Raw genomic sequence first — 180760 nt, 5'->3', positions numbered from 1 at the left:
GGGAAGGGGGAGGGGGGACATCCATGGTTTGCACACAAACGGACTCAAGCGCCGGCGCGGACAATTCCACACGAGGCGTCGAGCAGCCTGTCGCGCTCCCCTTCTGTAGGTGCCTCCGAGTAAACCCTCACCACGGGATCGGACCTCGAGGGGCGTATGAGAACCCATGAACCATCGTCGAACTGAAGGCGTAACCCATCGGCATGGCTGACCTCAACGGGGAGGCGACCTGCGACGGACTCCGGGTTGAGTCCTGGCAGCACATTACGGAACGCCTGGGTTGCGGCTGGGTCGAGACGCACATCCCGACGGGTGTAGCGCATGTGGCCGATCTTGTCGCCCATATCGCGCACCAGCTGGCGAACTGTCCTGCCGCTCTTTGCCACAAGCTCGGCTACCAAAAGGCAGGACAGAAGGCCATCTCGCTCGAGGAGGTGAGACGGGAACGCAAGGCCGCCGTACTCCTCTGCGCCCAGCACTACATCACCTTCACGCATTTCTCTATATATGCGTGAAAAACCAACGGGAACGGATGTGAGCTGGCAGCCAAGGCGCTCTGCCTGACGCGCGATTCGCGCAGAGCACGTGAGCGTGACCACAACGCGGCCAGTCTCGTTGCGATTCTCAACAAGGTGGCCCAGCACCAGCGGAGACAATTCGTGTGGCAGCAGTATGTTGCCGTCCTCGTCGACAACGCCCGCACGGTCGCCATCGCAATCGAGAAGGAAACCAAGGCTGGCCCCCGTGGAGGAGACCCTCTCTTCGCACTCGTCTGCCCAGGGGTCAGCTGGCTCGGGGTGAAGCCCGCAGAAGTCCTCGCGGACATCTGCGTGAATCTCGGTCACCTCGCAGCCAAGACGTTCAAGCGCCTGGGCGAGCACGCCCGCACCGGCACCGTACATGGGATCAACCACAACGCTGAGCCCGGCACCCGCAATCGCGACACCGTCCACCAATGTGACGAGGTCATCGAGATAGGGCTCGATGAAGTTCTCCACCTGGTACTCACCGGTGTCAGATGTTGGCTCAAGCGAGATGTGCTGCTCGACGGCATCAAGAAACTCACGTGAAACCGGTCCGCCGTCCGCACCGCGCACGATAAGGCCACCGTACTCGCAGGAGCGCTCGCTTGCCGTAAGCATGACGACACCGATGGCGTCGCTCCTTCTCGAGCAGAACCACGAAGCGACAGGCGTGGGACAGGGCCTGTCCGAGACAACAGCCCGCAGGCCAAAGGATGCGAGCACGCCCGCTGCGACACATGCGTAGTCGGCAGAGTTGTGACGAGTGTCATAACCGACAACGACCTCAGCACCAGGATGGGCATCCGCCCAAAGAAGACCTAACGCATCAGCCGCGCGCCTGACGCCGGCTTCGTCAAAACCATCGTCCAGACGTGCCTGCCAGCCATCGGCGCCAAAGCGGATTATGTTGGGACGCCTATCCAAGGACCTTGTCACCAAACGCCTCGCGGAAGGCCTCGGCAGTATGGGGGTTCTTGAGCGCCATACGTGCGTTAGTCGCAGCCCAGGCAGCGGGAGTACCAGTATCACACCCCTCAGCGGGGTCCACTACCAGCGCGTACATCTCTTCCTCGTCAAGCAGGCGCTGCATTGCGTCGGTAAGCTGAATTTCGCTGCCAGCACCCGGCGCCTGGGTGGCCAGAAGCTCCATGATGCGGGGCGAGAGGAGATAGCGGCCAACAATAAAGAGGTGCGAGGGCGCGTCCTCGGGCTTGGGCTTCTCGACAAGGCCCGCCACCTTCCACACGGCACCCTCGTCCTCCTCGCCTCCCGCGGCACCATCGAGATGTCCCATGCACTGGCCGGCGATGATGCCGTAGCGGCTCACCTGGTCGGCAGGAACCGGAGCAACGGCGATAACGGAAGCGCCGTTGTGCTCGCGCGATACCTGCGCCATGCGCACGCACATCTGCTTGTCGGGAACGAAGTAGTCACCGAGAAGCACGAAGAACGGCTCCCCGCCAATCTTGTCTGCAGCGCAATGGACGGCATGGCCGAGGCCGCGCGGACTGTCCTGATAGACGAAAGAGACCGGAAGCGTTGAGGCCTCGTGGACAAGGCTTGCCGCCTCACCCTTGCCACGTGTGCGAAGCATGCCCTCGAATTCCTCGTCCACCGAGAAGTACTGCTCTATCTGCGGCTTCTCGTGCGAGTTCACAATCACTACGCCATCGACGCCCTCGGGCTCAAGTGCCTCCTCGACAACGTATTGGAGAATGGGCTTGTCCAGAACGGGCAGGAGCTCCTTGGGCATGCATCTCGTTGCGGGCAGAAAACGCGTACCAAGACCTGCTGCCGGGATAATTGCCTTCATTGTGCTTGTGTTCCCTTCAATAGTGGGCAGTTGCGGCATGAGGATGCCAGACACACCATACCCCCGTGCATGCACCATCTACCCCGCCTTCTCCTAGCGGCAGACCTCCACCGGTCGCACGGCCACAAACCCTGCCGTCATCACATGGCGCACACACGGGACGCATCAAACGGCCATGAGCCTAATCCGGAATGGTTACGCCCTGCGTCGCAAGGTAATCGATAAGACGCGACATCGTGTCGGCAGAGAGGACATGTTCCATGAGACATGCCTCCTCGTCGGCACGCTCGGCATTTACGCCCAGGTCGGTCTCGAGGAATGCCCGTAGGGCACGATGCGCGCGCCACACAATCGCGGCATACTCCTTGCCCTCGGGAGTCAGGGTCACACGGCCATAGCGGCTCTGGTTGACCATGCCCTCTTCCTTGAGCATCGAGAGCGCCTTGTTGACGCTTGCCTTCGATACATCGAGCTGCTCGGCAACGTCAACGGAGCGCACGCTCCCGCCAGGTTCATCTGATGCCACAGACAGCCTATAGATAGATTCGAGGTAGTCCTCGCCTGCCCTTGTTAGGGCGTGATCGTGATTTCCGTCACTCGTAAGAGTCATAAGCAGTCTCCAAATCCTGCAATGCACCTTTGGCGCGTGTCCTGGAATCATTATCCCCAAGTCGGGGGCCCTGTGACCCCCAGCACCAACGCAGAAGACGTGGATTTGGCAGATTACGTGGCAGATTTCGGCGACGAAGCGCTCACCGTGCCGGCAGAGCTCGTGGCATCTGCGGAGGTGGGGCCTGCATTCTCGGACGAAGAGCCTCCGTCCGTGTAGCCATGCTGGTCGGCATTGAACGACGAAGGGTCCTTGCCTGCGTCGATGACCTTCATCACCTCGGCGAGGGCATCCCAGTCTGCCACGACATACGAGACGCCGTTGACGTCCTTTGGCTCGGAGGGGGCATAGGCAGCGTAGATGTCATTCTCCGTATCCATGCCTACCATCTCTGAGGCCAAGGAGACAATCTCAGAGACCGAAAGATCGGTGGTGATAACGTCTGCGGTAGCGTCGACCAGGTTGACGATCTTGGTTGGATCGTTGGTCGAAAGCAATTGGTTGAGCATGGCCTTAATGAAGGAGCGCTGGTGGTGCATGCGCGTGTAGTCGCCATCCGGGAAATGGCGGCATCTGCAGTAGAAGAGCGCCTCTTCGCCATCGAGCGTCTGAACCCCCGGCTGAAGCTCCGTGACTACATCGAAGTTCTCGGTATCCTTCATGGACTGGTCAACGTCGACCGTCACGCCACCCATAGCGTTGGTGAGAGTCGCAAGGCCATCGAAGGAAATCTCGGCATAGTGCGAAATGGGAACGCCGCACTTCTCGCTCACGATTTGCACCATACCGGCAGCCCCATCATACGTGTGGACGCCGTTGATCTTCATGGTCGTACCCTTCCATTCGACCATGGTGTCGCGCGGTATCGAGAGAAGCGTCACACGCTTGTTGGGCGGGTCGATGCGAGCAAGGATGATGGTGTCAGCACGGTAGTCCGTCTCGCCAGGGCGGCCGTCGGTACCAAGGAGCAGCACGTAGTAAGGGTCATTCGGCGTGGAGGGCTCGTTGCCATCCGTCGCGGCAGACAGGCTCTGCTCAAGCTCGGGGGTGATGACCTGGCCGTTGTTCATGCGACTCTGCACGCTGCTGATCCAGCGCGCAAATGCCACGCCACCGCCGACAAGCATCACCACCAGGGCAGCAACGACACCACGCGCCACACTTCGGCGCAGCCTGTGCCTGCGGCACCTCTTGCTGTAGCGCTCGACGTTGTTGCGGCTGTACTTGTCAGACGCATCGATATCGGAGCCACTACCCTCGGCTTTCATATGCTTGCTCATCGGCTACCCTACATCCCATCCGCGCGAGGGGCTAGTCCCTAATCGCATCCTCATCATCAGGAACCGTGTCGCGCTCTGCCTTGGCACCAAGCGAGACGAGCTTGCTCACGAAGCCCTCGTAGCCACGTTCGATGTGGTGGATGGCAGACACCGTGGTAACGCCATCAGCCACAAGGCCAGCTATGACAAGAGCCGCGCCACCACGTAGGTCCGGGGACTTTACCTGCGTGCCCGAGAAGCCCGGCACGCCATGCACGATGGCGTGGTGCCCCTCGATGGTAATGTCTGCACCCATGCGCTGCAGCTCGCTTGCAAACATGAAGCGGTTCTCAAAGACGTTCTCGGTGATCACACACGAGCCCTTAGCCAAGGCGAGGAGGCACATGACCTGTGCCTGCATGTCAGTGGGAAAGCCGGGGAACGGGAGCGTCTGGATGTCGGTGGGAAGGATTGGACCTTCGCGCCAGACGGTGCAGCCACGCGAACCACGCTGGACGGAGATGCCCATCTTCTCGAGCTTCTTGAGAACAAGTCCCAGATGAATGGGGTCGAAACCGTTAACCGTTACCGGCTCGCCGCAGAGCCCGCCAATGGCGAGGAAGGTTCCGGCCTCGATGCGGTCGCCTACGACGCTGTGCGTGACGGGATGGAGCTCTTCCACGCCCTCGATCTCAATAACGGGAGAGCCCGCACCGCAGACCTTGGCACCCATCTCGTTGAGCATCATTGCCAAGTCGACAATTTCGGGCTCGCGCGCCGCATTGTCGATGATGGTCGTGCCCTTGGCGTGCACGGAGGCCATCATGAGGTTCTCGGTGGCTCCGACGCTTGCGAAGGCCAATGTGACCGTGTTGCCCGTAATGCCATTGGGAGTAGTAGCGTGAATGTTGCCATGCTTGACGTCAAACTGGACACCCAGCTCTTCAAGACCAAGGATGTGCATGTCAATCTTACGGGCACCAATGTTGCACCCGCCAGGCATGGCAACAACGGCCTTGCCAAAGCGCGAGATAAGCGGGCCAAGCACGGCCGTGGAGGCGCGCATCTGAGCAACCAGCTCGTAGGGCGTCTCCCACTTATCGACGTTCGAGGTGTCGATGACCAGCGTGTGCTTGTCCAACACGTCGATGGTTGCACCAAGGCGCTTGAGCACCTTGCCCATGACGTGGACGTCAGCGATGTTGGGGACGTTCCTCAAGGTAGTGACACCTGGCGCCATGATGGTTGCCGCCATGAGCTTGAGCGCCGAGTTCTTGGCTCCCTCGACGGTGACCTCACCCGTAATGGGATGCCCGCCCTCAATTTTGATGACGTCCATGTTCCTCCTGCATACAGCAGGCGACCCCGCTTTCGCGGGGCCACCTGGGTCTTAGCTCTGCTTGTGCTCCGCCGCTTGTCTGAGCAGTAGATTACACCACTTTACCTTGTTCTCCCAGTATGCACGGCGCCCGTCGGACTCGCCGAGCGAATCCAAGGTGTCGAGGGCGGTGTCGCGGGTCTCGCGCACCACGTCCGGCTCGATATCGTTAACGGAACGGGCGTGGTCGGCAAGGATGATGACGCCCTTGTCATCAATCTGGGCATAGCCGCCTGAGATGACGACCCTGCCAACGCCACCGCCATCCTCCTCGCGGAGGTTGAGACGAACCACGCCATCGCCAAGCGAGCAGATCTCGGGTGCGTGGCCAGGCCACACACCCAGCTCACCCGAGTGGGCAACCAGGACGAGGCTCGCAACGGGCCCCTCGTAGAGAAGCCTGTCCGGACGGACGAACTGACAATTGAGCTCGGCCATATGACTTCCTAGCCCTCGGACTTCTCGCCAGCGTCCTGCTGCATCTTCTTAGCGCGAGCACGAACGTCGTCGATGTTGCCTGCAAAGCGGAATGCCTGCTCGGGAATCTCATCGCACTTGCCATCAATGATCTGCGCAAAGGAGCGCACGGTCTCGTCGACGGTGCAGTACACGCCGGGGACGCCGGTGAACTTCTGCGCCACGTGGAAGTTCTGCGAGAGGAACTGCTGGACCTTGCGGGCACGAGCAACCGTAAGCTGCTGCTCCTCGGAAAGCTCGTCCATGCCCAGAATGGCAATGATGTCCTGGAGGTCGGAGTACTCCTGCAAAATCTCCTGCACCTTCATGGCCACACGGTAGTGCTCCTCGCCCACGATTGACGGGTCAAGGGCGGAGCTAGAGCTTGCCAGCGGGTCAACGGCCGGGTAGATACCCAGCTCGGTGATGGCGCGGGAAAGAACCGTGGTGGCGTCGAGGTGCGTAAACGTGGTTGCAGGGGCTGGGTCGGTGAGGTCGTCGGCAGGGACGTAGACGGCCTGGACCGAGGTGATGGAACCCTCCTTGGTGGAGGTGATGCGCTCCTGCAGCTCGCCCATCTCGGTTGCCAGCGTGGGCTGGTAACCAACGGCAGACGGCATGCGGCCGAGAAGGGCCGAAACCTCGGAACCTGCCTGTGAGAAGCGGAAGATGTTGTCGATGAAGAGCAGGACGTCCTGGCCCTGGTCGCGGAAATACTCGGCGGTGGTGAGGCCGGCGAGGGCGACACGCATGCGTGCTCCAGGCGGCTCGTTCATCTGACCGTAGACGAGGCAGGTCTTGCTGATGACGCCAGACTCGCTCATCTCGAGATAGAGGTCGGTGCCCTCGCGGGTGCGCTCGCCAACGCCCGTGAACACGGAAGTGCCGCCATGCTGCTGGGCGAGGTTGTTGATGAGCTCCTGGATGAGGACCGTCTTGCCGACGCCAGCACCGCCAAAGAGGCCAGTCTTGCCACCGCGGACGTATGGCTCGAGAAGATCGATGGCCTTGATGCCGGTCTCGAAGATCTCGGTTTGAGTGGTGAGCTCGTCAAATGCCGGCGCAGGATGGTGGATGGGGTAATACAGCACGTCGTTGGGAATGGGTTTGCCGTCGACCGGCTCGCCCATGACGTTCCAGACGCGGCCCAGAGTCGAAGGACCCGCCGGCATCATCATGGGGTGGCCGGTATCCTTGACGCGCAGCCCGCGCTGTAGCCCATCGGTCGAGGACATGGCGACGGTACGGACGACGCCACCAGTGAGCTGGGACTCGACCTCGAGAACCGTCTTCACGCGACCAATCGGCGTCTCGTCGTCGACGGTAAGCGCCGTGTAGATCGCAGGGACCTGATCGTCGAACTTGACGTCGACAACAGGACCAACAATACGGACGATGCGCCCTTCGCCGACGCTCTTGTTGATTTTGTTGTAGGCGGCCTCCTCGAGAGGGGTGCGCACCTGTTCGGTGGTTTCTGCCATTAGTAGCTGTCCTCCAATGCAGCCGCACCGCCAATGATCTCGGTCAGCTCGGTGGTGATGGCGCCCTGGCGCTCGCGGTTATAGGTGCGGCCGAGCGAGCTCAGGACCTCTTTCGCGTTATCGGTGGCCGACTGCATAGCACGACGACGGGCGGCGTGCTCGGCGGCAGCCGAATCGAGAAGCGCGTGGAAGATGACTGTCTTGATATAGGCGGGCATCAGATACCCCAAGACCTCCTGCGCAGAGGGCTCGAAGGTGTAGTCGGAATAGTGCTTGTGACCGACCTCAGAGAGGGCCTCCTTGGTGCGCGGGGCATTGGGCATTATGAGCCTTTCCTGCGAGACGGGCAGGAGCTGCTCTGTGACTTGGGTCTGATCGACGCGGTTCTTAGCGTGCCAGTAGCACAGTACGGCGCGGTCGATGCGACCCGAGGAGTAGGCGTCCATCACGTACGTGGCGATGCGGTCGGCCTCGTCATGGTTGGGCTCGGACGAGATGCCCACGAAAGACATTACCGGCTTCACCTTGCGGAAGGTGAAGTACTCAGTGGGCTTCCTGCCACAGGTGATGATCTCGGACGAGATGCCCCTCTCTTTAAGGGCGGCCATCTCGTGCTCGACAGCACGCTGCTGCAGCAGGTTGAAGCCGCCCGCAAGGCCGCGGTCAGACGCCACGAGAATGAACAGGACGTTCTTCTCGGTAGTGCGCCCACGGAGCAGGGGCTGAGAGTCATCAAACCCTGCCGATGCAACGTTGGCGAGCATGTTGGTGATGGCGTCCTTGTATGGGGTGGCCTCCTCGGCCCTCTGGAGCGCCGAGCGGATGCGCGCAGTGGAGATCATCTCCATGGTACGCGTGATCTGCATGGTGCTCTTGATGGAGGACATGCGCCGCTGTATTTCCCGAAGGTTGGCCATAGGTTGCTACTCCTGGCCCTTCTCCGCACCGTCACCGCTCTTGCCATCGCCCTCCGGGACCTCGGTCTTCTCCGCGGCGTGCTCGACGTCGTGCGCCTTGGCCCTGTTGGGGTGCTCCAGCATGAACTGTGCCTTGTAGTGTTCGATGTGCTCCTTGAGGCGGCGCTCCTGGTCATCGGAGATCTTGCCCTCGAGCAGCAAGGCACGCAGCGCGGGGTGCTTCTCGGCCATGTACTTTGCAAGCCCGTCGCGGAACAGGCCCACGTGGTCGAGGTCGATGTCCTCAAGGAAATCCTCCTTGCCGGCAAAGACCGAGATGATCTCGTCGGGTGCAGCAAGTGCCGAGAAGCGGCCCTGCTTGAGGAGCTCCATCATGTGCGCACCGTGACTGAGCTGGTACTGCGTGGTGGCGTCAAGATCTGAGCCAAACTGCGCGAACGCCTGCTTGTCACGGTAGGCGGCGAGGTCTAGGCGCAGCGTACCGGCAACCTGCTTCATTGCCTTGTACTGCGCGTCTCCGCCAACCCGCGAAACCGAGATGCCAACGTCGACAGCGGGGCGCTGACCCTGGAAGAAGAGGTTTGTCTGCAGGTAGATCTGGCCGTCAGTGATCGAAATCACGTTGGTCGGGATGTATGCAGAGACGTCGCCTTCCTGCGTCTCGATGATGGGGAGCGCCGTGAGCGAACCACCGCCGTTCTCGTCGGACAGCTTGCATGCGCGTTCGAGGAGGCGAGAGTGCAGGTAGAAGATGTCGCCAGGGTATGCCTCGCGTCCAGGCGGGCGGTGCAGCGTCAGCGACATCTGACGGTAGGCCACGGCCTGCTTGGAGAGGTCATCGTAGACCACAAGCACGTGCGCGCCGGGGTGCGTAGCGTCTGCGGGATTGCCGTTGGCATCGTTGTACATGAAGTACTCGCCGATGGCCGCGCCGGCCATGGGGGCGATGTACTGCAGCGGCGCGGCGTCTGCAGCGGTGGCGGCAACAATGACCGTCTTGTCGAGGACACCGCGCTTGGCCAGGGACTCCCTAATCGCGGCGACCGTCGAGGCCTTCTGGCCGATGGCCACGTAGATGCAGAGCATGTCCGTGTCGCGCTGGTTCACGATGGTATCGATCGCAATGGCGGTCTTGCCCGTCTTGCGGTCACCAATGATGAGCTCGCGCTGGCCGCGGCCAATGGGGACCATGGCGTCGATGGCGAGGAGACCCGTGAGCACGGGCTCGCAGACCGGCTGGCGCGCCATGATGCCAGGGGCCTTGAACTCGATGGGGCGACGGTGTGAGGAATCGATGGGGCCAAGGCCGTCGATGGGCTGGCCCAGAGGGTTCACCACGCGACCGAGCATTGCGTGACCCACGGGGATGTCCATGACGCGGCCGGTTGTACGGCACTCGTCACCCTCCTTGATGGAGCCAACGTCGCCGAAGAGGACGGCACCAACCCTGTCCTCCTCGAGGTTCTGCGCAAGGCCATAGACGCTGCGGCCCGTTGCGGAGCTCGTGAACTGCAGGAGCTCGCCGGCCATGGCGGTCCTGAGGCCGGAGATATATGCGATGCCATCGCCCACCTGCGTAACGACCGACGCCTCCTGGCGGTCGACCGTAGCGTTGATGGCGGAAAGCTGCTCACGCAGCGTGCTCATGATGCGCTCGGAGTTGATTGGCGCGTCGATGGTAGCATGCTCGTTCTCTGTCACTGCTCTTCACCTCCGATGAATGCTGAGGAGAGCGTCTTCCTGATGTGCGCAAGCTGGGCACGCACCGAGGCGTCCATGCGCTTCCCACGCGCCTCGAGAAGAATGCCGCCCAGGATGCTGGGGTCAACGCGCTCAACGAGATAGACGGGTGCGTTCAGCAGCTGCTCAGTCCGGCTGCGAATCTTGCCACGCAGCTCGTCGTCTAGAGGGACGGCCGTCGTGACAGTAACCGAGACGGTTCTGTCTTCGCTGTCAAGGAGCTTCTTGTACTGCTTGGCGACTTGGTCGATAAGGCCAGCATCGTCCTCGGCCTGCATGGCGGAAAGAGTCTCCAGCACCTCAGGTGAGAACTTCTTGGCATGCTGCCACTGCACCAGGTCTGCGTTCTCGCGGCCCTCTTGACGGGCAGCCTCGAGCAGGGCCCTGGTGTAGGCCTCCACCTTCTCTTCGCCGGCTCGCTTATTGCTCATTGGGGGCGCTCACTTCCGCGAGGTATTTCTCAGCAAGCTTGCGCTGCTGCCCCTCGGTAAGGTCGTTGCCAATGATCTTGCTCGCAATCTCGACGGAGAGGTCGACCACAGAGCTCGAGAGCTCGATCGTGGCCTTGCGGCGCTCGGACTCCACGGCACCATGAGCCTTGGCGATGATGTCGGACGCCTCGGTCTGTGCCTTTGCGAGAATCTGGGAGCGCTCCTCCTCGGCCTCCTTCTTGGCCGCAGAGATAATCTCCTCTGCCTGCCGATTTGCATCGACAAGCCTGTCCTCGTAGCTCTGTGCCTCGGCGGCAGCCCTTGCCTTGGACTTCTCGGCGGAGTCGAGGTCGTCTTGGATCTTCTGCTGGCGCTTCTCCATCATCCCGAGAACCGAAGGCCAAGCGAGCTTGGCCATGACAAACCAGATGACGAGGAAGGCGATGAGCGCGGGGATGAACTCCGCGGGCTTGGGCAGCAGGATGTCCGGGCCGCTGATGGACGACGCCGCCAGAGCCTGGGTGGGCACGGCGAGGGCCGCCCCGCCGACCGCGAGCGCCGCAGCCAGCTTATTGCCAAGCTCCTCAGTGTTCCTGTTCATATTGCCTCCAACTCGGTGTTCGCTGTGAGTGCCGCGCCCACTAGGATGCGATCAGCGTCACGACGAAGCCGATGAGGGCGAGTGCCTCGACGAATGCGGAGCCCAGGATGAAGACAGTGAACAGACGACCCTGGACCTCGGGCTGACGGGCCATCGAAGTGGTTGCGCCGTAAGCGGCGAGGCCGATGCCGATGCCGGCGCCGATAACACCGAGACCATAACCAATGACTCCCACGATTCCTCCTTTGTCACTCGCCTGACCTTCAGGCGATTTTGACGTCACACTATGCAGAAGCGGCGCTCGCCGCTAGTTGCCCTGTTTGCTACTCTTTCTCTTCGACGAGCTGGATGTAGACGGCAGAGAGCAGCGTGAAGACGTACGCCTGGATGACCGCGACCAGAATCTCGACCAGGTAGATGACTATGAGGATGAGAACCCAGAAGATAGACGCGCCGGCGCTGCCGATCGCCGCGAGCGAGATGCCCTGCAGCAGCGGCTCGAAGAAGAGCGACGCGAGGATGGCGAAGGTGCCCATGACCACGTGGCCGGCGAACATGTTGCAGAAAAGACGGACGGCCAACGTGATGAGGCGCAGGAACGTGGAGAACAGCTCAATGACCCACACCATGGCGGCCATGACCGGGTTCAGGCCCTTGGGCGCCAGACTCTTGAGGTAGCCCAGGACGCCCATACGCTTGATGCCCACGGCGATGAAGTAGACGAAGGAGCACAGGGCGAGGGCGCCCGTCACGCCCATGGTGCCGGTGCCGGGGTGGCAGCCGGGGATGATGCCCACGATGTTGTTGAAGAGGATGAAGAAGAAGAGCGCTGCGATGAACGGGAAGTGCTTCTTCCAGGTGTCGCCCAAGATTGACTTGCACATGTCGTCGCGGGCGAACTCGACGAGGGACTCCATGCCGTTCACGAAGAAGCCCTGCGGGACGAGGCTCTTCGCCTGCTTCTTCTTGAAGACGAACATCACGATGCAGAGCAGCGCGATGGCGACGAGCATCCAGAAGATGTACTGGGTGAGGCCGACTGTGGTATCCCCGACGACCGCATGAGACATGAAGCCATCGAGCAGCTCGTCCATCGCGTCGGGCAACTTGGAAAGCGCGTCCACTATTCGTCCTTCCTTCCACACTTCGCCTCCACGTGACCGAGAGGCAGTCCCTCTGCGGGTGCCCGCAGATGCGCGCACGGGTCCTATTCTACCCGCTCCATGCCAAAGGCCATTCGTGGCTCTTTTGCACGGCAACAGTCGGGAGCCCGCACTTGCTGCAGCCACGATCACGTCTTCCCAAGGCGAGAGGCCGGATGACCGAAATGCAAAAAGGGATGTTAGCACTTTGGTGGGACGCAAAGGCCAAATTCGTACCAATTTTTGAACATGGTTCAATAGGCAACAATGATACCCTAGTTTAACTGGTAAAACGATGACAATCGCAGCAACACCCGCGATGCTCGCGCCACCGCGCCACCTCACCAAATTCGCATGGTTGACACATTTCAGACATGCTTGAAGACGGGCAGCGTTGGGAGCAGCGCCCTAGCCTCGAGACTGCCATCTCCATGCGTTGACCCCCGCGACGGTCGCTACGGCGAGAAAAGAAGATGCAGACGCCACGCCAAACGACAGGGTAACGGTTGAATCCATCAGGTGAACGGCAAGGATGAGGAGCTGGATGCCCAAGAATGACGCAAGGATGCTGCCCAGCCCTGCGGCCAGGGACGGCCTGTTCCCTCTCGCCGCGTGCCAGAGAACATATAGAACGGGTGTGGCAGCGAGGAGTCCCGCTGCCACGCCCAAGGCAATCCAGAGTGCCATGTTACTTGGTGCCGTAGATGCGGTCACCCGCGTCGCCCAGGCCCGGCAGGATGTAGGCATTCTCGTTAAGGCACCTATCGACCGAGCAGGTGTAGAGACGCACCTCGGGATCGTAGTCCAGAACCGTCTTGACGCCCTCCGGGCAGGACACGATCGTGAGGCAACGGATGTCCTTCACGTCGGCATCACGCAGGAACTGGATTGCCGCAGTGAGCGAACCGCCCGTGGCGAGCATGGGGTCAACCACGAGGCAGGTGCGGTTCTCGACGTCAGACGGGAACTTGCAGTAGTACTGATGGGGAACGTGGGTTTCGGGGTCGCGGTACATGCCCACGTGTCCCACGCGCGCAGACGGGACGAGCGTCAGGATGCCATCGACCATGCCCAGGCCAGCACGGAGGATGGGGATTATGGCAACCTTCTTGCCGGCAATCCGCTTGCAGGTGGTCTTCTCAAGCGGGGTCTCGACCTCGACGTCCTCGAGGGGAAAGTCGCGCATGGCCTCGTAGCCCTCAAAGATTGCCAGTTCCGTCACGAGCTCGCGGAACTGCTTGGTGCCCGTGTCCTTGTCCCTCAGGATGCTGAGCTTGTGCTGGACCAGGGGATGGTCGACGACCGTGAGCCTGCTCTCGTCATAATCCGCCATGTGCTTCCCTTCTCGCTAGTCACTCTGATCAAGGCCTTCCCGCAGGGCCTACTCCCATAGCTTAAAGCTCGGGGTAGAGGGGGTGTATCTGAAGGAGCTCCTTCACCTCGCCGGCAACGCGCTCCTGGATGGCATCATCGCCGAGGTTGGTCACAACATCGCCAATGAGCTCGCCGACGCGCTCGCACTCCGACTCGCCAAAGCCACGCGTCGTGGCTGCCGCGGAACCCACGCGAATGCCGCTTGTCACAAAGGGCGAGCGCCGCTCGCCGGGGATGGTGTTCTTGTTGACGGTGATGCCAACGGCGTCGAGAGCAGCCTCGGCATCGCGGCCGGTCACGTCACCGACGGGTGTGAGATCGACGAGCAGCAGGTGGTTATCGGTGCCACCGGTCACGAGCCTCAGGCCGCGCGACTCCATGCCGCGGCCGAGCGCCTTGGCGTTGGCGAGGATTGCGTCGGTGTAGGTGGCAAACTCGGGGCGCAGCGCCTCGCCGAAGGCGACGGCCTTGCCGGCAATAACGTGCTCGAGCGGACCACCCTGTGAGCCCGGGAAGACCGCGGAGTTGACCTTCTTGGAGACGGCGGGGTCATTGGTGAGGATGATGCCCCCGCGGGGACCGCGCAGGGTCTTGTGCGTGGTGGAGGTGACCGCGTCGGCGTAGGGGACAGGCGAGGGGTGACGGCCCGTGGCCACGAGGCCAGCGATGTGGGCCATATCGACCATGAGCGCGGCGCCGTTATCGTGCGCGATCTGAGCAAAGCGCTCGAAGTCGATGACGCGCGGATAGGCCGAGGCACCCGCAATGATGAGCTTGGGCTGGTGCTTCTCGGCCTTTGCCGCAACGTCGTCGAAGTCGATGCGCTCGGTCTCGGGGTCAAGGCCGTAGGAGACCGCGTTGTAGAGCTTGCCCGAGAAGTTCGCAGGCGAGCCGTGGGTGAGGTGGCCGCCGTTGTCAAGGGCCATGCCCATGACGGTGTCGCCGGGTCTTACGAAGGCTGCCTCGGCAGCGTAGTTGGCCTGGGCTCCCGAATGGGGCTGGACGTTGGCGAAGGCCGCGCCAAAGAGCTTCTTCACGCGGTCGAGCGCGAGGTTCTCCACCTCGTCGACGGCCCAGCACCCACCGTAGTAGCGGTGTCCCGGAAGACCCTCGGCGTACTTGTTGGTGAGTGGGGACCCCACGGCCTCCATCACAGAAAGCGAGACGAAGTTCTCTGAGGCGATGAGCTCGATGGAGTTGCGCTCTCGCGTGAGTTCGTCGCCAATGGCGGAGGCGACCGCGGGATCGGTGTCGCTCAAGTGCTCAAGGTACATTGCATTCTCCTTTTTGGGCCCGCTCGGCAGCCCGTGGTGACGCTGACAGGATGGTGTGCTGGCGCATTACAAGCCGAACTCCTCGGGGACGCCGACAAACGACGGATCGTCCTCGCGCATGATCTTCTCGACACGGCCTTCATGGCGGCCGCCGGCAAACTCCGTGGTGAGGAAGGTGTCGACGATCTGCTCGTTTGTCTCGAGAGGCACAAACCGGCCCGAGAGGCCAATGACATTGGCGTTGTTGTGCTCACGCGCGAGCTGGGCAAACTGGACCGTCTGGACGGGAGTCGCGCGGATGCCGGGAACCTTGTCGGCGGTCATCGAAATGCCAAGGCCGGTTCCGCAAATGACAACGCCGCGGTCGGCCTTGCCGGACGCGACGTAGCGACCAACCTTGTCGCCAAAATCGGGATAATCGCAGCGTTCGCCCGAAACGGGACCCAGGTCGACAACGTCATAGCCCTCTTCGCGAAGATGCTTGACGATAGGACCCTTCTGGTCGAAACCGGCGTGGTCCGAGGCGATGGCAACGCGCATGTGGGCTCCTCTCTGCTTGGTGCGGGCGCCTGCGTCGGCACCCTATCAAGAGGATAGCGCGTGAGGGCGTGCGTTGCGGTTACCATTCGCTCATGCGGGCGCGTCTTTGCGAAACGGCAACCAAAAAGGCAACCTCTCAGTGCTCTGGCGAGAAGAGCTAGGCAGCGGCTATGCGCTTGATGTCCCGCTCGGTTATGGCACCCTCGCGCAGGATGCGCGGGGTGGGGCCGGTACAGTCCACGATGGTGGAAGCAATGGCTATGGGCGCAGGGCCGCCATCCAGCGTGAGGTCAACGGCATCGACAATGTGGGAATCGACCGACACGCCCGTGGTTGCCGAGGGCTTGCCGTGCGTGTTTGCGCTGGTCTGGGCCAGAGGCCCCACACGACGCGCCAGCTCTCGGACGAGCTCCGAGTTGGGGCAGCGCAGCGCCACGGTTCCCGTGGGCGCGAGGTACTCGGCGGGAAGCGCAGCCGTGGCGGTAACAACCAGTGTGAGCGCACCGGGCCAGTACGCGCGGACAAGGGCGTGTGCCCAGGCGGGGACACCCGCTGCGTAGCGGGGGAGGTCCTCCGGGTCTGCTACGAAGAGGGGCAGCGTCTGGGTGCGGGGGCGCTGCTTGATGGCGAAGATGCTCCGGTGGGCGGGGTTTCCCGGCGTTGCCGCGCACACGAGGCCATAGACGGAGTCCGTGGGCGAGACGATGACGCCGCCGGACTTGAGGGCCTCGACTGCTGCGTCGAGCGCCTCCGGCGATGGGTTGTCCTGATTCACGTGCATCACACGAGCCATGGTTCCTCCCATGAACGCTGGTGCGGGATCCCTGGGTTCTATCGTGGGCTGCTGAGGCGTCTTCGGAGACCACAGCACCGCCCAGAGAGCGAAGGGTGTCCGAAAGCGTCTCGTCAGCCCATGGCGCGTATGGCAACAAGGACGCGCGGACGGTGCGTGAGGTCTTCTCGTACCTCGGCGCTGGCCCAACCGCCCTGCGCATGTACGAGCTCCGCGGCGGCCCCCACATTGTCCTCGAAAAGCTCGCAGCAGAGCATGCCCCCCGGCGCAAGCGCCTGGGGCGCCAGCTCGAGGATGCGGCGAAAGACGTCCAGCCCGTCCTCCCCACCATCGAGCGCCAAGCCCGGCTCGTAGCCAATGACCTCCTGCGGCAGGGTGGGCACTACCGCCGAAGGGATGTAGGGCGGATTGGAGACAAGCACCGAGAACGTACCCATGAGCTCCGGGTCCACGGCAGAGGCAAGATCCCCCTCGACCACGGCGACCGCATGCCCAAGTCCCAACGCGTCACGGTTGCGCGTGGCGAGTGCCACGGCCTGTGGCGAGAGGTCCGTTGCCACCACGCGAGTCCCGGGACGCTCGCTTGCGATAGAAAGCGCAATGCAGCCGGTACCGGTGCCAACCTCCAGCACGCGGCAGCCAGGCCCCACCAATACGGGCGGCTCCTCCGGCTCGGCGGCCTTCTCGCCAGGTCCTTCGCCCTCGGGCGAGTCGTCCTGATCGGAAGGCCTGGCTCTCTCCGCGGGCCCGGGCGCTTCGCCCAGAATAGCCGGGAAGCTGAGAGGGGCTGCGCCCACGCCCTCGAGAGCAGCGTCGACCAGCACTTCTGTCTCGGGCCGGGGGATGAGTACGCCCCGCTCGCAGTGCAGGACGATGTGGCGAAAGGGCATCTCGCCGGTCACGTACTGCAGGGGCTCGCCGCGGCCACGGCGCACCACCACATCGTGCATGGCATCAAGCTCTGACGGCGCAAGCGGCTTGTCGAAGTTCGTGTAGACCTGGACCCTGGAGAGCCCGGTGACATTGCTCAACAGCCACTCCGCAGAGAGCCGCGGATGCTCGTCACCCTTGCGCTCGAGGTAGCCACGGGTCCAGTCGAGAATGCGCTTGATGGTCCATGTTTGGTTGGACATGCCGCCCGCCTACACCGCCTGCGCGAGCTTCTCGGCACGGTCCGCCGCGGCGAGGGCGTCGATCACAGAGTCGAGCTGGTCGCCGAGGAGCACGCCGTTGTATGTGGAATTGAACCCGATGCGGTGGTCGGTGACGCGGTCCTGCGGCTGGTTGTACGTGCGAATCTTCTCGGAGCGGTTGCCGTGACCGATCTGCGAGAGGCGCTCGGCGCCCTGCTCGGCCTGCTGCTTCTCGAGCTCGGCCTCGTAGAGGCGGGCGCGCAGCATCTGCATGCAGACCTCGCGGTTCTGGATCTGGGAGCGCTGCTCCTGCGACTGCACCACCGTGTTGGTGGGGATGTGCGTGATGCGCACGGCAGAGTAGGTCGTGTTGACGCCCTGGCCGCCGGGACCGGAGGAGCAGTACGTATCGATGCGCAGGTCCTCGGGCTTAATTTCGATATCGATCTCATCGGCCTCGGGCAGCACCGCGACGGTGGCCGTGGAGGTCTGGATGCGACCCTGGCTCTCGGTCTTGGGCACGCGCTGGACGCGATGAACGCCGCTCTCGTACTTCATGACGGAGTAGACCTTCTCGCCCGTGACCTTGAACTCGATGGTCTTGAAGCCGCCGGCCTCGCCGGGGCTGGCATCAAGCACCTCGGTCTTCCAGCCGCGCGACTGAGAGAAGCGCTGGTACATGTTGAAGAGGTCGCCGGCAAAGATGGCGGCCTCATCGCCGCCCACGCCGGCACGGATCTCGACGATGGTGTCCTTCTCGTCGTTGGGGTCACCGGGGATGAGCATGTACTTGACGTCTTCCTCGAGGGCGGGGACCTTGGCCTCGTTCTCGGAGATGTCGGCCTGGAGCATCTCCTTCTCCTCGGCGTCGGACGCCTCGTGGAGCATCTCCTTGGCAGCCTCGATGTCATCGAGGGCCTGGAGGTACTCGCGGGCCTTGGCCACGAGGGCGGCCTGGTCGGCGTGTTCCTTGGCGATGCGCGCGTACTCCTTGGGGTCGGAGACGACGGCCGGGTCGACCATCTTCTGCTCCAGCTCCTCGTACGCGGCAATGATCTTCTCGAGCTTGTCGCGCATAGCAGTTCTCCTTGCGAGTGGGCCGCGGCGTACGGAATGCCGTGCGGTGACGCGGCATGACTAGTCAGCATTGCAAAGTCTACCACCGCAGGGGTGTTTCGACTCAGGCGGCAGCGCCCCACACGCGCGGTCCACGTAACCGCACGTGCGGGGCGCTATGCGAGACGAGAGTTTGAGTTGCTCAACGCTCGACGAACTCGAGGTCGTAGCGAGAGCGCAACCAGGCGACGGTATGGGGCGTCGCGCCCTCGCTGAGGTAGATGGTCGTGCCAACGGAGTCCTCGTCGGGCGTCGCCGTTGGGTAGAGGCTAACGTTGGCGAGGTAGGGGGTCTCAACCGAAGTCCCCAAGAGGTCTCCCGTGGCTGTCTGGTACCGAAAAGCGCCAGCGGAGCCATAGAAGCCGGTCGTCAACTGATACAGCGGCACCACGCACGCTGCACCACGCTCGTCGATGTCTTGGTTGAGCGCCTCGCGGAGGGCCCCGTAATCCCCGGAGGAGATTGCTTCGCTATGCCAGGGTGCATCATCCTGGGGGTCTTTCGAATACTCCTGGTAGTCCAGCATCACGTACGATGAGCTTGCGTCGAGAAGAGCGGCGTCGACCTGGGCGCGAAGCGTCCTCTCGGTTGCGGGGTCGTCAACGAAGTCCTCGAGGGCCTGCGTCACTTCGCTGCTGACAACCAGCTCGCCATCATCGTTGAGGGGGATGACGTATTGGCGGGATAGGCTGGTACCGTCCTTTATCCAGTACGTAATCGTTTCTGTGCTGGTGCTCGTTGGGGCAGGCTTGTCGCCAGCGGGAGCAGAACTCATCAACACGCGGTGCAGCTGGCACACGCGCCCTACATTCTCCTCGCCCTCAAAGGGCATGGCAACGTAGGAGATAGTTGCGCGCTGAACGTCTGTGGGGTTGGGCACGTAGGTCGCAGCATCTACGGCAGACCCCACGCAGGCAACGCTCGCCACAAGGGCGACGCCCGCTGTTGCCGCAATTGCCGGGAGGCGCCTGTGCAGCGCTTTGATGCCGCGGCCTATAATTACTTCAGCAATCGCAAAGACCAGCACCGAGAAGGCAACCGGCAATAGGCACGCCAGCTGAGGGGAGACGCCATAGAGCATCGAGGCCACATGAGCGGGAATGCCATAGCCATTCGAGAGTGACATCGCGAGCACAAGGTCAGTGGCAGCAAACCCAATGAGGACGCTGACAAGCGCATTCACCACGGTACGCACGACGGGGCTCACGTATGCGTCGCCAGCCCGCTCCAAGTTGCGGCGGGAAAAGGCAAGCACCCCCAGCGCCGTGCAGGCAAGACCGACGACTGCGTAGATGACAAGGACCTGCGTCAGAGCGACTTCAAGTTTGGGGACGGGAAAGGGATAGGTGCTTGCCCACATGGCGACAGCCTGCATGAGCCGCACGAACGGACTTGCCCAGTCAATCTCCTCGATGGACGCCCACGACACCGATGGCGCAACGATGCTGTAGAGGGTCTCAGCAAACTGCCGCGCCGCATACGCGCAGAAGTTTGCAAGGAGATAACACAGCAGGGCAAAGGCAGGCCGGCCCGCCAACTGCAGGCACAGGGCAGAAATGCCACCAAAGGCCACGATGAGCAGGGCATGTCTTGCCATCCAAGGCAGTATCGCGGCCGCATCCTGCCCAAAGCCGAGTATCGCGGCAAACACAAAGCCCGAAATGCCCACCGCGACGAGGAGAGGAATCACACCCGCCAGGGCAGCTGCCAGGAAGGCCGCCTCTCTCCGCACCGGAAGCATGCCATAGAGCTGCACCGCCCTGCGGTCAAAGATCCACGAGAAGGCTCCATTTTCAGCCGCGAACGAGACGGCTGCGGAGAGAACCAGTACACCCACGCCGGACTGCGCAAGCTCCTGCGTGGGGTCTGCGAGCGGTGTATGCCCAGCAATTCTCAGCGCCAGACCGACCAGCCAGAAGAGCCAGACGATAAGGTAGCCCACCCCCAAGTATGCATACCGCTGGCAGGTGTCGAGAAAGAGCCCGACCACCGGTGAGGGAGCGCGATGCCCCTCGTACATCTCACATGATGCCATCATCATCGCCTCCAAGCTCGTAGATGAACCGTTCCTCAAGCGAGAGCGGAAGAACCTCGAGATAGGACGGGTGCAGGGCGGCAAGCACCTCTCGCACCTCGCCCGCGCTTCCGTGGACGAGCAGCGTGAGCACGCGCCCCTCGTTGGACTTCTTGATAACGTTGAAGCCGGCAGGCAGGGATGCGCCTTCGGGCAGAACCACCTGCACCTTTGCGACGCTCTCCGAAGGCTGGGACAGGTCGATCTCCTTGCGCATTGTGCCTTTGGCCATAATCCCCAGGTGGTCGCAGACGCCCTCGAGCTCGCGCAGGTTGTGGCTGGTAACGAGCACCGTAAGGCCGCGTTCCGCGACCTCTTCGAGCACCAGGCGCCACATGCGCCTTCTGGCGAGGGGGTCGATACCATCCATGGGCTCGTCAAGAAGCAGGACGTCCGCGCGAATGGAGAGCGCAAGCCAGATAGCCGCCTGTGCCCGCATGCCGCAGCTGAGCTTGCGGAGCGGCTTTTTGTGGTCGACCTCGAAGTTCTTCTCCAGCTTAAAGTAGCGCGCGAGGTCAAAGCTAGGAAAGACCGCACGACAGAAGTCCGCCATGCCGTCCGCGCTCTCGGAGCCTATGAAGTAGGGCTCACTGGGGACGCAGGCGACGCGCGCCTTGACCACGGGGTTCTCAAAGACCTTCTCGCCCAGGACAAGAACGTCGCCAGAGGTAGGACGCATGACGCCGCACAGGTGCGAGATGAGCGTGGACTTGCCACAGCCGTTTGGCCCCACAAGCCCATAGACCGCGCCCTCGGGAACGGTGAGGCTCACCCCGTCGAGCGCAGGCGTGCCGTCGAAGACCTTCCGCAGGTTTCTGACCTCAATGGCCGATGCCATCACCTCTCGCCTCCCCCGACTCTTTGCCCAAGCTCCTCGGGCGTCACGCCCAGAGACTCGAGCTCTTGGACAAGCTGGTCGAACTGTCCCAGAAGCTCTCGGCGACGTGCCTCCGCGACGCCCGAGACGTCTGCGACGAAGCTTCCCTTGCCCCGCACCGACGAGATGCAGCCCTCCTGCTCCAGTTCGCGGTAAGCACGTTGGATGGTGTTTGGGTTCACGGCGAGACGCGACGAGAGTTCGCGGACCGAGGGAAGCTGATCTCCCGGCGCGAGCACGCCGGCGAGGATCTGCTGGCGGTACGCGTCGCGCACCTGCTCGTAGATGGGACGCGGGTCCTGGTAGCTAATCTGAATCACGGCACCTCCCGTCCCCGCGGCGGACAATCGGACGGCAGCACGGCCGAGCCGCTCGGCCGTTTGGCATCCGTCCTAACTGTACTAGTGAGTTTAATACAGTTAAGGTGGAGAAAAACACCGCCACGTGGTTGGCCGGCAAGCGGTAGCAACGTGGCGGCGAATGCAGCGAGGGCCCTACGCCCTACCCTACTTGCCCCTGTCGGCAAGCTTCTCGCCCATGAGCAGGCCCATCACCGAAGCCATCATGAGGCCGCGGGTCCAGCCGGAAGAGTCGCCCAAGCAGTGGAGGTGCTGCACGTTGGTGTCGAAGTTCTCGTCCATCTGGACGCGGTTGCTGTAGAACTTGACCTCGGGCGCGTAGAGCAGCGTCTCGTAGGAGGCAAATCCCGGAACCACGCGGTCGACGGCCTTGATGAACTCGATGATCTCGACCATGGGGCGCATGGGCATGGCGGCGGTGATGTCTCCGGCCTCGGCATCGGGCAGGGTGGGCACCACATTGGATTGCGAGAGCTCCTTGGGCCAGGTACGCTTGCCGTCGAGAATGTCGCCGAAGCGCTGCACCAGGATGTGGCCGGCCCCCAGCATGTTGACGAGTTCGCTCACGCGCTGCGCGTAGAGGATGGGCTTGTCGAAGGGGCTTTTGAAGTTGAGCGTGCAGAGCACGGCCACGTTGGTGTTGGGGCTCTTGCGGTCCTTGAACGAATGGCCGTTCACCACCGCAAGGCCTTCGTCGTAGTTCTCCTGGCTCACAAAGCCACCGGGGTTCTGGCAGAACGTGCGAACCTTGTTCTTGTAGGGATTGGGGTAGCCGATGAGCTTGGACTCGTAGAGCACGTCGTTCACACGCTCCATGACCTCGTTGCGCACCTCCACGCGCACGCCCACGTCCACAGGGCCGGCCACGTGACCAATGCCGTGCTCGTCACACATGGTGCCAAACCAGCTCGCGCCACGGCGCCCCGTGGCGACGATCGTCTCGCCAGCCACAATGCGCCGTTCTCCGTCACGACTGCGCACCGCAAGGCCATGGCATACGCCGCCCTCGATCACAACCTCCTCGCACTCGGTCTCGAAGAGGACGTTCACGCCGGCATCGAGCAGGTGCTTCTCGATGCGCGCGTAGAGCTGCTGGACCTTCTCGGTGCCAAGGTGGCGGATGGGGCAGTCCACGAGCTTGAGGCCCGCGCTGATCGCGCGGCGACGAATCTCGACAACGTCATCTGCATGTCCAAGGCCCTCGACGTGCGGATCGGCGCCAAAGTCGAGGTACATCTGGTCAACGCGATCGATGGTGTCCTGCGCGAACTGGTGACCGATAAGGTCGGGCAGGTCGCCTCCCACCTCGCGCGAGAGCGAGAGCTTGCCGTCCGAGAAGGCGCCGGCACCCGAGAAGCCCGTGGTGATGCGGCACGGCTGACAGTGGACGCAGTGGCCCACCTTGGCCTTGGGACAGCTGCGCTTCTCGACAGGCAGTCCCTTCTCGACGATGGTAATGGAGCGCGTGTCCCCTTTGCCGATAAGTCCCAGCGCCGTGAATATGCCCGCCGGTCCCGCGCCGACAATCGCAACGTCCGTGTGGATGGTGGTGGTTGTGTCTGCCATGCTCCCCTTGTTCCTCTCCGCGAGGTGCCTCTTCTTGTGGGCATGTTATCCTCGCGCTCCCATTCTGCTCCAATTTGCGCAGCTGGTGAGCGCGGGGTGGAAAGGGGTTGCGGCAAGCGGTGCCGCGGATTTTCTCGGCGTTGGTTGGGCATACTGCCCAGAAGTCAGTTGCGCGCATGAGTCAGCCGCGCAGTCAGGAGGATTCATGACCATCCAGAAGCCCGAGCCGCTTGTCATTGGGAACAGGGCGTTCTACACTCTCACCTCGTACGGACCGGTTGACGTGCAGGCGCACGTTGTCCACACCACGGACGAGGAGGTCGAGCTTGCCGTACGAAGCCTGGTGCGAGAGGCCGGCGGAACCGAGAAGGACCTCGCCGATCCCGCATGGGTAGCCGACAAGTTCGATGGCATCGAGAACGAGCAGCGCCTGTGCGAGCAGACCCGCGCGTATCTCAGCTCCCTGAGCGAGGACTCTGCCGAGGAGCAGAAGGCCGACGCGTGTCTCGACGCGCTCGCCGAGCGCCTGTGCCAGTCGGTCCCGGCATCCCAGGTGGCGCAGGTGAAAGACACGCTGTTCCAGGACATCGCGCAGAAAATCGCCACGACCGGCCAGCCCATGGAAGCCGTTCTCGCGCAGATGGGCGTGCGGTCCGACCAGCTCGATGCGATGCTCCAGGCCGAGGCCACGAAGGAGGTCGAGCACGAGGCGGCGCTTGACGCCTATGCAAGCAAGAAGAACATCAAGGTCGACGAGACCGAGCTGCCACACCTGCTGCAGCTCTCCCCCACCGACGCGCAGGCCCTCATCGCCCGCGCGAAGGCGGTGAGCCAGATGGATCAGCTGTTTGAGGCGGTCCGTCGTACGAAGGCTCTCGAGGCAGTGGTTGCCGAGTGCAACTGCACCTACGTACAGGAAACCGAAGACGAGGCCAAGAAGCGCATGGAGGGGGTCGTGGAGGTCATGCGCAAGGCTGCGAACGCAGCGGCTTCTGGCGGAACTGACGCTGGCGTCGATGCCGGCACGGATTCGGGCCTCAAACTGGTCTGACAGCCTTGTGTAGGATGCAGCGGGCGCCATCGCACAAGACGACAACGCAACGGGGAGGCCGACCGGTGTCGACCTCCCCGTTCTTGCAGTGCACTCTGAGCGAGCGTTACTCGGCTGCGGGAGTCTCGGCTACGGCCTCGGTGGCCTCGGGCTCAGCGGGAGCCTCGGCGGCCTTCTCGGCAACCTTAGCAGCCTTTGCCTCGGCCTTCTTGGCGTACTCGGCGGCACGCTTGGCCTTCTCGGCAGCCTTGGCCTCCTTGGTGGCCTTGCGGGCGGCCTCCTGCTCTGCGGCCTTAGCGGCCTTGGCAGCCTTCTCGGCCTTGGCTGCATCGAGCCTGGCCTGAGCGGCGCCACCGAACTTGTTGGCGAAGCGCTGGACGCGGCCGCCGGTGTCGACGAGCTTCTGCTGTCCAGTGTAGAACGGATGGCACTTGTCGCAGAGATCGATGATGAGCTCGGGCTTGGTGGAACGCGTCTTGAACGTGTTCCCGCAGGTGCAGCGGACGGTGCACTCCACGTAGTTAGGGTGAATTCCTTGCTTCATTGCAGGGCTCCTTTTGTCGGTCCTGGTTTCCGACCAGGACAGGGGTGGTGATGTCTTGGCGTGGGTTGCCCCACCCCAAGACGGTCAAGCTCTCGGAGTATAGCAAATTGGCTGCAGACGGTGTGTGGAGAATCGCTAGGTGTGTCGAGACGTGCACGGGAACGATGCGGAGCGACCCCGCCACGGGTCCGGCCGGCCCCGAGCGACCCCGGGCCAGCTCCGAGACCAATCCAAAAAGTGAACACGTTTTCAATCGGGGCAGCCATCTTGGCCACGTTTTCCAAGCAGCTGGTTGCTACCAGTCGAATTCGTGTTCACTTTTGTGCGTGGGGACGGGTGGTTCGCAGCCCAGACGACACGGGCGAGAAGCCCGACGGCCCGTGACGAGCGTCCACCCGACGTACCACGAACGTCCACGGATGTCGCCTGCGCACCAGCGGCGCATATGTTCTAATGAACACGCGGGTCGCGGGCGAGCCAAGCGCGCTTCCGTCCTATCCCCCGTTTTCTCGACATGGAAGGATCGCCCATGTTTCTCGCTGTAGACGTTGGCAACACCCAAACCACGCTCGGCCTCTTCGATGAGGACGGTAGCGTAGCGCATGGATGGCGCATGGCGACAAACCGCACGGACACCCCCGACATGATCGATGCCCGCCTGCACGGCTACTTCAACAAGGACGGTTTTGACCAGGCGCGCGTCACGACTGCGGGAATCGCCTGCGTGGTACCCGTGCTTACGCAGGCATGGCACAGGTGCCTGCTCGACCGCACCGGCACAGAGCCCCTGGTAATAACCCCGCAGGCAGACTCCGGGATACGCATCGACATGCCCAATCCCACCCAGGTGGGCGCAGACCGCATTGCCAACGCCGTGGCCGCACGGCACTCCTACGGCGCGCCGGTCATCGTCGTTGACTTTGGGACCGCAACCAACATCGACGTCATCGACGCCACGGGCGCCTACCGCGGCGGCGCAATCTCCCCCGGCCTCATGCTCTCGGCGTCGGCGCTCTTCTCGAGGGCGGCAAAGCTCGCAAGCGTGCCCATCGAAGCCCCAGCCCACGCGCTAGGCGAGACAACCGAGGAGGCCGTACAGTCTGGCATTGTCATAGGAGCGGCAGCTCAGGCGGAAGGCCTTGTCGCCCGTATCAAGCGCGAACTGGGCATAGAGAATGCGCCTGTGGTGGGAACTGGTGGCCTCGCCCGTACCGTGAGCGCGGCAACCGACCTCTTCTGTACTGTGGACCCCGGCCTCACGCTGCGTGGCATCCGTGAAATCTGGCTGCACCAGCAGTGCTAATGATGAATAGAGCGCTCGTGGGAGCTCATATCCCGCGAGCGCTCATGCTCCCAAGATGGCTAAAACGGAGGTGGGATCAGCCTATGCGTGAATGCGAGTGCCAGACAAGCCTGCCATTGCCTCTGCGGCGTGCTCGAGCGAACCGATAATGCAAGTTCGACCCTGCCTGCTCTCTGCAAACTTTACTGCAGCGCGTACCTTAGGCTCCATTGAACCCTTGCCAAACTGCCCTTCCTCGAGGTATCGATTTGCCTCTTCGACAGAGATGTCAACAAGGTCTTCCTGGTTAGGCTTACCAAAGTTGATTGCCACGTGGTCCACGGCAGTCAGCAAGACCAACCTGTCTGCATGGCAATCCTCAGCAAGCAGCTCGCCGCCCATATCCTTGTCGATAACCGCCGCAACACCCTTGTAGGCGCCCTTGTCGGAATAGTCCCTGACAACGGGGATGCCGCCACCCCCGCAGGCAATCACGATGAACTCATTATCCAGCAGGTTCAGAATGCTCTCACTCTCGACGATCTTCTTCGGAACGGGAGAGGCGACCACCCTTCGCCAACCACGCCCTGAGTCCTCGATAAACGTCCAGTCCGGATGTTTCGCATTTTCGGCCACGGCCTCCTCACGGGTGAGGAATGCGCCGATGGGCTTAGTTGGATTCTCGAAAGCCGGGTCCTCGGGATTGACCTCTATTTGGGTGACGACCGTCGCAACATGCCATCGCTTGTACGCTTTGTGCATCGCGGCGCCAATTGCCTGCTGAAGCTGATACCCAATGTAACCCTGACTCATTGCGCCGCACTCTGGCAGATCCATGTCTGGAATCTTCTGCGGATTGACCTTGTGTGCCAGCTCGAACGCGCTCTCTATCATCCCGACTTGAGGACCGTTCCCGTGGGTGATAATGATTTCGTTTCCCTGTTCAATTACACGAAGCAGCGTTGGTGCGGCATCGCGAAGGCGAGTCATCTGTTCTTCTGGCGTATTGCCAAGCGCGTTGCCACCCAATGCAATGACTACACGGTTGACCGGCAGGTTCCAATTCATCTCAATCCTTCCCTTCCGGGACGCCCGTCTGAAGATCCCACCCCCCGATGGACTCCTCCGGGACAAATGCTGTATTTGCAAACTAATGAACTAAAGCTAGATGCCAGCCTGAGACTCAGTTGTCAGCATCGAAAATGGCGCGGTCTATGCCGTCGCTATAGTCAGCCGCAACCATCAGAGCGCAGTACACGTCCGAGTTCACGTTGAGAATCGTACGTATGGCACCCACCGGGTAGGTAAGGCCCGCAAAGATTCCAATGCTGTTGAGCGGCAGCCCGAGCTGCGGAACAATCATAGTCAGCGAGACAAGGTCGGCACCAGGCGCAACGGCATTGGCAAGCGAGAGGAGCGTGCAGATCACCGTCAGCGAAACCAATTCTGCTCCAGCATAGGTGACCCCATAAATCTGCGCGATTGTTAGCGACGTCACAGCAAGATGGATGGAAGCGCCATTGGAGTTGAGCGGCATACCAAGCGGAAGCACGAGGTCAGCGATGTCTTCGCGCAGACCGAGTCTCTCCTTGGCATCCTGCATCTCAACGGGAAGGGCCACAGCGCTCGACGTGGTAGAGAGCGCCATCACGCTCATGCGCCACATCTTGCGAATCAGGCGCGCGGGGTACAGCCCGCAGCGCACGCACACGACAACAATCCATAGAACCATGAACAAGAGAACTGTGCTGCCGAGAACGAGCAGGTACTTCAAGAGTGGCACGATGACCTCGGCGCCCATGGAACCAACCGTCGCGGAGACATAGCAGAAGATGCCGACGGGAGCGACCTTCATGACCGCACGGATGATATTGAGGATAAGCGCCGCAAGCTCAACGCAGAAATCGTAGACCACGCACTTGTTGTCATACGCCTGCCTCCAACCAGAGCAGACCAGACCCAGGACGATTGCAAAGACGATACAGGGGACTATGGCACCGGCGCTCATCGATGCCACGATGTTTGAACCAAAGAAGCCCAAGACGGTATCCTGCCAAATCCCATTCGATACCTCCACCGTTGTTGTTGCGTTCTGCACGAGAACAGAGTTGGCGAGGCCGACACCGGGCTGAAAGACGAGAGTGCAAACGATGCCGAAGGCGGACGCGAGAATTGAGGACGCGGCAAACCAGATGATACCCTTGATTCCGATGTTAGAGAGGTCCTTAGCAGTAAGGCCACCAATGGCCTCGATGATGGTGCACATGACAAATGGCACGATGCCCATCTGAACCAGGTGGAAGAAGATGTCACCGATGAACTTAACGTTGTTCGTCGACTCACCAACAGTGGCACCCACAATGAAACCCGCAACCATTGAGATAACGATGAGCATTGTCGGGGATGTATTCCTGGTCTTTCCTGCAGTCATGTTTCACTCCTTCTTGGAATTGAAGGAAAGGGGTGCGATGCCCCATCGCACCCCTCCGCAACACGTTTCCTTCCGTCCTCGCAGAACCCCTTGGGCCCGTCTATGCTTCGACCTCGGGCTTGGGGGTCTCTTTGTCGTAGAAAACCTCCGAATGGAGCTTGCCCTCGCTTGCAGAGACCATCAGACAGGTGTACACGTCGCCATCGACGTTGAGGATGGTACGGAGCGCACCGGTGGGATACTCGAGGCCGGCAAAGATGGCGATGGACTCCATGGGCAGACCGAGCTGGGGAACGATCATGGTCATAGAGACCAGCGACGCGCCAGGCGAAACGGCGTTGGCCAGGGAGAGCAGGAAGGAGATGATCCACACGTAGACGAGCTGGCCACCACTGAAGGCGACACCGTAAATCTGAGCAATCGTCAGAGCCGTCACGGCAAGGTGGATGGCAGCACCGTTGGAATTGAGTGGCATGCCGAGGACCATGAGAAGGTCAGCGATTTCGGGGTCAGCGCCGAGCTTGGACTTGGTGTCCTCAAGGGCGGTCGGCAGCGTAACGGCGGAGGAGATGGTGCCCAGCGCAAGAGCACTCATCGGCCACATCTTCCGAATCAGGCGGATGGGGTTGTACTTACAGCGCACCGACACAAGGGCAATCCAGATGACAAACATTATCGCAACGGCAATGGCCATAACGACAAGGTACATTGCGACAGGGATAAGGACCGCAAGGCCAAGGCTGCCAATCATTGCGCTCACATAGCAAAAAATGCCAATGGGGGCAATCTTCATCACCGCACGGATGATGTTGAGGATGAGCTTGGAGAGCTGGCTGCAGAAGTCATAGACGAGGCACTCGTTGTCATGGGTCCTGCGCCAAACGGAGCAGGCGAGGCCAAGTGCGATAGCGAACACGATGCACTGAACCATTGATCCATTGCTCATGGAAGAAACGATGTTCGAGCCGAAGAATCCGCTGATTGTATCCTGGAAGGTAACGCTGGTGGATTGGTAATCGACAGAGGCCGTTGAGGCTTCGATGCCTGCGCCGGGCTGAATGTTGACCGCAAGAACAAGGCCGATGCCGGCAGCAAGCAGAGACGATGCCGCAAACCAGCCAATACCTTTCAGGCCGTACCCGGAGAACGCCTTTGCATCAAGGGCGCCGACCGCTTCAATGATGGTGCACATAACAAAGGGAATGATGCCCATCTGTACGAGATGGAAGAAAATGTCGCCAATGAACTTAACGTTATTCATGGGCTCACCGACAATGAAACCGACAACGACCCCGAGCACCATGGAGATGACAATCAGCGTCGTTGAACTTACTCCCTTTTTCTTATCTGTCATTTGTCTCACTTTCCCTTTCATCCGGCCTGTCGTACTTGCCTTATGTGCCAAATGCGCCTTTGTGCCGGACACTCTCCCCCCAGCTCGAATCTCAACGCAAGGCTCAGACCCCAAAGCCCATCTGCACCAGAAGTGTGTCCAACTGCAAGGAGCCTCCTGAGCGCTCCATCGACCAGCTCTCCGTTCCTCAGCCCATCGGTCAAGTCGACAAAGCCTCGGTTCGCGTATCCCTTACTCATCGCGCCAAGATAAGCCGCACTGACATCCGTCGTTATCTCGAGATTCTCCTTGGCTATCGCATCGCAAAACTCTGTGCCAACCCCTCCCATTTGAAGGCCGATGCCATAACCCACAAGCACGTCATCCCCCGAAGGAGTGAGCCCGATTCCACGTCCAAGCAGATACGAGATGCAGGCCTTGCGGCACTCGCTTGTATCCAACCCCCTCGACATGAGTTCTGTCACACGTTCCAGCGCCCCATCCGCGGGCAAGCCGAGCCGTCCCTCGAGCGAAAGCCCGTCCAGCATGCAGAGAAGATCGCCCCTCTGACAGGCATTCAGACGTGGAATGCCACAGGCGGAAATCCGAAACGCACCAAGATGCACCTGGATGACAAGCCCCACCCCATACACCCGAAGAACACCGTCACGGACCTGTGCCCTGCCGCCAACCCGCACGCTTTCCAGCAGGGGCCGCAGACAATCCTCTGGCAAAGCGATGCCAAGAACCGACAGCCCGTCCCCCTCAAGCCCGATGTGCAGAAGCACACTCGGCAACCGCACGTTGAGGCTCGAAGAGAACACACTGTGGACAACTCCCGTGGCGTTGCCTCTCGTGCGGGCGAGGGCGAAATCGCTAATGACGCCCCCGCCCGTCCAGTCTATAAGCCCACCACCCACGCGCTACTCGATGCCAAGCTTGACGCAATATGTCTCGAGTGCCTTCTCGAAGCACGCGAGAGGGGCCCTCACGGTACCCGCGCCAACCTGTCCGACGCCGGCCTTCTTGTGGGCAATGCCCGTGTTGATAAGAGGAGTAATCCCGGTCGCAACGACCTTTCGGATGTCAATGCCGAGGCACGTGCCCTTGAAGTCCCAAGTGGGAATCGTCCAGTTGGGGTTGTGGGTCACGCAGATGCGCTCCATCTCGTTAGAGATGTTCAGCGCGTCCTCAAACCCGCCTGCACCAACGAACCGGGTCACGCCTGGCGCAGCAACCATTGCCATACCGCCCACACCCACGGTCTCGGTAATCGACGAGTCACCGTTGTCAGGGCAGCCGTCTTCCTCGCTAAACCCGGCAAAGTAGAGACCGCGCGGCGTATTGACCGGCGCCGTGAACCACTCGTCGCCACATGCGCCAATGCGCACACCGAACTCGTAGCCATTGCGAGTCATCGTAGTGACAATGCAACTCTCCTCATCCTTGCGTGCGTAATCCACGATGGCCTTGCCGGTGGCCATCATCACGTTGAGGAAGAACTGGTCCGTATCCGCAAGGAACTGAATCACTCGCTCTTTGGCGCCCTCGGAAGCGTCGGTCCTGACGATGAGCGGCGCCACTTCCTTTAGGAAGTTAAGGGATGCCGCCATATTGCGCTGATGGAACTCGTCTCCCTGCGTAATGGCGCGCGCGATAAGAGCGCTTAGGTTGATGCCGCCGTCCTTGAGCTTGAGCGCCTTGGAGAGAACCGGGCCAAGCTCATCCGCCATCCAGTGGAGCCTGTCGACAACCTCCTGACTATACGCGCCAAAGCGGAGAACCTTGCCTATGCCCTCGTTCATGGTGCAGTATGCAACCGTGTCATCAACCACGTTGCGGACGACGAGGACAGCCATATTCGCTGAGGTGATACCGCCCATCGGGCCAACGGCGTGAACGTGATGGCAGGGCATGAACTCAACCTCACCGGACTCGAGGAGTCTGAGCACCTCGTCCTCGGTCTGCGCCCAGCCCTCGAACAGCGCCGCACCGATGCAGGAGCCCCTCATCGGCCCCATCATGTGCTCCCAGGTGATGGGAGGACCGGAGTGCAGCAGTGTCTTCTTCTCTCGGTTTAGCTCCGGTATCACAGTCTTAGCGGGGACTACGTCTACGAGGAACGGTTGAGAGTTCTTGAACCTCTCGACCATACGAGCGTTCGCTGCGTCAATCTCATCGCGACGCTTGTCGAGTTCATCGAGCAGATGGATCATTCGCTTGTTTCCGCCGGCGAGAGGCTTCCAGTCAAACTGCACCGTCTTCGCGCCATACGCACGCAGCGATTCGTTGAAGCTCTTGACGCCAACGTTGATAATGCGAGGGGTGGTGTTGAGAAGCTCGGTCACTTGAGCGCTGGGCTGTGGCAAGGGTGACTGGTCCTTGATTTCATAGGGAATGACGTCACGGTCCTTCTCGGCGAAATGAATGCCCTTGAGCTCAAGGGCCAGACGAATGGCGCGCGCATTCGAGGTCTCCATGATGGCGCCGGCATCGCGGAGTTCCTCGAATGACTTGTGGTAATCCTGCGGGTCGTTCTCGGTCCCAGTGACAGAGCCCACGAAGTAGAACTCTCTACCCTCAGCCTTTGCCTTCTCCAACTGCTCGCTAATCACAGGAGCGAGAGCGCCTGCCATGTCCGGATGGCATCCATAGCCAAGCATGCAATCGAAGAGGATGACGCCGGTGGACTCCATGGGGGCGTACTTGCGAATGTAATTGATGCGAACCTCGGGGTCAATCATGGGATGTGGCTTGCCCTGCGTATAGATGTCATCACCGAGGTCAATAACATCATAACCCTTGGCGTGCAGTATGTAGCCATCCTCTTTGACGACGCCGCCCAGGTCAAGCGCCTCGGAAACGAGCATGCCTGCCTCGTTCGCAAGGGTTCCGCCAGAGTAGAGGCCGATGACCGTCTTGTCTTCGGGAAGGGGCTTGTCGCACGTAAAGTCCAGAGGCTCGAGGTAGTTCTTCTTTACGGGGTTGCCGTTTGCAAGGTCAACCGCAATGCGGGCGGTCTCCTCGAGTGTGTGGGCGAGATAGACTTTGCCGAGATGATGCTCAGGCTTCTCGCCAAGGAAGATGGCCACAACGGGCTTCGTGCACTTCTCCAAAAGGTCAATGACTTCGTCGCGGACCTCTGGCGCAGGCGGCTTCGAGATGACGCAGATGACATCGGTAGGCTCGTGGTTCTCGAGGCCCACGACGGCGTCCTTCACCGTAGTTGCCCCAACCTCAGCGCTAAGGTCACGGCCACCGGTGCCAATGGCGTGGATGAGGCCTCCGCCAAGGCGATCGATGATGGCAGCGACCTCCTGGATGCCAGTCCCCGACGCCCCCACGATACCGATGTTGCCCGGCTTGGAGACGTTAGTGAATGCGACAGGAATAGATGAGATGACACCCGTGCCGCAATCCGGCCCCATGAGCATGAGGCCCTTCTCATGTGCCTTGTGCTTGAGACGCACCTCATCGTCAAGTGAGATGTTGTCCGAGAACGAGAACACGTTGAGTCCGCGGTCAAGTGCCTTCTCAATCTCAGGCGTGGTGTACTCACCAGGCGTAGAGAAGAGGGCGAGGTTGGCGTCGGGAAGCGCCTTCAGGGCATCATCCCAGTTGGTAACCTCCTTCAAATCGGGCTCGCTCTTCTTGACGGACAAATCCGATAGGAACTCCTCCGTCTTTGCGAGAACCGCATCGAGAACGTTTGGGTCCTCGGAGTCGACCACGACAACCATATCGCTCGGGCTGGCAGCTTCGGCCTCCGGCGTGAGCAAACCGGCGTTTCTAAAAATGTCTTTGTTGGCTTCCGTCCCCATCATGATCTGACTCTTCGTCACACCTTCAAGGGCATTAATCCTGTTGGTAAGGAGCATCAGGTTGATGGAATCCTGATAGCTGTTCTTCTTGACCACCGTTTGGAGCATGAGGACCTCCCTGAAATAGCGGTTCTTCATCATGCTGAGGTCATGGCCCGGCCGGAACCCATAACCTCCCTTGACGTGATGGCTCAAGTTTCTCGTTGGCAGTCACAATGGTCTTGTGCTATGGGGGATAAGTTTTTGCGGTTTCTTTTTTCATATTTGGAAAAGCTCTGATAAACACCCCCGACTATTCTGCACATAAGAAGAACTAGCCCAACTGTTTACCGGGAGGCTATATGGCGGAATCCGCCCTGCCACAGAGTGAACGACAGATGATTATGAAGGATATCCTGTGTCTACCTTCTCTGGAGGGAGCCGTGGTCCTCGCCGGTGCTTCTGGACTAGACCGCGAGGTCACAAACGCGATGGTCATGGAAGGCCCTGATGTTGAGAAGTGGGGAAGGCCGGGCCTCGTCCTCGTTACGAGCCTCTTCGCTCTCATTCCTTTGGGCCCCAGCGATCGCCTCGAGTTCTATGACAAAGTCGCCGGCATCGGCATAGCCGGAATAATCTACAAGCCGGGCAGAACGCCAGCAGAGTTACTCCAGCCTTCTCTCGATGCCTGCGAGGCGCGGTCGATACCATTTGTTCAGATGAAATCTACGATCAACTTCGAGGCAGTCCTCATGGATGTCATGGGCACCGTAATCGATTCCAATGCACAACTCCTCGACAGTTTCTATGAGACCCACCGGAAGACCATGCGCTTGGCACTGCAGCAGCCGAGCATCTACGAAGTGGTTTCCCAGTTGAAGGAGCGCATGGGATGCGAGGTCAGCTTCTTCGACAGGGCAGACGATGCCCACGTGGGAACTGACGAAGATGCAAGCGCGTTCGAGTCGGCAACGCTCTCGGAATTTCGCTACCAGAAATACCAGACAAACCACTACTACAATGCAACGCTTCGTTACTGGGACACGCATTCCGAGCCAGCACTGGCGGTCAACATTCCAAGCCAGTCGCATGGCTCTTGTTATCTCATTGTGCATACCATTCCAGAGGATGTATCGGCCTTCCAGCGCATGACAATAGACAACTACGTGAACCTCCTCTCGATCGAGCTCCTCAAGCAGGAGGCAATAGACCAACAGCTATACAACCGGAACAACATGCTCGTCCACGACCTCCTCCAAGGTCGCTATGTTTCGAATGAGGAGGTCGATGAGGCCATAGATGAGCTTAGCATTGGAGCCCACGCCCTCTACCAGGTAATGCTGCTGAGATTTTCGGTGCTTGACCCCTCTCAGACGGACAGGGTGCGGGACCTGCTTAATACTTTCCAGCGCAGGGTCCGCCGATTGTATCCCAATTCCGTTTTCTTCGAGAGCAACAACCGCCTCTCGTTCCTTCGCAACCACACATCCGGTTCTATTGGATTTGACAAAGACGAGATGGCGACCATTCTTGACAACATGCATGGTGATGACTCTCTGCCGCGCTTTTCTCATCTGTTAGTGCTCTCAAGCCATGTCAGCCGCTACGACATCCCCCGGGCAAACACGGAGGTTCTCTCCATCTACAAGTTGTTCGATGCGAGCCAGCTCGCCGACCGCTACATCAGATACGAGGACCTTGGACTCTTGAAGTTCTTCATTGACATCGGGGACTCCTCGAAGCTCGCGTCGTATCTCGATCCGCGATTGGATCGGCTCAGGCAAGAGAACCCGGAGGGCTTCCGGACTCTTGCAACGCTCTGCGCTAATGAATGCAGCTACAGTGCGGCGGCAAGCCAACTCTACGTGCATCCCAAGACGGTCCGCTATCGCGTCGAGCGCATACGCGATGAGTACGGGGTTGACGTTCACAACACCGATGATCTGATGCAGGTACTACTTGCAGAGAAAATCTTCGCGCTGCTTGGCCCCAACTGGAAGTCGTAAGTGGAAAGTCTCGGACTAAATTGATTGGAAGTTCTCATGACTCGTGAGGAAGTATTCACATGGGACGGGATTCGTGCTGGGATTACGATTCACGAGCCCGGCGAAGGTTTAGACGGTTCACGGTCTCTCCCCCTCTCCCGCTCGCTCACCCTTTACCTTCACGGCGGAGGGCTACTTTATGGCGAGCGAGATGACTTGCCCAAGCCATACGTAGACGCCTTCGTCGCACGTGGATGCAAGCTTATGCTTGCGGACTATCCTCTTGCGCCCGAGACCCCCATCAGGGGCATCAATGCCTTTGTCGATGGACTCTGGCAGTGGGTGGCGGGCACCATGGCATCACTTCTTGGGGCAGAACGGATTTTCGTATTTGGGAGGTCCGCAGGAGCATACCTTGCGCTCACTCTCTCTTCTCGGATAGCGCAGTCTGGGTCGCCCGTTCGACCAACGGGAGTCATCGATTTCTATGGCTACGGTGACATGTGCGATGAGCGGCTTACCGTTGCCTCAAAGCACTACCAGCAGTATTCGCCAGTTTCGTCAGATTCAATTCGTGACATTGTGAGCGACGCGCCCGTAACGTCCGGCCCCATGAGCGAACGGTACTCACTCTACGTATACGCGAGACAGAACGGATGCTGGCAATCCATGCTTGGCCTTCAGCCGGATGAAAGGGATCCGAATGCACTCACCCCATCCAGACAGTCCGGCATGCCCCCGGTCTTCTACGCCGCATCCACCGCTGACGAGGATGTGCCATACGCTGTATCTAAGTCACTCGCACGGGCGCTTCACGCAAAAATGTTCACTGCATATGGCCTTGAGCACGATTTTGATCGGGATATCGATAACCCCGCAGGACTCGAAGCCTATGAGAAGTGTCTGGACTGGATGGAAGGGCTAGTACAAGACAAGGCGTAGGCGTGCGGACTCACGTCCGGCCGAGAAGCCCGCACCTACTTCGCCGCGCGGATCGACGCCTGCTCGGGCGAGACCTCAACCTCGCCGCCCAGCTCGTTTCTCACCGTGGCGCGACCCCACACGTCAACGCCCGCAAGGGTGCCTCGCATGGCCACACGACCGTTGGGATACACCAGCTCGACCGGCTTGCCCATAAGCACCATGCGGTCAAAGTAGTCCGAGAGGATTGGCGCAAGCGGACCCGCCATGGTGCCACCCGCCCCCACGGCTCTCGCCCAGGCATCGACGCGGGCGAGAATGGCGCCGCACACGACATCTGCGACCCGATCGCCTCCGGGCAACTCCGCAGCGTGCGCACCGCCCTCCACGTCAAACGCCAGCGAGCAGACCACGAACATCCCCTCAGCATAACCGGCGCTCGCGCGCACGCGCGCCACCAGCCCCGTGCCGTCTTCGCTCACGACATCCGCTGGCCAACCCACACCCACACCAGAGACGCCCAGCTGCTCGAGGCCCTCGCAGGCACCAAGGGCAGCAACGTAGGGCACGCCCGAGAGGCTCCCCATACCCACCTGCGGCCGCAGTATGCAGGCAAGCTCAAGCTCTCCCCATCCTCGCGATGCGAGAAGAGCCCGCCGTGCGCGCCTCCCTCTCGCGCACGCTCGATGGCCCACTCAGCAGCTACTCCCATACGATCTCTCCGAGGTCGGCCATGACGTGGCCAACACGATCATCCGGGTCGACCACGTTCACGCCGGAGTGCCGCAGGAAGCGCACGGGGTCGTGCATGAGGTCCTCCATGGGCACCAGCACAAAGTCGCGCTCGCCAAGACCCGGGTGGGGCAGCGTAAGGCGTCTGCCCGCGTGGGCCTCGTCCTCAACCCATGCCAGGTCGCAGTCGATGGTGCGCGGACCGTGGCCAGCCTGTCCGGGGTCACGCTCTCGACCCAGCGCATCCTCCACGGCAAGCAGCTGTCCCAGGAGCACCAGGGGGTGAAGCTCGGTGCGAATCTCGGCTACGGCGTCGGCAACCGGCGTCACAATGCCGTAGGCAGGCTCCGTCTCGTACGCGTGGCTCACCGAGACCACACAGGTAAGCGGGATGTCGTCAATCATCTGGACGGCGCGCGTGATGTTGGCGAGGCGGTCGCCCACGTTGGAGCCAAGCGCCACGAAACCTTGGCGAGAGTCCTTGTGCGAGACGGCCCAGAAGGCGTTCACGGCCTGCGCTGTGCCAGCGACGTTGTGAACGCGCAGGATGCGGGCGCCGTTTTGGATCGAGGAGATGCATGCGCCATACGCAGCGGGGTCCGCCTCGCCCGCCGTACCCACGCCCGCGACAGCACCCACGAAGCCCCTACGCGAGACGGCCGCCAGCAGCGGATATCCCATCGAAGCCATGGAGCGCGTGGCGCGCTGGATGACCACGTCCTCATCGGCATACTTGTCGAAGCCCGCCCCGGGATCGAGACAGATGCGATTGTGCGCAACGCCGGCCTGCATGAGGGTGCGTGCCTGGTCACCGAGAAAGCCCATCACCTGGCGCATGATGGGTGCCTCGTCAGGCAGCGTGAAGCGGTGCTGAGAAGTCATGGGGCGCGCTGCCGGCGAGCGCGTAGGGCGGGAGTCGTCAAGAAGAACCTCTCGCCTGGGCGTGTGGGAGCCAAGCCCCTCATGCTCCCAGTGCATGACCACGCAACCACAGCCCGTATCGGCAGCGACCTCGACCATTTTGGGGTTGGTAAAGCCGGCGGCGTCGTTCACGATGGAGGCCCCAAGGCGCACGCACATCTTGGCAACGTCCGGGTGGGACGTGTTCACCGAGACAATCGCGCCCTCGGCAACCAGGGCACGGATCACAGGCACCACGCGCTCGGCCTCCTCGTTGGAGGCAAGGGGCTCCCGGCCGGGCGCCACGGGCACGGCACACACGTCGATGATGTCTGCGCCCTCGTCGAGCATCTCAAGGCCACGCTTGGCAGCGGCTTTGGTGTCAACGCCACCCTTGCCATCCGGGAAGGCCTCCGGCATCACTTCGAGGATGCCCATGATGCGGGGGCGCGCGAGCGAGAGCTCGTGCGAGCCGACGAGCCAGGTTGCGTAGTTCTCTCGGAGCACAGACATCGACCTCCCGTTGACGGTGCCACGCGCAGGCGCGGCGGGGGACGGCATGTGCCCGCCCCGGATTCTGAACATTGTAGCGTGTGCCCTTGGAACCTAGCGGTCGAGCCGCCCAGACGCAACCGAGCGTCCCGCCGTACGACCCGAACGTGCCGGCGGCTAGAAGGCGAACGCCTTCGCGATGTCACAGGCGCACACGAGGTCGGCGGCGCTGTCCTGCGGCGTGGGCAGCCTGTTGACAATCACGAGGTCATCGCCCTGGAAGTACCGCACGAGACCTGCCGCCGGGTAGACCACGAGCGAAGTCCCGCCGATGATGAGCATGTCGCAGGACTGGATGGCTTCCGCCGCGCCAGCCAAGGTCTTCTCGTCCAGCGATTCCCCATAGAGCACGACGTCTGGCTTGATGCGCCCGCCGCACTTCTCGCAGTGCGGAATGCCGGTCGTGCCCATAATCCACTCCGCCGGGTACACGTGTCCGCAGCGCTGGCATATGTTGCGATGCACCGAGCCATGCAGCTCAAAGACGCGCTTCGAGCCCGCCGCCTGGTGCAGCCCATCGATGTTCTGCGTCACAACGGCAGCGAGCTTGCCTTCGCGTTCGAGCTCTGCCAGCTTGTGGTGGGCCTGATTGGGCTTGGCCCCAAGGGCAATCATCCGCGTGCGGTAGAAGTCGAAGAACTCCTCCGCGTGGGTGAGATAGAACTCGTGACTCAGCATCTCCTCGGGCGGATATTTGAACTTTTGGTGATACAGGCCATCCTCGCTCCGAAAGTCCGGAATGCCGCTGGCCGTCGAGACGCCCGCCCCGCCAAAGAAAACCACACTCTTGGCGCACCCGACTCTCTCGGCAAGCTCTCGTGCCGCTTCAGGCGCGTCCGAGACCACCTTCGCACCAGACATGGCGCACCCCCTCGACGAATGGGTAAAAGAACTATTCCGATGCTAGCACCGAGAGGAGTGGTTTCCATGACCGACCAGTCCCAGCGCAAGGACGACATGACCGAGCACATGGACGAGAAGCCCAACGCCACCCAACCCGAGAGCGCGTCCGAAGAGACCAGGGGGACGGCGAGCGAGGAGAGCCCAGAGGACTCGCAGGCCCCGGCGACACCGCAGACCCAGCCGGCCCCCGTTGCACCACTCGAGAACAACGTGCACAGCTGCGCCCTGGTCATTGAGGGCGGCGCCATGCGCGCAAGCTACGTCTCGGGCCTGGTAAACGTCCTGCTCGAGCAAGGCATCTACTTTGACTACGTCTGCGGCATCTCCGCGGGGTCGGTCATCGCTACGAACTACGTCTCACGCGACATGGCGCGCACCAAGCGCTCCTTCGTCGACTCTGCCGCAAACCTCCAGGCAGGCGGTGTGAAGACGCTTCTCAACAGGCGTGGCCTTTTCAACGCCAGCTACGATTACCTGGGCTGCATCGAAGACGACTCGACGCCCTTTGACTGGGAGGCCTTCCAGGCCAACCCGGCGCGCGTGCGCATCCAGGCGTTCCAGCGCGACACCGGGCGCACCGTTGTATGGGGACGCGACCACATGCAGACGCCCGAGGATCTCATGACTTGCGTGCGGGCAAGCTCGGCTATGCCAGGCATCGTGGAGCCCATCGAGGTGGATGGTCAGCTCATGATTGACGGGTCTTTGGGCGCGGGCGCGGGCCTTCCCAACCACATTGCCGAGGATGACGGCGTCGAGCGGCTCTTCGTGATCACCTCTCGACCTGCGGGCTACCGCAAACAGGAACTCTCGACCATGAGGCGTCGCGCCGTCATCCGCATGATGAAGGACTTCCCTTACGCGAGAAATGCCATGCTCACGCGGCCCGAGCGCTACAACGAGGAGCTTCTGCGCCTGGAGGAGCTCGAGGAGTCTGGCAGGGCACTCGTGGTGAGGCCACGCGAGATGCCCGTCACAAATACCACCCGCGACGTCAAAGAGCTTGAGCATGCCTTCCTGCTTGGGCACGAGCAGGGCATCGCCGAGCTGCCAAGGTGGCGCGAGTTCCTGTTTGGTGCATAGGCCACGCGACGAGCGCAAGAGATGGGGCAGCCGACTGACGCCGGTTGCCCCCAACGTTTCACGCGTGCCCTACTCCTGCGCCTTGAGGGCAAGCGAAAGCGGGACCCGCCTGATGCGGCGCATATGGAGCAGCGCGACGACAACGTAGGTGGCGAAGCCTATGGCAAGGCCCTCCACGATAACCTGCGGTGTGTAGGTGACGACGAAGTTGCCCGGGTAGGAGAGCATCATCGCCTCGAAGGTCGCGCTGACGCCCCACATTGCCAGGGGCAACCCCACGACAAGCGAAATGGCGACGGCCAGCGTGACCGAGGAGAGATAGAGCCTTCGGACCTCGCGGTTGCGGTACCCGAACACCTTCATGAGCGAGATGGACCGAGCGCTGTGGTCGAGGACGGTCTTTGTGAGCAGGTACATCACGACAAAGAAGACGAGCGCAGCAGCCACGAGGATGAGCTGCACCGTATCCGAGAACGTGTCGATCATCTGGTTTGCAAGGTCCCGCATGTCCTGTGGCGTAATGTCCGACGAGAGGTAGTCGGGGTCGATGGCGAGCTCCTCATTGCTCGCATAGGCGTTAAACCAGTCATCGGCATAGCCAAACGCCTCCTGGAAGGTGTCGCGAGCCATGTATACGTTCAGGTCTGCGCTGTCCCCCGTCGCCGCGTCAATCGTGAAGGCGTAGCTCTTGTCGGAAAACTTGTCGTAGAGCACGATGGTGTCACCAACCTGGAGTCCGCACTTGTCGAGAAGACCGCAGCCAACCAGGACGCGACCGTCCGAGACATCAAGACCATCCCAGTAGCGTGAGCCTTCCTGGATGCCATAGACCGAGACGTCCTCCTCCCCCTTGCCCGTCTTGCGCGCGGCCTCCAGCGAGGCGACGCAGACCTTCTCCGCCTGACCGATGGTCTCCTGGGAGAAGGTCCCCTCCTCGGCTACGGGATGGATGTCCGAGACGAGGTCCTCGGCCATGTCCGAGAGCCCCAGCTCGCTGGCGGCGTCGAGAAGCTCGTCGACGCCCGTCGAGTAGTCCTCGATTCCGCCCGAGAGCCTCGCGTAGCCGTCCTCGAACTCGCCCATGCCAGAGCTGAGCGTGCCCGCCCCCGATGAGAGCGCATCCACGCCTTCTGCCAGGCTACTTGTGCCATCCAGGAGCTGCTGGTAGCTCGTCCGTGCCTGCTCGAGTGCGGTTGCCGCGCCAAGGCAGCCGCCCTTCTCGCCCGCTGCCTGGAGCAGCGAGGTGAGACTCGCGGCAAGTGCCTGCTGGGCCTCAAGAACATCGGGATCCTGCGAAATATGGGCGGTGACCAGCGACGGATCCCCGCCCGAGGACAGGTGGCCCTGGTAGGCCGCAAGGCAGGCCGCAACATAGGCCTCGAGCGAGCTTTGGTAGGCAGCCTGAAGCGCGTCAAGGTCAACGGCATCTGCCGCGGACCTCTGCCCCGAAGCGGCGGAGGCGAGACCGTCCGAGTATGTCTGCGACCCCGAGGCCAGGGCATCCGCTCCGCCCGCAAGCTCACTCGCCCCGTCAGCAAGCTGGCTTGCCCCACTGGCCGCCGAGTCCACGCCGTCCCCGAGCGTGCCAGCCCCCTCGCGCAACCCCTCGCTTGCTTCCCCCAGCGCCTCGGCACCGCAGTCGATGCCCACGAGTCGCGCGAGCTGGTCGCGCAGCTCCTGCTGGTGGTCGGTCATCTCCAACTCGTAGGGCGCCTTCAAGACGTAGACGTGTTCGGCGGGCATCAGGTTGGCCATGCGGTCGGCGTAGTCCTTGAACGTGGGCAGTGTGTCCAGCGAGAACAGCACAAGGAAGCTGCCTGCAAGAACTCCGACGAACAGCGTGACGAAGGTCGAGGCGTTCCGCACAAGAAAGCGCAGACGGAAGCGCGCCACATAGCCAAGCCGTTCCGGCAGGCGCAGGTTGTGGCGCCTCTTCCCGCGAGTGACCTCGTGGCGCAGGAACGCAAGCGGAGTCGCACCGAGCTTGCGCGCCAGCCCGACGAGTGTGATGCCCACAAGCAGGGCGTACGGAAGGACCGAGGTGAGCAGGAACGTCTCGACATCGAACGTCGCATGGAAGGGCGGGAGGCTGTAGGAGTCATAGTAGAGACCCTGCGCAACCTCCGAAACCACGGTGTATCCCAAGACGTTGCCAACCACGACACCGACAAGCCCGGCGAAGGCCGGCAGGAACAGGTAGTGGCGGACAATCTCGCCCCTGCGCCATCCAGACGCCCGCAGCGTGCCGATGACCGAGGACTCCTGCTCGACCGTCGCGTTGGTGAGAACGACGAAGATGAACGCCATGATGGCTACGAGCACGTAGAGGAGGACCATGTACATGGAGCTGTCGCGATCCACGTCGGCCGCAAGGTAGCTCATGCACTGGTTCTGCTCGCGGTCCAGCAGGTTGGTGACCGTGGCTCCATGCTCGTCAAGCGCCTTGGCGACGTCCGTCTCCCTCTCGACGCGCCCCGAGAGGGAGAGCGCGCTGTCATCGAAGGCGAGGGAGTAGGTGTACGCCGTCGAGAGGCCCGAGAGCCTCTCGAATCCCTCGTCGCTCGCCAGGGCCACGGAGAAGGCTTGGACGTCCATCACGAAGTCGGAGTTCGAGCGCAAGAGCGTGTTGTAGTCCGGCAGGACCATGATGCCGCAGATGACGAAGGACTTCCCGTCCAGGTCGATGGAGTCCCCCACCGAGAGGCCGTGGTACGAGCAGAACGTATCGTCGAGGGCTATCTCATCATCGGCCTCGGGCGCACGCCCGGAGAAGTAGCTCGGGATGTCCACGCTCGTGCGATTGCGATAGGTGCGGATGGTCGCTTCCGTCCCGTCTACCGTGGAGCTGGCGTCACGGCTCCAGTTGTCGTAGAGCGTCGCGCCAAGGTCCTCGGCCGCTCGCCTTGCGTCGTCGTCAATCGGCTCAGAGGTCTCGACACGCGCGTCCTCGATGGCACTCGATGCCTGCTGCTCGGCGAGAATCCTCTGGATGGACGAGATGGTGGCGAGAAACCCCGAGGTCACGGATATCGTGACCACCAGCAGGGCGAAGATGCCAATGTAGCGGCCCGCATCGTGGACGAGCTGGCGGGCGTAGCGCTTGTGCAGGGGGTTGTGCATCGCGGCCCCCTACCACTCGAGCTCTGAGGCGGGGACGGGATTGGCATTGACCTCGTTCTCGACGAGCGCCCCCTCGCGCAGCCTGAGCCGTCGCGTCGCCATTTGGCCGATGGCGTTGTTGTGGGTCACGATGATGGTCGTGCACCCGTGGTCGCGGCAGACCCGCTCGATGAGGGCGAGTATCTCCTTGGACGTCTCGTAGTCCAGGGCGCCCGTGGGCTCGTCGCAGAGCAGAAGGCGCGGCTTCTTCACGAGTGCGCGCCCGATGGAGCAGCGCTGCTGCTGGCCGCCGGAGACCTGCGCGGGGAACTTGTCGCGCTGCTCCCAGAGGCCGAGCGAGCACAGGAGGTCGTCCACGTCGAGCGGGTCTCCCGCCAGGTAGGCGCAGACCTCGATGTTCTCCCGGATCGTGAGGTCTTCCACGAGGTTGTAGAACTGGAAGACGAAGCCGAGTGAGTCGCGCCGGTACTCGTCGAGGCCGCGGCCCGAGAGCTCGGTGAGACTCGTACCGCCGACCTCTATCGTGCCGCCGTCCGGCTGCTCGAGCCCGCCCACCAGGTTGAGGAAGGTGGACTTGCCCGAGCCGGACGGGCCGAGCAGCGCGCACAGCTCGCCGGCACCAATGTCGATGTCAATCCCCTCGAGAACCTCGATGCGGGCACCCCCTTCCCCGTAGCCCTTCCGAAGATCGCGCACCCTGAGGAAGTCGTCCATGAAGTCCCCCACCGTCTGGTATCTATCAGTAAGGAAAGGCTAACACTTTTATGGGCCCGTGTTAGCCTTTCATAACTTTAGGTGGTCAAAATTTGCCTCGAAGTACTTGCTTCACCAGGGGACATATAATTTCAATGTCGGCCACGCGGGATACGAGGCACATGCGCCAGGCAGGGGGCTTCCATGGAGCTTGAGAGCAACGTCTTCGATTGTGCGCTGTGCTTCGAGGGAGGTGGCTACCGCGCAAGCTACACGGCGGGCTTCGCCAACGTCCTGCTCGAGAATGGCGTGTACTTCGACTTTGTCTGCGGCATCTCGGCGGGCGCGAGCCACACCGCCGACTACCTGAGTCGCGACCAGGCACGCGTTCGTAACGCCTTTACCGCCTTGGCAGACCAGCGCCCCCAGGCAGGCGGCATGCGCTCGCTCCTCACGGGGCATGGCTACTTCAATGCCGACTATGACTACGTGGGTGCGGCGCTCGACGGCTACATGCCCTTCGACTTTGCCACCTTCGCAGCAAACCCCGCACGCCTGGCAATCCAGGGCTTCGAGGCGGACACCGGCAAAACCGTTGTCTGGGACAAGGCTGTCATGGGTGCCACCATCCCCATGATGGAGCATATTCGCGCCAGCTCGACGCTTCCTGGCATCATGAAGCCCATCAAGGTTGACGGCCACGTGATGTACGACGGTGGCCTGGGCGAGGGCGCGGGGCTCCCCACGCACATGGCCGAGGACGCAGGCTTTGGTCGGCTGGTTGTGGTGTGCACGAGGCCGGCGGGCTACCGCAAGACGGCACCAACGGGCCGAGACCTGAGAATCTATCATGCCGTCTCCCGCGGCAACGAGGCAGTGGAGGCCGCGCTCGCCACGCGCTGGGAGCGCTACAACGACGCGATGGGCCACCTGGATAGCTTGGAGCGGGAGGGTCGTGCGTGGGTCTTCCGGCCCGACGTGATGCCCGTGCGCTCCACCACCATCGACAGGCCCAAGCTCGAGGAGTCCTACGCCATGGGTTACGAGCAGGCCGAGAGGGACTTCCCGCGCATGATGGAATGGCTCCACGGGTAGCGTGGCTCGTTGGCGCAGAGCGTGATCCGCCGGCACTGCGGGTCCGTCCGCACAAGCGGCCTTAGGCGCCCTCCGCGCCGACCAGGGCGAGCAGGTCTGACGGACACAGTGCGGGTATGGGGGCATGACGGAGCAGCGCCTCGTCCGAGGTCACCAGCCAGTCCGCCTTCGAACGGGCTGCCGCTGCCATGACCAGGCAGTCCTCGACGTCGTGATGTACGCGCAGGTAGCGCTCGGCGAGCCAGAGATCGGACTCGTCCGCTCCCACCGCAGTGGCAATAACCCGCAGGTTGGCTAGGCAGTCCAGCGAGAAGTCCCTGGCCACCACTGCCACCTGCTGGTCCACCTGCCTGCCTAGGCGTCTGAACTCCTCCTTTGCGCTTGCCCGCAGGGCGTAGGCAAGGCCCTGGCAAGAACCCATGGCGTAAAGCAGACGGACATCAGACTTCTGCGCATATTCGAGCAGATGCGTGGCCGCGTCATGGCCCACCCTAAATGGCAGGTAGTTGTCGAGCCAGACGTTGGTGTCCAGCAGCAGCGCATGTGGCGTTACGCTCATCGATGCCCGCCCCCAAAGCGCGCGAGAAGCTCGCGCTCGAGCAGCTCCGCGTCCGAGCCGCCCGGGACGGAGGCAGCGTCCCTCTCGGCAGCGCTCGCATCGAGACCCAGGCGATCGCATGCGGCCGAGAAGAGATCCCATCCCTGACGGAGGGGGTTCTCGTCAGAGCTTGCATCTGCCCCAGAAGCCGGTACGTCCGCAGCGAAGAGCCGCTCAAGGGCATCGATGCCCGCCGGACCTGCCGCCGCAAGCCGCCATACGGCACGCACGGCCTGGGTTGGACTCACACCCATAGCGGCAAGACCGGCATCGCCAGCGTCTCTCAGCGCCTTGTCCATACGAACATTTACCTGCACGGATGCCGGAGCGTTTGGCATGTGCCACCTCCTCGCTCTATGTTGCTATACAGTATAGCACAATCTAGGCGAACGTTGCCTGGCCTCCATATGTGCTACGCTCTGAGAAGCAATTACGACTACCAGGCAACCCGCGCGACCGGAGCGCCGTGCATTTCAAGGAGAGGGGCGCATCATGGCAGACACCACCCGCAGCCTGCGCTTTATTTCGTGGAACGTAAACGGACTGCGTGCCGTCCTCAAAAAGGAGCCGAGTTTCACCCAGATTTTTGACATGCTGAACGCCGACGTCTTTGCCCTGCAGGAGACCAAACTACAGGAGGGGCAGGTGGAGCTCGACCTTCCTGGCTACCACCAGTACTGGAGCTGCGCCGAGCGCAAGGGCTACTCTGGCACGGCCGTGTTTACGCGAGAGGAGCCGCTGCAGGTCGTACGCACGATCGGCTCGTCCGTCGCTGACAACGAGGGCCGCATATGCGCGCTCGAGTTTCCCGGCTTCTGGTTCGTCGACGTGTACACGCCCAACTCGAGGGCAGGTCTTACGCGCTTGGACGAGCGCATGGTGTGGGACGAGCGCTACCGCGACTTCCTAGCTGGGCTTGCCTGCGAAAAGCCGATTGTGACCTGCGGCGATTTCAATGTGGCGCACGAGGAGATCGATCTTGCCCGCCCGGATGACAACCACGAGAGCGCAGGCTTCTCGGACGAGGAGCGCGAGAGCTTCACCAGGTTGCTGGAGAGCGGCCTGGTGGACACGTTCCGCGAGCGCCATCCCGACCTTGGCGGGGCGTACAGCTGGTGGAGCTACCGTATGCGCGCCCGCGAGCGGGGCATCGGCTGGCGCATCGACTACTTCCTGGTTTCTCCGCAACTCATGCCCAAGGTGACCGGCACGGCGATTCTCGATGACGTGTACGGCTCCGACCACTGCCCGGTCGAGCTGGAACTGGAGCTGTAGTCGCGCGAGGGGACCGCACCTATGCCAACCCGAACAGCATCCCTACGGCGTGTACAATAAACGCGACCACCCAGGCCACACCGCACTGGAGCAGCACGATGCCAAGCGCGTATCGGCTGTTGAGTTCGTTGCGCACAGCGGTGATCGCCGCCACGCACGGCGTGTAGAGCAGCACAAACACCAGAAACACGAAGGCTGTGAACGGGGTGAAGACTGCACCCAGCGCGGCGGGCGTGTCGCCCACGAGCACGGTGAGCGTAGCCACGACGGATTCCTTGGCGGCAAACCCGGTCACGAGGGCCGTCGAGGCGCGCCAATCGACAAAGCCCAGGGGCGCAAAGACAGGCGAGATGGCCGAGCCCATGATGGCAAGCAGGCTCTGCGACTGGTCAGACACCATGTCGAGGCGCACGTCGAAGGTCTGCAGGAACCAGATGGCCACGCTCGCCAGAAAGATGATCGTAAACGCCCTGGTGAGAAAGTCTTTGGCCTTGTCCCACGCCAGCCGCATCGTGGTGCCCGCGCTGGGCATGCGGCAGTTCGGCAGCTCCATCACAAAGGGCACCGGCTCGCCCCTGAACGCCGTGTGCTTCAGGACCAGCGCCACCAGCACGCCCACGACCATGCCAATCACGTAGAGCGACACCATCACGAGCGGCGCCTCCTTAGCGAAGAACGCGGCGCACAGCAGCGTGTAGACGGGAAGCTTGGCCGAGCAGCTCATGAACGGCGTGAGCATGATGGTCATCTTGCGGTCGTGCTCCGACGGCAGCGTGCGCGTTGCCATGATGGCCGGCACCGAGCAGCCAAAGCCCACCAGCATGGGGACAAAGCTCCGACCCGAAAGGCCAATCTTTCTCAGCAGCTTGTCCATCACAAATGCCACACGGGCCATGTAGCCGGAGTCCTCAAGTATGGAGAGCAGGATGAACAGCGTCACGATGATGGGCAAAAACGAGATAACCGTTCCTACACCGGCTAGGATACCGTCGATGACCAGCGAGTGAACCACCGGATTAACGTCTGAAGCGGTGAGCGCGGCGTCAATTGCTCCGGAGGCTGCCTCCACCCCCATGGCCATGAGGTTCGAGAGGTTGCCACCCACAAGGTCGAAGGTGAGCCAAAAGACCACGGCCATGATGCCGAGAAAGCACGGGATGGCCGTAAAGTGCCCGGTGAGCACGCGATCGATGCGCATCGAGCGCTCGTGCTCGCGGCTCTCTTGTGGCTTCTTGACGCAACGGGCGCATATGGCCTCGATGAACGAGAAGCGCATGTCGGCAAGGGCGGCAAGGCGGTCGGAGCCAGACTCCTCCTCCATCTGGGAGATGATGTGCTCGACGGCGTCGAGCTCGTTCTTCTCGAGGCCGAGGGCATTGATGACCAGCTCGTCGCCCTCGATGAGCTTGGTTGCGGCATAGCGGCCGGGCAGGCCCGCGCGCTTGGCGTGGTCGGCAATAAGCTCGCCGATACCGTGGATGCAGCGGTGCACGGCGCCACCGTCGGGTCCGTCCGCGCGGCAAAAGTCGATGCGGCCGGGACGCTCGCGATAGCGAGCCACGTGGATGGCGTGCTCCACAAGCTCGTCCACGCCCTCGTCCTTTGCGGCCGAGATGGGCACCACTGGCACGCCCAGAAAGGACTCCAGGCCGTTGACATCGACCGACCCGCCATTCTTCGTGACCTCGTCCATCATGTTAAGGGCGACGACCATGGGGACGTCCAGCTCCATGAGCTGCGTGGTGAGGTACAGGTTACGCTCGATGTTGGTGGCGTCGACGATGTCGATGATCGCATCGGGCTTGGCGTCGATGATGAACTGGCGGCTCACGACCTCCTCGCCCGTATAGGGCGAGAGCGAATAGATGCCCGGCAGGTCGGTGACCGTGGCCTCGGGGTGGCTGCGCATCTGGCCGTCCTTGCGGTCCACCGTGACGCCGGGGAAGTTACCCACGTGCTGGTTGGAGCCCGTAAGCTGGTTGAAGAGTGTGGTCTTGCCGCTGTTCTGGTTGCCGGCAAGGGCAAACGAGAGGGGCTGGCCCGCAGGCACGACACCACCCGCCGCGCGGGGGCGCAGCTTGCTCTCGCCAATGGCCGGATGCCTTGTGACACCCGAGGGCACCTGCAGGCGGACCTTCTCGTGCTCGTTGTGGACGTTCTCGAGCGATATCTGGGCGGCGTCCGCGGCGCGAATTGTAAGCTCGTAGCCACGCAGGCGAATCTCGAGTGGGTCGCCCATGGGTGCGTACTTGACCATGGTGACCTCAGTACCGGGAGTGAGACCCATATCAAAGATGTGCTGGCGCAGTGACTTCTCCTCGCAGTCCACCGAGCTTACGACCGCGTCCTTGCCAATCTCGAGCCTGTTGAGCGTCATGTCTCTCCTCATGGGTCCGTGGGTGCGGCGGGCTGGTACCCCGCGACCGATTGGGTTAATTAGTCTATTTGGGCTAACTTTACCCCGTTTGGAGGACGCGTGCACCGTGCGGTTACGGCAAGCCCTGTGGCTCGGTACCACCCAGGATGACAAGCACAAGTACTAAAGTGCCGCACGGCTCGACCCTACTCGGCCATGGGACCGATGACAGACTCGACAACACCCACAAACGTGTCGGCATCACGGCAGGCCACAAGCTCCTGGGGGAAGTGCACCTCGTCGAGCAGGGCATCCACCGCCTCATGATGGCCCACCAGAGAAGCCACGTGGGCATCGGACCCAAACGAGATGCTCACGCCCAGCTCGGCGCAGCGCGAGACAATCTCGCGGCAGCGGTCGTAGGAACCCGCGCGCTTCTGGGCAATGAGGCTCGACTCGTTGACCTCGATGAGCTTTCCGCGCTCCTTGGCGGCACCAAGCACCGTGTCCATATCAAAGTCGAGCCCGGTGCGACCAACGTGGCCAAGGATCAGGACCTTGGGGTCCTCCAGAACGCGCAGGTACATCCGTGTGATCTGCTCGCGAGAGGCATCCTTGGTGAACCCCTTGCCATGGACGCTTGCTATCACGTAGTCGCACTGCTTGAACGCCATCTTCTTGAGGTTGTAGGGACGGCGGTGCTTGCCGCCGGAAATCTCGTTCTCGAAGAAGATGTCGTGCCCAAAGATGTTCCCATCGAGGTCCACGATGTCTGCCTCGCATCCGCGCAGGAGACGCACCCCATGCCACCTGCGCGGCCATGCCCACAGGTTGAGGAAGTACTGCCAGTTCTGGACGGTCTGTTCGGCGTACAGCATGCTGGAGTAGTGGTCTGTGACGCCGAGGAGCTCCATGCCCTGCGCGGCCGCAGCGCGCACGTCCTCCTCGAGCGTAGAGTACGCATGGCGCGAGAAGAGCGTGTGGCAGTGCGTGTCGCAGAGGACTTGGCGCCCGGGGGTGCACTGCAGGCCAAGCGCCGCCGCGGCCGGAGCGACGGCGCCTCTCTCGCCCACGCCCGCGGCACATCCCAACCCAAACGACGCCCTCGGAGAGACTTGGAAAGAGCCACAGGCAGCCTCGGTCTTCTCGACCGCGCGAAGCCTCCCGCCGGGTAGCTCGCACACGTTACGCGTGCGCACAATGCCTATGCGCTCCCCAAAGAAGATGCAGTCTCCGCAGGTACGCTCCACGAACCCAGCCCCCTAGCGATAGCTCTCGGCGAGCTTTTCCCACGCAGGCATCGAGTTCACGATGGTCTCGTGGCTCACGCAGTAGCCAATGCGCACCCAGCCCGTGCAGCCAAAGCTGTCGGACGGGACGGGCAGAAGCTCGAGGGACTTTGCGCGCTCGAAGAAGGCGTTGGCGTCGGGTTCCAGCGCCTTTACCCACAGGTAGAAGGCACCCTGCGGCTCGATGTAGCGGTAGCCCAGCCCGGAGAGGCCGCGCGTGAGCGCCTCGCGGTTGCGCGCGTAGGCCTCGACATCCGAGGGCACGTCGCAGCAATCGGCAACCACACGCTGGAAGAGCGCGGGAGCACAGACAAAGCCCAGCGAGCGACCCGCACCCGCGACAGCGGGAATCAGGCGGTCGTGGTCGGGGTTGGTGGGCGGCACCAGCACCCAACCTATACGCTCGCCGGGAAGCGAGAGGCTCTTGGAGTACGAGTAGCACACCAGCGTGCGGTCGTAGACGGCCGGAACCCACGGCACCTCCACGCCGTAGGAGATCTCGCGGTAGGGCTCGTCGGCAACGAGGTAGATGGCAGTGCCCAAGGCGTCCTCGCGCTCGCACAGGACGTCTGCCAGCGCGGCGAGGTTCTGCGCCGAGTAGACCGAACCCACGGGGTTGTTGGGCGAGTTGATCACGACAGCCTTCGTGCGCGACGTGACGGCTGCGCGCACGGCCTCGGTATCGATCTGGAACGTCTCCGCGTCTGCCATGACCTCGACGCAGGCGGCACCTGCGGTCTCGATCCAGACGCGGTACTCGGGGAAGTACGGGGCTATCACGATGACCTCGTCACCGGGGTTTACCACCGCATGGAAGCTGATGGAGAGCGACGCCGCCGCACCGCAGGTAAGGTAGAGGTCGCCGGCGGTTGCGGCGTTCTCGCCGAAGCGGCGGCAGAGCGACGCGGCCAGCTTCTCTCGGACAAAGGGCAAGCCAGAGGCCGGGGTGTAGCTGTGCAGCTGCGTGGGCGGGAGCCGGAGCGAGCGCTCGATGGACTCGCGGACCGCATCCGGTGCAGGAATCGAAGGGTTGCCCAGGCTGAAGTCAAAGACGTTCTCGGCACCAACCTGCGCCTTCCGCGCGGCGCCGTAGGCGGCAATCTCGCGAATGGACGACTTCGACGCCCCATAGGCGTAGCTCAGCTCGTTAATCGACATGGGAGCTCCTCTCGGTGGACTCTTGTGTGGGGGCGTCGCCTGCGGGCGCGGCTTCGGGCGCAGCGTCGTCCACGGACTCGGCGGCGCTCGGCGTCTCGGCGGCGTTGGCTGCGGACTTCTCGGCTTCCTCGGGGTGCTCGGCCAGGTACTGGTCCCACGTGCCGTCGAGCAGTGCGTTTACCGCGTCGCCCTCGACCGTCTCGCGCTGGAGCAGGACCTCGGCCATGGTCCCCATCTGGACGCGCCTCGCCTCGAGGACCTCGCAGGCGCGGGCGTGCGCCTCGCGCATGATGCGTTCGACCTCGTCGTCGATGCGCTTGGCCGTCTCAGCCGCGTAATCATTGTGCTGAGCGTAGTCACGACCCAAGAAGACCTCGTGCTGCGCCTCGCCGAAGACCTGCGCGCCGAGCTCCTCACTCATACCGTAGCGCGTGACCATCTCGCGGGCCAGCTTGGTGGCACGCTCGAGGTCGTTGCTCGCACCGGTGGTGATGTCCCCGCAGAAGAGCTCCTCGGCGGTACGGCCGGCGAGCAGCACCGCGATCTGGTCCAGCATGCCGTCGCGCGTCTCGAGGAAGTGGTCCTCCTCGGGCATCTGCAGCGTGTAGCCCAGCGCCTGCCCGCGGCTCACAATCGAGATCTTGTGCACCGGGTCCGAGTTCTCGAGCACGTGGCCGACAAGCGCGTGTCCGCTCTCGTGGAACGCGATCACGCGGCGCTCCCTCTCGGTAATCACGCGACTCTTGCGCTCGGGACCAGCGATAACACGCTCCATGGCCTCCTCGACCTCTTCCTGGCCGATACGCTCCTTGTGCCTGCGCGCGGCAAGAAGGGCAGACTCGTTCATGAGGTTGGAGAGGTCCGCGCCCGTGAAGCCGGGCGTGATCTTGGCGATGGCCGCAAAGTCGACGTTCTCGTCGAACGGCTTGTTGCGGGCATGAACGCGCAGGATCTTCTCGCGGCCCTTGACGTCGGGGCGGTCGACGGTCACGCGGCGGTCAAAGCGGCCAGGGCGCAGCAGCGCCGGGTCAAGGACGTCCGGGCGGTTGGTCGCAGCAACGAGAATGACAGCCGAGTTGTCCTCGAAGCCGTCCATCTCCACCAGCAGCTGGTTAAGGGTCTGCTCGCGCTCGTCGTGACCGCCGCCCAAGCCTGTGCCGCGCTGACGCCCGACGGCGTCGATCTCGTCGATGAAGACGATGCAGGGCGCGGCGGCCTTGGCCTGCTTGAAGAGGTCGCGCACACGGCTTGCGCCCACGCCCACGAACATCTCGACAAAGTCGGAGCCAGATATCGAGAAGAACGGAACACCCGCCTCGCCAGCCACGGCCTTGGCCAGCAGCGTCTTGCCCGTGCCCGGGGGTCCCACCAGGAGCACGCCATGCGGAATCTTGGCGCCCATCTTCTGGTAGCGCTCCGACTCGCGCAGGAAGTCGCGGACCTCCTTGAGCTCCTCCACGGCCTCGTCGATACCGGCAACGTCGGAGAACTTGACCTTGGGCCGCTCCTCCTCGGTGGTCTGCGCCTTGGTCTTGGCGAAGTCCATCGTGCGGCCGTTTTGCTCGTTCATGCGGCGCATGTAGTAGATGAAGACCCCCACAAGGAGCAGCATGGGCACCACCGAGAACAGGATGGTATTCCACACGCTGCTGTCCGAGGTGTCGATGGTGAACGCGGTCTCCGAGTGCTTGGCCATAAGCTCGTCCAAGGAATCCGCACCCACGTAGTAGCTCTTGAACTTGCGGAGCTTGGACCCGTCGCCCCTGTCGTCCTTGTTCTGCCAGTAGTCACCCGAAACGCTTCCGTCCGAGATCTTAAAGGTCACCGAGTTCACGCGGTCTTCCTTGACCGCGGTCACAAACTCGTTGGTTGCCAGCGTGATCGTGGCATCCGAGGAGGCAGGCGGGTTTGTGCCCGCAGAGAAGGCGAGATAAGCCACGATTGCCGCAATGATGAGCAGCGCAACAGTGAAGTTGCGCTGGTTCTGCGGGCCGCGGCTATCACCCCCCGGAGTTGGGAGCTTGTCGAACGGATTTTTCTCTGACACGAAAACGTCTCCTTGCGGTAGCTTCCTGGAGTGTTACTTCGAGTAGACCTCGGGCTTGAGGATGCCCACGTAGGGCAGGTTGCGGTAGCGCTCGGCGTAGTCGAGGCCGTAGCCCACCACAAAGGCGTCGGGCACGTGCGCACCCACGTAGCGTGGGGTGACGGCCGGCGTGTGGTTGGGGATGTCCTTTACCGAGAAGGCCGCAATCTCGATGGAGGCGGGCCTTCTCGACTGCAGGAGCTTCACCAGGTAGGACAGGGTGAGACCGGAGTCGAGGATGTCCTCGGCCACAATCACGTGACGTCCCTCGACCTTGGTATCGAGGTCTTTCACGATGCGCACCACGCCGGAGCTCTTGACGCCGTCCCCGTAGCTGCTCACGGCCATGAAATCGACCGAGCAAGGCACGGTGATTGCGCGCATGAGGTCTGCGGTAAAGATGAAGGCACCACGCAGGACGGCCACGATGAGGGGGTTCTTGCCCACGTAGTCCTCAGAGATCTGGCTTCCCATGCGGGACATGATTCGGTGAATGTCCTCCTCGCTCAGGACGACGCTCTCCACGTCCGGATGCATCTCTGCCATTGCGATCCTCCACTTCCTGGCGGGAGCCGGTCGCGCTTCTCGGCCCATGCGCCACCTATGCTGTTCGGAGACTTAATTCTAGCAAGTGTGAGGTGCGTGGCGTGCAACGCATGCGCTCGTCGGCCCTGATTCCCGCAACCCACACCACCGGCCCGGTTGGCGAGGTGCGCACAATGGGCACGAGCGGGCGCTCGACCGTGGGGACGTGGACCTCGTTGAGCAGGTCGGAGACCTTCTTCGACTGGCCATGCATGCCCAAAGGGCAGAGGACGTCTCCCGCGTGCGGCGAGTCGACCCAGAGCCGGCCGCCCAGGCTGGCATCAACGCCGCAGGCAGAAGCGTCGAGAAGGACCGACGTCCCTGCCCACTCGCGGCCGTGCGAGAGGGCAAGCTCGGGTATGCCCGCGCCGGCCGGGGCCAGAAGGAGGCGCGCCGTGAGCCGTGCGGGCACACGGCCGGGACGCGAGCCTCCCAGCACCAGCTCGCCGGGGACCTCGAGCCAGCCGGCAAAGTCGTGAGCTTCCGGTGCGTGAGCGCGCAGGAAGAGCAGGCCGTACTCCACACGGGCGTCGGCGCCCATGGGGATGGACGCAGAGCCAGTACCCGCGGCGACAAGGGCCAACACCTGTGCGATATGGCGCGCTTCAAGACGGGCCTCGGGGCACACCGTGAGGATTGCCGAGCGTGCCACACGGCGGGCAATGGCCACCTCGCAGGCAGCAAGACGTGCCGCGTCCAGGGCAAGGGTCCCCTCTCCGGTGCGTCGCGTCAGATCGCGCAGGGTGCGTGCGGCGACAGCCGTGAGATAGGCGTCCTCGTCCGAGAGGATGTCGCAGGTGGTCGAAATGCTTGCCACGACGCGCGGGTTTCTCTGCTCGAGAACCGGCATGACTTCGTGGCGCACATATGCGCGCAGGTAGCGGGTATCGGCGTTGGTGTCATCCTCACGCCACACGATGCCGCGCATGCGCAAGAACTCGCAGAGCTCGTCGTGGGTGCGGTCGAGCAGCGGGCGCACCACGCGGTTGCGACGGCGCGGAATGGACGAGAGGCCCGAGGCGCCGGTACCGCGGATGGCGTTCATCACAAAGGTCTCGGCTCGGTCGTTGGCCGTGTGAGCCGTAAGGATGCGGGCGGCCGAGCGGGGCGTGCCCACCTTGGCCGACAGCTCGTTGGCCAGACGGGTGGCCTCGCTGTAGCGCACCTCTCGGCCGGCGTTTTCGATGTTGCCATCCGGGGAGGCAGCGGCCAGCGCGGCAACGTCTACGCGACGGATGGTGCAGGGGATGCCGTAGCGCGCGGCGAGGTCGCGGACGAACTCCTCGTCCTCATCGGCGTCGATGCCGCGCAGGCGGTGGTTGACGTGGAGCACGTGGAGGCGCTCGCGGGCGATGTGTGCGTGGCCGCGGCCGTCTTCGATGTCAAGTGCGGAGGTCGCCGCCAGCACCAGAAGGGCGGTGGAGTCCGCACCGCCGGAGACCATGAGGACGACAGGGGCACGCAGGGCGTCATCGGTGCTGTAGCTGAGGTTGCGGCCGGGACCTTTCGAGCCGTATCTGCGAGCAACGCTTGGCATGTGCGGCTTCCTCCCTTCGTGTGCGCGGCACGGTTGCACGGGCACGATTTTACCCGCAGCGCCCGGTGCCCATCCCGGCCGGACCACCGGGGCCGCCCAAACGCTCCAGCGGCGTAGCCCACCCAGAAAAGTGAACACGTTTTCAATCGCGGCCACTAGGGGCTTCTCGGCAACTGCGGTTTTCTCGCCAGCAACTTCCTCGGATTGGATTCGTGTTCACTTTTCCCGGACCGGGACCCGCGCTCGGGCGCCCCGAGCAAGACCTCGTGCGCTTGAGAAGCCACCCCATTGTGCAGGGCACCAAAATCCCTTAGATGTGAAGAAACGATGCTATTTCTCGACGCCCTCGCAAGCGTCACCGGCGGCGAGAAATCGCTCGACAGGGCACCCCAGCAGCGTCTGGACGCCATGTTTTTCTGACGGCTTTCGGCATCTTGGCTCCCCGCGGCGCATTCATGACGTCATTCCGCGCCAAAACCAGCAATTGGAGCAGCCACGTACCCCCTTTAATCTGACGCCGAGAAGTGCGCACGTTTTCAATCGCGCATCTCTGCTCACGCCACACAACAGGGCTTTCTTGTTGCATCGGGAAAGCCAATTGAAATCGTGTTCACTTCCCCAAGGCCCGGATGGCGTACCCTCTCGGCATGCGCTCGTACCGCTGCGCGACAATTTATAGGCGCCAATCGCTCGCTATTCGTGGGGAACCAGCATGAGGATCACGTTCAACAAGCTCACCGCCCTGCATGTCCTGCGCGCATGGCGAAGTTCGGGCCGTGTGCTCACGACGGACCGAAAGGGCCTTGAGACCTCCGTGGTCGGCCCGCACAAGTACTGGACGCGGCGGCGCATCGACGCGTGCCTGGCATCCGTGGGGGTGAGGCTCTCCGACGTGCGCGGCAAGGCCCAGGTGATGGTGCCGCGGCCAGGCGCGCGCATTCGCTCGCGAACGGCGCGGAACACCGTGTACGTGCGCGGACTGCCAAAAGACTCGACAGTCGAGTTGGTCGATGGTGTCCGAATCCCCTGTCCCGAACTGCTCTTTATTGAGATGGGCACCATCATGTCTCCCGCCGTCCAGCTGCTGGTAGGCCTGGAGTTGTGCGGGCGGTTCTCGCGCGACGCCTGCGACCCGCGGGATGGCAGAACGGTTTATGGCATCAAACCAGTAACAACCGCTGATAAAATCAGGTCGTACATCTCCCAGGCACGCGACCTCGCCGGACTTGAACAGAGCAGCATGGTAGCCGAGTGGCTCATGGATGAGGCGTGGTCTCCTCAGGAGGCCCTCTTCAATGGCCTTGCTCGCATGCCTCTCCACCAACTTGGCTATGAACTCGGTGAACTGCAGCTTAACCCTAGGTTTGTCGCAAGAGGGGAACTCCTCTCGCTTGTAGACAAGGCAAGCCGAGTCCCGGACTCCCTTGTGAGGGGTTCCAGCGTTGGTTTCAACTATGATGGCAGTCCCCACTTCAGGGAAGACGCCACGACAACGTCTGGCGCAGATTTTCTCGACAATACGTCGTTCGCTTCCATGCGTGCGTCGGTCGTGGCCGACAAGCGACGCGACCGCGACCTGCTAGTGCAGGGGCTTTCGATTTTGCCCGTCACCAAAGAGGACTTCTACAAACGCGGCGGCATCGACCACGTAATGCTGCAGGCCATGTCACTTCTCGAGCACACGAATCAGCGAGACTTCTCGAAGCAAAGACGCGCGCTGAGAAGGCCACGGCTTGCCAAGGAGCGGCAACGACTCATTTGGTCTCTTTTGCCCGGCAGGCGCGGAAGAGAGCTGAGCCGGGAGCTCGCTCGGTTTGCCGAACCTGACGTGACGATTGAGGACTACGACATTACGTTTGACGAGCAGGTTGTTACGACACTGCGTGTGTAACCTGGTCTAGCAGGCAGGCCGAGGCAGGCTGCGCATGCTATGGCAGACCCACCGACAGCAGGTCCTTCGGCAGCAGAAACCCAATGGCCACGAGTCCCTGTGTGCCGAAGCCCATCGCCGAATCCCACCGCCGTGGGCCCTTCTATGTCCCTCAAAAGTGAACACGAATTCAATACCGAAAGGCGAGAGCCGAGAAATGCCCAGTTGGCGAGAATCCCATAAGCATCTCGATTGAATTCGTGTTCACTTTCTAGAGGGTAGAGGGGAGGCGGGCCGGACTCGGAGCCCCCCGGCACCGGAGCCACCCGGCAACACGGGATGGCACCGGTTTGGTGCGCACGTGAAGCCACGGCCCGCTCGGAAATACTGTCGTGCGGGGCTGCTACGCTGTCCGTTGCGCATCGACCACAGCCGAGAGGAACCGCCGCATGACCCCACAGATCCACCTGCACGTCCTAGCCTCGGGCTCGAAGGGCAACGCCGCTGTTATCGAAGGCCCCGCGGGCTCCGTGCTCGTCGACGACGGCATCACTCGACGCGCGCTGCTCGCACGCGCCCGTGAGCTGGGCGTCAACGTGGACAACATCCGCGCGATCCTGCTCACGCACGAACACACGGACCACATCGCTGGCCTACCGGTCTTCGCCAACCACTTCGGCGGCCCGCTCTACGCAACGGCTGGCACCGTCGCCGCGCGAGAACGCCTGTCGCAACTCCCGTTCGAGGTCATCAGCCGCATGGATTCGCTCGAGCTGGGCGGCATGCTCGTAAATGTCTTCCCCACCAGCCATGACGTCGCAGACCCGGTTGGCTTCCGTTTCGCGTCGATAGACGAGAACGGCGAGGTGGCGGACGCACTGGGCTACTGCACCGACACCGGCGTGCTCACCGACGAGGCCGGCCAGGCGCTCACGGGCTGCCGTGTGCTTGCGCTCGAGGCCAACCACGACGAACGCATGCTCGCCACGGGTCCCTACCCCGGCTACCTCAAGCAACGCATCCACGGTCGGCGCGGGCATCTTTCGAATGCCCAGGCGGCCAACGCCCTCCCCGACCTCGTAACCAAAGAGACCGAGGTCATCGTGGGCATGCATCTCTCGCACGAGAACAACCGGCCCAGCGTGGCCGTGCGCGCGCTTGCCGCCGCCGTGGGCGCCGAAGCAGCAAACGAGACCTTCACTGAGGCCCGCACGCCCGACGGTCACCTGACCGTCTGCGTTTCCGCACAGGACGCGCCGTTCTCGGTGTGGTAAGTGTGGTGTGGTGACGTCCGTGCGCACGCCGCAACGCGCGCCACGAACGCCGCACGCGCATCACAACAGCACCGCACAACCGGGGAGGCACCAATGCGCATACTGCTCGTCGAAGACAACGCGGACATCGTCCGCACGCTCACGGAACTCTTGCGCTCCGAGGGCTACGACGTTGAGGCGACCCCCAGCCAGCATAGCGCCATCGAGCTGGGCATACGCGCCAACAAGTCCTTTGACCTCGTGCTCCTCGACGTCACGCTCGAGCAGGGCAACGGGTTTGCCGTGTGCGGGGCGCTCAAGGAGGCTCGCCCGCAGCTGCCCGTGATCTTCCTCACTGCCTCGGACGACGAGTTCAACACCGTCGCGGGCCTCTCGATGGGTGCTGATGACTACATCGCCAAGCCGTTCCGACCGCGCGAGCTGCTTGCGCGCATCCGCACCGTGCTCAGGCGCATGCGACCCGCCGAGCGTGTCCTCCACCTGGGTAACGTCACGGTCGACCCCTCCCGCGCCCGCGCGACCAAAGACGGCCGCGAACTGGACCTCTCGGCCGTCGAGTATCGCCTGCTGCTGCTCTTTGCAAGCAAGGCCGGCAGCATCGTGACACGCGATATGATGCGCGAGGCGCTGTGGGAGGACTCCGGTGCCTACGTCGAGGAGAACACCCTCTCGGTCTACATTCGCCGCCTGCGCGACAAGATCGAGGACGACCCCGCAAGCCCACAGCTCATCCGGACCGTTCGCGGCATGGGCTATCGCGCGGCGGAGTAGCGCCATGCCACGTGACCGCGATTTCTGGGGACTGGCGGGCATTGGCGCCGCAACAACAGCCATTTGCACTATCGCGGCGGCGCTCGCGGCAGGTCCAGTGGCAGCGGCGTGGGTGGCGCTCTGCGGCGTCGTGCTCCTAGCGCTCTTCTCGGCCACAACCGCACGAAGGCTCCGCCGCATAGCGCAGCTCTCGACACTTCTCGACCGCGCACTCTCCGGCGAGCGCAACATCGACTTCAAGGGCATGAGCGAAGGTGAGCTTGCCATTCTCGCCAGCCAGCTCGACAAGACCGTCACGCGCCTCGTCATGGCAAACGAAGAGCTTGAGGCCGAGAAGCGCGCCCTGGCCGATGCCCTTGCGGACATATCGCACCAGCTCCGCACACCGCTCACGTCACTGGGCATCGAACTCGAGCTCATGCGCAAGGAGGCGCCCACGCCGGAGGGCGCGAGCCGGGTGCGCGACTGTGGGCGCATGTTGGAGCAGCTGCAGTGGCTTGTCTCGTCCCTGCTCAAGCTCGCGCGTCTCGACGCGGGCGCGGTGCGGCTCGAACGCCATCGCGTGGACGTGGCGCAGCTGGTCGAGGCAGCTGAGGCGCCACTCGCCGTAACCGCAGACCTCGCAGGCGTGACGTTTGAGTCGAACGTAGAGCCGGGCTGCTCGTTCATGGGTGATGCCACGTGGACACGCGAGGCCCTTGCCAATGTGCTCAAGAACTGCGTGGAGCACACGCCTGCAGGCGGCATGGTGCGCGTGACAGCCAGCGAGGATGCCATTGCCTGCCGCATTCGCGTAGAAGACACGGGCCCAGGCATTGCCGAGAAGGACCTGTCCCACGTGTTCGATCGCTTCTACCACGGCTCGGGCGGCGTGGCTCGACCCGGCGAGGACGCCGCCAACCCCGCGGGCGTGGGGATAGGCCTCTCGCTCACACGGGCCCTCGTGGTGGCACAGGGCGGCCAGGTCGCGGCATCAAACGCGAGCCTCCGTGGAGGCGCACGCTTCGACCTCGTCTTCTTTAAAGTGACGGTTTAGTCACGTGTGCGTCACAGCCGCGTGGGCGCGCTCTCGCACCATAGAGGGAGGATCGGCCGACAGAGAGGAGCACCATGGACATCCTCAGCGTAGAGCACCTCACCAAGGTCTATGGCAGCGGGCCCACGGCCACGAAGGCCCTCGATGACGTAAGCCTCACCATTCGAGCCGGCGAGTTCGTGGCCATTGTGGGCTCCTCCGGCTCGGGAAAGTCGACGCTCATGCACCTGATGGGCGGCGTCGACAGACCCACCTCGGGCACGGTGCGCATGAACGGCGAGGACATCTACCAGCGCTCGGACGAGCAGCTGGCGGTCTTTCGCCGTCGCGAGGTGGGGCTGGTCTACCAGTTCTACAACCTGATCCCCGTGCTGGACGTGCAGGAGAACATCACGCTGCCCGTGCGCATGGACGGACGTGCCCTGAACGAGAAGCGCCTGCGCTCCCTCATCAAGTCCCTGGGGCTCCACGGGGTCGAACACCACCTGCCCAACCAGCTGTCCGGCGGCCAGCAGCAGCGCGTCGCCATAGGGCGCGCGCTCATGAACTCGCCTGCTATCGTGCTGGCCGACGAGCCCACCGGCAACCTCGACACCAAGAACTCCGCGGAAATCATGGGGCTTCTCTGCGCATCCAACCGGGACCTGCACCAGACCCTCGTGGTCATAACGCACGACGAGGACGTGGCCCTGATGGCGCATCGCGTCATAGCCATAGAGGACGGCCGCATCGTCTCCGACGAGCGCAGGGCGTGATGACCATGGGAGTATTCACCAGCTTTACGTTGCGCTCCCTGGAGCGCAACCGTACGCGCACCATCGTGACCATTGTGGGCGTGATGCTCTCGACGGCGCTTCTGACCGGCGTCATTGCCACCGCCACCAGCGTGGCCGCGGCGCTGACGCAGCGCACGGCCCAGACCGAGGGCTCCTGGCAGGTCTACGACACGCTGACAGATGCGCAGCAGGACACGCAGGGCACCCTCGACGCCCTGGCCGAGGACCCCCACGTGTCGGCTGCGATGTCCGCCCAGGTGGCGGGCTATGCCAGCTACAACGTGGGCGACGCGGACGACTCGATACTTGTGGTGCTGGGCATGCCCACGGCGCTGCGCGGCACGGAAGGCCAGGCGCGCGCCCTGACGGTGATGCCCACCGTTCGAGCCGGCCGAGAGCCGCAGGGCGCGGGCGAGGTCATGCTGCCCGTGTCGTTTGCCGGCGTGACCCTGGGCGCCACGAGCAACGCCGCGACGCAGGCCAAAAGCGACGTGCCCATCGACCTGGGCACCACCATCTCGCTGCCCGTGGGGGCTGACCTCAGCGGATCGGTGGAGGAGGGCACCGACCCCATGGTGGGCACCGCCAGCGGCACGCGCACGTTCACCGTGGTGGGCTTCTATGTGCCCCAGAACTACCTGAGAAACGACTTCAGCGCCACCTTGGACACCTCGGCTGCGGCCATTGTCTCGACCTCGGACGTTATCGCGCCGCTCGAGACGCGAATCTGGCTCTCCACCAGCGGCTTTACGACGAGAGAATCACTTAAGGACTGGGCCGCGAGCATCTTTGGCGAAGAGTCCTACTGGCTCCATGGCAGCCTTCTCACGTTCCAGGGCCTTGGCAACGAGGACAACTCCGCGCTCCAGAGCCTCTATGGCATGGTAGCTGTCGTCGGCTTCGTGGTGGTCGTGGCGGCCGTATCTATGATTGGCAACTCGTTCTCCATCTCGGTGGCGGAGCGCACCAGGCAGTTCGGTCTGCTGTCGTCGCTGGGCGCCTCGAGGCGGCAGCTCAGGCACACCGTGCTCCTGGAGGCGGCCATCATTGGCCTTGCGGGCATACCCCTGGGCGTGGCGTGCGGGCTCGCTGGCGTCGCGGCCATGCTGAGGGTGTCCGCGCAGGCGTTCGACGCCATGCTTAGGGGCACCCTCTCGAGCACCGCGCAGGGCATCCCGCTGGTGGTGAGTCCCCTGGTAGTGTCCATCATCGTCGCTCTCTCCTTTGCTGTGGTGCTGATAAGCGCCTGGACGCCGTCATGGCGAGCAAGCAGGGTCTCTGCCATCGACGCCATTCGGCAGCAACGGGACGTGCGCCTCTCGCCCAGGGCCCAGCGCAAGATGTGGCACCAGATTGACTCTGGCACGCGCGCCAAGAGCCCATTCCTGGAACGCATCGCGGGAGTGCCAGGGCTTCTCGCCAGCCGCAACCTCACGAGGACCAGTTCGCGTGGACGCACCGTAGTCATGTCGCTGGCCCTCTCGATTATCCTCGTGGTCCTGGCGGGCACCATCTCGCTCTACATGGAGCGCGCGGTCTTGCTGGGCGGGAGCACGGGCGCCATAAACGGGGCCGACATGACAGTGCGCCTCACCCACAACCAGACCAAAGGCCTAGGGACTGGGGCCACGCTTTCCCTGGCGGATCGGACGCAGACGCTCACGGGCGCCGTTGACGGCCTCACGGGGGGCACGCCCATCATCACGGGCACCGTCGAGGCATCGCTGGCACCAGGCTCGATCTCAGCGCAAGGGCGAGAGATGCTTGCCTGGTACGACCCCAACCAGACTTCCACAAACGCCGACGGGGCCTATGCGGGCATGCTGCAGGCTGCGTTTGTCGATGACGCAACGTGGGAGGCGCTCTGCGAACGGGCCGGCGCGTCTAGTGCAGGGACTGGCGGAGGAGACGGGATCTCCGCCCTTGCGCTCAACGTGTCCCTCATGCAGGGTGCGGCCGGGGGCGTGAAGACGCTGGCTCCCTTTGACCACCCCTCAACCGGTACCGCATACGCGCTGCAGGAAGTCAACGGCGATGCGACCTCGCTTGCCCTATCCTCAGACGGCACGACCGTCGCCACATACTGGGACAGCGGCTCTGCAACTGGTACGAGCTCTGCCCTCAAGACCGTGCCCCTCGACAAGGCCGTGACGAGAAGCGCCTCGCTCAACGTGATTGGCTCGCTTGACTCCACCCCAGACGCGCTTGCGGATGTCGCCACCATGATGGGCACGAGCCTCTCCCTCGTAATGCCCCGCTCCGCGCTGGAAGCCAACCCCGACATCCTCCTGGCAGACATGGTGACCGTGCCCTTCACGCTCAACGAGGGCGCAGATCCCTACGACACCAGCACCGCTCTCACGGACGCGGCCGATGCCGTTGCCGGCACCACGGCCACCGCGAACGTTGCCAACAACGTTCTCGAACGGGAATACTCGAAATCGGTTCTCGGCCTCTTCCAGCTGCTTGTGACGATCTTCTCAGTCATCTGCCTGCTCATTGCCATTGCCAACGTCTTCAACACGCTCTCGACAAGCATCATCCTGCGCACCAAGGAGTTCGCAGTGCTCGAGAGCGTGGGGATGGGGCCCAGGGACTTCCGTCGCATGCTGGTCGCCGAGTGCGCGAGCTATGCCGCCCGCGGCCTTGCAATGGGGCTCATCGTCTCAACTGGCGTTGTCTGGGCCTTTTGGATGTTCTTCACGCGCATGGCCGAGGGCCTCCCGTTTGTGCTGCCATGGGGCCACGTCGCTGCAGCGTGCGCGGGGGTGGTCGGAGTGCTTGCGGTGTCGGTGGCCTACGCGCTGCGACGCAGCCATGCGCTGAACATCGTTGAGGCGCTGCGTGCCGAGGCAATTTAGCGGCGAGGTGAGGTGTCGCCGAGGAGGCCCCATACACAGCGTGGCACCCGCCGCAGATGCGACGGGTGCCACCGTTTCTTGCTTCCTCGGCTTGAGACGTCAAGCGGCTAGTCAATGCTAATCTTGGTGACGTTTGCCTTCTCGGCCTGCTTGGGAACGCTCACCGTAAGAACACCGTCCTCGAGCTTTGCGGTAAGGCCGGCGGTGGCAGCGTCCTTCAGGTACACGCCACGCGTTGCGCTCCACTCCAAGCTCTCCTTGTGGAGGTAGTTCTTGCCCTTCTCCTCATCGGAGTCCTTCTTATCGACGCTGATGGAAAGCCTGCCCTCATTAAGCTCGACGTCCACCTGGTCCTTCTTGACGCCTGGAAGCTCTGCCGAGACCACATAGCAATCGCCCGCGTCCTCGACGTCCATCTTGAAGGCTGCGTTGCCATCAATGGCTGCCAGCGGCGCAAAGAAGTCGTCAAAGCTGCCGAACGGCCAGCTGCTCAGCGCCCTTGCGTACCTGTCATACGGAACCATGCCTGCCATGACCATCAACTCCCCTTGTCGTGTGAGCACCTTCTCCGGATGCCCTTGATATTCGGTGATATATATTCCCGACATTCGATTTATTAAACGTCTAAGTAAAGATTTTCTTAGTCTGTTTGACTTAGATTTTGAGTTTACGCACGTCATCGCCACAATGGCATGTTCGCAGGCAGCACACGGCCCTATGTGCTCTATGATGGTGGAACTGCCGTGCAAACCGCAACCGGAGGCACGAACACATGAGCAATTACAACGACCCGGGCAATTCAGGCAGCGTTTCTCCTAACCCGCAGGTAGCGCCTGGGGGATCGCACTTTCCCATGCCGGAGGACGCACAGGAGCCGCAGGCGGCATCACCTGACGAGACGTCCATGGCAAACTACTCTGGCGAGAACTCCCCTGCCACTGGTCTCGACGGCGCACCCGAGCCGCAGCAGCCAACACCTAGGCCGCAGCGCTACATACGCACACGTACGCCACACAAGACCGTTGCGCCCATCAACGACTATGACAACCAAGAGAGCAGCGACGGCTTCGACGGTTTCACACACGACTCCGACTACGCCAACAGGGGGTCCATGTTCTCGGGACGCTCCTATCGCAAGTCGCGCTCCGAGATGCCGCAGCTGCGCCGCGACCTCCACTATGGCCAGTATCTCGAGATTCCCAAGGGCCGTCGTGACATCTTCGCCTCACGCGAACGCAAGATGCACATCCGCTCGGTGGTTGCCCTTGTCGCCGTGATTGTGGTGCTGTGCGTAATCGTGTTCTTCGTGTGGCAGTACATGCAGGTCAACTGGGGTGCGACGGGCTAGGCCTCCACTGGCTCTGGTTTTCGCGTCGTGCATGCGGTCCAGGAGCCGCGGGCCTAGTCCCACGGGTCGCGCTCGAAGAGTGGCTTGGGGCAGGGACGGCGGTCCGAGTACGGGTCGTATCCGTCATCGTCCTCATTTTCCGCACGCATGAAGGGCCCATCAGCGGAGTGGATCTTCCCGGGCGCGCACTTTGTCGTAGGCGCCGAGATGGGCTTTGGAGCCGGCGGCGCAATGGGCCTTGCCGCAGCGTTCTTGTCGGCCATGTGTGTCACTTCCCGTAGTAGCTGGTAAGGGCAACGTAGCTCGCGAGGTCGTTACCGTATTTGCTTAGGTCTATACCGTCGTAGTGGCTCTTGGGCGCGATGGTCACGACCACGTGGGCTGTCGAGCCGTTGGGACTCCCTATGAGCACAGTCCATACGTAGCCGTCCTGCTCGCCGTAGCCGCATATGAACGAGAGCCCGGCCTTGTCGATGCTGCGCGAGGTCTGCGCCGTATCCGAGGTGCAGGAGGAGACGAGATTGGTGATGCCACAGGCGTCCATCACAGCCGAGAGACCGCTTACGCTGATGCTGGCGCCCGAGGAGACCGCAGAGGCCGCCGCTTGGAGGCGCACTCCGCCCACGGGTTTGCCGGCGGCAAGCGCGTTCGTACCCGCGCCCGCTCCGGCGGCATCGGAAGACTCAGGCGAGTCGGTGATGGTGACGGTTGCCGAGCCGTTGGTGTAGACCGCGTATGCATCGCCGTTCGAGAACGACCCGGTAGACGAGACGGAATAGCCCTGCTTGGCGAGATATGCATCGAGGTCTGCCGGCTTGATGTTGAAGTACTCGGCGACATGGTAGGCGTCGGTCAGCTTGGGCGTCGGCACATAGAGCGTGACCGTGGAACCCTCGGACACCTCGGTGCCCGCATCGGGCGAGGTGGAGAGCACAACGTTCTCCTCGCCCGTCTTGGCTGTATACGAGACGGAATACGTAAGGCCCGCAGCCTTGATGGCACTCTCGGCGTCGGAGAGACTCACGCCCGTCACGTCAGGCACCTTGAAGGGCTGGGCTAGCGTGAGCGTAATCTGGTCCGTCGAGACAAACTTCTGGCCCTCGTCGGGGCTCACCGAGAGTACCGTCCCCTCGGGCTGGTTTGAGTTCTGATAGGCAAGGGTGATGTTCTCGGCACCTTCGTTGAGCAGGGCCCCCCTTGCGTCCTCCAGGCTTTGTCCCACGACAGAGGGAACCGTGCGAGCCACTGCCACGGTGATGGTCACCGAGAGGTCTTCGCCCGTGCGCGTACCCGCGGCGGGGTCCATCGAGATGACCTTGCCCACGTTGTCGTCGGAGAGGGCCTCGTTGACGGTTATGTTAAAGCCAAGCGGCGAGAGGGTCGAGCGCGCCTCGGTCTCGGACTTACCCACGACGTCAGGCACGGTCTTGCCGCCCCAGTACTCGTTCTCGTAGGTGTACTTCACCACGAAAGCAGCGGCGGCGAGAAGTGCAACCGCCACGATGATCACGGCCAAGGGCCGCACGCGGCTGCGATGCTTGCCGTCTGCGGTGACCGGGGAATCTATAGCCACGGGTGCGTAGGGGGTCACCCGCGTAAAGTCGGCATCGTTGATGGGTGCGTAGGGGTCATCCATCGCGTCGATGCCGTCGGGGCCCTCCTGCCCGGCCGAGACGGCATGGGGAACGACAATGGTGGGCGTCTCGTCTTGGGCGACGTCTAGGGTGACGCTCGCGGCGTCATCTTGGGCGGCGGTGCCAGCGAGCTGCGTTGCGTCCGAGTCAGCCAGCACCGTGGCATCCGGGTCGTCCTGCTCCGCATGCGTGACGTTGCCGTGAAGCTCTGGATCGTCCATGTCGCAACCTCCCCGGACCACCGAAGGCACTCTGCCAGTACCTCCCATTGTGCCCCAACAGAGAAATCTGCGTCACGGAAACCCATGCGGCAGCGATGAGCTGTTGTGCGTACGCACAGGGGCGGTTTTCTGACAGTTCGATCCCCCTGGACCCATGCTTGTCGACAAATCCGCATCGTGCGTACGCACAACCCCCACTCGTTGACATGACCCTCTCAGCCAACTGGGAAAATGTTGGAGCTCTGTCATAAATCCTCCGGTGTGCGTACGCACAAGGGTGACTTCTCGCCCACAACCATTCCGAAACCGCCCCGCATGCCAGAAAATTCCCTCGTGCGTACGCACAACCACAGCTATCTGCCAGCCCGCACCGCCGAGAAGCCCGAGCGGCAAAGCGGCCCCGGAGCACAGGCTCCGAGGCCGCAATGAAAGCGTCGCTCGTCCTATTCTACCGAGTCGGGTTCGACGGGCTCGTCTGCCGAGGAGGACCCGCCGTCACCGGCGTCGGCCGCGGCGGCACGGTGACGGCCCTTCTCGCTCGCCGCGTCGTCGCGGGCTGCGAAGAGCCTGCCGTCGTCGCCCACGTCCACCTTGACGGTGTCGCCCTCGCCCACCTTGCCATCGATGATGAGGTTGGCGACGTTGTCGATTACCTGACGCTGGATGAGGCGCTTGAGCGGACGCGCGCCGTAGACCGGGTCCAGGCCGTCAAGGGCGAGCGACTGCTTGGCCGCCGGCCTAAGCTCGAGCGAGATGCGCTCGCGTGCGAGGCGCTCACGAACGTCCTTGAGCTGGATGTCCACAATCTTCTCGATGTCGGAGAGACCCAGCGCGTGGAAGACCACCACGTCGTCGATCCTGTTGAGAAACTCCGGCTTGAAGGTCTGACGCAGGGCGTCATTGACCTTGCGCTGGACCTCCTCGGGGTCGCTCTGAGCGTTGGCCCCGGCGATGAACTGGGACCCGACATTGGACGTCATGATGATGATCGTGTTCTTGAAGCTCACGACTCGGCCCTGTCCATCGGTGAGGCGCCCGTCATCAAGCACCTGCAGCAGGATGTTGAAGACGTCGGGGTGCGCCTTCTCCATCTCGTCGAGCAGGATCACGCTGTAGGGGTGCCTGCGTACGGCCTCGGTAAGCTGGCCGCCCTCGTCGTAGCCAACGTATCCCGGGGGCGCGCCGATGAGACGCTGGACGCTGAACTTCTCCATGTACTCAGACATGTCGATACGCACCAGCGCCTTATCGTCATCGAACAGGCACTCGGCCAGCGCCTTGGCCAGCTCTGTCTTGCCCACGCCCGTGGGACCAAGGAAGAAGAAGCTGCCAATGGGCCTGTTTGGGTCGGAGAGACCCGCTCGGCTGCGACGCACGGCGGCAGCCACAGCAGAGACGGCCTCATCCTGCCCCACGACACGCTTGTGGAGTTCGACCTCGAGGTTCTTGAGCTTGTCCATCTCGCCCTGCATCATCTTGGACACAGGCACGCCCGTCCACTCGGAAACCACGTCGGCAATCTCTTCGGACGTGACCTCCTCCTTCAAGATGCCGCCAGACTCCTGTCTCTCCGAAAGCGCCTTCGACGCGTCATCATACTGGCGTTGGAGCGAGGGGATGGTCGAGTAGCGCAGCTCGGAGGCCCTGGCAAGGTCTCCGTCGCGCGTGGCACGCTCAACCTCGCCCTTGGCGTCCTCGATCTGGGACTTGAGGTCCTGGACGTGGTCGATGGCCTGCTTTTCGTTTTGCCAGTCGGCCTTCATGCCATCGAGCTTCTCGCGGGTGGTGGCTATCTCGCCGCGCAACTTCTTGAGGCGCTCGCGAGAGACCTCGTCCTCCTCCTTCATGAGGGCCTGCTCCTCGATCTGCATCTGCGTGAGCTGGCGGTCAACGGCATCGATGTCGGCCGGCATGGAATCGAGTTCCATGCGCAGGCGGCTCGCCGCCTCGTCCACAAGGTCGATGGCCTTGTCAGGCAGGAAGCGGTCGGAGATGTAGCGGTTCGAGAGGTCGGCTGCCGAGACAAGCGCGGCATCCGTGATGCGCACGCGGTGGTGCTGCTCGTACTTGTCCTTGATGCCACGCAGAATCGAGATGGTCTCCTCGACGCTGGGCTCAGACACCATGACCGGCTGGAACCTGCGCGCAAGGGCCTGGTCCTTCTCGATGTACTTGCGGTACTCGTCAAGCGTGGTGGCGCCAATGGCGTGTAGTGCGCCACGGGCAAGGGCCGGCTTCAGGATGTTGCCGGCGTCCATGGAGCCCTCAGTGGCACCTGCGCCCACGATGGTATGCAACTCATCGATGAAGAGGATGATGCGGCCGTCGGACTTCTCGACCTCCTTGAGCACGGACTTCAGACGATCCTCAAACTCGCCGCGGTACTTGGCGCCGGCGACGAGCGCGCTCATGTCGAGCTCGATGACGTCCTTGTCGCGGATGGTGGAGGGCACGTCACCCGAGACGATGCGCTCTGCCAGGCCCTCGACGATAGCGGTCTTGCCTACGCCAGGCTCGCCGATAAGCACGGGGTTGTTCTTGGTGCGACGGCTCAGCACCTGAATGGTGCGGCGAATCTCTTCCACGCGCCCGACGACCGGGTCGAGCTTTCCCTGGCGGGCAAGGTCGGTGATGTTGCGGCCGTACTTGGAGAGGGCCTCGAACTCCGGCTTGGAATCCTGGCTGGTCACGCGCTCGTCTCCGCGCAGAGCCTCGTAGGCCTCCTGCACACGCCTACCCGTGACGCCAGCGGACTTGAGGATGCCGCCCGCTTCAGAGCGGTCATCTGCAAGCGCGCAAAGCAGGTGCTCGCTTGTCACGTAGGAGTCGCCCATCTTGGTGGCGAGCTTCTCAGCGGCGTCTGCCACGCGCACAAAGTTGGTGCCGGCACCCATTTGCGAGTTGTCACCCGTCACCTTGGGCGCGTTGGCAATGGCGCGATCGACCTGTGCCTCGATGGATGCGGGGTCTGCGCCCACGCGCTCAACGATGGCGCGAATGTTCTGCTCGCCCGAGCTGAGCAGGGCCTTAAGCAGGTGGATTGGCTCTACCTGGCCCGCCTCGGCATCCGTCGCAATGCCCACGGCAGATTGCAGCGCCTCCTGGGCCGTTACGGCCCACTTGTCTATTCTCATCTTGGTCACTCCCCCTACCCCATCGCGGGGCCTCATTGTCCATCGAGCTTATTGTTCCCAGTGCCAGCACTGACTATGCAGAATCTAAGCGTGTTTATGTTAGATTTTCGTATGTGCCAACACGCAAGGTTTGACCAGGCATCTGCATGTGGCTGCCGACAAAACAGGGCGCCGGATGCCCAGCGCACCCGGCGCCCCACCCCTCCCCAAGGAGCCTGCGTCTTGCCCGGTTACTCGAGAAGGCCACGCATGACCTGCTCGGGGCTTTGCCCGTCATAGCGCGCAAGAGCCGTGATCTTCTCCTGCATGCGGAACTCGTGGACCTCGTCCTCGAGCTCGCGCACGCGTGCGTGCAGGCGGCCAATCTCCTCATCCTTCTCGCGGGCACGCTCGCGCATGTCCATGATTCTCACCACGCCTGCAAGGTTGATTCCCTCGTCGGTGAGCTTCGAGATGAAGTTGAGCCGATCGATGTCGGCCTGCGAGTAGAGTCGCGTGTTGCCTCGAGACCGGCCCGGGGTCACAAGGCCCTTCTGCTCGTAGACGCGCAGCGTCTGCGGGTGCATGCCGGTGAGCTCGGCTGCCACGCTAATCATGTACAGAGGCTTGTTCCTGTCGCGCGGGCCGTGTGTCTCGCAGTTTTCGTCGTTACGAGCCATAGCGCTCTACATCCCTTCTGTAGTCGCGCTTGTCGGCCTCCATGAGGGCACCCAAGCTGTCTCGCTCCTTCTTGCCGAGCGACGTGGGGACCTTCACGCGGATTGTCACGTAGAGCGCGCCACGCGTGCCCTTGCGCTTGACATTTGGGGCCCCCAAGTCACGGAAGCGGAAGCACTTGCCGTCCTGCGTGCCAGCAGGCACCTTGAGACGAACCTCGGCTCCGTCGGGCGTTGGGACGTCGACCGTTGAGCCAAGGGCGGCCTCGTACATGCTTACCGGCAGCTCCATGCGGATATCTGCGCCATCGCGCTTGAAGAGCGGGTGCTCCTCGACGTGCGTGGTGACCACAAGGTCACCGCGCTGGCCGCCGTTTACGCCGTACTCTCCGCGGCCACGGTAACGAAGCTTGCCACCGTCCACGGCACCCGCAGGAATCTTGACGGTAAGGGTCTGCTCCTCGCCCGTCGAAGGCACGCGGTAGGACACCTTGCGCGTAGCGCCATGGAGCGCCTCGTCAAAGGTGACGTCGATCCGCATGGTGAGGTCGCCGCCCTTGGCAGGCCGTTGGGCCTGCTGGCGGGCTGCGCCGCCAAAGATCGACGAGAAGTCAAACCCGCCAAAGCCATCGCCGCCCATGCCGCCGAAGATATCGGACCAGTCGGCGTTGCCGCCAACGTTGGTGTGCGTGTACGTGCTCCTCGGGCCACCCGATCCACCGAAGTCAGCGCCAGGGATGCCGCCAAACATGAGCAGCTGGTCGTACTCCTTGCGCTTCTTCTCGTCGGAGAGCGTGGTGTAGGCCTCCGAGACCTCCTTGAACTTCTTCTCATCACCACCTGCGTCGGGGTGATACTTGGCCGCAAGCTTGCGAAAAGCCTTCCGGATCTCATCTTGGGTGGCATCGCGCTTCACGCCCAAGATGTCGTAGTATGTCTTCTTGCCATTGGCCATGGTTTCGCACGAGCCCCCTCTCATATCAATGCGCCCGGACCGAGCAGCCCGGGCGCCCTTATACTACTTTTCCTTCGCGGTGCCGTCGCCCGAGCCGGGATTCTTGTCGCCGCTGTCCTTGGCCTTGGCGTCCTTGTCGGACATGCCGTCGACTGTTGGACGCTTGGGCCCACCGTAGGTGACGGTCACCATCGCTGTGCGGATGACCTTTTTGCCCATGCGATAACCCTTCTGATAGACCTGGTCGACCGTCTCGTCATAGGCATCCTTGTCCTCTCGACGGCCAACAGCCTGGTGCTCGAGCGGGTTGAACGGCTCGCCAGCGGGATCGATTGCCTCGACGCCCTCCTTCGAGAGGACGCCCACCATCTTGTCGTGAACGGCCGATACGCCATTGACGAACTGCTCGAGCTGCTCGGACGCAGCGTCATGCTCAACGCCGGAGGCGTGCTCGATGGCGCGCTCCATATCATCGATGACCGGAAGCAGGCTTACCACGAGCTTCTCGGCAGCACGCTCGCGCTCGTCCAAGCGCTCCTGGGCGGTGCGGCGGCGATAGTTGTCCCAGTCCGCCTGGAGGCGAACGAGACGCTCGCTGGACTCGGTGGCCTCCCTCTTGGCCTTTTCGATGTCTTCCGTCATGTCGCCGAGTTTCTTCTGCAGCTCGTCTCGCTCGGAGCGGAGCTTCTTCGCGTCCTCAACGGCCTCCTGCTCAAGCACCTCGTCTGCGGCCTTCCTGGCGGCGGCGCGCATGGCCGCGTCGTCTTCCGGGTCGATGTCACCGGGGGCAGAGCTGGGGGCGGCCGACGCCGCACCCTCCGCGGCAGCCGATGCACCCTTGGGCGAGGCGGCCACCCCGCCCGGCTGCTTGGCGCCGGGCTTCTTCTCGTCTGCATCCTCGATTGGCACTTTCACGTCACCCTCCTCATGCGTACCAGAAGGAGCGGCCGTGCCGGCCGCCCCTTTGACGTGCGGTCCTTGCGGAAGATAGCGCCATGGATTGCGCGCCACGGCAACCGCCTCCCGCTAGTCCTTCTTCTTGTCGTCATCGACGACCTCATAGTCTGCATCTACCACGTCATCAGAGGAGCCGCCATCGGACGAGCCGGAAGCGCCATCCGCGGTCTGCTCCTGCGTGTTGGAGTACACGACCTCCGCCAGCTTGTGGCTGGCCTCCTGGAGCTTCTCGCCAGCAGCCTTGATGGCGTCGATGTCGTTGCCCTCGAGCGCCTTCTTGGCGGCGTCGACCGCCTCCTGGACATTCTTGCGCTGGTCCTCGGGCACCTTGTCGCCAAGGTCCTTCAAGGTCTGCTCGGTGGAGTAGCACAGGGAGTCGGTCTGGTTGCGAACCTCGATCTCATCCTTGTGCTTCTTGTCCTCCTCGGCGTGGGACTCGGCATCCTTGACCATGCGGTCGACCTCGTCGTCGGAAAGGGCGGTGGAGCCGGAGATGGTGATCTGCTGGGACTTGCCAGTCGCCTTGTCCTTGGCGGTCACCTTCACGATGCCGTTGGCATCGATGTCGAACGTGACCTCAACCTGGGGCACGCCGCGTGGCGCGGCGGGGATGCCGGTAAGCGTGAACTTGCCGAGCGACTTGTTGTCGGCGGCCATCTCACGCTCGCCCTGCAGGACGTTAATCTCGACGGACGTCTGGTTGTCGGCAGCCGTGGAGTAGACCTCGGTCTTGCTTGTGGGGATCGTGGTGTTGCGGTCGATCATCTTGGTCATGACGCCACCCATGGTCTCGACGCCGAGCGACAGCGGCGTGACGTCGAGCAGCAGGATGCCGGAGACATCGCCGGTGAGAACGCCGGCCTGGACGGCAGCGCCATCGGCAACGACCTCGTCGGGGTTCACAGACATGTTGGGCTGCTTGCCGGTCATCTGCTTGACGAGCTCCTGCACGGCAGGCATACGGCTGGAGCCACCGACGAGAATGACCTCGTCAACGTCGGAGATCTGCATGCTGGCGTCATGGAGGGCCTTGGTCACAGGGGCCTTGCAGCGGTCGAGGAGGTCACGCGTAATGCGCTCGAACTCGGCACGGGTCAGGGTGTAGTTGAGGTGCTTGGGGCCGGTGGCATCGGCGGTGATGAAGGGCAGGTTGATGCCGGCCTGCTGCGCTGCGGAGAGCTCCTTCTTGGCGTTCTCGGCGGCCTCCTTCAGACGCTGAAGCGCCATGGGGTCCTTGCGCAGGTCGATGCCGCTCTCCTTCTGGAACTTGTCAGCGGCCCAGTCGATGACGCGCTGGTCCCAGTCATCGCCACCCAGGTGGTTGTCACCATTGGTGGCGAGAACCTCAACGACTCCGTCGGCGAGGTCCAGAAGCGACACATCAAAGGTGCCGCCGCCCAGGTCGAAGACGAGGACCTTCTGGTCCTTGTTCTTCTTGTCCAGGCCATATGCCAGAGCCGCAGCCGTAGGCTCGTTGACAATGCGCTTGACGTCGAGACCGGCAATCTTGCCGGCATCCTTGGTAGCCTGGCGCTGGGCATCGTTGAAGTATGCGGGGACGGTGATGACGGCCTCGGTGACGGGCTCGCCGAGATACTTCTCCGCGTCGGCCTTCATCTTGCCGAGAATCATGGCACTGATCTGCTCGGGCGTGAAGTCCTCGCCGTCAATCTCGACAACGGCGCGCTCGCCAGTGCCGGACTTGACGGTGTATGGAACGGTCTTCAGCTCGGAGCTAACCTCGCTGTACTTGCGGCCCATAAAACGCTTGATGGAGAACACGGTGTTCTTGGGGTTGGTAACAGCCTGGTTCTTTGCAGCCTTGCCCACGATGCGGTCGCCGTCGGCACGGAAGCCGACGACGGACGGGGTGGTGCGGTCGCCCTCCGCGTTCACGATGATGGTGGGCTCGCCGCCCTCGAGGACTGCCATTGCAGAGTTGGTTGTACCAAGGTCAATGCCGAGAATCTTGCCCATGGCGTGCGTTCCTTTCCTTCTGCGCCGCTGCGACGTTTGCCGCGCTCAGCGCTTTGTTCGCTCTTGTACGTTGTGTCTTATGCCCCCTGTGATCCGACTTTATACATTATCTAAGTCTCAATACATGAGATTTTTTGACGCTATGGTGCATAGGGGGATTGCGGGGGCTTTGGGCAGCGGTTTGCGGTGGCGAGAAGGCCCGGGCATCGCGGGGTAGCGCACCAGGTCGGTTTCTAACTTTACGGTTGGTGGCAGTTTTGGCGCAATTCTTTATATGTCTCTAGTTCAATAGCAGATCTCTGACCTGCGCTTCATCAGCAATCGAACCGTTTTCTACTTGGGGATACCTCGAAAAACTGCCACCAACCGTCAATTCGTGCCATTTGGAGCCACTGGATGCCCCCACCGGCGGTCTGGGCTCCCGCACAGCCGCCGTACCGTTACCGCTTCGGTGCTGCTGGGGCGCTTTCGAGACGGATCGGCCCTCTGAAACGCCGCCGTGCGTCCAGAATCGCTTCAACGCCCCCCGGCACGCGCACCGGGTTAAACTTCCATACTCCACGTCTACAATCACGAGGTAAGACACGACTACAGGAGGTACCCCATGAAGCTTCTCATCGCATCCGACATCCACGGCGCTGCGGATTGGTGCGCACGTCTCATGGACGCCATTGACGCCGAGAGCCCCAATCGCGTGATTCTTCTCGGCGATTTGCTCTATCACGGTCCTCGAAACGATCTGCCCTCAGACTACGCGCCAAAGAAGGTCGTTGGCATGCTCAACGGCATTGCTGAGAAGGTCGTTGCCGTGAGAGGCAACTGTGAGGCCGAGGTCGACCAGATGGTGCTCGACTTCCCCTGCATGGCGCAGTACAACGTCCTACTTGATCCCGATGCCAACGGCGGTGCCGGGATGACGATATTTCTCACGCACGGGCATGTGTGGGGGCCGGGCATCCACAACTCGGTAGATGCGTGGCCCGAGCTGCCGCAGGGCTCGGCACTTGTGTACGGACACACGCACAAGAAGGTCAACCAGATGAGCAACACTCATCCCGGGATCACGGTTTTCAATCCAGGCTCGGTTGGCATTCCCAAGGACGGAACCCACAGCTACGGTGTCTACGAGGACGGCCGCTTCGAGTTTCGCGTGTGGGACGAGTAGGGCGAGAACCTAGGCGCACATGCAAGAGGGCCCGGGGCAGATTTGTCCCGGGCCCATCATCTATCGAGTCGGTTACACCCTCTGTGTTGAGAGACGCGTCGCTACGATTCCTCGTACGCAATCAGCGGGCTGGATGCCACCCAGGCAAGAACGGCCATCGAGACGACGCCAATCGCGATGTAGAAGAACGCCATTGCCGCCTGTGCGTTTGCGGTGGCTCTCTGGTAGGCATCCGTGGTCGAGTAATTAGTTATCGCGCTGGTAGTAACGCTGGTAAGTCAGGCGAACCCCTACAGGTTGTCTATGGCGTACTGCGCCTCATCGGCGGTGAACTGCTCACCGTACTCGGACGTGAGCTGATCGTAGATTGCGCTTGGCGACATGTGCATGTCATCCTGGTAGGACTTCGCCTTAGCCAAGGCGTTGGCGTTCCAATCAGCCTGGATGTTGTCGACAGCGTACTGCGCCTCATCGGCAGTGAACTGCTCGCCATTCTCGGAGGTCAGCTGATCGTAAATCCCCTGCTTGGACATGTGCATTTTGTCGGAATAGCTCTCTGCCTTTGCGAGCGCATTGGCGTTCCAATCCGTCTGCACATTATCGATTGCGTACTGAGCGGCCTCGGCCGAGAACTGACCGCCGTATTCAGAGGTCAGCTGATCGTAGACCCCCTGCTTGGACATGTGCATCCGATTTGCGTAAGACGTTGCCTGCGCCAGCGCGGAAGTATATTCCGCCGGAACATCGTTTTTCGGCGCCGCTGCTGTCGTGGACGTCTGAGAATCGGCCTTCGAGGAGTCACCCCCATCCGTGCCAGACGTCTGCGTCGCCTTTTCCTGAGTCGTCTCCGAGGCAGGCGCTGACGAACTGCTGGACGATGACCCCTTTGAGCCTCTGCCGGCAATAGCGGAAATGACAATCAGCGCAACGACGACGATGAGAACGACCTTGAGCTTGCTCTTCTTCTTTCCTTCTGCCATGGCTACTCCTACCCACGTGTGACAACCTTCAAGAACGCTGAGCCGATGCTATGACTGGCCGTCAGGGCTCTCATTAGCTCTCAGCTAAATCACCGCTCGCGGTCGTGCGAGTGGCGCTCGCCCCGGGGATTTTCGGGCATGATGGTCCGCTCGCCGTGCGCCCAGAGGAGGTCGTCACACTGCTCGACGCCCATGCCGCGATGGAGTGCGAACGCAACGATGAGGTCACGCCGGCAATCAGGCCGCAAGCGGCATGCGCCACCGCGTTCAAGCAGCTCAGAGGCATCGCGAATCCCCAGCTGCATCCCAAAGGCAAGCTGCAGCAGCTTGTCGCGCGAGGCACGCCTGGTTCCCGCGAGAATCTGGTACGCAAAGGTCTGGTTGAGACGGCTTCGATGGATGGCGTCGTTTCTCGGCACGCCGGTTGAGGACAGGCGATCGCACGCCCAGGCCGAGAGGTCTTTCTCGTCAAAGGCCGCACGCGACAGCACCTCGTCAAGGTCCGCGCCGTGCGCTATGGCATACCACGAGTCTTCCACGTCTGCCTCCATCCGCAATGGATGGTGACAAAACGCAGGACGTCTTTCATTAGCTTGCTGCTAAAAGACGCGGCAGGCACCGGCAAGAAGCTCGGGCTAGCCCGCGGGAGTCATCGCCACGACCAGCGAAAGGAGCACGCAGAGCACAGCAAGCGCACCCAGGCCCATGAGTGTGCGCTTCACCAGGAGGCCAACACGGGAAAAGCCACGCTTGAACCTCATGGCAGCATACGGGCCCGCACCCAGCAGCGCCGCCGGCAGCTCCTCCATCGCGAGAAGCACCAGATAGGCGCCAACCCCCAGGATGAGCAGCGCAGACTCAACGGGATGGTTGCCCATCATGGCATTGCCGGTATAGAACGCCGAGTATGCAAAGAGGAGACCGACGAGCAATCCGAGAACCACAAGGGCCCCCGCGAGCAGCCGCGGCCCCGCGCCCGCCGAAAGGAACGCCTCCCGCATCTGCGCTGGCTTGACCAGCTGACGGGGAACCTTCTCGTGCCTCTCGGCCTTGCCACCGGAGACGTCGGCGGCGCTCGCCAGAGCCGCGCCCGGAACCACCGAGAGCACGGCTTCCCTGAGCGCTCGTGCGCTCTGATAGCGGTCACTCGGCTCGAAGCGGCAGGCTTTCTCAACAATGCGACGCAGCTCGGGACGCACGACCATGGGGTCCGCGAGCGCCGCCGCGTACCCCTCGTCGTCCGGCGTGACGCCCGTGAGCATGTAGCCGAGAAGGCAACCCACCGAGTAGACGTCGGAGCGGCCGTCGGTCTGCGCGAAGCCGTACTGCTCGGGAGACGCAAAGCCCCAGGTGCCCAGCCGCGTGGTGTCGCGCTGGGCACCCTCGACGTAGGTCCTGGCTATGCCCAGGTCGATGAGGACGGCCCCTCGAGGGGAGAGAATCACGTTCTTTGGCGACACGTCGCGGTGAACGATGCCCCGCTCGTGGAGGGCGGCAACCGCGTCGCACACGTCGGCGACCGTGCGGGCGGCCGTGGTCTCGCCCATGCGCCCCGCCTCGGCCACGCATGCCGCGAGCGAGGCCCCATAGACGTACTCGCGAACAACAACCAGCTGGTCGGGTAGGTCGTATGTCTCGACCACGCGCGGGAGGTGCACATCGCCGACGGATTGGAGATGCGAGAAGACCTCCGCGTTCGCGACCCCGCGCTTGATGCGCTTACGCACCAGGGGGCCCTCACCCGCGTGGCCGGCGCCCGTCCGGCTCACAATCTCGGTCGACCCAGCCTCCGAGCTCGCGAGCACGCGCTCCACGCGGTATGCCTCGTCCTTCTCGAGTGCGGCCATGAGCCGCTCGTCTGCAGGCACGCCCACCTAGGCCTCCCCGTCGAGCAGGGTCTTCTCGCCTAGACGCCACAGCTCGTCATCAGTCTGGGCGCGACCCATGCCATGCTCGAGGCAGAAGATGATGATGGCATCGCGACGGTTACGCGACCACAGCTCGGAGGCACCGGAAAGTCGCAGCAGGCGCTGCGTCTCCACGAGCGAGCAGCCCAGCCCAAACGCCAGCATGATCGCGCTGTCGCGTCCGGGGCGACGCGAGCCCTCGAAGATCTGGTAGCAGAACGTGGGATTGAGTCCGGACGCACGTATGACCTGCGACTTCTTGAGGCCGTGCAACTCCCGCATGGTCTCAGCGTACTCCGAGAGCGAGCGCTCCTCCAGGTTTGCGCGCGCAAGGTACTGCTCGGGCGTCGCCGACGCCAGCAGCTGCTCGAGGAGCTCTGCCGTGAGGCGCACCTGTCCCACCTCCTTCTCCTCCGACATCAGAACTTGTCGACCATGCCGTCAGAGTCCGCATGGAGCTGGCGGATGGTCTGGGGGATGAGGTCGAGGTCGTAGGGGGTCATCTGGTAGACCCAGTTGAGCCAGTTGCGGTAGAGCAGGTTTGCGTGCGCGCGCCACGTGAAGATGGGCTGGCCCTCGGGGTTGTCATCCGGGAAGTAGTTCTCGGGCAGGCGGATGGGCAGCCCCTTGTGGAAGTCGCGCCAGAACTCGTCGGAGAGCGTGTCACGGCCATACTCGAAGTGACCCGTCACGTAGATCTCGTGGAAGTCGGCGGCGGCGATGAGGGCCGGACCGCTGGTGAACCCCTCCGAGAGCACGCGCAGCTCGGGGTGGCGGGCAAGCTCATTGGTATCGATGGCCGCGTGGCGCGAGTGCGGCATGTAGTGCACCTCGTCAAAGCCGTTTGTGAGAAAGTTGTACTCGTCGCACAGGCGCTGTGGAAAGACGCCAAAGATCTTGGCGCCGAGTTGCTTCTTGGGGATGCGATACAGGTGCCAGAGGCCGGCCATCGCGCCCCAGCACAGATACATGGTTGAGAGCACGTGCTCCTGTGACCAGTCGATGATCTTGCAGAGCTCGTCCCAGTAGTCGACGTCTTCGAAGTCCATCTGCTCGACCGGGGCGCCCGTGATGATAAAACCGTCGTAGTTCTTATCGGCAAACGAATCAAAGGTGTCGTAGAACTTCACGAGATGGTTCTGCGAGACATGCGTGGCCTTATGGGTGGAGACGCGCATAAAGTCACAGCTCACCTGTAGCGGGGACTTGGAGATGAGGCGCAGAATCTGGGTCTCGGTCTCGATCTTGGTGGGCATGAGATTGAGGATTGCCACCCTCAGTGGACGAATCTCCTGTCGCTCGGCGACCTCTTCCTCGAGGGCAAAGATGCGCTCCTCGTGCAGGATTTTCTTGGCTGGAAGGCCGTCTGGAATGTTAATGGGCATGTGCGTCTCCTTGGCTGGTGATGATGGGCGTGAAGCAAGCGGCGCGCGCCGCTAACGCATTCGCCGCATCAGCGATACCGTTGGCACACCCTGTTTCCAGCCATTGCCCACGCAGAATCCCTCCGACACCCACTCGCAAGCCAACAGTATACCCGCATGAGACGAGGGGACAGTCCCCTCGTCTCATGCGGCAATATTGTTGTGATGGTGGAAAAGCGCACGTACATGCCCCATACTGAGCACCATGAATACGCCATTTGCCGAGCTCGGGCTAAACGAGCAGATTCTTGCCGGGGTAGACGCCCTTGGCTTTAAGACCCCCACCCCTGTCCAGGCGCAGGCTATCCCCATTGTCCTCGAGGGGCGCGATGTGGTTGCGTCCGCGCAGACGGGAACCGGTAAGACCGCGGCCTTCGCCCTGCCCACGCTCCAGCTCATCCAGGGTCAGAAGGCCCCCAGCAAGGAGCCGCTCGCCCTGGTAGTGACCCCCACGCGCGAGCTTGCCGCACAGGTTGACAGCGTGGCGGGCGAGGTGTGCAAGAAGACGGGCCAGCGCGCAGTCATCGTGATGGGTGGTGCCAAGTTCAACCGGCAGATCGTCCAGCTCGAGAAGGGCTGTGACCTTCTGGTTGCCACGCCCGGGCGCCTGCTTGACCTTATGGAGCACAATCACGTGAGCCTCTCGAAGGTGCAGGTGCTCGTACTCGACGAGGCCGACCGGATGCTCGACATGGGCTTCTGGCCCAGCGTGCGCCGCATCATGCACGCCCTGCCCGAGAGGCACCAGACGCTGCTCTTCTCGGCAACCATCCCGCCAAGCATCAAAAGCACCATCGACGCCTTGCTGAGAGACCCTGCCCACGTGGAGATCGCACACGTGGGCCAGACCGCTGACACCGTGGAGGAGCATCTCTGCCCGGTGACGCAGGGGCAGAAGACCCAGCTCCTCGAGGCACTCATCAAGACCGGCGGCGATGCCGGCGTGCAGCCGGAGCGCGTGTTGGTCTTCTGCCGCACCAAGCACCGCGTGGACGACGTCTCGAAGATTCTCAAGCACGCCGGGCTCAAGGTGGACGTGATGCATGCGGACCGCCCGCAGAAGGCGCGCGAGAAGGCCCTCGAGCGGTTCCGCGAGGGCAAGGTCCAGGTGCTTGTCGCCACAGACGTGATGAGTCGCGGCATCGATGTCGAGGGTATCGACGCGGTGGTCAACTTCGACGTTCCCATGGACCCCGAGGACTACGTACACCGCATTGGCCGCACCGGTCGTGCCGGGGCAACGGGGCATGCCTACACATTTATGGCACCCGACGAGGTAAGCCCCCTGCGCGAGATCGAATACTTCACCAAGAAGCTCGTGCCCACGTGGGACCTGCCCGACTTTGCCTATGACGAAGGCCGCATTATTCCCCAGCCCGGGCGCTCCACCACCAAGCCCACGCGAACGATGTTCTCTGGATCGAAGGCCCGTGGACGCGGCTTTGGCGGCGGACGATACGGGCGGCACTTCTAGGTGCGGGGTTGCTTACGGAATAGTGCGCTTTTTTTGAGGCAAGCCGTTAACGAGCGCGCGGGGGTACCGCCACCGACCGCCGCCTCTTGCACAGTTCCATATCTGAGATACTTTTTTATGCACCAGCGATGTCCGGATGTGGGCGGCGTCCCCAGAGATGGAGGCAACGCCTATGGACATGAGCTTCGTCCTTGAAGTCCTGCAAGCCCCCGCGCTTGTCGCGAGCATCGCCCAATCCGCCCTCAGCGTGGCCGGGGAGGTGAGGGAGATGGTAAAGGAGCATAAGCATCACAACGGATAGCGCAAGGAGATGAGGAAAGCCCGGCGGCAACCGGGCTTTCTAATCGAAACACCGGGCGCTGCCCGCCTCACCGTTCACCCGGAGCGGGCATCGCTGGTGCACTCATATTGTACCCACATAACCGACCAGCGATATGTGGAGAATCGAGGGTACCGCGACTCGGCCACGGTGGCCATCAGGCATCCGCCCGCCCTTCTCGCCCGGCGTAGCCTGCGGGATAATGGGCGGGTCTGACCACAAGCCACAAGAGGGATCCCCATGAAGCAGCAGCGCCCATACCCGCAGGTCATCATCACAAGAAAGGCAGCACGCGCCCTTGCCGGCGGACACCCCTGGGTCTTCGAGGGCGAGGTCCTCCGTGTTGAGCCGTCGCGCGCAGGCGGGAGGTCGACGCACAACGGTGACGTGGTGGACGTGGTCGAGGAGAACGGCACCTGGCAGGGAGTGGGCCTTCTCTCCGAGCGGAGCAAAATCCGCGTGCGCGTGGTGAGCCGAAACGCCAACGACCGCATCGACGAAGCGTTCTGGGCCCGCAAGATCCAGTGGGCCTGGGACTATCGCAAGACCACCATGGGCCCGTGTTCGCTGCCCGGCTGCGAGCCAGACACCAACTGCTGCCGCATGCTCTTCTCGGAGGCGGACGGCTTCCCGGGTCTTGTTGTCGACCGCTACGAAGACGTGCTGGTCTCGCAGGTGGGAACCGTTGGCATGCAGCAGCTTCGCCCCACGCTCTACCCGCTGCTCCTTGATGTGCTGCGCACCGACGGCCAGGACATCCGTGGCATCTACGAGAGAAACGACGCCCCATCGCGCCTCAAGGAGAGGCTCGCGCAGGAGAAGGGCTGGTGGGTCGAGAACGGCTGTACCGCGCCAGAGGCCACCCGCGTGATTGCGCGCGAGAACGGCATTGCCTACGACCTCGACCTCGAGAACAGCCAGAAGACCGGCTTCTTTCTCGACCAGAAGTACAACAGGCGCGCCGTGCGCAGGCTGGCCTACGGCCGACGTGTGCTTGACTGCTTCTGCCACGTGGGCCCATTTGGCCTCAACGCAGCGGCAGGGGGTGCCGCGTTCGTGCGAGAGGTCGACGTAAGCCAGACGGCAATCGCCCTCGCACGCGAGAACGCCCGCCTCAACGGCTTTGATCCAAAGATGGACTTCACCTGCGCAAATGTACTGGAGTACCTGCCAGCGCTTGCCTCTGACAAGAAGCGCCTGCGCGAGGAGGGCGGACCCTTCGACCTTATCGTCCTAGACCCGCCGGCCTTCACCAAGAGCCGTGGCACCGTTGTCCATGCGGCCCGCGGCTACCGCGAGATCAACGAACTGGCCATGCGGCTCCTGCCGCGTGGTGGCTACCTCGCAACGTGCAGCTGCAGCCACTTCATGACGCGCGACCTTCTCGCCCGCGCCATCGCCGAGGCAGCGCACGACGCCAACGTCCAGCTGCGCCAGGTTGAGGAGCGCCAGCAGGCTCCAGACCACCCCATCCTTTGGGGTGTCCCCGAGACCCACTACCTGGACTTCTTTGTGTTCCAGGTAGTCTAGGGCACGGGGCTGGGCCCCGCTACCACGAGGACCCTCGAAGGTAGTCCGCCATATGTGGCGTCGACAGGCGCACATAGCCCTTGCCGGCAGCCTCGACAACGTGCTCCTTGATGAGGCTTGCCCGATATTTGCTCACCCAGCTTGAGCTCCTGTTACACCGGCGAGCAATGTCTGCCACGGCTGCAGGATCTGGCGAGTCGGCAGCAACCGCCTTCACAAACTCCCGCTGCGCTGGAGTGAGCCCATCCATGATTGGCGCACAAACCGCTTCGCCAAACGCTAGCACGGCGTCATCAGCCCCGCGCTCGACATCGGATCGTTCGATGAGCGAGGAGCCCCTGCGCTCTGCAGACTGCCACATGTAGTAGCCAACGAGCTGGACCATATAGGGGTATCCAGCAGCCGCCCGCGCCGCGGCCAGTGCATCCTCCTGACTAATGTGCTTGCCGGATTCCCTGACCACATCCACATATGCGGCACGAACGTCGGCGAGAGGAACTTCTGCCAGCATCCGCTGCTGGCTGCGGCGCAAGAAGGTGAGGACCTTGTTGTTGAGCACCTCGTCTATCATCGAGGGCAGCGCGGCAAACACGAACGCCACACCGTGCTTCCTTGCATCTGGCACATCGCGCATGTCCTCGTCTCTCAGGACGTGCTGGATGGCCGTGGCCACAGCGACAAGGTCCTCCTCCGAAGCCGCCTGCGCCTCGTCGATGGTGAAAAGGACCCCCTTGCCGTCTGGCATGCGCTTGAGCTTGGCTTCTATTGCCTCTCTCAGCGTAAGGGCCGTGCTGTTGGGCGAGATGCTGATACTGCCCAGGCTTGCAGAGACCATTCCCCCAACCCCCACAGAGGGGTTGAGCGTGGCACCGCCAAACCGCGGGCCACCCGAGGAAAGGGCAGCCACCAGCCGCTCACACAGGCCATCAGATGCAGTATCAGACACCACGGCCCAATCGTGCTTTTTCGCAATGCGGCCTAGCTCGGTGAGCATGACGGTCTTGCCAAACCCGCGTTGTCCAGAGATGAGCATCAGTCGCCCAGGCGCCCCGGCTCCGTTATTCAGGGCCTCCTCAAAGTCGCGGATGACTGACTCCCTACCAATAAGGATGGGCGGCATTTTGCCGGCAGTGGGTTTGAAGGGGTTCATTGGGACACGGCCTCTCTACGATTTCGTACCGTCTTGCACGAACTTATACTGTCTCACACGATTTTATACCGTCTTACACGGACTTGCACCGTCTTACACTTACCGACGGCGCAGCCGAGAATGACCGCCACACCTACCCCCTGCCCTTCCGCTGCGCCCGGAAGAACGAGCGCAGCCGTTCTGCCGCCTCGTCCGCAAGCACGCCCGACGTCACCTCAAACGCATGGTTGAGCCGTGCGTCGCGGCTCACGTCGAAGAGCGTGCCCAGCGCGCCTCCCTTGGGGTCAGGCGCGCCGTACACGCAGCGGTCAACACGGGCATTCACCATGAGGCCTGCGCACATGAGGCAGGGCTCAAGCGTCACGTAAACGGTGCACCCAGAGAGCCGCCAACGGCCCAGTGCGCGGGCAGCCTCCTCCATGGCGAGAAACTCGGCGTGCGCAGCAGGGTCTGCATCCTGCTCGCGACGGTTATGCGCACGAGAGACCACCTGACCGTCGCAGACCACCACGGCACCTATCGGTACCTCGCCGTCATTTGCAGCGGCATCGGCCTCTTCAAGGGCAAGCCGCATGAAGCGGAGATCGTCCGTCGTGATATCAACCGTCCTGTCCTGATTGGCCTGGCCCATCGCTCACCCTTCTCACCTACTCGTTGGCCCAACTTGCCCAGCGTATGCGTTAGGATATATCCACGCACCCACGGAGGGGTGGCAGAGTGGTTGAATGCAGCGGTCTTGAAAACCGCCGGGCGCATCGCGTCTCGAGGGTTCGAATCCCTCCCCCTCCGCCTCGTGCGTCCCGCATGGCGCATCGCATGCCGCTCGCGTCTTTGGGAAGTCCGCTACGGCCCGCCCGCTTGGAGGGAGTTCCACATGATCGTCGCTATTATCGTCATCGTTATCGTCGTCGTTCTCGTTGCCTGGTTTGTGAGCATCTACAACGGCATCGTCCGAAAGGACAACCGCTGCGACAACGCCTGGCAGACCATCGACGCGCAGCTGCAGCGCAGGAATGACCTCATTCCCAACCTGGTCGAGACCGTCAAGGGCTATGCGGCGCACGAGTCCGGCACGCTTGCGGCCGTCACCCAGGCGCGCTCGGCCGTCATGTCTGCAAGGACGCCCGAGGAGAAGATGGCCGCCTCCAACGTGCTCTCCGACACGCTGAAGTCGCTCTTCGCTGTCTCTGAGGCCTACCCCGACCTCAAGGCAAACACCAACTTCCAGCAGCTGCAGTCCGAGCTGTCTGACACCGAGAACAAGATCAGCTATGCACGCATGAGCTTCAACGACTGCGTGCTCGAGTACAACAATGCCATCGAGACGTTCCCTGGCAACGTTGTGGCTGGCTCCAAGTTTAAGGAGCGCCAGGGCTTCGAGGTGCAGTCCGAGGCCACGCGTCAGGCGCCGCAGGTCAAGTTCTAGTCTCGCTGAGAAATGCGGGCTCTGGCGCCGGTGGGGTCACGCTGCCCCACCGGCGCCTTTCTCTCGCGGTGCGTTTGGCACGGCGTCCCAAGGCCCCTCTCCACCGTGGCATTTTCCCTAACATGGAGATAAGCGAATTGTTATGCAAACCCAGCGAACCCTGCGAACCCTTGCAGCAGGCCCTCGTGTACAATGGCCTGTGCGCGGGGGTGCGTATCACTCGCGTGGTCATCAAAGGTCAAAGAGAAAGGCTTCCATGAAACCCCGACCTCACAGTCGATGACCCCTCCGGCGTGCTACTGGCAGCCCGCCGCATGGGGTGCCGTTCCACCACATATGTCACGCGTGCAGTCTTTTCCTGGCACGCGCCGGCAGAAAAGGAGCACGCATGATTTATCTCTCCCAGCTTCTGGGAAACCCGGTTCTCGACCTCAACGGCGAGAAGATTGGTACCGTTTCTGACTTGGGCATCGCCACCGGCGAAGTCTTTCCTCGCGTCACCAGCCTTGCATTCATGGGTCCCGGCCACACGCCGTTCATGATCAGCTGGCGCAAGTACGTCGACACCTACGACGAGCACGAGGTTCACCTCAAGGTCGTCGCCACCGACATCCGCTTCTCCTACCTGCAGCCCAACGAGGTCCTTCTCGCGCGCGATATTCTCAACAAGCAGATTGTCGATACCCGCGGCATGCGTGTGGTGCGCGTAAACGACCTCAAGCTCTCGGATACCAACTCCACCCAGCTGCGACTCCTTGGCGCCGAGGTTGGCATTCGCGGCATCCTCCGTTCGCTCTCCCCCGGCATCGAGAGGCTCGCGTTGCGCATCACCCACACCTTCGGCAAGCAGCTGCCCGAAAAGATCATCGCCTGGAGCTACATGGACCTCGTGGAGCGCGACCTCTCCGACGTCAAGCTCTCGGTCTCGCACAAGACCCTCGATAACATGCACCCTGCTGACATCGCAGACATCATCGAGCGCCTTGACCCGCGCCTGCGCGGACAGGTCTTTGCCCAGCTGGATGACGAGCAGCGCGCCGGTGCCATGGCCGAGCTGGGCGACGACAAGATGGCGGCGCAGCTCATGGGCAGTATGGACGAGGCAGATGCGTCGCGCATCCTTTCCGAGATGGACCCGGACGATGCAGCCGAGCTTGTCTCGGAGCTTGACTACGACAAGGCTGAGAAGCTCCTCAAGCTTATGGGCGTCAATGAGGAGAAGGCCATTCGCCAGCTGCTTGGCTACCGCGAGAGCACCGCTGGCCGCATCATGACCTCCAAGGTCGTCTCGCTTCCCGAGGGCAAGACCGTATCCGACGCCGCCAAGCGCCTGCGCAATCTGGACGAGGACTTCGAGAGTGTGCGCTACGTCTATCTCACCGATGAAGATGACAAGCTCTCCGGTGTGGTCACGCTGGGCAGGCTCATTGTCTCTGACCCCGACACCCGCCTCGATGACATTGCCACCAAGGAACTCAAGACGGCGAAGCCCGAGGACGACCAGGAGGACGTCGCGCAGGACATCGCCAAGTATAACCTGCTTGCCATGCCCGTCGTCTCGGACGAGGGAAAGCTCCTGGGCATCGTAACCGTCGACGACGCACTGGACGTTTTGGAGGAGGAGCACGCCGAGGACCTGCAGATCGCAGGCGGTGCCAGCTCCAACGCGAATGGCACCGAGCATGCACACGACCTGGTGTGGCTCCTACGCCGCAACGCCTGGTTCTTCTTCTGGGTCCTCGCAACGGCGCTCATCTCCCTTGCGTTTAGGGCCGACAACGACACGTTCACCACAGCGCTTCTCGCCTGCGCGGCAATGCCGCTCGCGCTCGTTGTGGCCGACGACTCCGTGAGCTACGTCACTAACTTCTTCCTGGAGAACGACCCGGACGATGAGGACGCGCCATCCGCGCTGGGGTTTGCCCTGCGCAGCATTGGTACCGGCTTTGTCTTTGCCCTTATCTGCACGCTTCTGGTGATGGCCTTTACGACCCTCGCGCTACCGGATGCGTCAGGGGCCGCGCTGGCGCACGCGCTCGGGCTTGGCTTTGGCGCGGCTGCAGTCTCGATGCTTGTCTCGTTTGCTCTTACGCCCATCTACCTTTCGGTCCTTCGCGCGCGAGACAAGCGCAACCAGGAGACCTCGGGCTTCGCGCTTGCCGTTGTCTCGATGATTGTCGCTGCCGTGATATTTTCCATCGCCATTGCCGTGACCGGGTCGACCGGAATCGTTTTGGGGTAGGCCGCCCATGGCAGAGGTAAAGAACGCTACGGCAAAGACCGCCAGGGGGGCTGGACGCCTTGCGATTCTCGCCGCCATGGGACCGGGGCTTCTCACCGCAATGGCCGGCAATGACGCCGGCGGCATCGCTACGTACTCCTCGACCGGTGCCACCTACGGCTACGGCATGCTTTGGACCGTGCCACTCATGTGCGTCCTGCTCATCGTGGCGCAGGAGACGGCCGCACGCATGGGGTGCGCCACGGGCAAGGGATTCGCGGCGCTCATCCGCGAGCAGTTTGGCGTGCGCGTCTCGGCCGTTGCCATGCTCGCGCTCATCGTCTCCAACTTTACCGTGACCCTCTCGGAGTTTGCCGGCATCGCGTCGAGCATGGAGCTCTTTGGCATTCCGCTGCAGGTGAGCGTACCTATCGCGGGCATTGCCACCTGGCTTCTCACGCAGAGCGGGTCATACCACCGCGTCGAGAAGATTCTGCTGGCGCTCTCGTGCGTGTTTCTCACCTACATCGTGAGCGGCATCATCTCCAACCCCGATTGGGGCCTGGCGCTTAGGGACACGGTGGTCCCGCAGTTCTCGAACGATCCCGGCTATGTGTCGCTGCTGGTGGCCAACGTCGGCACCACCATCTCACCGTACATGCTATTCATGGTGAGTTCCAACGTAGTCGAGAAGAACCTCAAGGGCTCAGACATTCCCGGGCAGCGCGCCGACAACATCTCCGGCGTGATTGCCGCCGAGATCACCACCTGGTTCATCGTCCTTACGACCGGCACCGTGCTCTACCCGGCAGGCGTCACCGTGAGCAGCGCGGCCGATGCGGCGCAGGCGCTCGTACCGCTTGCCGGCCAGTATGCGTCTGCGCTCTTCGCGGCCGGCCTTGCGGGCGCGTCGTTCCTGGCGGCGTGCGTGCTGCCCGGCATCACCGCGAGCGCCGTGTGCGAGGCCTTTGGCTGGGAGCGCGGCGTGGACCGCAGCTGGAACGAGGCGCCGGCGTATCATGGCATCATCACTGGCATCACGATCCTCTCCGCGGCAATCGTGCTCATCCCCAACGTTGACCTCTTTGGCGTCATGATGCTGGCGCAGGTCATCAATGGCGTGCTGCTGCCGGTGCTCATGGTGTGCATGGTGCTCATCGCAAGCGACAAGCGCGTGATGGGGCAGTACGTGAACGGTCGCGTGTGGACGGGCCTCACGTGGTTCACCATTGTCGTGGTTATTGTGCTCACGGTCATCATGTTCGTGCTGCAGGCGATGGGTGTGTAGGGGCACCCGGATAAAGGATACGGCCGCGCGCGAAAAATGGGCCCTTCGGTGTCGGTTGACACCGAGGCTACAGCTCGTACGGTGCCGTAAGCAGTCCGTTCTCGGTAATGATGCCCGTGATGAGACTGTGGTCGGTCACGTCGAACGCGGGGTTGAAGACGTCCACGCCCTTGGGTGCCATGCGCTCCTCGTACCACATCTCGGTGACCTCGTCTGGGTCGCGCATCTCGATGGGAATCTGTGCGCCGGTTGGAGTGTTGTGGTCGATGGTCGAGCTGGGGGCGCACACGTAAAAGGGCACGCCATAGTGCCTGGCGAGAATCGCGACGCCCGAGGTGCCAATCTTGTTCGCGGCGTCTCCGTTGGCGGCCACGCGGTCGCAGCCAACAAAGACCACGTCGATGCGCCCCTGTTGCATAAGCATCGAAACCATGTTGTCGCACTGGAGGGTGGTTGTGATGCCTGCGTTGTAGAGCTCGAAGGACGTGAGGCGCGCGCCCTGGAGAAGCGGCCTGGTCTCGTCGCAGTAGACGTGCATGTCGGTGCCGGCCCAGCCCTGCTCGAGCGCCGTGTACATGGGGGCCGTGGCCGTGCCGTACTTTGCGGTGGCCAGCGCGCCGGCATTGCAGTGGGTGAGGATGCCCACAGGCCGGCCCGGCTTCCTCGCTTCCCGCATGACCTCGAAGCCGATGGAGCCGATGCTGCGGCTAATCTGCACGTCCTCCTCGCGAATGCGGAGGGACTCCTCGAAGAGCTCCTGCTTGAGCTGGCCAACGGGCAGGTCAAGGTGGGCGCGGCAGAACTCGTCCATGCGGTTGAGGGCCCAGAAGAGGTTAACAGCCGTGGGACGCGAGGATGCCAGGTAGTCCGAAATCTCCTTGAGCTGGCGATAGAACTCCTGCGGGTCTGAGGCATCGATCTTGTTGGCGAGAACAGCGAGGCCCTCGGCCGCGGCAACACCGATGGCAGGTGCCCCACGGACGCGGAGCTTCTTGATGGCTTCCCAGAGTTCCTCCTTGGTACGAAGGCTGATGCGCTTCACGGTGCCGGGAAGCAGCGTCTGGTCGATGATGTCCAGGGACTCACGGTCCTCTGGCAGCCTCACCGATATGACGCGGTCGAAGAATTCCTCGACGCTCATGTAAGTCTGGTCTCCTCTCCCTTTGCAGACCCGACTACCGGTGGTAGTGGGGTTTTCGCAGCGGGCCGGCCCACGACAGCCCCTACTTGCTCGCCTTGTCGAACTCGTCCTTAAACGAGCCGAACATCTTTCCCATGCTGTTGAGGCCGCGGCCTAGGGCGCGCGCGGCCTCGTCCCCGGCCTTGCGTTCCGCGGCAGGCTTTTTGGCTTTGGCAGCAGCCGGCCTTGCAGCGGTCTTGGCAGCTGGCTTGGCCGAGCCGCCTGCAACGGATCTCTTTACGGCATAGGTCCTAGGCGTCGACGACGTGGCCGCTCGCTCCTCGGCGCTGGCATTGAGCGCGACCACAGGCTCCGAAACGCGAACGTCAGCGGCTTCGGTGGTGGGGAGCTGGTTCTTCTCGGCAGCCTTGCGTAGCTCCTCGGCTTCCTCGCGGGCGCGCTCTTCCTCGCCCTCGGCACGGGCATCGTCTATGGCACGCCTTGCCTTGCCAAGCGCTTTGCCCAGTGCAAACGAACCCTTGTCGACAGCCTCGCTGGTGGCTTTGCCGGCCTTCTCGCCAAGCTCTGCGCCGCGAATCTTGGCCTTTGCCGTGGCTTCGCCGGCCTTAGCAGCAAGCCCGCCGTTGAACCCCAGCCTGGCAGCCTCATCCCTCACGATCATATGGCCTTTGGAGTAGCCCACCAGCATGCTAGGCGGGATCTCGATGGAGCCCACGAGCGCAGTGGCCATGCCGCCGTCGCTCACCAGGAACTTGATTACCTTGCCTGTCTTCTCGTCGAACTCCACATCCCCCACGTATCCCAGCTCGCGACCCGACTCGGTGCGAGCATCCATGCCCGCCCACATGATGCAGGAGTCCCAGTCGACACCCAGGCGCTCACGCGCCTTGTCATCGAAGGCGCCCTCCTCGTCGACCGTGCGAAAGCCCCTCTCACAGGGGACGAGCGAGTCAAAGGCGACAAAGGCATCCTCGCGCTTGACCATGCCCGCGATGTCGGGACGGGCTACCAGGTAGCCCACCATGGAGTGGCCGTCGGGCGCGAATACCGCCATGCGGATCTTGCCGAGCTTGGAGAGGCGCACTCCGCTTCTTTCCCCTACGGAGGCCTTCTCGCTCTTTCTTGACTTCTTGGGACGGGCCTTCTTGGTGACGAAGACCTTCTTTCCCTGCATGTCGTTGATTTTAGTCACGGCATCTCCCCCCTACCGCTTTGGTGCGGAGCTCTCAGCGATCGCGCCACCCTGCCCGAAGGCGCATCAAGCAATGCAGCGGGGCACCGTGTGGCACCCCGCCGCAACATGCACCCTTAGCGACACCCTTGTGAAAACCACAGTGAGAAGGACGTTTACTCTGCGGGCTTCTCGGCGTTGTCGACGACCTCGACGTGCACGGATTGTGCTGCAGACTCGTTTGCTGCCGCGGCATTGCCAGCCATGCTCGAGACGCGGTCGGTCACGGTGCTCACGGCATCGGAGACCTGCGCGGACGTGGTGGAGACAGCATTGGAAAGCGAGTCACGGAGCTGGTCCATGCGCTCGCGGGCCAGATCGACCTTGGCACGGAGCTCGTCGGTCTTTGCATCGACGCCGGGACGCACGTCGCCGAGACGATCAGAGACACCGCGGGCGCCACGCTCGTAGGCGTCAACGGCAGAGTCCCACGTGTCATTTAGCGCGTCGGCGGCCATGGCACGGCTCTCCGCGCCGGGGCGAGGGGCCAGCATCATGCCAGCGACGACGCCTGCAGCAGCACCGATGATGCTGCCAAGGACGAAACTAGCGGTCTTGCTCATGACATCCTCCTGTCGTTGCGGGACGCAGATGCGACCCTCTTGCTTCCACCTGCAAGTTTGGCCATTACGTGGTGCGAGCGAAACACCTACCTGAGAGAACTACCTCACCGGACGCGGACGCGGCATGTTCGTCATGTCCCAATCGCTGTCGTCGGGTACCGGGGCCTGGGAAACCCCTGGCCCTGGCTGGGAATCCTCGGCAACGTCATCTGGCTCGCCAAGACTCTCGTTTGCCACGGCAGACGCATCTTGCGCGGGTTTTTCGGCGGGCGATGCGGACGTGGGCTCGAGGCTTGCGGGGGGCGCAGGTGCCGTGGCGGCAGCCGACTCTTCTGCAATCGGAGCCTCCTCGGCGAGTAGTGTGTCATTCTCGGCGACCGGCTCCCGCGGCTCCTCCTGAGTGACGCCCTGCTCGGTGGGCTCTTCTTCATCCTGGACAGGCTCAGAGACGCTTTGGACCAGATCAACGATGCCGCCTACGATAGCGTCGACGTCGGGCTGAGGCTCGCCACCGCCCGTGAAGGCCCACTGCATGATCCATACGGCACTCGAAAGCGCCGAGGTCACCAAGACGTCGTCAGGGCACGGGAACACTACGTCAAAGGCGCGCTCGTTGTCGGCAACGGGATAGGTACGGCCGCAGGTGATGTCTCCGGCGATGTTTGTGCGGGCGAGAAGCTCGACCGTTATGTGCTCGAGCAGGTGCGCGAGCTCGGTGTGACCCATGGAATCGCGGAAGAGTCGGCCGGCATCACCCGTGCACACGTGATCTGCCAGCTCGGGCATGAGCCGAGCAATGCGCGCGGTTGCCTCGATGTCCTCGCTGGTCATAAGCGGGGCATTGGGGGCAATCTCCACGAGGGCGTCGAGGTCCTTCGGCCCTACCGTGACCTCTTTGATTTGCACGAGCTGGGCCATCGTACGGCTCCCCTTCTCTTCGCCCGCATACGCGGATGGCGGTCTGTTCTAGGTACCATTGTAGTTAAAACCCAGTTTGAACCTTTTGCGCGTAGCCAGACGGCACATACCGACAGCAGCGCGGAAAGAAGCGCGGGCGTAGCGCAGCCAAACATCGCTCCCTAGGCGCCTTGTTCCCCTTCTTTGCCGCGCGATTCGCCCGGGTCGTCTTTATGTTGCGACTCTTCACGCAATTTAACGATGTCGCCTTTTGTCGCGACGGGCTGACGGGACGCGGACGTACCCTGGCTCTCAGGGGGTATCTCGGGAGCTGCCGTGGCTTTGCCCTGCTCGTCTGCCTTGGGCTGGCTGTCACTGGCAGCAGGCTCCTCCTCGCTTGCGGGCTCCGGCGCCGTCACGCGCAGCATGGCCACACGGCGGCCGCGCATGGACTGCACACGGAAGGTGTAGCCGTCCTTGGTGATTACGTCACCGGGACGCGGGAGCTTGTCGGCCATGTCGGTGATGAAGCCGGCAATGGTCTCGTATTCCTCGTTGTCCTCAACCGGCCAGCCAAGGTCGATGGCATCATCCAGCGAAAAGCGACCGTCGACCAGCCACTCGCGATCGGAGAGCTTGGTGAGGTACTTGTTGTCGGGGTCGAACTCGTCCTCGATTTCGCCGACGATCTCTTCAACGATGTCCTCAATCGTAATGACACCGGCCGTACCGCCATACTCGTCAACCACGATGACCATCTGGTCGTGGCTCGACTGCATCTCGGAGAGAAGCGGGATGATGTCTTTTGTGTCGGGCACGAAGTCCGGCGTGCGCATGTGGCGTGAGATTTTCTCGTTACCAAGGCCGTCGTCGATGATGGGCGAGATGAGGTCCTTGATGTGTGCGACACCCGCGATGCGGTCAACGTTGCCCCGATAGATGGGAATGCGGCTAAAGCCGGTGCGACGCATGACGGAGAGGACCTCGTTCAGGGTGGCGTCCTCGCGCATGGCGCACATGTCCACGCGAGGCACCATGACCTCGCGAGCAATGGTGTCACCCAGGTCGATGACCTCGTGAATCATCGACTTCTCCTCGTCGGAGAGCTCGTCGGAGTCCTTAACCATGTACTTGATCTCGTCCTCCGAGACCTCTTGGCGGTCCTCCGTGGACTTCACGTGCAGGAGACGCGCGAGTCCGTTGGCGCTAGCAGAGGTAAGCCAAACCAGCGGCTTAACGGCATGCGAGAAACCACGCAGAAAGCCCGCGACGCGCTTGGAGACGCCCTCGGCATCGGCCATGGCGATGCGCTTGGGCACGAGCTCGCCCACCACGATGGAGAAGTACGAGACTATGAGAGTAATGAGTACCGTTGCTAGGCCGTTTGCGAGACCAAGATCCATGCCAAAGCCGGATAGCCAGGTACCGAACGGCTCGGAGAGGCTGATAGCGGCGAACGCGGACGAGAAGAACCCAACGAGTGTAATGGCAACTTGGATAGCGGCAAGAAACTGTGTAGGGTCCTCAATCATGCCTGCCGCAGTCACTGCCCGAGCGTCACCCTCTTCGGCATCGTGATCAAGCAGCACCTTCCGGGCGGTGGAAAGCGCCATCTCCGACATCGAGAAGTACCCGTTCACAACCGTGAGCAGAAACGTGACGAGAATCGATAAGGCTATGTCCATGCGCTGATGCGCAGCCTCCTTGGTAGAGTTCGGCATGTCGACGCGCGGCACCGGCATTCATCTGGTGGAGTAATTCTAATATGAAACGCGCCCGCACACGAGCGGGCCCGAGCTGTCGAAATCTCTCGGTCTCAAAACCCTGTTGTGGACCATCGACGCGCCCGTTGGCTGGGGCCACCGACAGCCGCAAATCCCGCCTGGCGGCGTCAGCTTCAGTACGCTGCACAAAAACGCTCTATCGCTGGGAATTTGAGGTGGCCGTGCACAAAAACGGCCTATCGCGGGGTCTTATTGTGACCACAGAATCAACTATTGAACTAATATTTCATGTGTTTGTATATTAAATCATATATATTCGTTATTGTGAATATTATAGTTGCATCCTTGATGTTGGTACCACGAAGTGCCCCGCGATAGGCCGTTTTTGTGCACGCGAGTCGAAATACTCCGTCGATAGAGCGTTTTTGTGCATCAGCTGGAACCCACGCACCCCATGGAAGCGCAGCGAGGGAATCCCGACGGGTAACGGGACGGTGCGTCAGAACGAGGTCGTCGTTAGCGCGCGAACGCGCCGAACAGGCGCTCACGTAAATCGCCTCGCCGACGTAACATTCGCGCGTTCATGGACTGGCGGCGAATTCCAAGCTGCCGTTCAAGCTCGGCAGTAAAGGCATTGAGCGCCTCGTCGCTTTGCAAGATTCCATTGGTCAGCGTCATTACCTTGTAGCCCATGGCTTCCAACGTTACCCGGCGACGCTCGTCCTTGGTTTTCTGCCGGGAATTGAGGTGGTCCAAATCGCTGTCGTACTCACAGACCACCTTGACCTCCTGCCAGCAGAAATCCGGCTTTATTACCTGCTGGCCCGCCAGGGACCAGCACTCTCTGGGTACGGCAATCCTCTGGTTCATGGCAAACCCGCCAAGCCCAGCCCCACCCCTTGTCCTGCCAAGCAGGAAGTAGATGGCAATGTCGGTTTCTCGAGGAGAGTTGGAGCTGGGAGCCGCAATCGACAGCGCCTCGAAGGCGTTCGTAGCGCCGCGAACGCGAAGCGCCCGAGCCGCTGCTGCGTATTCGCTGCATTCCGCAATGCTTGTGATGGGGTCAACGTCCCACACTACGCCCTCGTCTGTCCAAGGTGCGAGACCATATGTCCCCATGAGCTCACATGCCGCCTGGGCCAAGGCAATAGCATCGAGGCTGCTACCCAGCTGAGCAATCGCCACGGCTGGCCGGCACATGTAGATGCCGTCCCCGACGTTAGCGAGCTGATTTGTGCCAAGCGGGGCACGCCACTTTTGGATACGCGTACGATCGGCGTAGCAGAATTCAAAAGCTCCACCACCCACCAAATCCAACGGTTCGTCGCCCTCGCAGCGACACAGGTTACGGGCCCTCGTCACCCTCTCGGCCTTTCCAATCGAACGCGCGCCAAAGGCCCATTCCGCATCATCCTTCGCATCCTCACCCACAGAGCGCGTCAGACGCCAAAAACGAAGCGCAGAAGCGGCCCCTACGCAAATGGCTTCACTATCCATGATGTCTCCCCCCGATACACATCAACGCCTTATGAGAGAGACTATAGCGGTAATTGAATCAAATAATTTTTTTACTACGTATTTTAGTCTGGGGATTTATTTCTTTTATGCTGGTAAAACCTATCATTATCAAGCTATATGACAAAAGTCGGTATGCATTCGGTCAGTAATGTGCAAGACTATGTCACCATTGGCTCCGTACTGCCCCGAAGACGATTGTGAGATGCCTGCCTTCGGAAGCTTGTCAAAACAGAGAAGGGGCCAACCAGACAAGCTGGTCGGCCCCTTGCTCATCATTGCTAACGTCGCGAACTACTTCTCACCAGCGGCGCGCTTCTCGGCGTACTCAGCAGCAAGCTTGGCCTGGATATCATGCGGAACCTGCTCGTAGCCCGATGGCTCCATCTCGAACTCGCCCGTACCGCGCGAGAGCGAACGCAGGCGCGTCGCGTAGTCTGTGACCTCGGCGTACGGGACGGTCGCCTCAATGGTAGTCTCACCAGCAGCAACACCAGTACCCGCAGACATGCCCTCGACGCGGCCACGCGAAGCGGAGACGTCACCCATCACGGAGCCGGCATAGCTGTCGGGCACGGTGATGCGCAGGTGTGCCATGGGCTCAAGCAGCACGGGCTCGGCCTGCGCGACGGCCTTCTGGAAACCAATGCGCGCTGCGGTCTTGAAGGCCATCTCGTTGGAGTCGACGGGATGGTACGAGCCGTCGTACACCGCAGCCCTAACGTCAATCATGGGATAGCCCGCCAGCACGCCCTCGTGCATGGTCTCCTGCACGCCCTTATCGATGGCGGGAATAAACCCGCGCGGGATGTGGCCGCCCACGACCTCGTCGACAAACTCGTAACCCTCACCAGGGTTAGGCTCGATGCGCAGCCAGCAGTCACCATACTGGCCTGCGCCGCCGGTCTGCTTCTTGTGGCGACCCTGTGCCGAGGCAACGCGACGAATGGTCTCGCGATACGGGATGCGCAGCGCCACGGTATGCGCCGTCACACCCGCACGGTCCTCCAGCCGGTCGAGAAGGACGCTCACCTGAGCCTCGCCAATCGCCGAGATAACCGTCTGGCCGGTGTCCTCATCACGCTCGACCTTGAGTGTGGGGTCGGCGTCCGCGGCCTTCTCGAGGAACGCATACAGCTTGCCCTCGGTACCGCGCTTGTCAGGCTCGATGGCAATGCGGTAGAGGGAGTTGGGAAAGCGGAAGGCGGCGGCCTCGACCTTGCCGGTCACCGAGAGGGTATCGCCCGTCATGGCCTCGAGCTTGGGCACCACAACAATGTCGCCAGCCGCAGCGAATGGAATCTCCTCGGTGTCGCGGCCGCACATGAGATAGAGATGGCCCAGGCGCTCGGTCTTGCGCGTACGCGCGTTGGCGAGCTCGATGCCCGGCGTAAGGGTTCCCGCCAGCACCTTGAGGAAGGAGAGACGACCATTCTGCGGGTCGTTGAGGCTCTTGAAGGCAAAGACAACGGGGCGGTCGTCGTCCGGCGAGATGTCGAGTTGCTCACCGTTGACCAGCGGAATACGACCAAAGTCCGCCATCGTGGGGAACCATCCAACGACAGCATCCATAAGCGAGAAGAGGCCCTCCTCGCGCACGCACGAGCCGGCGAACACGGGCACAAAGGCCCTCTCGGCCATCGCCTTGCCGAGAAGCCCCTCGAGTTCATCCTGCGTGATCTCTCCACCCTCGAGGTAGCGCATCATGAGCTCGTCGTCCACCTCAACCACAAGCTCGGTCAGGTTGGCGCGGGCATCTTCGGCGGCAGCCTGGAACTCGGCGGGAACGTTGCCCACTACAGGTTTTCCGTCCTCGAGGTGGCGCGCCTTCATGTGCACCACATCGATGACGCCCGAGAACGCACCTCCCACGCCCATGGGGATGGTAACCACACCAAGGTTGTTGCCATAATGCTCGCGCAGGGCCTCAAGCGTAACGTCAAAGTCCGCGTCCAGGCGGTCGCACCGGTTCACAAAAATGGCGCGCGCAAGCGAGAGGTTCTCCGCCGCGTACCACAGCCGCGTGGTCACGGTTCCAACGCCACCCGCAGCGTCAACCACAAAGAGTGCGGTCTCGCATGCACTCATGGCGGCGTAGGCGTCGCCAACAAAGTCCGGGTAGCAGGGCGCGTCGAGCACATTGATACGGGCGTCTCCCCAGACGACGGGGGCAATGGTGGTGGAGATGGAGAAGCCGCGCTCCCCCTCCTCGGCATCGTAATCAAGCGTGGGCTTGGTACCGGCATGACCGCCCAGACGGGTCGTCTTTCCCGTCAGGTGAAGCATGGCCTCGGCCAGCATGGTCTTGCCCACGCCGCCTTGGCCCACAAGGACCACGTTTTTGACCTTCTCAGTGCTCTTTGTAGCCATGGTTCCTCCTCGAGCCGCGTGCCAGGGCGGCATCGCCGAGAGAAAACGCAACGGCGAAGCCACCGTGCTTTTGCAAGTGCGCGGCAAACCGCGCGCCAGCTCAAACCTTACCCCCGCGAACAGCGGCTCATTCGTACACATCGGGCAGCGTTGGTGCAAGCGCCGCAGGCGTTGGTGGGGGCGGGGAAACGTGCGGCCACGGCTGGCCAGAAAAGCCTCCTGGACAAGAGGGCAACCACCGGAGGATGCCAGCGTTATGTGCGGCCTCTGCCAGACAGCGCATACAAAAGCCCGGGCCGTGAAACCTCGTGGCCCGGGCTCAGCAAACACTTCTAGACGAAAGCTACTTCTCCTCGGCCCCCACGACTGCCTCGCCCTTAGCGTCCTCCTCTGCAATTAACTTTGCCTTGACGGAGATCTTCTCGTTAGACATCTGGTCCGCATAGATCTTCTTGCCGGTGGGATGCTCCTCAAGCCACAGGCGCTCGGCCTCGGGCGCCCACTTCTCGGCGTAGGGCGTGGTACGGGCGCACAGATGGTCGACGTCCTCGGGAGAGATGTACTCCGTGGACTGCGCATCCGCTGCATGCACGATCCTGGGCAGCATCTCGGGGTTCTCGAGCATGGGACACGGACGCAGCATGTTGTCGTTCCAGGGGTAGTTCTCGCGGTAAGCCTGGAAGACGGGCTGGCGCAAGCAGTCGAGAAGGTCCTCGTTCTTGATGTTGGCGTTGGAGTAGTGGATGAAGACGCACGGCTCCACGTCACCCTTGGCGTTGATGTGGCAGAACACGCGTCCGCCAGCGATGCAGCCCCCCACGTACTCGCCATCGTTCTGGAAGTCCATCGCAAAGATGGGCTTGCCGCCGGTGATGCCGCGCACCTCGCGGATGCGGTGCAGCATGTACTCGCGCTGCTCGGCGGTGGGCATGAGGTCGGCGTTGGCGCCCTCGCCCACGGGCATGTAGTGGAAGTACCAGGCCCAACGGGCACCCTTGCCGATAATGAGATCAAAGTACCTGTCGGAGGTGACCGCCTCGGTGTTCAGACGCGTGTAGGCAGTGGAGGTACCAAAGAGCAGGCCGTTCTCGTGCAGAAGGTCCATGGCGCGCATGACCTCGTCGTAGGAGCCCTCGCCACGACGGGCATCGTTGGTGTCCTCGTAGCCCTCGAGCGAGATGGAGAATACGATGTTGCCCAGGCGCTTGACCTCGTCACAGAACGGCTGGTCGATGAGGGACGCATTGGTGAAGATGTTGAAGAGGCAGTCGTTGTGCTCCTCAGCGAGGCGCAGGACGTCCTTCTTGCGTACCAGGGGCTCGCCACCAGTCATCATGTACAGGTGGCAGCCAAGCTCGGAGCCCTGCGTGACAATCTTGTCGCACTCTTCGTACGTAAGGTTCTGCCACTTCTCGTAGTCTGCCGACCAGCAGCCGATGCAGTGCTTGTTGCAGGCGCTCGTGGGATCAAAGATAATAATCCAAGGCACGTTGCACTGGTACTTATCAGCGTTGGCAGTTGTGTTGCGCAGGCCGCGGAAGGCAGACTCGTAGCCTCCGTTGAGAACGACGGTCTTGAGCACGTGCGGGTCGGTCTCGTCGATGACGCTCCAGAGGAACTGCTCCCACTTGGAGCCAGGATAGAGACCGGCCTTCAGGCCACGCGTGACACCGGGAGCGGTATCCTTAAGCAGGTTACCGGCCATGTTGATAAGCTTGTCGAGATTCTTCTCGCGGTCGTCACCCGACGCCGCCTTGATGATTTGGTCTAGCGCGATGCTGAATGCCTTGCGCTCGGCCGCATGTGCAATCTTGGACTGCATTGAGTGCTCCCCTTTACTACCCGCCCCTAAAATGCCTTCTTGCGCGCAGTTTTTGACCTGCGTTTAAAACACAAGTGAACTATACCCCTGCACACGGTGAACATACAAGGGTTTTTAAGTCCCTCGTTGGGACTGCGCAGTTCTGTCGCATTCATGGCGTTACGTTTCAAAACGCCGAGGAACCCCTGCTGCGGCCGGGGCGTGTATGCTGGCTTTGTACCGTTTGCGCTCACCATCGTTGGCTGGAGGCCCATGGGATACCGCACCTATACCTGCCCCATCGCAAAGTCTTGCGGGGGCTGCGAGTGGCTTGAGGTGCCCTACCCCATCCAGCTCGAACGCAAGCAGGCGCTGGTCGAAGAGGTGCTAGGTCAGGCGGCTCAAGAAGACCGTGCGCATGTCGACGAGATACGTGGCATGGATGACCCCCGCGGTTATCGCTACAAGGCTGCCACGCCATTTGCGCCAGGCTCCCACGGCAGGGTCCGCTGTGGGTTCTACTCCGCAGGAACGCACCGCATTGTCCCCTGCGCCTCCTGCTTGGTGGAGGCTCCCGGAATCCGCGAGACACTCAATGCCGTTGCGCGTACAGCCGAGAGGTGCGGCATCCCCGCTTACCAGGAAGACCGCGGAACCGGCGTGCTGCGCCATGCCGTGATTCGCATGGGCTGGGTGAGCAGAGAGCATCTCCTTACCATTGTCACCAACGGACCCCGCATCCCCCGCATGGAGCGCTTTGTGGACGACCTAGCACACGAGTGTCCCAAGCACACGAGCATCGTGCAGAACATCAACGAGCGGCAAACGAATGCAATCCTCGGCCGTCGCTGCAGCACGCTGTGCGGACGCGGCTTTATGCGTGACCGCCTGCTGGGCTGCGACTTTGGGATTGGGCCTACGAGCTTCTATCAAACTAACCCCCAGCAGACGGAGGTCCTCTACCGCCTGGCCATCGCCGGGGCCGGCGTGGCACCCGGCACACGTCTGCTCGACGCATACTGCGGCACGGGAACCATCGGCATATGTGCCGCAAAGAGTTGCAACGATGTCGAGGTTGTGGGCGTAGAGCAGGTCGCCGGCGCCGTCGCTGCCGCCCGGCGCAACTGCGTGGCAAACGGGCTCGACGGCAGATGTCGCTTTGTGCGCGCAGACGCTACGGAGTACCTCGTGGCAGCAGCGCGCAACGGACGGGCGGGGTGCTTTGACGCGCTGGTCATGGATCCGCCGCGCGCAGGGTCGACACCGGAGTTTCTCTCGGCTGTGTGCGCGTTGAAGCCCGAGCGTGTTTCGTACGTCTCGTGCAACGTGCTGACGCAGGCCCGCGACATCGCGCTGCTCCGTAAGGGCGGCTACCGACTTGAACGCGTGCAGCCTGTGGACATGTTCCCGCACACGAGGCACGTGGAGTGCATCGCGACGCTTGTGTGTCGGTAGTGGGAAAGCAGCGGCGAGCCAGACCATGTTCGGGCACAAAGGCGTGGCTCCGAAGCCTTCGGATGGCACGTTTTCACGGTTGGTGGCAGTTTTAGAAGGTCTTGCCAAGTAGATGCCTTGGCTAACTTTGCAAAGCAGCAGGCAGTAAATTGGCACTCAACATATAGCATATAACGTCTTGAACCAATACTGCCACAAACCGTCAAAACAGAAATCGCCATCTTTCCGATGGGGGCCCCGAATTTCTTCCCGGCGCAAAACAGCGGCGCTGGCGAGGCAATGGGCCCTCATCACGAGACGCCCAGCCCCACCGATGCCGTCAAAGACTGGCCAGGGCGGCTCTAGTCGATTACAACGCGCCCGCCCTCGGCCACGTGCACGCGCCCCTCTGCCAGGAGTTGCGCCACGTGCGGGTAGAGCTCGTGCTCGACCTCGTGAATGCGGGCCTCAAGCTGCTCGACCGTCCAGCCCTCTTCCACCTCCACCGCTCTCTGCGCGATGATAGGCCCGCAGTCGTAGTGGTTGTCTGCAAAGTGAACCGTCACGCCCGTGACCTTGACGCCGTAGTCGAAAGCGTCCTGGATGGCATGCGCGCCCTTGAAGCTGGGAAGCAACGCCGGGTGGATGTTGAGCACTCGATTGGGGAATGCGGCCAGAATCGGGTCGTGCACCATGCGCATGTAGCCGGCCATGAGCACATAGTCGACGCCGACGCGCCGCAGCTCGGTGGCTATGACCTCGTCAGCAACCGTCGGGTCCGCGTAAATCTCCTTGGAAAGCGTAAGCGTCTGGATGCCAGCTTCTTCCGCGCGCCTAAGGCCGTACGCACTGGGCCGCGAACTCACCACAAGCTCGATGCTGGCATCGAGCTTGCCTGCGGCAATAGCGTCGATAAGGGCCTGGAGGTTGGTACCTGACCCGCTGATGAGCACTCCGAGTTTGATGCTCATCGATAGACCACCTTGCCCTTGCCCGGCACGCACTCCCCCATCACAAACGGCGCAAACCCCTGGGCAACAAGCCCCTCACAGACCTCATCCACGTCATCGCGACCGCAGATGACGCTCATGCCAACACCCATGTTGAAGGTCTTGTACGCCTCATCGGGCGTGAGGCCAGCGGCACGCACCATGTACGTAATGACCGGTGGCACGTCCCATGCGGGTCCATCCTCGCCACCACGGTCGACCACAGCGTCGACGCTGCCGGGCAGCGCGCGGTTGAGGTTCTCGGTAATCCCGCCGCCGGTGATGTGGGCCATTGCATGGATAGGCACGCCCGCACGAAGCGCACGCACCAGTCCGCCTGCGTAAATGGTGGTGGGTCGCATCACGGCGTCCGCAAGGCTCTCCCCGCCCAGCTCGGGAAGCGGACGCTCGAGCTCCTCGACGACCTTGCCCTCAATGGCAACCTTGCGCACGAGCGAATAGCCGTTGGAGTGGATGCCGGAGCTGGGAAGCCCCAGGATAACGTCGCCCTCGCGGACCAGGTGCGGCCCAATCATCTTTGGGCGGTCAACCACGCCCACCACAAAGCCGGCCAGGTCGTAGTCGTTGGGGTTCATGACGCCAGGATGCTCGGCCATCTCGCCGCCAACCAAGGCGCAGCCGGACTTGCGGCAACCCTCGGCGATGCCACCCACGATCTTTGCCACATGCTCGACACGCAGCTTGCCAATGGCCACATAGTCCAGGAAGAACAGGGGCTCGGCACCAATGGGCACCACATCGTCGACGCACATGGCAACGAGGTCCTCACCCACGGTCTCGTGACGATCGAGCAGCTGCGCAATGGCAAGCTTGGTGCCCACGCCATCCGTGCCCGAGACCAGGACCGGATCATCCATATCCTTACACGCCGCCGCCGAGAAGCACGAGCCAAAGCCACCCAGGCCGCCGATGACCTCGGGACGGTTGGTCGACGCCACGGCTGCCTTGATCGCGTCGACGGCGCGGGCGCCCTCGTCTACGTCGACACCGGCGTCTGCATACGAGACGTGCTGGGGACTATCTGCCATCTTGTCCATCCTTCCTGGATAGGGTTGCCTCGTTCTTCTCGTCCACGCCACTGCGCTTCTCGTCAACCCTGAGCCGCGCCGCTGAGTCCTGTTCGACCTCGCGCGCCACCTGGTCAATGCCCATATGCGACTCGAGCGAGGACTGCATGAGGTTGTGCGGCTTGTAGCCGGACAGGAATTTCTCCTCGTAGAACGAATGTGGAATTGCCACCGGGTAGTCGCCGGTGAAGCAGGCCGTGCAGTAGCCTCCGTGGGGGACGCAATCGATCAGCCCCCTTGGGGAGAGGAAGCCCAAAGAGTCCGCACCGATATAGTCTCGCATCTCCTCAAGCGACATGTTGGCACCGATGAGCTGGTCCTGGCTTGCCGTATCGATGCCGTAGAAGCATGGCCACGTGACCGTGGGCGAGGCCGAGCGCATGTGGACCTCCGCGGCGCCGGCGTCACGGAGCATCTGGACGATCTGCTTGGACGTGGTACCACGCACGATCGAGTCATCCACCATCACGATGCGCTTGCCGCGTACCACATCGGGCAGCGGATTGAGCTTGAGACGCACGCCCATCTGGCGCAGGGCCTGCGTTGGCTGGATGAACGTGCGCGCGACATAACGGTTCTTGATGAGTCCGGTGCCGTAGGGCAGACCCAGCTCGGCGGCGTATCCCTCAGCCGCAGGCGTACCGGAGTCGGGCACCGAAATAACAAGGTCGGCACCGACAACGGGCATCTCGCGCGCAAGGCGGCGGCCCATGTTGTGACGCATGAGGTAGAACGAGCTACCGTCCTTCACAGAGTCCGGGCGCGAGAAGTACACGTGCTCAAAGATGCAATCGGCGTGGGGCCGCGGAGGCACGCCCTGCTCGGAGCGAAAGCCGTCGTCGGAGATGCGGATGACCTCGCCCGGCGCGACCTCGCGCACGTAGGTGGCACCAACAATGTCTAGGGCGCAGGTCTCGGACGCAACGACCCACTCGCCCTCTCCCAGCCTGCCCAAAACCAGCGGGCGAATACCGTGCGGATCACGGAACGCATAGAGGGCGTTCTCGCGGGCAAGGACCATGGCGTAGCCGCCCTCGAGCATGCGCATGGTATGCGCAATGCCGGTGCGCAAACGATGGCCACGCTGCGTAAAGTATCCGATGAGCTTGGCCGCAACCTCGCTATCGGTATTGGAGCGGAAGGGGATGCCCATCTCGATGAGCTCGGCACGCAAGGCATCAAAGTTCACGAGCGTACCGTTGTGCGCAAGGGCGATGATTACGTCGTTGATCATCGAGAGGTGCGGCTGCGCCGACTCCCATCCCTTGGCGCCTGCCGTGCCATAGCGGCAGTGGCCAATGGCAACCTTGCCCGGCATGGCGGCAAGGTCGGCCTCGGAGAAGACCTGCGTCACAAGGCCCAGATCCTTGCGGACCAGAACCGTACGCCCGTCTCCCACGGCAATGCCCGCAGACTCCTGCCCTCGATGCTGCAGGGCCCGCAACCCGAAGTACGCCATGCGCGCGGGGTCATGGCTGGGTGCCCACACACCAAACACGCCGCACTCGTCGTGCAGCTTGTCGTCACTTGGCTCCCGCGTCCACGACGCCTCCGTCACGATGCCACCTCGCTCTTGGGTACGCACACCAGGATGGTGCGGCCGTAGCCATCAATGTAGTTGCAGGTGCAAAGGGTAAGCACGTGGTCCGCCTTGCCGATGAGCTCCGCTGCGTCAGGCCGGCTGGTCACAGACTTTGCAAGAAGGTCCGAAAGGTACGTGTGGAACTCATCCTCGCTCGCCCAGCCAAACGTGCGCACGTTGGTGTCATCCTCGTCTGTGTAATAGAGGAGGAGGGGCTCAAGCTCGTAGCTGGCACCCTCGGTGACGTACCACACGGTGCCCACGGAATCGAAGGCCTCCTGGTTGTCCATGTCGGCGATGGGTTTGAACATGGCACCGTTGCGCAGGTGGTGACCGTAGATGATGGTCTGCTGGTCAAGCATGCCAGGCGCCTGGTTCTGGTAGTCCATGAAGACCTGGCCGCCCAGCGAGTAGGCACCCTCTGCGTTGGTATGCAGGTACTTGTCGTTATCGGACGCTTGGTAGACCGGGAAGCTCACAACGGTATTGGGAATCTCTATCCAACCAACGACTTCGGGGTTTATGGCCTTGAGCGATGCCCAATCGACAACCGGCGCCGAGTTGCCCTCATCATCGATGGTTGCGTATTGCGCAAGCTTCTCGTTAATCACGTCCTGCTCGTGGTATTGCCACTGCGAGTATCCCCACATACCCGCGGCAATCGCAAGGAGCGCGATGCCCACGATGAACAGCATCGTCGAGACGATGCGGTTACGGCGCTTGCGCGGGTCACGGGAACGACGGCCCGAGAGGTCATATGGGTCGGTATCGAGGTAGTTGCCGCTCTCCATGCGACGGTCGCTGCGGGCAAAACGCGCACCGCTGCCCTTTGCGTGCGGGTCGCCCGTGACGACGGGTATGAAGCCGGCGGCACGCTGGTTGTTGGCAGGGCTGGCAGTGTGCTGGCTGCCGTCCGCGTGCTGCGCCGGTACGGGACTGTCCTCCGACTGCTGGCCGAAGTGCTTGCCTTGACTGTTTGACACGTGGTTGCCTTTCTCGGTCACGGCGAACTAGGAGAGCCTGCTTCCCACATACGCAGCGGCGGTAGGCTTGTCGAAGTTGCCGCTGGTGGCCTTGGTGAGCGCTCCCATGACCTTGCCCATGTCGCGTTTGGACGTGACGCCAAGCTGGGCGATGAGGGAGTCGGCCAGCCGCTCGAGGTCTGCGCCCTCGAGCTGGCGGGGCAGGAGCTGAGAAAGGATGTCCGCCTGGGCCGAGAGCTCCTGGATGCGCTCGGCGTGGGATTCGGTGCCGGCTTTGCGCAGGCCGTCGAGCTCCTCGGCGGTAACCTTCTGGAGCTTCTTGACAGCCTTGGTAACGTCGGCCTCGGTGGCATCGCGGCGCTCGTCGACCTCGACCTGCTTCACGGCCTGGTTGACCTGGCGCAGGATAGACACGCGGTCCTTCTCGCGCGCCTTCATGGCAAGCTTGATCTGCTCGAGTAGCTCTTCCTTCTTCATGTGGTGCTTTCCTCCTTGGCTGCGGCTAGCGCTTGGCAGAGAGCTGCTAGGCCACTGCCATCTGTTGCTTCATGTGAACGATTTTCTCACGGTATTCCGGCATGGTGGCACCCAGGATCTGGGTGGCATAGATGGCCGCATTCTTAGCGCCGCCAATGGCCACGCAGGCCACGGGCACCCCCGATGGCATCTGCACCATGGAGAGCAGGGAATCCATGCCGCCCAGGTCGCTCGTCTTCATGGGAACGCCAACGATGGGAAGTGGGGTATAGGCAGCAACGACACCACCCAGATGGGCCGCTTTGCCTGCAGCGGCGATGATCACCTTGAGGCCGCGGTCTGCTGCCGTGGAGGCCCAGTCGTGAACCTTCTGCGGCGAGCGGTGCGCCGACGCGATGACCAGCTCGTACGGAACGCCCAGCCCATCCAGCTGAGCGGTGCACGCCTCCATCGCAGGCGTGTCCGACTTGGACCCCATGATGATTCCCACCAGCGGCTTGTCCGCCATAGGTCCCCCTTAACGTTTGGTTTCAGAGACCCTCACAGTATAGATGGAGCAGGGCGAACGTGGGCCATGGGGCCTATCATTGACCAACAGCAACAAATGTCGACAACAGCTGACAGCCCAGCCACTGGACTGGCACGAGCCGAAAGGTATCGCATGAATCCCAAGGACCTGATTCTCTACAAGCGAGAGGGCGCCTACATCCCGCGCGTCGCCGCAGTGCATGACCTGTGTGGATACGGCAAGTGCTCGCTGGGGATTGCCATCCCCATGCTTTCCGCGGCTGGCTGCGACGTGTGCCCCGTACCCACCTCGCTTTTCTCGGCTCACACCAAGTTCCCCACGTTCTACATGCACGATACGACGCCAATCCTCAACGACTACCTGGACGCTTGGAAGAAGGAAGGCATCGAGCTTGATGCAATCTATTCCGGGTTCTTGGGCTCGGCGAAGCAGGTGGGGGCAATCCAGCGGCTTTATCGCGAGCATCCGAAGGCGCTTAGGGTGGTTGACCCAGTGATGGGCGATGGCGGCAAGATGTACCCCACGTATACGGTCGAGCTGTGCGAGAAGATGCGAGCGCTGGTCGCGGGAGCCGATATTCTCACCCCCAACCTTACCGAGGCGCACCTGCTTACCGGCATGCCGTACCGCGGGCAGGACCTCTCCCAGGCCGAGGTCGAGCGCTATGCGGAGCAGCTTGTGGGGATGGGTGCGCATCTCGTCGTGATGAAGGGCGTAGTGCGAGGCGACGGGCTTATCAGGAACTATATTGCTGGCGAGAAGACCAACCTGGTGGAGGTCGTGGGCGAGCAGCTGCCGTTCATGACACACGGAACCGGGGACCTGTTTGCCTCGGCGCTCACCGGAGCGGTGATGTGCGGGCGCAGCGTCTACGATGCCGTGGCGTTTGCAGCGGACTTCGTGCGAGATGCCATGCGGATTACGCGGTTGCAGCCGGATAACGAGGTGCGTGGGGTATCGTTCGAAAGCCTGTTGGGGCAGGTTGCGGCGCTTGTGAGGTAGCTGGGGCGGCCAGCCGCGGGCTGCTCGGCCCTCTCATCCCGTGGATTTTCGCCGTTTAGAGATTTTCCGAACGGTTAGCAAGCCCTAACCGGCGAATTTTTACAGGCTAGCAGCCGCACCGGAAATCCCGAACGGTTACGGCGGCCTAACCGGCGAAACCCTACGACATCACAAGTCCCGCTTTGGCACTCCGTACCATTCAAGCAGGGCCTTGAAAAAGGGTCGGTCCTTGGCCTCTGGGAAGCTAAATCTCACAATCGAGGCATCGTACAGGGTGAGGCGAGATTCCCTGCGTCTCTCAGCGAGAATTGCCTTTCCCGAGACCTTCTCGCCTCGTCCGCCACAAGCTCCCTGCTCGGCGTACTTGCCTGCACCATCAAGCTCGCCGAATATCGGCCGTTCGACACCGGTGTCCCAAACGTAGTCGATTCTGTACTCACCTCCGGAACGGGTTGGATCCTCTACAAGAACCTGCAGTTCAGGCACGCAAAATCCCAGCTCGATGATAATTCCGCGCACCATCGACTCTCCGCCATTCTCAGAACGGCCATCAGCCCAGCCTATCGTCTGAAACGCCTGGCGGGAACCCCTCGAATGCGGCTGGGCTTGCACGAAGCCTGCGAGGCCCTCTCGCGTAAGGCCGTAGTCGCGCAGTGCGGAGTCCGCAACGGCAAGGCCGGCAGGCATGGGGAGGGTCCTCAGGCACGTCGAGATGGTGTCGGCAAGAGGAGTCGCCCTGACACCGGCGACAACCTTATCTTTCTCGCCAACCGCAGGAGGAACAGGGTGCCTTACCACGTGCTTCCCTCGGTGTCCCCCATTCTTTGCATCTAAAATGTGGACCACCGACGGGTCTGGCTCAGATACCTGCAGGCCATGGGCTATCGCGGCTGACGTTGCGCAGAACACCCATGTAGGATGCAAGGCAGCTGCTGCGCGGATCACGTGCAGCGACTGGGCGCCTGGCGAGAGGGACTTCCAGTATGACGTTCTCGCGTATGTGCGCGGAAAGGGTGACGTCACAATTCCAGCCGTCGCCCGGCGCTCAAGGAGGCGGCGTGTGCGGTCGCTCTTCACACAGAGGCACATTCCCCGTTCCTCCGCAGCAGAGAGCGCCTCGTTGACCTCATCCTGTACCGTTCGCCAATATCCCCTGCTCACGCTCTCCCCCTTCCAGCCGCCATCGTGAGCTTCTTGTACCTGACAGGACGACCCTTATAACTGACAGGTGTCTGACGGCACGCTTACCCGCAGGTCAAATGGGATATTTTGTCTATTGAGAAGAAGAGAAATCCGCGAGTGGTGGGATTGGCGTTGTGAGCGAAGGATTGGGCGAGAGGATTGAGGGCTGCGGTGTCATTTGGTGTTCCCTGCTATCGCGCGGTGTCAGGTCGCAGTGGTCACATCTTGTCATTTCTCGCCGTTTAGAGATTTTCCGAACGGTTAGCACGCCCTAATCGGCGAATTTTTACAGGTCGGCAGCGGCACCGGAAATCCCGAACGGTTACGGCGGCCTAATCGGCGTTTCTTTACGAGTTAGTGGCACTGCCGCAAATCCCGAACGGTTAGCCTGCTTTAACCGGCGAAAAGTCGCGGTCTTCCACATAGCCGGAAATCCGGGACGGTTACGGCGACCTAATCGGCGAGGTTCCACGGGTTAGTGGCACTGCCGGAAATCCCGAACGTTTAACCTGCTTTAACCGGCGATTTCCCGCAGAGAGGGGCGCTGGGGCCGCAACGCATACCGCGCCACCAGCTGCGACGCTTGCGGCTACTTTGACCCACTGCTCGAACCAGAACTCGATCCGCTGCTCGTCGTCGTACTGTTCTCCGTCGAGCCACCCGTAAGGTTGTTCAGAATCGCAACCGGCGTGAACGACGTCGTGACCTGGCTGCGCAGCTCTTCCTGCAGCGTCGAGTCCACGCCGGTAATGCTGCAGTTAAAATTCACGCCCGTCGAGCTCTGGGTCTTGGACCACACGAACGTGATGAACGAGGTCACATCGCCCGTGGGCTTGAGGAACCCAAACAACTGCGAGGTCTTGAACTTGCCGTTCTCGTCCATACGAACGTTCACGTGGTAGATGACGGTATTGATGTTGGGATTGAGCAGGCAGTTTACCGAGAAAGCCGACGCCTGCACCTGCGATCCAGCAAAGCACTCGAGTGCATCGCTTGAGGTGGAGTCGATTACGGTCACCTCAACCGTCCCGGTATTCTCGTCTGCCTCTTGCACCGAGAAGTCCTCGGGGAACTGCGTAAAGCCGTTGCCCCACTCGACTCCACCACGCAGCGCCGAGGCCACCGTCGTCACTGTCACGTTGTGGGCAAGGTCTGCCGTGTTCGAACGGCGCACCACGCCAAAAATCACCTGCGCGGCAACCACAATGATGAGAAATACCAGCACAAAGCCAACGGCAGTCTTCGCGATGACCTTGCCGACGTTAGAGCCGGAAGGGTCTTCCGAGGAAAGCGGGTCCACATCGACGCCGGTACCCTTCTCCTTGCGGCGGCGACGCTCGCGGCGTGCAACCTCCTCGTTGGAGTGGCCCGTCTCGTCAACGGTCTCGAAGAGCTTCTCAGCCTCGTCGCCGGTTAGGGCATTGGTCTGGCGGCGAGCCATCTCGCCTTTCTGCTTAGCCATCGACCTTCCCATCGCTCATGGGGTCGTTCACGGGACCGGCAGCCTCGCCTGGCGCAAGACGGTGCGCAATCGCATCGCAGACAAGTGCGCCGACCACGGTCTTCGCGTCCTCGACCCTGCCGTCGAGAACCGCATCGACCAGCTCGGACAGCTCGACTAGATCAACGTTGATGAACTCGTCGGCATCGGGGCTCGACTGGTGATAGCTGAGGCCCGTTGCCATGTAGAGGTGGATAAGCTCGTCGCAAAAGCCGTCAGACGTCGCAATGGTGGTGAGATAGGCCATCTTCTTGGCCTGCATGCCCGTCTCTTCGGCCAGCTCACGATGGGCGGCGTCAAGCGGGTCCTCGCCTGGGTCGAGCTTGCCTGCGGGAATCTCAACCGTCACGCGGTCAAGCGCCGTGCGGAACTGACGCACCAGGCAAATGCGCCCCCCGTCGGTAAGCGCGACGACCGCCACGGCACCCGGGTGGCGTACAACGTCACGCACGGCCGTGCGACCATCGGGAAGCTTCACGCGCAGGCGGTTGACGTTGAAGATGCGGCCTGTCCAGGCAACGTCCTCAGAAACCGGGTGCTCCTCGAGGCCAGCATCACGCGGGTCGTCCTCCCCAAGCACCAGGCTACGGGCCTGCGGAAGGCCTGAGACGTGGTCTTGGCTCGAACGGTCACCATCATAGGTAAGGTCATCGGCAGCCGAGCGCATGTCTGCGGTGGCCGAGCGAAGGTCGTCCATCGTGGGAACCGCCTCGACGTACTGCGGACGAATCTGCGAATCGTCCGCAGGTGACGCCTCGTACGAGTATCCCTCGTCCTTATCGGCACCCATATCCTGCACCCGTGCCACTGCCCTGTGCCTCCAAAGTATCTCGTTTCGTACTACGCGAGTGATTCGGCGCTATCCGTTGCTGCGGGGAAGAACCGCCTTGGCCCCAATATCATGGCGCAGGGTCTTTCCCTCAAAGTCGATAAGGTCGCAGGCCGCGTACGCCTGACGGCGGGCCTCCTCAAACGTGGGCGCCACGGCCGTCACATCGAGCACGCGCCCACCAGCCGTGACCAGCCGTCCCTTGTCATCGAGCACCGTTCCGGCGTGGTAGACGGTAACGCCATCCAGCGCTTCCGCACGCTCGATACCAAAGATAGCCTTGCCCTTCTCGTAGCCGCCGGGATATCCGGCGCTGGCGAGAACCACCGAGACGGCCCAGTTGTCGCCCCATGAGACCATGTCGGGCGAGAGGGACCCCTCGTCGCAGGCGAGAAAAACGTCGATGAGGTCGGCCTGCATGCGCGGAAGGACCACCTGGGTCTCGGGGTCGCCAAAGCGAGCGTTGAACTCCAGCACTTTGGGGCCTTCCTTGGTAAGCATGAAGCCGCCATACAGGCAGCCGGAGTACGTGATGCCCTCAGCACGGAGCTCATCGACCACGCGCTGCTCAATGGCAACCATAGCGGCATGCTCTTCGGGCGTGACCGTGGGGACAGGCGAGTAGACGCCCATACCGCCGGTGTTGGGGCCCTTGTCGCCGTCGAGGGCTCGCTTGTGGTCCTGCGCGATCGCAAGCGGCACCAGCGTGGTACCGTCGGTGAGGGCAAGAAGCGAGCATTCGGGTCCGTCGAGGGTCTCCTCGACGATTACCGTGGTACCGGCGTCACCGAATCGGCCCGAGAAGCACTCGCGCACTCCCTCGAGAGCCTCGCTGGCATCCTTCGCCACGATGACGCCCTTGCCAGCGGCCAAGCCATCGGCCTTCACCACACAGGGGCCGTCGAGGTGACGGACATAGTCCTCGCACGGCTCCTGCTCGGTAAAGGAGCGCCATGCCGCAGTGGGCACGCCCGCGCGTGCCATGACCTGCTTGGCGAACTTCTTGGAACCCTCCATGCGCGCAGCGGAGGCATTGGGCCCAAAGCAGGCGATGCCCGCAGATCGCACGGCATCTGCCACGCCGGCCACGAGCGGAGCCTCCGGGCCAATGACCACGAGGTCTATGCCCTTCTCGCGCGCGAAGTTGGCCACGTCGACAGGCGAGTCTTGGACGACAGGGGCAACTTCGGCCAGAGCGTCCATGCCACCGTTGCCCGGAGCAACCCAGAGCCTTCCGGCTCGAGGCGACCCGGCAAGCTTTGCGAGAAGTGCGTGCTCACGGCCACCGGCACCCAGGAGAAGAATGTCAACCTTCGAATCGCTCACGTGTCCTCCCTCGTTCGCGGAACACATGACGCGCCCGGTGCTCCCGGGCGCGTCTGTGCGGTACCTAATCCCAGTAACGGTTGATAGTCTGCTCGCGCTCGGGTCCCACCGTGATAATGGAGACGCGCACACCAGCAAGCTGCTCAAGGAAGTCGATGTAGTCCTTGGCCTCACGCGGAAGCTGGTAGAAGTTGCGCACGCCGGAGATGTCGCACTTCCAGCCGGGAACCGTCTCGTAGACGGGCTTCGCGTGATAGAAGACGGACTGGTGCTCGGGAACGGTGGTGTAGCGCTTGCCATCGCACTCGTAGGCAACGCAGACCTTGATCTCGTCGAGGCAGCCGAGTACGTCGAGCTTGGTGATTGCAAGGTCGGTGAGACCGTTCACGCGAGCGGCGTAGTTCACAACCACGGCATCATACCAGCCGCAGCGACGCTTGCGGCCGGTGGTCACGCCGTACTCGTGGCCAACCTCGCCCAGCTTGTCACCAACCTCGTCAAACAGCTCCGTGGGGAAGGGTCCGGAGCCCACGCGGGTGAGGTAGGCCTTGGCAACGCCCAACACGCGGTCGATGCGGGTAGGGCCGACGCCCGAGCCGGTCACCGCACCACCAGCAGTGCAGTTGGAGGAGGTCACAAACGGGTACGTGCCGTGGTCGATGTCAAGCATGGTGGCCTGAGCGCCCTCGAAGAGGATGTTCTTGCCGGCCTCAAGCTGCTCGTTCAGGAAGAGCGAGCTCTCCACAATGTACGGGCGGATGCGCTCGGCATAGGGCAGGTAGGTCTCGCAGATCTGCTCCACCGTGTAGGAGGGCAGCTCGTAGACCTTCTCAAGGATGGGGTTGGTGTAGGCCAGAGCCGCCTCGAGCTTCACGCGGAAGATCTTCTCGTCGAGCATGTCCTGGATGCGCAGGCCCGTGCGGTTCATCTTATCCATGTAGCAAGGGCCGACACCGCGCTTGGTGGTGCCGATGAGGTTCTTGCCGAGCTTCTTCTCGTGCGCGCCGTCGAGGTCCTTGTGGTAGGGCATCACGATGTGGGCGTTGCCGGAAATCTTGAGGTCCTTGCAGGAAATACCCTGCTCCTCGAGGGTGTCAATCTCGTCGAGAAGAACCTCGGGGTCGACGATGCAGCCGTTGCCAATCACGGGGTAGACGCCCCTGTACATGACGCCAGAGGGAACCTGGTGAAGGGCCAGCCTGTGGTCGCCGGCAATAACGGTGTGGCCTGCATTGGCCCCGCCAGCGTAGCGACAGACGACGTCAAACTCGCCGGAAATAAGGTCCGTCACCTTACCTTTGCCCTCGTCGCCCCACTCTGTACCCACGAGAACTGATGCAGGCATTGCTCCCCCTCAAAAGAGTGTGATAGGCGGGTAGCCGGCGCCACGCGCACGGAACCCCTAGCCAAGCAAGTATACGGCATGGCCAGCACTTCCCGTAAGCGATGCCACCGAGCACGGAAACAACCCACAGCGACAACCGCATGCCGGTTGGGTGCTCAGACGAGAGGGCGCTGGCGCACCGTCAGGCATCCAGCCTGCCGCTCGCCCAGACAACCCGGTGACACCGAACGGCTAGTCCATAAGGCCGCATCCGTCGAAGTCGGCGAGCTCCCTTCCAGAGGCAAGGGCACGCGCACAGGCCCTTCCGGCAGAGTCGCCCATGTCGATCACGGTCTGCTGGATTCTCACGCTTGCCTGCACCAAAAAGCTCGTCGAGATGCAGCGGCCCACCGTGAGCATGTTCTTAACGACCCTGTTGGTAAGGCAGCGGTACGGAATCTCGTAATACTCCCCCGCCCGGTACTTCTCCATATGGACAAGACCCTTGGTGGCAGAGTGCACATCGATGTACCAGGTCCCCCTGGCGACCGCGTCCCCAAAACGGGCACGCTTGATGTAGTCACCCACATCGAGCACGTAGGTGCCCTGGATGCGCCAACTCTCGCGGATTCCCAGCATGCCTGCCTCGCGGATAAGGAACGCATGCTCGAAGCCGGGCATGTACCCGGTGAGAAACGTTACGAGCCTCCTCACGCGAAAGCGACCCTGCGCAAGGGCGGCAGAGCGCGCCATGGCCGAGGCGTTGCTCTTAAGGCCTGGAAGGTGCGGGCAGTTGAACGCCATGCACCCAGGCTCTGTGGGAAGCGAGAAGCACTGGTAGTAGACAAGGTCGTCCGGCTGGAGGACGCCATCGGCGACTGCCTCCTGGAAAAGCGGCTCGAGCTTGAATCCCCTTTCCGCGACCATGGCGGACTCCCAAAAGTATCCCTGCCTCAGGGGGCTGAAATCGTCGTCAAGAGAAAGGCAGTAGTCGCGGTAGGCGTCGACGTCGATGCCGCCCATCTCAAAGCGCAGAGAGCTCATCTGGTTGTTTCCGTCATCGTCGCCAGAAAGGCACGGCACGCCAGCCAAGCGAGAGAGCACGGCGTCTCCCGTGGCGTCAACGAACTGCTTGGCAAGAATCGCCCGAGGCCCCTCCACGGTCATGACCTCAATGGCACGGATCGCGCCGGCCTCCACATCCACCGAGGCGAGCGTCGCGTCATAGAGCGCGGTACCGCCCGCCTCCAGCAGCATCTGCTCGAGGACCTCGGCGAAGGTCTCCGGCGTGAACCAGATGTAGCCCATAAGGCCGTCGTCCTCGCGGGTTTTGACGCCCAAGGCGATGAGGCGCCTCTCTATCTCTCCTAAGTTGTGGCCATGCTCGACTCGCGAGCCCATCATGGGCGTGACCAGGGCATGCGTAGGTGTGCCGCCGAGAGACGCGGCCTTCTCGACCACGAGTACGCTGTTTCCCTCTCGAGCCGCGCTGATAGCGACAGACGCCCCGGCGGTGCCCCCGCCCACAACGACGGTGTCCCATTCCCCCAGAACGGGAAGGTCCCTCGCGCCAAATCCGTACGTGTCCACGTCTCTCCAATCAACGGCAAACGACTTGTGAGCCCAGAACCTCTCGCGCGCGCTCTACCTGGGACAGGAATGCCCTCTGGGAGAGCGCCCCCTCGCCCATCAGGGCAATGGCATCCACCAGCTGCGGCGAGATTGACAAGCCCGTCATACACCGTGCAAAGGCGTGGGCCGCAATCTCGCTGGCGCACGCCGGGCGGCGGTACCGCATGCCAAGAATCCCGCAGACGCGCACCTGGGGCGTTACGTCCGGGGTCATAGGCCCTCGCGAGAACTCGAGCGCATGGTAGAACTCGTGCGCAAGGTGCAGGCGGCACAGCTCCTCCTCTTCGAGGATCACGCCAAAGGCGAGAAGGGATCGCCGCTTGGTGGCGACCTCGTCGACATAGAGCTCGACGGTCCCGCCGCACGCGGTACCCGCGCGCGTCATCGCGCATAGATGAAACCCCGCGCGCGACCCCGGCGAGGCCCCCGCGATGCGGCTTACGACATACCCGAGCCCCATCAAGACATCCTGCGGATCACGGCCTCGCCAGCACGACGCGCGCTCGCGCCCCGCCGCAAGGCAGGCGTCTATGAAGCCGGGCAGGTCTCCCATTTCGGCACGGGAAAGCGACGGCTCCGCCATGACCTGGACAAGCGCGAGCTCTCGCTCGGGAGCATACGGCGCTGCGGGGTGGGGGTCCATGCCTAGCCCCTGGCGGCGACCACAATGACGGGCTGGTCGTCGCCGGCAAACTCGAGTTCTATCTTGGCTAAGCTCATGAGCTGGTCTTTATTGAGAACGCCGGAGAGGTCAGACATCCTCTGGCCAAAGAAGAGGTAGGTCTTGGGCAGCGTGGCGCCGGCATCCGTGTAGAGCGTCATCGAGTCGACGAAGTCCGAGAGGGCCCCGTCAATCTCACCCTTTGTGAAGACGGCAGCACGCGCGTCATCCTTCTGGAGACGAATCACGCCCTCCTCGTCTATCACGCGCACTACGCTCTTCTTGCTCTTCATGAGGCCGAAGAGGACCTTCTTGACAATGTTTGCCTGGTAGACATGCCAACGACCCTCGCTCGCGACCTTCTCGACCGCGGTTTTCTCGACTCCACATGCCTCGGCGACAATTGCGGCGAGCTCGTCCTCGCTCTTTGCCTGGGAGTTCCGGTCTTTTGTGCGCAGCTCGGTCGCGCCCGTTGCCGTCGCCCTCAGGATGTTCTTCTGGGCGTCGACCTCTACGGTGATGTCGACGGTAGCGGTGTCCGCGCCCGCGCGCGTGATGGCTTCCGTCACATCGTGGCGAATCTTTCGGATGTCCTCGTCGGTGGGGCTGGCCACGTTGCGCTCGATCTGCTCGCGCACAAGCGCAAGGGAGACGCCAATGGTGGAGATGTACGGGGCGTTCTTTGCGATGCGGTGTCGGATGCCCATCCTTTTCCCCAGCGCGGGAGTGACCACGGATGCGGCGCCGCCACCGCCCACAAGGTAGATAAGGTTGGGGTTGAGGTCATAGTCGGAGACAAGGCCCTGCACTATCTGGGCGACCTTGCCCATGGCGATGTCCATGGTCTGTTCGCAAAGGGACTCGACGGTACCGCCAATCTTGTCGGCAAGCGCCTGCCACGCCTTTCTCGCAGACTCAACGTTGCCTGCAGCGTAATCTCCCTCAGGGACATAGCCTAGGATGTTTGCCGCGCCACAGAGCGTGAGGGCGTAGGACTTGCCGTTCGAGCACGCGACAACGGCGTAGTTAGGCTGGTCGTCCTCTCGTGGGGCGATGAGCTCAACCTTGGGATCGCAAATGCTCTCGGCTGGGGTGAAGACCTCGTAGTCCTTATCGGCGATATGGGCAGAACGCGGGCCCACGTCTGCAATCCTGCCGTCCTCGACCACAATCATGGAGCCGCCGGCGATGCCTAGGGTACGCACGTCGAGCGAGGTCAGATAGAGCTTGTGGCCGCCGACGGTGGCGTTCTTAATCATGACCTTACCATCTTTGATGGCGGAGATGTCAGTCGAGGTACCGCCGGCCTCAAGGAAGATGCCGTCGGTGATCTTCTCGTACATAAGGGCGCCCGCCACGCCCGCCGCCAGGCCGGAGAGCATGGTGAGGATGGGGCGCTTGCGGACCTCGTCGATTGACATGACGCCGCCGTCACAACGCATAATCATGAGGGGCTTTCTTATGCCAGAGTCCTTGACGGCACCCTCCGTCATGTTGGCGGTCTCCATCATCTTGGGAATCAGGGCGGCGTTGACTGCGGCCGTACGCGTGCGGGCGGAAAGGCCGTAGAGCTGCGAGATCTCGTAGCCACCCGTGGCGACCATACCCATCTCGTTTGCCTTGGCGACAACGCGCTGCTCGTTGGCGGGATCATCCACCGAATAGCTCTCAGAGGCCACGATGACCTCGCAGCCGCGGTCGCGAAGTACGTCGACGGCGGCAGCTATGGGCTTGTCGGAAAGCGAGCCGCTCTCGATGAACTCGTGTTCGGTCTCCAGGCATTTGCCTGGAGCGAGTTCGATGTTTCCCACGGTGGTCTCGGAGCCAGCCATGCCCGCCCCCACACCCTTCCCCATGCCGATGACGCCAACCTTGGCAACGTCTCCCTCAAGGAGAGCATTGGTCGCCTGCGTGGTGCCGTGGGCAATGAAGACCACATCGTCGGGCGAGATGTCATTCGTGGCCAGGACCTTGTCGATCGCCTGCACGATTCCGGCGGCGACGCCCTGCTTGGCATGGTGCGTGGTCGGAACCTTCTCCTTGGCAAGGACCTCGAAGGTCTCGTTGTCGATGACAACGGCGTCGGTGAAGGTGCCTCCGACGTCGATACCAATCCTCACGCTGTGCTTACCCATGTCAAGCCTTTCTTTTGGACCTGGTGGAAAAGAGTCGAAGCGCACGCCCATCCTTCTCGGCATCTTGGGCAAGGCGAGAAGAACGGACGCGCGAAACCGAAGGCCCAGACGGCCTTGAAGGTCGCCAGGCCAAAGGACGTTGCTCAGAACAGGGCGACAGCCGTGTAGGTCAGGATACACAGCGCCATAGCCATGGTGTAGGGCAGGGTGGACTTCAGGATATCGTTGACGTCGACGTTGGCGTAATCCGCGACGATGACGTTTTGGGTGTTGGTGGGGTCGGAGACACACTGGACAACGCTTGTGGAGCGTAGCGCCATGCCGACTGCGGCCGGGGACAGGGTGCCTGCAGCAACGAAGATGTTGGCAAGGCCGGAGCCTAGGCCATACATGTTCAGCGGGCCGCGGTAGAGGGCCAGCGGGGACAGGATGGTGAAGAGGATGACGTAGACAACAGGGTTACTCGGCAAAATCATGGAGATGATGGGCTGCATGAGGGCAGAGGTCTCGGGAGCGGCGACGCCGTTGAGCAGGATGCCGATGCCAATCATGAGGGCAATGACGCCGGCGACATCCTTGATGCCCTCGACGACGGAGCTGGAGAGCACCTGCATGGCCTGGCCAGGCTTGGTGATGAGGGCGGTCACGATAAGGGTAACGATAAGGGAGGTCTCGGCGTTCCACTTGAGGAAGAAGACCAGGACAATGGGGACGATGGGCATGACAAGCGCGACGGGGTTGACACCCTTGGCATCATCGGCGGCCTTGGCTGCCCAGGCAGCGCTCTTGGAGGCGTTGCGGGTATTGAGGACGATGTAGACGAGGGTGACGACGACGCACACAACGCCCATGACGACAGAGGTGGACTTGATGACCTCCATGTCCATCCCGATGGTGTCGACGTAGAGCTGGTACTGGGACACGTTGAAGAGCAGGCCAATATTCAGGCCAAGGAGGATGAGGCTTGCTGCCACCACGGGGGAAATCCCCGCCGAGAGGAGCAGCGGGATGGCAATCTGGGACACCATGATGACGGGGCCTGCGCCGCTCATGGCGGTGAAGATGATTGCGATGGCAGCGGTCAGCGCGATTGCGATGATTGTGGGCTTGTCGCCGGCGAGTTCGGCCGCCTTGCGGATGATTGCATCGGAGATGCCTTCCTTTTGGATGACCTTGGCAAAAATCGCGCCAAAGATTGTCACCGTGATGGTGGAGGCCAGCTTTGCCGCACCGGAGCCAATCACGAAGGCGGTGATGGTCTTCACCTCTTTGTCGTCCGAGATAAACGGCACACCAGCGACGGCGGCGATGAGAATGCCCATCGCCGGCAGCACCAGGATGGCGGGCATCTTCTTGGTCATCATCAGCGCAACACCGCCGATGAAGACGGCCAGGATCAAGATGACTTGAACGGTTGCCATTTCTGCTTCCTTCCTTCTAACGATTGCCTGTCCCCAGAAGAGACGACCTCCAGCACGATGCGCCGCAGTCTAGCATTCAGCCCAGATGACCCTTTGGGCCTTTCCGCTTGCGGCTCGTTGTCGAGATATATCAATTCCGTATCGCCGCGAGCCATCTCGATTCCTTCTGCTTTTTTGGTGCTAAAGGGGCGCACTACAGTGGCTTACTGACTCTATGGAGATACTTGTATTTTGACCTGTTCGTCACGGTCATTTACCTGCTCGTTTTCTTCTCTACCAATTGTGGAATCCGACGAACGGTAGAAAAGGACCCGCAATCATCACGGTTTCTACACTACTTTAGAAGGGACCAGCGATGCATCCTTATCCCGAGGACAGGCTCGGTGACGTCATGAACACCTTGGGGAAAGCCTTCGACTTTGCCGATAAGCTCCTCCCGGGAGGGCTTGAGTCCTTCTATGACCTGTTTACAAGCTCCGCCTTGGCCCGTTCGTTCGATGGACCGGGTGCGAATCCTCAGCTAAGCGGATCGGGCATAGAGCTGGTTCTCTCGGTCTGCGAGGGGCAATCGTCCGACGGCCTCGACCTGATGCTCATGAACGAGAGGCGCCCGGCCAAGGGGACGCAAGACCGAGCGAAGTGGTGCGGGCGCATGCTCGCCTACCATCAGTGGGACACTGGCGCGACGTTTCGCGGCATCGCCATGTATCTTGGGGTCAAAGAGCTCTTCTCGTTGTTTGAGACTCATCGCATAGCCTCGCCGCGCGTCGTCTCTCTCTACATAACCGAGGTCCTTGCAAAAAGGGACGCGCCCACGCGGCTCCGCCGCTATCGGGCAGACGCCGGCCTTACCCAAGCCGCGCTATCCGAGGCCTCGGGGGTGTCCCTGCGCTCCATCCAACAGTATGAGCAGAGAAAAAAGGACATCAACAGGGCGCAGGCCAAGTCCGTATGGAGCCTTGCCCAAGAGCTTGGCTGCAAGGTCGAAGACCTCTTGGAGCCGTAGACCTTGGTGTAGGGAGGCGCGGCCGGCCCGCCCCAGGTGCGTCTGGGTCCCCTTGGGCACACTTAAGCCGGTGGCACCAGACAGCTAGTCGTAACGGGTTGTGACTTCGAGGAACTTGGTCTTGTTGCCCACGAAGGTGAGGGGGACGTCACCAAGCGCGCCCGAGCGGTTCTTCGCGATGATGAAGTTGGTCACACCCATGTCCGGACGGTCGTCGCGGGCGGCCTCCTCCTCGTCCATGGAACGGTCGAGGAGGATGACGATGTCGGCGTCCTGCTCGATTGCGCCGGACTCACGAAGGTCCGAGAGCTCGGGACGCTTGCCGGTGCGCTCGGTCACGCGACGCGAGAGCTGCGACAGGGCGATGACGGGGCATTCGAGGTCTTTGGCCATGATTTTGATGCCACGGGACATCTCCGAGACCTCGGTGGCACGGCTGTCGGCGCGGCGCATGCCAGCAGGGGGCGAGAGGAGTTGCAGGTAGTCCACCACAACAAGGCCGAGTTTCTTGCCGTGGAGCATGCGGCGGGCCTTGGCGCGAATCTCGGTGACGGTTGTGCCGGGCGTATCATCGACCATGATATCCAGACCAGAGAGCTCATCGGTACCGCGAATGAGCTCGGGCCACTGGTCGTTCTGGATGTGCGCCGAGCGAATCTCCTGCAGGCCGACGCCCGACTGTGCCGAGAGCAAGCGCTGGGCGATCTCGATCTTGCTCATCTCGAGCGAGAAGAACGCAACCGACGCACCATTGAACGCTGCATTCACTGCCAGGTTGAGCGCAAACGAGGTCTTACCAACGCCAGGGCGGGCGCCGATGACAACCATCTGGCCGGGACGCAAGCCAAGGAGCTTCGAATCGATGGTAGGAAAGCCGGTCTTCACTCCCAGCTCGGAGATCTGGTTCTCGCACATGTCCGAGAGCTGGTCGAAGAGGTCGCTCATGATGGTATCGATGGATTGGTAGCTAGAACGCACGTCCCTGTTAGTGACGTCGAGCAGCATCTTCTCGGCCTTGTCCACGACCTCCTTGGTGTCCTCGGGGGCATCGTAGGCCAAGGCAGTGATCTGTGCGGCAGCAGAAATCATCCGACGCAGTGTGGAGTCGCGACGCAGCATCTCAACGTGACGTCGCCATCCAACGAGCGCAAGCGAGTTATTGCCAAGGTCAAGCAGGTAGGGCCTGCCACCCACGCGCTCAAGCTCCCCTTGGCTCTTGAGGAAGTCCGCAAGAGAGATGGTGTCCACTGCCATGTTGCGGTCGAACATCTCATGCATGGCTAGGTAGATTTTGCGGTTTGAGGGGATGTAGAAGTCATCCGGATCCAACTCGATGAGACATTCCTGCAGAACGTCCTGCGAGATGAGCATGGCCGAGAGAATCGAAGATTCGGCCTCGGGGTCTTGTGGCATCGCAACATCAGACGTCGCCGTCATCTGAGTGGGATTGATGTCGTACCCGTCCTGCGCCACCGTGCTGTACCCCTCTCCATCTCTGCCCACTATTTCTCGTCCTCTGGATGCTACCGCATTGAGCATCCGCGGTTCATCACCAACCAATCGCCGACCGTAAGCCTTCTACCTGCGGCAAGCGAAAAAGCACTCCAGTCTTCTACAAGTGATGTTAAAAACGCCTCTCTCTGAGCGGGCACTTTGAGAGTTTTCAACGTTTTCAACAATTTGGCAAGCGGTGCGTTAACATCCGAGAAGGCCTTCTGGAGCAAAGGCCTTAAATATTCATTACGTTTGGAGCTATCCAGCTGATTTGGTATAAATATCCGATTTCTTGATATTATCCCAGTTGAATAGCCATACGTATGCATTTTTCGGGCGTTTGCCCCGCATGCGGCATGTGCATGCGGGGCAAATTTGTGTTAGGCGATTACTCGCCGAGGACCACAACCGATGCTCCTGACTTGCTGGGGTTGTTGAAATCCCCAGTTGAGGGCCAGCCTGGTCGAAAACCCCTAAGGCTACTCGGCAGCCTCGGTGGCATCAGTGGCCTCTACAGCCTCGGTCGACTCAACGGGCTCAGGCTCCTCGGCAACAGGCTCGTCGCCTACGAAGACGATAACCTTCGCGTTGACCTCACGGTAGAGGTTGATTTCGACGGCGTGACGGCCGGCGGTCTTAATCGTGGCGCCGCGGACGACGCGCTTGCGATCGACCTCAACATCGAGCTGGGCCTTGATGGCCTCGACAATCTGCTGAGAGGTGACAGAGCCGAAGAGCTGGCCCTCCTCGCCAATCTTCGCGTCGACCTTCACGAGCTTCCCGTCGAGGATGGCCTTGGTGGCCTCGGCGTTAGCGATGCGCTCCACCTCGCGCTTCTCGATGCTGGCGCGACGCTGCTCGAGCTGCTTAAGGTTGCCGGGGGTAGCGGGCTGGGCAATCTTGTTGCGGAAGAGATAGTTCTCCGCGAAGCCCTGGGCTACGTCGACGACGTCGCCCTCTCCGCCCTTGCCCCGGAGCTCACCCAAAAGGATGACTTTCATGGGACACTCCTTCGTTCAGTCGGCTATGCCGACTTCTGATCTTGATCCGTGTTGCTCTGGATGGTGGTCTTCACGCCCCTAGGAAGGTGGCGGAAGTTCTTCCACACATCGACAAGCCCCACGACGGTCATGACGTAAAGCTGGTTCTCGAGAACGAGACCCGCGATTATGGTGCAGGCCCCCGCGAAGGCACCCACATGCCTGGTCCGAATGATCCAGGCGATGACGGCAAAGCCCTGGACTGCAAACGCAATCCTGAGTGCCACAAGCACGTTAGCGGAGACCATGTTCACAGCGGTGCTGTACGCTGCCGGAACAAGCCCCACTGCAGTAAGCCCTAGGATGTCGGCCACAAGCACGCCGACGAGCCACACGGGGACGTCGTAGCGGGCGAATGCGGGCAACGTTGCGCCCAACCCCTCTCGTCTTGCTGACGCTCGTGCGCCGAGAAGGCTGCAGAGGAACTCGATCAGTGCCACGAAGAGGTACGCGCTGGGCCAGTACACCTGGAGCATGGCACGCAGTTCGTCAATCTGCGTTGCCGCTGAGACGGACGTAACGCTAATGCCCGAGGCATACGCATTCACAAGGTCCGTGATCATGTCAGCCATGGAGGAGCCCATGGACTGCAGCTGGATTACATCTACGCCGATGAGCGCGAAGGTGCCGCACACAACAAGCGCGAACGCAACCGTAAGCGACAGCTTGCTACGCGATGTGGCCCATGCCGTCCCGATGCCTATGAGACAGGCAACGAGCACGCTTGGGGCCGTCGCGACTTCGGCCACGATGGCAACGACCGCCGCTGGCACGAGCGCGCAGGCAAGTGTTGCAAGGGTCTGCATGTGGTTGCGCGCTGCAAGCGTGATAACCGCACCGTAGCCAATGGCGAAGCACCCGAGCATGGGGATGTATCCAGCAATGGCTCCGCCAAGTGCGCAGATGACAAGCCCGACGATGAGCGACGATCCGCCACGCGGTGCCTGTGCACCGTCCCCCGCAGGAACAATCCCGCCCTGTTCGGGCGAGCTCTCCGTTGGGTTAGATGCGTCCCAGAGCGCAAGGGCCCTGGTCTGCTCGTCTGTATGCTTCTCCGTCGTCATGACCTAGTGGTTTTTCTTTACGCCCGCACCCTAGCTGCGGCTGCGGCCACCGCGGCTGGAGACCACGGGGACGGTGTAGGGCAGGAGCGCCATAACGCGGGCCCGCTTGATGGCAACCGCGATATCGTGCTGGTGCTGCGTGCAGGCGCCAGTGACGCGACGGGGCTTGATCTTGCCACGGTCGGTCATGAACTTGCGAAGGAGCTGTACATCCTTGTAGTCGATGTACTCGGCCTCCTCCTTGCAAAACTGGCAGTACTTGCGACGCGGCTGGCGCTGAAACTCTTGCTTTTTCTGCTGCTGAGCCATGTCTGGTTTGCCTTTCGACCGGCGGCTCAATGGCCGCCCTTGCTGTTACTAGAACGGGATGTCCTCATCATAGACGTCTGCTGCGGGGGGCGCAGAGACAGGCGGTGCTGCCGGAGCTGGGGCGGAGTAGTTCTGCTGGGCAGGATACTGAGCCGGAGCCGGCTGCGGCGCGGGCGCGTAGGGAGCCTGCTGGGACGGCTGCGGCGCGTTGTTATAGCGCTGGGCAGGAGCACCCTGCTGCTGTGGTGCGGCACCCTGGTTCCTGGACAGGAACTCGACCTCGTCCACGACGACCTCGAGCTTGCTACGACGCTGACCTTCCTTGGTCTCCCAGGAGCTATAGCGAAGCTTTCCTTCGATAGCGACCTTGGAGCCCTTGCTGAGGTAGCGCGAGAGCGGTTCGGCACGAGCGCCAAACACAACGCAGTCGACGTAGTTGGGAACGTCCTCCCACTCGCCGGTCTGCTGGTTGCGACGACGGTCGTTGACTGCGACACCAAAGGAGAGGACCTGGGTGCCACCACCGGTGGAACGAAGCTCCGGGTCCCTGGTGAGGTTGCCCGAGATGTTCACTCTATTAATACTCACGTTGCTCACTACCTCTCCGTGCGGGCGCAAGGCCCACCTTCCGCTGACTAGTCCTTGTCCGTGCGAGCCACGATCATGTGGCGCTTGACGGCATCGCTGATGCGCAGGACTCGGTCGAGCTCTGCGATCTGGGAAGGATCTGCGTGGAAGTTGATGAGGGTGTAGTCACCCTCAGTGAGGTGGTCGATCTCGTAGGCAAGCTTGCGCTTGCCCCACTCCTCAACGGAGTCGACGGTGCCGCCGTCAGTGGTTATAGCGACCTCGATGCGCTTCATGACGCCAGCGCGAGTCTCCTCGTTGCTCGTGGGATCGACAAAGAACAGCAGTTCATAGGCCTTCATGGTGTCACCTCCTCTGGGCTGATGGCCCTAGGTCGTGAAGGTTTGCGCCCAGGGCAGGAAGCATGCGATTTGGTATCGTATCACAGCTGCCGCAGATACTCCCCCTGCAATCTGCGGTCTGCGCGAATCCATAAACCCCATGCGACCTGCCATCATTACGCCTTAGCCCAGCCACGCATCCTTCTCGTATGCTCAAAGGGTACGGCTGGCACCTGACACTTATTTGACGCTGCGCATACCGCTTTCGGACAGGCAGCTTACGGGTAGGGCTCTGGGGGCGAGAAACGCAGGAAAACTTGAAACCAAAGCTCGTAGCGAGACGAAATTCGTACATAGTTTCTACACTCTTTTCCTACAGCAGACGGGTTGTGCTTCGCCGCGATGGAAAAAGGGCAGGCGCCAGTTGGCACCTGCCCTTGCCGTCAAATGGCGGAGGGGGAGGGATTCGAACCCTCGTACCCCCGAAGGGGTAAACGGTTTTCGAGACCGCCGCATTCAACCACTCTGCCACCCCTCCGTGGGGTGAAAAGTGGCGCCCCAATGGGACGCCGCTGGATTTACTGGCGGAGAGTCTGGGATTTGAACCCAGGATACGCTTTAGGCGTATACACGATTTCCAATCGTGCTCCTTCGGCCACTCGGACAACTCTCCAAGAACTGCGACGGCTAGTATATCGTAAGTTCGTCAGTGAGGGGAGGTCGATTTTCTCTCCACCGGTTATTCTCGCCTTCTTGCCTGTACGGTCGCTCACGCAGCAGCAAAAATGCGAGAAGATATTTGCCCGTCAAACCTCTGGGGAGTCAGGATGCCGGAGCTGTTCTCAAAATTTGGCCCCGAGATGGCCGCCGTCTCTTTGCCTGCCTGGCTCGACCTGGCAGCCCTGATGGTTGGCGCCGTATCTGGCATCCTTGTGGCACGAGAGAGAAAGCTCGACCTCGTAGGGTTTGTTGGTCTCGCAATGCTCTGCGGCTTGGGTGGCGGGCTCATCCGGGACATCACCATGCAGGTGGACTCGGTTTACATGCTCTCCTCCCCCTACGCAATACCAGCTGCTGCCGGCATGGGCAGTATCGCCTTCTGCTTTCCGGGACTCCTTGACCGGTTCTCCAGCCTCATCGAGTGGGTTGACATCATCTCGGTTGGACTCTTTGCCCTCATGGGTACCGATAAGGCCATCGTCTACGGGCTCCTGCCGTTCTCAGCAATCCTCATGGGAACCCTTACGGGCGTGGGCGGGGGTATGCTCCGCGACGTTTTCCTGGGTGATATCCCGCGCATCTTTAAGCCAAGCAACTACTATGCCCTCTGCGCACTTGCCGGCTCAACCGTCTACTATGGGGCAGTCCTAGTCTTCTGGCTGGGAAAGTCCTGGGCTGCCATCCTGTGTGTGGCGGTAACCATGAGCCTCAGGCGCTGGTCGCTCCACTACAACGTGATTTCACCAAATGACGTCAACCTGGCACCCCGCGTGGCTGGCGGCGTGCGCAGGCTCACCAGACGCGTCTCCCGGTCAAGGAGCGCCACGAGGAGAACGCACCACCGCGAGAAATGAGACAAGGGGACTTGCCCCCTTGTCTCCTGACCACCGCGAAGGCCGAGGGCGTCACGCGCTCCAAGCGCATCATTCGCCGCACCCAGCGCGGAGGGCGCGACCTGTAGCGTCCACCCTTTCGCGCAGACGCCCATCCTCCATGACGAGAACTCCGTCATAGAGCCGCTCTCGCTGTGGGCTCAGGTGGTGGGTCACCTCTATGACGGTAACGCCGTCGAGTGCGAGCAGAGCGTCCTTCACCTGCTCTGCCATGTGGCCGTCCAGGGCCGACGTGGCCTCATCTGCAAGGATCGTGGTCTTGCCGTACAGGAGCGCCCGGGCGATCGCCACGCGCTGGCGCTCGCCTCCCGAGAGCCTGGAGCCGTCCTCCCCGACAGGCGTGTCGAGCCCCTGGGGCAGGGAGCTGACGACGCCTTCCAAGCCTGCAAGGGAGATGGCACGCATGACCTGCTCGTCCGTGAAGGAGCCTCTTGGCGTTATGTTCGCGCCAAGCGTGTCCTCGAAGAGGAACACATTCTGATGGATGAAGGCCGCGTCTGGAATGGCATCCTTCTTGTCATCCGTCAGGATGGTTCCTGAGGTCGGAGTCAACGTCTTGGACAAGAGCCCCAAGACCGTGCTCTTCCCTGACCCGCTGTCGCCCACGATGGCATACTTCCTGCCAGCCTCGAAGCGTGCGGTGCAGTCCTGCATAACACCTTCCTCTGCGCCCGCATAGGAGAAATACACGGAGTCCAGGCTCAATGAGCGCACAACGGGCTTCCGCTCCACGATGTCATTTCCATCGCCATCACGATGGGCGGTCGCCAGGCCGTCAATCAGGTCAAGTATGGGATGACACGCCCGCACTTGGGCACGCTTGGAAGGGAGCTCCGTCGCGGGAGATATGACCTCTCCCGAGAGCTGCGTCACAGCCACGGCGCTGCCGATCGTTACCATACCGTTGATGGCAAACAGGCCCGTCACGCCCATGATCGTGAATTAGGACATGACCCCAAGCACACCTGCCGTCCCGGTGACACAAGCCATGAGCTTCGAGAGCAAGGCCTTGTCCCCTTCGAGCTTCCCTGCAGCCTCGTTGTGGAGGGCCTCTGCGGTCCGCTCCACGCGGAACGCATGCACGACCTCGGTCCCCTTTGATACGTCCCGCACGCACGTGTTGTATTCCTTTGTGCTCCTCACTATGCTTTCCTGGCATGTGGACAGGCGACCTCCCAGCAGGCGGGGCACCAGCGAGGGCAGCGCCATGCCAGCCACCGACACGACTGCCACGAGGGGGTTGATGTACACGAGCATCGCACCTGCAATCACCATCTTGACGACAGAATCGGCGATGTCGAAGAACCCACCGAGCCAGTCCTTCTCGAGCGTGTCCATGTTCTGGCCGAGCATGGTCAGGTGCCGTGCGCTGTCCCCCTGGGCCGTGACGTCGTCTTGCCCTCTGTATATATGAGTCCGTGGGCAACCTGCGACCGCAAGCTCGTCATCACCCGCCGGACCAGGCTTGCCTTGTATCTTCCGCAGGCCACGACGAGAACCCCAAGCACGCCAGAGTAGGCGAGGGCGAAAATCAGGAAGCGCAGGATCAGTGCGGGGTCTGCGGTCGCAACCGACGTGGCCACAAGATCGAGCAGCATGCTCAGCAGTAGGGCGATTCCAACGTACAGTATCTGGAAGCCCAGCAAAAGAGCCATGAACAAAGCCAGGCGACCCCACCCCACGGCTTTGACGATGTAGGAGCTGTATCGCATAATGCCATCCGTTCATTTGAAACGCTGTCTAAGGGGCCGACGGCATGATGTTGCTTACTGAAAGCAACTCCATCGCCGCCGGCCACAAGACAATTAGCCGATGGTAATCTCAATCTTAATGCTCACACCACCGTTGCTATGCCGCACTTGCCTCTCGATTTGCCTCTGCACGTCAATCACCTCCTCTTACTTGTCCATACACATCATCTCGTGGAGGAGGGGCAGGTACCATATCGGCCCGTGTAAAAATAACCTCAAACGATAAGTCCCGAGGGAGCAGGCCCTAGCGGCGTCGGTCTCCTAAAGGCTGACCCCAAGCTCACGGGCCGCCCACCCTCGCATGACTGCAGCCCCCACGGCGTCGCCAATGAGGTCCAGGTAGGGTATGACGACGGAGAGCTTCCTTTGGGACTCCTCCGCTCGGCCCTCGCGAAGGTCCATACGGGCCTCTGAGTAGAGGAGCTGCGGGAGGTAGGAGTGGAGCTGCTCCTCCAGGCACTCGCCCTTTGCTTGTCGGACAAGGCGCGCAGCGTCGGCATAGCGCCCTTCCAGCTCGAGGCGCTGGGAGACGTTGAACTCGACGTTCACCCGTATCTCATGGTATTCCAGGGTGTCCGTGGCCTGATGGTCAAGCGAAGAGAGCAACTCCTCCCCAAACCGTATTGCCTCGACCGCCCGGCCTGCATAGAGGAGGCCGGGAACCCTGAGGGCAAGGCACTGCGCCTCGTCCCTTGAGAGCAACTCGTGCCGCAAATCCGTGAGATCGATATCTGGCTTTGTGAGCCGTATCGCCTGCTCGATCTTCAAGAGCGCCTCCTGCGCGGCATCTGGCTCCTGACCTGCGCTTAGCAAGACCGCAGCAGACAGGGAGAGGTAGACCTGGCGATCGTCGGCCTTTCGTGCACCGCCTCGCCCAGGCGCTCGAGCTGGGCCTGACACTCGTCCAACCTGCCACGGTTGAGCAATATGCTGACGCGCTTCGCCCTATCCTCGAAGTCGCGGTCCTGCTCGCTCTGGTAGTACACGTTGCACAGCTGATACATGCTCGAATGGAGTCGTGAAAGCAGGGCGTCGAGGAGCGCCCTTGATGGCATTTGGTGCCCGTTCTCGATGCGCGAGACCATTATGGGCGAGCAAAGCCCCTCCGCAATCTGCTCTTGCGTCAGATTCTGTCTCTTGCGGAGATCACAAATGGTCTCTCCGAACGAGTTGGACTCTGCCATGCCTCACCCCAAACGCCAGACGTTTGAACCGCTTGTCGATCGGCTTACTTGTCCACCATCCCATGGCGCACGCGCCACTTGCGACGATCCGTCTCGTTCAGGATGCGCTTGCGCATGCGGATGTTCTTGGGCGTAATCTCGACCAGCTCATCGTCCATGATGTACTCAAGGGCCTCCTCCAACGTAAAGGTGCGTGGCGGCGTGAGCTGCACGGCGACGTCTGCAGTGGAGCTACGCTGGTTGCCCAGGCTCTTGGTACGCGCAATGTTCACCACGATGTCACCGGGCTTCGAACGCTCGCCCACAATCATGCCCTCGTAGCATTCGTCACTGGGGCTCACGAAGAGTGCGCCGCGATCTTGGAGGTTACCCAGGGCGTAGGCGACGGCCTTCTCGGTAGACATGGAGATCATAACACCGTTCTGGCGCTTACCCAGCTCGCCCTCCATGGGACCGTACTCGAGGAAGTTGTGGTAGAACACAGCCTCGCCGTGGGTGACGTTCAAGATGCGGTTCTTGAGACCCATGACGCCGCGTGTGGGAATCTTGAACTCAAGGTGGTCCTGCTTCGTGCCAGAGATCATGTTGGTCATGTTTCCACCGGAGTTGCCAAAGAGCTCGATGACCTTGCCGGAGTACTCGCCCGGGCACTCGACCACGGCCTCCTCGATGGGCTCGAGCTTGTGCCCATGACCATCATCCTTGAAGAGGACGCGAGGGCGACCAACCTGGAACTCGAAGCCCTCGCGACGCATCTGCTCCATAAGAACCGAGAGGTGCAGGATGCCACGGCCGGCCACCTCAACGCCGGTCTTGTCAGGCAGCTCCTCGATGCGCATGGTGACGTTGTTCTCGCGCTCCGTCATCAGGCGCTCCTTGAGCTGGCGGCCTCCCACAACATCGCCGTCACGGCCAACGAGCGGCGAGGTCGATGCCTCAAACACAACGGACATGGTAGGCGGGTCGATCTCGATGGGGTCAAGCTCCACGGGGTTCTCGGGATCGGTGTAGACGTCGCCGATGTCGGTATGGCCAACGCCCACGACGGCGGCAATGTCGCCTGCCTGGGCCTCGCCACACTCATTGCGACCAAGATAGTCGAAGGTGAAGAGTTGCTTTACTTGGCTCATCTCGCGGCTGCCGTCATTCTTCACAACGAGGATCTTGTCGCCGGCGTGAATGGTGCCTGAGTAAATGCGACCAATACCAATGCGTCCAACGTAGTCGGAGTGATCAACGGTCACGCACTGCATGGCCAGCGGGCCTGCGAGGTCAACATCGGGAGCGGGCATGGCACCGACGATCATGTCGAGCAGCGGGTACATGTCCATGTTGCCGTCGTTGGGGTCGAGGCGCGCAAAGCCGTTCACGGCCGAGGCGTACACGACGTGCTCCATGGCAAACTCGAGCTCATCGTCGGTGGCACCCAAGTCCATCATGAGGTCGAGGCAGTCGTTCAGGGCCTTCTCGGGATTGGCTCCATCACGGTCGACCTTGTTGATAACAACCATGATGGCCAGATGTGCGGCGATGGCGTGAGAGAGGACAAAGCGCGTCTGGGGCATGGGGCCCTCCGCTGCGTCGACCAGAAGCAGTGCGCCGTCGGCCATCTTGAGCACGCGCTCGACCTCGCCGCCAAAGTCCGCATGGCCTGGGGTGTCAATGACGTTAATCTTGACGCCCTGGTACTCGATAGAGATGTTCTTGGCCAGGATGGTGATACCGCGCTCGCGCTCCTGATCGTTGGAGTCGAGCACGCGCTCCTGAACCTGCTGGTTATCACGGAAGGCATGGGTAGCCTTGAGCATCTGGTCGACCAGCGTGGTCTTGCCGTGGTCAACGTGGGCGATGATTGCGATGTTTCTGATCTGCTCCTGGAGCATGGGCACCTCTCGTTTAGCTCGCCAACGCCGCAACGCCGCGTGCGTCAGCAGATACCAATTTCGCGGCAACTGTATACCAGCGCAGAGACCAGCGGGCCCGACGGCACGCTGTTCCACGCAAACTGCTACATGATACGCCAAAGCGGGCAAGGGCTGCCGCGCTGCACTACCCCAGAAGGTTTTCTACCTCACCTGCGGGGGCAGGGTCTGTCCATGCAAAACCGTCGCCTGCACCCTTGCCATCCACAAGCGAGAACGCTGAGAAGCTCGTACGGCCCTGCTCGCCAAACTCGAGCAACACCGCGTCCTGGTAAACACCTCGCTCATCGGCAACCGCACCCTCGTAGGCAAGGGCGTAACGCACCGGGTCACCAAGTTGTGCCGCGCCGTCACCATGGGAACGCACGAGGTCGCGGATGCGCTTGCGGGCCCCTTCGAGACATTCCTCCGGGCCGTCATCGGCAAAGGTGTAGCTGGCAATGTGGCCAGCGGCGTCTTCGACGGCGAGAATGACATCCAGATTGACGCCCTCGGCTAGTACGTCAAACGCTTGACCCATAAGGGTGCTCGAGAGGTCGTCCAGCTCCGGCGAGACTCCCTGTCCGTCCTTCTCGGCACCCATGAGGCCTCCCAGTTGGCCGCGTTGTTCCAACACAACCATGGTAGCCGTTCCCGGCCACGGGGTGGCGCGACCCTCCTCCCCTCCCTCCGTTCTTTATCGGTTTTTGAGAATCAGGCGCCACGTTTGCCCAGTTAGCGAGCAGGACGATTCTCAAATTCCGCTGAAGAACGAGGGGAGGAGATGGAGAGGAGGAGCGGAGAGGAAACACCCCTACAGAAGGCGACCGAAGCGGCGCACGTAGGCCTTTCTCACCACCAGTACGAGCGCTGCGTAGGCGGCCACAACCACTGGAAGCACGGCGAGAAACGCCGGAGGCAGCGATGCCATGTCGAGGTCGGCACCCGCTGCGGTGAACGGGATGACCAGCGAAAGCACGATTGCGCCTGCGTCGAGAACCAGCACGCGCCAGTCGGCCATGCTCTGCATGAAGGGCACGCGCTCTGTGCGCACCAGATGCACAAAGAGCACCTGCGTGCACATGGACTCGACAAACCAGCAAGCTTGGAAGGTTGCCGTGAAGAGAGCGGCGGCAGAAGGGTCTCCCGCTATGGCAGGCCAGGCGCCTCCGGCCACGGCCGGGCACACCCAGAAGAACAGCAGCACAAAGGTCACGATGTCAAAGACCGAGCTCGTCGGCCCAATCCAACGCATGAAGCTCGCAATCGAGCCGGACCTCCACGCCTGCGATGCCCGCAGCTCCCGCGCGTCGACATTGTCCCAGGGAATGGCGGCGCAGGCGCAGTCGTAGATGAAGTTGAGAAGAAGAAGCTGCACGGCGGTCATAGGCAGGAAGGGCAGAGACACGCTCGCCACCAGCACCGAGAAGATGTTGCCAAAGTTCGAGCTCGCGGTCATCTTCACGTACTTGTTCATGTTGAAGAAGGTGCGGCGACCCTCGACAATACCCCTCTCCAGGACCCCAAGGTCCTTCTCGAGAAGGATGATGTCCGCAGCCTCCTTGGCCACGTCGGCCCCGGAGTCAACCGAGACGCCGCAGTCACTAGCTCCCATGGCGGCAGCGTCGTTCACGCCGTCGCCCATGAAGCCCACCACGTGTCCACGCGTCCGGAGTGCTCGCACAACGCGCACCTTCTGGTCGGGCGAGAGCTTTGCGAAGACGGTAACGTGCTCGACCCTCTCCGCGAGCTCCTCATCGGAGAGCTGCGCGACCGACGCCCCCTCGAGGGTCCCCTCCACGTGTAGGCCAATCGTCTCGCACACGGTGCACGCAACGCGAAGCGAGTCGCCGGTGAGGACCTTGGTTGTCACGCCATGCTCTCGCAGAGCGGCCACCGCTTGGGCGGCGCTTCTCTTAGGCGGGTCGAGGAAGGCCAGGTAGCCAATGAGCGTCATGCCCTGCTCGTCCTTGCCCGAGAGCACGCCCACATCGGCCGGATCGGCCTTTCGTGCCACGCCAAGAACGCGCATGCCCTTATCAGCCAGATCGTAGGCCGTAGCCAGGACCTTCTCGCGCATGTCATCGCCAAGGGGCACCACGCGACCGCCGTACTCGACCTCGGTGCAAACCTGAAGGACCTCCTCGATGGCCCCCTTGGTGACCATGCGACGACGGCCGTCCTTGTGCTCAACCACCACACTCACGCGCCGGCGCTCGAAGTCAAAGGGAACCTCATCGACAAGGCGCCAGTTCGCAGAAAGCTCATCGGCATCGATGCCGCGCCCGCCCTGGGAAGTCTCCTCGCTTGCGCGGGTAATAATCGCGGAGTCTATGAGGTTGCGCACGCCCGTCTCGAAGAAGCTGTTGAGAAAGGCATAGCGGAGCACGCGTGAATCCTCGTTGCCCATGAGGTCAAGGTGGCGTTCCAGCACCACGTGGTCCTCGGTGAGGGTACCTGTCTTGTCGGTGCAAAGAACGTCCATCGCACCAAGGTTCTGGATGGCATCGAGGCGCTTCACGATCACGCGGTCGTGCGAGAGGTCCACGGCGCCCTTGGCAAGGCACGTGGTCACAATCATGGGCAGCATCTCGGGCGTGAGACCCACGGCAACCGAGAGCGAGAAGAGCAAGGCCGAGAGCCAATCGCCCTTCGTGAGTCCGTTGATAACGAGGACGAGAGGCGCCATGGCCACCATGAGGCGCAGCAGGAGCTTGCTCACCGAAGCGATTCCCTCGTCATAGGCAGTCTTGCCGCGCTTGGCACCAAGGCTTGTCGCCATGCCGCCAAACATGGTGTTTGCGCCGGTGGCGACAACCACCGCCTCGCCACTTCCCGAGACCGCAGTAGAACCCATAAGCGCTATGTTGTCGAGGTCCCCCGCGACGCGGGTGTCCTTCTCGGGCTTGGGGCACGGTGCCGCCACACGCTCGACGGGAAGGCTCTCGCCCGTAAGCGAGGACATGCCGAGGAAGAGGTCGCGCGCCTGGATGAGGCGGGCGTCGGCAGGTACGACGTCACCTGCAGAGAGGTGCACAATATCACCAACAACCACATCTGCCAGGGGAATCTCCACGCGCCCCGTCCCTTCTCGCTCCACGCTGCACGTGGTCTGGATGGTCTTGGCAAGCGCCGCCGCGGCGTCGTCGCTCTTGCCCTCCTGTACGAACCGCAAAGTTCCGGAGACGGCAATCATCGCAAAAATGATGATGAAGGTCGATGGGTCGCGGTCGGCGGGAGCGGCGAGAATAACGTCCGTGACAAGAGACACCACGGCGAGAAGTGCGAGGATTCCCGTGAAGGGATCCACGAAAGCCTTTGCGAAGCGCACCGGAGCAGAGTCGCGATGGGCGCGCTCTACCTCGTTTGGACCCCATACAGCGCGGGAAAGCTCGACCTTCTCGGCAGAGAGGCCGCCACGACTGGTGTTGAACTCGTTGAGAAGCTCTTCCGTCTCGAGTGAGGAGACACGACGCAACCATTCGAGCTGGGACGTCTTCCCCGTTGGCGTCTCCGCTCGACGAGCGATAAGCCCCGTCCTTGTCAGCCCGGACAGGAACCCGTTGGTGAGCAGCCTCATGGGCCACCTCCAATCCGGGGATGTACGCAGGGACACAGTACGACGTCAGCTGCGCAGGAACCGGCAACGAGGCGGGCACACTATTGGCTTGGATGGACAGGGTGGAACCGCACCAGCGCTACCGGCGGCGCCCGTCTCCCCTTCTGGCAGGCGCCAACCTCATTGAGTTTGCGTTTTCTCGAGCATGACTACCATCGCCCATGGATGGCACCTCCTTGGCGTCAGGGGCTCCCGCCCCATACATGCGACCCATAGTGTGACTCGTGTACCAAGTATAGCCATTCTTTAGCGGTTTCTGTGAAACTGGCATCGCGTTTGCGCAGGTCGCGAGAACCACGATTACCAGATACCGATAAAGAATGCTAGCGGCGGCCCGCAGCGGGGCGGGGCGGCGGCCGCAGGACGACCGGGGGCCGACGGAGGGGCGGCTCAGCACATTTCGTGGAGCACACCGTCCGACATGTGAAGGATGCAATCGCACTCCGCCGCCATGGACATGTCGTGCGTCACCATCACGAGCGTCTTGCCTGCGTCGTGGGTGGCCGAGACAAGCGACCTCATAACGACGCCCGCCATCCGGGCATCAAGCGAACCTGTCGGCTCGTCGGCGAGGATGAGGTTTCCCGGCTTCAACATGGCCCTGCTTATCGCCACGCGCTGCTTTTCTCCACCAGACAGCTCACTCACGGTAGAGGACAGCTTGTCGTCGATGGAAAAGCGCGCCAACGTCTTCCTGATGCGGGACAGCTTCTCGTTTGTATCCAGTTTGGTGTAGTGCAAGGCGAGCATGAGGTTGTCGCGGACCGTCCTCGACTCTATCAGCGCAAAGGACTGAAAAAGGTAGTTTATCTCGTCGCGGCGCATAAGCATCGCTGCGGTGCTGTTTATCTTGGGATACCTCGTCCCCGCAAGGTAGATTTCCCCCGAGTCAGGAGTATCGAGCAACCCCAGTATATTGAGCAGGGTTGTCTTGCCGCAGCCGGATGGACCGGTGACAGCAACCGTATCCCCCTTCTGTATCTCAAGGCAGAGGTTCAAGAGAATCCTGTGCTGACCAAAGGACTTACAGAGTGACTCTATCTGAATGTATGGACGCATCACTGCTCCCTTGAGACGGTTTCCAGTACAACGGACGCAGTCCTCGTCCGTGACATGATGACAATGGCGAGGTTGGAGATGCACAAGAGGGCGGCGCCCACCAGCAGGCCGGCGTTGCATCTGAGGATGGCGCTGATGACAATCCCCGCCATCGTCGAGGCATTCACAAACAAGACCTCACGGCGATACAGCTCCCATACGCCAAACCCCAAAACGTACTTCACGGAGATCTCGCGGGCGCTCACCTGGTTGACAATGCCGACGATGCACGCGACCACAACGGACGCGGTGGCCATCAGGAGAAAGAGAGCCATCCCAAAAAGGGCAAAGAGGTCCATGAGGCTCTTTTGGAGGCCGGAGATGTAGTTCTCCACGGTGACAAAGCGCACAGCGAGAGATTTGCCCAAAGAGGCGGCACCATCATCGCCAAGCAGGTGGGATGCGGCGCTGTTTCCCAGCTTCACGTACCCGTTATCCAATCCGGAGGCCACCAGGCTCTCCGATTCGAAGGGAACCATGTTCTCGGCCGTGATGACCCCTATCACAAAGCCGCTCGCCGTGGTTGGCTGGTCCGCATCCGCACTCCACGTGAACAGCTCACGATCTCCGTCGTAGGTGATGAACTCGTATTGGGGGTTCTCCATGAATGTGGTGACGATGTTGGAGTCGGACACCTTTCTGGCGGAAACAAGGAAGCTCTTCATTGCCTCCGCCTCAGAGGCGTCCAGGGTTTCTGGCAGGAGGTACACGCGCTCGCCATGTTCGGCCCTCTCGACGACATCGTTAGGGACGTCGATACCCACCTGCTTGAGGTAGGAGGGAGACGCCGCAAGATACCAGAACGGCTCTGGCATATCATCGGATGACCCCCTCATGTATGCCGTAATGGCTGTGGCATCGAAGTAGGTAGTATTCACCAGATAAACGTCCTCGTCGCTCTCGTGGGAGGCGTACCACGCATACATATCCTTGGAAAGGCTCATGGGGTTGCCCTTAAAATGTGAGCCATCCAGGCTAAAGTCTCGTACCACGTACCAGTCTTTGTATTCGCTCCACACGGTGCGGGTGTGGACAAGAGCGGCATACATGTCGAGAGGCTGGTCGATGTACAGACAGGCCCCGAATATCGCGACTGTACACAAGAGGTAGACCGACACGGCCAGCGCGTAGAAGCCTCGGCGAGAATAGCGGCCACAGATTGCGTCGACTGGGCGCACGGTGGCAAGGGGGACAATGGAGACGCCCCAGGAGACGAGAACCACCATCACCGCCGGCAGCACGGACGGGGCTGCAAAGGCTATGGGTGCGGGGCCAAGGGAGAACCCATCGAAGATAGCGAGCGAGCCAAACAACCCTATGGGTATGACGACGGGGAGAAACGCCGCTTGATTGGCTATCAGCTCGGCGGCAAAGGCCCTCCGGCTCCAGCCCAGCATGAGGTGTACTCCCAGCGTCCTGAGCTCAAGGAGTGAGTGAGTCACCGTAAGAAGGCAGAGGACTATCGCGAGTACGACAAATGCCCCCTCGCAAAACCAGTAGATCAGGCCCGTGTCCGTAGCCGAGCCAGACATCTCGGTGGTGAGACTGTCTGCACTCACCCCAATGGCTGATGACAGATCGTTGACAAGCGTCTGGAATTCTCCATCATCAAGTCCGATGACCGTGCAGGTACGTCCGAGACTTGACCCCGATTCCAGCCTATCCACTCTAAAGTAGAGTCCGGCTCTGATACTGGGGAGCGTCTCAACCCGTGAGAAGGCATCGTTCCCATATCCCGCATAGCTGCCGGGATTCGCAGCACTTATCTCTCTTGCCACGGAGCCGTCCACAACCCTGGTACCAAGAAGGTCAAGGGGTTCGAAATCTGCGCCTTCCGCAGAGTCTGGCATCAGTACGCTAAAAGTGTAGAGCGCCGACCCCGATTGCAGGGATTCCCTGTTCCGGCCCACCGCAGTGAAGCCCCTCTCCTCGGAGAACTCACGCAGCACCGCGACAAACTCATCCTTCTGACTGTCGGTCAGCTGCGCGGTATACATCTTGGGCTTGTCGGACAGCCAAGACTCGACCAGGCGCATGGAGCGCATCTCCAAAATGCCCTTGGCACTGACAAACGACGACGCGGCGAGAAGGATTATGACAATGAGGTTGGTGACAGACCAGGTCTTCTTCATCAGCACCGCCATTGAGAAGTCATTCACCTGAACTGGTAAGAAATATCGCGATAGACTCTCTTAAAGAAACTCTATTCTCTGCAGTTCCAGTACGCTTCAAGGGTGGCTGTCCCAATCCAGCCCCAAGCCTTTGACAGTGTCCCTGGCTGCTCCCAATCAGAAGAGTAGCCATTGCAGGAAGAGCAATGCTCATAATTTTGGCTATTACAGTCTGAGAAACCAAAGACCTTGGCGTTACGACCGTAATTCCAGTACACTGCCGTACCCTTGTAGTAAACGGTTTTTGCAAGAGCGGCCATTGGTGTGCCCACCAGGGCACAACAGATCATAATTGGTAGAATGATGCTTTTTTTTCTCTTTCATGGTTGCCTCCGTCTTCATACAATGGCGGTGCTTCATGAAAATGATGTTATCTTAATAAATAACAAAAAGATAAGTTATGGGAAACTTTCGGCGAACGGTTTTTCTCTTGTAAAAGGACCCCGCGGCAACAACCGCAGGGTCCTCGAACATGTGGTGGAGACAATGGGGTTCGAACCCACGACCTCAGGCTTGCAAAGCCCGCGCTCTCCCAGCTGAGCTATGTCCCCTTATAAATAATCACCCCAGCGGCGACTCGGCTAACGCTGGGGTGACTATTGTCAAAAGGTGGTGGGCCTGACAAGGTTCGAACTTGTGACCTCCCGGTTATCAGCCGGACGCTCTGACCAACTGAGCTACAGGCCCAACGCAAGAGTGAATGCTACACTCCACCTAACCCTAGGTCAACACGTGCGAACGAGAAATTTGAAAGATTCTTGGCAGGAACTCGTCACGGCGGTCCTCGACTGCAACGTGGCATTACCCGAGAACCTCGTGCAGGGGCTGCCTGAGAGTCGGAATTCCCTCTCGTTGAGAATGTACCAGGGTGCTCTCGCCAAGATGGCAAGCGTACGGCATCATGCGTACGCACGATGCCTAACATTTGTCAAGTCCTTCCCATCCAACTGGGCAAACGCGGAATTACTGCCAAAAAATCACAGTTGTGCGTACGCAGGATAAGAGATTCCTGCCCGAGAAACCTTAAATCCATGCCTATATGGTGAGAAGTCCCTGTCGTGCGTACGCACAACTGGAAAATCTGGCAACGCCTCGAAGGATGGATAAGCTTACCCACATGCGCTTGGGCTGCCCGAAAGTCGGGAATCCTTCTCATTGAGAAGGATCATGACAGAGTACTGTTCGGTTTCTCTCGACAGAAGTTTTCGTGACCACGCTTGTGCAACTAGAGCATTTGGGTAGGATAGGCGGGCAACAGCACGACAGGGGGTGGCTACATGCTTACGGAAATGGACATCAAGACGGTCGTGATCGGTGGGGGTCCGGTCTCGTCTCTCATCGTCCTCAAACCAGCAAAGCAAGACGAGAAGGAGCCACTCAGCCTTCCCATCCGCATTGGGTCGGTTGAGGCAACGGCCATCAGCATGGGTGTCAATCCCGAGAACAGCGCGCGTCCTATGACACATGACCTGCTCAAGTCCGTCATGGAGTCCCTCGGTGGGCACCTGCGCAGCGTCATCATCAACGACGTTTCGGGGACCACCTTCTATGCACAGCTCGATATTGTGAACAGGGAGGGACGTCAGGTCCTCATCGACTGCCGTCCCTCGGACGCTATTGCCCTGGCCGTCCGCTGCGGAACTCCGCTCTTTGCCGAGCAGGCCGTTCTCGACGTGGCCGGCATGCCAGACTTTAGCGCCATCGAAGACCAGGAGCACAACCAGGAGATCCAGGACTTCCACAAGTTCGTGGAGGACCTCTCACCTGATGACTTCAACGTGACCGATGGCGGCTCCGACACTCCCCGCACCGAGGAATGAGACAGGGGGAAGTCCTCTTGTCTCATGGAAAAGGGCCTGGCAGCCAGCGTATCGGCTGCCAGGCCCTTCCTGTTATCTAGTCCTCAGAGACAAGGGAACAGTCCCCCTGTCTCATTCCTCATCGTCGAGAAGGTCGGGGGAGACCTCCTCATCGCCGCCGATGTCGACTGACTCCTCCTCGTCGGCATCCTTCGCACCTGCTGACGCGAGGTCAAGCATACCCTGGTTAGCATCGTGCTTAGGTGCCTTCTTCTTGTGGGTAACCATGCGCGCCACGGCAGACACGTGATCGCTCGGGGAGAGGTTCATGACCTTCACGCCCTGCGTCGAGCGGCCGAGCTTGGGAATATCGCTGGTCTTGACACGAATAACCGCACCATCGCTCGAAACAATCATGAGCTCGTGTTGCGGCCCAACCACACGGCAGGCCACGAGGCTACCCTTCTTGGCCGTCATAGCGATGGTGAAGACGCCCTGGCCGCCGCGCTTGTGCTCGGGGTAGTCTGCCACCGGCGTACGCTTGCCGTAGCCGTTCTCGGTGATAACGAACAGGTCGCCATTGCCGTTGGTGATCTCCATGCCAAGCATGGTGGCGCCGCCCTTGAGGGTGATGCCGCGCACACCCGAGGTGTCCCTGCCCATGGCACGGACGCCGGACTCGTCAAAGAGAATGGCCTTACCATTGGTGGTCACGAGGATGACCTTGGCGCCGGCACGCACGCGCCTCACGTTGACCAGCTCGTCACCGGACTTGAGGTTGATGGCGATGAGACCGTCGCGACGGGTGCGGTCGTACTCGGACATGGCCGTCTTCTTCACCATGCCGCTCTTGGTGGCAAACATCAGATAGTCGTCTGCAGGGAAGTCTCGGCAGGTGATCACAGCCGTGGGATGCTCTCCCTCGGCGAGCGAGAGCACGTTCACGATCGCCGAGCCACGCGCCTGGCGGCTGCCGATGGGCAGCTCGTGGACCTTCAGACGATAGACGCGACCAAAGTTCGTGAAGAACATCACGTAGTCGTGGGTCGACGCCACAAAGAGATCCTCGACAAAGTCGTTATCCTTGAGCGAGAGCCCCTGAACGCCCTTGCCACCGCGGTGCTGCGAGCGGTAGGTGGCCACAGGCAGGCGCTTGATGTAGCCGGAATGGGTGACCGTGACCACCATGTCCTCTTCGGCGATAAGGTCCTCGACGTCGAGGTCCTGCGCCTCCTGAGAGGAGATGGCAGTACGGCGCTTGTCGGCAAAGCGATCCACTATCTGGCTAAGCTCGTCCTTGATGACGCCAAGGATCTTCTCGCGGTGGGCAAGCAGGTCCTGGTAGTAGGCGATGAGCTTGTGGAGCTCCTCGATCTCGGCAGCAAGCTGCTCGCGGGCCAGGCCGGTGAGCTTGCGCAGGCGCATGGCGAGAATGGCGTCGCACTGCGGGTCATCCAGGCCGAAGCGCTCGTTCATGCGGCGCTTTGCTTCGGCCTCGGTTTCGGAGGAGCGAATGATGTGCACGATCTCGTCGATGTTGTCGACGGCGATGAGCAGGCCTTCCTTGATGTGGACATCCTTCAGCGCCTTGTCGAGGTCGAACTGGGTGCGCCTGGTCACCACGTCAATCTGGTGGTTGATGTAGTGCTGCAGCATCTCGCGGAGCGTGAGCGTGCGAGGCACACCGTTTACCAGGGCGATGTCAATGGCGTTGAAGTTGGACTGCAGCGCCGTCCTCTTGTAGAGGTTGTTGAGCACCACCTGTGGGACGGCACCTTGTTTGAGATCGATGACAATGCGCATGCCCTTGCGGTTGGACTCGTCGCGCATGTCCGAAATGCCCTCGATCTTCTTCTCGTTGACCGCCTGTGCGATCTTCTCTTGGAGAAGGCCCTTGTTGACGGCGTAGGGGATCTCGGTGACCACCAGGCGCTGGCGACCATTTTTGACCTGCTCGACGTGGACCTTTGCGCGCACGGTAATGCAACCACGACCAGTTTCGTAGGTGTCGCGGATGCCCTCGGTGCCCATGATGACACCGCCTGTGGGGAAGTCTGGCCCAGGCAGCACAGTCATGAGCTCGTCTGTCGTGACCTCAGGGTCATCGATGAACATGTTGACAGCCGCCGCGACCTCGCGAAGGTTGTGCGGAGGCACGTTGGTTGCCATACCTACGGCAATGCCCGAGGAGCCGTTCACGAGGAGGTTGGGAAACCTCGACGGAAGCACGGCGGGCTCGGTGAGCGACTCGTCGTAGTTGGGTTGGAGATCGACCGTCTCCTTGTTGAGGTCGGCAAGCATCTCCATGGCCGAACGTGTGAGGCGGCTCTCGGTGTAACGCATGGCCGCCGGAGGGTCGCCGTCGATGGAACCAAAGTTGCCGTGGCCGTCAATCAGGGGCAGGCGCATGGAGAAGTCCTGCGCCATACGGACCATCGAGTCGTAGATGGCCGCGTCGCCGTGGGGATGGTACTTACCCATGACCTCGCCGACCGTCCAGGCCGACTTCTTGTGGGGCTTGTTGGGCGTAATGCCTGCTTCGTTCATGGCGTAGAGGATGCGCCTGTGCACGGGCTTCAGACCGTCGCGCACATCGGGCAGGGCACGCGCAACGATGACTGACATGGAGTACTCGAGGAAGGACTGCTTCATCTCGGTAGCCATGTCAGTGGGCTTGAGCGTGCCGCCGTGAATGTCGGTAAGGTCGAGGCGCGTACCCGCCTCGTCCGAAATCGTATGGTCCAAGGCCGCACCAGCGAGGTGCCCTACGTCCTCGGAGTCCGCATCGTCGTCGTAACTCTCGTCCTCTTCCTCGTCGAGATCGTCGTCCTTGTCGGGTCCAAGCTCCGGTTCGAGATCGTCCTCGTCATCGACGGGGCTGTGGTTCTTGCTGTTATCGTCTGCCACGAGTTGCCTTTCTCATCTCTTGCTAATAGCGCCAGGTCAAATGCCTAGATATCGAGGAAGCGCACGTCCTTGGCGTGCGTCTGGATGAAGTCCTTGCGCTTCTCGACCTGAGTTCCCATGAGGTCAGAGACGGCCCGCTCGGCCGCCATGGCATCATCGATGGTCACCTGCAAAAGGATGCGGTTCTTGGGCTCCATGGTGGTCGACCAGAGTTGCTCGGGGTCCATCTCGCCCAGGCCCTTATAGCGCTGGACGGTGTACTTAGTGGAATCCTCGAACTTCTTGGCCTCGACGCCCAGCTCCTCATCGGTGTAGATGTACTTGCCGTGCTTCTTGCCCTTGGGCTTGAGCTGGTAGAGGGGCGGCTGCGCAACAAAGACGTAGCCTGCCTCAACCATGGGTTTCATGTAGCGATAGAAGAACGTGAGGAGCAGGATGCGGATGTGGGCACCATCAACATCGGCATCGGTCATGATGACAATCTTGTGGTAGCGCGCCTTGTTGATGTCGAACTCCTGGTCCACGCCCGTACCAATGGCCGTGATGAGCGAGGTGATGGTGTCGCTTGAGAGGGCGCGATGCTCCTGCACGCGCTCCACGTTGAGGATCTTGCCGCGCAGGGGAAGCACTGCTTGGATGGAGCGGTCACGCGCCATCTTGGCCGATCCTCCTGCGGAATCGCCCTCGACGATGAAAAGCTCGGTCATCTCGGGATCGCGCACGGAGCAGTCGGCAAGCTTGCCAGGGAGACTTGCGCTCTCGAGGAGGCCCTTGCGCCTTGTTGCCTGGCGCGCCTTCTGCGCGGCAAGGCGTCCCTTGGCTGCCTGAGAGGCCTTCTTGAGGATCTCCTTTGCCTGGTTGGGGTGCTCCTCGAGGTAATCGGCCATACCCTGGCTCACGATGCGGTTGGTGAGCGTGCGCATATAGGAGCTGCCAAGCTTGGCCTTGGTCTGGCCCTCGAACTGCGGGTCGGGGAGCTTGACCGAGATCACTGCCGTAAGGCCCTCGCGGATGTCGTCGCCCGTGAGGTTGGGATCCTTCTCCTTGATGATGTTTTGGCGGTGACCGTAGTCGTTCACGGCCTTGGTGAGGGCGGTCCTGAAGCCCTCGAGGTGCATGCCGCCCTCCTCCGTATAGATGTCATTCGCAAAGGAGAGGGTATGCTCGGAGTATGTGGTGTTCCACTGCATGGCCACCTCGACCTCGCCCATCTGCGAGGATGGGGCATCGGGATCAGACTTGCCCTCGATGTAGATGGGCCTCGAGAGGCCGGGGAGGACTTCCTTCTCGTACTTCTGGCCGTTCCAGCCGTTGAGGTACTTCACGAAGTCGACGATACCGCCTGAGTAGCAGAACTCATCCACGCGCGGCGTGAGCTCGCGCTCATCGGTGAGGATGATCTTGAGGTTCTTATTGAGGAACGCCGTCTCCTGCAGGCGGTCGTGCAGGGTGTCATAGTCGTAGACCGTCGTCTCGAAGACGGTGTCATCGGGCCAGAAGGTGATTGTGGTGCCCGTGGTCTTTGTCTTGCCAAGCTCCTTGAGCCTCTCGGTGGTCTTGCCGCGGGCAAACTGCATCTCGTAGATGCTGCCGTCGCGCTTGACCTGTACGACCATCTTCTTGGAGAGCGCGTTGACTACCGAGACGCCCACGCCGTGCAGGCCGCCAGACACCTTGTAGGCCTGGTTATCGAACTTGCCGCCGGCGTGGAGGATGGTGAGGACAACCTCGAGCGTAGAAATCCTCTTCTGAGGGTGCTTGGCCACGGGGATGCCACGGCCGTTATCCTCAACGGTCACGGAATTGTCTGGATGGACCGTCACCTTGATCTTGGTGCAGAAGCCTGCCATGGCCTCGTCAACGGAGTTGTCGACAATCTCCCATACGAGATGGTGCAGACCAGCGGACGAAGTGGTACCAATGTACATGCCGGGCCGCTTGCGCACGGCTTCAAGACCCTCGAGGACCTTGATCTCGCTTGCGTCGTACGAACTGGCGTTCTTGTTTGCCACGTGACTCCCCTCAGAGCTGAGCAAAATACAGAGTCGATTCTACTCCAAGGATACTTTTCTTCCTGGCACGTGAGAAAAGGGAGTCTAAAAACAGAATCCTTGCGCATCAGCGGCGCGGAGAGGCGCATTAAGGCCGAGAAATGCCGTCATTCGTGTCTATGCTCTTTTCGCGTCTAAATGACAGGCTCATGGCCTTGTAGACGCTCCCCCTGAGAGACTCCGGTGCGGAATCTGCAAGTCTTCTGACGGTATCCCGCTCGCTTTCGGAAAGTTCCGGCAAGGGTGCCTTGGACATCTCGCCAGAGGCAGCACCTTCTCGTCCCTTGCGAGACACAGGCCCGTGGCCGTATTGGGACACGATGAATTCGATCTCCGAGACCTCAAGGCCTCCCATGGAGAGACGAGCACGGTAGACCTCGCGGTTTGCCCGAAAGTCCACCGCGCGCATACGCGAGTCCACATAGACGCCTAGGATAGGTGCAGCACCCTTGACGTGAGACTCCTTCAGAAAGACCCCTGTGGTGTGGTCGCGCTCGGCGTCTCCGTTCACGTTGTGCCACACGTAGGCCGCACGCTGGTTGTCGCTCATGGAGCGACGTGCCGAGGCGCTCGAGAACATGCCCTTGAGCAATGATGATATGCTCTCGTAGTCCTCACTCACCAAACTCCACCACCTTCGAGCGCCCCAGAAGCTCGTCGGAGAAATATCCAAGGTTGGTAGTCGTGACCACCGTCTGGATCCCACTCTGCGCAAACTCGATCACGGACCGCCGACGCCGTTCGTCTAACTCGGACATCACATCATCCAGAAGCAGGAGCGGACGGGCGCCGGTGACATCCTCCGAGACGAGAACCTCAGCCATCTTGAGGGAGAGAGCGATTGAGCGCTGCTGGCCCTGGGAGCCAAAGCTGCGGGCGTCACGACCATCGATGGAAAAGGCAACGTCGTCGCGGTGCGGACCCACCGTGGTCTGCTGGCGGCGAAGGTCGTCGGGGCGTGCTTCCTCCAGTCGGGCAAGGAAGCGTTCGGCCAGGGCGTCTCGTGAGAGCGAGAGTGGGTCGTCACAGACGGTGCTCTGATAGCTGCAAGCAAACTCCTCGCCGCCCGCAATGCCCCCATAGATACCCAGGATCTTCTCACGCAAGCGGTCAAAGAGACGCATGCGGGCTTGAAGGAGGGTCGCGCCACCAACGGCAACTGACGAGTCCCACGCGCACAGAAGGGACGGGTCCGGTTGCTCGTCCTTGAGCAGGCGGTTCCTCTGCTCGACCGCGCGAGTATAGGCAGTCAGAAGCTTGGAGTATCCCGACGCCGCCTGACAGCCAAACCCATCGAGCTCGTCTCGCCTGAAGGACGCCCCACGCTTCACGAGCGAGAGATCATCCGGGCAGAAGAGCACGCTCATGAGAGATAACGGCATGTCAGCCGCCTGGCAGTGCTTGCCGTTGCGGGAGAACTGCCGCCTCTGCGGCGTGATGTCGCAGGCAACATCCACCACACGCCCATCGCCGGTAAGGCGGGCATGGATGCGTGCGCGGGAACACCCAGCAAGGATGAGCTGCAACGGTGTGGGGTGCCTGAAGGACGCCCCTGTTGTGAGCATCTGCAATGCCTCGACAGTGTTGGTCTTGCCCACGGCGTTTCTCCCCACAAGCACCGTCGTGGCGGGCGAGAAGGACACCTCGCGCTCGCGGAAGTTCCTGAACTGCTCGAGCTCAAGGCTCTCTACGAGAAGTCCCACGCTACATCCGGACAGGCATCAGCATGTAGAGGTAGTTGACCTTGCCATTTGTCTTGAAGATACCAGGCTGCATGTTGCTCTGCAGCTCAAGCACCAGTTCCTTCTTGTCCGAGATGGCGTTCACGCAGTCAAAGACGTAGTGATAGTTGAGTGCGATGGAGAGGCTCTGTCCCTCGACCTCGACAGGGAGCAGCTCGGTCGACTCTCCCTGGTCGGGAGAGGAGGCTGAGAGGTGCATGACCTTGCCGTCCGCATCGATGTCAAAGCGGACGGAGGCATTCGAGACGGCCACCACCGAGACACGCTTGAGCGCGGCAGAGAAGGCCTCGGCGTCTATGTGCACCGAGGTGTTGCAGCTCGAAGGCAGAAGCTGACGATAGTCGGGGAAGTTCCCCTCGATCTTGTTCGAGATGAAGGTCGTGTTGCCAAAGGTAAAGACGATCTGGTTGTCAGCCGTACCAATGGAGATGCGCTCCTCGAGGTTGGGCATTGAGAGAACGTCATGGAAGACCGCGCCAGGGACGATAGTGCGAAACTCCCCTTCTCCCGTCTCGGCAGATGCGTCGCAGACAGCCAGGCGGTAGGAGTCCGTGGCAACGAGGCGAATGGTGTTGTCTACCGCGGTGAGTAGAATGCCCTGTAGGATGGGACGCGTGGTCTCCTTGGAGGTGACCTTGTAGACCTTATCGACCATGTCGGCGAGCAGTTCGCTTGGGAGCTCGGTAGCATCCTCGAGCGAGTACTCGGGGAAGCCGGGCCAATCTGCGGGGTTCAACGTGTTCAGGCGGAAGGATGACTTCTCGCATGAGATGGAAATGCTGCGCTCTCCACCGTCGAAGGTCACCGCAGCGTCTTCAAGGGTCTTCACGATGCTCGTAAGCATCTTGCCCGAGACCACCGTCTCGCCGGCCTCCTCGACGTTTGCGGGAATGCGATGGCGAATCATGATGACGAGGTTGTTGGTTTGGAACTCGAGGGTGCCCTCCTCGGCTTTGATGTAGATGCCTGAGAGCATGGGAAGGGTTGAGTTTGTCCCCATACCCTTGGCCACAACTGACAGTGCCTTGAGAAGTGAAGACTGGCTTACGGTGAACCTCATGGCTGTCCTCTCTTATCTATTGGTTCTTTCTCTATATATAAAAGCAATAGTAGTAATAAGGCCTGTCTAAAAGTCGAGAACTCGCAAACTCACTGGTAGATGCCATAACAATTCTTTTGTTATATCTTCTTGGAACACGTGCTTCTCGACGGTCGAAGATGTGTCGAGAACTCTCTCAACAGCGTACGGCCACTTTTCGAGGGTTTTCTTACGCCTTTCTCCCATCTTCTAGACTCACGTGTTCTCGGCGATGTTGTCACGGATCTGCACCAGACGGTCGTGGTAGATCTTGTCCTCCTTGCGCCTCTTGTCCACCACTCTGATGCTGTTGAGCATCGTGGCGTGACTCCTGCCGCCAAAGTGCTCCCCTATCTCGGCGTACGTGGCATCACAGAGCTCCTTCGAGAGCCATACGGCAATGTGGCGCGCGGCCATGATGTCCTTGTTGCGCTTCTCGCCCACGAGGTCTGTGTGCGAGATGTCAAAGTACTGTTCGACCGCGCGCTGAATCTCCTCGATCTTGTATTGCTTCTCGCCGTTGGGCCACGACTCCCTGGCAAGTCGGTTGATGTCCTCGCGCGCGAGTTCCTCCCCGCGCTGCTCGCGGTGCGTCTCGGCAATGAGACAACGTTGGCAGAAGCCCTCAATCACACGGATGTTCGTGCCTGCTCGCTCGGCCATGTAGCGAATGTTTCCCTCTGAGATGGTTCCCGTAATGCTGAGACCAACATGGCCATCGGTTGCGTCCTCGTGCATGCGTCCGCAGAAGGTGGTGATGAGACGCAGCTTGAGCTCGTAGTTGGGGACTTGGATTGATGTCGAGAAGCCCGAGTCAAGCCGGCTCGTGACGCGCTCGTCGAAGGCGGCTTCAGCGCCCAGCTGCGAGGGGGAACGGTCGGCGGCAAGCACGATCTGCTTGCCCGCGCTGGTGAGGTGGTTGAAGGCATCGAAGAAGAAATCGATGGTGCCTGCCTTGCCGGCGAGCTTCTGGATGTCGTCGATGATGAGCACATCGATGTCATAGTAGTGATCGCGCAGGATATCGGGTGCCGACCTCTCACGGTGTGACATGGCTGTCGTGTAGTCGGTGATGAAGGCCGATCCGTCCTTGTACACACAAATGCGGGTAGGGTCGTTCGCCGAGATGTAGTTCTGTATCGCGCGCAGGAGGTGCGTCTTGCCCAGGCCACTCTTGCCGTAGATGAAGAGCGGGTTGTACGTGCGGTTCTCGCCGTTGGCCACCTGGAGTGCCGCCTGGTAGGCAAAGGTGTTTTCGTCGCCTACGACAAAGCGGTCGAAGGTGAGCTTGGAGTCCATCTCCGAGATGTCATCTACCAGTGGGTTTGCTGCTCGGCGTTCATGGCCCGCCGCCTCCCTGGCAGCGTTCTCGTCAAGCCAGGCGTCTTCGGGGGTATGCCCTTGTGCCGACATGGCGTCGGCCTTGCGCGATGCCGCCTCTTGGGGCGTGGGGGACATCCAGCGGCGGGCCTCCTCGGGGGTCACTGCAGAGCTTGGGGCGAGAGGGGCAGCGTCCGGGTCCTGCACGAAGGAGATGTCGAGCGAAGCGTCCTCGAAGGCCGCCTCGGTCAGACATTCGTTGATAACGTCGAGGTTCTTTGAGAGGCGGTTCTTGACCGTGCGGCTGTGGGTCTCGACGTGGAGAGTGCCCGCGTCGAGTGAGGTGGGCGCGCAGCTCCTGAGCATAGCCATGACCGAGCCCGGTAGGTGCCTCTTGCTCACCAGGTCGAACATGTCCTGCCACAGCGCCTCAGTATCTGCGTCGATCTCTGGTCCCATGTCCGCGTTCCTCTCGGCGTTTGTAGGCACCCTGTGCCCACCTTAAAGTGCGAGAGACCATTATAGGGGCAATGTTGAAAACTCAGGTCCTCAAACCCCATAGGCATCGAGAACTTCGAGAAATGTTGAAAACTTTGCCTCTATACCGATAGATGTCGATTGCGGCTGCATCACACGAAGTTCTGCCCTAGCTGCGTGAGGTAGTACTTCTGGCCGATTTTCTTGAGAATTCCCATCTGGACCAGGCTCGCTAGCTCGCGGGACCACGTGGGTGCCGACTTGCCATAGGCTCGTACGAGTTCTGTGGGGCCGACCATCTCGTGTGCCGAGAGATACTCGAGAATGATCTGCGAGCGGCCGGAGAGGTTGATGCGGCCGAGCTCAGACGTCCACGCGTGAGGCTGCGCAGCGGTCACAGGAGTGGTGGGTGCAGGGGACATAGCCGGCGTTGGTGGAGGAGCGGTCTGGGGTTGGAAGGTTGTCTGTGGATAGACTGTCTGCTGGGCCTGCACCGGTTGGTAGTACGGTTGATAGCCCTGTGCGTACGGATGCTGGTAGATGACCTGCGGCTGTGACGCTGTGTGAGGTACCTGACCGTACGTCTGTGGTGCCTGTGCCGCTGGCTTCCCAGGGGCGGCGCACCTCTCGGCATCCTCCCTGGGCCTGGTCGAGATCGTGACGATCGTCCCTCCAGATATGTTGTCCTCTATGGTGAGGCTCCCGCCTTTGTCACTCATATATTGCTGTACGTAGGGCAGCCCAGAGCCCACTCCGCGGATGTATCGCTTCATCTCCTCTGTAGCTGAGGTCGTGCCATACTCCATGGCCAGGTCCTTCTCCCGAATCCCCGGCCCCTGGTCGGAGAAGCGCAGCGTGTTGCCTCCATCCAGAATCGTGATGGTTGGTGCTATGAAATAGGCATGGATGAAGTTCTCGACAATTTCTCGAATAACCGTGAAGGGAATCTGACCTCCCTGCTCATGGGCAAGACGATTGACTGTTGCGGTAATCTCCTCGAGGTAGCTTCGAACGTCTGTAGGCTCGATGATCACCACACGCGGTGCCGCTGCGGCATCATCGTAGATGGCCACGCGTGCGGGATAGTGCACTGAATCTAGACTCCCTGGCATCCTGGATGTCCCTGCCTGCGGGTTTTGTGAGATGCTCTCACCCTGCTCACCCGTATCCTCGGGTGTGTTGTCGACGAATGGATAGAACGCGTGGTCCATTCCAGATTACCTCTCGAATCCTCCACCAGCTCTGACTCTTCAACCATGTTTCATCCTTTGTTGAAAACTTTCACTTGAATTTCTATGCGAACGAAAGTTTTCAACAAAGGATGAAACATGGTTAATAACTAGGTTTTAGCATGAAATGCCGACTAGAAAATCATAGCATCAGAAAGAAAGTTGTCAGTGGATTGGATGCTTCTTTTTGGTTCCGTGGAACTTTTCATACGACCTTCTGACATAGGGGGTCGGGGTGGCGGTGTATCATTAGCACCTAACGTGCTTGAATCCGTGCAGTTATTCTGCATTAAATTGACATTATGTCGGGGAGACCCTTACAATCTTTTAGCTTAAGACTCAAGACAACTAAACCCGTATGGGAGGAATACATCATGAAGCGTACGTACCAGCCCAACAAGCGCAAGCGTGCCAAGACTCACGGCTTCCGCGCCCGTATGGCCACCAAGGGAGGCCGCAAGGTTCTCGCTCGCCGCCGCGCCAAGGGCCGCAAGCAGCTCACCGTCTAACAGGGCATCGCATGGAGACCATCAAATCGCGTGCCGAATTTGAGAGGGTCTTCTCGCGCGGAAAGCGCTACAACAACGCGTTACTGCGCATTCGAGTGGTGCCAACGGGCGAAGGTGACTGTGCAAAGGTCGCCTTTGTGGCGCCAAAAAGGCTTGGGAATGCCGTCTACAGAAACAGATGCAAGCGCGTCCTGCGTGAGGCAGCACGCGCTTGTTCGCTACCATGTGACGGCTACGACGTAATCCTCTTCTCGACCGACAGGACCCACGACAGCTCACCCGAGCGCGTGGCAACGTCCCTTGAGAGGTTGCTCGAGAGGGCCGGTGTGGTGCGTGGCTGAGTCCAAGGGAGAGTCTGTGCTTTCGCGTACGGCTACAAGGGCCGTATGCTTCTATCAGCAGCGCATCTCGCCCCTGTTCCTGCCTCACTGCATCTATACGCCCACGTGTTCGGAGTACGCGCGACAGGCCATTGCCAAATACGGTCTGGCGAAGGGTGGATGGCTTGCCATGAGACGCATCATGCGGTGTCATCCCTTCCACGCCGGCGGATACGACCCCGTCCCCTAATCTCTTGGGGACACTCACGGAGGAACCATGTGGGATTGGATTATTAACTTTCTCGCCGGCGTGCTTGCAGGCATCGAGGGATTCTGCGGGGACTGGGGCCTCGCTATCATCATCTTGACCGTTATCATTCGTGTTCTCATCATGCCACTGATGAACAAGCAGGTTGAGTCCTCTGCACGCATGCAGGCAGCCCAGCCCAAGATTCAGGAGTTGCAGGCCAAGTACGCAGACGATCCTGAGCGCCAGGCGCAGGAGATGCAGAAGCTTTACTCTGACATCCACTTCAACCCCGTCATGGGTTGTCTGCCTGTCCTGCTCCAGGCACCCGTCTTCTTCGCTCTGTTTACAGTGGCGCGTGACCGTATCCCTGCCGATGCGAGCTTCTACAACATCATTCCGTCGCTTGCGGGCTCGGCGGGTGGCATGCTGAGTTCCGATGGGTGGGCCGCTGCTGCTATCTACATCTTCTTTGTTGTTCTCTTTGGTGTTTTGACCTTCCTGCAGATGGCCCTTAACGCTGGACAGGTTTCCGAGGACCAGCGCAAGCAGCAGTTGGGTATGGGTGCCATCATGGCTGTTGTGATGGCCTGGTTTGGCTGGAACATCCCCGCTGGTGTTGTCCTCTACTACAACGCTTCTGCGTTGTGGGGCATCATTCAGCAGTACACTGTCACTCGTAAGGTCATGGAGAAGGCCAAGGCAGAGGCAGAGGCAAGCATGTCGGCACAACCTTCAGTCTCTGTCGATGTGGTGCGTAAGGAGAAGAAGCCGCGCCCACACAAGAAGAGCTAGGACTTTTTTGCGTTCACCAGGAATTGATATAGCTACGGGTTTTCCCGTAACTATTTGGTTTTAGCGTACTTGCATTCCTTTTTGGAGGTTTGTGATGGAGGAAGGAACCCACGACGAGCTCGTCGAGGCCAATGCGGCTGCTCTTCAGGGAGACACTGATAATCAGTCCGAGATCACTGATGAGTTTGCAGATGTTCGCGCTCACTATGAAGCCGGCCTGGACTTGACCGAAGAGGAGACCGACCGCATTGCAGATGTTGCGGTCGAGTATCTGCGCGGTATTCTCAACCTGTTTGGTGAGTCCCACTCCTCCATCGATGAGTATGATGGCGAGGAGGGCGAGCTTATTCTCGATGTGAGCGGCGGCGACCTTGCTGTTCTCATTGGCCGCCACGGTCGTACGCTCGAGGCTCTTCAAACGGTGATCACCACGCTCCTGAGCAGTCGCCTCAAGTTCTACTATCCCATTGTGGTAGACATCGAGAGCTATAGGAACCGGGCCAAGAAAAAGATTGAGCAACTTGCTCGCCATGCCGCCTCACGCGCCATGAGCCACGGTTCCAGCGTTAAGCTTGCACCAATGAACGCTTACGATCGTCGATTGGTACATCTTGCCCTGAGGAATGATTCTGAGGTTACCACGCATTCAGAGGGCGAAGACCCCAATCGTTACGTGGTTGTGACGCCGGTCAAGCCATAATCTGTCTGGATTAAAAGATGCTCTGCTTCTTGCTGGGAGGGTGACGTTGGTTACCCTCCCCTTGCTATGAGTATTCTTTTTTATAATATATTAAACTATTAAATTTAACGTCAACGATTATGCCTGTTGCTTGATATAGAGGGGTTTTCCGATGATTGCTTCTCCATCAACGCTGCTGGGTGCTTCATTTTTACTAAAGACCATACGGATGTAACCAACTTTGAGATTAGGGAGCAAGTTACAATTGGATACTCCAATCAAGCCTTAGTTCCATGTCTAATTTAGTCTCCCCTCGCATGTGCTTGCTCTATTCTCTTGTCCTCCGTTTTTTGGACGCTGCTATAGTCTTACACGATTCGTGACTAACTTCTCTGGGCCGTCTAGAATCTTGAAGTCATAGAGTTTCTCTAATATTGAATCTGATTCTTGCCAAAAATTCCTGTAACGGGAATTTTTAGCAGCATGTTCTACCTTGTTATTCTCTGAAGGGAAGGTTATGTCCCAGGTCCCCTTTGATGTACTTGCCAGTGAGCTTCGCACTCTACTTGAAGTTGATTCAGATCTATCGACGTTAGCTTTATCGCAGGTACAGATTGACCTTCTCGTACATCATCTTGAGCTTGTCATCAGTAAGAACAAGGTAATGAATCTCACAAGAATCACCGACAGGCGTGAAGCTCTGGTCCTTCATATACTCGATTCGCTTCTGTTCATTGCCCACAATCCAGGTTTTGTTGCGTCTGGTTCCACACTCTTGGATATTGGGACTGGGGCAGGATACCCAGGCATTCCACTTGCTATTGTAGGTTCTTGTCAAACTACCCTCATCGATTCAGTTGGCAAGAAAGTTAAGGCTGTTAATGAGTTTGTTCATGTGCTTGGGCTTGCCGATAGGGTTTCATGTGTCCACGCGCGGGCTGAAGAGATTCCTTCTCTTGGTGGTAACGAATTTGATTTCGTCGTTGCTCGTGCTGTTTCCCAAACAAATGTTCTTATTGAGTATGCTACTCCCTGTCTCTGTATGGGCGGAACTCTTCTCGTTGGTAAAGGCCAGCCATCTAATGAGGAATTGCGGGCTGCTATCTCTGCCGCGAAGATATGTGGCTTAGAAGCCTCAGGTCGATACGAGTACGACTTACCCGATAGCCTTGGACGCCGTACTATTCTCTGCTATAGGAAAGTTTCTAAACCTCGAATCAAACTACCACGTCAAAATGGAATGGCTAAGCGAAATCCGTTGGGTATTTAGTAATCCTGTATTGTGCGTTGACCTAAATGGTATTGGTGAAGGCCCTAAGCTGTATTCTTTCGGGGTCTTTCTTATTGATTAAACTTGCTTGCGCGTTAGTCTCGAGCAATCTTGCAAACGAGTTCGATGTCCCTAACATCTATTTTTACCTGTTTCACGTGAAACCCTTTCCTATGGCTCTGAAATCTAAAACAGTTCTCAGCAACTTATATCACTTCTTTATAATCCATGGAATTATCTCGACCTCTTGTACCAACTCCTGATGCATATTACTTACTCGAAACTGATGATGACTGTTTCACGTGAAACAGCATTAAGTTCTAAAGTCTGTTATGAAAAGCAGAAATTAAGCAACTGATAGCAGACTTTTCAATGTTTCACGTGAAACAATACTCTATGATGAACATCACCAGATTGGTGAGCAAACGAAGCAAAGATGTATATCACTTGGCAATTGGGGGCATACGTGGGTTATCAGGACGTAAAACGAGGCTATACCAACAGAGATCCCAAGGTCCTCGCGATAATTAACCAAAAAGGTGGGGTTGGAAAGTCAACGACGGCCATCAATCTTTCGGCTGCCTTGGGTGAGGCAAAGAAAAAGGTTCTCGTAATTGATCTCGACCCCCAAGGAAACACGACAAGTGGCTACGGAATCGAAAAGGAAGACCTCGAACATGATATGTATGATGTCCTGCTTCAGGATTTTCCAATTGAAGATGCCATAGTTGACACCTGTGAGGAGCGTGTCTTTGTCGTTCCTGCAACAATTCAACTTGCAGGTGCAGAAATCGAGCTTGTTTCCGCAATTGCTCGTGAAAGCATCCTCAAAAGCGTTATTGAAAAGATAAAAGAAGAGTTCGATTATGTTTTTATTGACTGTCCACCCTCACTTGGTTTGCTCACAATCAATGCGCTTGTTGCTTCTGACCAGCTATTGATACCAATTCAGTGTGAGTATTACGCCCTTGAAGGCGTAACTAAGCTCATTGAGTCAATGAGGATGGTTAAGAATCGTTTGAATCCAGCACTCTCGATTTTTGGTGTAGTAATGACGATGTATGATACGCGAACCACACTCTCTCGTCAGGTTGTTGAAGAGTGCAAGAACTATTTTGGCCAGCAGATTTTTAAGACATATATCCCTAGGAACGTCAAAATCGCTGAGGCTCCGAGCCATGGATTGCCTGTAACCATGTATGCGCGCATGAGCAAGGGATCGTCTTCATATACCAAACTCGCAAAGGAAGTGATTCGTCGTGGCTAAAAAAACTGGACTCGGCAAAGGTCTTGAATCACTCATGGGAGAAGCTAACGCAGAGGTTGGCTCCCCAGCTGCCGATTCAACACTTCCAGTATCGAAGATTAAACCCAACAGGGGACAACCCAGAAAAAACTTCGATCCTGACGAACTTGCTGAGCTTGCTGACTCAATCAAGCAGAACGGTATCCTCCAGCCAATTATTGTGCGGAAGAAGGGTACTTCCTATGAGATTGTTGCGGGAGAGCGCCGTTATCAGGCGGCAAAGCTTGCTGGTCTTGAGGAAGTTCCTGTAGTCATTAGAGACATCAGCGATGAGGATGTCTTCAAGCTCGCCCTCATCGAGAACCTCCAAAGATCTGATCTCAACCCTATCGAAGAGGCCCAAGGGTACAGGCAGCTCATCAATGCGAACGGATTGACCCAAGAGGAGGTGGCTCGCCTCGTCTCCAAGTCTCGCTCCGCAATCACGAACACTCTAAGGCTCTTGGATTTGCCGGAGCAAGTCCAGGACCTGATGAGTGAGGGAAAGCTGACAGCTGGCCATGCTCGTGCCATCTTGGCGGTGCCATCTGAAGAGGGACGAATACGACTTGCTGAGAAGGTTACTATCCAAGGTTTGTCAGTGCGTCAGACAGAAACCCTTGCCCCACTGTTTTCTGACAATAGTCAGATAGAACCGGTACGCCGCCAGCCAGTCCCTCAGTCATTCAAGCGAGCTGCCAGACAGATGAGGCTTGCCCTGGACACCAACGTGAAGGTAAAGACAGTACGCGGTAGGAACAAGGTCGAAATAGAGTTTGAGGACGAGGAGGCCCTTGCCCATCTCGTAGACCTTCTCACCAGGGAGTAGGAGCAACAATGAAGAAGCTTCTGAGGGGTGCAATAGCACTTGCTGCAATAGCGGGGGTTGGCTATGTCATCTACAGAGAGGTTCTCACCGATGAGGCGCGCAGTAGTCTCCATAAGATGGTAGAGGTCGTCAAAGACTCATACGATCGCGTCAACGAGGTCATTTCATCCGTGAGAGGGGACGTTATGACGGATGAGGGACCCCTTCCTAATGTCCAAGCTACTATGAAGCAATGGAAAGACATGGGATACTGAGAAAGACTTTGTAGCAGAACAAGAACAAATGTTCTAAATTTAAGGGGACAGCCACTCGTTACGATGGCCGTCCCCTTTGTTGCTAGGCAGAGATGACAACTGGCAGGAAAGAGCTCCTAGGACTCCTGCACGCGCTGGCGGAGCTGCCCGCATGCGGCGTCAATGTCGGTACCACGAGAATTTCTGATGGTGGCCTCAACACCTACAGAGGCCAGGCGAGTAACGAATTCCCCTGCGCGCTCGGGGCTTGCAGGCTTGAGATTGGAGCCGGGAACCTCGTTGAGCTGGATGATGTTCACGTGCGCAAGAGTCCCACGGCAGAAGTCGCAAAGGGCGCCGAGCTCATCCTCGTTGTCGTTGACGCCCCGAATGAGCGCATACTCATATGTGGGCCTGCGCCCCGTCTTGGTCACATACTCACCCATAACGTCGTAGAGGTGGATGAGTGAGTACTTCTTTACTCCTGGCATAAGGATGTTACGTGTGCTTTGGTTTGCAGAGTGAAGCGAGACGGCAAGCGTGAACTGCTCGGGCTCGTTGGCAAGGCGCTTGATCATAGGAATAACGCCGCAGGTAGAAACCGTAAGATGACGCGCGCCAATGCCAGCTCCTTCGGGAGAGTTGAGGCGGCGGAGGGCAGCGAGCGTGGCGTCGTAGTTCATCATGGGCTCGCCCTGCCCCATCATCACAACGCTGGTGACGCGCGTGTTGAAGTCATCGCGCACATGCATGACCTGCTCGTATATCTCACCTGCCGTGAGCGAGCGCGTGAGGCCTGAGGTGCCAGTTGCACAGAAGGCACACCCCATGGCACAGCCGGCCTGCGTGGAAACGCACGCGGCTAGGCGGTTCTTCGAGGGCATGCCCACACATTCGACAGAGACGTCATCAGGGAAACGCAGCAGGTACTTGCGGCTGCCATCTTTGGAGACCTGGCGTGCAACTTCCTCTATGCCACCAAGGGTTACGTAGTCTGCCAGCTGGGCGCGCAGCGCCTTAGAAAGGTTAGTCATCTGGTCAAATGACGTTGCATTCTTGACCCAGACCCAGTCCTCGATTTGCTTGGCGCGAAACTTTGGTTGGCCAAGCTCAGCGAGAAGGGTCTCTAGCTGCCCGCGCGTGCAATTTCTCAGATCGAGCTTCTGGTTATGTCGATTGACGTCGTCCGTCTGCATTTCTGGCCCCTTGCCCTTGTGGTTTGGCGTGGTGGAGTATTCTCATTGGGTTACCGTTATGTGTGCGTCTGAGTCTACCGCACGGCGGAGAGATGCAAGGGAGAGCGCATGACAAGTCAGGACGTGTTGGGGCGCAAGGTTGTCGTTATTGCCGGCGGCTGGTCTGACGAGAAGGAAATTTCGCTGGACTCGGGCCGCGCATGCCAGAAGGCGCTTGCCGATGCCGGTTTTGAGGGTGTTGACCTGCTCGATGCTGCAGGCGAAGGGTTTGTCTCGCAACTTGCCAGCGGTGGGTACGACGTAGCCTTCGTGGCAATGCATGGCCACTATGGCGAGGATGGCTGCATCCAGGGACTTCTCGAGATTCTGCACATGCCCTACACCTTCTCGGGCGTCCTGGGCAGCGCCGTGAGCACTGAGAAGGAGGTTGCCAAGGCGCTGTATTGTCAGGCTGGCATCCCCACACCAAACGGAACGGACGTCGCCCCTGGAACCAAGCTTACGCCTGAAGACATAGATCACATTGTCGAAGAGCTGGGCCTCCCTCTGTTCGTGAAGCCCGCTGCCAACGGCTCAAGCTTTGGTGTAACGCGCGTGACTAGCGCCTCTCAGCTGGTAGACGCCGTCGAGCTTGCCACGCAGGGTGGCGATCGCGCGCTCATTGAGGAGTGCGTGACCGGCACCGAGATCACCGTTCCCGTTATTGGAAACGATGAGCCCAAGGCGCTCCCCATCGTTGAGATCGTGACAGGTGCAGAGTTCTATGACCTCAAGGTGAAGTACGAACCCTCCTCGATGCACCACGTCATTCCCGCACGGCTTGAGGCTGGGGTCTATGCGCTCGCTCAGGAGCTGGCGGTTCGCGCTCACCGCACTCTGCACCTCTTGGGTGCCTCGAGAAGCGACTTCATCGTTCGCGAGGATGGGACGCCGGTGATTCTCGAGACCAACACCATCCCCGGCATGACCGAGACAAGCCTGCTGCCGGACTCTGCTCGTCACGGCGGGATCGAGTTCCCCGAACTCTGCAAGAAGTTTGTGGAGTACGCGCTTGAGGCGCATGGGAAGTCGGAGGACTAGCATGGCCCTTGCCACCAATGGCGGGTGCGAAGAGAGCACGGAAGAGACAGCAGCCGCCCTCGAGCGGCTGCTTCTCCCTGGAACGCCCGAGGATATACGCGCCAACTACCTGAGCCTTGCAGAGCGGGCATGCACCTACGAGTTTGGCCTGCTTGAAGAGGATGTCGTGGTGCTTGATACCGAGACGACGGGACTCTCGTTCAAGGATTGCGAACTTATCGAGATATCGGCCGCGCGGCTTTCCGGCCGCGAGGCCACCGAGCGCTTTGAGACCTTTGTTGACCCCAAAAGGCCCATCCCGCCAGAGATTCAGCGGCTCACGGGGATTCGTGACATTGACGTGGCGGGTGCCCCCACCCCTGAAGAGGCGGTGAGCGCGCTGGCAGACTTTGTCGGCGGTGCTCCCGTGCTGGCACATAATGCGACCTTTGACCGTACGTTTATCGAAAGGGTACGCGGTGGTGCCGAGGTGTCGGACACCTGGGTCGACACGCTTTCCCTCTCGCGCATAGCCCTTCCACGCCTTTCGTCGCACCGCCTCCTGGACATGGCGGAGGCCTTTGGCTGCGACTCCGTCACCCATAGGGCTGGAGACGATGTCGACGCGCTCTGTGGTATGTGGCGAATCATCCTTCTCGGCCTCTCCGATCTGCCGTCAGGGCTTCTGGGACACCTCTCGGAGATGCACCCCGAGGTGGACTGGCCGTTCAGGCCTGTCATCGCGCACCTTGCTGCCGAGCAGGGTCCGGCACCCTTCTCGCTCAAGGCACTTCGCCATGGACTTGTCTCTCGCACAGAAGCGCACCCCCGGGCTGACGCTGCCGAGAGCGACGAGGTACTTGTCGCCTCCGCACCAGAGGTCATCCAGGAGGAATTCTCTCCGGGAGGCATGGTTGGCCGCATGTACGAGAACTACGAGACCCGACCCGAGCAGCTTGCCATGGCGCTCGAGGTGCGAGACGCTCTTGCCACCTCGACCCACCGCACTATAGAGGCAGGCACGGGTGTCGGTAAGTCCATAGCCTATCTGCTTCCCGAGGTCCTCTTTGCTCAGCGCAACAATGTGACCGTGGGCATCGCCACCAAGACCAACGCGCTTACCGACCAGCTCGTCTCTCACGAGCTGCCCGCGCTTTCTCGTGCGCTGCCAAAGGGCCTTACGTTTCACAGTCTGAAGGGCTACGAGCACTATCCGTGCCTGCACAGACTTGACCGTGCTGCCGTCGAGGACCTCCCCATTGAGCTTGCTCGCAACGATGGTCGCTCCGACAACGCGATTGCCGCAGATATGCTCACCGCCATTGCCGTGGTGTACGCCTTCTCGTGCCAGTCGCCTGACGGAGACCTGGATGCGCTTGGAATTCGCTGGCGCTACGTGCCGCGTCAGATGCTTACCACTACGCCGGGCGAGTGTCTTCGCACACGCTGTCCCTACTTTCCCAACGAATGCCTAGTACATGGCGCACGCAGGCGCGCCGCGAGTGGCGACGTGGTGGTGACCAATCACTCGTTGCTGCTTCGAAGCGTTGCCACAGAGGGCAAGATTCTGCCACCCGTTCGTCACTGGGTGATTGACGAGGCCCACTCCTTTGAGGGAGAGGCGCGCCGCCAGTGGGCGCACGAGGTCTCGGGAGATGAGGCACGTACGGCGTTCGAGCTGTTGGGGGGCACCAAGAGCGGCACGCTCCACATGGTCATGACGTCCATCTCTGCGTCAAGGATTGATGGGGAGACGCTTATCCAGGGGCTTCTCACCAAGGCCTCAGCGTCCGTCTCGCGTGCGGCTGTATCGACGGCCGACCTCTTTATGGCTCTGCACGACCTGGGGGCGCTCGCTAGGGGCGAGGGCGGCTACGACATGGTGACCCTCTGGATTGACGAGAAGGTTCGTGAGACCTCGCAGTGGGGTGCTGTTGCCGAGGCCGGTTCTGCTGCTGTGGGCCATTTGGACGAGGCCGTAAAGCACCTGTGTGAGGCGGAAGAAAAGCTGGCTGAGGTTGCGCCGCAGCTTGCGGCCGATCTTACGGAGTCTGGCCGGTTCCTCTCCGAGCTGTTGGAGAGCCTGCGGCTCATTTTGGGTGGAGAAGACCAGACGTACGTGTATTCCGCGGAGCTCTATCGCTCGAAGCGACGCATTGGTGCCGAGAGGCTGCTCGCCGAGAAGCTCGATGTGGGTGCGGACCTCGCGCAGGACTGGCTGCCCGAGATGAAGAGCGTGGTGTTCACCTCGGCGACCATGGCAGTAAAGAAGGAATTCTCGCACTTTGACCATGCCGTAGGGCTTGACCGCCTGCCTGCGCCCACGCACAAAGACGTGCAACTTGATTCAAGCTTTGATTATGATAAGAGCATGTCGGTCATCGTGACCAAGGATATGCCGGCTCCAAATGAGGGCGGTTACCTCGACGCGCTTGCTGAGCTCCTGTACGACGTGCATCGTTCGATGGACGGCTCGGTGCTCACGCTATTCACGAACAGACGCGATATGGAGCGCATGTATGCAGAGCTCGGACCACGTCTTACCAAGGATGGCCTTGCGTTGGTGTGCCAGGAGCGCGGCTCTTCTCCGCGACGCCTGCGGCAGCAGTTCATGGCCGAGAAGCGCACATCACTGCTCGCCCTGCGCTCGTTCTGGGAGGGGTTTGACGCTTCCGGTGACACGCTGAGGTGCGTTGTGATTCCCAAACTGCCGTTCGCGAGCCCCAATGACCCAATCGTGCGCGAGCGCGACCTGCGTGAGGAGCGCGCGTGGTGGCGTCACTCGCTGCCCGAGGCGGTCATCTCGGTGAAGCAGGCGGCAGGGCGGCTCATTCGCACATCGAGCGACCGCGGCGTGCTAGTCCTGGCGGACTCGCGTGTAGCGCAGAAGCGTTATGGCCGTACCTTCACGGACTCGCTGCCCTCTAAGACCGTGGTCATGCTCGAAACCCAGAACGTGTGGCGCTATATCGAGACGTGGCGAGCCTCGCACGAGTAAGAGACGGTGGCTACGGTTCGTTTAGCTTGCGACGTGCATAGGCGATGACGAGGGTGTTTACCTCGCCATCGCTCGTTGTTACCGTTCCCGCGCACGCGGCGACGCGTCGGGGCAGCCATTCTCCGCCGTAGTAGGGAATCCGCGCGTGGATGACGGAACCTTCGTCTCGGTCGATGCGCAGACCAGGCCAGGCGAGAAGGTCGAGGTAGTGTCTATCGCGAAAGGCAAGACGCACCATACGGGCGCTACTGCTCTCTTGCGGCTCGGGAGAAACCTCCTCGGCAGGGACAATGTGTATGTCTGCCATGCGGTCCAGGCGGAAGAGGCGGTCGCCTTGGCGGGAGGGATCATAGGCATCAAGGTACCAGGTAAAATCGGTGTTGCGAAGACCACGGGGGTCAACGTGGCGGCGACGGGGTTCCTTGTCAGCTGTGCCCTGGTATGAGAAGTCGAGCATGCCGAGCTGGGCTATTGCCTTTGAGCACAGGAGAATGGCCTCTGCCACGCACATGGAACCTGAGGCTTTGGGGACGTTTGCGTTCGTGTCAGGGGTATGGACAACGAGAGCGTCATCGGGGTCTGAAGGCGCGAGGGAGGCGGCTACCTTCTGGCGTAGCGGCGCATCTGCAGGGATGCCCATCTGGTTGAGGGCTGCCTGAACCGCGACGGTCTCCGACCTGGTGAGACGGAGCCTCCTTGCATGGCTCCCGGACCCGCCTTCGAGGATGAGACGCTTGTTGGCATCGTCCATCGAGAGGGGAAGCACCGCTGCTCCCTCACTACTTGCAGAGAGAATGAGCTCCATGCGATGACGGGCGTCCTGCTCGCTTATGCCCAAACGGCCGGCAATGGCTGCGACGTCCAGGCTGTCTCCGGTGCCATCCAGAGAGGATATGATGGCCACCAGCTCTCGGGCCTCCTGCAAGCCTCCCTTGCGGCCGGCCCCCTGCCTGCGGTTAGCCATGTGCAACCTCCTCAAGCTTCGAGCGCCAGGCCGAGACAAGCTCTGGTGGCGAGAGCGGCGTGACGTCCTCCGCTATCGCCCATGACGCTGCATCCCCGACGCTGCTCACCTCAACGCGCCATGTTACGATGCCGCGCGTGTCCGCGACGCACTCGAACGTGCCTTTGCCCCGAGCAGCCTGCGAGAACTCTGCCACCGCCTGCTTCGGCACGGTGAATACGGCTTCGCACGACATCGCCCCAAGCTGGAAGGGGAGCTTTCGCCAGTCCCGAACGTCAAAGTCCTCCGGAACCACGAAGGGTACCGAAGGATCCTCCGTCGCGCGCCGAACCCTGTCGATACGGTAGGTGCGCGTTGAGCCATCGATAACCTGGGCCGCCTCATCAACGGATGCCGCAACCATGTACAGGTGCCCGCGCATCCCAAAGAGGCCATAAGGGGCTACCATTCGCTGAACAGTCTTCCCATCCGCACGCCTGTAGTCGATGCGGGCTGCGTGTCCTGAAAGGCTGCATTCTCGCAGGGTCGTGAGCTGGCGGCTTGGCAGTCTCTTCTCGACGGGCAGCGAGACCGAAGCCGGGTAGTCGAAGGACGTGTCGATTTTGGAGAGGGCGATGCGGAGATCGGCGCCGTAGGGGAAGTCTGGGTCATCGACAAGCGGGAGACAGGCGACGTCTAACGCCACGGCGTCCTCCTCCGAGAGCTCGGTGCTCTCGACAAACGATGTGCTGTCCACATGCCAAAGTGTTTCTGCACCATCCACGCGAGCGACCACGATGCCACACTCGGCGAGCGCGACCCGGTCGCGACGGAATGCCGTGCGGTACGAGCTCGTCTTCTCCAAGTCTGGATAGAATGAGCGCCGGATGGTCTCGTCGCTTATGGTGTCCGAGCTCATGAAGGCAAGGGCGAGCGAAGCGATCCTTCTGGCCTTCTCGTCATCCCTCGAGAGTTCCGCAAAGTCGTTTTTCTCTTCCAACCTGGCTCCCTCGCGTCTCATCGCGGTAGCTGCCTGCAGGTTCCGCGATCCATATTGCGGGCTGCGCGCCGCTTGGTCTAGACAATAGCCGAACGGGCGAGGCCGGGGGTGGCTGGTGCGTGAAGAGTCTAGACAATAGCCGAACGGGCGAGGCCGGGGGTGGCTGGTGCGTGAAGAGACTGGCGGGAATAGCGTATTGCAGAAAACGGCCTTGCATATGCGTTCGTTGTGGGGGGATTAGCGTGCAAAAGGCCGCCCAGCGAGGTCCGGGGTGATATTTGGGCCCTCCAAGACGTATACTCGTCAAGGTATATGCGCATTCTCGCGGCCCTGTAGGTCGCGTGACCAGCGGAGGGCGTACAGTATGGCCATGACACATGACTATATGGACTACCTGGAGGACCAGATTGGCATCTCTCCGGCTAACAGCCAGGAAGAGCTCCAGGCCGCCCAGACCATCGCCGACCTCATGCGACAGCATGATGTGGACGTGAGCGTTGAAGAGTTTGACGCACCCGGCCTCGGCCGCCCTGTGAGGTGCGTCCTTCTCGTGCTCATGTTTGTAGGCGTTGTGCTCTCGGGTACGGGAATCTCTGGTCTCGGCGTGGCCCTGGCGCTTGTTCCCGCCGTCCTGCTTGTCCTTGAGGTGCTCGGCATTGGTGGCGGCTTCCTCTCCAAGCTTGGCCCTGCCGCCCGCAGCCAGAACGTTGTGGCTGTGCACCACGCAACGGGTGAGCTTGTCGCCAAGGGCAACAGGCCTATCGTTGTGGTTGCCCACTATGACTCCCCCCACGACAGCTTCCTGTACGGCAGCCCAGTCTCTCGCTATGTTCCCATGTGCCGCAAGGCACTCAAGTGGCTGGTTCCTGCTGTGGCCCTTTGCGCGCTGCTCCAAATGGCCACCTTCTTGCCGTCGCCGTTCCGCTCGATCCTATGGGTAGCTGGCATTCTTCTCGCCATCCCCCTTGCTGCGCTTGGCGCCGACGGAATCTACCAGAAGTTCTCGCGCTGCTCGTTGGGCTCCAACGACAACAAGTCTTCGGTCGCGGCGCTTCTCGGCATCCTCGACAACGTGCGACCCTCCGGCAAGAAGCCCATCTCTCGGCGGGCCATTGAGAGAGGGCAGCAGCACGACGAGCGTGAAGGGGCCCAGGCTGAGGAGGAGCCTGCTCCGGCTCCCGCGCCGGCACCGCAGCCCGAGGAAGTCGTTGGCGTTCGCCATGGCAAGGACGCGATTGCCGCCCTTGGCATCCTTTCCGCCGACTGCAAGATCGAGTATGTCGACTCTTCCAAGAACATGAGGGCCTCTTCCATCGATGCCGACGAGACGAGCGAGCTTCCGGGCAATCCGTCTAACGTTGGCGTGCGAATTGATGCAGAGGCCGAGGCAAGTGCTGGTGACTCGACTGAGGGGCTGCCCAAACCCGTACCCGCGCGTGCGAAGGACGCCGCCCTAGCCACAGCGACGGATGCCGCGTCCGCTCCTTCGGCTGATGCCGACGTGACTACAGAGGAGCCTGTGGCGGTTGACCCTGATGCCACCGTCCCCGCAAAGCCGCGCTTCTTTGATCGCAAGAGGCTTGCGAGCATGTTCAGTCGCTTCGAGAGTCATGGTGTTGGCGAGAAGGACGACTCTGGCCTCACCGCCACGCCCGATGATGACCTCGACTCTACAAAGCCGACGACTCCAACACCGCGGAAGCGCCCAGAGAAGCCCGATGATCCCAACTGGGGCAAGTCGGACTTCAAGCCACAGGTGTCCGATGTGGCGCGTCGTGCGGCGCTTTTCGATCTTCCGGACCCGTCTCAGGCAACAGACCCCCTTGCGGCTGACCCCGACGCCACCCAGCTTGCTCCCTCTCACCCCGCGGCTACGCCATCCAGAAGGAGCATGGGTAATCTCCTGAGTGACGCAGACGCCAGGAATGCCCAGCGCATTCGTGGCGGCATGGACGATACAGATGTGCCTGTGATCACTCCCGCCCCCTCTGAGGCAGCGCCGATGCAAGACGTTGCCAACGAGCGACAGGACAGCTTGGGCGTAATCGGCACAGATGACTTTGCGACGCCTGAGGCCGAGCCAGAGCGTGAGCCCGAGAAGCACCACTTCAGCTTCTTTAACCGCATGAAAAAGGGTGATGCTAGGCGTTCCCGCGGTCAGGCGACGCGCGAGAGCAACTGGCTGAGGGATGATCCCGAGAACTGGGATGAGGACACGGACTCCGGTTCCTGGAAGGGTGGGGCTACCACCAGAAGCGGCCTGCGTCTGGTCCAGGACGCGCCTACCGAACCCGTGGACGCCTCGTACGAGGGCGCGCCTGTGGCCGGAGAGCCTCTCACCGATACCCCTGCAAACATTGCGCCCGGCGAGTCCGTGAATCCAGCCGACTATTCTGAGGGACAGCAGGTGGGACCCGATGTTGATTCCGCTGACGTTCCTACCGAGGACGACCTCCGCGCGGCCGTGCTCCACATGGGTGACGACGAGCTCGTTTGCCACGACATCTGGTTTGTTGCCCTCGGTGCCTCCGACCTTGACCATGCGGGGATGCGCTCCTTCCTGACCGAGCACCGTTCCGCCATTCGTGGTGCCTTCCTTGTGAACCTCGACTGCGTGGGTGCGGGCGACCTCTCGCTTCTGACTCACGAGGGGTTCGAGCCCACGCGCCGTGCGGACAGAAGGCTCCTCAGGCTTCTCTCTGGTACGGCATCCGACCTCAACATGGACCTGAAGACACAGGCGTTCGACTGGGTCGATACGGACGCCTCTGTCGCCATGCGTGCTTCCGTACGCGCAGTAACGGTTATGGGCCTAGGGGACAATGGGCTTCCCGCGCTCTCTCGTACCGAGCAGGATGTTCCGGAGAACGTTGATGGGGATCAGGCCGCTTCGGTTGCCGAGCTTGTCACCGAGATGATTCGCCGCTCGTAGTCCTCCGCAGAGCAAAACATTGCGCTTGTAGTCCCGAGGGGGCCGGCCATTGTCAGCCCCCTCTTTCTGCTGTTGGTGCGTTGGGACGAGCCTTACGCAATCTCCCTGTGCCAAAGCCCAAGGATTAGTCCAACACAACCAAGTGCCGCACAGACTCCCATAGCAGTCTGCGTCGTTGCGTCGCCGGTGCCCGGCGTGCCACTTCGATCAAAACGACCTTCTTCCGCGAGTGGCTCGTCATGTCTGTAACTGACCATCTGGCTTGCCGCGGAAAGGTCCTTGTGGGTTGCGACCTCCTGACCACCGCGACAGAGGGATTCGAAGACAATGACCTTCCTGCCCACGAAAACGGAGCCATCGGTCTCGAATGGCATGGCTATGAAGCCATCAGCCTGGGTTGGGATAAACTGCTGCGTCGCGGTAATGGCCTCGCCATTGGAGTCACAGATTGGCTCGCCGCCCTCCGCGTCTACGAGCGTGCCCTTGAGCTCGTAGTCGCTGCCGGGAACCAACCCCTCATAGGCAACAACGTCAACGATGCCGGTGGTGTCTTGCGTTGAACCCTCATGCGTTCCGGTTTTCTCGTCTGTTGCTGTTGTCTGGATGGACGGCCCACGCTCTTCCCGGTTGTCAATGGTGCCAAGGTCCAGAACCTCGTTGTGGCGAGGCTCAGGGAACTCGGTGGTAAGTTCAAACGAGATAAGGGCTCGGCCTTGGTTGGCGTCGCACCTCAGCTCCTGGACCTGATAGCGGTCGTACGGGAGTGCCGCAAGGCCCTTGATGGGTTCTTGGTTGGCTTCGGCAGAACCGCCAAACCAGACGCCGCTCTCGGAATCGAGCTTGGAGGAGTCCACTGCTGGCTGAGGCAGGTTGTCACTCAGCGCGGCATCGTTCGCATTCGTGCGTTGCTCGGAGGCATAGACGGATGAGTCAAAGATGCCGTTCTCATCCGTTGCGATAACATGTTGCTCGCCCGTGGTGGCGCTGGTGATGAGAAATGCAACGTTTGCCATGGGTTCCTGTGTTCTCTCATCACGTTTCACAAAGCGGATGTCGGTACGCCCTACCTGGTCGTGCACGGCCTTATCTGCTTGTGAGAGGTCGATGATGGAACCGCTGTCGACAACCTGGAATGTGACAGACCAAAGTACGGCCTCGCTGTCCAAGAGATACCCCTGGGGAGCAGATGACTCGCGGACTGTGTAGGTACCATATGGGAGGGAATCTGCGCCGGTGGATGCTATGCCGCTCTCGTCTGCCGTCAGCGTGAGGGCAACCTCTCCGGGATTGACTGTTGTCCCGTCAACCAGGACGGGCCGGGCAGACACATTCGTTACCGTAAACGTTGCCCCTGCAAGCGTTGCCGAGCCAAGTGGTGCATGCCCTAGCGTTTCTCTGTCAACCTTGCCAATGCAGACACCACCGCGGACAACATGGTCATCCACGGGTGCTTGGGCGGAGACCACCGTCCCATCCTCGCCGATGGTTACCTCGGCCTGCCAGTCTGTGTTGAGTAGGTAGCCTGATGGGGCAGAGACCTCACGTATGGAATAGCGTCCGTAAGGCAGCTGGTGAGACGTTGTGGTTGCGTGGCCGTGGACATCCGTCACAAGGTCAATGCCCGTAATGGCCTCTCCGGGCTCGTATCTCTCGCCGGCTATAACCACGGGATGTGCGGACTCGTTCGTGATTTGGAAGTGCGCTCCCTCGAGCGAGGCGTCCCCTTGGGGGCTGGCGCTTGAGAGCTCGTGGTCAATCTTGTCGACAGCAACGCCGCCGGATATGGGCGTATCAGGCAGCTCTATTCGGGTCTGGCCGTTGGCGTGAAGCACAATCGTCTTGGTCCAGCCATCGTTGAGAATGTAGCCCTTGGGCGTTTTGGTCTCCTTTAGGACATAGGTGCCGTACGGAAGCTCGACGCTGGGGAATGTGCCCTCAGCGTTGGCCGTGAGCGTGCAGACCGCCTCGCCCGGCCCGAAGGTCTTCTCGCCATACATGACGGGCCCCACGGACGCGTTGGTGATGCTCACCTCGGCCCCCTCGAAGGTGGCGTCCCCTTGGGGGCCTTCTGAACCAAGGCTGACATCCACCTTTGTGAGCGGTGGCGTTGGCGGTGTCTCGATGTTCTCGTCCACCGTGCCGGCACTTGCGGGCTCATCGGAGTCGCTCACAACGGCAACGCCCACCCACTCGGAGTTGAGCTCATAGCCTTCTGGTGCCGCGATCTCGCGCAGCTCGTAAGTACCATAGGGAAGGATCTTCTCGCTTGTTGCCGTGCCGGACTCGTCAGTCACCAACTCGAAGCCGTCGATGACCTCTCCCACGCCATGAGTGGCTCCATCGATGTAGACGGCGTGATCGGACACGTTGCGCACTTGGAATCGGGCGCCCGCCAGCGTGGCATCACCCTGTGCGATACCCTCTTTGAGCTGGTGGTCAATCTTGTTAACGCGTATCGAGCCGAGAATTACCTGGTCATCGACACCGCGCCCCATCACGTCTTTCACGGCGCTGGTGCTGTTCCACCCATCAAGCGTCTTCCAGGTGGCTAGGCCGCCTTCAAGCGTGACCGTGGCTACATGCAGGGAGGAGTCTGTGAGCTCGTATCCCTCGGGGGCCTTGGTCTCTTGGATTCCATAGGTGCCAAGCGGGAAGATTGCATCGCCCTGGGTGTTTGAGAAGAGCGCGTCTCCCGAGACCAGCTGCGAGTCGCTGTAAGTTGCTACGCCATTCGCGTCCGTTGCAAAGACCCAGGTGCGGAGTGGTGTGCCGGAGGTGTCTCCCGTGACATTCCCGTAGTAGCGTACGGTGAACTGCGCCCCAGAGAGCGAGGCGTTTCCTTGGGCAATGCCTCCTGTTGCCGCATCGAGCTTCTGGACGATTGCCCCCGCAGGAGCAGTTGCGGGAACCTCTTCGACGGGGCTTCCCTCCACCTGTGAGGTGGTGCCAGAGCTTACGCTGACCCTGTAGATTCCCTCGTCTAGCAGGTAGCCCTGCGAGGGGTATACCTCACGGACGTAGTAATCCCCTGTGGGGACGCCGGTGAAGACAGCGTGCCCGTTGGCATCGGTGTTGGCCGTCTGCACCAGCTGCGTGCACGCTTCGTCCGAATAGAGTCCGTAGCAGGCGCCTGCAAGCGAGTAGCTAGCACTGCCCTGCGCCATCTCCTTGTTCGCCGACTGTTTGTAGAGCTCTGCCTGGCCGTTGGGTGGACCCAGCGGGAAGAGGACCCAGCAGGATGGGAAGCACTTGGGGGTGATTCCAGATATCTGGTTGCCGCCGATAAGCGTGTCGCCGGAACTCAGGCCATTAGGTCTCTGTGCGGAGTGCCAGAAGAGATCATCGCCTGAGGAGCTACCCCAGAAAAAGCCCACATGATCGTCTGCTGTATTGCCGTAGGCATCCGTTCCTGCCTGAAACACAGAAGTATATGGGACGGCACAGACGATGTCACCCTTCTGGAGCAGGCCCGAGGCCAGCATCTCCTCCTTGGAGTCGAAGGTGTAGGAGATTACGTCATTGTGCTCGCAGACGGCAAACCAGTTAAGCAGCGAAGTCCAGTTGCCTTTGTGACCATCGGTGTTCACGAAGGTCTCGTATGGGGAGCCCCCTACCTTGTCGAGGACATATGCGACAAAACCGTTGCACTGCATGCCGGGGGAGTAGCCTCCCGAGTCTCCTCTTGGGCGCGGCTTGCTGCCCGTATCGTTGACGCCCTTGTAGGGAGTTCCCAGGTAGTAATCATCGCCCTCGTGAGCTGTGAGTTCGTCTACCACCTGCTGGCGGGTGACGCCAACAACGTCGCTGATGTATCTGCTCCCATCGGGGTTATGCAGATACGCAATGTTTGTATTGCCCGAGGCCGGAGATTGGGCTAGGGCGAGTCCGCCTGCACCCAGGCCGAGCCCTCCTCCGAACAGCTGTCCCATCACGAGTACGGCTGCCATCACGATGGCAACGATGCCCCGCCACAGCGAGCGCCTCCCAGCGTGGCCCGGTCCTACGTGCGGTCCACCTCGCAGCTTGTCTCCTCCAATGAGCCTTGCCTGTGGCGCGTCACGTCGCAGGTGGCCATACCTTGCTTCCCCTCTGGCTCTTCTTGGTCGTCCTGGCTTCATGCGTCCTCCTTCATGTGTCGACAGATCGATTGCGGGAGAACAAAACTAGAGTGGAGTGCCTGCACATTTCTGACGCTGCGCGGACAGCGAGCCGTCACCCGTCTGCCAACTTCCTGACAGGCAGTTCAATCTACCTGGGAAGATATGGTGCCTGCATTACACGTTGCCTCGACCAAAACTCGTAGCGAGAATTTTCTTTGGCCTGACAAGAAGAGGCGGAGGTCTCGGGCCTCTCTTCGTGTCTCCGCCTGTTCTCGGTTGGCCTCGACCGTCCATTTCGTGCGAGGTGAAGCCGTCTGTGGCTCGATGCCTTGTCGCATGGAAACGGGCACGGCATACTGTATCAATGCTTGAACTTCTGGCGTATGCATACGCGGGCATCGCCAAGTGGCAAGGCAAATGGCTCCTGAGCTGGTCATTTATACTCTTGGTGGGACTGGGCGGGACCCCCGCAGGGTCAGTGAGAGCTTACCAAAAACGCGGCCTCCTCGCATGGGGAGACCGCGTTTGCTCGCGTGGAGCGGGTGATGGGAGTCGAACCCACCTCAGAAGCTTGGGAAGCTCCGGTTCTACCGATGAACTACACCCGCGTAGCGTAATGACTCTATCACAGCGCCACTGCTCGGTGAGCGATTCATCTGCGCGATTTCGCCAACGCACATGATAAACCCAGAAAGGTTGTTGATCAGCCACCGAAGAGGCCGGGTTGGATGGGTCGGCGTAAATCATGGAGAAATCCACCAACAAGTCAGCCAAGGGTATAATGTCCACCGCAAGGCTCCAAAAAAATAGCCTGTCTAACTGGGGTTTTATTGGTGTCGGCGACGAGGCTGGAATGTGTGAACATTGGCTTCCCAAGCCATCGTCCGCGGGTTCGAATCCCGTTGCCTGCCCTAGGAATTCCCGGGCCCCCCTTGGGGCCCTTTCTATGGGTACGAACTGTTTGAGAAGAGAAGTGCCGCTGCCCAGGTGCTCACGCGCCAGACCCGGAAGGAACTACCATGAATGCCATTCCCATGACGGACGAAGAATGCCGCTTGGCAACCGAGGCCCTCTCGGAGCAGCTTGACCGCTATGCAAACCTGATAGTAAAGAAGGGCGTTGCCATTCACCCCGAGCAGGAGCTGGTGCTCTCGGTCCCCGTCGAGCGCGCCGACTTTGCGCGCAGGGTCGTTCGCGCGGCGTACCGCGTGGGTGCGGGGCACGTGACGGTTATCTGGCATGACGACCAGGTCACGCGGCTGACATACGAGAACGTCCCCACCTTTTGGTTCGAAACGGTTCCCTCGTGGCAGCGAGAGCAGCTCAATTCGCTGGCAGAGGGCGGTGCCGCATTTCTCTTTCTCGAGGGATCTGATCCCTCGTCACTCAAAGGCATTGACCCCGCCAAACCGGCTGCGGCGTCGCGCGCTCGCAACGAGCAGTGCAAGTCGTTCCGCGATGGTATGGACTTTGGTCGCAACGCGTGGTGCATTGCCGGCGTGCCCGTGAAGGCGTGGGCCTGCGAGGTCTTTCCCGAGCTTTCCGAGGCCGAAGCGGTCTACCGCCTGTGGGCTGCAATCCTTGAGACCTCGCGCGCCGAGGGCGACGACCCCGAGAGCGCATGGGAGACGCACAACGCCTCGTTCGAGAAGACGAAGCGCATGCTCAATCGCAAGCACTTCTCGGCACTGCGCTATGAGTCCTCAAATGGCACGAAGTTGACGGTTGGGCTTGCCGAGGGACACATCTGGGAGGGTGGCGCCGGAAAGCTGCAGGATGGTACGGTCTTCTTCCCCAACATCCCCACCGAGGAGGTCTTCACCTCACCTGACCGTATGCGCGCCGACGGCATTGTGTACTCTGCGTTGCCGCTGGTGCACAACGGTCAGACCATTCGCGACTTTTGGCTGCGCTTCGAAGGCGGCGCTGTGGTGGACTATGGTGCCAAGGCTGGCAAGGAGGTTCTCCAGCACATCCTGGAGACGGACGAGAACGCCGTGCGCCTTGGCGAGGTAGCGCTTGTCTCTAAGAACACGCCCATCCGTCAGAGTGGGATTCTCTTCTACGACACTCTGTACGACGAGAATGCCAGCTGTCATCTTGCGTTGGGCATGGGGTTCCCTGAGTGCGTGAAAGGTGGCCTCGCTATGGACAAGGAACGGCTGATGGAGGCAGGTGTCAACCAGAGCCACACGCACGTGGACTTTATGGTGGGGGCAGATGACCTCAACATTTGGGGCGTTGCTGTCGACGGGACCGAGACCCCGGTCTTCATCAACGGCCAATGGCCGTGGGAGTAGGGCGCATAACGATGCGTGCGATGCCGGCCTATACAATGAATGGCCATAGGGATAGGCGCTTGGGCTATATGCGCTGGTTGCGTCTGTCGGCACGAAAGGGATCACGCATGCGCCGCTGCGCACCATAGGCGTGGTAGAATTGCGCTGCTGCAGCCGCCTTGGCTGTGGAGCGTGCGCTCTTAGCTCAGTTGGTAGAGCAGGGGACTTTTAATCCCAAGGTCGAGGGTTCGACCCCCTCAGGGCGCACCATGTAATCGCAGCTCAGGGTACTTGTTACCCTGAGCTTTCTCCTTACGCGCACACAGTTCAGAACACATGTACTCGTTTCTGCACACAACCTCTAACTCATCCGGTCCGTCTTTTGCGGTTCTGTAGTTGTCTTTCTGATATTTCCGATTGGTAGGTTAAGATGTGACAGGTACCTAAAAGAGCAGTTCTCGGAAGATCGCGGGGGAGTTTTCAATATAGGCGTCACACCATCCCTCTCATGTCTTTACCGACCCCCTAGCAGAACTTGACCCATTAAAAGTACTTTTGAATAGTCAGCCAGAGTGCGGATGCTTGCGCTTCCTTGGACTGCGGCAATGCGCCTCGGTGAGCATCAGATGGCGGAGGGCCCTTGCAGCCTTCGGCCGTCTCTCGTCAGCCTGCCTGACCCGGAAGAGATAGGCATACCAGTTGAGATGCCCCTGGAGGCCCGAGACCTTCATGCCCACGCAGCCCTCCACGAAGCGCCTCATCCAGGCGCACAGGCTGTTGACCATCTTCATGCCTTCAAGATAGCCCGGATCCTCGGTGTCGGCCTTGTATGCGACGCTGGCCCCCCTCGCCGCCCTGACCCCCTTCCCGCTCGGCCTGCCGTGCCCGCACACGGCCGCAGCAGGGTTCCCGTGCACGCCGATCGCCACGGAGACGCATATGAGGTTGCGCGACAGCCCTACGCATCGCGTGGCATCCGGCGGCGTTCTTGAGGGTCGGGCCCTCGATGTGCATCTCGCCTGTCCAGCACTTGCCGCGCAGCGCCACGCGCTCCTGGTAGCCGCCGGGCTTGGACACCGCCCTGCGCCGCCACTCGAAGGCGGCCTGGTGGGAGATGCCGCATGCCTTTAGCAGCGGGGTCGAGCTGGGCGTCGTAGCACATGAGCCGGACGAGAAGCGCCCAGGCCGGGGAACCCCTCTTGGACCCCTCGGAGACCGTGCCGGCAAGCGCCGTATAGGTCCTGCCGCACCCGGCGCACACCCAGCGCCTCCTTCCTAAGGGGGCGGACGAACCGTGGCAGTTGTGCCCGTGGTGGCACCAGGGGCATCCGGGGGCAGGCCTCCAGGCGTCGGCCGCCTCGGCGAACTGGGCAGCCGACAGTGTGTTTGCTAACGTAGAAGTCGACGGAAGGGGGTGGTACCGCTTTTCCGTACCGTTCTCGCTAGGCTGCAAGGGTTAGGCTTTGCCTGTATGCCAAGGGGCCCATCGAGCCCAGCGAGCGCCTGATCCTCTTTGTGTCGTGCCACTCTATGTAGTCATCGATCCTCTTCCCGAGCCCCTCCAGGCTGACGCCCTCCCAGTCCCTCCCGCAGGACATCCCGTTCTTCATGGTGCCGAAGAGGCCCCCCATGCGGGAGTTGTCGGGAGGGCTGCCCTTCCTCGACATCGAGCGGATGACTCCCGCCTCCTCGCAGATCGATATCCACCCGGGCCACCGGTGGTGGCATCCGCAGTCGCTGCGGACGACGAGGTGGGCCCTCTCACCGGGCTTGGTAAGCCTGATGGCTGCTTCCGGCGTCGAGTTGGCCATCTCGGCGCTCGGCGAGGTCGACGTCGCCCAGCTCACGATGGAGCCGCCGGAGCAGTCCGGGACAGGGGAGAGGCAGGGCTTGCCGGCGGGGACCGAGAGCTGCGTCACGTCCGCGGGCCACAGGAAGCGGGGAAGCCCCGCCGCAAGGTCCTGCCTGACCTTGTCGCCCGGATGTTCCGTGGCCTCGCCCGCGCAGGGGCTGCAGCGCCGCCTTGGCTTCGTCCTGCCCCGGGCCTCGAGCCCCTCCCCGGCCATGGTGCGGGCGATCCTGCGCCCCCCGACGGTCTCGCCCCCCGCCTCGGGCCCGTCGTGGATGCGGCGCCTTCCGCAGGTGCCGTCATTGGCGTCGAGGACCCCCGAGATCCTCCTGCGGGCCCCCTTCGCCCCCGTCGGGGGCGCGGGGCGCCCCCTGCTGGCACTGGTAGCCTGGCCGGGCCATCCCGGGCGCCGAGGGAGGCTCGCACGGCCCCCGTTTGGGGCGCGGGGACCCGATCAGCAGGGTCTTCTCCCTGTTCGCGGGCTCGCTTGCCGGGTCGGCGCCCGCCCCCTTCCCCAGGGCCTCGAGGGCACCCTCCGTGATGTCGCGCCTGAGCCCGGGCCCCTCGGGCTCGGCCTCGGGCTCGGCCTTCCTGGCCTCGAGGGCGGCGGTGCCCGCCTGGGTCGCAGGCGACCTTCCCCGCGTCCGCGCAGGCTTGCTGGGGCGGCCTTCGGACATCGGGGGCTCCTCCTCAAGCAGCTCGCGCCTCCACTTGCAGAGCGCGGATCTCGTACATCCTACCAGGTCGGCGACCTCCTGGGCGGACGATGCCCGAGATGCCGGGGCCCTGGCGGCAGCGGCCTTCTCGGACGCGTCGAACACCCCGGGCCGCGTCGCCCTTCTCTCGCCGGGCGCGTACCCGTCGATCCGCCCGGCGAGCCTCGCCGTGCACTTGGGGTATCCAAGCCCGCGCCTGGCGGAGGCGTTGCACCTCCCATGGGTGAGGCAGTGCCTGGCCGCGGCCCCCTTCTGCTCCAGCGTGCATTGCCCGAGGCTGCGGTCCGCGAGCCTTCCTCCGTTCTCCTGCCACTCCCCGTGCCAGCTCACCAGCCGTGCGCGGCTGGGACATCCGAGCTCCCGTATGGTTGCCGTGGCCTTGAGGCCGTACTTGATGTAGGGCTCGACCGCCCTTTTCCCCTGTTCAGGGGAATACACGCCATCCTCCAGACGTCATCGTTTGGTACGGATTTCCGGTACCACCCCCAAGTGTCGACTTTTACTTGACTGAACACACCGACAGCCCCTCCGCCATGGCGCCGCAGGGGTTCCCGCGGCGCGGCATGGTCACTCATCCTGTCCGCCAGCGGGCCCGTCCGCCCAGGGTGTCGCCAAGCACGAAGGCGGATGGGCCCGCTGGCGGCTTCGTGTTTGGCGATGCGACCATACCATCAGGCGTGCCTGGCGGCCAGGCCGATCGGGCCGTCTCTATCCGCACTCGGGTTGACTATTCAAATTAGGAAAAGGCTCCTCGAAAGCGGTGCGATAACGGGCAAAAGGCTGAACTGCGAGAGCTTACATGAGTCGCAATTTGAGACGCTATTGAAATTAGGGGAAGCAAATGAAGGTTATGTTATCGATTAAACCGGAGTACGTGCAAAGGATCTTAAACGGTGAGAAGACCTTCGAGTTTCGTAAAAGGATATTTGCCCGCTCTGATGTGGACACGATTGTCATCTATGAGACGAGTCCTACTAGCAAGGTCGTTGCCGAGGCCCAGATTGGCAAGACGCTCGAGGCCTCTCCTCAGGAGGTATGGAACAGCACATATGGGTCAGACGGAATAGGGAAGAAGAGCTTTTTCAACTATTTCAGAGGATGTGAGAAGGCATACGCCATTGGCATCGGAAACGTGGCGAAATTTGACTCTCCCAAGCCGCTGAAGGAATATGGGGTACGCTGCGCGCCCCAGTCATACGTTTATATAAAGTCCTAGACAATCCAGCGCGCCTATGTTCGAAGGCCCCTCGATCCACTAGAGAGAAGAATCGCCAGAGGTCTCATCTTCTATGTTTGGCCGCG

At 61.3% G+C, this 180760-nt stretch carries 152 protein-coding genes and 7 tRNA genes (1 of these 159 cut by a window edge); 43 read left to right on the top strand and 116 right to left on the bottom strand.

The annotated features are described in order from the left end of the window. Positions 1–44: 44 nt before the first annotated feature. From E0E00_RS06190 to E0E00_RS06080, 23 genes are all read right to left on the bottom strand, one after another. Positions 45–1448 (bottom strand): phosphoglucomutase, encoded by a 1404-nt coding sequence (locus tag E0E00_RS06190; RefSeq protein ID WP_130811616.1) that lies wholly within the window; start codon positions 1446–1448, stop codon positions 45–47. Continuing rightward, positions 1441–2337, bottom strand: coding sequence for a UTP--glucose-1-phosphate uridylyltransferase (locus E0E00_RS06185; protein ID WP_130811615.1), 897 nt, complete (start codon positions 2335–2337; stop codon positions 1441–1443). The genes E0E00_RS06190 and E0E00_RS06185 overlap by 8 nt, the downstream gene beginning before the upstream one ends. Positions 2338–2518: 181 nt before the next feature. Beyond that, positions 2519–2947: a metal-dependent transcriptional regulator gene (locus E0E00_RS06180; protein WP_130811614.1), complete on the bottom strand. Its 429-nt coding sequence runs from the start codon at positions 2945–2947 to the stop codon at positions 2519–2521. Between the two features lie 113 nt (positions 2948–3060). Continuing rightward, positions 3061–4227: an LCP family protein gene (locus E0E00_RS06175; protein WP_130811613.1), complete on the bottom strand. Its 1167-nt coding sequence runs from the start codon at positions 4225–4227 to the stop codon at positions 3061–3063. Between the two features lie 31 nt (positions 4228–4258). Next, positions 4259–5545: a UDP-N-acetylglucosamine 1-carboxyvinyltransferase gene (gene murA / locus E0E00_RS06170; protein WP_130811612.1), complete on the bottom strand. Its 1287-nt coding sequence runs from the start codon at positions 5543–5545 to the stop codon at positions 4259–4261. 51 nt (positions 5546–5596) lie between these two features. After that, positions 5597–6022, bottom strand: a complete 426-nt coding sequence (gene atpC / locus E0E00_RS06165) for an ATP synthase F1 subunit epsilon (protein ID WP_130811611.1) — start codon at positions 6020–6022, stop codon at positions 5597–5599. 8 nt (positions 6023–6030) lie between these two features. Beyond that, the gene (gene atpD / locus E0E00_RS06160; RefSeq protein WP_130811610.1) at positions 6031–7521 is read right to left on the bottom strand and encodes a F0F1 ATP synthase subunit beta; all 1491 of its coding nucleotides are present in this window, start codon (positions 7519–7521) and stop codon (positions 6031–6033) included. Next, on the bottom strand, positions 7521–8438 hold the full coding sequence (gene atpG / locus E0E00_RS06155; RefSeq protein WP_130811609.1) for an ATP synthase F1 subunit gamma: 918 nt from the start codon (positions 8436–8438) through the stop codon (positions 7521–7523). Before atpG ends, atpD begins: the two co-directional genes overlap by 1 nt. 6 nt (positions 8439–8444) lie before the next feature. Continuing rightward, positions 8445–10085: a F0F1 ATP synthase subunit alpha gene (gene atpA, locus E0E00_RS06150; RefSeq protein WP_371683379.1), complete on the bottom strand. Its 1641-nt coding sequence runs from the start codon at positions 10083–10085 to the stop codon at positions 8445–8447. A gap of 50 nt (positions 10086–10135) precedes the next feature. Next, entirely contained in the window at positions 10136–10609 is a 474-nt protein-coding gene (locus E0E00_RS06145) for a F0F1 ATP synthase subunit delta (protein WP_130811608.1), read from the bottom strand. Beyond that, positions 10599–11210: a F0F1 ATP synthase subunit B gene (gene atpF / locus E0E00_RS06140; RefSeq protein WP_130811607.1), complete on the bottom strand. Its 612-nt coding sequence runs from the start codon at positions 11208–11210 to the stop codon at positions 10599–10601. Before atpF ends, E0E00_RS06145 begins: the two co-directional genes overlap by 11 nt. A gap of 40 nt (positions 11211–11250) precedes the next feature. Beyond that, positions 11251–11445, bottom strand: coding sequence for an ATP synthase F0 subunit C (atpE, locus tag E0E00_RS06135; protein WP_091005940.1), 195 nt, complete (start codon positions 11443–11445; stop codon positions 11251–11253). A gap of 88 nt (positions 11446–11533) precedes the next feature. Further along, a complete protein-coding gene (gene atpB / locus E0E00_RS06130) occupies positions 11534–12334 on the bottom strand; it encodes a F0F1 ATP synthase subunit A (protein WP_130811694.1) in 801 nt (266 codons plus the stop codon). 706 nt (positions 12335–13040) lie between these two features. Next, on the bottom strand, positions 13041–13685 hold the full coding sequence (gene upp, locus E0E00_RS06125; protein ID WP_130811606.1) for a uracil phosphoribosyltransferase: 645 nt from the start codon (positions 13683–13685) through the stop codon (positions 13041–13043). Between the two features lie 61 nt (positions 13686–13746). After that, positions 13747–15000, bottom strand: a complete 1254-nt coding sequence (glyA, locus tag E0E00_RS06120; protein ID WP_130811605.1) for a serine hydroxymethyltransferase — start codon at positions 14998–15000, stop codon at positions 13747–13749. A 66-nt stretch (positions 15001–15066) separates the two neighbouring features. Then, positions 15067–15540 carry a ribose 5-phosphate isomerase B gene (rpiB, locus tag E0E00_RS06115; protein WP_130811604.1) on the bottom strand — a complete coding sequence of 158 codons (474 nt, stop codon included), beginning with the start codon at positions 15538–15540 and terminating at the stop codon, positions 15067–15069. A gap of 157 nt (positions 15541–15697) precedes the next feature. Then, positions 15698–16333 carry an L-threonylcarbamoyladenylate synthase gene (locus E0E00_RS06110; protein ID WP_130811603.1) on the bottom strand — a complete coding sequence of 212 codons (636 nt, stop codon included), beginning with the start codon at positions 16331–16333 and terminating at the stop codon, positions 15698–15700. A 113-nt stretch (positions 16334–16446) separates the two neighbouring features. Next, entirely contained in the window at positions 16447–17466 is a 1020-nt protein-coding gene (locus E0E00_RS06105; RefSeq protein WP_130811602.1) for a HemK/PrmC family methyltransferase, read from the bottom strand. 9 nt (positions 17467–17475) lie between these two features. Then, a complete protein-coding gene (gene prfA / locus E0E00_RS06100; RefSeq protein ID WP_130811601.1) occupies positions 17476–18543 on the bottom strand; it encodes a peptide chain release factor 1 in 1068 nt (355 codons plus the stop codon). Between the two features lie 181 nt (positions 18544–18724). Next, on the bottom strand, positions 18725–20617 hold the full coding sequence (locus tag E0E00_RS06095) for a hypothetical protein (protein ID WP_130811600.1): 1893 nt from the start codon (positions 20615–20617) through the stop codon (positions 18725–18727). After that, entirely contained in the window at positions 20604–21494 is an 891-nt protein-coding gene (locus tag E0E00_RS06090) for an ABC transporter ATP-binding protein (protein ID WP_130811599.1), read from the bottom strand. The genes E0E00_RS06095 and E0E00_RS06090 overlap by 14 nt, the downstream gene beginning before the upstream one ends. After that, complete coding sequence (locus tag E0E00_RS06085; protein WP_130811598.1) at positions 21494–21853, bottom strand: GntR family transcriptional regulator; 360 nt, start codon at positions 21851–21853, stop codon at positions 21494–21496. The genes E0E00_RS06090 and E0E00_RS06085 overlap by 1 nt, the downstream gene beginning before the upstream one ends. 186 nt (positions 21854–22039) lie before the next feature. Next, positions 22040–23458, bottom strand: coding sequence for an NAD(P)/FAD-dependent oxidoreductase (locus tag E0E00_RS06080; RefSeq protein ID WP_130811597.1), 1419 nt, complete (start codon positions 23456–23458; stop codon positions 22040–22042). Positions 23459–23663: 205 nt separating this feature from the next. Here E0E00_RS06080 and E0E00_RS06075 point away from each other — a divergent pair, with 205 nt between their 5' ends. Further along, entirely contained in the window at positions 23664–24509 is an 846-nt protein-coding gene (locus tag E0E00_RS06075) for a hypothetical protein (protein WP_165443574.1), read from the top strand. Positions 24510–24615: 106 nt separating this feature from the next. Here the strand turns inward: E0E00_RS06075 and rpmE are convergent, their stop codons facing one another. After that, positions 24616–25053 carry a 50S ribosomal protein L31 gene (gene rpmE / locus E0E00_RS06070; protein WP_130811595.1) on the bottom strand — a complete coding sequence of 146 codons (438 nt, stop codon included), beginning with the start codon at positions 25051–25053 and terminating at the stop codon, positions 24616–24618. 529 nt (positions 25054–25582) lie between these two features. Between rpmE and E0E00_RS06065 the strand changes: the two genes are divergently transcribed. Continuing rightward, positions 25583–26356, top strand: a complete 774-nt coding sequence (locus E0E00_RS06065; RefSeq protein ID WP_130811594.1) for a type III pantothenate kinase — start codon at positions 25583–25585, stop codon at positions 26354–26356. An 81-nt stretch (positions 26357–26437) separates the two neighbouring features. On the opposite strand, the gene arcC is transcribed toward E0E00_RS06065, so the two are convergent. The 5 genes from arcC to fdrA form a co-directional block, all read right to left on the bottom strand. Further along, positions 26438–27403, bottom strand: coding sequence for a carbamate kinase (arcC, locus tag E0E00_RS06060; protein ID WP_130811593.1), 966 nt, complete (start codon positions 27401–27403; stop codon positions 26438–26440). Positions 27404–27518: 115 nt separating this feature from the next. Next, on the bottom strand, positions 27519–28766 hold the full coding sequence (locus E0E00_RS06055; protein WP_130811592.1) for a dicarboxylate/amino acid:cation symporter: 1248 nt from the start codon (positions 28764–28766) through the stop codon (positions 27519–27521). 100 nt (positions 28767–28866) lie between these two features. Further along, a complete protein-coding gene (locus E0E00_RS06050) occupies positions 28867–30120 on the bottom strand; it encodes a dicarboxylate/amino acid:cation symporter (RefSeq protein WP_130811591.1) in 1254 nt (417 codons plus the stop codon). Positions 30121–30137: 17 nt separating this feature from the next. Continuing rightward, positions 30138–30923, bottom strand: a complete 786-nt coding sequence (locus tag E0E00_RS06045) for a DUF2877 domain-containing protein (RefSeq protein ID WP_130811590.1) — start codon at positions 30921–30923, stop codon at positions 30138–30140. Positions 30924–31022: 99 nt separating this feature from the next. After that, positions 31023–34028 (bottom strand): DUF1116 domain-containing protein, encoded by a 3006-nt coding sequence (gene fdrA, locus E0E00_RS06040; protein ID WP_130811589.1) that lies wholly within the window; start codon positions 34026–34028, stop codon positions 31023–31025. Positions 34029–34297: 269 nt separating this feature from the next. On the opposite strand from fdrA, the gene E0E00_RS06035 reads away from it, so the two are divergent. Together E0E00_RS06035 and E0E00_RS06030 are read left to right on the top strand one after the other, a co-directional pair. Then, positions 34298–35905 carry a PucR family transcriptional regulator gene (locus tag E0E00_RS06035; RefSeq protein ID WP_165443573.1) on the top strand — a complete coding sequence of 536 codons (1608 nt, stop codon included), beginning with the start codon at positions 34298–34300 and terminating at the stop codon, positions 35903–35905. A gap of 36 nt (positions 35906–35941) precedes the next feature. Then, positions 35942–36826 (top strand): alpha/beta hydrolase, encoded by an 885-nt coding sequence (locus E0E00_RS06030; protein WP_130811587.1) that lies wholly within the window; start codon positions 35942–35944, stop codon positions 36824–36826. 35 nt (positions 36827–36861) lie between these two features. On the opposite strand, the gene E0E00_RS06025 is transcribed toward E0E00_RS06030, so the two are convergent. The 3 genes from E0E00_RS06025 to E0E00_RS06015 all read right to left on the bottom strand — a co-directional run bounded on the left by E0E00_RS06025 (position 36862) and on the right by E0E00_RS06015 (position 39850). Beyond that, positions 36862–37374, bottom strand: coding sequence for a hypothetical protein (locus tag E0E00_RS06025; RefSeq protein ID WP_130811586.1), 513 nt, complete (start codon positions 37372–37374; stop codon positions 36862–36864). A gap of 133 nt (positions 37375–37507) precedes the next feature. Continuing rightward, on the bottom strand, positions 37508–38944 hold the full coding sequence (gene folK, locus E0E00_RS06020; RefSeq protein ID WP_130811693.1) for a 2-amino-4-hydroxy-6-hydroxymethyldihydropteridine diphosphokinase: 1437 nt from the start codon (positions 38942–38944) through the stop codon (positions 37508–37510). Between the two features lie 162 nt (positions 38945–39106). Further along, a complete protein-coding gene (locus E0E00_RS06015) occupies positions 39107–39850 on the bottom strand; it encodes an NAD-dependent protein deacylase (protein WP_130811585.1) in 744 nt (247 codons plus the stop codon). A 66-nt stretch (positions 39851–39916) separates the two neighbouring features. Between E0E00_RS06015 and E0E00_RS06010 the strand changes: the two genes are divergently transcribed. Then, positions 39917–40975, top strand: a complete 1059-nt coding sequence (locus tag E0E00_RS06010) for a patatin family protein (protein ID WP_242622141.1) — start codon at positions 39917–39919, stop codon at positions 40973–40975. 69 nt (positions 40976–41044) lie between these two features. Here the strand turns inward: E0E00_RS06010 and E0E00_RS06005 are convergent, their stop codons facing one another. Both E0E00_RS06005 and E0E00_RS06000 read right to left on the bottom strand, forming a co-directional pair. Continuing rightward, positions 41045–44095, bottom strand: coding sequence for an ABC transporter permease (locus E0E00_RS06005; protein WP_130811584.1), 3051 nt, complete (start codon positions 44093–44095; stop codon positions 41045–41047). Between the two features lie 9 nt (positions 44096–44104). Next, a complete protein-coding gene (locus tag E0E00_RS06000; protein WP_130811583.1) occupies positions 44105–44809 on the bottom strand; it encodes an ABC transporter ATP-binding protein in 705 nt (234 codons plus the stop codon). Positions 44810–44992: 183 nt separating this feature from the next. Here E0E00_RS06000 and E0E00_RS05995 point away from each other — a divergent pair, with 183 nt between their 5' ends. Continuing rightward, positions 44993–45883, top strand: a complete 891-nt coding sequence (locus E0E00_RS05995) for a patatin family protein (RefSeq protein WP_130811582.1) — start codon at positions 44993–44995, stop codon at positions 45881–45883. Between the two features lie 61 nt (positions 45884–45944). Here E0E00_RS05995 and E0E00_RS05990 read toward each other — a convergent pair whose 3' ends face one another. Both E0E00_RS05990 and E0E00_RS14335 read right to left on the bottom strand, forming a co-directional pair. Next, a complete protein-coding gene (locus E0E00_RS05990; RefSeq protein WP_165443572.1) occupies positions 45945–46442 on the bottom strand; it encodes a PIN domain-containing protein in 498 nt (165 codons plus the stop codon). Continuing rightward, positions 46439–46819 carry a hypothetical protein gene (locus E0E00_RS14335; RefSeq protein ID WP_165443571.1) on the bottom strand — a complete coding sequence of 127 codons (381 nt, stop codon included), beginning with the start codon at positions 46817–46819 and terminating at the stop codon, positions 46439–46441. Before E0E00_RS14335 ends, E0E00_RS05990 begins: the two co-directional genes overlap by 4 nt. Positions 46820–46973: 154 nt before the next feature. Between E0E00_RS14335 and E0E00_RS05985 the strand changes: the two genes are divergently transcribed. Next, the gene (locus E0E00_RS05985; RefSeq protein WP_130811580.1) at positions 46974–47756 is read left to right on the top strand and encodes an exodeoxyribonuclease III; all 783 of its coding nucleotides are present in this window, start codon (positions 46974–46976) and stop codon (positions 47754–47756) included. A 19-nt stretch (positions 47757–47775) separates the two neighbouring features. Here E0E00_RS05985 and feoB read toward each other — a convergent pair whose 3' ends face one another. From feoB to tilS, 6 genes are all read right to left on the bottom strand, one after another. Then, positions 47776–50133 (bottom strand): ferrous iron transport protein B, encoded by a 2358-nt coding sequence (gene feoB, locus E0E00_RS05980; RefSeq protein ID WP_130811579.1) that lies wholly within the window; start codon positions 50131–50133, stop codon positions 47776–47778. A gap of 185 nt (positions 50134–50318) precedes the next feature. After that, positions 50319–51362, bottom strand: coding sequence for a phosphatase (locus tag E0E00_RS05975; RefSeq protein WP_242622140.1), 1044 nt, complete (start codon positions 51360–51362; stop codon positions 50319–50321). 12 nt (positions 51363–51374) lie between these two features. Further along, positions 51375–52559 carry a pyridoxal phosphate-dependent aminotransferase gene (locus E0E00_RS05970; RefSeq protein ID WP_130811578.1) on the bottom strand — a complete coding sequence of 395 codons (1185 nt, stop codon included), beginning with the start codon at positions 52557–52559 and terminating at the stop codon, positions 51375–51377. Then, complete coding sequence (ftsH, locus tag E0E00_RS05965) at positions 52549–54606, bottom strand: ATP-dependent zinc metalloprotease FtsH (RefSeq protein WP_130811577.1); 2058 nt, start codon at positions 54604–54606, stop codon at positions 52549–52551. Before ftsH ends, E0E00_RS05970 begins: the two co-directional genes overlap by 11 nt. 33 nt (positions 54607–54639) lie before the next feature. Further along, positions 54640–55191 (bottom strand): hypoxanthine phosphoribosyltransferase, encoded by a 552-nt coding sequence (gene hpt, locus E0E00_RS05960; protein WP_130811576.1) that lies wholly within the window; start codon positions 55189–55191, stop codon positions 54640–54642. A 55-nt stretch (positions 55192–55246) separates the two neighbouring features. After that, on the bottom strand, positions 55247–56767 hold the full coding sequence (gene tilS, locus E0E00_RS05955) for a tRNA lysidine(34) synthetase TilS (protein ID WP_130811575.1): 1521 nt from the start codon (positions 56765–56767) through the stop codon (positions 55247–55249). 712 nt (positions 56768–57479) lie between these two features. Between tilS and E0E00_RS05950 the strand changes: the two genes are divergently transcribed. From E0E00_RS05950 to E0E00_RS05925, 6 genes are all read left to right on the top strand, one after another. Next, positions 57480–58658 carry a hypothetical protein gene (locus tag E0E00_RS05950; RefSeq protein WP_130811574.1) on the top strand — a complete coding sequence of 393 codons (1179 nt, stop codon included), beginning with the start codon at positions 57480–57482 and terminating at the stop codon, positions 58656–58658. Between the two features lie 428 nt (positions 58659–59086). Beyond that, positions 59087–59911, top strand: a complete 825-nt coding sequence (locus E0E00_RS05945; RefSeq protein WP_130811573.1) for an MBL fold metallo-hydrolase — start codon at positions 59087–59089, stop codon at positions 59909–59911. A gap of 93 nt (positions 59912–60004) precedes the next feature. Next, positions 60005–60682, top strand: coding sequence for a response regulator transcription factor (locus tag E0E00_RS05940; RefSeq protein ID WP_130811572.1), 678 nt, complete (start codon positions 60005–60007; stop codon positions 60680–60682). Between the two features lie 4 nt (positions 60683–60686). Beyond that, positions 60687–61718, top strand: coding sequence for a sensor histidine kinase KdpD (locus tag E0E00_RS05935; protein ID WP_130811571.1), 1032 nt, complete (start codon positions 60687–60689; stop codon positions 61716–61718). A 74-nt stretch (positions 61719–61792) separates the two neighbouring features. Continuing rightward, complete coding sequence (locus E0E00_RS05930) at positions 61793–62473, top strand: ABC transporter ATP-binding protein (RefSeq protein ID WP_130811570.1); 681 nt, start codon at positions 61793–61795, stop codon at positions 62471–62473. A gap of 5 nt (positions 62474–62478) precedes the next feature. Next, positions 62479–65355, top strand: coding sequence for an ABC transporter permease (locus tag E0E00_RS05925; RefSeq protein WP_165443570.1), 2877 nt, complete (start codon positions 62479–62481; stop codon positions 65353–65355). Between the two features lie 107 nt (positions 65356–65462). On the opposite strand, the gene E0E00_RS05920 is transcribed toward E0E00_RS05925, so the two are convergent. Continuing rightward, complete coding sequence (locus tag E0E00_RS05920) at positions 65463–65888, bottom strand: Hsp20/alpha crystallin family protein (protein WP_130811568.1); 426 nt, start codon at positions 65886–65888, stop codon at positions 65463–65465. 239 nt (positions 65889–66127) lie between these two features. Here E0E00_RS05920 and E0E00_RS05915 point away from each other — a divergent pair, with 239 nt between their 5' ends. Then, entirely contained in the window at positions 66128–66703 is a 576-nt protein-coding gene (locus tag E0E00_RS05915) for a hypothetical protein (RefSeq protein ID WP_130811567.1), read from the top strand. A 53-nt stretch (positions 66704–66756) separates the two neighbouring features. Here the strand turns inward: E0E00_RS05915 and E0E00_RS05910 are convergent, their stop codons facing one another. From E0E00_RS05910 to dnaK, 7 genes are all read right to left on the bottom strand, one after another. Next, the gene (locus E0E00_RS05910; RefSeq protein WP_130811566.1) at positions 66757–66966 is read right to left on the bottom strand and encodes a hypothetical protein; all 210 of its coding nucleotides are present in this window, start codon (positions 66964–66966) and stop codon (positions 66757–66759) included. Positions 66967–66971: 5 nt separating this feature from the next. Then, a complete protein-coding gene (locus tag E0E00_RS05905) occupies positions 66972–68558 on the bottom strand; it encodes a PASTA domain-containing protein (protein ID WP_165443569.1) in 1587 nt (528 codons plus the stop codon). A 443-nt stretch (positions 68559–69001) separates the two neighbouring features. Continuing rightward, entirely contained in the window at positions 69002–71692 is a 2691-nt protein-coding gene (gene clpB, locus E0E00_RS05900) for an ATP-dependent chaperone ClpB (RefSeq protein WP_130811564.1), read from the bottom strand. Positions 71693–71922: 230 nt separating this feature from the next. Then, positions 71923–72351 carry a heat shock protein transcriptional repressor HspR gene (locus E0E00_RS05895; RefSeq protein ID WP_130811563.1) on the bottom strand — a complete coding sequence of 143 codons (429 nt, stop codon included), beginning with the start codon at positions 72349–72351 and terminating at the stop codon, positions 71923–71925. After that, positions 72341–73303, bottom strand: a complete 963-nt coding sequence (locus tag E0E00_RS05890) for a DnaJ C-terminal domain-containing protein (RefSeq protein WP_130811562.1) — start codon at positions 73301–73303, stop codon at positions 72341–72343. The genes E0E00_RS05895 and E0E00_RS05890 overlap by 11 nt, the downstream gene beginning before the upstream one ends. Before the next feature lie 63 nt (positions 73304–73366). Next, on the bottom strand, positions 73367–74218 hold the full coding sequence (locus tag E0E00_RS05885) for a nucleotide exchange factor GrpE (protein WP_242622139.1): 852 nt from the start codon (positions 74216–74218) through the stop codon (positions 73367–73369). A gap of 111 nt (positions 74219–74329) precedes the next feature. Continuing rightward, the gene (gene dnaK, locus E0E00_RS05880) at positions 74330–76237 is read right to left on the bottom strand and encodes a molecular chaperone DnaK (RefSeq protein ID WP_130811561.1); all 1908 of its coding nucleotides are present in this window, start codon (positions 76235–76237) and stop codon (positions 74330–74332) included. 604 nt (positions 76238–76841) lie between these two features. Here dnaK and yfcE point away from each other — a divergent pair. Next, positions 76842–77402 carry a phosphodiesterase gene (gene yfcE / locus E0E00_RS05875; protein WP_130811560.1) on the top strand — a complete coding sequence of 187 codons (561 nt, stop codon included), beginning with the start codon at positions 76842–76844 and terminating at the stop codon, positions 77400–77402. A 290-nt stretch (positions 77403–77692) separates the two neighbouring features. Here yfcE and E0E00_RS05870 read toward each other — a convergent pair whose 3' ends face one another. The 5 genes from E0E00_RS05870 to metA all read right to left on the bottom strand — a co-directional run bounded on the left by E0E00_RS05870 (position 77693) and on the right by metA (position 81674). Next, a complete protein-coding gene (locus E0E00_RS05870) occupies positions 77693–78382 on the bottom strand; it encodes an Ltp family lipoprotein (RefSeq protein ID WP_130811559.1) in 690 nt (229 codons plus the stop codon). An 89-nt stretch (positions 78383–78471) separates the two neighbouring features. Next, positions 78472–78921, bottom strand: a complete 450-nt coding sequence (locus E0E00_RS05865) for an XRE family transcriptional regulator (RefSeq protein ID WP_130811558.1) — start codon at positions 78919–78921, stop codon at positions 78472–78474. Between the two features lie 96 nt (positions 78922–79017). Then, on the bottom strand, positions 79018–80256 hold the full coding sequence (locus E0E00_RS05860; RefSeq protein WP_130811557.1) for a serine/threonine-protein kinase: 1239 nt from the start codon (positions 80254–80256) through the stop codon (positions 79018–79020). Then, a complete protein-coding gene (locus E0E00_RS05855; RefSeq protein WP_130811556.1) occupies positions 80257–80709 on the bottom strand; it encodes an XRE family transcriptional regulator in 453 nt (150 codons plus the stop codon). After that, positions 80709–81674: a homoserine O-succinyltransferase gene (gene metA / locus E0E00_RS05850; protein WP_130811555.1), complete on the bottom strand. Its 966-nt coding sequence runs from the start codon at positions 81672–81674 to the stop codon at positions 80709–80711. Before metA ends, E0E00_RS05855 begins: the two co-directional genes overlap by 1 nt. A 244-nt stretch (positions 81675–81918) precedes the next feature. Between metA and E0E00_RS05845 the strand changes: the two genes are divergently transcribed. The 3 genes from E0E00_RS05845 to E0E00_RS05840 all read left to right on the top strand — a co-directional run bounded on the left by E0E00_RS05845 (position 81919) and on the right by E0E00_RS05840 (position 85036). Next, a complete protein-coding gene (locus E0E00_RS05845; protein WP_130811554.1) occupies positions 81919–83187 on the top strand; it encodes a DEAD/DEAH box helicase in 1269 nt (422 codons plus the stop codon). 172 nt (positions 83188–83359) lie between these two features. Continuing rightward, complete coding sequence (locus tag E0E00_RS15175; RefSeq protein WP_256386406.1) at positions 83360–83488, top strand: hypothetical protein; 129 nt, start codon at positions 83360–83362, stop codon at positions 83486–83488. Positions 83489–83746: 258 nt separating this feature from the next. Beyond that, a complete protein-coding gene (locus E0E00_RS05840) occupies positions 83747–85036 on the top strand; it encodes a class I SAM-dependent rRNA methyltransferase (RefSeq protein ID WP_130811553.1) in 1290 nt (429 codons plus the stop codon). A gap of 19 nt (positions 85037–85055) precedes the next feature. Here E0E00_RS05840 and E0E00_RS05835 read toward each other — a convergent pair whose 3' ends face one another. Together E0E00_RS05835 and tadA are read right to left on the bottom strand one after the other, a co-directional pair. Next, positions 85056–86186, bottom strand: coding sequence for an ATP-binding protein (locus E0E00_RS05835; protein ID WP_130811552.1), 1131 nt, complete (start codon positions 86184–86186; stop codon positions 85056–85058). Between the two features lie 133 nt (positions 86187–86319). Beyond that, positions 86320–86817, bottom strand: coding sequence for a tRNA adenosine(34) deaminase TadA (gene tadA / locus E0E00_RS05830; protein WP_130811551.1), 498 nt, complete (start codon positions 86815–86817; stop codon positions 86320–86322). 72 nt (positions 86818–86889) lie between these two features. Here tadA and E0E00_RS05825 point away from each other — a divergent pair. The 4 genes from E0E00_RS05825 (at position 86890) to E0E00_RS05810 (ending at position 91121) form a co-directional block, all read left to right on the top strand. Continuing rightward, positions 86890–86975 (top strand) — tRNA-Ser (locus E0E00_RS05825). Positions 86976–87060: 85 nt separating this feature from the next. Next, positions 87061–87612 (top strand): LemA family protein, encoded by a 552-nt coding sequence (locus E0E00_RS05820; protein WP_130811550.1) that lies wholly within the window; start codon positions 87061–87063, stop codon positions 87610–87612. Between the two features lie 388 nt (positions 87613–88000). Beyond that, entirely contained in the window at positions 88001–89854 is a 1854-nt protein-coding gene (locus E0E00_RS05815) for a magnesium transporter (RefSeq protein WP_130811549.1), read from the top strand. Between the two features lie 7 nt (positions 89855–89861). Next, the gene (locus E0E00_RS05810) at positions 89862–91121 is read left to right on the top strand and encodes an Nramp family divalent metal transporter (RefSeq protein ID WP_130811548.1); all 1260 of its coding nucleotides are present in this window, start codon (positions 89862–89864) and stop codon (positions 91119–91121) included. A gap of 67 nt (positions 91122–91188) precedes the next feature. Here E0E00_RS05810 and mtnA read toward each other — a convergent pair whose 3' ends face one another. The 8 genes from mtnA to E0E00_RS05770 form a co-directional block, all read right to left on the bottom strand. Beyond that, positions 91189–92262 (bottom strand): S-methyl-5-thioribose-1-phosphate isomerase, encoded by a 1074-nt coding sequence (gene mtnA / locus E0E00_RS05805; protein WP_130811547.1) that lies wholly within the window; start codon positions 92260–92262, stop codon positions 91189–91191. 82 nt (positions 92263–92344) lie between these two features. Continuing rightward, a complete protein-coding gene (locus tag E0E00_RS05800; protein WP_130811546.1) occupies positions 92345–93454 on the bottom strand; it encodes a PRC-barrel domain-containing protein in 1110 nt (369 codons plus the stop codon). Positions 93455–93609: 155 nt separating this feature from the next. Continuing rightward, the gene (locus tag E0E00_RS05795) at positions 93610–94056 is read right to left on the bottom strand and encodes a YtxH domain-containing protein (protein WP_130811545.1); all 447 of its coding nucleotides are present in this window, start codon (positions 94054–94056) and stop codon (positions 93610–93612) included. 99 nt (positions 94057–94155) lie between these two features. Then, the gene (locus tag E0E00_RS05790) at positions 94156–94974 is read right to left on the bottom strand and encodes a hypothetical protein (RefSeq protein ID WP_130811544.1); all 819 of its coding nucleotides are present in this window, start codon (positions 94972–94974) and stop codon (positions 94156–94158) included. A 161-nt stretch (positions 94975–95135) separates the two neighbouring features. Then, on the bottom strand, positions 95136–96638 hold the full coding sequence (locus E0E00_RS05785) for a hemolysin family protein (protein ID WP_130811543.1): 1503 nt from the start codon (positions 96636–96638) through the stop codon (positions 95136–95138). Between the two features lie 555 nt (positions 96639–97193). Further along, on the bottom strand, positions 97194–98174 hold the full coding sequence (locus tag E0E00_RS05780) for a DUF559 domain-containing protein (protein ID WP_130811542.1): 981 nt from the start codon (positions 98172–98174) through the stop codon (positions 97194–97196). Between the two features lie 312 nt (positions 98175–98486). Beyond that, positions 98487–100562 (bottom strand): translation factor GTPase family protein, encoded by a 2076-nt coding sequence (locus tag E0E00_RS05775; protein WP_130811541.1) that lies wholly within the window; start codon positions 100560–100562, stop codon positions 98487–98489. 343 nt (positions 100563–100905) lie between these two features. Continuing rightward, entirely contained in the window at positions 100906–102384 is a 1479-nt protein-coding gene (locus E0E00_RS05770) for a radical SAM protein (protein ID WP_130811540.1), read from the bottom strand. A 252-nt stretch (positions 102385–102636) separates the two neighbouring features. Here E0E00_RS05770 and rlmD point away from each other — a divergent pair, with 252 nt between their 5' ends. Further along, the gene (rlmD, locus tag E0E00_RS05765; RefSeq protein ID WP_130811539.1) at positions 102637–103818 is read left to right on the top strand and encodes a 23S rRNA (uracil(1939)-C(5))-methyltransferase RlmD; all 1182 of its coding nucleotides are present in this window, start codon (positions 102637–102639) and stop codon (positions 103816–103818) included. Positions 103819–104159: 341 nt separating this feature from the next. Here the strand turns inward: rlmD and purN are convergent, their stop codons facing one another. From purN to purE, 6 genes are read right to left on the bottom strand one after another with little or no spacing between them, the layout of a single operon-like run. Further along, positions 104160–104768, bottom strand: coding sequence for a phosphoribosylglycinamide formyltransferase (gene purN, locus E0E00_RS05760; RefSeq protein ID WP_130811538.1), 609 nt, complete (start codon positions 104766–104768; stop codon positions 104160–104162). Continuing rightward, positions 104765–105835, bottom strand: a complete 1071-nt coding sequence (gene purM / locus E0E00_RS05755) for a phosphoribosylformylglycinamidine cyclo-ligase (protein ID WP_130811537.1) — start codon at positions 105833–105835, stop codon at positions 104765–104767. Before purM ends, purN begins: the two co-directional genes overlap by 4 nt. After that, positions 105825–107432 carry an amidophosphoribosyltransferase gene (purF, locus tag E0E00_RS05750; protein WP_130811536.1) on the bottom strand — a complete coding sequence of 536 codons (1608 nt, stop codon included), beginning with the start codon at positions 107430–107432 and terminating at the stop codon, positions 105825–105827. Before purF ends, purM begins: the two co-directional genes overlap by 11 nt. Further along, on the bottom strand, positions 107429–108439 hold the full coding sequence (locus E0E00_RS05745; RefSeq protein ID WP_242622138.1) for a class B sortase: 1011 nt from the start codon (positions 108437–108439) through the stop codon (positions 107429–107431). The genes purF and E0E00_RS05745 overlap by 4 nt, the downstream gene beginning before the upstream one ends. 27 nt (positions 108440–108466) lie before the next feature. After that, entirely contained in the window at positions 108467–108916 is a 450-nt protein-coding gene (locus tag E0E00_RS05740) for a GatB/YqeY domain-containing protein (protein WP_130811535.1), read from the bottom strand. Between the two features lie 46 nt (positions 108917–108962). Then, positions 108963–109424, bottom strand: coding sequence for a 5-(carboxyamino)imidazole ribonucleotide mutase (purE, locus tag E0E00_RS05735; protein ID WP_130811534.1), 462 nt, complete (start codon positions 109422–109424; stop codon positions 108963–108965). A 153-nt stretch (positions 109425–109577) separates the two neighbouring features. Here purE and E0E00_RS05730 point away from each other — a divergent pair, with 153 nt between their 5' ends. After that, the gene (locus E0E00_RS05730; protein ID WP_130811533.1) at positions 109578–110447 is read left to right on the top strand and encodes a pyridoxamine kinase; all 870 of its coding nucleotides are present in this window, start codon (positions 109578–109580) and stop codon (positions 110445–110447) included. Between the two features lie 168 nt (positions 110448–110615). Here E0E00_RS05730 and E0E00_RS05725 read toward each other — a convergent pair whose 3' ends face one another. The 9 genes from E0E00_RS05725 to E0E00_RS05685 all read right to left on the bottom strand — a co-directional run bounded on the left by E0E00_RS05725 (position 110616) and on the right by E0E00_RS05685 (position 122458). Next, positions 110616–111245, bottom strand: a complete 630-nt coding sequence (locus E0E00_RS05725; RefSeq protein WP_130811532.1) for a hypothetical protein — start codon at positions 111243–111245, stop codon at positions 110616–110618. Positions 111246–112218: 973 nt separating this feature from the next. Continuing rightward, on the bottom strand, positions 112219–113091 hold the full coding sequence (locus tag E0E00_RS05720) for a hypothetical protein (RefSeq protein WP_130811531.1): 873 nt from the start codon (positions 113089–113091) through the stop codon (positions 112219–112221). Next, positions 113084–113797 (bottom strand): NUDIX domain-containing protein, encoded by a 714-nt coding sequence (locus tag E0E00_RS05715; RefSeq protein WP_130811688.1) that lies wholly within the window; start codon positions 113795–113797, stop codon positions 113084–113086. The genes E0E00_RS05720 and E0E00_RS05715 overlap by 8 nt, the downstream gene beginning before the upstream one ends. A gap of 192 nt (positions 113798–113989) precedes the next feature. Continuing rightward, positions 113990–115312, bottom strand: a complete 1323-nt coding sequence (gene purD, locus E0E00_RS05710; protein ID WP_130811530.1) for a phosphoribosylamine--glycine ligase — start codon at positions 115310–115312, stop codon at positions 113990–113992. A 37-nt stretch (positions 115313–115349) separates the two neighbouring features. Beyond that, on the bottom strand, positions 115350–116630 hold the full coding sequence (locus E0E00_RS05705) for an adenylosuccinate synthase (protein WP_130811529.1): 1281 nt from the start codon (positions 116628–116630) through the stop codon (positions 115350–115352). Between the two features lie 231 nt (positions 116631–116861). Then, a complete protein-coding gene (locus tag E0E00_RS05700) occupies positions 116862–118199 on the bottom strand; it encodes an FAD-dependent oxidoreductase (protein WP_130811528.1) in 1338 nt (445 codons plus the stop codon). A 10-nt stretch (positions 118200–118209) separates the two neighbouring features. Further along, complete coding sequence (locus E0E00_RS05695; RefSeq protein ID WP_130811527.1) at positions 118210–118884, bottom strand: hypothetical protein; 675 nt, start codon at positions 118882–118884, stop codon at positions 118210–118212. A 2-nt stretch (positions 118885–118886) separates the two neighbouring features. Beyond that, positions 118887–121037: a hydantoinase/oxoprolinase family protein gene (locus E0E00_RS05690; protein WP_130811526.1), complete on the bottom strand. Its 2151-nt coding sequence runs from the start codon at positions 121035–121037 to the stop codon at positions 118887–118889. A 143-nt stretch (positions 121038–121180) separates the two neighbouring features. Further along, positions 121181–122458 (bottom strand): transporter, encoded by a 1278-nt coding sequence (locus E0E00_RS05685; protein ID WP_130811525.1) that lies wholly within the window; start codon positions 122456–122458, stop codon positions 121181–121183. A 355-nt stretch (positions 122459–122813) separates the two neighbouring features. On the opposite strand from E0E00_RS05685, the gene E0E00_RS05680 reads away from it, so the two are divergent. After that, on the top strand, positions 122814–123464 hold the full coding sequence (locus E0E00_RS05680) for a helix-turn-helix transcriptional regulator (protein WP_130811524.1): 651 nt from the start codon (positions 122814–122816) through the stop codon (positions 123462–123464). Positions 123465–123548: 84 nt separating this feature from the next. On the opposite strand, the gene dnaB is transcribed toward E0E00_RS05680, so the two are convergent. The 8 genes from dnaB to E0E00_RS05640 all read right to left on the bottom strand — a co-directional run bounded on the left by dnaB (position 123549) and on the right by E0E00_RS05640 (position 128952). Further along, positions 123549–124901, bottom strand: coding sequence for a replicative DNA helicase (gene dnaB, locus E0E00_RS05675; RefSeq protein ID WP_130811687.1), 1353 nt, complete (start codon positions 124899–124901; stop codon positions 123549–123551). 536 nt (positions 124902–125437) lie between these two features. Further along, positions 125438–125959, bottom strand: coding sequence for a 50S ribosomal protein L9 (gene rplI / locus E0E00_RS05670; protein ID WP_130811523.1), 522 nt, complete (start codon positions 125957–125959; stop codon positions 125438–125440). A gap of 23 nt (positions 125960–125982) precedes the next feature. Further along, entirely contained in the window at positions 125983–127062 is a 1080-nt protein-coding gene (locus E0E00_RS05665; protein WP_130811522.1) for a DUF2232 domain-containing protein, read from the bottom strand. A 30-nt stretch (positions 127063–127092) separates the two neighbouring features. Further along, positions 127093–127371, bottom strand: a complete 279-nt coding sequence (rpsR, locus tag E0E00_RS05660) for a 30S ribosomal protein S18 (protein WP_130811521.1) — start codon at positions 127369–127371, stop codon at positions 127093–127095. A 48-nt stretch (positions 127372–127419) separates the two neighbouring features. After that, a complete protein-coding gene (locus E0E00_RS05655; RefSeq protein ID WP_130811520.1) occupies positions 127420–127959 on the bottom strand; it encodes a single-stranded DNA-binding protein in 540 nt (179 codons plus the stop codon). A gap of 47 nt (positions 127960–128006) precedes the next feature. Then, on the bottom strand, positions 128007–128300 hold the full coding sequence (gene rpsF, locus E0E00_RS05650; RefSeq protein WP_130811519.1) for a 30S ribosomal protein S6: 294 nt from the start codon (positions 128298–128300) through the stop codon (positions 128007–128009). 427 nt (positions 128301–128727) lie between these two features. Beyond that, positions 128728–128817: transfer RNA gene (locus E0E00_RS05645), tRNA-Ser, on the bottom strand. Between the two features lie 44 nt (positions 128818–128861). Continuing rightward, a tRNA-Ser gene (locus tag E0E00_RS05640) sits at positions 128862–128952 on the bottom strand. A 154-nt stretch (positions 128953–129106) separates the two neighbouring features. Here E0E00_RS05640 and E0E00_RS05635 point away from each other — a divergent pair. Next, positions 129107–129853 carry a trimeric intracellular cation channel family protein gene (locus tag E0E00_RS05635; protein WP_130811518.1) on the top strand — a complete coding sequence of 249 codons (747 nt, stop codon included), beginning with the start codon at positions 129107–129109 and terminating at the stop codon, positions 129851–129853. Between the two features lie 69 nt (positions 129854–129922). Here E0E00_RS05635 and E0E00_RS05630 read toward each other — a convergent pair whose 3' ends face one another. The 12 genes from E0E00_RS05630 to E0E00_RS05580 all read right to left on the bottom strand — a co-directional run bounded on the left by E0E00_RS05630 (position 129923) and on the right by E0E00_RS05580 (position 142303). Next, positions 129923–130819: an ATP-binding cassette domain-containing protein gene (locus E0E00_RS05630; protein ID WP_165443568.1), complete on the bottom strand. Its 897-nt coding sequence runs from the start codon at positions 130817–130819 to the stop codon at positions 129923–129925. A gap of 15 nt (positions 130820–130834) precedes the next feature. Continuing rightward, positions 130835–131245: an ABC transporter ATP-binding protein gene (locus E0E00_RS14330; RefSeq protein ID WP_165443567.1), complete on the bottom strand. Its 411-nt coding sequence runs from the start codon at positions 131243–131245 to the stop codon at positions 130835–130837. Positions 131246–131247: 2 nt separating this feature from the next. Continuing rightward, the gene (locus tag E0E00_RS14325; protein ID WP_165443566.1) at positions 131248–131604 is read right to left on the bottom strand and encodes a hypothetical protein; all 357 of its coding nucleotides are present in this window, start codon (positions 131602–131604) and stop codon (positions 131248–131250) included. Positions 131605–131904: 300 nt separating this feature from the next. Beyond that, entirely contained in the window at positions 131905–132411 is a 507-nt protein-coding gene (locus E0E00_RS05620) for a hypothetical protein (protein WP_130811515.1), read from the bottom strand. A gap of 38 nt (positions 132412–132449) precedes the next feature. Then, positions 132450–132827: a helix-turn-helix domain-containing protein gene (locus E0E00_RS05615; RefSeq protein WP_130811514.1), complete on the bottom strand. Its 378-nt coding sequence runs from the start codon at positions 132825–132827 to the stop codon at positions 132450–132452. Positions 132828–132871: 44 nt separating this feature from the next. Further along, complete coding sequence (typA, locus tag E0E00_RS05610) at positions 132872–134710, bottom strand: translational GTPase TypA (RefSeq protein WP_130811513.1); 1839 nt, start codon at positions 134708–134710, stop codon at positions 132872–132874. Positions 134711–134876: 166 nt separating this feature from the next. Next, complete coding sequence (locus tag E0E00_RS05605) at positions 134877–135332, bottom strand: hypothetical protein (RefSeq protein WP_130811512.1); 456 nt, start codon at positions 135330–135332, stop codon at positions 134877–134879. A 210-nt stretch (positions 135333–135542) separates the two neighbouring features. Then, complete coding sequence (gene mgtA / locus E0E00_RS05600; protein WP_130811511.1) at positions 135543–138308, bottom strand: magnesium-translocating P-type ATPase; 2766 nt, start codon at positions 138306–138308, stop codon at positions 135543–135545. A gap of 429 nt (positions 138309–138737) precedes the next feature. Then, on the bottom strand, positions 138738–139406 hold the full coding sequence (locus E0E00_RS05595) for an ABC transporter ATP-binding protein (RefSeq protein WP_130811510.1): 669 nt from the start codon (positions 139404–139406) through the stop codon (positions 138738–138740). Further along, positions 139406–141577, bottom strand: coding sequence for a hypothetical protein (locus E0E00_RS05590; RefSeq protein ID WP_130811509.1), 2172 nt, complete (start codon positions 141575–141577; stop codon positions 139406–139408). The genes E0E00_RS05595 and E0E00_RS05590 overlap by 1 nt, the downstream gene beginning before the upstream one ends. 514 nt (positions 141578–142091) lie before the next feature. Further along, positions 142092–142167, bottom strand: a tRNA-Ala gene (locus tag E0E00_RS05585). 59 nt (positions 142168–142226) lie between these two features. Beyond that, a tRNA-Ile gene (locus E0E00_RS05580) sits at positions 142227–142303 on the bottom strand. Positions 142304–142893: 590 nt separating this feature from the next. Here E0E00_RS05580 and E0E00_RS05575 point away from each other — a divergent pair. Then, entirely contained in the window at positions 142894–143436 is a 543-nt protein-coding gene (locus E0E00_RS05575) for a bifunctional nuclease family protein (protein ID WP_130811508.1), read from the top strand. Positions 143437–143547: 111 nt separating this feature from the next. On the opposite strand, the gene gyrA is transcribed toward E0E00_RS05575, so the two are convergent. The 7 genes from gyrA to E0E00_RS05540 all read right to left on the bottom strand — a co-directional run bounded on the left by gyrA (position 143548) and on the right by E0E00_RS05540 (position 154201). Further along, the gene (gene gyrA, locus E0E00_RS05570) at positions 143548–146322 is read right to left on the bottom strand and encodes a DNA gyrase subunit A (RefSeq protein WP_130811507.1); all 2775 of its coding nucleotides are present in this window, start codon (positions 146320–146322) and stop codon (positions 143548–143550) included. 44 nt (positions 146323–146366) lie between these two features. Further along, on the bottom strand, positions 146367–148334 hold the full coding sequence (gyrB, locus tag E0E00_RS05565; protein WP_130811506.1) for a DNA topoisomerase (ATP-hydrolyzing) subunit B: 1968 nt from the start codon (positions 148332–148334) through the stop codon (positions 146367–146369). Positions 148335–148461: 127 nt separating this feature from the next. Continuing rightward, positions 148462–148995 carry a hypothetical protein gene (locus E0E00_RS05560; RefSeq protein WP_130811505.1) on the bottom strand — a complete coding sequence of 178 codons (534 nt, stop codon included), beginning with the start codon at positions 148993–148995 and terminating at the stop codon, positions 148462–148464. After that, a complete protein-coding gene (locus E0E00_RS05555; protein ID WP_130811504.1) occupies positions 148988–150076 on the bottom strand; it encodes a DNA replication/repair protein RecF in 1089 nt (362 codons plus the stop codon). Before E0E00_RS05555 ends, E0E00_RS05560 begins: the two co-directional genes overlap by 8 nt. 1 nt (position 150077) lies before the next feature. Beyond that, positions 150078–151175: a DNA polymerase III subunit beta gene (gene dnaN / locus E0E00_RS05550; protein ID WP_130811503.1), complete on the bottom strand. Its 1098-nt coding sequence runs from the start codon at positions 151173–151175 to the stop codon at positions 150078–150080. Between the two features lie 234 nt (positions 151176–151409). Further along, positions 151410–152972 carry a DnaA ATPase domain-containing protein gene (locus E0E00_RS05545; protein WP_130811502.1) on the bottom strand — a complete coding sequence of 521 codons (1563 nt, stop codon included), beginning with the start codon at positions 152970–152972 and terminating at the stop codon, positions 151410–151412. 170 nt (positions 152973–153142) lie between these two features. Beyond that, positions 153143–154201 (bottom strand): ATP-binding protein, encoded by a 1059-nt coding sequence (locus tag E0E00_RS05540; protein ID WP_130811501.1) that lies wholly within the window; start codon positions 154199–154201, stop codon positions 153143–153145. 392 nt (positions 154202–154593) lie between these two features. Between E0E00_RS05540 and rpmH the strand changes: the two genes are divergently transcribed. The 9 genes from rpmH (at position 154594) to E0E00_RS05495 (ending at position 160407) form a co-directional block, all read left to right on the top strand. Further along, complete coding sequence (gene rpmH / locus E0E00_RS05535) at positions 154594–154728, top strand: 50S ribosomal protein L34 (RefSeq protein ID WP_032110077.1); 135 nt, start codon at positions 154594–154596, stop codon at positions 154726–154728. An 11-nt stretch (positions 154729–154739) separates the two neighbouring features. Then, positions 154740–155069 (top strand): ribonuclease P protein component, encoded by a 330-nt coding sequence (gene rnpA / locus E0E00_RS05530; RefSeq protein ID WP_130811500.1) that lies wholly within the window; start codon positions 154740–154742, stop codon positions 155067–155069. After that, complete coding sequence (yidD, locus tag E0E00_RS05525; protein WP_242622137.1) at positions 155062–155298, top strand: membrane protein insertion efficiency factor YidD; 237 nt, start codon at positions 155062–155064, stop codon at positions 155296–155298. Before rnpA ends, yidD begins: the two co-directional genes overlap by 8 nt. A gap of 27 nt (positions 155299–155325) precedes the next feature. Beyond that, positions 155326–156090, top strand: a complete 765-nt coding sequence (locus E0E00_RS05520) for a YidC/Oxa1 family membrane protein insertase (RefSeq protein WP_130811499.1) — start codon at positions 155326–155328, stop codon at positions 156088–156090. A gap of 94 nt (positions 156091–156184) precedes the next feature. Beyond that, complete coding sequence (locus tag E0E00_RS05515; protein WP_130811498.1) at positions 156185–156790, top strand: R3H domain-containing nucleic acid-binding protein; 606 nt, start codon at positions 156185–156187, stop codon at positions 156788–156790. A gap of 496 nt (positions 156791–157286) precedes the next feature. After that, positions 157287–158039, top strand: coding sequence for a 16S rRNA (guanine(527)-N(7))-methyltransferase RsmG (rsmG, locus tag E0E00_RS05510; protein WP_130811497.1), 753 nt, complete (start codon positions 157287–157289; stop codon positions 158037–158039). Positions 158040–158505: 466 nt separating this feature from the next. Further along, positions 158506–159306, top strand: a complete 801-nt coding sequence (locus E0E00_RS05505) for a ParA family protein (protein WP_242622136.1) — start codon at positions 158506–158508, stop codon at positions 159304–159306. Continuing rightward, positions 159299–160153, top strand: a complete 855-nt coding sequence (locus E0E00_RS05500) for a ParB/RepB/Spo0J family partition protein (protein WP_130811495.1) — start codon at positions 159299–159301, stop codon at positions 160151–160153. Before E0E00_RS05505 ends, E0E00_RS05500 begins: the two co-directional genes overlap by 8 nt. A gap of 8 nt (positions 160154–160161) precedes the next feature. Further along, a complete protein-coding gene (locus E0E00_RS05495; protein WP_130811494.1) occupies positions 160162–160407 on the top strand; it encodes a hypothetical protein in 246 nt (81 codons plus the stop codon). Positions 160408–160523: 116 nt separating this feature from the next. Here E0E00_RS05495 and rlmN read toward each other — a convergent pair whose 3' ends face one another. Next, positions 160524–161582 (bottom strand): 23S rRNA (adenine(2503)-C(2))-methyltransferase RlmN, encoded by a 1059-nt coding sequence (gene rlmN / locus E0E00_RS05490; RefSeq protein WP_130811493.1) that lies wholly within the window; start codon positions 161580–161582, stop codon positions 160524–160526. 108 nt (positions 161583–161690) lie between these two features. Here rlmN and E0E00_RS05485 point away from each other — a divergent pair, with 108 nt between their 5' ends. Together E0E00_RS05485 and E0E00_RS05480 are read left to right on the top strand one after the other, a co-directional pair. Continuing rightward, positions 161691–162662 (top strand): D-alanine--D-alanine ligase, encoded by a 972-nt coding sequence (locus tag E0E00_RS05485; protein ID WP_130811492.1) that lies wholly within the window; start codon positions 161691–161693, stop codon positions 162660–162662. Between the two features lies 1 nt (position 162663). Next, a complete protein-coding gene (locus E0E00_RS05480; protein WP_130811491.1) occupies positions 162664–165639 on the top strand; it encodes a helicase C-terminal domain-containing protein in 2976 nt (991 codons plus the stop codon). A gap of 10 nt (positions 165640–165649) precedes the next feature. On the opposite strand, the gene E0E00_RS05475 is transcribed toward E0E00_RS05480, so the two are convergent. Together E0E00_RS05475 and E0E00_RS05470 are read right to left on the bottom strand one after the other, a co-directional pair. Then, positions 165650–166603 (bottom strand): WYL domain-containing protein, encoded by a 954-nt coding sequence (locus tag E0E00_RS05475; RefSeq protein WP_130811490.1) that lies wholly within the window; start codon positions 166601–166603, stop codon positions 165650–165652. Then, entirely contained in the window at positions 166596–167582 is a 987-nt protein-coding gene (locus E0E00_RS05470) for a YafY family protein (protein WP_165443564.1), read from the bottom strand. Before E0E00_RS05470 ends, E0E00_RS05475 begins: the two co-directional genes overlap by 8 nt. Before the next feature lie 364 nt (positions 167583–167946). Between E0E00_RS05470 and E0E00_RS05465 the strand changes: the two genes are divergently transcribed. Further along, on the top strand, positions 167947–170514 hold the full coding sequence (locus tag E0E00_RS05465) for a hypothetical protein (RefSeq protein ID WP_130811488.1): 2568 nt from the start codon (positions 167947–167949) through the stop codon (positions 170512–170514). A 92-nt stretch (positions 170515–170606) separates the two neighbouring features. Here E0E00_RS05465 and E0E00_RS05460 read toward each other — a convergent pair whose 3' ends face one another. Both E0E00_RS05460 and E0E00_RS05455 read right to left on the bottom strand, forming a co-directional pair. Further along, positions 170607–174632 carry a SpaA isopeptide-forming pilin-related protein gene (locus E0E00_RS05460; RefSeq protein WP_130811487.1) on the bottom strand — a complete coding sequence of 1342 codons (4026 nt, stop codon included), beginning with the start codon at positions 174630–174632 and terminating at the stop codon, positions 170607–170609. A gap of 516 nt (positions 174633–175148) precedes the next feature. After that, a tRNA-Gly gene (locus E0E00_RS05455) sits at positions 175149–175222 on the bottom strand. Positions 175223–175633: 411 nt separating this feature from the next. Between E0E00_RS05455 and E0E00_RS05450 the strand changes: the two genes are divergently transcribed. Both E0E00_RS05450 and E0E00_RS05445 read left to right on the top strand, forming a co-directional pair. Beyond that, positions 175634–176914, top strand: a complete 1281-nt coding sequence (locus tag E0E00_RS05450) for an aminopeptidase (RefSeq protein ID WP_130811486.1) — start codon at positions 175634–175636, stop codon at positions 176912–176914. A 173-nt stretch (positions 176915–177087) separates the two neighbouring features. After that, positions 177088–177163: transfer RNA gene (locus E0E00_RS05445), tRNA-Lys, on the top strand. Between the two features lie 293 nt (positions 177164–177456). On the opposite strand, the gene E0E00_RS05440 is transcribed toward E0E00_RS05445, so the two are convergent. Then, the gene (locus E0E00_RS05440; protein ID WP_130811485.1) at positions 177457–177810 is read right to left on the bottom strand and encodes a hypothetical protein; all 354 of its coding nucleotides are present in this window, start codon (positions 177808–177810) and stop codon (positions 177457–177459) included. A 22-nt stretch (positions 177811–177832) separates the two neighbouring features. Between E0E00_RS05440 and E0E00_RS05435 the strand changes: the two genes are divergently transcribed. Next, positions 177833–178024, top strand: coding sequence for a hypothetical protein (locus E0E00_RS05435; RefSeq protein WP_130811484.1), 192 nt, complete (start codon positions 177833–177835; stop codon positions 178022–178024). A 311-nt stretch (positions 178025–178335) separates the two neighbouring features. On the opposite strand, the gene E0E00_RS05430 is transcribed toward E0E00_RS05435, so the two are convergent. Further along, on the bottom strand, positions 178336–178959 hold the full coding sequence (locus E0E00_RS05430; protein ID WP_130811483.1) for an IS3 family transposase: 624 nt from the start codon (positions 178957–178959) through the stop codon (positions 178336–178338). Positions 178960–179041: 82 nt separating this feature from the next. After that, a complete protein-coding gene (locus E0E00_RS05425; RefSeq protein ID WP_130811482.1) occupies positions 179042–179896 on the bottom strand; it encodes a hypothetical protein in 855 nt (284 codons plus the stop codon). A gap of 403 nt (positions 179897–180299) precedes the next feature. On the opposite strand from E0E00_RS05425, the gene E0E00_RS05420 reads away from it, so the two are divergent. Further along, complete coding sequence (locus E0E00_RS05420) at positions 180300–180674, top strand: ASCH domain-containing protein (RefSeq protein ID WP_130811481.1); 375 nt, start codon at positions 180300–180302, stop codon at positions 180672–180674. 64 nt (positions 180675–180738) lie between these two features. Here the strand turns inward: E0E00_RS05420 and E0E00_RS05415 are convergent, their stop codons facing one another. Beyond that, on the bottom strand, positions 180739–180760 hold the 3' portion of the coding sequence (locus E0E00_RS05415) for a hypothetical protein (RefSeq protein ID WP_130811480.1). It continues 653 nt past the right edge of the window; 22 of the gene's 675 nt are visible here — the last part of the coding sequence; its start codon lies beyond the right edge, outside the window; its stop codon occupies positions 180739–180741.

Source organism: Olsenella sp. Marseille-P4559 (genome assembly GCF_900605015.1).
Lineage (GTDB): Bacteria > Actinomycetota > Coriobacteriia > Coriobacteriales > Atopobiaceae > Tractidigestivibacter.
This window is presented reverse-complemented; position numbering and strand designations above follow the sequence as displayed.

Coding starts and splice junctions, on each gene's coding strand:
- E0E00_RS06185 (WP_130811615.1), bottom strand. CDS start 2,337: ATGAAGGCAATTATCCCGGCAGCAGGTCTTGGTACGCGTTTTCTGCCC.
- E0E00_RS06180 (WP_130811614.1), bottom strand. CDS start 2,947: ATGACTCTTACGAGTGACGGAAATCACGATCACGCCCTAACAAGGGCA.
- E0E00_RS06175 (WP_130811613.1), bottom strand. CDS start 4,227: ATGAGCAAGCATATGAAAGCCGAGGGTAGTGGCTCCGATATCGATGCG.
- murA (WP_130811612.1), bottom strand. CDS start 5,545: ATGGACGTCATCAAAATTGAGGGCGGGCATCCCATTACGGGTGAGGTC.
- atpC (WP_130811611.1), bottom strand. CDS start 6,022: ATGGCCGAGCTCAATTGTCAGTTCGTCCGTCCGGACAGGCTTCTCTAC.
- atpD (WP_130811610.1), bottom strand. CDS start 7,521: ATGGCAGAAACCACCGAACAGGTGCGCACCCCTCTCGAGGAGGCCGCC.
- atpG (WP_130811609.1), bottom strand. CDS start 8,438: ATGGCCAACCTTCGGGAAATACAGCGGCGCATGTCCTCCATCAAGAGC.
- atpA (WP_371683379.1), bottom strand. CDS start 10,085: ATGAGCACGCTGCGTGAGCAGCTTTCCGCCATCAACGCTACGGTCGAC.
- E0E00_RS06145 (WP_130811608.1), bottom strand. CDS start 10,609: ATGAGCAATAAGCGAGCCGGCGAAGAGAAGGTGGAGGCCTACACCAGG.
- atpF (WP_130811607.1), bottom strand. CDS start 11,210: ATGAACAGGAACACTGAGGAGCTTGGCAATAAGCTGGCTGCGGCGCTC.
- upp (WP_130811606.1), bottom strand. CDS start 13,685: ATGGCGGATTATGACGAGAGCAGGCTCACGGTCGTCGACCATCCCCTG.
- glyA (WP_130811605.1), bottom strand. CDS start 15,000: ATGTACCTTGAGCACTTGAGCGACACCGATCCCGCGGTCGCCTCCGCC.
- rpiB (WP_130811604.1), bottom strand. CDS start 15,540: ATGCGCGTTGCCATCGCCTCGGACCACGCCGGTTTCGACCAGAAGGGT.
- E0E00_RS06110 (WP_130811603.1), bottom strand. CDS start 16,333: ATGGCTCGTGTGATGCACGTGAATCAGGACAACCCATCGCCGGAGGCG.
- E0E00_RS06105 (WP_130811602.1), bottom strand. CDS start 17,466: ATGTCCAACCAAACATGGACCATCAAGCGCATTCTCGACTGGACCCGT.
- prfA (WP_130811601.1), bottom strand. CDS start 18,543: ATGCGCGACAAGCTCGAGAAGATCATTGCCGCGTACGAGGAGCTGGAG.
- E0E00_RS06095 (WP_130811600.1), bottom strand. CDS start 20,617: ATGGCATCATGTGAGATGTACGAGGGGCATCGCGCTCCCTCACCGGTG.
- E0E00_RS06090 (WP_130811599.1), bottom strand. CDS start 21,494: ATGGCATCGGCCATTGAGGTCAGAAACCTGCGGAAGGTCTTCGACGGC.
- E0E00_RS06080 (WP_130811597.1), bottom strand. CDS start 23,458: ATGGCAGACACAACCACCACCATCCACACGGACGTTGCGATTGTCGGC.
- E0E00_RS06075 (WP_165443574.1), top strand. CDS start 23,664: ATGACCATCCAGAAGCCCGAGCCGCTTGTCATTGGGAACAGGGCGTTC.
- rpmE (WP_130811595.1), bottom strand. CDS start 25,053: ATGAAGCAAGGAATTCACCCTAACTACGTGGAGTGCACCGTCCGCTGC.
- E0E00_RS06065 (WP_130811594.1), top strand. CDS start 25,583: ATGTTTCTCGCTGTAGACGTTGGCAACACCCAAACCACGCTCGGCCTC.
- arcC (WP_130811593.1), bottom strand. CDS start 27,403: ATGAATTGGAACCTGCCGGTCAACCGTGTAGTCATTGCATTGGGTGGC.
- E0E00_RS06055 (WP_130811592.1), bottom strand. CDS start 28,766: ATGACTGCAGGAAAGACCAGGAATACATCCCCGACAATGCTCATCGTT.
- E0E00_RS06050 (WP_130811591.1), bottom strand. CDS start 30,120: ATGACAGATAAGAAAAAGGGAGTAAGTTCAACGACGCTGATTGTCATC.
- fdrA (WP_130811589.1), bottom strand. CDS start 34,028: ATGCTCCAAACGGTGGTCAAGAAGAACAGCTATCAGGATTCCATCAAC.
- E0E00_RS06035 (WP_165443573.1), top strand. CDS start 34,298: ATGATTATGAAGGATATCCTGTGTCTACCTTCTCTGGAGGGAGCCGTG.
- E0E00_RS06030 (WP_130811587.1), top strand. CDS start 35,942: ATGACTCGTGAGGAAGTATTCACATGGGACGGGATTCGTGCTGGGATT.
- E0E00_RS06015 (WP_130811585.1), bottom strand. CDS start 39,850: ATGTCTGGTGCGAAGGTGGTCTCGGACGCGCCTGAAGCGGCACGAGAG.
- E0E00_RS06010 (WP_242622141.1), top strand. CDS start 39,917: ATGACCGACCAGTCCCAGCGCAAGGACGACATGACCGAGCACATGGAC.
- E0E00_RS06005 (WP_130811584.1), bottom strand. CDS start 44,095: ATGCACAACCCCCTGCACAAGCGCTACGCCCGCCAGCTCGTCCACGAT.
- E0E00_RS06000 (WP_130811583.1), bottom strand. CDS start 44,809: ATGGACGACTTCCTCAGGGTGCGCGATCTTCGGAAGGGCTACGGGGAA.
- E0E00_RS05995 (WP_130811582.1), top strand. CDS start 44,993: ATGGAGCTTGAGAGCAACGTCTTCGATTGTGCGCTGTGCTTCGAGGGA.
- E0E00_RS05990 (WP_165443572.1), bottom strand. CDS start 46,442: ATGAGCGTAACGCCACATGCGCTGCTGCTGGACACCAACGTCTGGCTC.
- E0E00_RS14335 (WP_165443571.1), bottom strand. CDS start 46,819: ATGCCAAACGCTCCGGCATCCGTGCAGGTAAATGTTCGTATGGACAAG.
- E0E00_RS05985 (WP_130811580.1), top strand. CDS start 46,974: ATGGCAGACACCACCCGCAGCCTGCGCTTTATTTCGTGGAACGTAAAC.
- feoB (WP_130811579.1), bottom strand. CDS start 50,133: ATGACGCTCAACAGGCTCGAGATTGGCAAGGACGCGGTCGTAAGCTCG.
- E0E00_RS05970 (WP_130811578.1), bottom strand. CDS start 52,559: ATGTCGATTAACGAGCTGAGCTACGCCTATGGGGCGTCGAAGTCGTCC.
- hpt (WP_130811576.1), bottom strand. CDS start 55,191: ATGGCAGAGATGCATCCGGACGTGGAGAGCGTCGTCCTGAGCGAGGAG.
- tilS (WP_130811575.1), bottom strand. CDS start 56,767: ATGCCAAGCGTTGCTCGCAGATACGGCTCGAAAGGTCCCGGCCGCAAC.
- E0E00_RS05950 (WP_130811574.1), top strand. CDS start 57,480: ATGAGGATCACGTTCAACAAGCTCACCGCCCTGCATGTCCTGCGCGCA.
- E0E00_RS05945 (WP_130811573.1), top strand. CDS start 59,087: ATGACCCCACAGATCCACCTGCACGTCCTAGCCTCGGGCTCGAAGGGC.
- E0E00_RS05940 (WP_130811572.1), top strand. CDS start 60,005: ATGCGCATACTGCTCGTCGAAGACAACGCGGACATCGTCCGCACGCTC.
- E0E00_RS05935 (WP_130811571.1), top strand. CDS start 60,687: ATGCCACGTGACCGCGATTTCTGGGGACTGGCGGGCATTGGCGCCGCA.
- E0E00_RS05930 (WP_130811570.1), top strand. CDS start 61,793: ATGGACATCCTCAGCGTAGAGCACCTCACCAAGGTCTATGGCAGCGGG.
- E0E00_RS05925 (WP_165443570.1), top strand. CDS start 62,479: ATGGGAGTATTCACCAGCTTTACGTTGCGCTCCCTGGAGCGCAACCGT.
- E0E00_RS05920 (WP_130811568.1), bottom strand. CDS start 65,888: ATGGCAGGCATGGTTCCGTATGACAGGTACGCAAGGGCGCTGAGCAGC.
- E0E00_RS05915 (WP_130811567.1), top strand. CDS start 66,128: ATGAGCAATTACAACGACCCGGGCAATTCAGGCAGCGTTTCTCCTAAC.
- E0E00_RS05910 (WP_130811566.1), bottom strand. CDS start 66,966: ATGGCCGACAAGAACGCTGCGGCAAGGCCCATTGCGCCGCCGGCTCCA.
- E0E00_RS05905 (WP_165443569.1), bottom strand. CDS start 68,558: ATGGACGATCCAGAGCTTCACGGCAACGTCACGCATGCGGAGCAGGAC.
- clpB (WP_130811564.1), bottom strand. CDS start 71,692: ATGAGAATAGACAAGTGGGCCGTAACGGCCCAGGAGGCGCTGCAATCT.
- E0E00_RS05895 (WP_130811563.1), bottom strand. CDS start 72,351: ATGGCTCGTAACGACGAAAACTGCGAGACACACGGCCCGCGCGACAGG.
- E0E00_RS05890 (WP_130811562.1), bottom strand. CDS start 73,303: ATGGCCAATGGCAAGAAGACATACTACGACATCTTGGGCGTGAAGCGC.
- dnaK (WP_130811561.1), bottom strand. CDS start 76,237: ATGGGCAAGATTCTCGGCATTGACCTTGGTACAACCAACTCTGCAATG.
- yfcE (WP_130811560.1), top strand. CDS start 76,842: ATGAAGCTTCTCATCGCATCCGACATCCACGGCGCTGCGGATTGGTGC.
- E0E00_RS05870 (WP_130811559.1), bottom strand. CDS start 78,382: ATGGCAGAAGGAAAGAAGAAGAGCAAGCTCAAGGTCGTTCTCATCGTC.
- E0E00_RS05855 (WP_130811556.1), bottom strand. CDS start 80,709: ATGTCGGAGGAGAAGGAGGTGGGACAGGTGCGCCTCACGGCAGAGCTC.
- metA (WP_130811555.1), bottom strand. CDS start 81,674: ATGCCCATTAACATTCCAGACGGCCTTCCAGCCAAGAAAATCCTGCAC.
- E0E00_RS05845 (WP_130811554.1), top strand. CDS start 81,919: ATGAATACGCCATTTGCCGAGCTCGGGCTAAACGAGCAGATTCTTGCC.
- E0E00_RS15175 (WP_256386406.1), top strand. CDS start 83,360: ATGGACATGAGCTTCGTCCTTGAAGTCCTGCAAGCCCCCGCGCTTGTC.
- E0E00_RS05840 (WP_130811553.1), top strand. CDS start 83,747: ATGAAGCAGCAGCGCCCATACCCGCAGGTCATCATCACAAGAAAGGCA.
- E0E00_RS05835 (WP_130811552.1), bottom strand. CDS start 86,186: ATGAACCCCTTCAAACCCACTGCCGGCAAAATGCCGCCCATCCTTATT.
- tadA (WP_130811551.1), bottom strand. CDS start 86,817: ATGGGCCAGGCCAATCAGGACAGGACGGTTGATATCACGACGGACGAT.
- E0E00_RS05820 (WP_130811550.1), top strand. CDS start 87,061: ATGATCGTCGCTATTATCGTCATCGTTATCGTCGTCGTTCTCGTTGCC.
- E0E00_RS05815 (WP_130811549.1), top strand. CDS start 88,001: ATGATTTATCTCTCCCAGCTTCTGGGAAACCCGGTTCTCGACCTCAAC.
- E0E00_RS05810 (WP_130811548.1), top strand. CDS start 89,862: ATGGCAGAGGTAAAGAACGCTACGGCAAAGACCGCCAGGGGGGCTGGA.
- mtnA (WP_130811547.1), bottom strand. CDS start 92,262: ATGAGCGTCGAGGAATTCTTCGACCGCGTCATATCGGTGAGGCTGCCA.
- E0E00_RS05795 (WP_130811545.1), bottom strand. CDS start 94,056: ATGAGCAAGACCGCTAGTTTCGTCCTTGGCAGCATCATCGGTGCTGCT.
- E0E00_RS05790 (WP_130811544.1), bottom strand. CDS start 94,974: ATGGCCCAGCTCGTGCAAATCAAAGAGGTCACGGTAGGGCCGAAGGAC.
- E0E00_RS05785 (WP_130811543.1), bottom strand. CDS start 96,638: ATGGACATAGCCTTATCGATTCTCGTCACGTTTCTGCTCACGGTTGTG.
- E0E00_RS05780 (WP_130811542.1), bottom strand. CDS start 98,174: ATGGATAGTGAAGCCATTTGCGTAGGGGCCGCTTCTGCGCTTCGTTTT.
- E0E00_RS05775 (WP_130811541.1), bottom strand. CDS start 100,562: ATGGCTACAAAGAGCACTGAGAAGGTCAAAAACGTGGTCCTTGTGGGC.
- E0E00_RS05770 (WP_130811540.1), bottom strand. CDS start 102,384: ATGCAGTCCAAGATTGCACATGCGGCCGAGCGCAAGGCATTCAGCATC.
- rlmD (WP_130811539.1), top strand. CDS start 102,637: ATGGGATACCGCACCTATACCTGCCCCATCGCAAAGTCTTGCGGGGGC.
- purN (WP_130811538.1), bottom strand. CDS start 104,768: ATGAGCATCAAACTCGGAGTGCTCATCAGCGGGTCAGGTACCAACCTC.
- purM (WP_130811537.1), bottom strand. CDS start 105,835: ATGGCAGATAGTCCCCAGCACGTCTCGTATGCAGACGCCGGTGTCGAC.
- E0E00_RS05740 (WP_130811535.1), bottom strand. CDS start 108,916: ATGAAGAAGGAAGAGCTACTCGAGCAGATCAAGCTTGCCATGAAGGCG.
- purE (WP_130811534.1), bottom strand. CDS start 109,424: ATGGCGGACAAGCCGCTGGTGGGAATCATCATGGGGTCCAAGTCGGAC.
- E0E00_RS05730 (WP_130811533.1), top strand. CDS start 109,578: ATGAATCCCAAGGACCTGATTCTCTACAAGCGAGAGGGCGCCTACATC.
- E0E00_RS05720 (WP_130811531.1), bottom strand. CDS start 113,091: ATGGCTAAGCAGAAAGGCGAGATGGCTCGCCGCCAGACCAATGCCCTA.
- E0E00_RS05715 (WP_130811688.1), bottom strand. CDS start 113,797: ATGCGCTCGGCTGCCGATGACCTTACCTATGATGGTGACCGTTCGAGC.
- purD (WP_130811530.1), bottom strand. CDS start 115,312: ATGTGTTCCGCGAACGAGGGAGGACACGTGAGCGATTCGAAGGTTGAC.
- E0E00_RS05705 (WP_130811529.1), bottom strand. CDS start 116,630: ATGCCTGCATCAGTTCTCGTGGGTACAGAGTGGGGCGACGAGGGCAAA.
- E0E00_RS05695 (WP_130811527.1), bottom strand. CDS start 118,884: ATGGACCCCCACCCCGCAGCGCCGTATGCTCCCGAGCGAGAGCTCGCG.
- E0E00_RS05690 (WP_130811526.1), bottom strand. CDS start 121,037: ATGGGTAAGCACAGCGTGAGGATTGGTATCGACGTCGGAGGCACCTTC.
- E0E00_RS05685 (WP_130811525.1), bottom strand. CDS start 122,458: ATGGCAACCGTTCAAGTCATCTTGATCCTGGCCGTCTTCATCGGCGGT.
- E0E00_RS05680 (WP_130811524.1), top strand. CDS start 122,814: ATGCATCCTTATCCCGAGGACAGGCTCGGTGACGTCATGAACACCTTG.
- dnaB (WP_130811687.1), bottom strand. CDS start 124,901: ATGACGGCGACGTCTGATGTTGCGATGCCACAAGACCCCGAGGCCGAA.
- rplI (WP_130811523.1), bottom strand. CDS start 125,959: ATGAAAGTCATCCTTTTGGGTGAGCTCCGGGGCAAGGGCGGAGAGGGC.
- E0E00_RS05665 (WP_130811522.1), bottom strand. CDS start 127,062: ATGACGACGGAGAAGCATACAGACGAGCAGACCAGGGCCCTTGCGCTC.
- rpsR (WP_130811521.1), bottom strand. CDS start 127,371: ATGGCTCAGCAGCAGAAAAAGCAAGAGTTTCAGCGCCAGCCGCGTCGC.
- rpsF (WP_130811519.1), bottom strand. CDS start 128,300: ATGAAGGCCTATGAACTGCTGTTCTTTGTCGATCCCACGAGCAACGAG.
- E0E00_RS05635 (WP_130811518.1), top strand. CDS start 129,107: ATGCCGGAGCTGTTCTCAAAATTTGGCCCCGAGATGGCCGCCGTCTCT.
- E0E00_RS14330 (WP_165443567.1), bottom strand. CDS start 131,245: ATGCTCGGCCAGAACATGGACACGCTCGAGAAGGACTGGCTCGGTGGG.
- E0E00_RS14325 (WP_165443566.1), bottom strand. CDS start 131,604: ATGCGATACAGCTCCTACATCGTCAAAGCCGTGGGGTGGGGTCGCCTG.
- E0E00_RS05615 (WP_130811514.1), bottom strand. CDS start 132,827: ATGGCAGAGTCCAACTCGTTCGGAGAGACCATTTGTGATCTCCGCAAG.
- typA (WP_130811513.1), bottom strand. CDS start 134,710: ATGCTCCAGGAGCAGATCAGAAACATCGCAATCATCGCCCACGTTGAC.
- E0E00_RS05605 (WP_130811512.1), bottom strand. CDS start 135,332: ATGGGTGCCGAGAAGGACGGACAGGGAGTCTCGCCGGAGCTGGACGAC.
- mgtA (WP_130811511.1), bottom strand. CDS start 138,308: ATGAGGCTGCTCACCAACGGGTTCCTGTCCGGGCTGACAAGGACGGGG.
- E0E00_RS05595 (WP_130811510.1), bottom strand. CDS start 139,406: ATGCGTCCATACATTCAGATAGAGTCACTCTGTAAGTCCTTTGGTCAG.
- E0E00_RS05590 (WP_130811509.1), bottom strand. CDS start 141,577: ATGAAGAAGACCTGGTCTGTCACCAACCTCATTGTCATAATCCTTCTC.
- E0E00_RS05575 (WP_130811508.1), top strand. CDS start 142,894: ATGCTTACGGAAATGGACATCAAGACGGTCGTGATCGGTGGGGGTCCG.
- dnaN (WP_130811503.1), bottom strand. CDS start 151,175: ATGAGGTTCACCGTAAGCCAGTCTTCACTTCTCAAGGCACTGTCAGTT.
- E0E00_RS05545 (WP_130811502.1), bottom strand. CDS start 152,972: ATGGGACCAGAGATCGACGCAGATACTGAGGCGCTGTGGCAGGACATG.
- E0E00_RS05540 (WP_130811501.1), bottom strand. CDS start 154,201: ATGGACCACGCGTTCTATCCATTCGTCGACAACACACCCGAGGATACG.
- rpmH (WP_032110077.1), top strand. CDS start 154,594: ATGAAGCGTACGTACCAGCCCAACAAGCGCAAGCGTGCCAAGACTCAC.
- rnpA (WP_130811500.1), top strand. CDS start 154,740: ATGGAGACCATCAAATCGCGTGCCGAATTTGAGAGGGTCTTCTCGCGC.
- E0E00_RS05520 (WP_130811499.1), top strand. CDS start 155,326: ATGTGGGATTGGATTATTAACTTTCTCGCCGGCGTGCTTGCAGGCATC.
- E0E00_RS05515 (WP_130811498.1), top strand. CDS start 156,185: ATGGAGGAAGGAACCCACGACGAGCTCGTCGAGGCCAATGCGGCTGCT.
- rsmG (WP_130811497.1), top strand. CDS start 157,287: ATGTCCCAGGTCCCCTTTGATGTACTTGCCAGTGAGCTTCGCACTCTA.
- E0E00_RS05495 (WP_130811494.1), top strand. CDS start 160,162: ATGAAGAAGCTTCTGAGGGGTGCAATAGCACTTGCTGCAATAGCGGGG.
- rlmN (WP_130811493.1), bottom strand. CDS start 161,582: ATGCAGACGGACGACGTCAATCGACATAACCAGAAGCTCGATCTGAGA.
- E0E00_RS05485 (WP_130811492.1), top strand. CDS start 161,691: ATGACAAGTCAGGACGTGTTGGGGCGCAAGGTTGTCGTTATTGCCGGC.
- E0E00_RS05480 (WP_130811491.1), top strand. CDS start 162,664: ATGGCCCTTGCCACCAATGGCGGGTGCGAAGAGAGCACGGAAGAGACA.
- E0E00_RS05475 (WP_130811490.1), bottom strand. CDS start 166,603: ATGGCTAACCGCAGGCAGGGGGCCGGCCGCAAGGGAGGCTTGCAGGAG.
- E0E00_RS05465 (WP_130811488.1), top strand. CDS start 167,947: ATGGCCATGACACATGACTATATGGACTACCTGGAGGACCAGATTGGC.
- E0E00_RS05460 (WP_130811487.1), bottom strand. CDS start 174,632: ATGAAGCCAGGACGACCAAGAAGAGCCAGAGGGGAAGCAAGGTATGGC.
- E0E00_RS05450 (WP_130811486.1), top strand. CDS start 175,634: ATGAATGCCATTCCCATGACGGACGAAGAATGCCGCTTGGCAACCGAG.
- E0E00_RS05435 (WP_130811484.1), top strand. CDS start 177,833: ATGAGGTTGCGCGACAGCCCTACGCATCGCGTGGCATCCGGCGGCGTT.
- E0E00_RS05430 (WP_130811483.1), bottom strand. CDS start 178,959: ATGGCCGGGGAGGGGCTCGAGGCCCGGGGCAGGACGAAGCCAAGGCGG.
- E0E00_RS05420 (WP_130811481.1), top strand. CDS start 180,300: ATGAAGGTTATGTTATCGATTAAACCGGAGTACGTGCAAAGGATCTTA.